This window comes from Streptomyces sp. NPDC050439, assembly GCF_040655335.1.
Taxonomy (GTDB): domain Bacteria; phylum Actinomycetota; class Actinomycetes; order Streptomycetales; family Streptomycetaceae; genus Streptomyces.
The window spans coordinates 222,967-451,806 of the sequence record NZ_JBFAJT010000004.1 but is presented as its reverse complement, the minus strand read 5'-3'; the positions used below and the strand labels follow the sequence as shown (position 1 = coordinate 451,806).

Below are 228,840 nucleotides of genomic sequence, written 5' to 3'. Positions count from 1 at the left end.
TTGTCGCCGTTGCCGCGCTGGATCAGGATGCCGTCGAAGACGTTGCCGTAGAGCTTCTTGAGCTCGACGGTGTCGTAGTGCACCTGCAGCGTGCCGTTCTTGAGCACCTTCGTCTCGAGCACCTTCGGCAGCGACTTCGCCGGGCCGAACGGGATCGACGCGTTGCCCGCCTTGATCGTGACGTTGGCGGACATGGCGGGCTTCGCGAAGCGCGTCATGAACTTGTCGACCTCGGCGTTCGGCACGGTCGGCTTGCGGGTCGTGACGGGCAGCGCGACGGTGCCGGCGCTGCCGGTCTCGACCTGCTTCTTGTAAGCCTCCGAGACGGCCTTCGTCGACGCGGCGACGTCAATGCCGTTGCCCGCCTTGCCGTACACGGGAACGGCCTTGCCGGGCACGAACTTGACCGTGCCCTCCTTGGCCGAGCCGGAGCCGCCCGCGGCGCGCTCCAGGGCGGCCGCCAGCTTCTCCTCGTCCACGGGCATGACGGGCTCGGCGACGCGCGCGCCGCCGAAGAGCGAACCGATCACCGAGACGGGGTTGTAGTCGCTGCCCGCGGCCTCGCGGACAGTCGCCTGGCTGTCCAGGGTCAGGCCCGCCTGGTCCGGGCTGAGCGTGACCGTCTCGCCGTCGACCGACAGCTTCAGGGGCTTGGCGACGCGCTCGCCGATCCCCGCGTCGAGCTTCTTGACGGCCTCGTCACGCGTGCCGCCGCCGATGTCGACGCCGAACGCAGTGGTGCCCTTGGGCACGTCGGCGTGGTTCATCAACAGCCCCGCGCCGTACGCACCGCAGGCCACGACGACCACGGCGACGGCCACGAGGACGAGCTTGTTGCGCCCCTTCTTCTTGGGCGGAGCCGCGGCGACGGGCACGTTCGGCTGCACCGGCTCGGGCAGCTTGGGCGGCGTGTGCGGCACGGGCCCGTCGGACTGCGGGGCCGTGGCGAACGGCGAGTTCTGCGCGGGCGGCACCACGGGGATGCCGCTGGTCAGGGTGTCGCCGGAGACGTTGGTCCCGGGCGAGGGCGCGCTCGGGCCGCCCGGGATGGAGCCGGGGCCGCCGGGGACCGGACCGCCTGCGGCCGGGGGCCGCGGGCCGCCGCCGGGGCCCTGGAGCGGGCCCGCCTTCTGCGGCGTGAGGATGGCGGTGTCGTCGCCCATCACGGGGGCACCGGCACCCGCGCCTGAACGGGCCGCGGGATTGGCCGGGTTGGGGCGATTGCCGGGGTTGCCCTGGTTGCCGGGATTGCCGGGTCCACCCTGATTGGGGGCCGCCATCGGGTTCGCCCGGCCCGCCGGGTTGGCCTGGTTCGCCGGGTGGGACGGATCGGCGGGCTTCGGCGCCAGCGGTCCTTCGCCGGTCACCGGTCCGCCGGTCGGCCCAGAAGGACCACGGCCGCCGTCGCCCGCGGCACCTCCGGAGAAGTACGGCAGGTCCCCGCGCTGCGGGTCGCCGCCCTGCGGCGCACCCGTGCCGAGCGGACCGGCCGCCACGGCGCCGGACACGTCGAAGGAGCCCGTACCGGAGCCGTTGCTTCCCGAGCTCCCCGAATTTCCGGAACCGGGCGCGGCGTTGCCGGACGCGGTGTTCCCGCCGGCCGTCGCCGGACCGCTCTTGCGCGGCGCGAACCAGTCGCTCGTCTTCTCCTCCGCCGGAGCGGAGGGCGACGAGGGCCCGGCGGCGGCAGGCCCCGCGGGCGCGGAGCCCGATGCGGGAAGCCCGGCGGAACCGGGTCCGCCCGCGCCGTTCGCGGCTCCCGGGCGCCCGGCGCCGTCAGCGGCGTCGGCCGCCGCGCGGCCCCCGTCCAGCGGACGTGAGGCGCCGGGGTCGCTGTCCACGACGGGCGTGCGCATGACGACCGGTGGGATGGGCCGCGACCCGGGAATGTTGATCCGGATACGCGTGGTCAGCGTGGTCTCGGTCTTGGGCTCGTCGGGCCGCTCGTCGGCGGCCTGCCGCTGCGCGCCGTCCACGGCGCCGTCCGACGCGGCGCCCTGCGCCGGGGAGCCGTACGGCGGCGTCCCCGAGGGGTATGCGGCTCCACCGCGCCCCTGGGGCCCGGAGGACGAACTGTCAGTTTCACGACTCAAGGCAGGTTCTCCCGGTTGGCTCCGCCGCCCGTGCTCCCCGCGCGGAAGGAAATTCCCTCCGGCCGGAGGCTGGGGGAGGCTCGGCGGCGCGCACCACCATACTGGCCGCCGTCGGCACTCATCCTGTGACCGCCGTCAAACCCGTGCGGGACACGGGTTGAAGTGGTACGTCACTTGCCAAGTCGGGCGGCGGGCCCGCCTGGTTGCGGTCGCTGCCCGAGGGTGGCACACATCACAGCGACCGCCATCCCGCCCAGCAGGTAGGCGTACGAGCCGAGTCCCGCCCCGAAGAGGAAGTCCCCCTCGGGCCGGCTGGCCGTGAGCAGCATGACGGATACGAGCCAGCCCGCCGCCGGCGCGACCGCCCCCGCTCTGGTGCCGACGGCACGCGCCCCTCCGTGGAAGAGCCCCGCGGCCCCGAGGAGCGCGAGCAGCAACCCGCCCGGGAACCAGGCCCCTTGGACGAGCGCGCCCGCGGCGCCGACGACCGCTCCCAGCACGAAGAGGCCTCCGTACGAGGCGATGCGGCCGAAATTGAGCGGCTGCGCGAGGGCGCTGCCGCCCGGCGGGGACGCGGCGGACGACGAACCGGAAGCCGGCGACGATGCCGACGTGGCACGTGAACGAGTACTCACGGCGTCGTCACCCCTTCGAGCCCTTCGAGCCCCGCGTCCGCGAGCCCCGCGAACAGATCGGTCTCACGTTCCCCGTCCATTCCACCGCTTCCTCCTCGCACCAGCTCGTAGTACTCCACATCGAAGATCGGCTGCGCGAGCCCGTTCGACAGGGCGAAGAGCGGTTCCTGCACCTCGATCTGCGTGGCGTGCGCGCGCATCGCCGCCGCCTTCGCCGGGGCGAAGGCGGTCCCGTCGATCTCCGCCGTGATCCGCTCGTCGTCCGTCACACCGGGCACGTCCGCGGCCACGCCGGGGGTCGTGAACGGTGAGTGCCGCAGGGCCCCCTCCATCCACCGGAACCGCTCTTCGACGACGGAGCGCGGCGCGCGGTTCCAGTAGATCTTGGCGATGGTGTGAGGTTCGCCAAGATCCGCGCGGAAGGCGCTCTCGGCCGCGAGGTCCGCCGCGCGCATCGCGACGCGGTGGGCCTGGATGTGATCGGGGTGGCCGTACCCGCCGTCCGGGTCGTACGTCACGAGCACCTGGGGACGCACCTCGCGGATCACCTCGACGAGGTGCGCGGCGGCGTCGTCGAGATCTGCGGACCAGAAGGCGCCCGGACGATGGTTCTGCTCGACGCCCATCATCCCGGAGTCGCGGTAGCGGCCGGTGCCGCCGAGGAAGCGGTGGTCGGCCACGCCGAGCTGCTTCATCGCGGCGGCCAGCTCACCGATGCGCTGCGGGCCGAGCGCGTCCTCGCGGTCGGGCGCGAGATGGGCGAGGCCGGGCGGGATGACCTCGCCCTCCTCGCCCAGCGTGCACGTCACCAACGTGACATGGGCGCCTTCGGCCACGTACCTGGCCATCGTCGCGCCATTGTTGATCGACTCGTCGTCGGGGTGCGCGTGCACGAGCAGCAGACGCCGGGCGGGCAGTTCCGTCATGGGACCACCCTACGAGCACCCGGCGCCGTGATCAGAACGTGCTGATCTGAACGTGCTGCGCGCGGATCAGAACTTGATGTCGCCGATCATCCCCGCCACGTTCGTCGTCAGTTCGTTGATGGTCGGGGCGATGGAGGAGCTCGCCAGATAGAAGCCGAGCAAGACACAGACGATCATGTGGCCCGCTTTCAACCCTGACTTCTTGACCAGCAAGAAGACAATGATCGCCAGCAGCACCACCGCCGAAATCGAGAGTGCCACGGCGGCTCACCTCCAAGTCCCAGACCCTGCACCAGTGCGGACGCCAGCAGGTACATACCCACTAAGCGCTACGGATCATAACTATCCGTGGGTCCGCATGAGTCGGAGCACGGCAGCACAAGGGGGCGCATGCCCCATAGGCTCGGGGGATGACCACCGAGACGCCCGGAACCGCCGGGCCCGCCGAGAGTCACGCGCAGCGGCTCTCCTTCCCGCGCCTGCACGCCCGCACGCAACGCTTCACTCTCGGTGCGCCCCGCGCGTTCACGGTGGCGCCGGACGGGTCCCGCGTCGCCTTCCTGCGCTCGCCGTCCGGCACCGACCGGGCCAACCAACTCTGGGTCCTCGACCTGGCGGACGGCGCCACCGAGCGTGTCGCGGCCGACCCCGAGGCCCTCCTGAAGGGCGCGGTCGAGCGCCTCTCCGCCGAGGAGCGGGCCCGCCGTGAGCGCAGCCGCGAGGGCGGCGCGGGCATCGTGGGCTACGCGACGGACGCGGCGGTCGAGCTCGCCGCCTTCGCGCTCTCCGGGCGGCTCTTCGCCGCGGAGCTGCGCGTGGGCACGGCACGCGAACTGCCCGCCCCCGCACCGGTGATCGACCCGCGCCCCTCGCCCGACGGCCGCCACATCGCGTACGTCGCCGGGGGCGCCCTACGGGTGACGGGCGCCGACGGAGAGGGTGACCGTGCCCTTGTGGCGCCGGAGCCCGACTCCGTGGAGAAGGAGACCGTGACGTACGGCCTCGCGGAGTTCATCGCGGCCGAGGAGATGCAGCGTTCGCGCGGCTTCTGGTGGTCGCCGGAGTCGGACCGGCTCCTGGTCGCACGCGCCGACGACGCCCCCGTACGGCGCTGGTGGATCGCCGACCCCGCGCATCCGGAGACGGAGCCCGCCCGGGTCGCGTACCCGGCGGCGGGCACGGCCAACGCGGACGTACGACTGTTCGTCGTGACCCTGGACGGCGCCCGCACCGAGGTGATGTGGGACCGCGCCCGCTACCCCTATCTGGCGCGCGTGCACTGGTCGTCGGCCGGTGCGCCGCTGCTCCTCGTCCAGTCCAGGGACCAGCTCAGCCAGCTCTACCTGGCGGTGGACCCGGACGACGGCTCGACCCGCATGGTGCACGCGGAAGAGGACCCGCAGTGGCTGGAGCTCTTCCCCGGCGCCCCCTCCTGGTCCCCCAGCGGACGCCTGGTCCGGATCGTGGACGAGGGCGGCGCACGGGTCCTCGCGGTGGGTGAACGCCCCCTGACGGGGCCGCAGCTGCACGTCCGCGCCGTCCTTGACGTGGCGGACGACGACGTGCTGATCTCGGCGTCGGCGGGTGCGGCCGCGGCGGCGTCCGAGACCGGCGAGGTGCACGTCTACCGGGTCAACGAACTGGGCGTCGAGCGCGTCTCGACCGAGCCCGGGGTGCACTCGGCGGTCCGCTCGGGAGGCCTCACGGTCCTCGTGACGGCCACGCTCGACCAGCCGGGCTCACGCGTCCAGGTACTGCGCGACGGCAAGCAGGTGGCCACCGTCGCCTCATACGCGCGGCATCCGGAGCTCACGCCGCGCGTGACGCTGACCGAAGGGGGCGCACGCAAGATCCCGTGCGCCGTCCTGCTCCCCAGGGACTACGAGGAGGGTTCGGGCCCGCTGCCCGTGCTCCTCGACCCGTACGGCGGCCCGCACGGTCAGCGGGTCCTCGCCGCCCACAACCCGTACCTCACGTCCCAGTGGTTCGCCGACCAGGGCTTCGCGGTGATCGTCGCGGACGGCCGGGGCACTCCGGGCCGCTCCCCCGCCTGGGAGAAGGAGATCCGCCGGGACTTCACGCTCACCCTGGACGACCAGGTGGACGCGCTCCAGGGCCTCGCGGAGTCGTTCCCCCTCGACCTCTCCCGGGTCGCCATCCGGGGCTGGTCCTACGGCGGTTACCTCGCGGGGCTCGCGGTCCTGCGGCGCCCCGACGTCTTCCACGCGGGTGTCGCGGGGGCGCCGGTGACGGACTGGCAGCTGTACGACACGCACTACACGGAGCGGTACCTGGGCGATCCGGGCGCCGATCCGGCGCCGTACGCCCTGAGCTCCCTCGTCACCGAGGAGGGCCTGGTGGCGCCGGAGGACCCGCACCGGCCGCTGATGATCGTGCACGGCCTCGCGGACGACAACGTGGTCGTGGCGCACGCGTTGCGCCTGTCGTCGGCGCTGCTGGCCGCCGGGCGGCCCCATGAGGTCCTGCCCCTCTCCGGGGTCACGCACATGACCCCGCAGGAACAGGTGGCGGAGAACTTGCTGCTGCTGCAGGTGGACTTCTTGAAGAGGTCGCTGGGCCTGTCCTGAACGTGGGCGACCGGCCGGGGTGACATGGCGACCCCCGGCCGGTCTACGGCACCCGCACGGCCGTACGCGGCTTAGCCTGCCGGGGGTGTATGGCGGGGCTGGGTCGGTGGGGTTGCCCTCGTGTTTCTTTCCCCAACCCCGCCCCTTCCCGACTGTGACACCTGCGGCTCCGCCGCGGGTCGCTCGGCGCGAGGGCCCTCCTCAAACGCCGGAGGGGCTGAAAGATTCAGCCCCTCCGGCGTTTGAGGAGCGGGGTCTGGGGCGGAGCCCCAGTTTCGGGAAGGGGCGGGATTGGGGAGAGCCCCGCAGGGAACGCTCGAACCCCGCCCCCCTACGGCACCACCTGCTTCTCCTCGGCGAAGTGGCACGCCGAGTCATGGGCCGCCGGGCCCTCGGTGTGGCGGAACTCCGCCGGAACGGCAAGCAGCGGCACCTCCAGAGCACACCGCTCCCTCGCCTTCCAGCACCGCGTACGAAACCGGCACCCCGAGGGCGGATTGGCGGGCGACGGCACGTCCCCGGACAGAATGATCCGCTCCCGATGCTCCCGCGCCTCGGGATCAGGCACCGGCACAGCCGAAAGCAGCGCCTGCGTATAGGGGTGCGTCGGATGCTCGTAGATCTCCGCGTCGGAGCCGATCTCGACGATCCGCCCCAGATACATCACGCCGACCCGGTCAGAGATGTGCCGCACGATCGACAGGTCGTGCGCGATGAACACGTACGAGAGGTCGAAGTCGTTCTGCAGCCGGTCCAGGAGGTTCACGACCTGCGCCTGGACCGAGACGTCGAGCGCCGACACCGGCTCGTCCGCCACGATGATCTCGGGCCGCAGCGCAAGCCCCCGCGCGATCCCGATGCGCTGGCGCTGACCGCCCGAGAACTGGTGCGGATAGCGGTTGATGTACTCGGGGTTCAGCCCGACCACGTCGAGCAGCTCCTGCACCTTCTGCCGCCGCGAGCCCTTGGGCGCGACCTCCGGATGGATCTCGTACGGCTCCCCGATGATGTCGCCGACCGTCATACGAGGGTTCAGGGACGTGTACGGGTCCTGGAAGACCATCTGGATGTTGCGCCGCACGGCCTTCAGCGCGCGCCCGGACAGCTTGCTGATGTCCTCGCCCTTGTAGCGGATCTCGCCCGCCGTCGGCCGCTCCAGGTTCACCAGCATCTTCGCGACCGTCGACTTGCCGCAGCCGGACTCCCCCACGATGCCGAGCGTCTCGCCGTGCCCGAGGTCGAAGTCGACGCCGTCGACGGCCTTGACCGCGCCGATCTGCCTGCGGATGACGATGCCCTGGGTGAGCGGGTAGTGCTTGACCAGGCCCCGCACCTGGAGGATCGGCTCGCGGCCCGACGCCGAGCCGTGCGCGGCGAACTCGTGCTCCGCCCGCGCCTTGTGCAGCAGCTGCCGTGCGGTCTCGCCCTCGTCCTCAAGCTGCTTCCTGCTGATGTGCTCACCGTGCGGCATCGAGCGTCTCCTTCCAGAAGTGGCAGGCGCTCCGGCGGTCGGCGGTCAGGCCTTCGTAGGCCACTTCGTAGAGCGGCGGCTCATCGGTCCTGCACACCTCCCGTGCCATCGGGCAGCGGGGGTTGAAGGCGCAACCCGGCGGGATGTTCATGAGGTTGGGCGGCAGGCCCTTGATCGCGTAGAGCTCCTGGCCCTTCTGGTCGAGACGGGGAATCGACTCAAGCAGACCGCGCGTGTACGGGTGCGCCGGCGCCTTGTAGATCTCGTGGACGGGGGCCTTCTCGACGATGCGGCCCGCGTACATGACGGCGATGTTGTCGGCGACGTCCGCCACGACGCCCAGGTCGTGGGTGATGAGGATCAGGCCCATGTGCAGCTCGCGCTGGAGTTCGGCGAGGAGCTCCATCACCTGGGCCTGCACGGTCACGTCCAGGGCGGTGGTCGGCTCGTCGGCGATGATCAGCGAGGGTTCGAGCGCCATCGCCATGGCGATCATGATGCGCTGGCGCATGCCGCCGCTGAACTGGTGCGGATACTGCCCGACGCGTTCCTTGGCGGCCGGGATGCGCACCCGGTCCATCAGCTCGACGGCCTTGGCCCTGGCGTCCTTGCGGGACATCCCCTGGTGGACGACGTACATCTCGCCGAGTTGCTGGCCGACGCTGACCACGGGGTTCAGCGACGACAGGGCGTCCTGGAAGATCATCGCCATTCCGGCGCCGCGCGTCTTGCGCCGCTCCTCCGGCTTAAGCTTGAGGAGGTCCTGGCCCTTGAAGAGGATCTCGCCGCCGGTGATCTTTCCGGGCGGCATGTCGAGGATGCCCATGATGGCCTGCGCGGTCACGGACTTGCCGGACCCGGACTCGCCCAGCACGGCGAGCGTCTCGCCCTCGCTGACGGTGTAGTCGACGCCGTTGACGGCCTTGGCGACGCCGTCCCTCGTCCTGAACTCCACGTGCAGGTCACGCACTTCGAGCAGCTTGGACGCCCCGTCTGCGGACGCCCCCGCTGCCTCGGATGCCACGGTTGCCATGGGCGCCTACCTCAGCTTCGGGTCGAGGGCGTCGCGCACCGCGTCGCCGAGCATGATGAACGCGAGCACGGTGATCGCAAGGGCACCGGCGGGCCAGAGCAGCATGTGCGGGGCGTTGCGGATGTACTGGGAGGCGGCCGAGATGTCGATGCCCCAGCTCACGGTCGGCGGCTTCAGACCCACGCCGAGGTACGAGAGGGTCGCCTCCAGGGCGATGTACGTTCCGAGCGCGATGGTGGCGACGACGATCACCGGGGCGACGGCGTTCGGCGCGATGTGCCGCAGCAGCATCCGCGAGTTGGAGGCGCCGAGAGCGCGCGCCGCTTGTACGTAGTCGTTCTGCTTGGCGGTGATGACCGAGCCGCGGGCGATGCGCGAGAGCTGCGGCCAGCCGAGCAGGACCATGAAGCCGATCACCGGCCAGACGGTGTTGCTGGTGACGACCGACAGGAGCACCAGGCCGCCGAGTACGACGGGGATGGCGAAGAAGACGTCGGTGATGCGGGAGAGGATCGCGTCCCACACCCCGCCGAAGAAGCCCGCGAGCCCGCCGAGGACGCTGCCCAGGATCGCGACGCCGAGCGTGGCGCAGACGCCGACGGTGACGGAGGCGCGGGCTCCGTACACGGTCCGCGTGTAGACGTCGCAGCCCTGTCCGTCGAAGCCGAAGGGGTGGCCGGCCGTGGAGCTCTTCTGGGCGTTGGCGAGGTCGCAGTCGAGCGGGTTGCGGGAGGCGATCAGGGACGGCCAGATCGCGATGACGACGAGGAAGACGATGATGAGGGCGGAGATGATGAAGACCGGGTTCCGTCGCAGCTCGCGCCACGCGTCGGACCACAGGCTGCGGGCCGGTGCCGAGGGGCCGGTGCCGCCGGACCCGCCGGGCGTCTTCTCCAGCGTCGCCCCCTCGGTCGCCGCGAGGTCCATGGCGCCGCCCGCGCCGGTCGGGGCGATGGCTCCGTCTGGCTCTCGGGGTTCAGGCATAGCGGATCCTCGGGTCGAGTACGGCGTACAGGAGGTCGACGATCAGGTTGGCCACCAGGAAGACCAGGACGAGTACGGTCACGAAGCCGACGACGGTCTGGGTGCTCTGCCGGAGAATTCCTTGGTAGAGCTGGAATCCGACGCCGTGGATGTTGAAGATCCGCTCGGTGACGATCGCGCCGCCCATCAGCGCGCCGATGTCCGTGCCGATGAAGGTGACCACCGGGATGAGTGAGTTGCGCAGCAGGTGCCGGGTGATGACGCGGCGCCTGGGCAGGCCCTTCGCGATGGCCGTGCGGACGTAGTCGGCGCGGCGGTTCTCGGCGATGGAGGTCCGGGTGAGCCTGGTGACGTACGCCAGGGACACCGAGGCGAGCACGAGCCCCGGCACGATGAGTTCGTTGAGTGGCGCCTCCGAGGAGACGGAGGGTTTCATCACGCCCCATTCGACGCCGAGCAGCAGCTGGAGGAGCAGGCCGGTGACGAAGGTGGGGATGGCGATGACGACGAGCGTCAGGAGCAGCACGACGGTGTCGATGGGACGCCCGCGCCGCAGGCCGGTCACCACACCCAGCGAGATGCCGATGACGATCTCGAAGACGATCGCGACGAGCGTCAGCCGGATGGTCAGCGGGAAGGCCGTCGACATCAGCTCGGTGACCTTCTGGCCGTTGAAGGCGGTACCGAAGTCGCCGGTGAAGACATTGCCCATGTAGGTCACGTACTGCTGCCACACGGGCTTATCGAGGCCGAACTCCTTCTTCAGCTGAGTGGCTGTCGCGGGGTCGCACTTCCGGTCCCCGCAGAGGCCCGCGATGGGGTCGCCCATCACGTTCACCATCAGGAAGATCAGCAGCGTGGCGCCGAAGAAGACCGGGATCATCTGCAGCAGACGCCGGATCACATAACGTCCCATGAGGGCTCCGTAAGTAGGGGAAGCGGTCGTCCGGCGCGTATTCGCTCGCGCCGGACGACCGCTCCCCGGGCCTCAGCTGACCTTGATCTCGTTGTAGACCGGGACGCTGAACTGGTTCAGCTCCACGTCGGAGACCCGGTCCGAATAGCCGGCGCTGCCGTTCTGGTACCAGAGCGGGATGACCGCCATCTGTTCCGCGAGCACCTTTTCGGCGTCCTGGAAGGTGGATACGGCCTTGCCCGTGTCGGTCTCGGCGTTGGCCTTGTCGACGAGGTCGTCGAATTTCTTGTCGGACCATTTGCCGTCGTTCGACGGGGCGTCCGTGTAGTACAGCGGCTGCAGGAAGTTCTGGATCAGCGGGTAGTCCATCTGCCAGCCCGCGCGCCAGGCGCCGTCCAGCTTCTGCTGGGATGCCTTGCTGCGGAAGTCGGCGAAGGTGCCGACCGGGCTCGCGACACAGGACTTGTCGTTCCCGAGCGCCTTGTTGATGCTGTTGCAGACGGCGTCGACCCATTCCTTGTGCGAGCCGGTGTCCGCGTTGTACGTGATCTTCAGCGTGCCGCCGGGGATGCCGCCGCCGTCCGCGATCAGCTTCTTCGCCTTGTCCGCGTCGTACTTGCAGGGGTCGCCGCAGAGCCCGGACTTGTAGCCGCCGGCTTCGCCGAGCACCGGGGACGTCCAGTCGGTGGCCGGGGTGCGGGTCTTCTGGAAGATGGTCTCGGTGATCTGCTCACGATTGATCGCCATCGAAAGCCCCTGCCGGACCTTCTCCATCCCGGCCTTTGACCACTTGCTGTCGTAGAACGGGAAAGCCAGCGTCTGGATGATGCCCGCCGGGGTGTTGATGTAGCGGTCACCCAGATCATTCTTGGCGTTCTTGAGCTGCGAGGCCGGAACGTCGTCGACGAGGTCGAGATTGCCCGCCATCAGGTCCGTGTAGGCGGTGTTGTTGTCGGTGTAGACCTTGAGATCCACCCCGCCGTTCTTCGCCTTGTCCTCGCCGCTGTACCCGTCCCACTTCCGCAGGGACATCTTGGAACCCTTGGCGTACGAGTCCACGGTGTACGGGCCGTTGCCGACCGGCTTGGCGAGCCATGCGTCGTGGTCGTCGTAGAAAGCCTTGGGCAGCGGTGCGAAGGCCGGATAGCCGAGGGTCTTGGGCCAGGTGGAGAATTTCTGCGTGAGCTTGACGGTGAAGGTGGTGTCGTCGACGACCTTGAGCCCGGAGAGCTTGTCGGCCTTGGCGTCCCCCTTCTCCGGGTGGACGTCCTCGTACCCCTCGATGTAGCCGAAGAAGTAGGCGTTCTTCTGGTTGTTCTTCAGATGCGCGCCGTAATTCCAGGCATCGACGAAGGACTTCGCGGTGACCTTCTCGCCGTTGCTGAACTTCCACCCGTCCTTGATCTTCACGGTGAAGTTCTGCGAGTCCTTGGTGTCGATCTTCTCGGCGATCATGTTCTTCGCCTCGCCGCTCTTCGGGTCGTACCGCATGAGACCCCGGAAGAGCATGTCGAGCACCTTGCCGCCCTGCACCTCGTTGGTGTTGGCGGGCTCCAGCGGGTTCTGCGGATCACCCCAGGAGGACCCCACGATCCCGGAGCCGTCGCCGCCACCACCGCCGCTGTCCCCGCCTCCGCCGCAGGCGGTCGCCGCGAGCGCGACGGTCACCGCACATGCGGCCCACTTGGCGTGCGTGGCTCCACGCATGGAGAGCCTCCCTCTCAGGCCTAGGTCCGACGTTCAATGTCTGACTCAGGCCCAAATACACCCCAATGCTCCGCTCTGCGCATCTTGATAGGGGCTTTCCGGGGGCTAGTAGGACCGGGAAACCCTCGGATGCCGGATGGGTGCAGCGGCCAGGCGCGCCCGGGGACCGGCCCCTAGTCCGACGCCAGCCGCGCGTGCAGCTCGACGTCGTAGCGGACTCCCTCGTACGCGAGCTTCTGCCGCTGCAGACCTTCCGCCGCGAACCCGGCGGCCTCGGCGACCCGGCAGGACGCCGGGTTGTTCACCCGGTGCCCCAATTCAAGCCGGAAGAGCCCCAGCTCCCCGAACGCCCACCTGGCCAACGCCTCGCACCCGAACCGCGCCACCCCACGCCCCCGCACCGCAGGCACCGTCCAGTAGGAAACCCACCCGGTCCCATGCACCCGATTGACCGCCCCCACGGCAACGTTCCCCAAGGGAACATCATCCCCGCCGACCACCGCGAAGGCATACGCGACCCCCGCCCGCTCCTCCTGCCCACGCCGCGCGATCCAGCGGGAGGCACTCTCACGGGAGTCGACCGCCTCATCGGCCTGCCGCACCATTTCCGGCACGGAGAACGCGGCGAGCACAGCGGCGGCGTCGCTCTCCCTCCAGGCCCGCAACCTACGCACGACAAACCACCTGTCCCACCCGCACCATTCGAACGCGCCCCCGCCACAGGGTGAGCTGCCCCTTCCGCGGCGACATACGCACGAAAATGGGGGCGCCCGGAACCAATTGGTTCCGGGCGCCCCCATCATCTGTGGCCTGTGGCCGACGGTGGGGTTACGCCGCGTGGACGACGTCCTTTTCCTCCGCGAAGTGGCACGCCGACTCGTGTGCCGCCGGGGTGTCCTGGCCCGCGAAACGCTGCGGGATCGCGAGCAGCGGGGTCTCCTCCGCGCACTTCGCCTCCGCCTTCCAGCAGCGGGTGCGGAAGCGGCAGCCCGAGGGCGGGTTCGCGGGGGACGGCACGTCACCGGTGAGGATGATGCGCTCGCGGCCCTCGCGGGCCTCCGGGTCCGGCACCGGGACGGCAGACAGGAGCGCCTGCGTGTACGGGTGCGTCGGGTGCTCGTAGATCTGCTCGTCCGAGCCGATCTCCGCCATCTTGCCGAGGTACATCACGCCCACACGGTCCGAGATGTGCCGGACGATCGACAGGTCGTGCGCGATGAAGAGGTAGGAGAGGTTGAACTCGTCCTGCAGCTTCTCCATCAGGTTGATGACCTGGGCCTGGACGGAGACGTCCAGGGCCGAGACCGGCTCGTCGCAGATGATGATCTCGGGGTTGAGGGCCAGACCGCGCGCGATGCCGATGCGCTGGCGCTGACCGCCCGAGAACTGGTGCGGGTAGCGGTTGATGTACTCGGGGTTGAGGCCCACCACGTCCAGGAGGTCCTGGACCTTCTGGCGGCGCGAGCCCTTGGGAGCCACCTCGGGGTGAATCTCGAAGGGCTCCCCGATGATGTCGCCCACCGTCATACGGGGGTTCAGGGACGTGTACGGGTCCTGGAACACCATCTGGATGTTGCGGCGGACCGCCTTCAGCGCGCGCCCGGACAGCTTGGTGATGTCCTGGCCCTTGTAGAAGACCTCGCCGGCCGTGGCGGTTTCCAGGGTCATGAGCAGCTTGGCGACCGTGGACTTGCCACAGCCGGACTCGCCCACGATGCCCAGCGTCTCGCCCTGGTACAGGTCGAAGGAGATGCCGTCGACCGCCTTGACCGCGCCGATCTGCTTCTTGATCAGGATGCCTTGGGTCAGCGGGAAGTGCTTCACCAGGTTGCGGACCTGGAGGATCGGCTCGCCGCGCTCCACCGGCGCCTCGATGGCCGCGACGGCCTCCTCGGCGGTGGCCGCGTCGACCGTGTCCACCTCGGAGACGTTCGGGGTCGCGTCGACGGGCTCGTCCGTCTTCGAGAGTTTCGAAGCCTTCGTCGGCTCAGCCATGGATCGTCTCCTTCCAGAAGTGGCACGCGCTGCCGCGGCCCGGCAGATCCGTGCCGTCCTGCTCCGTCACCGACACCAGGGCCGGGACGTCAGTACGGCAGATGTCCTCGGCCTTGGGGCAGCGCGGGTTGAAGGCGCAGCCGGACGGAATGTGCAGCAGGTTGGGCGGCAGGCCCTTGATCGCGTAGAGCTCCTGGCCCTTCTGGTCGAGCCGGGGAATCGAATCGAGCAGACCGCGTGTGTACGGGTGCGCGGGGCGCTTGTAGAGCTCGTGCACGGGCGCCGTCTCGACGATCCGGCCCGCGTACATCACCGCGATCTTGTCGGCGACGTCCGCGACCACACCCAGGTCATGGGTGATCAGGATCAGGCCCATGTTGTACTCGCGCTGAAGCTCGGCAAGCAGGTCCATGACCTGTGCCTGGACCGTCACATCGAGAGCCGTGGTGGGCTCGTCGGCGATGATCAGGTCCGGCTCCAGGGCGAGCGCCATCGCGATCATGATGCGCTGGCGCATACCGCCGGAGAACTGGTGCGGGTAGTCGTTCACCCGCTCCTTGGCGGCCGGGATCTTCACCCGCTCCATCAGCTCGATGGCCTTGGCCTTGGCTTCCTTGCGGTTGAGCCCGTCGTGCACCCGGAACATCTCGCCGAGCTGATAGCCCACCGAGAGAACGGGGTTGAGCGACGACAACGCGTCCTGGAAGATCATCGCGATCTTGCGACCGCGGATCTTCCTGCGCTCCTCGCCGGACATCTTGAGCATGTCCTGGCCGCGGAAGAGGATCTCGCCCTGCGGGATCTTCCCCGGCGGCATGTCGAGGATGCCCATGATCGCCTGGGCGGTCACGGACTTGCCGGAGCCCGACTCACCGAGGACGGCGAGCGTCTCGCCCGCGTCCACGCTGTAGTTGACGCCGTTGACTGCCTTGACCACTCCGTCACGGGTGTGGAACTCGACGTGCAGATCCCTGACGTCCAGCAGCCTGCCACTCTTTTCCTCACCCGAGCGGGGGGCGGGAACCGAGTCTTCCTTGATGTCGATGCTGGTCATTTACGCCTCCCTCAGCGCAGCTTCGGGTCGAGGGCTTCGCGTACGGCGTCGCCCATCATGATGAACGCAAGCACCGTGAGACTCAGCATTCCTGCCGGGAAGATCAGTGTGTGCGGGTTGTTGCGGATGTCGTTCAGGGCGTCGGAGATGTCTCCGCCCCAGGAGAGCGCGTCACCGGCGAAGCCGAGGCCCAGGAAGGACAGCGTCGACTCGGCGACGATGTACGTGCCGAGCGCGATGGTCGCGATGACGATGACCGGCGCGATGGCGTTCGGCAGGATGTGCCGGAACAGGATCCGCTTGGTGCCCGCGCCGAGTGCCTTCGCCGCCACGACGTAGTCGGCGTGCCGGGTGGTGATCACCGCGCCGCGCATCACGCGGGCGATCTGCGTCCAGCCGAGGAAGGCGAGGGCGCCGGTGATCACCCAGACGTTGCGCTCGGTGAAGGCGTTCAGGACGACCATCGCGCCGAGCAGGAACGGGACACCGAAGAACACGTCGGTGAGCCGCGAAAGGATGCTGTCCCAGATGCCGCCGAAGTAGCCGGCCAGCATGCCGACCAGGCCGCCGAACAAGGTGACCAGGATGGTCACTCCGAAGCCGACCATGATCGAGTTGCGGGCGCCGTACACCACGCGGGCGTAGACGCTGCGTCCCTGGCGGTCGTAGCCGAACCAGTCGGGCTGGAAGAAGTGGCCGAGGTTCGGCTTCTCCAGGAAGTGATTGGTCAGGTCGCCGGAGCGGGGGTCGGCGCTGGTGAACAGCCCGGGGAAGGCGGCGACCAGGAGCACCACGACGATCAGCAGTGCGGAGACGAGGAACAGCGGCCTGCGGCGCAGGTCCCGCCAGGCGTCGCCCCACAGGCTGCGCGGCTTGCCCGTCGTCTCCGCGGTGTCCACGGCCTTCGCTTCGGCGTCGACGATGGCCACGGCGTGTGCCTCGTCCGTGGCCGGGGACTTGGTGAGGTCAGGCATAACGGATCCTCGGGTCCAGGACGGCGTAGAGCAGGTCGACGATCAGGCTCGCGAGGAGATACACGAGCACCAGGACCGTCACGATGCCGACGATGACGGCGCCCTCTCGGTTGCCCAGCGCGTCGAACAACAGGTTGCCCACACCGGTGACATTGAAGATGCCCTCGGTGATGACCGCGCCGCCCATGAGGGTGCCGATGTCGGTTCCCAGGTAAGTGACCACCGGGATCAGGGAGTTGCGCAGCAGGTGCCGGGTGATGATCCGGCGGCGCGGCAGACCCTTGGCGACCGCGGTGCGTATGTAGTCCGCCTGCCGGTTCTCCGCGATGGAGGTCCGGCTCAGCCGTGCCACATAGGCGAGACCGACCAGGCCGAGCACGAGTGCCGGCATCAGCAACTGCTGGAAGTCCGTCGAGTCCTGGACCGTCGGTTTCACCCAGCCGAGCTCGTTTCCGAAGATCAGCTGAAGGAACAGGCCGAACACGAAGATCGGGACGGAGATCACGAGAAGCGTGAAGAGCGTCACGGTGTTGTCCACGAACCGGCTGCGCCGCACACCGGCGAGCACACCCAGACCGATGCCGACGATGAGTTCGAACGTCCACGCCATGGCGGCGAGTCTCATCGAAATCGGGAAAGCCTGCTTGATCTCGTCAAGAATGGGCCTGTTGCCGGCGATGGTCTTGCCGAAGTCGCCCTGCAGCAATCCGCCCATGTAGTGCAGATATTGCTGCCAGAGCGGCAGGTCGAGCCCGCGGTCGTGCTTGATCTGCGCAACCTGCGCCGGGTCCGGCGGCTTGTCTCCCCACAGCGCCCGTACGGGATCGCCGGGGAGCACATTGACCATCAGGAAGATCAGCAGGGTTGTCCCGATGAAGACCGGGATCATCTGGAGCAGTCGCCTCGCGACGTAGCGCCCCATGGTGGTGCCTCCGTCCATTGCGGAGCCCGCCCGTGAGCGGCGCCCGGGATCACCGGGCGCCGCTCACGGAAACGGAACTCCGACGACTACTTCTTCTCGAAGACCTCGACCTCGGTGAGAACCGGGTCGCCTGCCTGGTCGAACTCCATGCCCTTCACGTTGTTCGAGTACGCGGAGAGCGTCTTGTTGTACCAGAGCGGAATGCCCGGGAAGGTGTTGACGAGCTGCTTCTCGGCCTCGCCGTACAGCTTCGCGGACTCGTCGATGGTCTTCGCGCCGTCGGCCTTCTTGGTCAGCGCGTCGAACTTCTTGTCCGAGAAGCCGCCCTTGTTGCCGTCGACGCCGGTGCCGTAGAGGTCGGCGAGGAAGTTGCCGTTGAACGGGTAGTCGAGCACCCAGCCGGAGCGGTAGATCGACTTGACCTTCTTCTGGTCACGGATCTCCGTGTCGGCCGCGAAGTCGGTCACCGCGTCACCGACGCACTTGACGCCGGTCGACTTGGTGATGCTGTTGCAGACCGCGACGACCCAGTCCTTGTGCGGCTGGTCGGCGTTGTACTGGATGGAGATCTTGTTGCCCGGAACGCCGCCGCCCGCCTTGATGGAGGCCTTGGCCTTCTTGGCGTCGAACTTGCAGTACTCGCCGCAGGCGTCCTTCTGGTAGCCCTTGACGCCCTTGGCGACCCAGCCGGTGGCGGACTCACGCGTGCCGTAGAACACGGTCTTGGCGATGGTGTCGCGGTCGATCGCCATCGACAGGCCCTGCAGGACCTTGACGTCGATGTCCTTCCACTGCTTCGTGTAGAAGGCCGGGTTGATCGTGTTGATCGCCGAGAAGTCCTGCTCGATCGCGCGGTCGCCGAAGTCCTGCTTGAAGTTGGCGGTCTCGCTGTTCGGCACGATCGGCATCGAGTCGACGTTGTCCGACTTCAGGTCGGCGTAGGCCGCCGTGTCCTTGGTGTAGGCCTTGAAGTCGATGCCGCCGTTCTTCGGCTTGTCGCCCTTGTAGCCGTCCCAGGCGCGGACCGAGATGAGCTTCTTGTGGTCCCACTTCGAGAACTTGTACGGGCCGTTGCCGACCGGCGACTCGCCGTACTTCTTCGGGTCCTTGAGGGCCTCCGAAGGCAGCGGGTAGAAGGGCGCGTAGACGAGCTTGTACGCGTAGTACGGGATGCCGTCGTTCAGCGTGATGGTGAAGGTGTTGTCGTCGACGACCTTCAGACCCTCCATCGCCTCCGCCTTGGCCTTCCCCTTCTCGGGGTGGACCTTGTCGTAGCCGACGATGTCGCGGTACCACGAGCTGTTCTGCTGGCCGTTGGCCGGGTTGGCGGCCCAGTTCCAGGCGTCGACGTACGACTTGGCGGTGACAGCCTCACCGTTGTGGAACTTCCAGCCCGACTTCAGCTTGACGGTCCACACCTTGGAGTCCTTGTCGGGGGTGACCGACTCGGCGTTCTCGTAGGTGATGTTGCCCTGCTTGTCGTAGTGGACCAGGCCCGTGAAGAGCGAGTCGATGACGACGCTGCCGTATGCCTCCATGGTGTTGGAAGGCTGCAGGGCGTTCTGCGGCTCGCCGTTCGCGTAGCTGACGATCCCCTTGGGGTCGACCTTGCCACTCTTGCCGCTGTCGCTGTCGCCGCCACCACAGGCCGTTGCCGTCAGCGCCACGACACCCGCTATCGCGACCCACTTGGCGCTCTTGGCACCACGCATGGGGTTCCTCCTCATGAGTCCACTTGTTCACTACAAGAGGGGGTACAAGAAACCGCGCCGACACCCCTGACGGCGCGTAGATCGAAGTACCCCAGTGTGCTCGTGAGTCGGCGCTCCCCACAGCGCGTGACCCATTGACCCGAGCTATACGCGGTCAACTATTAGCCATGAGGTACCGCCCGACCACACTCTTTTGGTCTCGGTTCAATCACACCTGGTGCGTACAACTTCCAAAATCCGGACAAACCGATCCGAGATAGATGGTTGCGAAACGGACGTGTTACACATCTAACGGTCAACGGTGTCCGTATTCCGGACAGATGGTCCAGGAAAACCGGTTGCGGCGGAGCACGCCGGAGGCGACTCGGGGCATCTTCGGGGGCGGCTCTGTGGACGCGCGTAGATGCGCGGAGAGTCGCGAACGGGGGAAACCCGTCGCTCCCGGGGCCCGGGCCAGCGTAGTGCCCCTGAGGGCCCCGCAAGGGGGTAAACCCCGCAGACGCACGGAGGCCGGTCCCCGCCTCTCCCCGGAGGAAGAGCGGAAACCGGCCTCAGATGCCGAATTCGCCGGAAGTCAGCGGCAGTTGCGCCGGGCCCAGGTTTTAACCGGGCTTTGCTCCGGCCTCAGCCGTGCTTGGCGCGCGAGGCCGTGCGGCCGCGCTGCTTCTGGTCCAGGACGACCTTGCGGATACGCACGGTCTCCGGGGTCACCTCGATGCACTCGTCGTCGCGGCAGAACTCAAGGGACTGCTCGAGCGAGAGCTTGCGGGCGGGCACGACGTTCTCGGTCGTGTCCGCGGAAGCCGCACGCATGTTGGTGAGCTTCTTCTCCTTGGTGATGTTCACGTCCATGTCGTCGGCGCGCGAGTTCTCGCCGACGATCATGCCCTCGTACACCTCGGTGCCGGCCTCGGTGAAGATGACACCGCGCTCCTGGAGGTTGACCATCGCGAACGGCGTGACCGAACCCGAGCGGTCCGCGACGAGCGAGCCGTTGTGACGGGTGCGCAGGTCGCCGAACCACGGCTCGTGACCCTCGAAGATCGAGTGCGCGATGCCGGTGCCGCGGGTCTGCGTCAGGAACTCCGTGCGGAAGCCGATGAGGCCACGCGACGGAACGATCCACTCCATGCGGATCCAGCCGGAGCCGTGGTTGGTCATCGTCTCCATGCGGCCCTTGCGGGTCGCCATCAGCTGCGTGATGGCGCCGAGGTGCTCCTCGGGCGAGTCGATCGTCATGCGCTCGATCGGCTCGTACGTCTTGCCGTCGATCTGCTTGGTGACGACCTCGGGCTTGCCTACGGTGAGCTCGAAGCCCTCGCGGCGCATCTGCTCGACCAGGATGGCGAGCGCGAGCTCACCACGGCCCTGGACCTCCCAGGCGTCGGGACGCTCGGTGTCCAGGACACGGAGCGAGACGTTACCGATGAGCTCCTTGTCCAGACGGTCCTTCACCTGGCGGGCGGTGACCTTGTGGCCCTTGCCGCCCTTGCCGACGAGCGGCGAGGTGTTGGTGCCGATGGTCATGGAGATCGCGGGCTCGTCGACCGTGATCAGCGGGAGCGCGATGGGGTTCTCGGGGTCGGCGAGGGTCTCACCGATCATGATCTCCGGGATACCGGCGATGGCGCAGATGTCACCGGGGCCCGCCTTCTCGGCGGGCTTGCGGGTGAGCGCCTCGGTCATCATCAGCTCGGTGATGCGGACGTTGGACTGCGAGCCGTCCCGCTTGATCCACGTGACGGTCTGGCCCTTGCGCAGTTCGCCCTGCTCGACGCGGCACAGCGCGATACGGCCGAGGAAGTTGTCGGCGTCCAGGTTCGTGACGTGAGCCTGGAGGGGCGCGTCCTCGTCGTACTTCGGGGCCGGGACGGTCTCCAGGATCGTGGAGAAGAACGGCTCCAGGTTCTCGCTGTCGGCCGGGACGGTGCCGTCCTCCGGCTTGGTCAGCGAGGCGACGCCGTCACGGGCGCAGGCGTAGACGATCGGGAACTCGATCTGGTCCTCGTCCGCGTCCAGGTCCAGGAAGAGGTCGTACGTCTCGTCGACGACCTCGGCGATACGGGAGTCCGGACGGTCCGTCTTGTTGATGCAGAGGATCACCGGCATCTTCGCGGCGAGGGCCTTGCGCAGGACGAAGCGGGTCTGGGGCAGCGGACCCTCGGAGGCGTCCACGAGGAGGACGACCGCGTCCACCATCGACAGGCCGCGCTCGACCTCACCACCGAAGTCGGCGTGGCCGGGGGTGTCGATGATGTTGATGGTGATGACGTCGCCGCCATCCTTGGGGTGGTACTTGACGGCCGTGTTCTTGGCCAGGATCGTGATGCCCTTCTCACGCTCCAGGTCGTTCGAGTCCATCATGCGGTCGTCGAGGGACTCTGCCGCATGCGCGGCGAAGGAGCCGGCCTGCTTGAGCATGGCGTCGACCAGGGTGGTCTTGCCATGGTCGACGTGGGCGACGATGGCAACATTACGAATGTCATGGCGCGTGGGCATACGAGCTGCGCTTCTCCCGGGAAGAGTGGATGGCCGCGCGTACGGTCCGGCACGCGTGCCCTGCCGGGCAGAACACGCCACGGCCTCACCCCAGTCTACGTCCCTCACGCGGAGGAGACCTCCGCGGGGGGCTGCCGGGGGGCCTGACCTGGGGTTTTGCTGGTCTCAGCCAAGCGCTCCGAGCGTGCGGCGCCGGCTCCGGGGCATGCGGTCGCGGGCGAGGGGCGGGGTCCGGGGAAAACGGGCAGGGGTGTCCCGGGTCAATGGGTGGGAACGACCTTGCCCGCCGAGGGTCTCGGCGGGCAAGGGAGTTGAGGGGAATCTGAGCCTGACCTGCGGCGGAGCTACTTTGCCGCGGGTTTGGCGCCCTGCTTCAGGAAGCCCATGTCCTCATAGTTCGGGACCTGGAATCCGAACGCCCCCGCATTGGCGAGGTTCGTGCGGGCCGCCATCAGCTGGGGGCGCTGATAGAGAGGAATCGATCCTGCTTCGGCCCAGATGCGGGCATCCGCCTTCTTGACCAGCGCACGGCTCTCGTCCTCGTCCAGCTCCCCCATCGCCTGGTCGAACAGCTGATCGATGTGATCCGTGCCGACCCGCGTGTAGTTCTGCTCGACGTTCAGCGACCCGTCCGCGGCCGGCACCGGCTTGGCGAAGATCGGGCGCGCGTCCGTGGCCGGGAAGGCCGTGGCGGGCCAGGAGTACAGGGCGAGGTCGTACTGACCGGAAGCGATGTGGTCCTTGAAGTAGCTCTCGTCGGCGACCTTCGCCGTCTCCGTACGGATACCGATCTTCTCCAGCATCCGCGAGATCCGGTCGGCCACCGTCCGCAGCGACTCCGAGCCCTCCCCGGACGGCAGGACGAAGCGGAGGGTGAGGGGCTTGCCGTCCTTGGCCATGGGGCCGCCCGCCGCAGCGGTCGCGGCCGGCGCCGCGGTCCCCTTGGGGGCGTACGCGCCGGGCGCACCACCCTTGGCCGCCTGCTTGTCCGCACGCTTCTCTGCTCGCTTCTCCGCCTGCTGCTTGGCATGCCCGCCGGGGTCCTTCTTCTTCTCCTTGTCCGCCTCACCGGGAGCCGCGAGGGTGTCCGCCTGCCGGGTGAGCGCCGCCCGCTGGTAGGCCGCCGCCGGAGCGGGCGCGAGCACCGAGGTGCCGCTGTCGCCCGGCTTCTGGTCGTCCTCGCCGACGACGTACGTGCCGTCGTCACCCGAGTCCGAGGAATCGGTGTCGGAGTCCGCGTCGGAATCGGAGTCGGAGCCGGACTTGGCCTTCTTGGTGTCCGCCTCGCCTCCGGCCGTCTTCCCCTTCGGCTCCTTCAGCGGACCGCCCGGCGTCCATCCCGCGTCGGCGAGCAGCGCCCGCGCCTCCGCGGTGTCCTGGTCCCCGAGGGCCCCGCTGTTGTCCGCGTACGCGTGCTGACCGGCGAGGGCGAGGTGGCTGCCGACCGGCTCGGCGGGCAGGCCGAGCGGCGAGAGGACCGCCTTGGCGAGCTCCTCGCGGTCGAGGGCCCTGGCCACCGCACGCCGCACCCGGTCGTCGGCGAGCGGACCCTCGGTGCCGTTGAGGGCGAGCTGGGTGTAGGCCGGTTCGAGGGACTTGCGGACGGTGTAGCCCCGCAGGCCCGATTGTTCGTCGGCGTACTTCTTGATCGCCTTGTCGGTCCGCTTGCGGGCCAGCTGCTCGGTGTCCGCCGCCTCCTCGTCGGAGCCGTGCGCGACCGCCCAGGACCGCAGCGCCTTGGCGGGGGTCAGCTGCGCCTCGGGGCCGTGGCCGAGCGGGCCCTGGGCGCCCTTGTCGCGGGCCGCGTTCGTGATGCGCCGGGCCTCGGGGGCGTCGATCTCGGCGAGGTCCACCTTGCCCTCGGCGAGCGCGGCGGCCCGCTTCTCGCGCGGCACCTCGCGCAGCACCAGCTTGGAGAGCTTGGCCGGCCTGCCCCACCAGCGCGGATTGCGCACCAGCGTGACCTCGTCCGCCTTGCTGTCGAAGTCCTGCACCGCGAACGGTCCCGCGCTCACCTTGAGCTTGCGCCGCGCGCCGTCGTTGAAGGTGTCAGGAGTGCCCATGACCTCCTTCGGGTACAGCGGCGAGAAGAGCGAGCGCCAGTCCGCGTACGGCTTGTCGAAGGTGACGCGCACCTCCAGGTTGTCCGCGCCGCGCTCGATCTTCCCGATGCGGTCGTAGCCCGCGTTGCGCGCCGTCCAGTACGCGCTGTCCTTCCCGGAGAGGGCGCGCTGCTGCGCGGCGAAGTCATCGGCGCCGATCTCCCGGCCGTCACTCCAGACCGCCTGCTGGTTGAGCTTGTAGAGCACCACCTGCTTGGGCTCGCGCTCGACGACCTCCGCGGACTCCAGGAAGTCGCTGTTCCGCTGCGCCCTGCCCTGCGCGTCGAGACGGTACATCGACGGCAGGACGGCTCCCGCGATCCGTGAGGTGCCCGCGTCCGCGTCCGACTGGAAGGAGTTGAGGGTCTCCGGCATCGACTCGACGGCCCAGTTCATCGTCCCGCCGTCGGCGACGAGATCCCGGGCCGCGGGGGCGACGTCCTGGCCGGCGGTCGGGGAGCCCGCCTCGTCCTGGGAGCTGCAGGCGGCGAGGGCGGGCAGGGCTAGCACGCCCGTGGCGAGGAACACGGCAGATCTCAGTCTGGCGCGGTCTGGGGACATGACGGGTACCTCCGGGGCTCGCCCGGCCGCCCGCTACCAGGACCGGGCCGGGTTTGATCACGTTTGGCGGTATATGGAGCTGATCACATCTATCGATCCACTGAAGGGGACGGGAACCGGCACGCGGGAGCGACACGGCGTGGGGGCGCCAGATCCCACTCGTGCGGCCCAACCCCGCGTGACCGAGCGTGACGAAGGCCCCGGCCCGCGCCCCGAGGCACGGCCGCGACGGCGGCGCACACCCGGCGCATTTCAGCGCGTACGAGCCGGGAATCCCTGCAGATCCCTTCACAAGCCGGGATGTGACGCGCGACACTCGCAGGCGCATGAACGTTGCCGCCGCACCCCTGAAGTGAGGGCAAGTCATGGCTCTGCAGGATGATCTGACGGCTGTTCAGCGATGCGTCGACGATCTGGTCCGCACCGTCGGCAAGCTGGAGCAGCAGGTCGGCGAGGGTTCCCGGGGCGGCCTTGCCGGGATAGACGTGCGCCGCGTCCGCACGGACGCCGACCGCCTGCGCGAAAGCGTCGCGTTTCTGCGCGCCGCGGCCCAGGGGCCAGCCGCCGCCCCGGCGAAGCGGCCCGACCTGGTCACCATCCCCGACGCGCCGTACGACAGCTCGCTGTGGACGGACTCGGACGACGAGGGCCTCGGCGCGAGCGACCGGCGCGCCCCTTGAGCTGCCGCACCCGCCCTGAGCAGCACCGCCCTGAGCACCGCCCTTCTGAGGACCGCCGATCTGAGGACAAAGGAGTGGAGCCTCGTTGGCCACTGGCACGGAACCCCATCTGAAAAGCGGTCAGGATCCCGGCGGCGTACGAGCGGCGACGCGCGCCGCGATCAGCGCTGCCCATCTGCGGACCGACCGCTGGTGGCTCGCGCCCGCCGCGACCGCCGCCGGCCTCTTCGCCTTCATCGTCTACTCGACGTGGCGGGCCTTCGCGAACGCGGACTACTACGCGGCGCCCTACGTCTCACCGTTCTACTCGCCGTGCCTCGCCGAGAACTGCGAGCCGATGCGGTCAGGGCCCAACTGGGAGATCTTCGGCAGCTGGTGGAGCCTCTCCCCCGCCCTGCTCATCCTGATCTTCCCGCTCGGCTTCCGTCTGACCTGCTACTACTACCGCAAGGCCTACTACCGCGGCTTCTGGGCCTCACCGCCCGCCTGCGCGGTCGCAGAGCCGCACAAGAAGTACTCCGGAGAGACCCGTTTCCCGCTCCTCCTGCAGAACATCCACCGCTACTTCTTCTACGCGGCGGTTCCGGTGGCGGGCATCCTCACGTACGACACGGTGCTCTCGTTCCGCGACGAGCACTACGAGTGGGGCCACATGGGCCTCGGCACGCTCATCTTCCTGGTCAACATCACGCTGATCTGGGCGTACACCCTCTCCTGCCACTCCTGCCGGCACATCGTCGGCGGCAAGCTCAAGCACTTCTCCAAGCACCCCGTGCGCTACCGCATGTGGCAGTGGGTCGGGAAGCTGAACGCCCGCCACATGCTGCTCGCCTGGGCCTCCTTGGTGAGTGTGGCGCTCGCCGACTTCTACGTGTATCTGATCGCGTCCGGCGTCTTCGACGATCCGAGGTTCTTCTGATGTCTCAAGTGGAGCGGCAGCAGTGGGATGTTGTCGTCGTCGGAGCCGGAGGAGCGGGCCTGCGGGCCGCGATCGAGGCACGTGAACAAGGCGCCCGTACGGCCGTGATCTGCAAGTCCCTGTTCGGCAAGGCCCACACGGTGATGGCCGAGGGCGGCATCGCCGCCTCCATGGGCAACGTGAACTCCGGCGACAACTGGCAGGTCCACTTCCGCGACACCCTGCGCGGCGGCAAGTTCCTCAACCAGTGGCGGATGGCCGAGCTGCACGCGCGCGAAGCTCCCGACCGCGTCTGGGAGCTGGAGACCTGGGGCGCCCTTTTCGACCGTACGGCGGACGGGCGGATCTCCCAGCGCAACTTCGGGGGGCACGAATACCCCCGCCTCGCGCACGTCGGCGACCGGACCGGACTCGAACTGATCCGCACGCTCCAGCAGAAGATCGTCTCCCTCCAGCAGGAGGACGAGCGCGAATTCGGCGACTACGAAGCGCGTCTGAAGGTCTTCCAGGAGTGCACGGTCACCCGCGTCCTCAAGGAGGGTGAGCGGGTCAGCGGCACGTTCTGCTACGACCGCGAGTCCGGCCGCTTCTTCGTGCTGGAGGCCCCCAGTGTCGTCCTGGCGACCGGTGGCATCGGCAAGTCCTTCAAGGTGACGTCCAACTCGTGGGAGTACACGGGCGACGGACACGCACTCGCGCTGCTCGCCGGGGCGCCGCTCCTGAACATGGAGTTCGTGCAGTTCCACCCGACGGGCATGGTCTGGCCGCCCTCGGTGAAGGGCATCCTGGTCACCGAGTCGGTGCGCGGCGACGGCGGGGTGCTGCGCAACTCCGAGGGCAAGCGGTTCATGTTCGACTACGTACCGGACGTCTTCAAAGAGAAGTACGCGCAGTCGGAGGAGGAAGGCGACCGCTGGTACGAGGACCCCGACCACAACCGCCGCCCCCCTGAGCTGCTGCCCCGTGACGAGGTGGCGCGCGCCATCAACTCCGAGGTGAAGGCGGGCCGCGGCTCACCGCACGGCGGCGTCTTCCTGGACGTCTCCACACGCATGCCCGCCGAGGTCATCCGGCGCCGACTGCCGTCCATGTACCACCAGTTCAAGGAGCTCGCGGACGTCGACATCACCGCCGAGGCGATGGAGGTCGGGCCGACCTGCCACTACGTGATGGGCGGTATCGCGGTCGAGTCGGACACCGCGGCGGCACGCCGCGTGCCGGGTCTGTTCGCGGCCGGAGAGGTCGCGGGCGGCATGCACGGCTCCAACCGGCTCGGCGGCAACTCCCTCTCCGACCTGCTCGTCTTCGGGCGGCGTGCGGGGCTGCATGCGGCGCGGTACGCCTCCGAACTCACCGGGCCGGGCGCACGGCCGGTGATCGACGACGTCCAGGTGGACACGGCGGCGGCCGAGGCACTGCGGCCGTTCAGCGCGGAGGGCCCCGAGTCAGGGGCGACGCCCGAGAATCCCTACACCCTGCACCAGGAACTCCAGCAGACGATGAACGACCTGGTCGGCATCATCCGCCGCGAGGCCGAGATGGAGCAGGCCCTGGAGAAGCTGGCGGAGCTACGGGTACGGGCACGGCGGGCCGGCGTCGAGGGTCACCGCCAGTTCAACCCCGGCTGGCACCTCGCGCTCGATCTGCGCAACATGCTCCTTGTCAGCGAGTGCGTGGCGCGGGCCGCCCTGGAGCGCACGGAGAGCCGCGGCGGGCACACCCGCGAGGACCACCCGGGCATGAACCGCGCATGGCGCCGGGCGAACCTCCTCTGCCAACTCACGGACCCTTCGGGCGGGTTGGCGGCGACGGATCCCGTACGCGGCCAGATCGACCTGGTGCGGGTCACCACCGAGCCCATCCGAGACGACCTGCTTGCTCTCTTCGAGAAGGAAGAGCTGGTCAAGTACCTGGCCGAAGAGGAGCTTTTCGAGTGAGTGCCACTACGCCGAGTCCGACTCCGAGTCCGAGTTCTCCCGGTGCTTCCAGTACGTCGTACGACGCCCGGTTCAGGGTCTGGCGCGGGGACGTCGAGGGCGGCGACCTGGAGGACTTCAAGGTCGAGGTGAACGAAGGCGAGGTCGTCCTCGACATCATCCACCGCCTCCAGGCGACCCAGACCCCCGACCTGGCGGTGCGCTGGAACTGCAAGGCGGGCAAGTGCGGTTCGTGCTCGGCGGAGATCAACGGCCGGCCGCGGCTGATGTGCATGACGCGGATGTCGGTGTTCGACCGCGAGGACGTCATCACGGTGACACCTCTGCGGGCCTTCCCCGTGGTGCGGGACCTGGTGACGGACGTGGGCTTCAACTACACGAAGGCACGGGAGGTACCCGCCTTCGTGCCGCCGGAGGGTCTCGCTCCGGGCGAGTACCGCATGCAGCAGGCGGACGTGGACCGCTCCCAGGAGTTCCGCAAGTGCATCGAGTGCTTCCTGTGCCAGGACACGTGCCATGTGGTGCGTGACCACGAGGAGAACAAGGCGGCCTTCGCCGGGCCGCGCTTCCTGATGCGGGTCGCGGAGCTGGACATGCACCCGCTGGACGCGGCCGCGGAGAGCGGCCTCGACCGCAAGCGGACCGCCCAGGACGAGCACGGGCTCGGCTACTGCAACATCACCAAGTGCTGTACGGAGGTGTGCCCGGAGGGCATCAAGATCACGGACAACGCGTTGATTCCCCTGAAGGAGCGCGCGGTCGACCGGAAGTACGATCCGCTGGTCTGGCTCGGGAACAAGATTCGGCGGCGGGGAGAAAAGTGACGTGGGTCAGGGGGATCTCGGAGATCTGGGGGTAATCCCCCAGGCCGAAGACTCATGATTTCCCCCATGGTCACGGGGCCGGGGCGAGACCAGCATTGAGGCATGAACTCTTCCTCGGCTGTGACTCGTTCGGCTTCTCATTCCGGTGGGAGGCAACGTGCTCGCGCAGTTGTGACCCGGCGCTCTGTGCTCGGTCTCGCGGCGGCCGGTCTGGCGGCGACGGTGCTGGCGGCCCCGGCCCCCGCGCAGGCGGGGCCCTCGCGGGCCGGGCCCGTGGGTAGTCAGGCGAAGCTTCCCGCGCCCACGGGACCGCACCGGATCGGCACGGTGTCGACCCGCGTCGTCGACACCTCACGGCACGACCCCTGGGTGAAGTCCGTGCCGTACCGAGAGCTGATGATCAGCGTCTGGTATCCGGCGGCGGGCAGGACGGGCGGTGCGGGCGGACACCGTCTCGCTCCCTACATGACACCGGGCGCGGCAGAGCGCTGGAACGCCACGTCGCCGCACGGCATACCGAAGGACGCGATCGACTTCGCCGCCCTGCGCACGCACGCACGGGAGGGAGCACCGGCCGACACTAGCGGGGGCAGGCGCCCGGTCCTGCTGTACGCGGCGGGCGCCAACGACCCCCGCACGTGGGGTACTTCAGCGGTCGAGGAGCTCGCGAGCCACGGCTATGTGGTGGTGACGATCGACCACACCTACGAGGCGCCGGGCGTGCAGTTCCCCGACGGTTCGGTCAAGGGCGACGCCCCGCTCCGTGCGGCACTGGCGGAAGCGGAACGGGACGAAGCTCTGCCCGCGCTCCTCAAGAAGGTCCTGGACGTCCGGGTGGCCGACTCGAAGTTCGTCATCGACCGCCTCGGCTCGCTGCCGAACGGCCTCTCCAAGGTCGTGGACCGCGAGCGGGTCGGCATGTTCGGCCAGTCCGCGGGCGGCATCGCGGCAGCCGAGACCATGTACGAGGACGACCGGGTCAAGGCAGGCATCAACATGGACGGCACCCTGGAGAACAACCCCGAGCCGAACGGCACGCATCTGACGCCGGTGGCCCGCCACGGCCTGAGCGGTCCCTTCCTCCTGATGGGCCGGCAGGGCAGTGACCGTGCGACGGAACCGTCGTGGCGGGCGTTCTGGTCCCACTCGACCGGCTGGAAGCGGAACCTCACCTTGCGCGGCTCCCTGCACCAGACGTACACGGACCTCGCCGCGCTGCTCCCGCAGGCCGGGGTGGACCAGAGGGTGATTGAGGAGCACATAGGCACGGTCGACCCGGGCCGCGCGGTGGCAGCACAACGGGCGTACACGACGTCGTTCTTCGACCGATGGCTGCGAGACCGGGACGATCACCTGCTGGACGGGCCTTCGCGGAAGTACCCGGAGGTGGAGTTCGCGGGGTGAGGCGCAGTCTTGCTGCGGGGGTACGGGAGGCGGCCTACGCTCCCCGCATGGGGAGTACTGATCGACTGCTCGGCACGGGTCGCACCGCGGATGTCTTCGCGCTGGACGACTCATGGGTGTTGCGCCGCTACCGGGACGGGACCGACGCGACGGACGAGGCCGCCGTCATGACGTATCTGTCGGAGCACGGGTATCCCGTGCCGCGGGTGCGTGCGGCCGAAGCCGGGGCGCCGCGTACCGACCTGGTGATGGGGCGGCTCACGGGGCCGACCATGGCGGAGGCCGCGATGCGGGGCGCGCTCACGCCGGAGGAGGCGGCAGTGATCCTCGCCCGGTTGCTGCACACGCTGCACGCGCTGCCGGCCCGCTCGTCCACCTCGCCCACGGACCGCGTCCTGCACCTCGACCTCCACCCGGAGAACGTGATCCTCACGCCGGAGGGCCCCGTGGTGATCGACTGGACCACCTCGGAGGAGGGCGCGCCCGGACTCGACTGGGCGATGTCGGCGCTGCTCCTCGCGGAGGTCGCGGTGAGCGGCAGGCCTGAGGCGACGGGGTCACGCATCGCGCTGGCCACCCTCCTGACGGACGCGGCGGTCGACGTCAGGGCCACGGCCGACACCCACCTCGCGGAGGCACGCGCACGCCGCGCGGCGAATCCGACGCTGGGGTCGGACGAGGTGCGGTGGCTGGACGCCGCGGTGGAACTGGTGCTGGCGTAGAGCTGGGCAGCACCGGGCCGGGACCTCAGACGGCGCCGTAGGCACCGTCCGTTCCCCCGGTCGCGCGCCCCCGAAGACGGTCATACGCTCCCAAATGTGACGCCGCCCTCGCACATGGCCGTGCGGGCGACAGCGGCAGCCACCGCACTGCTCGCGTGGTGCCTGCTGCTCCTGTCCGCCCCCGCAGCACTCGCCGCTCCCGCAGCACTCGCCGCCCCGGCCGATGATCCGGTCACGCTCTCCCGCGACGGCCAGATCACCGACAAGGTGGGCGCCCTCGGTGACCGCAAGGGCGCCACCGAGCGGGCGCTCGACCAGCTCTACGACGACCGCGGCCTCCAGCTCTTCGTCGTCTACGTACGCGACTTCTCCGGTCGCGGCGCGCAGGACTGGGCGGACGCCACGGCCGAGCGGAACGGGCTCGGCCTGGACGACCTGCTGCTCGCCGTGGCCACGCACGACCGCCAGTACGCCTACTCCGCCGATGTCGGCGGACGGCTCACCGAGGATCAGCTCCGGGACGTCGCGACCACCGCGATCAAACCGGCGCTGCGGCAGAACGACTGGGCCGGCGCCGCCATCGGTGCCGCCGACGGCTACAGCGCGGTGCTCTCCGGCCAACCCGTCCCCACCCCGGCCATCACCCCCGGAACCGCCGACCCGGGAGGCGGTGGCAGCGGTGACGAGGCGGCCGCCGGTGACCTCGTGCTGCCCATCGCGGTGGTCGGCGGCGCGGGCGCCCTCGCGGCGGTGGCGTACGGGCGGCGGAAGAAGCGCAGCAACACGCGTACGACGCCCGGTGGCGGCGGCTGGGGCAAGGGAACGGCGGGCGTGCAGCAGACGACGCTTCCCGAACTCGACAAGCAGAGCAAGCAGCTCCTGGTCGAAACCGACGACGCGATCCGCACCAGCGCGGAGGAACTCGGTTTCGCCACCGCGCAGTTCGGCGACGAGGCGGTGCGGCCCTTCACGGACGCGCTGGCGTACGCGCGTTCCGAGCTGACGACGGCCTTCAAGCTGCGCCAGCAGCTGGACGACGCCTACCCGGAGGACGACGCGACCCGGCGCACGATGCTGGACGAGATCATCGCGCGCTGCACCGAGGCCGGCCGCCGCCTCGACGCGGAGGCCGCGGGCTTCGACCAGCTGCGCGCACTCGAACGCGACGTGTCGGGGGCCCTGAACCACGCCGAGCAGATCTTCCGGGACGTCACGGTCCGCACCACCGCGGCCGAGACCACCCTCGGCACGATCCGCGAACGGTACGCGCCGTCCGCGTCGGCGCCCGTGCTCGGCCACGTCGAGCAGGCCAAGGACCGGCTCGTGTTCGCCACGACCCACCTGAACGAGGCCCGTCAGGCCATCGACGCTCGCGACAACGGCAAGGCCGCCGTCCACCTGCGTGCCGCCGAGGGCGCCGTCGACCAGGCGGCCACCTTCGTGGACGCCGTCGACCGCCTCGCCGCCGAGCTCGCGCTGGCCGCGGAGAAGCTGCCCGCCGCGCTCACCGAGACGGAGACCGACCTCGCCGAGGCACGCGGCCTCCTCGAAGGCACCGGGGCGGGAGCCTCCACGGCCGATCTGCACGGCCGTATCGCCCGTGCGGAGACGGTGGTCTCCGAGGTGCGCAAGACGATGGCGGCGGGCCCGCACGACCCGATCGACGCCCTGCGCCGGGTGGAGGAGGCCGACACGTTCCTGGACGAGTCCCTCAAGGGCGCCCGCGAACGCGAGGTCACGGGCCGCCGCGCCGCTGCCCTCCTCGGCCAGGCCCTGCTCACCGCGCGCAGCGCCGTGGGAACGGCGGCGGACTTCATCGACACGCACCGGGGCGGAGTGGGCAGCGAGGCGAGGACCCGCCTGGCCGAGGCCCAGCGGCACCTCTCGGGCGCGGAGGCCGCCCAGGACACCGATGCCCCCGCCGCGCTCGCCGAGGCCCAGCAGGCCGACGCCCAGGCCCGCCAGGCCCAGCAGCTCGCGGAACGCGACGTACGCGGCTTCGGCAACCCCTACGGAGGCGGCGGCGGGCGCGGCGGCGGCATGGGCGGCGCCGTCCTGGGCGGCATCATCCTCGGCGAGCTCTTCGGCGGCATGGGCCGAGAAACGGGTGGCGGAGGCGGCGGCTTCGGAGGCGGCGGCTTCGGCGGAGGCAGCCCCGGGAGCTTCGGCGGCGGGGGGACCCGGGGCCGGATGGGCGGGGGCGGGAGGTTCTGAGACTCGCCCTCCCACGCCTCTCCCCCGCTTCTACTACCGCCTCTACGCCTCTACGCCTCTACGCCTCTCCGACCCCCCTCATATGAAGGAGCCCCGCATGACGAAGCAGACGATCCTCGGGCGCGTGGCGCAGCTCGCCAAGGCCAACATCAACTCCCTCCTCGATCAGGCCGAGGACCCGCAGAAGATGCTCGACCAGCTGATCCGCGACTACACGAACAACATCCGGGAGGCCGAGGAGGCGGTCGCGACCACGATCGGCAATCTGCGGATGCTGGAACTGGACCACAAGGAGGATCAGGACGCGGCGGCCGAATGGGGCACCAAGGCGGTCGCCGCCAGCAAGAAGGCGGACGAACTGCGCTCCGGTGGAAGCGCCGAGGAGGCCGACAAGTTCGACGGCCTCGCCAAGGTCGCGTTGCAGCGGCAGTTGCAGTCCGAGCGGGAGGCCAAGGACGCCGAGCCGACGATCGCGTCCCAGACCGAGGTCGTCGACAAGCTGAAGTCCGGGCTCGACCAGATGAAGATCAAGCTGACCGAGCTGCGGGCGAAGCGCGATCAGCTGGTCGCCCGTGCCAAGACCGCGCAGGCGCAGAACCAGATGATGGATGCCGCCCAGAGCATCGATGTCCTCGACCCGGCGAGCGAGTTGAGCCGCTTCGAGGACAAGGTGCGCCGCGAGGAGGCCAGGGCCCTGGGCAAGCAGGAACTCGCCGCGTCCTCCCTGGACGCCCAGTTCGAGCAGCTGGACAGCCTGGGCGACACGGCGGAGGTCGAAGCCCGCCTCGCCGCCCTCAAAGCGACCACATGACCACGCACATGAGCCACATGACCACGTAAGGGTGCTCAGAACAGGCTGAGCAGCGCCTCCGCCGCGTCCATCGGCTCCACCCCGCTGTCCGGCAACGGCATCTCGAACCACACCGTCTTGCCGCGCGGCGTCCTGCGCGAGCCCCAGGCGGCGCTCAGCAGGCCGACCAGTTGCAGCCCTCGGCCGCCCTCGTCGGTGTCACGCGCCCGGCGGCGGCGCGGCTGGACCAGGCCCGCGTCCCACACCTCGCACACCAGGGTGCGGTCGAGCAGGAGCCGCACCCGGATGTCGCCCTCGCCGTACCGCAGGGCGTTGGTGACCAGTTCGCTGACCAGCAGTTCGGTCGTGTCGCAGAGGGGGTTCAGGTCCCAGGAGCGCAATTGCGCGCAGGCCAGTTCGCGGGCCCGGCCCACCGACTTCGGGTCGCGCTCCAGCGTCCAGTCACCGACGGCTTCGGCCGGCAGCCCCTGGATACGGGCCATGAGGAGCGCGATGTCGTCCTCTCCGTGGTGGGTGTCGAGGGTGTTCAGGACGTGGTCGCAGACGTCCTCGAGGGCGGGCGCGGGGTCGTCGAGGGCCCGTACGAAGGCGTTCAGGCCCTCGTCGAGGGGGTGGTCGCGGGATTCGACGAGCCCGTCCGTGTAGAGCGCGAGCAGGGCGCCCTCGGGCAGTTCGACCTCGACCTCCTCGAAGGGCTCGCCGCCGACGCCGAGGGGCATGCCGGGCGGCACGTCGAGCATGAGCGGCGATTCGCCGGGTTCGACGAGCACGGGCGGCAGATGCCCCGCGTTGGCGAAGGTGACGCGGCGTGTGACGGCGTCGTAGACCGCGTAGACACACGTGGCGAGGTAGACCTCGGAGAGGTCCGTCCCGTTCGCGGAGCGCGTCTGACGGGCCGCTCGCGTGGCCTGCTGGGTGCCTGAGGGGTCGCCGAGGCCGCGGGCGATCTCGTCGAGCGCGGAGAGCACCTCGGCGGGCTCCAGGTCCAGGAGCGCCAAGGTGCGTACGGCGGTGCGCAGTTCTCCCATGGCGACGGCGGCGCGCAGGCCGCGGCCCATGACGTCGCCGACGACCAGCGCGGTGCGGTGGCCCGGCAGTTCGATGACGTCGAACCAGTCGCCGCCCACCTCGGTGGCCGCGTTTCCCGGCAGATAGCGGCAGGCGATGTCCAGTCCTGACGCCTCGGGGTCGTCGGGCGGGAGCAGGGACCGTTGCAGTATCAGCGCGCGTTCGTGCTCGCGGCGGTAGAGGCGGGCGTTGTCGATGCAGACGGCGGCGCGTGCGGCGAGCTCGACGGCGAGGGCGCGATCGCGCTCCCCGAAGGGCTCGCTTCCCTTCGTGCGGGAGAACTGGGCGAGGCCGACGACGGTGTCGTGGGCGACCATCGGCACGGCGAGCGTCGACTGGATGAGCCCGCCGGTGAGCCTGCTCGCGGAGCCGTCGTCGGCCGCCGAGACGAGCCTCGGCCGTGCCGTGCGCAGGGCGTCGGCGCAGGGCGACGTGAAGCCGAAGCGGTGCACGGCGCCCACGTCGACGGGGTGGCCGCCGTCCGGGAAGGGCGCGTCGGCGACGGCGCTCGCGAAGGCCACGCGGCGCAGCTCGGCGCTCCCGTCGGCGAGGCCGGGAGGTGTCTCGTCGCCGTCGAGCAGCCCTTGGTAGAGGTCCACGGAGGCGAGGTCGCAGAAGCCGGGCACGGTGACGTCGAGCAGCTCGCGCGCGGTCGTCTCCAGGTCGAGGGAGTTGCCTATCCGGGCGCCCGCTTCGTTGAGCAGGGCGAGGTTGCGGCGGGCGTGGGCGGCCTCGCGGGCGGCGGCGTGCCGCCGGGTGACGTCGGTGCCGAGGCCCGCGATGCCTATGGGGCGGCCCGAACCGCTGTGCACGCGGTAGAGGTTGATCGACCAGTGGCGGCGGTCGTTGCTGCCGGGGGCGGGGCCGACGATCTGCATGTCCGTGACGGCGTCGCCGGTCTCCAGGACCCGCTTGAGGGCGGCGGCCATGCGGTCGGCCTCGTGCCGCGGGAGGTAGTCGTGGACCGTACGGCCCCGGTGGTCCTCGACGCCGCCTCCGAAGACCGCGGCGAAGCGGCGGTTGGCCCGCTGCACCTTCAGATCAGTGCCGAACAACAGGAAACCGAAGGGAGATTGGCCGAAAATGGCCTGCGAGGCGGCGAGGTCGGTCTCGATCTGCCGCAGCGCCCGTACGTCGACGACGATGCAGACGGCGGCGCGTTCACCCTCCTCGGTCTCGGTCGGCATCACATAGACCTCGGCGATGCCTTCGGAGCCTGTGGCGGTCCCGTAAGGCCGGTCGGACCCATAAGGCCCGTCGGTTCCGTCGGTTCCGTCGCTCCCGTCAGGCCCGTCGGCCCGCGCGGGCGTCCGGAAGGGGACGGACCCGGTCCACTCCCTGCCGTCCAGGATCTCCGCCATCTTGCGGTGCCCGCTGCTGCGCAGCTCGGCCGGGACGAAGGCCTCGATGGGGTCCCTGCCCACGGCGTCGTCGGCGGCCACTCCGAACAGCCGCTCGGCACGCAGGCTCCACTGGTCGATGAGACCGTCGGGGCCGATAGAGAACGAGGCCACCTTGATGTAGTCATAGATCGAACCGGGTGGACTGCTCTGCCACATCACATCATCCGCAGCTTCGCCCCTAGCGTCACCCGACGGCCCGTCCTGCTCCGTCGCCTTCGCTGGTATCTCGCTCACGCGAACCGTCCCCTCCAGCTCACCACGTCCGGCACCTGTCACCGGATGTGGCTGCCCGCAGTATCCAGCACTACGGAGCCATGCCACACGGCGTTCACGATCACAGCACGGACTCAACCCTTTTTGGCCCGTGACCGTCTTGTGCCCGTCTCACGCTGCCAGTCTTCTAACCCGGCAGCACCAGCTCGAACCACACCGTCTTCCCCGTCTTCCCCGTACTGCCCTGTCGCGTCCCCCAGCGGCGCGAGGCGCGGGCCACCAATTGGATACCCCTGCCCCCCTCGTCATCAGGCGTGGCGTCGCGTTCCCGGGGCGGGTCGGGCAGCGGATCGGAGACCTCCACGAGGAGTGTGCCCAAGGGCCCGGGCCGGCGTTCGAGCCGTACTCCGATGGGGCCCGAGGCATGCCGCAGGGAGTTGGTCACCAGTTCGCTCACGAGGAGCACGGTGACGTCACCGAGGGCGGCGAGGCCCCAGGCTCCGAGCTGCTTGCGGACGACGGCACGGGCCATGCGCACGGCGCCCGGGTCCGCGGGAAAATCCCACTCGGCGCAGTCGCCTTCGGTGTCGATCACGCCGATCACTTCCAGACCAGCAACAGCGGACCCTTGTCCGGTTTCATGGGGTTAATGGGCACATACCCGATATCCCGGCGGAACTACCGCTTACTTGGGCGCACTGTGGCACGAACGGCGTAGGTGGGGCTCAAGTGCGGGGAGACATCACCTCGCACGCTCCCCTAGCGGGACCCGGTCACGGCCGCCACCGCCGGGATGTCCGCGTCCAGCCAGGGGACCGACCAGGCCTCGTCCGGCGAGAGCCAGCGCAGCTCGTCGTGGTCCTGCAGGGGCTCGGGGTCCCCGGAGCGGAGCTTCGCCGTCCACACCCACATGACGTATCCGGGCTTGAGCGGCCACTCGCCCGGCACTCTCGCGACCGGCTCGGCGTCGACGCCCAGTTCCTCGCGCAGCTCCCGCACCAGGGCTTCCTCGGGGCGCTCGCCGGGCTCGACCTTCCCGCCGGGCAGCTCCCAGCGGCCCGCGAGCTCGGGGGGTGCGCTGCGCCGCGCCGCGAGCAGGCGCCCGTCGTCGTACAGGGCGGCGCCCACCACGATCCGTTCCGTCATGCGGCGGAGCCTATGCGGTCAGTGCGCGTTGCCGTTCTGGCTCAGCTTCTCCACCCAGTACAGCTGCTGGTGGCCGTGGTCGTCGAGGCTGTGCGCGATCTTCTCGGCCTCGGCCTTCGTCGCGTACCTGCCCACCCTGTAGCGGTTGCCGTTGTCGTCCTGACGTATCACGAACCAGGGCAGTACGACCGTTCCGTCATTCATCGCGCCCCTCCGCTCGCCGCCCTCGGCGCGCGCCACGCCTCGATCAGTAAGGAAACCGCAATCCGCATATGCCCGAGCCTACGCCCGACCTTTACTCAGCGGATACGACTTTGCACAAAGAGGTACGCAATTGGCCAACGTTGAGGGGGCGCACTTTTACAAGTGCGCCCCCTGGTTTCCGGGCGTTACAGAAGTCGGGCGAGCGTCGAGTCGCGTTCACGGCGGGCGGACGGACCCGTCCGGATTTCGGTGGAGTTCGGGCGTGCGCCGGAGCGTTGAGTCACTTCACCGGCAGGTGATACGCGATGCGATACCGGTCCGCGGGGACCACGACGTCGGCCGTCTCGACCGGTTTGCCCGATGCGTAGTACGTCCGCTGCACGACGATCACCACATGGCCGGGGACGCCGCCGAGCGCCATGAGCTCCTCCGCAAGCCCCGGGCGCGCGCCGACCTCCTCCGCGACGTTGTCCACGACGACGTCGATGGCCGCCATGCGCTCGACCACCCCGCAGCCGCCCAGCGGCCCCTCCTCGGGGAGCATCACCGGAGTGCGTCCGGTCACGGCGAGGGGCTCCCAGGACGTGGAGAGCATCATCACCTCGCCCGCGTCGCGGTAGACGTACTTGGTGCACATCACGCGGTCGCCCGCGCGGATGCCGAGACGCTCGGCGATCGCGCTGCCCGCCTCCACCTGCTCGCTGCGGGACTCCCAGGTGCCGCGCGCGCCGTCCTCGGCCTGCTCCTGACGGAACGGCGTCGAGCCGCCGGAGCCCCGGTAGCCGGTGCGTGCCACACGGCGGGGGACAGGGCGCTCACGCACGTACGTGCCCGAGCCGGAACGCCCCTCGACCAAGCCCTCGGCCATGAGGACCTTGCGGGCCTCCAGGGCGACCGTGTCCGACACCCCGTACTCCTCGCGGATCCTGGCCTGCGAGGGGAGTCGGGTGTGCGGCGGCAGCGAACCGTCGACGATCTTCTTGCGGAGATCACCCGCGACACGCAGATACGCCGGCTGTTCACCGAAAGTCACTGGCCACTCCCATCAGGTTGACAGACAGCAACAGCCTGGCAACCGTGGGTTGTTGGCCGCAAGCCAAGGCCAAGGAATCACCCGAAGTGATGATTTTGAGGTGCCCAGGTCTTTACGCAGGGGCTTTCCGCAGCTATGGCGATCACGCTCCCGGGAGTATCGCGGGGCGCGACGGTCAGGCGCTCTCGCCCCGGATGGCGAGGAAGCGGGCAACCGCCGATCGCGCGATCTGACTCCCCCAGCCACCCCAGTTCACGTCGAAACAGTGATCCGCCCACGGGAGTTCGACGTACGTCGCCGGCGCCCCCGCCGCATCGAGCCGCCGCGCCAGCTCGCGCGCCTGCGCCACCGGCACCGCCCGGTCCGCGCTGCCGTGCAGCAGGAGCGTGGGCGGCACATCCGTCCGTACGAGCTTCGCGGGCGAACCCAGGAGGTAGCGGGCCGGGACGGACTTCGCCGAACCGCCCATCAGGCGCGGGATCATGGGGTCGCCGCGCAGCGCCGTCCCCGCGATGAGGCGCCCCATGTCGGTCGGCCCGTAGAGCGAGATCACCCCGGCGACGGAGCTGTCACGCACCGCACAGGATGACGGGACGCGGTCATCACCCTCCGTGTAGGCGGCCGCGAGCGCGAGGTTGCCGCCCGCCGAACTCCCCGCGAGGACCAGGCGGTCGGGATCGATGCCGAACACGCGCGCGTGCCGCCGCACCCAGCCCACGGCGCACTTCACGTCGCCGATCTGGTCGAGCTGGGTCACGTGGGGCGCGAGCCGGTAGTCGATGTCGAAGACCGACCAGCCCCGCGCGTTGAACCAGCGGTTCCATGCGGGGCTCTGACCCCGGTGCCCCTTGTTCCAGCCTCCCCCGTGCACCCAGACCACCGCCGGGTGCCGCACGCCTTCGCGCTTCGGCAGGGTCCAGAGGTCCAGCTTCCCGCGCCGCTCACCGATGCGCGCGTACCGGCGGGTGCGGTCGCCGTCGGGGGCCTTGGCGTAGTTGACGCCCTCGAAGTAGGCGCCGGGGGCGAGGGATTGCCCGTGCTCCTCGGCGGTGCGGTACGCGGCGACGTAGGGCATGACGCCGTACACGAGCGCGACGAACGCGGTCAGTACGGCCATTCCCGCGCACCAGGGATACCGCCGCCCGGCAGCCACTCCGGCAGCCAGGCCGACGACCGCGGGCGGCACGAGCACGAGCCCCCAGGAGGTGATCGCTCCCGCGACGAGCACCAGGAGGGAGATGCGGGGCAACGGGGCCGCGACGAGCACGACCAGAGCGGCGTTCAGGAGAGCGACGACGACGAGAAGCCCCCGGGAGAGGTGCGCGACACACGAACCCCTGGTCCCGTTCCTGTCGTTGCGGCTACCCCTTCGGGGAGAGTCCGGCGCCGCGGGCCTCGGACCTCGCCGGCCGGCGACGGTCGGCGTCACGACGGTCGTCACGCCGAAGAACTATCACAGAAGCGGACAAAAGGCCCTTAAGGTGAGTGGCTGAGTGGCTGCGTCTGGCCGCGAGTACGGTGCTCCCGAGGCGAACTGGCCGGTCGATGCGAGGGGGGACCACGCATCGCGTGCGGCGCCACGAGCGGGGGACCACATGGGCACATCTGCCGTCACGGCGAGAGCCGTCAACAGGCTGACCGCGCGCTGGGCCGACACGGTCCCCGCGCACAGCGGCACCGTCTTCTCCGCGGCGGGCGTATGGCCCCTGCTGGCCTTCCTGGCGGCCGGAGCGCACGGCGGGGCCCGGTCCGAGCTGACCGATGCGGTCGGCCTGCCGGCGGACCACGCGGCGGGCGCGGGGCGGCACATGCTGGCATCGGTCGACGCGATGCGTGGCGTGGACGCGGCCATCGGCATGTGGACCAGGCGCACCCTGGAGCTGCGCGAGCAGTGGTCGGCAGACCTCCCCCTGGCGGCGCTCGGCGTACTCACCGGAGATCCCGCCGCGGACGCGGCGGCACTGGACGCCTGGGCGTCGAAACGCACCGGGGGTCAGATCGACCGCATGCCCCTCCACCCCGCCGAGGAAACGGAGTTCGTCCTCGCGAGCGCGCTCGCCCTGCGTACGGAGTGGTTCCAGCCCTTCACCGAGCGCGCCATGTGTCCCGAGAGCGGCCCCTGGGCGGACCGCGCGCTCGCGGCCCTGTACCGCAGCACGTCACTCCTCGACCGCGTCGGCGTCGCCGAGACCCCGGCCGGAGCCGTCACCGAGCTGAAGGTCATCGGCGACACCGGAGTCGACGTCCATCTCCTCCTCGGGGAGGAGCGGATGAGCCCCGGCCAGGTCCTCGGCGCGGGCGTCGACATCCTCGCGCGCACGCGTGCGGTGCTCCCGGGCCCCCGACTGCCCTACGGGGACGTCGGCCCCGGACTGAGCGTGCGCAAGGTGCGCTGCGCGCGCCCCATGCCTCCGGCACTGCACGTCACCACCGTGCCGTTCACGCTGTCGGCGCGGCACGACCTGCTGGCCCACAGCCCGCTGTTCGGCCTGACCACGGCCACGGCGGACCGGGCGGAGGGTCATTTCCCCGGCATCAGCCCCCTCCCGCTGGTGATCGCCGACGGCGCACAGGCGGCGACCGCCACCTTCGGAGCGCTCGGTTTCCGGGCGGCGGCGGTAACGGCGATCAGCGCCGTCGCCGCGGGCGTCCCCGAAGAGCGCTACCTCACCACCGAGGTCGACGCCGTCTTCGACCGCCCCTTCGGCTTCCTCGCCGTCCACCGCACCTCACGCCTCGTCCTCGCGGCGGGCTGGGTCACCGACCCGGAGCCGTACCGCGAGGACGAGGAGGAGAGCTAGAAGAAGGCGCTCAGAGAGTCACGAAGAGGGAGAGTTCAGAACTGCAGCCCCCAGGAGTCGATCTTCCCGGTGTCCCGCGCCGCGTTGTCGCTCACCCGCAGCTTCCACGTCCCGTTGGCCGTCTCCGAAGAGGCGTTCACCGAGTACGTGGTGTTGATGTCGTCCGAACTGCCGCCGGTCCCATAGCCCTTCAGCGTGTACGCGGTGCCGTCGGGCGCGATCAGCTGCACCTGGAGGTCACCCACGTAGGTGTGCTTGATGGCGACCGGCACGCTCAGGGCGGCGGGGGCGGAGCCCGGGACGCCGCTCACGGTGACCGGTGATTCGACCGTGGCGTTGTCGTTGATCGCGTAGTCGGTCGTGTTCTCGAACTTGGGGCCCGGAGGGTTGGTCGAGCCGGGACCCACGTTCAGGAGGCGGTTGGGCGAGCCCGAGCCGGGGCTGGTGACGACGCCCGTGGAGGCCGCCGCGACCAGCGCCGCGGAGACCTGCGCCGGGGTCGCCGTGCGGTTGTCGGCGAGGTAGAGCGCCGCGGCGCCCGCGGTGTGCGGGGACGCCATCGACGTACCGGAGATCGTGTTCGTCGCGGAGTCGCTGCTGTTCCAGGTCGAGGTGATGGACGAGCCCGGCGCGAACAGGTCGAGGACGCTGCCGAAGTTGGAGTAGCTCGCCTTGGCGTCGGTGCTCGTGGTGGCGCCGACCGTGATGGCCTCGGTCACGCGCGCGGGAGAGCGCGTGGAGGCGTTGACGGATTCGTTGCCCGCCGCGACCGCGAAGGTGATGCCGGAGGCGACGGCGTTGCGTACGGCCGCGTCCAGGGCGCTGTCGGCGCCGCCGCCGAGCGACATGTTCGCGACGGCGGGCTTCACCGCGTTCTGGGTGACCCAGTCGATGCCGGCGACGACCTGCGCGGTGGTGCCCGAGCCCTGGTTGTTCAGGACGCGCACGCCGACGATCTTCGCCTTCTTGGCGACACCGTGCAGGGTTCCGCCGACCGTGCCCGCGACGTGCGTGCCGTGGCCGTGGCCGTCCTGCGCGGTGTTGTCGTTGTCGATCGCGTCGTATCCGTAAGAAGCACGGCCGCCGAAGTCGCTGTGGCTGATGCGGACCCCGGTGTCGATGACGTACGCCGTGACGCCCTCACCGGCGGAGTCCGGATAGGTGTACGAGTTGTTGAGCGGGAGCGTCTTCTGGTCGATGCGGTCCAGGCCCCAGGACGGCGGGTTGGGCTGGGTGGCGTCGACCGTGAAGGTGCGGTTCTGCACGACGGACTCGACCGCCGGGTCCGCGGCGAACTTCCTGGCCTCGGCCGCGGAGAGCTCGACCGCGTAGCCGTTGAGCGCCTTCTTGTACGTGCGCTTGATCTCGGCGCCGTACTCCTCGGCAAGGGCCTTGCCTGCCTTGGAGCCCGCCTTCGCGGCGTCCTCGTCGAGGCTGACTATGTAGCTGCCCGGTATCGCGCCGGGGACTCCGGCGTTCTCGACGGTGCCTTCGGCCTGACCCGGCTGGGCCGCCGCCGGGAGGGCGGAGACGAGGCCGAGGGCGAGGGCCGCGACCGCTGTCGCGCTGATCCCGGCCAGTCTTCGGCGGGTATGACGCATCACTGCCATCTGAGGGGTCCTCCTCAATAGGTGGTGCGCTGGTGGGGGGTGGTGCCGGTGGTGCTCACGTGCACGAGGGCAGGCACAGGGAAGGCAGGGACATGTCAACTTGACGGCGTCAGTTCGACGGGCGATCCACCTGCTCATGCCTCCGTCGGGACGAAAGATTGGCGGACCCATAGGAATCCCACAAGGGTCAGGACCGGACGTAACATGACCGCCACGCACCCGTCATGACACATCAGCCCCAACTGCCGCAACTAGCCTGCGGACATGACAGCATTGCCGGATTGCTTCTGCCCCACCGACGGAACCCGTGTCCCCGCGGGCACGCTCGCCTGGTGCTGCCCCGTCTGCCGTGGCCCGCTCGACCTGGACTTCTCCCCCAATCCCGCGCCGCTGAAGTCGTTGAACGGAAGGGTCAATTCCCTGTGGCGGTACGCGGAGTCCTTGCCGCTGCCCGCCCCCGCTTTCTCGCTCGGCGAGGGCCGCACACCGCTCGTACCGCTGGATGGCGCGATCTCGGCCAAGCTCGACTACCTGATGCCGACGCTCTCCTTCAAGGACCGCGGCGCGGTCATGCTCGCCGCCCTCGCACAGCGGCTCGCCCCGGAGCGCGTGATCGCCGACAGCAGCGGCAACGCGGGCACGTCGGTCGCCGCGTACTGCGCGCGGGCCGGACTGCCCTGCACGGTGTACGTCCCCGAGGGCCCGTCACCGAAGAAGCTGGAGCAGATCGGGGCGCACGGCGCGCGTCTCGAAGTCGTCCCCGGAGACCGCGAGAAGACGGCGTGGACGGCCCGGGCGGCCGCCGACGAGCCGGGCACTTTCTACGCCTCGCACGTCCACAACCCCTACTTCCTGCACGGCACCAAGACGTACGTCCATGAGCTCTGGGAGGACCTGGGCGGCCGCCTCCCGGACGCCCTCGTCCTGCCCGTGGGCAACGGCACCCTGCTGCTCGGCGCGGCCCTCGCCGTGCGGGAACTGCACGCGGCGGGCCTGATCGCGAAGGCGCCCACGCTGTACGCCGTGCAGGCCGCCGCGGTCGCCCCGCTGGCCGAGGCCTGGCGCGCCGGGGCCGACGAGCCCCTGGGGAACGCCCCGGCGGCGCCCACCCTCGCGGAGGGCATCGCGATCCCGCGCCCGCCCCGGGCACGGCAGATCCTGCGGGCCGTACGCGGTTTCGGCGGCGGCTTCCTGACGGTCACGGAGGACCAGATCCGCTCCGCCCAACGCGACCTGGCGAGGCGGGGGTTGTTCGTGGAGGCGACGGGGGTCGCGTGCTGGGCGGCCGTACGGGACGGTGCGCTGGGCGAGCGGAGTGCCGTGGTGCCGCTGTGCGGGGCGGGCCTGAAATCAGGACTGGCGCACACCTGAGCGGACCACGAACTGAACGTGCACACAAGGCAGTTGACGGTACGCGCCCAATGGTCACAGCTCAGCCCGCGAATGGCCGGAGGCCTGCCCTGAGCTGGGCTGTGGCCGTACGCTTGTCGCCACCATCGATTTGACGGTGCCGCACCATCGATTCACATGAGTGCTGACTGCTGACTGCTGGTGGCGATCGGGAGGTCACGGGGGTGGAAGGGCGCAGCCCGGCGAGGGTTCGCAACGAATTGGTCGCCGACATCGTCGACGTACTGCAGGATTCGAGCACCGTACGACAGGAGAACAGCGCCGACATATGGGTGCGCATGCTGAGCGACGAGCTGGCATCCCCCGTGGACCCCTTGCGCAACGCGGCGCTGCGGCCCTGGCTGCTGCAACTGGTGGAGCACTGCTCGCAGGTCCCTGACGGCCTCACGAGTCTGGTGCGCTGCCTGCAGTATCTGGAGCAGCAGTCCTCCGCCATTCTGGCGCTGCGGCGCCTGGTGGACGAATGGGAGGCCGTGGAGTTCTTCGACGGCGCCGACCTGCATCCCCTGCAACCGATCCTGCGGGACATGCGCTCGTCCGCCGGGCTCGCCACGCTCGCCCGGCGTGCCAGCCGGTCACGCACCCAGGAATTGCCCGCGTGGTGCGACACGGGATGGGCAGTCTTTCTACGACTGGCCGGCGACAACACCGCCGCGAAGGAACTCCCCGTCAGCATGGCGTTCCTGGCCCTGGCCGCCGAACGGCTCGTGGAGGACGGACAGATGGAGGCTGCGGAGGACCTGCGTCGCTGGAACCGTCAGCAGGCCAGGACATGGGGGCTCGAGGAGCAGATCGCCGACTGGCAGCGCAGCGGCATGGCTCAGCAGGCCCCGCCGCCTCTGGTGCCCGCGTATCTGATGATCCAGTTCGAGCCCGACGGAGTGGATCCCGACCGCTATTTCCTCTCGCACTGGCGCCAGTCGGACGCCGAGGGCTGGCATCCCGTGCCGGGCGAGACGCTGCATCTGCACCGCGACGACCTGCCCGCCGAGGTCGAGGTCCTCATCGAGCAGACCGAGGAACGCTGGGCGGACCTGCGGCAACCTGTCGTCCTGGAATTCATCCTCCCGTGGGAACTGCTGGGGGAACCCGTGGAGTGGTGGCACAAGGAGTCCTCCTCCTCGTCACCGACACCCCTGGTGATGGACTACGCCGTGCTCATCCGGTCCTTCGAACGCCTCCGGAAAGCCGCCTGGCACCGCCCCTGGCACAAGAAGTGGCGTCAGCTCAAGGAGCAGCCCGCCGACAGCCACTCGTACTTCAACCCTCCCGGCCAGTCGCACTTCCACCTGGAGCGCGAACTGAAGGAGGACGACCACGCGGTCTGTCTGGTCCTGAGCCAACCGCCCGGCACCGACTGTCCGGCCAGCCACCAGGAGTTCATGGCCGGCCTGCGGGCGGGTGTGCCCGCGATGATCTGGCACCGCGGCGACTGCGGTGACCCCGCGTTCAAGGAAGCGGTCGCCGAGATGGTCCAGGACAGGGGCCTGTCCAGCCTGGTGACGCGCGCCGGAAATTGGCGCAAGGAGGCTCTGGCGCTGGGACCCGAGGGCTGGGACAACCACGTGGGACGCCATCTCGCGATCCTGCTCGACGACCCGGAACGCAGACCCGGGCCCCCTGGCCCCGACCGTGCGCCGGTGACGAGTTGACCGGGCCGCGCCGACCGCAGGCCCAGGTCCGTGCGCCCGCCGAGCCGCCCCTTCCCGCCGGGCGCACGCAGTCATGGGCCGGGCGCACGCATGTACGAGCGGGGAGCACCACGCATTCCGCCGCAGGCACGACTTACCCTGCCGAAGGCGTGACTTCTAGCACGATTTCCGTGCGCCCCGGCCCATGCCGCCGTACCCCCTTGCTTGCAGTGCGGGCGCACTGTCACGCTGCGCTTGTGGATGTCACGCACGCCCGCGCTCTGCGGGACTCCGCACAACTGTCCAGGCCGCCTCGACGCCTTGAGGGCGCATATGCATGACGACGGAGGGCAGCGGGGACCGGTCACGCGGGCACGACGTGAGGCCGCGTCCGTCCTCGGCCGACTCGGCCGCGCCAGGTCCGGCCGGCCCGGCGGACAGGAGCGCGCCGAAGCGGTCCTCGTCCTCGACGGCCACCTGACCATGAAGGTCTGGGACCAGGAGGTCGACGACCTGGTCGGCGAGCTGAGGCGTGGCGGCGACTTCGCGCGCGTACGCGTCCTGCGCCTGCGCGGCACCGACGAGACCGACCCCGCCCGGGTCAGCCCCGAGGAACCGCTCGGCGGCATCACGGACACGCGCCGCGTGATCCTCGTCCTGACCGACGGCCTCGCGGCCGGCTGGCGCTCGGGTGCCGTCCTGCCCCTGCTGCGTGCCTGGGGCCGCACCTGCCCGGTCGCCGTGGTGCACGTGCTCCCCCAGCAGCTGTGGTTCCGCACGGGTCTGGACGTCTGCCGGGTGAGGTTGCGCGCCGCTCACCCCTGGGCCGCCAACAGCGAGCTCGACTGGGAGCTGCGCGAGGCCCCGGTCGAGTCGCGCGACCCGGGCGAGCCGGAGGTCGAGGGGGACACGGTCCTCGTGCCGGTGCTCGCCCTGACCCACCGCTGGGCCGAGGCCTGGACCCAGCTCCTCATGGGCCCCGAGCCACAATGGCTGGAGATGTCCGCCGTCCGGGCGCGGGAGTGGAAACGCAGGCCCGACGCCGCGCGCGCCCTGCCCTGGACGAACGACGTCCCCGACCCGCGCAGCACGGTACCCGCGTCGGAGCGCGTGTCGGACTTCCGCGCGGGCGCCTCTCCCACGGCGTTCACGCTGGCGACGCGCTTATCGGCCGTGCCACTCAGCCTCCCCCTCATCCAGAAGGTCCTGGAGACCACACCGGGAGCGGGCCCGGTGCACGCCTCCGAGCTGCTGATGAGCGGACTCGTCCGGCCCAGCGGGGAGCAGGGCGACGACATCACGGACGTGACGTTCTCCTTCGCCCCCGACATCCGCGAGGAGCTCCTTGCCCTCGGCCGCCGCAGCGACACGACAAGAATCCTGCACGACGTACGCGCGTTGCTGGCGGCGGACGGAACGGAAACCCCCTCGCTGCTCCCCTCCCCCGCCGAACCGCTCGACACCCTGGCCATGCCCCGGGTGAACAGCCGGAACATCGACTTCCTGCGCGTGGAACTCGCCGCGCTGAGGGCACTCTCCGGACGTTTCATGCAGCGCGCCGCCCTGCTGGCAGGGGTACTTGGCTGGCACGATCGTCGATACGCAGTCAGCCTGGAGAAAAGCGGTCAAACCCCCGTCTCTCGGCCCCATCGTGAAGGAGCATTGGTGATGTCGACTACGCCCCAGCAAACGATCGAGGGGGACCGCACATCACTGCCGCGCGTTTGGGGAAACCTGCCGCCCCGCAACCCGAACTTCACCGGCCGCGCGGAGCTGCTCGAACTGCTCGGCGAGCGTCTGCGTGAAGGCACGACGACGGTCCTGCCCGAGGCGATCCACGGCATGGGCGGCGTGGGCAAGACCCAGCTCGCCATCGAGTACGCGTATCGCCATCAGGGTGAGTACGACATCGTCTGGTGGATTCCCTCCGAGCGGCCCGGCCAGATCGGTCAGGCGCTCGTGGAGCTGGCCGGCCGCCTGGGCCTGGAGACCAGCACCGAGGCGAACATCGCGGGCCCCGCGGTGCGTGAGGCGCTGCGCGAGGGCCGGCCGTACTCCCGCTGGCTGCTGATCTTCGACAACGCCGACAACCCCGAGCAGGTACGCCACTACTTCCCCACCGGGGGCAACGGCACGATCCTGGTCACCTCCCGCAACCGGCGGTGGGGCCTGGTCGGCGGCTCCCTCGAAGTGGACGTCTTCACCCGCGAGGAGAGCAAGGAACTCCTGCGCCACTCCGGGCCGCCCCTCCAGGAGGAAGAGGCTGACCGGCTCGCCGAGGCGCTCGGAGACCTGCCGCTGGCCCTGGAGCAGGCCGCCGCGTGGCGGGCGGAGACGGGCATGCCCGCCTCGGAGTATCTGCGCCTCTTCGAGAACAAGCGGACCGAGCTCCTGGAGACGTCCCCTCCCCCGGACTACCAACTGCCGGTCGCGGCCGCGTGGAACGTCTCCCTCGACCACCTGGAGACCCGGAGCCCCTCGGCCCTGCGTCTGCTGCAGCTCTGCTCGTACTTCGCCCCGGACCCGATCTCCCGGTCCATCTTCTCCGGCCTGGGCAACAGCAGCATCTTCCCCGAGCTGGACGCGACGCTGAACGACCCGATGCGGCTCGCGCGCGCCATAAGGGAAGTGAACCGCTACTCCCTCGCACGCATCGACCACCGTACGAACTCCATCGAGATGCACCGCCTCGTGCAGCTCGTCCTGAACAACCGCATGTCCCCCGAGGAGCAGGCCCGGATGCGGCACGGGGCGCACACCCTGCTGGCCGCCGCCGACCCCAAGTCGCCGGTGGCCCCGGCCAACTGGCCCAAGTACGCGGAGCTCTACAGCCACGTCATCGCGTCCGACGCGGTCAAGTCGGACCAGCCCTGGGTGCGCCAGCTCGTCCTGAACGTCGCCCTGTACCTCTACCACTGGGGCGACCACGACGTGGCGCTCGACTTCTCCGAGCGTGCCTGGGCGACCTGGCGGGACGTCTTCGGCGAGGAAGACCAGATGACGCTCATCATGGGGCAGCGGCTGGGCTTCTTCTACTGGGCCGTCGGCCGCCACCGCGAGGCCGCGGCCCTGGTCGCCGAGATCAGGGCGATCTACGAGCGCACGGCGCCGACCGACCGTGAGGACTCCCGGGAAGACGCCCTGGACGCGATGAACCTCGAGGCGGCCGTGCGCCGTGTCGAGGGAGACTTCGCCCTCGGCGCCCAGCTGGACGCCACGGTGTACGAGCGGGCGCGCAGGGCCTTCGGCGAGGAGGACCCGACCACCCTCAACACCGCCCACAACCTCGCGGTGAGCCTGCGTCTGATGGGCGAGTACCGCCAGGCGTACGAACTCGACCAGCAGACCCTGGCGTTGAAGCTGCGTGTCCTCGGCCAGGACCACCAGCAGACGCTGCACACCGAGCTCAACGTCGCCATCGACATGCGCGAGACAGGGGACTACGTCGGCGCTCGGGCCCGCCATGAAGCCGTCATGATCGCCTATCGCGAGGTCTTCGGCCGCGGGAACCCCGCCGCCATCGGCACGGTGCGCCAGCTCAGCGAGGCCTGCCGCAAGGAGGGCGACCACGCCAAGTCCCTGGAGATGGCCCTCGACGCCAGCTCCCGCTTCACCCGCCGGTACGGCGACAACCACCCCCAGTCGCTCTCCGCCGCCCTGACGCTGTCCATCGCCCTGCGCGAGAACGGCGACCTCCAGGCGGCGCGCGAGCGGGGCGTCAAGGCCTGCCAGGGGTACCGCGAGATCTTCGACCCTAGCCACCCGCACGTGCTGTCCGCCGACATCGACCTCGCGGTGACGTTGCGGCTGCTCGGTCAGCCCGACGAGGCGCGCCGGCTCGACGAAGCGGCCCTCTCCTCGCTCAGCGAACGGCTCGGCCCGGCCCACCCCATCGCGCTGGCGTGCGCCATCAACCTGGCCAGCGACCTGGCGGCGCTCGGCGACCACGACGCGGCGCGCTTGCTCGGTGAGGCGACCCTCGAGCGGTGCCGCGCGACGCTCGGCGAGGACCACCCCACCACGCTGGCCTGCGCCGTGAACCTGGCGACGGACCTCGTGGCGATGGGCGAGGAGGCCGACGGAAACACCTTGCGGGCCGACACGATCGCGCGGATGGAGCGCGTGCTCGACGAGCCCCGGCTCCGCTCGGAGAACGCCGCCCCGCACCCGGCCACCGTCCAGGCCAAGGCAGGACAGCGGGCCAACTGCGACATCGACCCGGTTCCGCTGTAACCGGCCACGGCGGGGGCCCGCGCCCCCGCCGCGCTAGTCCAGGTCCGACTCGCCCAGCCCAAGGCCCAGCCACGTGGCGAGCTCCACCGGATCGGCGCCCCGCCCCGTGGCGTGCTCCAGCGCGCTCTGTACGGCACGGGCCCGTTCCGGGTGGTGGCGCAGCAGCCGGGAGGCGTCCCGGTGCTCGGCGGCCCCGGCCAGGGCCCTGCCGAGCCCCGCCCAGGCGGCGGACGCCGTCTCCTTGTCCGCGAGTTCGGTGACGAAGGCGTCGCACGCCCGACTCAGGTCACCCCGCGCGAGCAGCAGATCGGCGACGCGGGCACCCTCGATGTCGCTCGGATCGGCTTCCGGGGCGCCGAGGCGGTAGCGGGCCAGGACGGCCGCAGTGTCCAGGTAGCGGGTGTCGGCGACCGGAGCGAGCTCGGGCGGCGCGGCGAGCGCGGCCGGAGGCCGTGCGTCCCCTCGCCGCCAGGCCCGCACGGCGTCCTCTACGGCCGCGGCGGGCGGCCCCAGGTGGTGGGCCCGCCAGCGCGCGCGGTGGTCGGCTGCCACCTCTTCGGCCAGCGCCAGTTCGGCGGCCGGCACCGGCTCTGCCATCCACTCCTCGCACCTCTCGCGCAGCGCGCCGAGGAGCCGTCGCCCCAGGGCGGTCAGACGGTCGTGGCGGTGGACGAGATCCACGGTGGCCGACACCTGGGCGCGCCAGAGGGCGAACTCGAAGTGCGCCATCGGGGCGTACGCGGCCTCGGCCGCATGCCGGTGGACGGACCAGAACCGGGCCACGCCGGCGAAGGCGTAGATCCCCTGGAGCAGCCCGCCCAGAGGCCGCGGATCGTCCCGCCAGGGCGCGTAGAAGAGCTGCTCCGGCGCCCCCGGCGGGACCGCAGGCTCGCTCAGCGGCCCCAGGTGGATCAGACCGCCCAGCTTGGTGTGCTGGAACTCGTGCACCAGCGTCGCGGCGAGCTGTGCCACGTCGTCGGGACGCGAGGCCATGACGCCGCCGAACGCGTCCCCGGCCGTGACGCTGTGCGGCCGGTAGGGCTCTCTGGCCGGCGTGGGCGCGAGCGACATCAGACCGACGCGCATCGCCTCCGCGCTCTGCGGCTCGTCGCGCCGCAGGATCGCCCACGCGCCGGTGAGCAGGTCCTGCCAGGTCCGCGCCTCCTCGGCGGAAAGGAGGCGGGGCGGGCTCGGGTGCGGGAACGTGCGGTAGGGGTCCGACTCGTCGAGCAGCAGGAGCTTCCCGGGGCCCGCCGGCTCCAGTTCCAGGCGGCGCGCCGCGTGCCAGCCCGGCGCCGAACGGGACCACGCGGGCCCGGCCGTCACCGTCTCCGCACCCGCGGTGATCCGCAGCCGCCCCTCCCGCGCGTCGACCCGGGCCGTGCCCCACGGCTCGTCCGCGTCCGCGAACACCGCGCAGCCCAGGGCGGGCAGCGGCACCCGGCCGTGGCGCACCGGGACGGTGAGGGAGAAGTCGAGGCCCGCCCGGGCGGCAGCGGCGGCGGCCAGCGCCGACAGATGCCCCGCGACCACCCACAGGGGCGCGTCCTCGTAGGCCGCCGCGCCGCGCAGCCTGCGCAGGGCGAGCGACAGCCACATGCCGGTGTGCGGGCACATCAGGGTGTCCTCGAACACCTGGGGCGCGTGCTGTTGGGTGCGCGCGAGCAGCTTCCAGGCCGCCCGGTGCGACATGGGGGCCGTCCCCGCGGGCTGCGGCGGATCGCCCTCGCCCAGGCTGTCGGCGAGGGCCCGCACCAGCAGCAGACGGCGGCTGCGCTCGGCGGTGAGGAGCTCCTCGACCGCCGCGCTGCCGCCTTCGCCCCGCGCGAGCGCGAGAACGCTCGGCGCCGAGAGCCGGTGGAACGCCAGGCCCGTCGTCACCGTGCGACCGTCCGACATGGCCGCCCCACGGCTATCCGACATGGGTGCTCCACGGCGCGGTGGCGGCCGCGGCCGTGTCAGTCGAAGCGGGAGGGGCTGTACGACATGGTGACGGCGCGGGCGTCGTCGATGTGGCGCAGCAGGGGTTCGAGCGACCCCGCGATGGCACTGCCGTCCATGGAGAGCAGCGCTTCAAGAGAAACCCCCGAGAGATCTACGAGATCGGACTCGACGGCAGGCATCGATTGCTCCACGGCTGCCAAGTCCCCCTCCGTGATTCCGTGCATGCGCCATCCCTTTCCCCCTCATGATGACCCAGCACGGCACGCTGCGAAACCCCGCATCCGAGCCGTGCCCGACATCAAGTCAGCAGTAACGCTTGGCCAGTTGAGCTGCCTCACGGTCGACGACCGTCACTTCCGTGGACTGCCCCTCCAGGAGCCGGACGGTCTCCAGGAGCTGATCGAGTGTGCCCCGATAGCGGAGGCAGGTGTGGACGATGCCGTAAATGTCCATCCTGAGCCTGGGGTCCCTCGGCCTGTTCGCGGCGATCTCCCCCTCGATGCTGGCGAGCACCAGAGCCAGGCTGCCGGGGTCCTTCAGGGACGGGACTTTGGTCAACGCGTCGACCAGCGCCATGAGTTCACGCAAGGGCAGGTCAGAGGGGAGATTCGCCAGGCTGGGTGGCGCCGTCGGCCCCTCCGGTTCCGCCGCGGAAGCGAGCCCTCCGGGCAGCGGCAGGCCCGCGTCGGCGTGCAGGCGTTCCAACTCTGCGGAGGACAGCGCGCCGTACCAGTGCTCCACCCGGTGCGCCGCGAGCCGCCCCAGGCCGTCCGAGCGGTGGTGGGCGCTGATCACACCGACGACGGCACCGCCGGACCAGACCACCGCGCCGGACATTCCCTCCCAGGGCGAGCGCTCCGGTTCGGGGTCCGCGCGGGGCGCGAGAACGGCCAGTTCGAGTGTGCCCTCGCGGCGGTTGGACAGGGCGGAGACGGTCCCCGAGACATGGCAGGAGTCGCGGTACTGGCTGGGGGCGCCGTCGTCCAGGAGGCGCATCCGGTCGTCCCGCAGCTTGAAGCGGGGGAAGCCCACCGCACTGACGGTGAGCACCACGTCGGACTCGGGCACGGCGCCGTAGCGGGGGTTCTCGACGGTCGAGCAATGCTCGGGCGGCTCGGTCGTGATCTGCAGGAGCGCGAGATCCACCGCCTCGGCGAGCAGGACGACGCGTACGTCGGCGCTCCACTCCCCCGGCAGATCGGCGTCGAAGCGCACCCGCAACGACGTCACCGGGCCTGCGACCACATGTGCGGCCGTCAGCACGGACCTGTCCCCCACGCGATATCCGGACCCGCGCCGACCGGGCGATCCGCCCGGCCTCTCCACCAGCACCTCGGCGACCCGCGCCGCCTCAAGACCTGCTGCCGCCCCCATGGTGGCCGGGCTCAGCGTTCGCGCGGGGTCCGGTCACCGCTGACCCAGGGCCGCTGATCGGTGTCGCGGACGCGGGGTTCCAGGCTGAGGGTGACGCGATGGGTGGTGCTGTGCGCCTGCTGGCCGGAGGCACCTGCCTCGACGACCCAGAAGCGGATCCTGCCGTCCGCACCGGCGGACCGCTGTACGGCGAACTCCGCCTCCAGCTGTACGGGACCCAGCTCGAAGCGCAGCGTGTCGTCCTCGGTGTCCTGCGCCGCGGCCATGGCGGCGGCGAGTTCCCCACGTAACTGCGCGATCATGTCGGCGAGTTCAATCACGCCGAGCCTCTACCCCCGGCGTGTCGCCCCCACACCGTGGAGGCGACACGGCGAGAGCCGAAAGGGCCGGCCGGCACGACGACGGCCGGCCCCTGGGGGGAAGATCAGCCGTTGCCCGAGCCGTTGCCCGACAGGACCGGGATGTCGGACAGGATGTGCGACAGCGGCTCGTCGCCCTTGGCCTGCGTGGAGTTGTCGGTGCACTGCTGGTTCTGCGGCGCGGACAGGACCGGGATGTCCTGGACTCCGACGTTCACGAGCGCGACGAGCGACTGGACGTTCGCCTTGACCGGGATACCGAGGCAGGGCTTGTTCAGCGTGCCCTGGACGAGCGTGAGCTGGGGGCTCTGGTTGCCCTTGGTCGCGGAGTTGCCGAACGCCGTCTCGGCGCCGTTGCCGCTGAGCGACGTGGTGCCTCGGTCGTCACCGATCGCCAGGGCCTGGGGGGCCAGCCCTGCCGAGATTCCGGCGACGGAGGCGGCGACGGCCGCGGATGCCCACAGCTTGTTCATTTTGATTCCCTTCAAGAGCGGGCTCCCTTGGCAGAGCCGCGTGATGATCAACTGTCTGACACGGCGTTGGTTGCGACGTTCGACCCGGTTGGCGTAGTAATCAGAGCACCGTCAACTGCATTCCAGGGTGTCGCCGCGGACGGTCGCCGGGCTCCCGAACCGCGGTGGATCACTTAGCCTGGCCTGCGAGTCGGGGGCCGTGAGGGGCTGGTCCCGGTTGAGGGCCGTGAAGACCTTGCCGGCCTTGGCCCGGTCCCACTGGAGCGACCCCTTCAGCGTCTGGCTGAAGCCCTTCACCGGCACCGTGGTGAACTCCATGGAGGACGCCGGGAGTCTGCCGAGCTCCGTCGCGAGCCGCAGGATCTGTTCGGTGCTGAACCCCCGGTCGACCGACGCCGCGCCTACCAGCGCCCGGCCGAGCTGCGCCGCCCTGACCGGGTCCGCCAGGACGTTCCCCGTACGTACGGCGCGCATCGCGGCGATCAGGAAGCGCTGCTGGCGCTGGATCCGCCCGAAGTCGGCACTGGTGTCCACGTGCCGGGAGCGGACGTACTGCAAGGACCGTCCGCCGTTGAGCAGGTGGCTGCCGGGGGCGAGGTCCAGCTTCGTCGTCTTGTCCTTGAGAGGGCGCGGTGTGCAGACCCGCACGCCGCCCACCGTGTCGACGCTGTCCATGAAGCGCCGGAAGTCGAGCTGCAGATACCGGTCGACGCGGACGCCGGTCATCGCCTCGACCGTCCGCACCGACAGCGCGGGACCGCCCTGCGCGTAGGCGCCATTGATCTTCCCCGGGTGCGCCGGGCGCATCCGCCCGGTGGCCTTGTCGCGGTGCGCCGGGATGTCGGCGTAGGAGTCCCTGGGGAGGCTGACGACGCTGACGCGGTCCCCCGCCTCGGAGACGTGGACCAGCATGAGCGTGTCCGTGCAGTCACAGGCGACCCCGCCCGCGCGGTAATCCCGCTTCTCCTTGCGCGTGATGGTGTCGCGGCCGTCCGTCCCCATCAGGAGGATATTCGTACCGCTTCCCTCGTTTGGTCGATTCTTCATGTCGCCGAAGACATCGACGCGTTGAACGGGGAGAGGCAGCGCGGCGGCATTTCCCATCGCAATGGTCACGCCGATCAGAAGAGCCCCCGGAACCGCGACTCGCAGTTTTCGCGTCCGCCGGGCTCCGGTCGGTGAGTGGAAGTGAGTGCGCAAGCTGGACTCCGCTGCGGGGGAACCGGGACGACGAAACGGTAAACCGTTCTACGCCACTGCGGAGCGCGAGAGTTCACGGCACGCAGGAACAACAACTCGTTCGCCCTAAGCTGTTCGGTTTCCCCGGATTCCACGCCTGGAACAGATGGTCCGACACACGCCCGTCGATGGCGAGGGAACATGGCTGACTTCAAGCAGGAGTGGAAGCGGCAGGGCCTCATCCCGGTGAGCAGGAATTCTCCGGAAAGCCGCGTCGATGACCCCATCTTCAAGTCGTTGCAGGCTTCCTGGGAACGACAGGGAAAAACCGTTCCGGGCCGCCCGGACCAGGAATGGCAGGCCCTGATGTCACACGATCACTGGCCCAGGGGCTGACGGCGGGAGGAGCCGTCAAGAGCATGGAACGCGGCAGCGGGCCGCCGGTGAACGGCGGCCCGCTGCGCAATGCGTGGGGGATCAGCTGTTGCCCTTGCCGTTGCCCGAGAGCACCGGGATGTCGGACAGGATGTGCGACAGCGGCTCGTCGCCCTTGGCCTGCGTGGAGTTCTCGGTGCACTGCTGGTTCTGCGGCGCCGACAGGATCGGGATGTCCTGGACTCCGACGTTCACGAGCGCGACGAGCGACTGCAGGTTCGCCTTGACCGGGAGACCGATGCAGGGCTTGTTCAGCGAACCCTGGATCAGCGCCATCTGCGGGCTCATGTTGCCGTACGTGGCGGAGTTGCCGTACGCCTGCTGAGCGCCGTTGCCGCTGAGCGACGTGGTGCCGTGGTCGTCACCGATCGCCATGGCCGACGGAGCTGCGGCGGCCGACATGCCGACGACGGAGACGGCAACCGCGGCTGCGGCCATACCCTTCTTAATCACAAGTAATTCCCTTCTGGAGAAACCCCGTTCGCCGGAGCGCTCTGATTAACTCCACACCCTGCGCTTAGTTGCTGCGGTTCACTCTGATGGCCCAATGATGGTCCGACACGGGACCCAACCGGGTGAAGCCCCGAAACTCAAACTCCTGCAAGCCGGTTGGTCAGTCCGCAGTGACTCGAGCTCATGCCAGAAAAGGAACACACAAAATGATGAAGAAGGCTATGGCCACGGCGGCAGTTGCCGTTTCCGTCGTCGGTATGTCCGCTGCCGCGGCCCCGTCGGCGCTGGCCATCGGTGACGACCACGGCACCACCTCCCTGAGCGGCAACGGTGCCAAGCAGGCGTACGGCAACTCCGCCACGCACGGCGACATGAGCCCCCAGCTCTCCCTCGTCCAGGGCTCGCTGAACAAGCCCTGTGTCGGCCTCCCGGTCAAGGCGAACCTGCAGTCGATCGTCGCGCTCGTGAACGTCGGAGTGCAGGACATCCCGATCCTGTCGGCGCCGCAGAACCAGCAGTGCACCGAGAACTCCACGCAGGCGAAGGGCGACGAGCCGCTGTCGCACATCCTGAACGACATCCCGGTCCTGTCCGGGAACGGCGAGCTCAACGGCTGATCTGCCGGCGTGAGAACGCTCGGGCTGCCGGCCTGTCACAAGGCCCGGCAGCCCGGGCTTCTTCATTTTTTGCGCGCGTTAATTCGGGTGAATTTCCCGATTGGTCGAAAACTGACGGTTTCTTCCGGACCGTCAACTCGTTTGCAGGCTGCGGGTCATGGAGCGGGACGCAACGTGGTTCTCGCTCGGTTTCGACTGCCAGATCGGCATGACCACAGAGAAGGGAACATCTGTGAAGCACAAGAAGAGCGCATCGATCATCGCCGGTGTCGTGATGGCCATGAGCATGGCGGCTCCCGCGTTCGCCGACGCCGGCGCCGAGGGTGCGGCCGTCGGTTCCCCGGGCGTCCTCTCCGGCAACCTCGTCCAGGTCCCGGTCCACGTCCCGGTCAACCTGTGCGGCAACACCGTCGACATCATCGCCCTGCTGAACCCGACGTTCGGCAACACCTGCGCCAACACCTGAGGTAGCACCCAGCCACCTGGCTGTGACTCTCATGGCCGGCCTTGGACGTCGCTACGACTCCAAGGCCGGCTTTCCACTGCTCAGAGGAAGACAACTAGATGCGACAGGTCATTGGTAAAGGAATGCTCGCGACCGCGGCCGCGACCAGCATCCTCTCCCTGTCCGGCTCGAACGCGTACGCCGCGGGCGCGGACGGCGTTGCGACGGGTTCGCCCGGGATCTTGTCCGGGAACAGCGTGCAGGCCCCCGTGGAAGTACCGGTGAACGCCTGCGGCAACAGCGCGAACGCGGTCGGCGTGGGCAACCCCGCCATGGGCAACAGCTGCGCGAACACCGGCGCCCCGCACCGGCACGCCGACGCCCCGCACCGGGCGCCGTCGCAGGAGCGCGCGGAGACCAGGACGGGCGGCAGCTACGGGCACGGGCACGGATACGGCGACACCTCGGACGAGGGGTCCCACTCGGGCACGCACGCGGGCACCCAGTCGACGGCCCAGGGCAACACCAGTCACTCGCCCGGCGTCCTGACGGGCAACAACGTGCAGACGCCCGCGGACGTTCCGGTCAACGCCTGCGGCAACACCGTGGACGTGGTGGGTCTGCTCAACCCGGCCGGCGGCAACGGCTGCGCCAACGGAGCACCCGCGCCGACGTCCCCGGGCCACGAGACGCCCACCTCGCCGGAGTCGCCCGAGTCGCCCTCCACCCCCGAGACGCCTCCCCGGGCCGCTCAGCCGCCCGTCGACCGCGCCATGCCGCCCATGGAGACCGGTCGGCCGCCGCAGCACGTCGCGTCCTCCTCGACCGCCCGGCAGCTGCAGTCGGCCGCGCAGGAGGCGCCGCACGCCGTCGCTCGGCTCGCCGAGACCGGCAGTGACCAGGACCTGCTCGCCGCGGCCGCCGCGAGCGCCGCTCTGCTGGTCGGCGGCGGGATTCTGTACCGGCGTGGGTTCGCCTCGCCGCGCCGCTAGTCCGCCCGGACACACCGCTGGCGGGGAAGAGACACCCGAGGGTCTCTTCCCCGCCAGAGCGGGAGGGGGGCCGGCCCGCGAAGGGGGTGTTGCCTACCCACGGCATGGAGCCGACGGCTGGCGGAGGGCAACAGGCCCGTCCCATACGACAGAGTCCACCACCTGATCGCCCGGGACGAAGAACCGATTCACCCGTTCGCCGAGGGCATCACCTGATCGGGTCCCCAGGCGCCGGGTTCTCGTTCAGCGCTTGACGGCACCCAGGAGCGCCCGGCGGCCTCGCCCGCCGGTCGGCGCCGGAACGGTGGAGCTCAACGGGGCCCGGCGCAGGCTGCGTTGAACGCCTCGTACCAGCCGTCCCGCCGTGAAAGAGGCGCCGTGCACGAAGCGCATGGCCGGGCCGAAGCTGGACGCCGTGACCAGGCCCGCCAGGAACAGGCCGGGGTAGGAGGACTCGAACTCCACGGAGGCGTACGGCTCTTCGGCGGCGTTCACCGCCAGGCCGCCGCGCAGGCCGGGGTCCAGCAGGCCGAGGCGAGCGCTGGTCGCCCTGAAGCCGGTGGCCGCGATGACGTGGTCCGTGTCGAAGTCCGGGCCCGCGCCCTCGCTCCCGGCGGTCGCGAGGCGCACCCGGTCCGATGCGACCGACGCCGTGGCGACCTCGTGGTCGAGCAGCACCTCGACGCGTGACTCGACCCGGTCGCGCACCCACCAGGCCCCCGCCGGGCCGAGCGCCGACGCCGAGACGCGGGCGCGGGTGGCCTCGGGGAGCCGCCGGAAGCCGCCCGGCACCTCGGCGTAGAACCAGTTGCGCCATCCGCAGCCCAGGCCGCTGTGCGGGGCGCGGGCGGACTCCCGCCACGGGCGCTTCCACGCAGGGGGCACGGTGTTCCAGTTCAGCCGGTTCGACCGGGCGAGCACCCGTACGCGCGTGCCCTGCTCGGCGAGGAGCGCCGCGGTCTCCAGGGCGGCCTGGCCGCCGCCGATCACGGTGACGTCCCGGTCGCGGAACCGGTCCAGGTCCCGGTGGTGGCTGCTGTGCGAGACGTGCCGCGCGCCGAGCCCGTGCAGGGCGGCGGGGATCTCGACGAAAGGCATCACGCCGACGGCGAGGGCCACCGTGCGGCTCCGGATGGCCTGGCCGTCGTCGGTGACCACCTCGAAGCCCCCGGGGCAGGCGCCGATCCTCGCCACCATGCGCTCGTCGACGTCCGGGACGGCGTGCTGGGCGAACCACAGGCCGTACGAGGCGAACGTCTCCACGGAGATGGGTTCGCCGTGCCGGGCCCGCGTCCCGTTGCGCTCGCAGTACGCGGCCAGGCCGTGGCGGCGCCGGGGGTCGGACAGGTTCGACGCCCAGGGCTCCGACTTCAGGAACATGCCCCGCGGCATGTGGTCGCGCCAGGACGCCATGGGTCTGCCGAAGACGCGTACGTCGAGTCCGGCGCCCGCGGCGTGTGACGCGATGGAGAGCCCATACGGGCCGGCTCCGACAACCAACAGGTCATGCATCGGCGACTGCTCGCTCTCTCGTCGTCTGTACGGGCGCCGGCGGTGCGGCCGGGGCCGTCGGGCGCACCGTCCGCCGCATGCGGCCCAGGACCCGCCGCGTCACGTGCCGGGACCACAGCACCCACATGGCGCGGGCGGGCGCCATGTCGTCCTGGGCGTGCCAGGCGAACTCGCGGCGGTGTGCCGCGGTGGAGGCGGGGCCCGCCGCCCTCAGGAGGCGCAGGGCGGCCAGCGGGGAGTAGTTCTCCACGACGAAGGAGCGGCCGGGGAGGGCGGCGGCGGCCGGCAGCGGCCGGTGGGTCATGTCCAGGTGCTGGGCGCGCACCACGTCCAGGTCGGTGCCGTCGGCGAAGAGCCGGAACTGGGCGCCGGGCCGCGGGTTGAAGTCGAGCAGACAGTGCTCGCCGGTCGCGGGGTCCACCCGGAAGTCGAGGTCGAAGATGCCCCGGTAGCCCAGGGTGCCGACTAGTTTCTCCACGTCGGCCCGCAGGCCCGGGTCGGGTGTCCACTCGCCCACCGCCGTCAGGCCCGCCCCGCGCGGCCAGGAGCGGTGCTTGCGGCCGGAGCCGCCGCCGCGCACGGCCCCCGCGCGGTCGACGTACCCGTGGACGAACCAGTCGCGGCCGGGGGCGTCCGGCAGGAAGGCCTGGAGCAACAGCCGGCTGCCCGCCTCCTCGCTGCGCCGGAAGAGCTCCTGGGCCTGCCCCGCCGACCGCACCAGGACCGTGCTGCGCAGATCCGTCCCGGTGGGGACCAGCCACGGGCGGCTCCACTTGGCCACTAAGGGCAGCCCCAACTGCCGTACGGCTGCGGACGCCTGGGCCGCGGACTCCGGCAGGAGGGTCACCGGGTGCGGGATTCCCGCCGTGGCGCACACCTCGGTGAGCGTCGCCTTGTCGGCCACCCGTTCCGCGAGGCCGCGGGCCTGGTCGGGCAGGAGGTAGGTCTCGGCCAGTTCTCTCTGCAGGCGTCCGATCGCGAGGGCGCCCGCGTCGTCCATCGGGATCAGCACGGACGGCCTGGCGACCCGGTGGGAGATGCGGCGCAGTACGACGGCGATGTCCCGGAGTGAGGCGCCCGGCGGCGGCGGAGGGTGCGTCTGGTGCAGATAGCGGGATCTGCGCACGGGGCTTTCCGCGGAATCCGCGGCCGCCACGTGCACCTCCACTCCGGCGCGGCCCAATGACCGGACGGCTCCGAGTGTGCCGTGATGAAAAGGGTTCCGGTCGATCCGCAGCAGAACCGCGGGGACCCGGGTGTCGAGAGTGAGCACGGCCAAATTCTCTCAATTCCGTCCCCCATGCGGGCGATGGGCACGCCCAGAGGATTAGGGGCTCGATTGGCGCAATAGAAATACATATGACTGAGTGTCAGTGGATGAGGAGCAGCATGAGGAGCGACCATGGCCTTGCAGAGACGCCGGACCCCCAGTAGACGACTCGCATTCACCGCCACCGGAATCGTCGTGTCAGCAGCGCTCGCCGTCGGCTCCGGGCACGCGTGGGGTGCGGGGCAGGACCCGGGTCCACCGGCCTCCCAGCCCGGCTCGAAGCCCGCGTTCGGGGCCTACCTCACCTACGGGCCGCAGGGCGTGGAGCGCATGGCCGAGCTCAGCAAGTGGCTGGGCGGCGCCGAGCTCGACGTCGGGCACACCTACCTGCCGGGCGACCGGTGGAGCAACATCGAGGGGGCGCCGAACTTCCTGGAGAGCTGGGCCGAGTGGCGGCGCGCGAAGGACGACCGGCTCTTCGTGCTCAACGTCCCCATGATGGAGCGCAACGAGGACCGCGTCGGCGACTGGGAGGTCCGTTCGCTGCTCCGCCGTGGCGCCGCGGGTGAGTTCGACAAGCATTACCGCACCCTCGCCGAGCGGCTGGTGAAGCTCGGCGTGCCGGACACCGTGGTGGTGCTCGGCTGGGAGATGAACGGCACCACGTACACCCATCGATGCGGCCCCGACCCGGAGTCCTGGAAGAAGTACTGGAAGCGCATCGTCACGACGATGCGTTCGGTACCGGGCCAGAAGTTCAAGTTCGATTTCACGCCGAACAGGGGCCGGGACGCCATTCCGTGGACGCAGTGTTATCCGGGTGACGACGTCGTGGACATCGTCGGCATGGACTCGTACGACCAGCCGACGGGCACTGATTTCGCCGAGCAGGTCAGTGAGCCGTACGGGCTGAAGCAGCACGTGGAATTCGCGAAATCCCACGGCAAGGAGATCTCCTACCCGGAGTGGGGTCTTTTCCGGAACGGCGACAACGAGGAATACATGCGGAAGATGCTCGCCTGGATGGACGAGCACAAGCCGCTGTACAACACCGTCACCGACTACTGCCCGCACGGCGTGTGGCAGTGCGAGGAGAATCCCAAGTCCTCCAAGGCCTACCGCTCCCTGCTCTTCGGCCGTACGGACACCGGGCCGACCGCCCCGGAGCCGACGCAGCCCACGCAGCCGCCGAACTGTTCCCCGCTGAACCTGGGCGACTGGGTCGAGCACTGGCTGGGCGGGAAACTGTGCATGCGCCTGGACTGGTACAAGCGGTCGTAGGCGGGGCCGACCGGGAGCGCTCAGGATTTCTCCGGGCGCTCCCGGGCTTCCCGGTGTTCCCGGCGCTCGCGCAGGAATTCCTTGCCCCGGCTGCGGGCCGCCGCCTCCCATGCGGCGGCCCGCAGCACGGGGGCGGTGCGCCGGCGGGCGAGGAGCAGCCGGTGGTTGGTGGCTTCCTCGGGGCGCCAGTGGTGCTTGTACGGTTCGTTGCCGCGCAGGAGGCTCAGCACCCGGCTCCGCTCGCCCTCGGCGTGCTGCGTGCAGGCGTTCAGGAGCATCGTCGCCACGTCCACCTTCCGCTCGCGGAGCCGCGGGTGCGCCCCGTACAGGTAGCCGCCGACGAGGTGGGGCGAGAGGAGGGTCAGGTCGGCCGCCACCACGTCGTCGTCGAGCCGGAACTCGGTGACCACCGCGTCGCCCGACCTGACCATCAGCCCCACCGACCTGATGAGGTGCTCGGAGAACCGCGGCTGCAGATGCTCGGACGTCACCTTGCGGCCCTGCCACTGGAGTTGGTGCAGGTGCAGGAGCGTGCGCACCGACGCGTCCACCTCGTCGTGCCGTACGACCCGTCGCTCGACGCCGAGCGCGTCCAGCTTCCGGATCTTGGCGCGCGCCCGCTGGGCCCGGGGTGCGGGCAGCCGCCCGAGCAGCTCCTCCATCGACGTGGCGGGCAGCTCCAGGCAGAGCGAGTCCGCGAGGCGGAGCCGGGGCCCGCGCCAGCGTTCGTAGATGCTTTCCACCGCGGCTCCGGAGCGGACCTCGCGGAAGTCGATCAGGGCGCCGCGGGCCAGCTTCGACAGGCCGTCGGCCAGCGCGTCCGCGGCTTCGTCGGCGCACGTGTCGTCGATCAGCACGTCGGTGAAGTCGGAGATCGCGCCGCCCAGCGGCACGAGCGCCGGGAGCGGGAGGTACGCGCGCATCAGCGGCGCCGCGGCGACGAGCTCGCCGTCCTTGCGCACGAGGACCACGCGCAGCCGCCCGCGCGCGCCGTAGGACAGCCACCACGAGTGCAGCCACGCGTGGCTCTGGAACGGCGTCGCCGTCCGGCACGTGCGGTGCAGCCGGGCCCACGCCGACGCGAGCCTGCCGAACTCGGCCTCGTCCGTGCAGAGTTCGGCCTTCAGGGCGTTGCCCGCCACCCCGGTCACCTCTCCCGGTCGATGTCGGCGGACTGCGCGGGGCCCGGCACCGCGGCCGACGGGGCGTCCTCGGCGCGGCGGGGCCGCACGAGGAGGGCGAGCCCGCCGAGCAGGCCTCCCGCACAGGCGCCCACCAGGGCGGTCATGGGCGCCGACGCCGATGCGGGGGCCTCGGGCTTCACCGCCCGGGAGAGCTGCAGGAGACGTACCCGCGTGCTGTCCTTGGTGTGGTTCGCGTTGTTGGTCAGGGAGCGTGAGACCGCGTTGGCGATGTCGCGCGCCTTGCCCGGCTTGGCCGCCGTCGCCGAGATGGAGATCATCGGGGCGTCGGGCGAGGTGGCGGCCCGCACGCTCTCGCGCAGTGTCTGCGGCGAGACGCCCGACTCCACCTGGGCGTCGCCGAGCACCGCGAGCTGGGTGGCGACGCGGCCGTAGGCGGTGGCGAAGCCCAGCGCGGCGGTGGGGTCGGAGTCCTTCTGCGGGACGGCGATCACATAGCTGGTCGCCGTGTACTCGGGTGTCGCGACCGCGCCGTACAGGCCGCCGGTGAGGGCGCCGAGCGCGGCACCGGCGGGCAGCAGCCACCACGCGGGCAGTCGCTTCACGCGGGCCAGCATCAGGGCCGGGTCGGCCGGGCGGTACCGCCTGCTGAGGGTATCGGTCATCAGGAACTCACTCTCGGGGTCGAGCCGGAGGCAGCTGCCTCGTAGACGTGCATCAGCTGTGCGGCGCTGCGGGTGATGCTGTAGTGCCGCGCGGCCTGCGGGGCGAGGCGCGCCCGTGGCCCCGCCGACCTGGCCCGCAGCAGCGCCCCCGCGAAGGAATCCGCGTCGCCCGGCACGCGCTCGGCGCCGGGGGCGGCGTCCGGCGGGAGATCCTCGACGGCGGGACACCGGGCGTAGACCACCGGCAGACCGGCGGCGAGACCCTCCACGACGGCGAGGCCGAAGGCCTCATCGGGGGACGGCGACGCGAGGACGTCCATGGCGGCGAGGAACGCAGGGAGCCCGGTCGCCCCCTCGGACAGGTAGGGCTGCTCCCCCGCGAACACCACGCGGTCCGCGACGCCGAGTTGTTCCGCCGCGGCCCGCAGCCCGGCCTCCTCGGGACCGCCGCCGACCAGCAGGACGCGCACGTCCCGGGGCAGCGCGGCCAGGGCACGCAGCAGGACGTCGAACCGCTTGCCGGGGGCAAGGCGGCCGACGCCGCCGACGACGTACGCCTCGTCCGGGAGGCCCAGTCGGCGGCGTACGGCGACCCTGGCGCGGGGGTCGAAGCGGAACCGCTCGACGTCGATGCCGTTCGGCACGACGTGGATGCGCTGCCGGGGCACCCCCCACCGGCTGAGCCGCTCGGCGACGGACGGGGAGACCGCCACCGTGGCCCGCCCCAGGCGCTCGCCGGTCAGGTACAGCGCGCGGACGCCCGGGGTCAGCGGCCGGCCCTCCATCTGCGCGTCGCCGAGGGAGTGTTCGGTGGCCACCACGGCGCGTGTCCCCGCGAGGCGGGCGGCGATGCGCCCGTAGAGGCAGGCGCGGAAGAGGTGGGTGTGCACGAGGTCGTAGCCGCCGCCGCGGATGAGTTTCACCAGGCGCGGCACGGCGCCCAGGTCGCGGTTGCCGGACATGCCCAGGTGGACGACGCGTACCCCGTCGGCCGTGAGGCCCTCGGCGACCGGGCCGGGGTTGGTGAGGGTCACGACGTCGCACTGGGCGGGCAAGTGGCGCAGCAGCAGGCGCAGTTGCTGTTCGGCGCCGCCGACTCCCAGGCCGGTGATGATGTGCAGGGCCCTCATTCGCCCACCGCCGGTTCGCGGACCGTACGGCGGCGCAGCCGGTTCAGCCGCAGCTTCAGCTGGAGCCGCAGGGCGGTGTCCTCCTGCCCGATGTGGACGCGGGGCAGGGCGTGCATCCCGGTCAGGGGGCCGGGGGAGATCGCGCAGGCGTAGCGGTAGCCGGCCGCTCGTACGGTGTCGACCACGCGCTGGTCGACGGTGCCGTACGGGTAGCAGAAACCCTCCACCTCGCGGCCGATGAGGTCGGACAGGGCGACCCGGCTGCCGCTGGTCTCCTGCCACAGCAGTCGGTCGTCCGCCTGGGTGAGGTCGACGTGCGTCAGGCCGTGCGAGGCGACCTCCATCCCCTCGGCGGCGGCGACACGGATGCCCGCCGCGTCGAGCAGCGGTTTGCGGGGGCCCAGCGGGTCCCACGCGTTGTCGCCCGCGAGGCGGCCGGGGAGCACGAAGACGGTGGCGTCGAAGTCGTAGTGGTGCAGGAGCGGCAGGGCGTGGGCGACGAAGTCGGTGTAGCCGTCGTCGAAGGTGAGGCCGACCAGGTCGCGTCCCTCGCCGCGGGCGCGCGCCGTGAGGAGCCGCGACATGCTCACCCCGCGCAGGCCCTGGCGCCGCAGCCAGCGCAGTTGGGCCGCGAGGCGTTCGGGCGAGACGGTGATCTTGTAGGGGTCGTCCGCGCAGGTGTCCACGGAGTGGTACATCGCCACCCACATCGGCGCTTGCGGCAGCCAGCGCCGCGTGCGCCGTGAACGGGAGGTCTCACCGAGTGCTGTGTCAACGGACATGCGTGAGCTTTCGTGTGGCGGATGTGACGGAGCGTGCGACGGAGCGGAGGACGGGCTCGACGGCCCTGGCCTTCAGGGCCCAGAGCACCAGGACGAACACGGCGGTGACGGTCGAGGCGCCGACGGCGAAGGCGGCTGACGGTGAGTCGAGGCCGCTCGCGACGGCGGCGCCCGCCCCGGTGGCGCACACCGCCGCGGCCACGGGCTTGGCCAGCTCGCCGAGGACCCCGCGGACCCGGATCGGCACATTGCGCGGACCCATCCCGCACAGCAGCACGCAGGCCGTGACGCTGATGCCCGCCGCGTTGGCGAGCGCGATGCCGCGTACGCCCCACAGGTCCACCGCCCAGCTGCCGGCCCCGGCGGTCGCGGCGACCCCGACCGCCATCGCGCCCAGCGGGAACCACGTGGCCCGGCCGCCGGAGAAATAGGAGCGGGTGAGCGCCCCCACCAGCGTGTGGCCGAGGAGCCCCAGGGCGTACACGCGCATCACGGCCGCCGTGGCGACAGTGTCGTCCGCGGTGAACGCGCCCCGCTGGAAGAGGAGTTGGATGAGCTGCGGCGCGCAGGCGATCACCACGCCGGTGCCGAGGAGCACCACGCAGCCGGCCAGGCCCAGGTCCCGCTCGACGCGTGACCTGGCGCGCTTGACGTCGCCTTCGGCCAGGGCCCGCGCGACGACGGGGAGGGTGACCGTGCACAGCATCAGGGACAGGATCATCGGCACCTGCGCCACTTTTTGCGCGTAGTTGAGGTGCGAGATGGCCCCCGAGGGCAGCGAGGACGCCAGGAAACGCTCGATGAGCACCTGCGACTGCCGGCACAGCGCGAACAGCAGCACGGTCGCGACGAGGGTGCCGCTCATCAGCGCGGGGGCCGAGGGGCCGGCGGCTTTCCCGTCGGGCGCGTCCGCCGTGTCGCGGGTGAGCTGGCGCCAGAGCGAGGGGGCCTGCACGAGCACCATGAGTACGCCGCCGGCCGCGACGCCAAGTGCCGCCGCCCGGACGCCGTAGCGGGGGGCCAGGACGAACACAGCCGTGATGATGCCGATGTTGTAGAAGACGTAGATGCCCGCGGGGGCCACGAACCGGCGGTGGGCGCGCAGGGCCGCGCTGCAGTACCCGGCGAGGCCGAAGGTGAAGACACAGGTGGCCGTGAGCAGCGTGCAGTCCACGGCGAGGCGCGGATCGGGCAGCCCCGGCGCGAGGACGTCCACCAAGAGGGGCGCCCCGGCCATCAGGAGCAGCGCGACCGCCCCGGAGGCCAGCATCAGGCGGGGCAGCGACGCGGCGACCAGGGCGCGTACCGGGTCGCGGCGCGCGCCCTGGCCCCGGCGGGCGAGCGCCATGCTGAAGGCGGGGACGAGGGCGAAGGCCAGGCCGTCCTCGATGAGCAGGGTGGTGGCCACCTCGGGGACCGTCCACGCGACGAGGAAGGCGTCGGTCTCGGGGCCCGCCCCGAAGAAGTGGGCCAGCGCCTGGTCGCGCACGAGACCGAGCACCGAGCCGGCCACCGTGAGGGCGGCGGTGATCAGGGCGGCCTTGGCGAGGAAGCCGTTGGAGGGGTCGGAGCCCTTGGCGGGACCGGTCCCGGTGGCCGGAGCGGGCACCTTGCCCGCGGGGCCCGCGTCCACGGAGTGCGTGGTGGAGGTCATCGCGGCACCTCCCCCGGCATCGGCGCGGCCAGCGCGCGGCGGGACAGCGCCCACCAGGCGACGAGCCCGAGGACCACGGCCATGAGCACCGTCGAAGGACCGCCGATGTCGGCGTACGAGAAGTCCACGAGCTGCCACAGCAGCAGCCCGCACGCGACGAGCGCGCAGTCCGCGCCCGCGCCCCCGCGCACCCGGACGAGCCGCCGCAGGCCAAGGAGCAGGAACGCCGCCCAGCTGCCCACCAGCGCGCACAGACCGAGCAGTCCCTGCTCGCCGAGGACGAGCAAATACATGTTGTGCGGGGAGAGCAGCGGCTGGCGGCTGAACCCGGCGCCCGCGCCCGCGGTGTCGCTGGCCGAGGAGAGGGCCAGCGAGGCGTGGCTGTCGCGGTGGTCGGGGAAGGCCTTGAGCCCCACGCCCGTCACCGGCTCGGCACGCCACATGTCCACCGCGGCGGCCCACATGGTGTACCGGTCGGTGACCGACTGGTCGGGGGCGTCGGAGACCTGCGTGATGCTGGTGACGCGCTCCTGCAGCAGCTGCGTGCCGATGCCGAGACCGCCCACGAGGACCACGGCCGCGGCAGCCACCGCCGCGAGGGCCCGCAGCGCGTTCCGTACGCCCGCGAGACCCAGTTGGGCGCCGCAGGCCACGACGGTGGCGATCCAGGCGCCGCGGCTGAAGGAGAGCGCGAGCGGAACGGTCAGGAGCAGCGCGCACGCAAGGGCCATCTGACGCTGCCTCGGGGAAGCCGGGCCGAGCGCGAGAGCGAGAGCGCACACCACTCCGTACGACACCACCGTCGACATCCCCATGACGTCGCTCGCGCCGAAGGTCCCCACGGCCCGGACGTCCGAACCCATGTAGCTGGCGCCCGTGCCCGTGACGTACTGATGGACGCCGATCGAGCCCTGGAACAGGGCGAGGCCGATGAGCGACCAGGCCACCAGGCGGAAGTCACGGCGGTCACGCACGAGCAGCAGGACCGCCGCCGGCACGAGGACGAAGACCTGCAGATAGCGCGCGAGGCCGGTCATCCCGGCGGTGGCGGTGCTCGCGCCGACCGCCGCGACCGCGATGCCGACCACCGGCATGCCGAGCACGACGGCCGCGGTCCGGGTCAGCGGCCGGCGCGCCCCGCGCACGGTGCGGACCACGCACCAGAGGACCACCAGGGCGGAGGCCGCGTCGGCGGCCGTGCCGCCGCCGGTGCCGCCGTCGCTCGGCGGGACCGGCAGCGCGAGCAGGGCGACCACGGCCATGACGGGCAGCACGGGACCGGCGCTCCTGAGCGCCGAGGAGATCGCGGCGGCCGGTGAGCCGGGCGGGACGAGCGTGATCGGGGCACCGTTCAAGGAGGTCAGCTCCCCGTCGGACGTACGAGGGAGACGGCGGTGCGCAGCAGGATGCAGAGGTCCTGCCAGAACGACCAGCTGTCGATGTAGGCGTTGTCGAACCGGCACCGGTCCTCGATCGAGGTGTCACCCCGCAGCCCCTGGATCTGGGCGAGCCCGGTGATGCCGGTCGGCATCCGGTGACGCTCGGCGTATCCGGGATAGGTCTGGCTGAACTTGCCGACGAAATAGGGGCGTTCGGGCCGCGGGCCGACCAGGCTCATGTCGCCCCGCAGGACGTTCCACAGCTGGGGAAGCTCGTCGAGCGAGGACCGGCGCAGGAACTGGCAGAACCGGCTCATGTGCTGCTCGCCCGCGACGGTCCACCGGGTCGCGGCCTCGTGCGGATCGGCGGGCCGGTGCGTACGGAACTTCAGCAGGGTGAACGGCTGGCCGCCCCTGCCGATGCGCTCCTGCCGGAAGATCACGCCGGGGCCGTCGGTGGCCCGCAGGACGGCGGCGCACGTGAGGAGCACGGGGCTGATGAGCAGCAGCAGGATTCCCGAGGTCACGAGGTCGAGGGCGCGCTTGCTGACGCTGAAGTGCCTGCGCCGCACGGGCACGAGCTGACGGCAGGGGAACCCCGCGAGCCGCCCGGATCTGGCCTGGCGTCCGGGCGCGTCATAGCCCGGCGGCTGCGTCGCGTCGACCGCCCATACGTCGCAGCCCGAACCGCTCAGCGTCCGCAGCCATCCGATCTGCTCCGGGCCGGGGGTCGGTCCGACGACCAGGACCGTGCGCACGGAGTTCTGGATGACCGCGCGGCGCAGCTCCTCCATCGTGGAGAGCACCGGCAGTTCGGCGCCCTCCGACTCCGGGCGCTCGGCGGGCGCGTCCCCGACGATGCCCACGGGCCGCACCCCGGCCCGCGGATGGCGCAGGACCGCCTCCGCCACGCGCCGCGCGACGGTGCCGGGACCGACCACCAGGGCCGGGCGTGGCTGCCGGAGCGCCGCCCTGCGCGCCCATCCGTAGAGGGCGCCGCGGCCCGCGCAGCACAGCACGCTCTGGAGCGCCGCCGCCGTGCACAGGGTGGTGAGGGAGAGCGGCTCCAGGGCGGGGACGCTCGTGGCGAGGAGCCCCACGGCGCACCAGCTCAGGAGGGCCTGCCAGGCGAGCGAGGGCAGTTCGTCCAGGGCGCAGGGCACGGCGAGCGGGCGGTACAGCGCGGCGCGTGCGTTCAGGCCGGTCACCGCGGCGAGCAGCAGGACCACGAGCAGCGGGTGGCGTTGCGGATCGGTGAGCAGCACGGTGCCCAGGAGGGCGGCGCTGCAGTCGACGGCGTACAGAGGGAGGGCCGACGAGCGGCGCGCCGAAGCCCCCCAGGTGATGCTCGTCCTGCGGCCGCCCCCGGCCCCGCGGGGCGGGATGACCGAGGCGGTGGCGATGGCGTGGTCGGCCGCCCGTGGCTGCGCGGCAGGGGCGACGGTTCGTTCCGCACTCACGGGTTGATGGACTCCCTGCACTTGATGGGTCCCACGCCCAGTAGCTCGCGGTACACGGCCGCGACAGCGTCCGCGGTGTGCCGCACGTCGTGGGTGTTCAGGACGTGGCGGTGCGCTGCCCTGCCGAGGGATTCGCGCAGGGGCGGATCGCCGAGGAGCCGCAGGAGGGCTTGCGCCAGTGCCTCGGGGTCCTCGGCGGGGACCAGGCCGTGGGACACCAGTGCGGGCGGCAGGCTCTCGCGCGCGCCGTCCACGTCGGTGACGACCACGGGCCGGGCGCAGGCCATCGCCTCCAGGGGTACGAGGGCCATGCCCTCCCAGCGGGACGGCAGGACCACGAGGTCGGCCGCCCGGTACCAGGGGGTGGCGTCCCGGACGTCTCCGGCGAACCGCACGGAGGCGGACGCCCGCTCGCGCAGACCGGCCGCGTCGGGCCCGTCCCCGACGAGCACGAGCCGGGCCAGCGGCAGCCGCTCGGCGACCTGAGCCCAGGCCCGCAGCAGGACGTCCTGCCCCTTCTGCCGGCACAGCCGCCCCACGCACACGACAAGCAGCTCCTGCCGGGAGAGCCCGAGGTCGGCCCGTGCCGTCTGCGCGGCCACCGGCCGGAAGCGCTCCACGTCCACCCCGTTCGGGATCACGGAGCAGGGCGCGTCGATGCCGGAGCGCTGCCCGGTGAGCCGCTCCGCCTCGCTGACGCAGACCATGTGCGTGGCCCAGCGCGCCCCGAAGCGCTCCCAGTGCCGGGCGAGCCGCGCGGTGACCCCGCCGACGGCCTCGAAGGACCAGGCGTGCGGCTGGAAGACCGTGGGCACCTTGCCGCGCAGGGCGAGCCGGGCGGCGAGCCCGGCCTTGGCGCTGTGCGCATGCACGACGTCCGGGCGCAGCTCGTCGACGATGCGGGCGAGGCGCCGCACCTCGTCCGGGAGCCCCGGCCCCGGGGAGCGGGCCGCCGCCCACGCGTGCGTGCCGCTTCCCAGGCCACGTACGGCATCCGGCAGACGGCCGCCGTCCGGACACGCCACGTCGACCCGCATCCCGGTGGACAGCTGGGACTTCACGAGGTCGGTGACCACGCGGGCCACTCCGCCGTCGACGGGCTGGGCGACGTGAAGGACGCTCAGCCGATGGTCAGTTGATGACAGTTGCATGCACGGCGCCTCGGCGTTGCCCTTTCGGGAAAGGTCCGAACCAGGAGAGAGAATTTAAATGCGACAGTCGCACCGGACGCGTAACTTCCCGCACTTGTTCTTACAAATGGCTTCAGGAGGAGAGCAACACTAGCCGTTTTCCGCATTAATCCAGGAAGGCTGACAAGTGTGTCGGAAACGTGAAGTGCGTAACGCCCGAAACCTGCCATGAGCACGGCCGGAAGGGCCCCTCGCGTTAACCCGGCGCCAGCAGATCACCCTTTTGGGCCCACAACTCTCGCGGGCGACATCCGTTGATCCATGGGCCGGGCACCCCGCCCTGCCGAGCATCAACTGACCAAGGAGCAACCCCGCATGTCGCGTACCGCGAAGGCCCTCGCCCTCTCCACCGTTGTCGTGGCCGCCATGGCCGGCAGCGCCGGCATCGCCGCCGCCGACGCCGGCGCCGAGGGTGCGGCCGTCGGCTCGCCCGGCGTCCTCTCGGGCAACATGGCCCAGGTCCCGGTCCACGTCCCGGTCAACGTCTGCGGCAACACCGTGAACGTGATCGGCCTGCTGAACCCGGCGTTCGGCAACACCTGCGTCAACAGCTGACGCTTCGGCAAGACGCACTGAGCGACGGCCGTTCTCCCCCGAGGAGGACGGCCGTCGTGCGTTCCCTCCCTGCTCCGTACGGCGGTCATGCCCCCGAATGGCAGTCGCTCGGTTGCGGTCGGTCCGCACCGCTTTCACGGTGAACACAAGATCCGACGCATCACCGAAGGGAACATCCATGCGCGCTCTGCCCGTACGGCGTATCGCGACCACCGTCCTCTGCGCCTCTCTCCTCATCGGGACGGCAGGCCCCGTCGTCGCCGCCGAGAGCGACACCGCGCATGGCAGCACCCAAGGGGCGGCCCGCGAACCGGTGCCCGACGCGGAAAAGCTGCTCGCCCAGGTCAAGGTTCTGGGCGACGCGGGTGGCGTGCTCACCCCCGTCACCGATCTCCTCACCGCCGTGCTCAAAGCCGACAAGGGTCAGCTGCCGGCCGAGGACGCCACGAAGCTCGCCACCCCGGTGAAGGACGCCATCACGAAGGCCGAGGCCCAGCCCTCCAAGACCCCCGAACTCCCCCAGACCCCGGCGGTCCCCGAGGCCCAGACGCTGCCGCAGACCCTGACGCTCCCCAAGGCGCTGCCGGGTGACGAACCCGCGTCCGCCGACCCGAAGGCCGACGCCCTGAAGGCACTGCAGACCTCGGTCGACGCCCTGATCAAGGCGGCCACCGGGGGCGACGCCAAGGCGGTGGCCGGGTCCGCGCCGACCGTCGTGACCGGCCTCGTCAACCTCGTCGCCGCCACCCTGGTCGGCGGCGGCCTCCCCGCTCCCGACCTGGCGGGGCTCCCCGCCCTGCCGAAGGCCCCGGAGCTGCCCGCGGCGCAGGCACCCCAGACGCCCGCGCTCTCCTGAGCCGAGGTCAGCCCCACCCGTCGCGTCGGCCTTCAAGGCCGGCGCGACGGGTTTTTCACGTCCTTATGACCGCCCATCTCATACGAGAATGAGACACCGCCTTCGTTCGGGTGGGTTCCGTGAATTTCCCGCGCACAGAGTTTCCGGCTCACACAGCGCTCGTTACCCATGGCGAAGTGAAAATCCCCTCTGGCGACCGTCCGTCGCCGCAGAAAGGAACACGATGAAGCCCCTGAAGGCTGCCGCTGTCGTTGCCGGATCCCTGGTCATCGCTGGTGTCGCCGCACCCGCCTTCGCCGCCGACCTCACGCCCACCAGCCTGAATGGTGCAGTCGACACGATCGCCGGCTCGACGTCTTCCCTCGACGCGGCCCCGCTGGCCACCAACGCCCTTGACACCGAGAACAAGGACTCGGTCGTCAACGCCGTGTCAGGTGCCGCGGAAAGCCTGCACGCGGGTGGCGGCGCCGGCAAGCTCCTCGGCGGACTTCCCGTCGCCAAGTAGAGCTCTCCTCTGCTTCTCCACCAGGGCCGGTTCCGCGGACGCATTCCGCGGAACCGGCCCTCGGGCTTTTCCCGGGCCATTCCGCATTCCCCCGGCCCAGTTCGACTGCACGGCCCCGGAGTTCGACCGGCGCGTGCCCCGATCGTGTGATCGCTCGTCCGTACTCACCCAGTTCAGTGAAAGATGGGCCCGGACCTCCGGAACACATCGATACCGTTCCCGGATGACCTCGACATCGAGCGAAACCCGCACTTTCCGAGCCGCCGATCTGGGCACCCTCACCGTGATCGCCTGGAGTGGTGAACACCCCGACGACGAGAAGGACATGCCTTTCCTGCTCGCCTATTCGCTCGGTGACGGCGAGGGCGGCCCCGAGGCCTCGACCGAAGCCATCGAGCTCCTGCTGCAGAACACCGGCCTCCCCGTCGGCGGCCCCGTCATCGAAACCTCCCGCAACCCGAGCCTGCCGGTCACCCTCCTCGTCGAGGCCGGGCAGGCCGTGCTGACCATGCCGCACCTCAACGCCCAGTGCGTGGTGCCGCCGGAGTGGCTGGCAGCGGTGGGCGAGCGTGGCCACGCCTACTTCATGTTCACCACGCGCCCCTGGCCCGAGGCCAAGCCCGGCGTCCCCCTCACCGAGGAGGCCCTCGCGGCGTTCGCGGGCGCCGAGGAGACCATGACCAGCTCTTCGCACTGCCTGGTCACCGCGAAGAGCCTGCGCGGCTAGGAACCGCCGCCAGGGCCCGTACACGACGGGAGCCCGCCGGTCGGGACAGACCGGCGGTCCCCGGCACCAGTGAGGACACCGCGATGCACACCAAGACGCCCCTCCCCGCGGCCCGTAAGCCCGAGGCTTCCCCGGGCCACGTGGAGCCGCAGCCCCCCGGCATTGGCGGGAACCGTGCGTTCGCGCTGCTCCTGGTGATCACGGGCGCCGCCGGGCTGCTCGCGGCCTGGGTCATCACGCTGGACAAGTTCAAGCTGCTCGAGGACCCGGACTACACCCCCGGCTGCAGCCTCAACCCGGTCGTCTCCTGCGGCAACATCATGACGAGCGAGCAGGCGTCGGTCTTCGGGTTCCCCAACCCGATGCTGGGCCTCGCCGCCTACGCCGCCGTGATGTGCGTCGGCATGAGCCTGCTGGGCGGCGCCCGCTTCCCGCGCTGGTACTACCTGACGCTCAACGCGGGCGCGCTCTTCGGCGTCGCCTTCTGCACCTGGCTGCAGTACCAGTCGCTGTACGAGATCAACTCGCTGTGCCTGTGGTGCTGCCTCGCCTGGGCCGCCACGATCACCCTGTTCTGGTACGTGACCTCGTTCAACGTCCGTAACGGCCTGCTGCCCGCGCCCGCCGGACTGCGCACGTTCCTGGGCGAATTCACCTGGGTGCTCCCGGTGCTGCACATCGGCATCATCGGCATGCTCGTCCTCACGCGCTGGTGGGACTTCTGGACCAGCTGACACCCCCGCACGCCCGCACCCCCGCACGTCAGGACGCGCAAGGAGGCATCACCAGTGGCCAGAGGTACAGCGACCAGGGGCCGTGGCCCGGCGTGGCTCACCCGCCGGGCCACCACGGTCGGCCTCATCGGGGTGGCGCTCGCCGCGGTGTCGGCACAGGCCGCCCTCCAGTGGCGGACCCGGGAGACGGCTCAGGGCCCGCCGTCCGACGACCTCGGTCCGGGCTCGTTCGACGAGGTCTACGCGGGCCGTCACATCCGGGGGTCGCGCGTGGCCGCGGAGTCCCAACACCCGGACGGGCATTGGGACATCACCGTGGACGGGCGCCCGCTCCACCTCATGCGGCGCGCCGACGGCGGCTATCTGAGCATGATCGACCACTACCAGTCGTATCCGACGCCGCTCATCGCCACCCGCAGAGCAGTGGACGAACTCGGCCGTGGTCGGCAACTGCGCGGCGGGACGGTCTGATCACCGCCACGCACACCCGGATCGGAGGAGCGAACCGAAGTGGTCCACACGCGCAAGAACCAGGCCCGGCTGACCAGCGCCGAGAAGCGGCGGTTCGTCAACGCGGTGCTCGATCTCAAACGCCGGGGCGAGTACGACGAGTTCGTGCGGATCCACGTCGAGCACTACGTGTCCGACGGGGAGGAGGGCCTGCGGGTGGCCCACATGACGCCCTCGTTCCTGCCCTGGCACCGCAGGTTCCTCCTGGAGTTCGAGCAGGCCCTGCAACGCCTGGACTCCTCGGTGACCGTCCCGTACTGGGACTGGACGGCGGACAGGTCACCTGGCTCTTCGCTCTGGGGCAGCGGGCTCATGGGCGGCAACGGACGGCGCTCCGACCGGCAGGTCACGACCGGGCCGTTCGCCCGGTCGAACGGGACCTGGATCATCACGGAAGGGGAGACGGACGGCGACTTCCTCATGCGCGACTTCGGCCGGCCGCAGAACCCGATCGAACTGCCCACCGAGGCGACGCTGGACTGGGCCCTGCGTGACCCGGTGTACGACAGGGCGCCCTGGGACTCGACGTCGGACGGCGGCTTCCGCAACAAGCTGGAGGGGTGGACGTCCGCCGCCGGCAACAGCAGGTGGCGCAATCACAACCGCGTCCACCGCTGGGTCGGCGGACACATGCTCGGCGGCGCGTCGGTGAACGACCCCGTCTTCTGGCTGAACCACGCCTTCGTGGACCTGCTGTGGGACCGCTGGCAGGCCCGGCACCCGCGCTCCGCGCCCTACCTGCCCGAGAAGCCGCCGGGGCCCGGGAAGGGCCCGCTGCACGGCCGTATCTGCGCCCGCTTCGAGCGGATGCCGCCGTGGGACGTGCAGCCGGACGAGCTGATCGGCCACCGGGGCATCTACCGGTACGCGTGAGGGGCGGGCCGCGGAGGGAGCGGGCAGGGAAAAGCCCCCGGCGGTCATGGACCGCCGGGGGCTCACCCACAGGGGGATCAGCTGCCGTAGCCGCCGTGGCCGCCCTTGTGGCCGTCGCTATTGACGCAGGTGTTGCCGAACGCCGGGTTCAGCAGCCCGATGACGTCGACCGTGTTGCCGCACACGTTGACCGGGACGTGGACCGGGACCTGGACGAGGTTGCCCGAGAGGACGCCGGGCGAGCCGACGGCCGCACCCTGGGCGCCCGCGTCGGCCATGGCCATACCGGTGCCACTGAGCACCACGGCGCCGGTGCCGACGGCAACAGCGGCTGCCTTCGCGATGCGAGACATCACGTTCTCCTTTGAATTGACGAGTACCGCCGCATGCTCGCGGCCGTACTGTCCCTTCAACGGCGTCATCGACCACAGGTAACGGCACCGATCGGTACATCATTGGTGAAATCGGCTGGGTGCCCGTGTCCAGGGCTCCGCCGAGCCGTTGCGCATCACATGATCTCAACACGACGCATGGCCGCCGTCCTCGCTCTCGCCGCCGGCGCCTCCGCCCTGGCCGCGCCCGCCGCGAGCGCCGAAGCCATCAACCCCACCGGCCTGATCAACTCGCTCGCCACGTCCCAGATCCCGGCGGAGCAGCGCGCCGAGATGCCCACCGTCACCGAGCAGCTCAGCGGCCTCAACAACCTGTACGAGCTCCAGCAGCTCCACCAGGTGACCGACCTGGCCGCGCCCGTCACGGGTCTGCTCAACGCCTAGTACCGGTCATGCGCACGTGAGGCGGGGCCCGGGTCCTTGGGGGCCCGGCCCCGCCTCACGGCATGGTGGCCACGACCGACGCGTACGAGAGGCCCGCGCCGTAGCCGAGCAGCAGGGCCGTGTCGCCGGGCTTCGCCTCGCCCGACGCGAGCACCGCGTCCATGGCGAGCGGGATGGAGGCGCCCGACGTGTTGCCCGAGGTCACGATGTCCTTGGCCACCCGCACGCCCTCCGGCAGGCCGATGCGCCTGGCCATCGCGTCGATGATGCGGACGTTCGCCTGGTGCGGGATGAAGACGTCGAGGTCGGCGGGGGTGATGCCCGCGGCCTCCAGGGCCTGTCCCGCGACCTCGGCCATCTCGTAGACGGCCCAGCGGAAGACCCGCTGCCCTTCCTGCCGCATCCACGGGAACTCCTGGTCCGGCGCGTCCCTGAGCACGTCCCACGGGGCGGTCTGCTCGATCGCGTCCGCCTGTGAGCCGTCCGCTCCCCAGACCGCGGGGCCGATGGCGGGGGTCTCGGAGGGGCCGATCACCACGGCGCCCGCTCCGTCCCCGAAGATGAACGCGGTCGAGCGGTCCTTGAGGTTCAGCAGGTCGGTCATCCGCTCCACGCCGACGACCAGGACGTGGCCGCCGCGGCTGCGGACCGCGTCCGCCGCGAGCACCACGCCGTGCACGAATCCGGCGCAGCCCGCCGACAGGTCGAAGGCCGCCGCGCCCCGTGCCCCGACGCGGTGCGCGATCTCCGTCGCGACGGCCGGGGTCTGCTTGAGGTAGGTGAAGGTCGCCGCGATGACGCAGGTGATGTCGGCCGGCGTGATGCCCGCCGCCGCGATGGCCTTGGCTGCGGCCTCCTCGGCCATCACCGCCAGGGTCTCGTCGGGCCCCGCCCAGCGCCGGGTGCGGATTCCCGTACGGGACCGGATCCACTCGTCCGACGAGTCGATGAGACTGCACGCCTCTTCGTTGTCGACGATCCGTTGCGGGCGGTACGTGCCCACGCCCATGATCCGTGCGTAGCGGGCCCCCTGGGACGTGCTCAGGGCCGGGCTCACGGGGTGCCCCACTTGTCCCGTGCCTCGGCGAAGGCCTCGGCGAACAGCGGGTCGGCCACCGAGCCCCGCTCGTGTCTGCCCCCGTACCGCTCCTCGTAGGCGGCGAACCACTCGGGGTTCGAGTCGAGGAACAGGACGTCGTGGAAGGCCATCCAGCGCATGGCCAGCATCGGCACCGGTGAGCGCGAGACCTCGAACTCCGGGTTGCGCGCCGCGCGTTCGTCGCAGTCGGGGTGGAACTGGGCCAGCATCAGGCCGCGGCCCACCAGTTCGGGCTTGGCGAGCGTGTGTGCCTCGTCGAGCAGGCGGTTGCTCGCCTCCGGCAGTCCCGTCAGGACCAGGACCAGGGTGTGCAGGACGCGGTTGCGGCCCTCCCACCGTGTGGTCTCGAAGGCCTCGGCCATGCGGCGCACGAGGTCCAGCATTCCTTCGGCGTCGACGTCCGGGGCGACCTGCCACTCCTCGATGCGGAAGCTCTGCGCCTTCATCGAGGATTCGACGAACGGGCAGACGGCGCCCTCCCGGTTGATACGCTCGTGCGGACGCATGATGAACTCTTCTATCCACTGCCGCCCCCGTTCCAGGGGCGATGCGGCCGAGCGGTCTGGTGTGTCCGCCCTCCCGTACTGGGGAGTGACGGCCGATACCGACGGACTCATGAGGGTTCCCTCCGTGATTCAGGACGCACTGAACCGCCACCCGGACTCGCGTGACGCAGAGGGGTGTCGAGGTCGCGGCGCGACTCAGCGGTTCAGCTCGGGCAGTTGTGGGTCTTGGCCGGTCAACTCATCTCAGGGCGGTGCTCGTCCGGTGACGTGCGGCGGTCCGGTGGGTCTCAGTAGTTGTCGCCGAAGGCGGCGCGCTGCCGCTTCTCCAGCCAGCCGCTGAACAGCTTGCCGATCGGCGCTGCGGCGACGCCGCCCCGCTCCCCCGGTCCGGCCACGGACAGCAGCCAGGCCGGCATGAAGCGCAGCGTCCAGCCGGGCGCGGTCTTGCGCATGTGGGTCGCGAAGCCCTTCCAGATCTGCTTGCCGAGGGCCGGGGCGAGGCGGCCGAGGAGTTCGCGCTCCTCGTCGCCGGCGTGCCCGGCAAGCTGTTCGCGCACCTCCTCCGTGCGTTTGGCCAGTTCTGTCGCGGCCGCGGGCTCGGTGCCGAGGCGTTTGCTCGTCTCGTGCCAGGTGTGCAGGACCTTCGCCAGCTCTTCGTGCTCGGCGGTCATCAGGGCCAACGCCTCCTGGTCGGCGCCCAGTTCGCGCAGGCGCGGCCAGAGGAAGTCGTCCTCGCCCTCGTGGTGGTGTTCGATCACCTGGAACAGCTTGTCCACGTAGTCGCGGAGGGCGGCGGCCTGTTCGGGGTCGGGCGTACGGGCCAGCTGCTCGGCGCTGCGGGCCACGCGGTCGAGGTCGCGCACCATGGCACGGTGGGCCAGCAGCATCGTCTGGTGGCCCGAGGGCAGGTGGGCGATGGACTCGGTCATGAATGTCGCTCCTTACAGGTCAACGGCGGGCGTCACGGATGTTCGCGCGCCGGGTGCTCCGGGTTCACCAGGCCTCGTCCGGCACGGTCATGAGCACCGTGTCCGTGTGCTCCGCGATGCGTCGCTCTGCGGTCAGCAGCGGAAGCACCTCCTGGGCGAAGAACCTGGCTGTTGCGATCTTGCCTCGGTAGAAGGCCGCGCCGGGGGCGTTCAGGCCATCCGGCGCCTCCGCCAGTTTCGACTCGGCCACCGTGGCCTGCCGGAGCAGGAGCCAGCCGACGAGTACGTCGCCGGCCGCCATCAGGAGCCTGGTCGTGTTCCGTCCCACCTGGTACATCGCCGTGGATTCCTCGAAGGAGCGCAGCAGGTGCCCGCCCATGACGTCGGCGATGGCGCGCAGTTGCGTGACGGCCTCCGCCAACTGGGCGTGCGCCGCGTCGAGTTCCGTCCCCGTTTCGGTGCGGGCGGTCTTCTCCACCTCGGTCAGGAGCGCGCCGAGCGCGGCACCCTGGTCCTTGGCCACCTTGCGGAAGAAGAAGTCGAGGCCCTGGATCGCGGTGGTGCCCTCGTACAGCGTGTCGATCTTGGTGTCGCGGATGTACTGCTCCAGCGGGAAGTCCTTGAGGTAGCCGGCGCCGCCGAAGATCTGCAGGGCGTGGTTGAGCTGCTCGCAGGCGCGCTCCGAGCTGTAGCCCTTGACGATCGGCAGGAGCAGGTCGTTGAGTGCCTTCGCCTCCTCGTCCGCGCCGCCCGCCGCCTCGGCCCCGGCGATCCGGTCCTGCACCGTCGCGGTGTGCAGGACCAGGGCGCGCAGGCCCTCGGCGTACGCCTTCTGGAGGAGCAGGGAGCGCCTCACCTCGGGGTGGCGGTTGACGGGGACCTTCGGCGCTGACTTGTCGCCGAAGGCCGCCAGGTCCGTGCCCTGGAGGCGTTCCCGGGCGTACGCGGCCGCGTTCAGGTGAGCCGTGGACAGGGTGGCCGCCGACTTGGTGCCGACGATCATCCGGGCCTGCTCGATGACCTGGAACATCTGGCGTATGCCGTCGTGGACCTCGCCGAGGAGTACGCCGACGGCGGGCTGTTCCGCGCCGAAGGTGAGCTCGCAGGTGGCCGAGGACTTCAGGCCCATCTTGTCCTCGAGGGCGGTGGCGAACACGCCGTTGCGTGCGCCGAGGCGGCCCGTGGCGTCGTCGGCGACGTGGAACTTCGGCACCAGGAAGAGCGAGAGACCCTTCGTGCCCGGCTTGTGGCCCTCGGGCCGGGCGAGCACGAAGTGCACGATGTTCTCGGCCAGGTCGTGCTCGCCGGAGGTGATGAACCGCTTGACGCCCTCGATGTGCCAGGTCCCGTCGGCCTGCCGGACCGCCTTGGTCCGGCAGGCGCCCACGTCGCTGCCCGCGTCCGGCTCGGTGAGCACCATGGTGGCACCCCACTGCCGGTCGACCATGAGGCGGGCGAGTTGCCGCTGCGGCGGGGTGCCGAGGCGGTCGAGGATCTTCGCGAAGCCCGCGAGCCCTTGGTAGAGGTAGAGGGAGGGGTTGGCGCCGAGTGCGAGCTCGGCGACGGCCCAGCGCAGGGACGGCGGGATGTCGGCACCGCCCAGCGACGACGGCAGGTCGAGCAGGTGCCAGCCGGACTCCATCCAGGTGCGGTACGCCTGCTTGAAGGAGTCGGGCAGCGTGACCGAACGGGTCGCCGGGTCGTAGCGCGGCGGCGTGCGGTCGGCCTCGACAAAGGGGTCCGCCAGTTCGTGCACGGCGAGCCGCTCCACCTCGGCCAGGATGCCGCGCGCGGTGTCGCGGCCCGTCGCCTCGAAGGCTCCCCTGCCGTACGTGCGGTCGCAGCCGAGGACCTCGAAGAGGTTGAACTCCAGGTCCCGCAGGTTCGACTTGTAGTGGCTCATGGCGCGGGGTGTCCGAGCAGCGCGGCGAGCGCCGTGGCGAGCCGCTCGACCTCGTCCACGGTCCCGACGGAGATCCGCAGGTAGCCGGGGAGACCGAGCACGTCGAGGTTGCGCACGAAGATGCGGTGCTCGGCGGCTAGCCGGGCCGCGAACCCGACGCTGTCGCCCGGGGCGGCGCCCTCCCCCGGCACCTTGACCATCACGAAGTTGGAGACGGACGGGGCGTGTTCGATGTTCAGGGTGTCCAGGGACTTGCAGAGCAGCTCCCTGGCCCGTGCGTTGTCCGCGCGTACCCGGTCGATGTGCTCGGGCTGTTCGAGGGCCCGCAGCACGGCTCGCTGGGCCGGCCGGTTGACGTTGAAGGGCAGGGCGCCCGCGACGCCGCCGATCCGCCGGATGAGGTCCTGAGGGCCGATGACGAAGCCCATCCGGACCGAGGCGAGTCCCCAGGCCTTGGAGAAGGTGCGGGTCACCAGGACCTGGCGGCCCTCGCGCACCGCGTCCAGGGCGAACTCGTGGGCGGGGCCCGCGAAGTCCATGTACGCCTCGTCGAAGACGAGCACCGTGCCGCTGCGCTCCGCGGCGTCGATCAGCGCCGTCACGGCCGACCGGTCGAGCACCGCTCCGGTCGGGTTGAGCGGGTTGCAGACGAAGGCGAGTTCGGCGCCCCGCTCCATCTCGGTCACGACCCCGTCGACCGGGATCGAGGCGCCGTCCAGCGGGACCGTGTGCGCCCGCGCCCCGACGGCCGCGGCGGACACCACGTAACCGGGGAAGGTGGTGGCGGTGGTGACGACGGAGGCGCCGGGCTCGCGCAGGAACGCCATCGACGTGACGAGGACCAGTTCGTCGGTGCCGTTGCCGACCGCGACCATGTCGGGGGTGACCCCGAAGTGCGCGGCCAGTTTCCCCCTGAGCTCCCCGCACTCGCTGTCGGGGTACCGGTTGAGGTAGCTCGCCGCCTCCGCGCGCACGGCGTCGACGGTTCCGGGCGGCGGGCCGTACGGGTTCTCGTTGAGGTGCAGTCGCAGATGGTCCTCCTTGCCGACGATCTCGGTGTCGGCGAAGAAGCCCGGTGGTGGTGCCTGGACCTGAGGCATGTGGATCCCTTCTCGTACGGTGTCGCCACCCCGGGCCGGCCTTCCGGCCGGCCCGGTCAGGCCAGTTGGACGCGCGCTATGGTCTGCAGCTGGTCGGCCTCCCCGCCGAGCAGCGCCCGGCAGCGGAAGCGCTGGATCTTGCCGCTCGGTGTCCGCGGCAGATGGCCGCGCTCCACGAAGACGCACTCGGAGAGCGCGATGCCCGACTTCTCCCTGGCCACGGCGGCGGCCTGGTCGGCGATGAGCGCGAAGTCGGCGCTCTTGCGCGTGGGTTCGAGGAGCAGGACCAGCTTGGAGACGCCGCCGCCCGCCATGTCGACGAGCGCCGAGCAGCCCTTGCGGACCGGGCCCATCGCCTCGACCGCCGACTCGATCTCGCTGGTGTAGACGTTGCGTCCGCCCACCGAGATCAGGTCGTCGGCCCTGCCGACGAAGTACACCTCGCCGTCATGGACGAAGCCCAGGTCACCGGTGTGCAGGACGCCGTCGTGGAACCGCTCGGCGGTGCGCTCGGCGTCGTTGAGGTAGCCGGAGGCCAGGCTCGGCGAGTCGACGAGGAGCTCGGAGACGCGGCCCTGCTCCTTGGTGGTCACCGTGACGCCGGGCAGCGGGGGCCCGTTGGAGACGAGCCGGGTGGCGCCCGGCGCGTCCTCGGGGACCTCGACGATGCGGCCGTCGAGCAGGGCGGGGCCGTCGAAGCTGCGGGTGACGGGGGTCTCGCCGAGCGGGGAGCAGGAGACCGCGAGGGTCGCCTCGGCCATGCCGTAAGCCGGCATGAACGCCGCGGGCGAGAAGCCCGAGGGGCCGAACGCGGTGACGGTGGCCTCCAGGGTCTCCCAGTCGACGCGTTCCGCCCCCACCACGCAGACCTTCAGGGCCAGCGGCTCGGGCAGCTGGTTGCGGCCCTGGGCGCGGGCGGCCAGGTGCAAGGCCGTGTTGGTGCCCGCCGTCATCGTGGCGCCGTACTCGGACATGTCGCGGAACCAGGTGCGCGGTGCCATGCCGAACCGCTCGGGCGACGACAGGACGAAGTCGTAGTCGAAGGCCCAGGCGTGCAGCATGGTGCCGAAGATGCCCATGTCGTGCGAGAGCGGCAGCCAGGAGGCGATCGTCTCGGCGCCCGGGCGACCGCCCGTCATCTCGTGGAGCATGTGCAGATGGGTGGCGATGGCGCGGGTGCTGAGCTCGCAGCCCTTGGGCAGGCTGGTGCTGCCCGACGAGTACTGGATGAAGGCGGTGTCCTCGGGCCCCGGCGGCGTCGGGTCGATGCGCCGGTCGCCGTAGAGGGACGTCCAGTTGAGCACCGGGAGCCGGGCGGCGAGCTCCGCGGGGACGAGCGGCGCGAGGGCCTCGTCGATGAGGAGCACCGTGGGGCCGAGCCGCTCGGTGAGCAGGCTCAGCTGGGCGCCGTACTCCTGCGGGCTCTGGCCGCGGGCCGGCAGCGGGAACGAGGCGACGGCCCCGCCCGCCAGCCAGACCCCGAGGAGTCCGCGCAGGGTGTGCGCCGAGTTGGTCAGGACGGTGGCGACCCGGCTGCCGGGTCCGACTCCGGCGGCGCGCAGGGTCGCCGCCATGCCTTTGGCGTCGTCGACGACCTCGCTCCACGGGGTGTGCCCGAAGCCGTCGTCCTCCTGCCAGTGGTGCAGGACTCCGTGGGAATCGTCGCGCAGGAGGAGATCCCAGAGTCCGGTGCCGGTGGCTGCCATGGCTACTCCACATCCACGAGGGAGAGATCGTTCCCGCCGCGCGAACGGTCCGCCATGGGCGCGATCCGCTGCTGGCTGACCAGGAGTTCCTCCTGGCTGAGCTTGGTGCCGCTGACCCGGCTGACGCCGGCCTCGCGCATCGTCATCCGCTCCGTGTCGATGCGGATGACCTTCCAGGCGAGGCGGGTCTTCTCCAGGCTCCAGATGAAGATCGCGGAGAGGTCGACCTCGTACCACTTCATGCCGTGCCGGGCGGAGCGCGGGAACGCGTGGTGGTTGTTGTGCCAGGCCTCGCCGAAGGAGGGCAGGGCCAGCCAGGCGACGTTGCGGGAGTGGTCGGTGGTGGTGAAGCGGCGGCGGCCGAAGTAGTGGCCGATGGAGTTCACCGCGTACGTCATGTGGTTGATGAGGAAGATGCGGACGAGACCGCCCCAGAGCATGCCCGTGAACAGCGCCTGGACGGAGCCGCCCGTGATGGCGAAGGCGAGCAGGCCCGGCAGGACGACACCGGCGGCGACGACGGCCACGAAGTTCTCGCTGAGCCAGCGCAGCGGCTTCTCGCGGACCAGGTCGGGGCAGTACCGGATGGGGTCGGAGCTGAGGTCCTCGTCGAAGAGCCAGCCGAGGTGGGCGTGCCACATGCCGGCGATCGCGCCCTTGAAGCCGGGCTCGAAGCCCAGGTGCGGGCTGTGCGGGTCGCCTTCCTTGTCGGCGACGCGGTGGTGCTTGCGGTGGTGGGCCGCCCAGATGATCGGCGGGCCCTGTCCGGCGAGCACGCCCGCCGTGGCGAGGGCGACACGGACCGGCTTGTACGTCTCGAACGAGCGGTGGGTCAGCATGCGGTGGTAGCCGGTGGATATACCGATCCCGGATATGACGTACATGATCACCGTGACCAGGACGTCGGTCCAGCCGAAGATGTGGTTCCAGGCCAGCACCATGGCGGCGCCGAGTGCGAGCAGCGGCACCAGGGAGGCCGCGAGCATGTACCAGCGGTGTTCCTTGCCGTCCATTTCTTCCCCTTACTTTCGTTGGTCTTCGAAGTCGGACCGTGGGACACCCGGGGCGTCAGACACCTGATGTGGTCTCCGGGTCGAATTCGGTGCGGAGCGCGGGCAGGACGAGGGAGAGGAGCGCGGCGCACGCGGTGAGCACCGTCCCGACGAGGAACACGGTGTGGAAACTCGTCAGGAGGGCGTCCGGCATGGCCGCGCCGGACGCGATCTCGTCGTCCAGGCGGCTGCTCGCCAGGGTGGCGAGGACCGCGAGGCCGATGGCGCCGCCGATCTGCTGACCGGTGTTGAGGACCCCGGACGCAGCGCCCGAGTCCGCCTTCGGCACCCCGCTGACGGCGGCCACCACCAGCGGCACCATGGCGAGCCCGTAACCGGCCGCGCAGAGCAGCAGCGTGGGCAGGATGTCGGAGGCGTACGAGGCCTTGAGCGGGGTGCTGATGAGCAGGCCGAGTCCGGTGGTGGCGGAGGCGAGGCCGATCAGGCACAGGATGCGGCTGCCCAGCCTGGGCAGCAGCTGGATCGCGATGCCGGAGAAGACCGCCATGGTGATGCCGAAGGGCGCCCAGGACACTCCGGCGCGCAGCGGGGACCAGCCCAGGAGGTTCTGCATGTACTGCGTCAGGAAGAAGAAGATCCCGTACAGGCCCGACGCGGCGAGCAGCATGATCACGTTGGCCGCGGAGATCTGCCGGCTGGCGAAGATCCCGAGGCGGATCAGCGGATCGGGGGCGCGCTGTTCCCTGATGACGAACGCCACCAGGAGCAGGGCCGATCCGACGAGTCCGGCGATGGTGGCGGCGGAGCCCCAGGGGCGGTGGTTGGTGCTGATCACGGTGTAGACGAACAGCAGGAGACCGCCGGTGATGAGGACCGCGCCGAGGCCGTCCGTCGCGGGCCGCTTGCCGGGGGCGCCGTCCTCGCGGTCGGCGAGAGCCGGCTTCAGGGCGAGGGCGAAGAGCAGGACGCCGACCGGGATGTTGATGAAGAACACCCAGCGCCAGTCGACGAGATCGGTGATGACCCCGCCGAGCAGCACGCCGGAGACTCCCGAGATCCCGGTGAGTCCGCCCCAGATGCCGAGCGCCTTGCGGCGCTCCTTGGCCTCGGTGAAGACGGTGATCAGGATGGACAGGGCGGCCGGGCTGAGCAGCGCGGCACCGAAGCCCTGGGCGCCGCGCGACACGATCAGCATCTCGGGGGAGTTGGCCAGACCGCAGGCGAGCGAGGCGGCCGTGAAGATCGCCAGGCCGGTGAGGAACACCCGCCGTCTGCCGAAGAGGTCGGCGCAGCGGCCGCCGAGCACCAGGAAGCCGCCGAACAGCAGCATGTAGGCGTCGACGACCCAGGCCAGTGAGGCCCGGTCGAAGTCGAGGGTGGTGCGGATCGTCGGCAGCGCCATGGAGACGACCGTGTCGTCGATGATGACCATGAACTGTGCGCCGCAGGTCACCGCGAGCGCGAGCCCTGCCGCCTTGGTTGCCGCGCCGCCGCTCTTGGCTGCCGCGGTGGACGAGGCGGTTCCCCTGCCCATATGCCTTCTCCTGTTCGCCGAGCTGTGTGGGGGTGGTCTGTGCCGAGCGGTCAGGAGGCCGCGGCCTGGGCGACGACCCGGTTGAGGCGGTCCATGCGGGTGGCCAGGCTCATCCGGCCCTCCAGGCGGAAGGCGGGCAGGCGCCGGCCGTCGACGTCGCTGAAGCCGTACTCGTCGGCCAGGTCGCCGGTGGAGAGCACCTGGCCTGAGCGGTCGAGGACGTCGGGGTCCGCGGCGAGCGCGTTGATCGCGCGGCCCACGTACTCGGGCGAGTGGACGACCGCGGCGGGTCCGTCGCCGAGGGCCTCCCAGGCGGCCTCGACCCGCTCGGTGCGGACGAAGCCCGGGTGCAGGGAGAGGGCGGCGATCTTCTTCTTGCGCAGGTCGGCGGCGAAGGCCTTGCTGAGCCGGTCGTTGGCGGACTTGAAGACGTCGTACGCCGCCTGTCCCAGGTAGGTGTCGCCGTCGGTGAAGCCGATGCCGACGATCAGCCCGGTCCTCCCGTCGTCCTTCCCGAACATCAGCGGGGTGAGCAGCCGCGTGATGTCGTACTGGGCGCGCAGCGAGCCCTCGCACAGTTCGTAGCGCCACATCGGCTGGTCCCAGTACGGGGCGTCGAAGCGCACGTCGCTGGAACGCTCGTAGCCCGCCCAGGCGTTGTTGACCAGGAGGTCGAGCCTGCCGTGGTCGGCCCTGACGCGGTCCGTGAGCGCCTGGTTGTCCTCGGTCGAGCGGTGGTCGCAGCGCACCGCGATGCCGGTGCCGCCGCGCGCGGTGACCTCGTCGGCGGTGTCGTCGACCGTGCCGGGCAGGCCTTCGGTGCGGCCCTCGGTGCGGGTGCTGCGTCCGGTGACGTACACCGTCGCGCCGGCGCTGCCCAGGGCGAGGGCGATCCCGCGGCCCACGCCCCGGCTCGCGCCGGTGACCACGGCGACGGTTCCGTCGAGCCGCGGGGGCTTCCACTCCTCGTTCACGGGGTCCACGGGGTTCACGGTTGCGTCCTCTCTGATCTGACGGACTAGCTGAGGTGGGCGGAGGCGTATTCGAGCGTCCGCTGGTAGGCGTCCGTGTCGTGGACGAAGGGGACCCGGTAGCGCTCGCGCAGCTCGGGCATCGACGTGGGCAGGACTCCGCCGCCGCAGCGGGTCACCTCGCTGACGTCCCGCAGGACGGAGAGGTACGAGCGGGCCAGCGGAGGCAGCCTGCGCAGCTCCTCGGGGTCCAGGGCATCGGGGTCGGTGACCGGGGGCGGGGTGAGGGTGCGGCCCAGGCCCGCCGCGTGCTTGGCGCACACGTCGATCGCGGCCTCCATGTCCATCGCCTCTTCGCCGTACGTCACCCAGAACTCGCCGCTCGTGTCGCCCAGTTCGACGGCGGCGAGCACCGCCTTGGCGAGCAGGTCCTGCGGCACGATGTCGATGCGGTTGCCCTCGTGCACGGGGATGAAGGGCGCCCGGCCGCGGCAGATCCAGTCGGACATCAGCTGCACGATCTGGCCGCGCGAGGTCCAGCCGGTCCGTGAGTCGCCGATCAGGTTGGTCGGCCGGAACACGGTGTGCGGCAGGCCGCTGTCACGCAGCAGCTGCTCCGAACGGAGCTTGGAGCGCACATAGTTGGTGGTGACGTTCGTGTCGCTGAGCTTGTACGGGGCGCTCGACGAGAGCGCGGCCACGAAGGCGGTGCTCATGAAGTGGACGGTGGCACCGGAGAGTTCGGCGAACTCGATGACCCGGCGGGTGCCGTCCACGTTCACCGGCTTGTAGCGCTCGTCGGGCAGCCCCCACTCGGTGAGCCCCGCCGAATGGATGACGGTGTCCACGTCCCTCACGAGGGCGCGGTAGCTGTCCTCGTCGAGACCGAAGCGCGGCTTCGCCAGGTCGGCGTCGAGCACGCGTTCGGTCCCCGCGGGCAGGGCCACGCCGCCGGGCCTGGCCATGGAGATGAGCCGGACCGGGCGGCCCGGCGCCTCCTGCAGGATGGCGCGGCCCACGACGCCGGACGCGCCGGTGAGCAGTACGGTGCGCTCGCTCATGCCCGGGACTCCTTCCACTCCATGAGGCGTGTGGTGGCGCGGGCCCCGACGTAGAGGAACGGCTCGGGCGGGAAGTCGCGCTGCTTGCGGTGCTTGTCGTCCACGTACAGGAGCCGCGAGTACTCGGAGTCCTTGCCGAGGACGAGGTCGCGCAGGACCTTGCCGCCGGTGTGCGTGGCGGCGATGCCGTTGCCGTTGAAGCCGTATCCGTAGAAGACGTTGCCGCCGGGAAGTGACCCGAAGTGCGGGGCGTAGTCACGGGTGACGTCGACGGTGCCGCCGTACGTGTAGGTGAACTTGAGGTCCCGCCACATGGGGAAGAACCGGCCGAACTCCTTGTGCAGTTCGCGGTAGGCCCGCGTCTCGTTCATGCGCCGCCGGCGCATGTCGCGGCCGTAGAAGTACAGGGCAGGACCGCCCGCCCACATGAGGCGGTTGTCGGCGGTGAAGCGGGCGCAGGTCAGGAAGGTCTTCGCCTCGACGAGGCCCTCGCGGCCCTCCCAGGCGATACGGCCCAGCTGCTCCTCGGTGAGCGGTTCGCTCACCATCGCGTAGCTCCAGATCGGCACGGTCTTGTTGCGGAACGCCTCGAAGGTGAACTGGTGCGCGTTGGCCGCGATGATCACCTTGTCGGCGGTGATCCGGCCGCCGGGGGTGACGACCGTGGGCCGCACTCCGGGGTCCACGCGCAGGACCGGGGTGTTCTCGTAGACGGTCACCCCGCGCTCCTTGACGACCCGGGCCACGCCGCGGGCCAGGCGGAACGGGTTGACCAGGGCGCCGCCGGTGCGCATGGCGCCCAGGATGGCGGGCGAGCCGATCAGCTCCCGCGCCTGGGAGCCGGAGAGGAGTTCGGGCTGCTCGCGGCCCGCGATGGTGGTGGCGAGCTCGCGGTCCGCGCGCAGGCGGCGCAGCTGGGCCTGGTCGGTGGCGACCATCAGGTAGTCGTTGGCCTCGTACTCCGCGTCGATCTTGTTACGGCGCGTGAAGCGGCCGATCTCCAGGATGGAACGCCCGACGGCCTGCGAGGCCTCCAGGGCGCGGCGGGTGCCGAACTCCTCGACCAGGGCCTGGATGTCCTTGCCGATGGTCGGGGTGACGAAGCCGTCGGCGCGGCCCGAGGCCCCGTAGCCCGAGTGCTTGGCCTCGACGATGCGGATGTCGAGCGCCGGCTCGGCCTCCTTGAGGAAGTGCGCGGCCCACAGGCCGGTGTAGCCGCCGCCGACGATGGCGACATCACAGTCGACGTCGTCCCGCAGCGGGGGCTCGGGCGTGACGGACTCCGTCTCGTGCCAGTAGACGACGTTCTTTCGGGTGCTCACACTCAACGCCCCTTTTCGAGAATGATCCTCGCGAGGCCCAGGTGGCGGTTCTTGAAGTGCCGGACGCTCGTGCCGAGATAGTTCTCGTAGTTGACGACGTTGTCCTCGCCCGAGATACGTACGGCCGCTTCCCGGTTCTCCTGGAGTCGCCGCAGCCATTCCGCGCAGGTCCGGCTGTAGTGGTCCGGGTCATTGCGCAGGGACACCACGTCGAAGAGCTTTTCGCTGGATTCGATGACCTCGGAGAGCGCCGGGATCTCCGACTCCGGGAAAATGGTCTCGATGATGAACATGAGCTCACGCACGGTGGCCTTGTCCATCACGGTGTTGTTGCCCTTGACGTTGGTCTGCAGGGCTATGCGGCCGTGCGAGGGCAGCCATTCGTAGCAGCGCTCGAAGAACTCGCGGTAGGCCGCGATCCGTTCGGACCTGGACAGGCCCGTCTTGGCGAAGTGCTCGAACGCGCCGATCGAGATGATCGCGTCGTAGCCCTCCGTCGGCTCGTGGTCCAGCCAGTTCTCCACCCGGATGTCGGTGCGCGCGATCCCGGACGCCCTGACCAGCTCGGCCTGGCTGTCGCTGAGGGTCAGACCCGTCGCGTGCTGCACGCCGTAGATCCCGGTGAGGCGCTTGAGGAGGCTTCCCCAGCCGCAGCCCACGTCAAGGACCCGGCCGGCGCCCGCCGCCTTGGCCCCCTCGATGAGGTAATCCAGCTTGCGGGCCTGCGCCGCCTCCAAATCGTCCTGCACGCCTTCGAGTTCCGCGCCCGACTCGTCCCACAGGGCGCAGGTGTAGGTGAGCGAACCGTCCAGCCACAGGCCGTAGAAGTCGTTGGAGACGTCGTAGTGGTGCCTGATCGCCTCGGCCGTGGCGCCCTGGTAGGCGACGGTGCTCATGCGGCGGCCGCGGTCTGGGTGGACTCGACCAGCTTGACGAGGTCACCGACGGTCTTCACGTTGGCCGCCTGGCTGGGGTCGAGCTCGATCTCCGCGTCGTCCTCGACGGTGTAGACGATGTCGGCGATCTGCAGGCTCGAAAGGCCCACCGAGTCGAAGGCCGTGTCGGCGTTGAGCGTGAGGCCGGACGCCTTGTTGCCGAGCTTCTTCGCTATGAGGGCGCAGACGGTTTCAACGGTGATCACGATGGTTGTTCCTTCCGGTCGGTGCGATGTGCGGTGAGCGATTGACCAGAACCTAACTACGGCCGCCGTCCCCGGACATGACAGAGCGGTATGGCAGATCCCTGCCATGTCGTGACAGGGCCCGGCTGACAGGGATGTGCCACTTGCCCGCGGCGGACCACACGGCCTGAAATGACTGGACCACCGCCTGGAAAGAGGGACGGTCCATGAGAAACCAATTCCGCGTGGTCGACTTCATCGTCGACTTTCTTCGCCGGCAGGACGTCGGGCATGTATTCGGAGTCGGTGGCGCCAATATCGAAGATCTCTACGATGCGATTCAGCACGCGGAATCGAGTTCGGAATCCGGTCCGGGATCGGGCCTCGGCTCCGGCCCGATCGGCGTGGTCGCCAAGCACGAGTTCTCGGCCGCGACCATGGCGGACGGATATCACCGCGCCTCCCAGCGCATACCGGTGATAGCCGCCACCTCGGGCGCCGGGGCCATGAACCTGGTCCCCGGGATCGCCGAGCTCAGGGCCTCCTTCGTGCCCGCCCTGGTCCTGATCGGGCAGCCGCCCACCTCACTGGACGGGCACGGTTCCTTCCAGGAGACCAGCGGGCTCGCCGGATCGATCGACGCGGAGCGGCTGTTCGGTGAGATCGCCGTGCACTGCGTACGCGTCGAGGACCCGGAGTCCATCACCGAGTCGCTGCCGCGTGCCCTCGCGGCGGCACTCGACCCGGCGGCCCCGGGGCCGGCCGTGCTCCTGCTGCCCAAGAACGTGCAGCAGGCCGTGCTGCCCGCCTGGGACGCCCCGGGCCCGCCCGAGGTCGCCGTCCGCGAGCTCTCTCCGACAGCCGAACGCGGGCGGGCCGTGGCCCTGTTGCGCTCGGCCGGGGAGCGGCAGGGCGTGGTGGTGATCGCGGGCGAGGCGGTGGCCAGGGCGGATGCACGGCCCCAGCTCGCCCGGCTCGTCGAGGCGCTCGGGGCACGGGTCGCCGTGGCCCCGGACGCCAAGGACGTCTTCGACGACCGCGATCCGCGTCACCTGGGCATCGCCGGGGTGATCGGCACCGCGGACGTGCAGGAGGCGCTGGAGCAGGCGTCCGCCGTGGTGCTCGCCGGGACCCGGCTCCCGCAGATGGCGGGCGCCGGACTGCACGACCACCTCAAGGGTTCGCCGGTGGTCTGCGTCGACCCACGGCCGCCGTTCCTGGAACCGCACGAGGATCTGGTGCGCCTCACCGGGCCCCTGGGCAACGAAATGGACGTACTGGCAACGGAGTTGGCGGCGGGGAGAGCGGGAGCTCCGGCAGTTCCCGGGCCACAGGGTCCGCTCGCCGCGGCCGGGGCGGTGCCACCGCCTCCCGCCGTTCCCGCGCACTCTGGTCCGCTGGACATGCGTGCCGCCGCGCTGGTCGTCGGCGCCGCGCTGCCCGCCGGGGCCACCGTGGTGAGCGACGCGGGCAACACCGGGGCCACCGTGATCCATCACGTCGGGGTGCCCGTCGACGGGCGGTTCATCGTCGCCATGGGCATGGGCGGCATGGGCCACAGCTTCGGGGCCGGCATCGGCGCCGCGTTCGCGACCGGCAGGCGCACCTGTGTGTTCGCCGGTGACGGGGCGTTCTTCATGCACGGCATGGAGGTGCACACCGCGGTCGAGCACCGGCTTCCCGTCACCTTCGTGATCTTCAACAACAACTCGCACGGCATGTGCCACACCCGCGAGCAGCTCTTCTACTCCGGCGACTACACCTACAACCTCTTCCGCCCGGCCCGGATCGGCGAAGGCGCCGCCGCGATGTTCCCCGGCCTGGACGCGGTGACCGCCACGACCGCGGACGAGCTGCGCGCCGCGCTCGCCCGCGCAGAGACCACCGGCTCGCCCGCACTGATCTGCGTCGAGACCGACCCCACCGAGATGCCTCCGTTCCGTCCCTTCCAGCAGCACGCCATGGCCGTCGGAAAGAGCCGGCCCAGCAACCAAGGAGTCGTACCAGGATGACCACCGTCACGAGCACGGACACCACCACCGCCGACTACGTCGCGCCGGAGCCGATCCCCGCCGACCTCAAGGACGTCCCCGGGCTGCTCCGCTGGGAGACCACCACCCGCGAGGAGGCCATCGCGCAGGCCGCGCAGATGACCAAGGAGTCGTTCACGTACGACGAGGTGTACGGGCAGTTCGTCACCGTCCACCAGTACATCGACGCGCCGCCGCAGGCCGTCTACGACTTCCTCACCGACGAGCGCAGCCTGAACGAGTACACCTACAGCACCCGTGACTTCGCGCCCACCGACACCCCCGGCCTCTTCCAGGGCCGCGACACCCTCCTCGACGACGAGACCAAGATCTTCCTGCGGATCGACGGCGACCCGCGCGCCCTCACCGTCGACATGAAGTGCGCCTGGGACCAGGGCGAGGAGCTGTGGATGGTCTACATCCACCGGATCATCGACGCGCAGACCGTCCTGAACAAGCCCGGCTCCGTCGTCATCTGGACCAACTGCCGTCACCCGTACTACGACAAGAACCCGCACCCCGAGCTGGCGTCGAGCCCCGAGCGCCCGTGGGTCGGCGACATGTGGAACCTCTTCTACGCCGGTCACCAGATAGAGATCGACAACATGAAGAAGATCCTGGAGCTGCGCAACGGCAGCAACGGCAGCACCGGCGCATGAAAACGGTCAGTCTGCTGGAGCTCGCCTCCTACCTGCCCGGGGAACCGGTGGGCACGGAGTACTTCCTCGAACATCAGGAAGGCGCGGCCGACCTGGCCGGGCACACGATGTTCAAGGCGCCGCGCACCCGGCACCAGGTGTCCAGGGACGAGACGCCCGCGGACATGATGGAGAAGGCCGGTCTGGTCCTGCGGGACCGGATCGGGGACGACGCCCTGCGCGCCGTCGACGTGGTGATCACCAACTCGCTGCTCCCCGAGGTGCCGTTCACCGGCCCCGGGGCGGAGGTCGCGCACCGGCTCGGCATCAAGGCCGACTGGGTGCTCGACGCCCACAACGGCGGCTGTGCGTCCTTCGTCCATCTGCTGCGCCTGGCCCGTGCGCTGATCGGCTCGGGCCAGGCCCGGTCCGCGCTGCTCTTCAACGTGCAGAACAGCGCGGGCCCGGTGATGACGCAGCCCGACGTGCGCAGGCTCCCCGAGGCCGTCATCCCCGGTGACGGCTGCGGCGCCGCCTATGTGGCGGCGTCCGAGGAGTCACCGATCCTCGGCATCGAGGTCGCCAACCACGGCGAGTACACCCGGGACTGCGGCCTCGCGCTGCACGACGGGCGCAAGTACTGGGAGGCGGGCTCCAGCCAGATGCACGTCGGGTTCACGCCCGACAAGGTCGCCGACATCGTCGAGCGCGGCAACCGTCTGGTGCCCGAGGTGGTGAACCGGGTCTGCGCGTCACTGGACCTCAAGACCGACGACCTGGATCTGCTGATCACCAACCAGCCCAACCGGATGTTCCTCAAGCAGTGGCAGGAGCGGCTCTCCATCGGCCCCGACCGCCATCTGGACACCTTCGACAGGTTCGGGAACCTCTTCGGCGCGGCTGTCCCCATCACCCTCGACCACGGCATCCGCGAGGGCCGCGTCGAGGACGGCAGCCTGCTGATGCTGGCCGGCTTCGCCCACGCCGGGGACTTCGCGGGGGCCGCCGCCGTGCACTGGCGGGCGGGAGGTGCGCGGGTGTGACCCACGGGCCCGGGGGCGGTTGACGCCGCCCCCGGTCCTCCCGCAGATCACGGCAACTCGCCTGACCCACAAGGAGAGTCCATGACCCGCCCCAAAGCCGTCGTCATCGGTGCCGGCATCGGTGGCCTGACCACCGCCCTCGCCCTGCACCGACGCGGCTGGGACATCACCGTCCTGGAACGCGCCCCCACCCTGGCCCCGATCGGGGCCGCCCTGACCCTGGCCCCCAACGCACAGCGCGCGCTCGCCGCCCTCGACCTCGGTGACGAGGTCACCGCCCTCGCGGCATGGCAGGGCGACGGCCTGATGTGCGATCCGCGGGGCCGCCCGCTGACCCGCACCCACAGCTCGGCCGTCACCGCCCGGTTCGGCGGCCCCCTGGTGGTCCTGCGCCGCAGCGACCTGGTCGACCTGATCGTCGGCCGGCTGCCCGAGGGTGTCCTGCGCACCGGCGAGGCGGCCTACCTCACGGACGCGGGATCGGCCGGACGCAAGGCGCACGTCAGCAGCCCGCAAGGCGTGTACGAGGCGGATCTCGTCGTCGCCGCCGACGGCGTGCACTCCAAGACGCGCGGCATCCTCTTCCCCGGCCACCCCGGCTCCGCCTACGGCGGCTGGACCGTGTGGCGCATCCTCGCGCCGATGCCGGGACCCGGCTTCGTGCCGCACGAGTCGTGGGGCGGCGGCCTCGTCTGGGGCAGCCTGATCCGGGACCCGGACAGCGTGTTCGTCTACGCCTGCGCCGCGACCGAGAAGGGCGGCCGCTCCGCCGACGGCGAGAAGGCCGAACTGCTCAGGCTCTTCGGCCACTGGCACGAGCCCGTGCCGACCCTGCTCGGCTCGGTCGACGAGCACGACATCCTGCGCCACGACGTGCACCACATGGCCGTGCCGCTCGGCTCGTTCGCCCGGGGGCGCACCGCGCTGCTCGGGGACGCGGCGCACGCCATGGTGCCGACCCTGGGGCAGGGCGCCAACATGGCGATCGAGGACGGTGTCGTCCTCGCCCACCACGCCGTGCCGGGCTCGAATCCGCTCACCGCGCTCGCCGCGTACGACCACGACCGCAGACCGCGTACGACCGCGATGGTGCGCCGCGCCGAACGCATCCTGAAGCTGACGTCGCTGCGTTCGCGGGCGGCCGTCGCCACGCGCGACGCGGTCTTCAGGGCCGCTTCGAGGGCCGTTCCCGGCCTGCTCCTGCGCGGCTTCGACGGAATCGCCGACTGGCATCCGCCGACCGTGCGCATCCCGGTGGCCGAGCGCCGCCCCCTATGACCCGGACGGCCCGCCGGCCGTCCGTCTGCTCAACACCCCTGCAGTACCAGTGGAACAGACCCCAACAGAAGGAAATTGACTGTGCGTCACATTCTCAAGGCCAGCACCGTTGCCACCGCCGCCCTGTTCGCGGGCGGGATAGCCCTGGCCGCCCCCTCCGTCGCGGCCCCCACCGCATCGCAGACCGTGACGGCCTCGTACGACTGCGGCAGCTACGGCGTCTCCGACCTGACGATCGAGGCCTCGGCCGCGGACGGCGTCGGCTCCGTCAAGATCTCCACCAGCGGCGGTCTGGCCCCGGTCGACATCCCGGCGAACTCGATCACCGCCACGCTGCGTCTTGAGCGCGCCGGGGGCGGCACGGTGGACTTCACCGGCACCGCCAACGACGCGGCCGCCGCAGGGCAGCCGGTGACCATCGGCGCCCTGACCGGTGCGGTGTCCGCGGGCGACAGCCTCGACTCGTACATCCCGGCCGCGGGCTCCACCGACACCTCGCTGAGCCTCGACATCCTGGGCAGCACGAACACCTGCAAGGCCGTCTCGAAGCAGACGCCGGGCCCGATCGTCTTCTGATGCGGGCGCGCATTCTCTGACGCACGTGGACACACTCCCGGGGGCCTGACTGTGCGCACAGTCAGGCCCTCGCGGCCGTCCCCCCGCCGTCGGCCCCGTGCACCACCACCGGAGCCGCAACAGCGACGGGCCGCGCCAGCGCCGCCACGCACGCCTGCCCTTTCCCACGCAGGCGCACGTCCACCAACACACGTAGACACACCCCGAGGGTCCGGCTGTGCGCACAGTCAGGCTCCCGTGGCTGTCCGCCCGCCGTCGATCACGTGCACCACCACCGGGGCCGCAACAGCGACGGGCCGCGCCAGCGCCGCCACGCACGCCTCGCCCACGCTTACCTCACGCACCGCCCAGTGCTCCGCGCCGCCCCCGCCCGTCCGCTCCACTACCGCCGTCTCCTGCCACGGCCGTACCGCCACTTCGGCGAGGTCCGTTCCGAGGCCGACGCCCCAGGCCTTGGCCACCGCCTCCTTCCGCGTCCAGCAGCGCATCAGGGCGTCGTCCCGCTCCGTGCCCTCCCCGGCGGCCTCGACATGCGCCCGTTCCTCCGGCGTGAGCGCGCGGCGGATCACCGCATCGGCCTGGGGGGCGCTCCGGCGCTCCAGGTCGACGCCGACGGGCACCCCGTACGACAGGGCGAGCATCCACCACTCCCCGGAGCGCGACACGCTCGAACGCCACTCGGAGCGCGGCAGGCGGACGTACGGCGGGCCGTGGTCCCGGCTCCCGCAGCCCGGACAGCGCGCGACGCCCCAGTGCACCGCGGCCGGCCCGACTCCGTGCCAGCGCGCGACCGTGCGCCGGATCGCCGCCCGGGAGCCCGCGTACCGGGCCCGCGTCACCTCGTCCCCGAAGGCGTCGAAGCGGTGCCTCTCCCGCTCGTCGAGGAGCGCCACGTCCTGGTCGGCCGCCGTGTCGGGCACCTGGCCGACCCAGATGTGGACGCCCGCACGCCCGGCCCCGCTCATCACCCGGCCTGCTGGATGGCGCGTACGACGTGCACCCGTGAGCCGCATTCCAGTTTCTGCATCACCACGCGCAGATGGTTGGTCACCGTCCACTCCGAGATGCCGAGCTGCCTGCCGATCTGCCGGTTGGTCATTCCCTCGGCGACGAGCAGCGCGACCTCGTGCTGCCGTGGAGTGAGCCCGTGCGGGGCGGGAGGCCCGGTCCGCGAGGGCCGTTCCTCCTTGGGCGCGGGCGCGAACAGGCCCGCGATCAGGGCGCTGTGCGGCGAGACCTGGCGGGCCTCAAGGCGCAGCCTGCGCAGCGCGGCCGGGTCGAAGCCCTGGTGCAGCCGGTCGGCCACGGCCCGCAGTGCGACGCCCTCCTCGGAGACCAGCGCGTGCTGCCGACGCAGGGCCTCGGCGTGGGCGAGGACCTGGGCGAGCGCCTCCCTGTGCTCCTCGTTCCCCGGCCCCACGGCGACGATCACCATGGTCTCCAGGGCCTCGGCCGCCTCCACGGGGCCGCTGGTGCCCATCAGGAGCCGGATCGACTCGCGCACGTTCACGTACGCCTCCGGGGCGCGGCCGAGCAGTCGGCGCACCCGCGCGAGCGCGTTGAGCAGGGCGGCACGGACCACGACCGGGGACCAAGGGTCGCGCCAGAACTCAGCGGCACCGGGCTCCAACTCGATGGGCGTGCACGGCAGTTCCGCCAGCGCCTGCAGCGCCGGGCGTTCCGCGTCCGGGTCGCCGTGTCCGGCGCGCAGGAGCGACTGCGACCTGCGGGCCAGGGCCGCGCCGTACACATCGCCCACGGCGTCGAGTTCCCGCAGCGCGGATTCGAGCAGCGCGGCGGCGCCCGCCGTCTCGCCCCTGCGCCGCAGCAGCTCCCCGGTGTGCGCGGCCACCCGTGCCCGGACCGCGGGGAGTTCGGCGGCGGCGACGGCCGCCCGGTCGAGGACGGCCTCCGCGCGCTGCCGCTCGTCCCGGCCGAGCGCCCAGCGGGCGACGGCCATCAGCGCCTCGGCGGCCAGCGCGCCGTCGGCACACGCGGCGGCGGAGCTCTCCATCGCGTCCACGGCGTCGAGGTCGAGCCCGTGGCCGAGCAGCGGGCCCTCCAGCGCGGTCAGCATGCGCAGCACCCCCGCGTGGTCGCCGCGCGCCCGCAGATGGCCCGTGGCCTTGCGCAGGTCGGGCAGTCTGGCCTCGACGGCCGCGAGGAGCTGGCCCATGTCCCGCCCTGAGCGCAGCCCGTCCGCGAGCACGGCGGCGAAGGCCGTGCAGTGCGCCGCGTGCTGGTCGAGCGCGCGGGCCAGCGCCTCCGGATCGGCCGCCAGGGCCTGGTGGTAGTGGGCGCGCGCCATGCGCGGCAGCCGGAACTCCGGCTCGCCGTCCGGGCCGCGCCCGCTGAGCAGCAGGCTCTGGTGGACCAGGGACTCGATGCCGGCCACGGCGTCCGCCTGGCCCGCACCGGCCGCCCTACGCACCTCCGCGAGGCCGAGCGGCGCCTCGAACACGGCGAGCGTGGCGAGGAGTTCGCGGTCGGCGGGGCTCAGTCCCTGGGTGGCCCAGCCGAGGGCGCTGCTGATCCCGTCGTGCCGGGCCGAGGCGTCCCGGAGCCTGCGCCGGCCGACGGGCTCGCCCCTGCCCAGCCGGTCCAGGACGGCCTGGGGACCCTCGGTGCCGACGGCCTCCGCCGCCAGCTCGATGGCCAGGGGGATGCCGTCGAGTTCCCGGCACAGCTCCGTCACCGCCGACTGTGCCTGGGCGCCGTCGAGTCCGGCGCGGTAGCGGGGGCTCACGTGATCGGTGAAGAGCTCCTCGGCCGGCGAGCCCACGCCCGTGGGCAGCGGTTCCGTCACCAGGACGCGTTCGGCCCGGATGTCGAGGGAGACCCGGCTGGTGACCAGGATCTTCAGCCGTGGGCAGGCCCTGAGCAGGGCGGAGATGTCCAGGGCCACCCGCGCGGCCACCAGGTCGCAGTTGTCGAGGACGAGCAGCGTCTGGCGCGTGCCGATCCGGGCGGCGGCCGCCCTGGCCGTGTCGACGCCGACACTCGACCAGACCGCCGTGGCCCCGGCCGATTCGGCGAGGTCCGTCCAGAGCAGGGGCGCGCCGCCGGCCCGGGTCCGTGCGATCAGCGCCGCGTGCGCCATATGGCTCTTGCCCACGCCGGCCGGCCCGGTCAGCGTGATCAGCCGTTCCTGCGGCTGCGCCAACAGCCGCTCAAGGAGAGCGAGTTCGCTCTCCCGGCCGCGGATCACGCCGAAGCCGTGACCCATCAGGCGGTCGGCTTCCGCTTCCGCCGCCACACCGCCGCCCCCCGCCACCGCCGGGATCACGACCTCGTACTCCCGCTCTGGTGCAAACATGTCCGCTCTCCCTTGTGTGGTTCCCCGCAACCCCAGCCGGTGAGTCCTTGGTTCAGGCCCTGCTCACCACCTCTTCGCGGCCGGTCTGCCCGGCGTCGCCGGGTTCCGGTCGTACGGCGGTGTCGTCCGAGGTCTCCATGCGGTCGAGCCGCAGCGCGGAGTGCAGTCGGCGCAGGGGCTTGGGCGCCCACCAGTTGGCGCCGCCGAGCAGCGTCATCAGGGCGGGCACCAGGAGCGCGCGGACGACCGTGGCGTCGAGGATGACCGCGAAGGCGGTGCCGAGCCCCAGTTCCTTGACGAAGACCAGGCGCGAGAGGGCGAGCGCGCCCACCGCCACGCAGAACAGCAGCGCGGCCGACGTCACGATGCGTCCGGTGCGGGCCAGGCCTTCGGCCACCGCCGCGCGGTCGTCGAGTCCGGCTGCCCGCGCCTCCTTGATGCGGCCGAGCAGGAAGACGTTGTAGTCGGTGGAGAGTCCGAAGGCGAGCGCGAAGACCAGCACCGGAGTGGTGGACTCGATGCCGCTCACCGCGTCGAAGCCGAGGTTCCCGTCCTGGAAGACCCAGACGAGGAAGCCGAGCGCGGCCCCGGTGGAGAGGGTGTTCATCAGGAGCGCCTTGAACGGCAGCACGACCGAGCCGGTGAAGGCGAAGAGCAGCAGCAGGGTCACCACGGCGAGGACGCCGACGGCGAGCGGAAGGCGGTCACGGATGCCGTCCTTCTGCGAGAGGAAGTCGGCGGTCTGCCCGGTGAACCGTACGGGCGTGGGCGCGTCGAGCGACCTGACCTCGTCGGCGGCGTCCTTGGCGACCGTGCCGAGCGGCTGTCCTTCGAGGACGGCGTCGATCTCCCAGTGCGTGGCGTCCAGGCGGACCGGCTTCGCGACCGCCTCGACGCCGGGCACCTCCGCGATCGTCTTCGCGTACGCGTCCAGCTTGCCTCCGTCGCTGGTGTCGGCGACCACGCGCAGCGGCGAGGTCGCGGGCGCGGCGAAGTCGTCCTGCATGGCGGCCGAGACCTTGCCGGCGCTGATGCCGGTGGGCAGTGCCGACGCGTCGGCGCCGGTGAAGCGGATGCCGAGCACCGGCGACGCGAGCGCGAGCAGGATCGCGGTGGCGGCGACCGCGACGATGACGGGCCTGCGCATCACCAGCTGCGCGATCCGCCGCCAGCGCCTGACGGCCGAGTCGCCCGCGCCTTCGGTCCCCTCGGCCTGCGTGACGCGCTGCCAGCGCCGCGGGGCCCAGGAGTTGACGCGGTCGCCGAGCAGCGCGAGCACGGCGGGCAGGGCGAGCAGCGCGAACAGCACGGCGGCCAGCGACGTGATCACGCCCGCCATGCCCATGGACTGGAGGTACGGCTGCGGGAAGACGAGCAGCGCCGCGAGCGCGGCGGCCACGGTGAGACCGCTGAAGAGCACGGTGCGTCCCGCGGTCTCCATGGTGCGGCGCAGCGCGAGCGCCCCGGCTCCGTGCCGCGCGAGCTCGTCGCGGTAGCGGGAGACGATCAGCAGCCCGAAGTCGACGGCGAGGCCGAGCGCGAGCGCGAAGGCCAGGTTGAGCGCCCCGGTGGAGACGTTGTCGAAGAGGGTGACCAGGCGCAGGCCCGCCATGGTGAGCAGCAGCGTGAAGATCGCGCCGATGACCGGGAGCAGCGCGGCGACCAGGCCGCGGAAGACCAGGAAGAGCAGGACGAGGACGACCGGCAGGGCGATGCCCTCGGCCATCGAGAGGTCCTTGGTGGTGACCTCGCCGACCTGGACCATGCCGATGGTCGGCCCGCCGAGGTGGGCGTGGCCGCGCAGCGCGGGGTCGTCGTCGATCGCCTTCTGCAACGCCTTCTCGGCGTCCTTGGTCTCCTTGTCCTTCATCGGCCTGACCGCGCCGATCAGGACGGTGGAGCGCGCGTCCTTCGAGATGAGGGCCGGGTCACCGGCCGACTTGTAGTCGAGGACCCGCTTCACCTCGGGTCGCCCCTTGAGGAGCGCGATGCCCGCGGCCACCGCCTCGGGCTGCGTCCCGCCGGGGTCGATGGCCTCGTCCGTGCGGATGAGGAGCGCGTATCCCTGCTGGGCGTCGATGCCGGTGGCTTCCTGGATGACCTCGCGGGCCACGGTGTGCGAGCCGGTCGGGTCGTCGTAGTCGGCGAGGCCGTTGGTCACCTTGCTCTGCAGGGTGCCGCCGAAGAGGGCTGAGAGCACGGCGAGGCCGATGACCACGTACAGGGTCAGCCTCCGCTTCGCGTGGAGGGCGGAGCCCAGGGCAGAGAACATGCGAGATCACCTTCGAGGTTCGGTCGTACGGGGGCGGAGGCCGGTGCCGGGGGGTGGTACCGGCCTCCGCCGGTCGGGTGCGCCGCCGCTCGGGCGGCGCGGGTCAGGCGGCCACGGGCTCCGGGGCCTCGACGAAGCTCAGCGCGTTGTAGATGGTCCGCCGGGAGTCGGTGATGGCCCTGCGGCCGTGCATCACCCGGGTGTTGTCGATGACGGCGACGTCCCCGTCGGCCCAGTCGAGGTTCTCGGTGAGGGCCCCGGTGGTCTTGGTGACGGCGGCGAGCAGCTCGGCGGAGAGCTCTTGGCCGTCCGCGAAGGTGATGCGCGGCTTCTCGTAGTTGAAGGACGGGCCGAGGATGCTGTTGGCGAAGGAGATCCGCTCGCCGAACAGCGTGGCGGCCGCCGCGGGTGTGCGGAACGCGTAGCGCACCCCGCCGTCCGCCTCGGGCGTCACCTCGGTGCCGGGCAGCGAGGCGGCGAGGCCGACGAGCTCCTCGACGGCGATCTCCTCGGCGGGCCTGCCCGTGAGGTGATGGGCCATGGCGCGCCACTGAGGCTCGGCGACATGCCTGCTGTAGACGATGTCCTGGCCGAGGAACGCCGTGCGTACGGGCTCCGCGAGCTCGTCCCACACCCGGTAGCCGTCGCAGACCGTGGTCTGGGAGCCGGACGCGGCCGCCTTCTCGCAGAAGAACCAGGCCAGGTGGGAGCGGAAGGGGCTGTTGCCGTTCTCGGTGTGCAGGCCGACCTCGGCCAGGCCCGCGTCGACCTTCTGCGCGACCTCCGAGTAGAAGTCGCGTGCCGGGTCGAGGGTGGTGGAGGTGGAGGTGCGCTGCACGAGGTCCGTGAACGAGGCCATGTCGGCGCCGAAGCCGCGCAGGAGGAGAAAGCCCGCCTCGGCGAGCAGGTCGAGAAGTTCCTTGGGCTCGACGCCGGCCAGGGCGCCCGGCTCGGCGGGCGTCACGAGCAGTCCGCCGCCGGTGCCGTACGGAGTGGTCCTCAGGGCGGTGCTCATGCGGTGATCTCCTCGGGTGCGGTGCGGGTCAGCAGGTCACGGACGGCGTCCCTGCGGGGGCGGCCGGTCACGGTGAAGCAGGTGGCGTACTCCGGGTCGTCCTCGGCCATGAGGCGTACGGAGGTGGCCCGTTCGATGGCGGAGAGGCGCCCGGCGCCGAACTCCTCGATCTGACGGCGGGCCTCGACGCGGTCCGTGCCGGCGTCGATCACGAACAGGCCGAGCACCTCGTCGAGGCCGTCCGCGACGACGGCCGCCTCGCGCACGAAGCCGAGTTCGCGGTAGCGGGCCTCGACCCACTCGGGGGACAGATTGCGTCCCGCGGCCGTGATGACCAGGCTCTTCTTGCGGCCGGTGATCCGGATGTAGCCGTCCTCGTCGATGGTGGCCAGGTCGCCGGTGTGCAGCCACCCCTCATCGTCGACGACCACGCTGGAGGGGTCCTCCTGGGTGTATCCGGCGAACAACGACGTGCTCCGGATGAGCAGTTCACCGTCCTCGGCGAGCCGCGCCCGTACGTGGTCGAGCGGCTTGCCCACCGTGCCGAACCGGAACTGTCCGGGGAAGTTCCAGGCCACGACCGAGCTGTTCTCGCTCAGGCCGTACCCCTCGTACAAGGGGATGCCGAACGCTTCGAGGCGCTGAAGGACGTCGGGCGAGACGGGCGCGCCGCCACAGGCGATGAAGACGGGCCCGGTGTGCCCGAAGAGCCGGTGCCTGCGCTGGGCCAGGTCCTCCGTCGGGTTCTGTTCGCACAGGGCGAGCAGCAGGCCCGCGACGGTGGGCGGTACGACCATGGCGGTGGGCTGCGCCTGGCGCAGCAGCGAGAGCATTCGCGGGCCCGCGTCGGCCACCGTGCCGATCAGGGCGGTGCCGGGCGGCAGGAAGGTGACGCTGCCGCCGTTCAGGAACGGCATGTAGAGCCCGGCGACCTGTTCGATGAGCAGGCTCAGCGGCACCACGGAGAGATAGCGGCCGAAGACAGCGTCGTCGACCCGGCCGCCGAGGGAGGCGAGCAGTGCCTCCATGCCGTGCAGCCTGACCCGTACGCCCTTGGGCGCGGAGGTCGTGCCGGAGGTGTGCACCACCTTGACGACGGTGTCACCGGCCGCTTCCGCCTCGGCGATCTCGGCGTTCAACGGCGGGAGTTGGGCGTCGGCGGCGGTCTCGACGAGCCCCGGCAGGTCGATCCCGACGACCGCGCAGTCCGCGGGCAGGGCCTGGACCCCCTTGGCGGCGGCGCGCTCCAGCCACCGCTCGCCGTGCGCGTCGACCAGGCAGAGGTCGGCGTCGGCGAGCAGCGACGCGGCCTGTTCGGCGGTGAAGGCCATGGGGACCGGGATCTCCACGGCCCGCGCGAACAGGGCGGCGAGGTCGGCGACCACCCACTGCGCGGAGTTGTCTGCGAGCAGCCCCACCCGTACGGGGCGGCCGAGCGCTTCCCCGCGGCTGCGCAGCTCGGCGGCGAACACCCGTGCCGCGCCCACGAGTTCGCGGTAGGTGTGGCGAACGCCGGGCCCTCCGGTCGCGGACAGGACCTCGACCATGACCGCGTCGCTCCCGGCCTGCTTCAGGAGCCCGGCCGTCAGGGACGCGGTGGATGACATGACGTTGGGGGGTGACATGACGTCAGGCAGCACGGGTCAGCTCCGTTCGGTTCGGGGAGAGCAGGCGGATGTCGACGGAGTCGAGTGCGTAGCGCTCGACCCCCGTGACCAGCTGCTGGGAGTGGTCGGCAAGGCGGCCCCAGCGCACCGCGGGCCGCTGGTCGTAGAAGGTTCCCCAGCGCGCCAGTTCCTCGGCGCCCAGGCGCGTGCCGTCGGCGTCGCACAGGCGGTGGGTGATGAGGCCGAGGCGCTTGGCGAGCGCCGCCGACCGGTTGGTCATCGTCATGGCGGCGTACGACCGGCCCAGGCAGGCCTGGATCAGCGGCAGCGCGCGGTAGATCTCCGCACCCGCCAGGTTCGCGACCGAGGCGACACTGCCGAGCTGCACGATCTGGTGCCGCCGCACCTGCTGGCCGGCCGCCTCGCACAGCGCGTCCTCGATCGACCCGTCCAAATACCGCTCGAGGAAGATCGGCCCGTTCTCCGGGAAGGAGATCCCGATGCAGGCCTCCACCTCCTCGGGGCCGCCGTCCTTCCGTCCTACGTACGCGATGAACTGATCCGGATCCGGGGACACCCGCGCCCCGAAACTCGTCCCGAACACCTTGCTGACCAGCGATGCGGATTCCAGCCAGACCGGAGTCCCCCGCCGGGCGATCACTATCTTCACGTTCCGTGTTCCTTTCGAGAATGGGATTACTCGGCCGGTACGGCACCGAACTCGCGCAGCACATCCGCGAGTTCATCCAGCAAGGCGCTCTCCTGGGAGCGGACGAAGAAGTGTCCGCCCGGCATCGTGCGCAGCTCGGACCCCCGGTTTCCGTGCTCCGACCAAGCGGCCATCTTGTGGACCGGCACCAGCCGGTCCCGCTCCCCCACGAACAGGCGCAGAGGCACCCGCAGCGGTTCGATCTCGTCCTCTTTCACCACCCCCGAGCAGAGCCTGAGATCGTCCCGGACCAGCGGCATGAAGCGCTGCCGGAATCTGCGCCGCGCGGCCAGCTCGGGCGGAATGCCGCCCAGTTCCGCCAGCCTCGTGGCCAGTTCCTCGTCGTCCGCCGCCGGGTCCAGGATCCGGTTGGGCGGTATGTGGGGCGCGCGGTGGGAGCTGAGGACGAGCGCCCTCGGCAGAACAGCTCCCCGCCGCTGTCTGCGCAGGGTCAGCGCATGGGCGATGAAGGCGCCCATGCTGTGCCCGTACAGCAGGTGGGGCCGCGAGAACGCGTCGTCCAGCTGCTCGTCCAGCTCCTCCACCAGCGCGTCCAGGTCGGTGAACCGCGTCTCGTGGGCGCGCTCCTCACGGCCCGGCGGCTGCACCGGCAGCACCCGCACTGCGGCGCCGCGCACGTCGAGCTCCCGCTGCCACCGTGCGTAGGCGGACGCGCCGCCGCCCGCACACGGCAGGCAGAACAGGTTCGGCCCGGCGGCGGCGGTGTGCGCCGCCTGCGGCAGGTACGGCGTCTCGGTGACCCTCATGGACACCGAAGATTCCATTCGGACCGGGGCCGGAAACAGTGGGTGCGTACCGGCGTTCGGGGTGGGTTTCTCTGCCCCGGGATGTGACCACGTCACACCCGTGAAGAAATCACGACGCCGGAATCGAATCCTCCAGAAGAGCCCCTGCCATTCGGTGGCGCGAAGGTGAATGGAGGTTTCCGATTACCGCGGCGGTTCCGGGGCGACACCGGGGTGAGATCTGAAGGTGGCGCATGGGAAAGTCTCACCCCCCAGTGGTGAGCCCTTCACTTTCTGCGGACGCTTTCCCCGTATGAGGATTCTGGCAACGGAGAACGCCTCCCCAGACCGAAAAGGAACGTGCTGATGATCGAGATCATTGCCGGCGCACTCACGCTCCCCGCCGCCGCGGACGGCCACACCTCCCCGCGTCCCGCACTCGTCGTGGACCACCTCGACTCCGGCGCCGACGACGCGGTGGCCCTGTTCACCTTCTGCACCCTCATGTCCGGCACCGGCACGGTCAACGAGCTCTCCCACGCATGACGCGGACGGGGGAACAGACCGCGTTCGTCGAGTTCAAGAGCCACCTTCGCTGCGCGGTCGTCCCCGGGGAAGCGGCCTATCTGGTGTCGCACTCCGGGATCACGGCACTGCGCGGGGCGCAGGCGGAGGCGCTGGCCCCCCTGCTCGACGGGACCCGCACACCCGCCGCCGTCGCCCTCGCCGCCGCCGCTTCCCTGTCCTCGGAGGAGGTCGGCGACGCCCTGCGGGTCCTCGCGGACGCCGGGCTGCTTCGCTTCCAGCAGCGGGCGGGCAGGTCGCCGGCCGACCGGGCCGCCGAGGCCTACTGGGATCTCGCGGGCCTCGACGGAGCCCGCGCCACCGAGGAGGCCGCGCGGGCGGCCGTACGGATCGTGACGCCGCCCGGGGCTTTTGGGGCGCCCGGTCTCGCCGACGAGGTCCGGGTGCGCGAGGCCTGCGCGGCCTCGGGCCTGCGGATCACCGAGGCGGCGGAGGACTCCTGCCTCAGCCTCGTCCTGTGCGACGACTATCTCTCCCCCGGCCTGCGCGAGGTGGACGCCGAGCACCGGGCGACGGGGCGCCCCTGGCTCCTCGTACGCCTCGGCGGACCCGAGCCGTGGTTCGGGCCGGTGTTCCGGCCCGACGACGGGCCCTGCTGGTCCTGCCTCGCGACCCGGCTGCGCGGCCACCGCACCACCGAACTGCCCCTGCAACGCGCCCTGCGCCTGGACCACCCGGTGGCCAGGCCCGCGGCCGACCTGCCGACCGGGCGTGCCCTCGCCGTGCAGGCCGCGGTCCTCGAAGCGGTCAAGTGGGCGAGCGGGCTGCGCAGTGCGGAACAGAGCGCCGTACGCACCCTCGACACCCTCACGCTGCGCACCGCGACCCACCCGGTGTCCCGCCTCCCGCAGTGCGCTTCGTGCGGCGACCCGGCGCTCATGAGCGAACGCGGCTGGCGGCCCACCCGGCCGCGGAGCCGCCCGAAGGCCGCGGACGGAACGGGCGGCGGGCACCGCGCGATGAGCACCGCGCGGATGCTGGAGCGCTACGGCCACCTGGTCGGCCCGGTCACGGGCGTGGTGAAGGAGATCCGCCGGGCGCCCGGCGCCCCCGACTTCACCCAGGCCTATGTGTCGGGCCAGAACCTCGCCATGGAGGCAAGCACCCTGTCCGGACTGCGCGCCGGGCTCCGCTCGCTCAGCGGCGGCAAGGGCCTGACCGCCGAGGAGGCGAAGGTCAGCGCGCTCGGCGAGGCCATCGAGCGCTACAGCGGCACCCGGCGCGGTGACGAGGCGACGGTGCGCGACACCTTGCGCGGCCTCGGCGACGTGGCCCTGCACCCCAACTCCTGCCAGCTGTACGACGACCGGCAATTTCGCGACCGGTCCCGCTGGAACGCGGCCCGCTCGCCCTTCACCCACGTACCGGAACGCTTCGACGAGAACCGGCCCGTCGACTGGACCCCCCTGTGGTCCCTGGCCACGGGCACGCACCGGCTCCTGCCGACCGGCATGCTGTACTTCCCCGCCGACACGGTGGCCGCGGGCGACCCGATCGCGGACTCCAACGGCAACGCGGCCGGCAGCAGCTTCGAGGACGCCGTGCTCCAGGGCTTCCTGGAGCTGGTCGAGCGCGACGCGGTGGCCCTGTGGTGGTACAACCGCACGCGCCAGCCGGGCATCGACCTGGACTCCTTCGCCGAGCCGTACATCGACCAACTCCACGAGGGGTACAGCCGGTTCAACCGGGAGATCTGGGCGCTCGACCTCACGTCCGACCTGGGCATCCCCGTCGTCGTGGCCCTCTCCCGGCGCACCGACAAACCCTCCGAGGACATCATCTTCGGCTTCGGCGCCCACCTCGATCCCCGTATCGCGCTGCGCCGGGCCCTGACGGAGATGGGCCAGCTCCTGCCCGCCGTCTCGGGGGCGCGTCCCGACGGCTCGGGCTACCGCGTCGACCAGCCGGAAGCCGTCCACTGGTGGCGCCGCGAGACGACCGCCACCCAGCCCTATCTGACCCCCGCGCCCGACGCGGCCCCGCGGGCACCCCACTCCTGGGACTACACCGCGCGGGGCGACCTGCGGGACGACCTCTCGGCGGCCACCGGTCTGCTCGCCTCGCACGGCATGGATCTGCTCGTACTCGACCAGACCCGCCCCGACATCGGCCTTCCCGTGGTCAAGGTCGTCGTTCCCGGACTCCGGCACTTCTGGGCGAGATACGCGCCCGGGCGCCTCTACGACGTTCCCGTCGCGCTCGGCCGGATCGCGGAGCCGACGCCGTACGCGGAACTCAACCCGATCCCTCTCTTCGTCTGACAGCACGTCTAACAAGAGGGGTATTTCTCCGGGTGCCGCACAACGCAAAGTCCGAGCGCCCCTAAGCGAGTTCATGCGAAAGCACGGTTTTCCCCGGAAGGGACTGATGCGCAGCCATCCCACGTAAGGTCTGCTGGAAGAGCGTTGTGGCCGAATACCACGGGCCCGGGGTTCGGGAGCGCCCGAGAAGAAGCGCTCTCGTACGCTCTCCTGGCAGAAGAGGAGCACTTCGAGGATGCACAGCGACACCAAGGACACGTCTGACGTGGCTGGTTCCCGATGGAGCCCTCGGCCTGCCCCCCGGCTGGCCCACGTCATCCTGTTGGCGGCGCTCATCTGCTATCTCGGCATCACCGCGATCAACCTGCTGAGCCAGAAGCCTTCCACGCCTCAGCTCATCACCGGACTCGTCACGCTCTCCGCCGTCTTCGGCCTGCAACTCGTGCATTCCAGACCGGGAGCCGACCGCGCCTCACCCTGGAGGAAAGCCGCCACCCTGGGCGCCCAGGCCCTGCTCACCTACCTGCCCCTGGTCTTCTTCGGCATCCTGTGGGGAGCGATGGCGGGCTTCCTCGGCGGCTCGCTGCTGCTCCTGCTGCCGCCCCGGGCAGCCTGGCCGCTCTACGGGGTGACCGGGCTGAGCCTGCTGGTCCCCGGGGCCATCGCCGGGATGTCGGTGATCGACCTGGTCTACATGTGCCAGAGCACCCTGCTCACCGGCCTGGTGATCTACGGCCTGTCCCGTCTGTCGTCCCTCGTCGACGAGGTGTACGCGGCGCGCGCGGAGATAGCCAGGATGGCCGTCGCGAGTGAACGCCTGCGCCTGGCAAGGGACTTGCACGACCTCCTCGGCTACAGCATCTCCGCGATCGTGCTCAAGAGCGAGCTCCTCCAGCGGCTGATCCGGGCCCAGCACCCCCGCGCCGACCAGGAGGTGGAGGAGGTCCTCGCCATCTCCCGGCAGGCGCTCGGCGACGTCCGCAGGGTGGCCCGCAGCTACCGCGACATGTCGCTCGTACAGGAGGTGTCGTCGGCCAAGTCGGTGCTCGACGCGGCGGAGGTCGAGGTCGAGGTGGTCCTCGACCCGGCCGTCGAGGAGATCAGCTCCCGGGCCGGCACGGCGCTCGCCACGGTCCTGCGCGAGGGCGTCACCAATCTGCTGCGCCACAGCAAGGCGTCACACTGCAACATCACCGCGGTGGTCGACGACGGAACGGCCAGGCTGACGATCATCAACGACGGTGTGGTGGACGACTATCACGACGCGTCCCCGGACAGCGGAAACGGCCTCGGCAACCTGGAACAGCGGCTCGGCGAGATCGACGGCCGGCTGATCACCGAACGCGAGAAGGAGATACCCCCGGCCTGCGGGGGCTGGTTCCGTCTCGTCGCCGAGGTACCCGCGCAGGCCGTCGTCCGAAACAGTGCGGAGCAACCCCAGAAAACCGGGCGAATAAATCCGAATGGCGCGTTCTAGGCGGCTGATAACATGTGTCCGCGAGCATCAACGGGGGTTCGCGATACGGGTAATCATGGGGGGCTATCGATGATCCGTGTAATGCTCGCCGAGGATATGTACATGCTGAGAGGCGCATTGGTCGCCTTGTTGAACCTCGAACATGATCTGGACGTCGTGGCAAGCGTGGAACGCGGCGACGAGATTCTCTCCACGGCCCGTGAGTTCCAGCCGGACGTCGCCATCATCGACATCGATCTTCCCGGCCTCGACGGACTGAGCGCGGCGGAGCAACTGCACGAACGACTGCCTCAGTGCCGCACCCTGATCCTGACCAGCCTCGGCCGCCCCGGCACCCTGCGCCGGGCGATGTCCGCCAAGGTCTCCGGATATCTGCTCAAGGACGCACCGCCCCAGGAACTCGCCCAGGCGGTAAGGAAAGTGGCGGCCGGCCAGCGGGTCATCGACTCGGAGCTGGCCCTGGCGGCATGGGGCAGCGCGGACAGCCCGCTCACCTCACGCGAGACCGAGGTGCTGCGCCTCGCGTCACAGGGTTCGGACGCCGGGGAGATAGCGAAGCGGCTGCGCCTGTCGGTGGGGACCGTACGGAACTATCTGACGACCGTGGTGACGAAGCTCAACGCCCGCAACAGGGTGGACGCGATCCGCATCGCGAATGACTCCGGGTGGCTGTGAGTCTCGCGACCGGCGGCCTCAACGGGGTTTCTCAGGCCGCCGGTTGGGCCGCAACTCCCGCTGCCGCGAGGTAGCAGAGGACGCCCTCCGTGACGTCGCCGGGCAGCGGCAGTACGGCAGTGATGGCCTGTAGCGTCACTGGTCGGGCGAGGGCGAGCGCGAAGACCATCATGGCCTCCTGCCGGTGGATGACCAGACGGTGTGAGGCCGTACACGACTCGAAGGTGGCCGTGAGCGGGTCGAACGCGAAGGAAAGCCCCAGGAAGAGCCGGATGGGCCGCGCCTGATCCAGGGGCAGGACGGCCAGGGAGGCGCGGCCCGCGTCGGCCTGGGGTGCGGGCGCCCCGCCGACGCCGGCCAGTGGCGCGATCGACAGGAGCGGACCGCTCAGGCCGTCGAGCCCGAGGGTGCGGACCAGCAGATGGGGGAAGCGGCCGAACACCGGCCGCATCATGAAGTAGACCTTCGCGTCCCGGACGCGGCCCCCTTCGCCGTCGTCGACCAGCGCGTCGTCGACCACCGCGTTGTCGACCAGCGCGTTGCCGAGAAGGACCGGACCCAGTTGCATCCGCCGGAGCACTTCGAGGACGGTGGGCCCCTGGCTCGCCATACGGGCGGTGCCGTGGTCCCAGGTGAGCACCAGGGACCCCGTGAGCGCGTCGGACTCGACCACCACGTCCTCACGCAGCGACCAGAGATGCCGCAGCCGTCCGCCGGGCAGCTCCAGCAGATCGATCGTGGCCTCCATGCGCGCTCTCCTCGCAGTGTCTGAGAGTGTCCACTCTGAAGGCGCACGGAGGTATCCCGACAGTCATGAACTCATGCCGGGTCTGTGATCCCTTCACGGGTCGGTGACCCGTTCCCCTCGCGGGTTCAGGAGGCGCCGTCCATCGGCCCCTCGATGCGAGGTTGTGCCGGCACGGACGTCAGGCGCCGCCGCGCACGCCCCGCACGCATCCCGTACAGCAGCTCGACGAGGTCTTCCCGCAGCCACTCCTCCACGACCGGGGCCTCCGTCTCCGTGCCCGCCACGACCGCGAACTGCGTCCCCTGGCACCAAGCGATCAGCGAGCGTGCCTGCCGGTCGGGGTCGGGGAACCCAAGCCCGGACATGATCGCGGTCATCTGCTCCAGGAAGCGCCGCCCCGCGATGTCGTAGGCCGCTCGCAGCTCCGGACGCCGCCCGGCTTCGAGCGCCAACTCCATTCGTGCGCGCGTAAGTTGAGCGCCTTCGGTGACGGAGCGCCGCATCACCCGGGCCAGCGCGGAGGCGAGCCCTTCCACCTCCATGCCCTGACCGTCCCCGAGGCCCGGCTCCGACTCCCGCTCGGCGAGCCGCCGCACCGCGGCCGCGAGGAGCGCGGCCCGGGTACGCGCGTGATTGGAGGTAGCCCCCAGGGGAAGCCCGGCGGCCTCGTCCACCGCACGATGGGTCAGCCCGCGTGCACCGCGCTCGGCGAGCAGGGCCAGGGCGGTGTCGGCTATCAGGTCGGCACGGGTACGGGGGCTCGGCATCTCCGTAATGTATCCACGGCGTCGGGGGCCGGGAATATTGCGGTGCGGCGGGGGGCGGGGGCTGCGAGACTCGGGCCAGCCGATTGCTCGACTACTTGAGCTGAGCAGTCGAGTAAACCGAGCGACCGACCGACCGAGTGAGGGGGCAGGGCCATGCGTCACCGCACAGCTGCCCGCCCTCCCCGGACACGTTTCGACGTGATCCTGGTGTCTTCGCGCGTACGGTGCCGGCTGCGCGGCCGTCACTGAACTCCGCGGCGATGACCTGAGTCAGGCCGGCGATGACCTGAGTCAGGCCACTGAGGCCGGACCTCTTCTCGATTGTCCCCTGCTCGGCCCGCCCGTGAATCGCGCTGCCCGCCCACACGCATCGAAAGCCGGAAAGACAAGGGCCATGCGCACCAACACCACCACTTCTGCCTCCACGTCCACCTTCACCGCCACCTCACTCACCGCTGTCCGCAATCTCGGCATCCTCGCCCACGTGGACGCGGGCAAGACGACCGTGACCGAGCGGATCCTGTTCCTGACCGGCGCCACCCACAAGAGAGGTGAGGTACATGACGGCACGACCGTCACCGACTTCGACGCGCAGGAACGCGACCGCGGGATCACCATTTTCGCGGCAGCGGTCAGCTGCGCCTGGGACGGTCACCGCATCAACCTGATCGACACCCCCGGGCACGTCGACTTCGCCGACGAGGTCGAGCGTTCGCTGCGGGTGCTCGACGGTGCGGTGGCGGTGTTCGACGCCGTGGCGGGCGTAGAGCCGCAGAGCGAGTCGGTGTGGCGGCAGGCGGACCGGTACGACGTGCCGCGGATCGCGTTCGTCAACAAGCTGGACCGGGTGGGCGCGGACCTCGACACGGCGGTCGCGTCGATCAGGGAACGCCTGCACACGGTCCCGCTGGTGGTGCAGCTGCCGATCGGGCGGGAGGGCGAGTTCACCGGAGTGGTGGACCTGCTGCGCATGCGCGCACTGCTCTGGCACCCGGGCAAGGACACGTACGAGACGACGGAGATCCCCGAGGCCCTGGCCGTCCAGGCACGCGCACGCAGAGGGGAGTTGGAGGAGCGAGTGGCCGAGCTGCACGCGACGGCGATGGAGGAATACATCGGGACATCCATGCTCACCACCGCCACCCTGAAGGCGGCGCTGCGCGACCTCACCCTGAGCGGCGAGGGCGTGGTGGTGCTGTGTGGTTCGGCGTACCGCAACCGCGGCATCGAACCTCTCCTGGAGGCCGTCGTGTCCTACTTGCCGTCGCCGCAGGACGTCCCGGCGGTGCGCGGCACGCTGGGCGACACGGTGCAGGAGCGGCCCGCTGATGCCACGGCGCCGTTCGCGGGCCTGGCGTTCAAGGTGAACGCCACGGCGACAGGGCGGCTCACGTACGTGCGTGTGTACTCGGGAACGATCGCGAAGGGAGAGACAGTGATGGACGCGGGCACGGGCCGCACGGAGCGGATCGGCCGGATTCTGCGCGTGCAGGCGGACCGCCACGCGGAGCTGGAGCGGGCGACGGCCGGGGACATCGTGGCTGTGGTGGGCCTGAAGACGGCCCGCGCCGGCACCACGCTGTGCTCCCCCGCGGCACCTCTGGTCCTGGAACCTCCCGCGGTGGCGGCTTCGGTGGTCTCGGTCGCGGTGGAGGCACGCAGGAGCCTGGACACGGGACGCCTCTCGTCGGCCCTCGCCCGCCTGGTCGAGGAGGACCCGTCGCTGGCGGTACGGGTCGATCGCGAGACGGGCCAGACGGTGCTCTCCGGCGTGGGTGAGCTGCACCTGGAGGTCGCGGTGGAGAAGATCCGCCGCGCCCACGGCATCGAGGTCGGCGTGGGCCGCCCGCAGGTGGCGTACCGCGAGACGGTCGTGCGCGGAGTGTCGGGCCTGGTGTACCGGCACGTGAAACAGGACGGAGGGGCAGGCCAGTTCGCACACGTGGTCCTGAACGTGGAACCAATGGAGGTAGAACCGGGCACGACGACACCCACCTTCGCCTTCTCCTCGACGGTGACCGGCGGCAGGGTCCCCCAGGAGTACATCCGAGCGGTGGAGGCGGGCTGCAGGGACGCGCTCACGGAGGGTCCCTTGGGCGGCCACCCGGTGACGGGCGTACGGGTCACGCTGACGGACGGAGCAACGCACTCCAAGGACTCTTCGGAGATGGCATTCCGCACGGCGGGCAGATTCGCACTGCGCACGGCGTTGCGGGAGTCGATGCTGCAACTCCTCGAACCGGTGGCGGAGCTGACGGCAACGGTGCCGGAGGACGCGGTGGGCGGAGTACTGGGCGACCTGGCAGCCCGCCGAGCCCAGGTAACCGACACCACCACCCGCGCCGGCACCTCCACCCTCACGGCAACGGTCCCCCTGTCCGAACTCTTCGGCTACGCAACCCGCTTGCGCAGCCGCACCCAGGGCCGCGGCACGTTCACGTCGCGGGCGGTGGGGTATGTGGGGGTGCCGGCGGGGGCTCCGACCCGATAGCGCAAAGGGATGGCCCCGCTCTCACGAGCGGGGCCATCCCCGTGCCACAAAACGCCGTGCCGGCTTCATCCGCTCACACGTTGAACCGGAACTCCACCACATCCCCGTCCTGCATCACATACTCCTTGCCCTCCATGCGCGCCTTGCCCTTTGCGCGGGCCTCTGCGACCGAGCCGACCTCCACCAGGTCCTCGAAAGAGATGACCTCGGCCTTGATGAAGCCCTTCTGGAAGTCCGTGTGGATCACGCCTGCCGCCTCGGGGGCCGTGGCGCCCGCCGGGATCGTCCAGGCTCGGGATTCCTTCGGGCCGGCCGTGAGGTACGTCTGGAGGCCGAGGGTGCGGAAGCCCACGTGGGCGAGGGTGGCCAGGCCGGGCTCTTCCTGGCCCACCGACTGGAGGAGTTCGAGGGCCTCGTCCTCGTCCAGTTCCACCAGCTCCGACTCCAGCTTCGCGTTGAGGAAGATCGCCTCCGCGGGGGCGACCAGCGCGCTCTGCGCGGCCTGGAACTCCTCGTCCGTCAGCTCGTCCTCGTCCACGTTGAACACGTAGAGGAAGGGCTTCGTCGTGAGGAGGTGGAGGTCGTGGAGGAGCTCTTCCCTGCCCGACCCCTGGACGATGCCCTGGGAGAAGAGCGTGTCGCCCTTCTCCAGGATCGCCTGGGCCTCCTCGACCGCCTTCACCTTCGGGGCGACGTCCTTCTTGATGCGCGATTCCTTCTGGAGGCGCGGGAGGACCTTCTCGATGGTCTGGAGGTCGGCGAGGATCAGCTCGGTGTTGATCGTCTCGATGTCGTCCTTGGGCGAGACCTTGCCGTCCACGTGCACGACGTTCTCGTCCTTGAAGGCGCGGATGACCTGGCAGATCGCGTCCGACTCGCGAATGTTCGCCAGGAACTTGTTGCCCAGGCCCTCGCCCTCGCTCGCGCCGCGCACGATGCCCGCGATGTCGACGAAGTCGACCGTGGCGGGCAAGACCTTCTGCGAGGAAAAGATCTCGGCCAGTTTCGTGAGGCGGGGGTCGGGGACGCCGACCACGCCGACGTTCGGCTCGATCGTCGCGAACGGGTAGTTGGCCGCAAGGACGTCGTTCTTGGTCAGGGCGTTGAAAAGGGTCGACTTGCCGACATTGGGCAGGCCGACGATTCCGATCGTGAGCGACACGTTGCGACTTCCCGTACGTGAGTGCTGTGGGTGGACGGCCCGGAGGGCCGGAGCGACCGTAGGGCGATCCCCCAGTCTACGGCGTGCGGGCCCCGCCCTCGTCGGCGTACCGGACTTGTATCGAACGCTTGGCCAAGGTCAGCCAAAGGGCGTGTCCCGTGCAGGATTATCGGTACGGCTCGTCCTAGGTTGGTCCGGTGGAGCAACACAGGACGCGTCCCCCTCAGCCTCCGGCCCGGCCGCCGCGACGCACCGCACCGCTGCCCCCGCAGGGCAGGCCCGCCGACGCGGCGGGGTCGGTCTATCGCGCCGCGCCCCGCCCCCGCCGCCCCGCCCCGCCCGTCGTACGCAAACTGCGCGCACTGCCGCTCTACCGCAGACTGCGCGCGATGCCGAACCCGCGGCTCACCGGGCTCGGCAGCGGGCTCTTCTGCGCCGCGACGATGTTCCTGCTCGCCTGCCTGCTGTGGCTGCTCTTCGGCAGCTCCGTGGTCGCGTACGGCGTGCTCTTCCTGCCCGTGAGCGCGCTGACCGCGTACTGGGTGCGGCCCGCCGACCTGTTCACCGCGCCGGTGGCCGCGCCGATCGCCTTCGCCGTAGGGCTCGTGCCCCTCTCGGGGGGCAACGGCGGCGGCTTCGGCGGACACTTCATGGGGCTCATCACGTCGCTCGCGCTGCACGCGGGCTGGCTGTACGCCGGGACGATCGTCGCCGCTCTCGTCGCGATCGTGCGGCGCGTCAAGCTCATGGGGCAGCGGCGCCGGGCACGCGCCGTCTCCCCCGTCACCGCCCCGCCGCGGGGGCCGGCCATGTCGGCGAAGAGGCGCATGCCCACCTCGTAGGCCGGCCAGTAGGCCTACCTCGCGCTAATCCTTTTCCGCCGCCGCCATCGCCGCTCCCACGATCCCCGCGTTGTTCTGCAGCTCCGCGGGGACGATCTCCGCCCTGATGTCCTTGATCAGCGGCAGGAACTTGTGCGACTTGCGGCTCACTCCGCCGCCGATGATGAAGAGCTCGGGCGAGAACAGCATCTCCACGTGCGCCAGATACTTCTGCACGCGGTGCGCCCAGTGCTCCCAGCTGAGGTCCTCGTCCTCCTTGGCCTTGGACGACGCCTTCTTCTCCGCGTCGTGTCCGTGCAGCTCAAGATGGCCGAGCTCCGTGTTCGCGACGAGGCGGCCGCCGGTGAAGAGGGCGCTGCCGATGCCCGTGCCGAGGGTGAGCAGGATGACCGTGCCCGTACGGCCGCGTCCCGCCCCGAAGTGCATCTCGGCCACGCCCGCCGCGTCCGCGTCGTTCAGGACGGTGACCGGCGCGGTGGAACCGAGCCGGTCCGCGATCAGGCTCTCGATGTCCGTGCCGATCCAGCTCTTGTCGACGTTGGCCGCCGTGCGCGCCGTGCCGTCCGTGATCACGCCGGGGAACGTGGCGCCGATCGGGCCCGTCCAGCCGAAGTGCTCGACCACCTCGCGCACCTTGTCGGCCACGCCGTCGGGCGTGGCCGGCTGCGGTGTCAGTACTTTGTGCCGTTCTTTTGCCAGGTCACCACGGTCCAGGTCCACGGGAGCGCCCTTGATCCCTGATCCGCCGATGTCCACACCGAAGATCTGCATGAGACCCACCGTACGACCCGGGCCCGGCCTTCGCGTTACTTCTTCGACAGCTCCGCGGCCTCGGCGCGCAGGTCACGGCGGAGCTCCTTCGGCAGCGAGAAGGTGATCGACTCGTCGGCCGTCTTCACCGTCTCCACGTCGCCGTACCCCCGCTCGGCGAGCCACTCGATGACGCCGTCCACCAGGATGTCGGGGACGGAGGCGCCCGAGGTGAGGCCGACCGTGGTCACGCCCTCCAGCCAGGCCTCGTCGATCTCGTCGGCGTTGTCGACGAGGTGCGAGGCGGCCGCGCCCGCGTCCAGGGCGACCTCGACCATGCGGATCGAGTTCGAGGAGTTCTTGGAGCCGACCACGATGACCAGCTCGGCGTCCTCCGCCAGCTTCTTCACCGCTACCTGGCGGTTCTGCGTGGCGTAGCAGATATCGTCGCTGGGAGGGGAGATCAGGCCGGGGAACTTGGTCTTCAGGGCGTCGACCGTCTCCATGGTCTCGTCGACCGAGAGCGTGGTCTGGGAGAGCCAGACGACCTTGTCGGGGTCGCGGACCTCGACGTTCGCGACGTCGTCGGGGCCGTCGACCAGCGTGATGTGGTCGGGTGCCTCACCGGACGTGCCGATGACCTCCTCGTGGCCCTCGTGGCCGATCAGGAGGATGTCGAAGTCGTCCTTGGCGAACCGGACGGCTTCCTTGTGGACCTTCGTGACCAGGGGGCATGTCGCGTCGATCGTCGCCAGTTTCCGCTCGGCGGCCTCCGCGTGGACCGTCGGCGCCACGCCGTGCGCGGAGAACATGACGATGGAGCCCTCGGGGACCTCCGCCGTCTGGTCGACGAAGATGGCCCCCTTCTTCTCCAGGGTCTGGACCACGTACTTGTTGTGAACGATCTCGTGGCGGACATAGATCGGAGACCCGTACTGCTCAAGGGCCTTCTCGACGGCGATCACGGCACGGTCCACACCCGCGCAGTAGCCGCGGGGGGCGGCGAGCAGGACTCGGCGGGCAGGAGTCGAAGCAGTCATACCCCCCATCGTAAGGCCGAGCCCAGCGCGTCAAAGATCGGCTTCTTGGGGAGACTGGAGGCCTGCGTTCACTTACGGAGGCACGATGTCCGGTAACCAGTCCGGTAACCCCGGCGACTCAGACACGACGGGCGGCGCCCACACCACCGCCGCCGCCGCTGCCGCTGCCGAGGGCGACGGCCTCCGCCGCAGTCTCGGCTTCCGTGATCTCGTCGTCTACGGGTTGCTGTTCATCGCCCCGATGGCGCCGGTCGGAGTCTTCGGGACGCTGGACGCCAAGTCGCACGGCGCCGTGGCCCTCGTCTACATCATCGCCACGATCGCGATGGCGTTCACCGCGTTCAGCTACGCCCAGATGGTGAAGGTCGTCCCCCAGGCGGGCTCGGTCTTCGCCTACGCGCGCGTGGGGCTCGGCAACGGTCCCGGGTTCATCGCCGGGTGGATGGCGATGCTCGACTATCTCCTCATCCCCGCCGTCGCCTATCTCTTCTCCGGGATCGCGATGGAGGCGCTCGTGCCCTCCGTCTCCCGGTGGGTGTGGACGGCGCTCGCGGTCCTGGTGACGACCGCGCTGAACCTGTGGGGCGTACGGGCGGCCGCGCGGGTCGGGTTCCTCGTCCTCGCCATGGAGATCGTGGTCCTCCTCGTCTTCGTGGTGTCGGCGATCGTCGTCCTGGCGCAGGACGGGGCCCAGCGGGACTGGCTCTCGCCGCTGAGCGGGGACGGCTCGCAGGGGGCGTTCGCGCTGGGTGCCGTGGTGGGGGCGGTGTCGGTGGCGGTGCTCTCGTATCTGGGCTTCGACGCGATCGCCTCGTTCGCGGAGGAGGTGACGGGGGGCTCGGTGAAGGTGGCGCGGGCGGTGCTGGTGTGTCTGGCGGTGGCCGGTGTGCTCTTCGTCGCCCAGACGTACCTGGTGGCGCTCCTCGAGCCGATGTCGTCGGCGCAGCTGGCCGCCGAGCCGGCCAAGCAGGGGTCTGCCTTCTACGATGCGGTCGACTCCGGGGTCGGGGACTGGCTGCACGATCTGGTGGCCGTCAGCAAGGCGATCGGCGCGGCGTTCGCGGCGTTGGCCGGGCAGGCGGCCGCGGGGCGGCTGCTGTACGCGATGGCGCGTGACCGGCGGCTGCCGGGTGCGCTGTCCAAGACCGACTCGGGGACGCCTCGGCTCGCGCTGCTGTGTGCGGCTGTCGTGACGCTGGTGGCCGCGGTGTGGGCGGCTCGGCGGGACGACGGGATGGATCACCTGGTGTCGGTGGTGAATGTGGGTGCGCTGACCGCCTTCGTGTTGCTCCACGCGAGCGTGGTGGGGTGGTTCGCCGTCCGACGGCAGGGGGGTCCCGTCAGCTGGTGGCGGCATCTGCTGGTTCCCGTGCTGGGGGCGGCGATCACCATCGCGGTGATCGTGGAGGCCGCGGGGTCCGCGCAGGTGGTGGGGGCGGTCTGGTTCGTCGTGGGGCTTGCGGTGCTTCTTGGCCAGCGGGCTCGTCGTGGGGAGTCCTAGGCCGCCGCTTCGCGGCGGATGTTTCCCGCCCGCCCACGTGAAACTCCGGGTCCAGTCCTCGACGTAGGAACAACGGTGGGCGGAGAAGCACGGCCGCCGCCCCTCGCCGCAACGGAACCCCCGTCCTGTCAGACCCTGCCGATACGCTCGTCGCATGGCCTTGAATACGTCCGCTGATGCCCCGCTGCCCGTCGGTGAGGTGTCGCGGCTCATCGGTGGGTGGATCGACCGGCTCGGTGCCGTGTGGGTCGAGGGGCAGATCACCCAGCTGTCCCGCAGGCCCGGCGCCGGCGTCGTGTTCATGACGTTGCGCGACCCCTCGCACGACATCTCCGTCAGCGTCACCTGTTACCGCCAGGTGTTCGACGCCGTCGCCGACGTCGTCTCCGAGGGTGCCCGAGTCGTGGTCCACGCCAAGCCCGAGTGGTACGCACCCCGGGGGCAGCTGTCCCTGCGGGCCGTCGAGATAAAGCCCGTCGGTGTGGGCGAACTCCTCGCACGGATCGAGCTGTTGAAGAAGAGCCTCGCCGGGGAAGGGCTCTTCGCCGCCGACCGGAAGAAGGCGCTCCCCTTCCTCCCCCAGCTCATCGGGCTCGTCACCGGCCGCGCCTCCGCCGCCGAGCGCGACGTCCTCGAGAACGCCCGGCACCGCTGGCCCGCCGTCCGCTTCGAGGTGCGCAACGTCCCCGTCCAGGGCGTGCACGCCGTACCGCAGGTCGTGCAGGCCGTGAAGGATCTTGACGCGCTCGACGCCGTGGACGTGATCATCGTGGCGCGCGGCGGCGGCAGCGTCGAAGACCTGCTGCCGTTCTCGGACGAGCAGCTCGTACGCGCCGTCGCCTCCTGCCGTACGCCCGTCGTCTCCGCGATCGGCCACGAGCCGGACAACCCCCTGCTCGATTACGTCGCCGACCTGCGCGCCTCCACCCCGACCGACGCCGCCAAGAAGGTCGTGCCGGACGTCGGCGAGGAGTACGAGCGCGTGCGGTGGCTGCGGGACCGGGCCAGGCGCTGCATGGACGCCTTCCTCGACCGCGAGGACCGCGGCCTCGCGCACGCCCTCGCCCGGCCCTCCATGGAGAATCCGCACCGCATGATCGAGGAGCGCGAGGAGCAGGTCTCGGCGCTCGTCGACCGCAGCCGCCGCACCCTCGGGCATCTGCTTGACCGCGCCGAGTCTGAGCTGACGCACACCCACGCGCGCGTGGTGGGCCTCTCCCCCGCCGCGACGCTCCAGCGCGGGTACGCGGTACTGCAGAAGCCGGACGGTGCGGTGGTGCGGGCCGCGGACGAGGTGACCCCCGGCGAGGAGCTGCGGGCACGGGTCGCCGAGGGCGCGTTCACCGTACGAGCCGTGGAAGCCATGGACGCCGTGGAAGCCGAAGCAGCCGAAGCAGCGAAGTAAGACGTAGGACGCAGGACGCGCGAGCCGCACAAGCCGTACGAACCGACATTTAGGGTGGGGCACATGACCAGCAAGACGGACGAGGCCGCGAGCCCGGCGGACGCACTCGGCTACGAGCAGGCGCGGGACGAGCTCATCGAGGTCGTACGCCGCCTGGAGACGGGCGGCACCACCCTGGAGGAGTCGCTCGCCCTGTGGGAGCGCGGCGAGGAACTGGCCAAGGTGTGCCGCCGCTGGCTCGACGGCGCCCGCGCCCGCCTGGACGCCGCCCTCGCCGGTGGCGACACGGACGCGGACGACGGCGACGAGCTCGCCGGGGGTTGAGACAGGCGGGCCAAGCGAGTCGGGCTGAGACAGAGGGTCACCCCCACGCCCCGCCCCGCCCCGCCCCGCTGTGAAGCGGATCACCACGCCCCGCTTTTTGTTGAAGATTAAACCGCAAGGCCGTACCGTCGGTGACGCAAGCTGATCCACGCACGCACCGAGAAGGTTGATCCATGTCTCTCGTCCTTGACCCCGCCGCACAGGACCTGCTCTTCCGCGAGGCCCGCACCGCGAACTCCTTCACCGATGAGCCGGTCACCGACGAGCAGGTGCAGGCGATCTACGACCTGGTCAAGTTCGGCCCGACCGCCTTCAACCTGTCGTCGCTGCGCATCACGCTGGTCCGCTCCCCCGAGGCCCGCGAGCGCCTGGTCCAGCACATGGCCGAGGGCAACCAGCCGAAGACCGCGGGTGCCCCGCTCGTCGCGATCCTCTCCGCGGACAACGAGTTCCACGAGGAGCTGCCGGCGCTGTTCCCGCACTTCCCGCAGGCCAAGGACGTGTTCTTCTCGGAGCGTCCGGCCCGTGAAGGCGCCGCCCACCTCAACGCCGCGCTGCAGGCCGCCTACTTCATCATCGGCGTACGCGCCGCCGGTCTGGCCGCGGGCCCGATGACCGGCTTCGACGCCGCCGGCGTCCAGAAGGAGTTCCTGGACGGCGACCACACCCCGCTGATGGTCGTCAACATCGGCAAGCCCGCCGAGAACGCCTGGTTCCCGCGCTCCCCGCGCCTCGAGCTCGACCAGGTCATCGAGACCGTCTGAGTCCGAGACACACCCAGTACGAGTGAGGGCCCCGGCGACTGCCGCCGGGGCCCTCACTCGTACCACCCATCACAACAACGCCCGTCAACAACCACTCAGGACGTCTTCAGCGCCTGCGCCATCTCCGTCAGCTGCCCGAACGACGCCGTGCCCGCGACCACCGTCGTCGCGCCCTTGTCCTCGCGCACCAGGGCGTCGTACGTCTGCCCCTCGTAGCGGTGCCACGTCTGGCCGTCGATCTTCTCGGTGGCCTTCGTCCGCGCGGCCCGCTGCGTGGCCTCCTCGATGAACTTGACCGGCTTGGCCGTGGACTGCTTGACCGCGACGTACTCACCGGACGGGTCGAGGAAACCCAGGTGCCAGCTGTCGCCCTTGGAGCCGTCGAACCGCACCGACGTCGGCTTCCACGCCTTGGCCAGGCCCTCGGGGGCGGCCACGGGGTAGGCCGCCGCACGTCGCGCGGTCAGCAGCTCGATGCTGTAGTCGACGCGCTTGACGGGGGCCTCGGAGTCGTCGTGCGGGATGAAGACGTAGATCACGCCGGCGACGAGGGCGATCACCGCCATCGACCACAGCATGTTCCGTACGGTCTGCTTGCCTTGTCTGCCTGCCACGCCCCCATGTTCTCAGGCCCCGGCCACGCCTCTTCCCCCGGTGGTCCCCTGTCCTCCCCCCGGCGCCCGATCCGCTCATGCGTGGGGCCCTCTGCTCATTTTGTCGACCTACGGATAGAGTCGTGCCACACCCTCATCCGGCCGTCGTCGTATCAGCAGAAAGGTGCGCTCCGATGACCGAGCATCATCTCCCCTCCGAGCTCGAAGTCTCTCCCGAGGCTCCCGACCGCAACCTCGCCCTGGAGCTCGTCCGGGTCACCGAGGCCGCCGCCATGGCCGCGGGCCGCTGGGTCGGCCGCGGCGACAAGATCGGCGCCGACGGCGCCGCCGTCAGGGCCATGCGGACCCTCGTCTCCACCGTCTCGATGAACGGCGTCGTCGTCATCGGTGAGGGCGAGAAGGACGAGGCCCCGATGCTCTTCAACGGGGAGCGCATCGGCGACTCCACCGGCGCCGAGGTCGACATCGCCGTCGACCCGATCGACGGCACGACCCTGTGCGCGAAGGGGATGCCGAACGCCATCGCCGTGCTCGCCGCCGCCGACCGCGGTGCCATGTTCGACCCGTCCGCGGTCTTCTACATGGACAAGCTGGTCACGGGCCCGGAGGCCGCCGACTACGTCGACATCAACGCCCCGGCGTCCGTCAACATCCGCCGCGTCGCCAAGGCCAAGGGCCGCTCGCCCGAGGACGTCACGGTGATGATCCTGGACCGCCCCCGTCACGAGGGCATCGTCAAGGAGATCCGCGAGACCGGCGCGCGCATCAAGTTCATCTCGGACGGCGACGTCGCCGGTTCGATCATGGCCGTGCGCGAGGGCACCGGCGTCGACATGCTCATGGGCATCGGCGGCACCCCCGAAGGCATCATCTCGGCCTGCGCGATCAAATGCCTCGGCGGGACGATCCAGGGCAAGCTGTGGCCGAAGGACGACGCGGAGCGCCAGCGCGCGCTCGACGCGGGCCACGACCTGGACCGCACGCTTTCGACGACCGACCTGGTCCGCGGGGACAACGTCTTCTTCGTCGCGACCGGCATCACCGACGGCGAGCTGCTCCAGGGCGTGCGCTACGCCGCGGAGACGGCCTCGACCTCGTCCCTGGTCATGCGCTCCAAGTCGGGCACGATCCGCAAGATCGACTCCGACCACCGGCTGGCGAAGCTGCGCGCTTACAGCGCCATCGACTTCGACCGCGCCAAGTAGCCGCGAGTACGAGTAGCCGCGGGCACGAGTAGTCGCGAGTACGAGTACTCGTCGGGCCAAGTAGGCTCAGGAGCGCGCGAGTTGCGCACACCGGAGGGGGCGCCCCGTGCGGGGGACGCCCCCTTCGGCGTACGCGAGAACGGGCCGGAAGAACGGGCCGGAAGAACTAGCCGGCGGCTGCGATCGGGCCCGCGGACGTGTGCGCGGCCTTCTTGAGCTCCACCTCGCGCCGGCGCCGCCTGGCGAGCACCACGCGGCGCTCCGCGGCCGTGAGGCCGCCCCAGACGCCGTACGGCTCGGGCTGGAGCAGTGCGTGCTCCCGGCATTCGACCATCACGGGACACCCGCCGCAGACGCGCTTCGCGGCTTCCTCCCGGGACAGGCGTGAGGCGGTCGGTTCCTTTGACGGGGCGAAGAACAGCCCGGCCTCGTCTCGTCGGCACACCGCCTCGGTATGCCATGGGGCGTCCTGGTCATGACTGCGCACTGGCACCCGCTGGGCCGGAACGGCGACCTGCAGGGACTGATGCGACGGCTGCAGCACGGGTCTACTCCTGACGACGGCTTCGCGAGCGAGAGACGATGGAGCAGCTCTACCCGCTGTGCACACGCCTATGCACTGAGTTCCGATGAACGGAATATCGCGCCGTCAGTGGCCCGGATGCGCCCCTCAGTGGCCGAGATGTTTGCGCAGGTGCTTGTGCAGGTCCCGGACAATTTTGCCCCGCTTCGCCTTCGCCTCGATGTTGCCGAGGACCGCGAAACCGTCGACGAAGACGACCGGCGCGTCCCGCTCGGCCGAATCGAGCGTGTCCACCTCGAAGTTGCCGAGCACTCCGGTGCCGTTGCCCCGCAGCGAGATGTTCTCCGGGACGCGGATCTCGACGTTCCCGAAGATGGAGACCGCCTTGATCACGACCTGTCGCTGCTCGAAGATCGCCTCGCTGAGGTCGATCTCCACGTTGCCGAAGATCGCGTACGCGTGCGTGCGGCGGCTCACGCGCCAGCGGCCCTTGCGGACGGAGCTGCTGAAGACCGCGACCATGTTCTCGTCTGCGACCGGGGGCACCACGCCGTCCGACGGCCGGGAGGGGACGGGCTCGGGCGTCACCGTCGGGCGCGTCCCGCCGCTCGCCGCGGGCAAGTCGCTGACCAGCGGCTCCAGTTCACCCATAGTCTTGGCGCGATAGACCCCGTCGATCCGCTCGCCGTGTTCCTCGGCGGTCAGCCGCCCTTCGGCGAGCGCCTCGCGCAGGATGTCCGCCGTGCGGTCCCGGTCGGCGTCCGACGCGCGCAGGCCTGCCGGCCGCGGTTCCGGGTGGGTCTGCTGAGGGCGCTTTTCTAGGTCCACACCACTCAGCCTACCCAAACGCGATAGATCGCGACTACCCCTGTGGACAACCCGGTGAGCGACCCAGCGGACAGCGCCGATCCCTACTGAGCCCTACTGAGCCTTACCTCACAAGCCCGGCCGTCCCGTCGCGTTCTACGCTGGTTGGCGCGTCGCCAATGGAGGCCGCGCCGCTGTCTGCCGAGTGAGGAATGGCCGTAATGCCAGAGTTCGAGTACTCCGATCTGCTCCCCCTGGGAGAGGACACCACCCCGTACCGGCTGGTGACCTCCGAGGGTGTCTCCACGTTCGAGGCCGACGGGCGGACGTTCCTCAAGGTCGACCCCGAGGCGCTGCGCACGCTCGCCGCCGAGGCGATCCACGACATCCAGCACTACCTGCGGCCCGCGCACCTGGCCCAGCTGCGGCGCATCGTCGACGACCCGGAGGCGTCGGGCAACGACAAGTTCGTGGCGCTCGACCTGCTGAAGAACGCGAACATCGCGGCGGCTGGCGTGCTCCCCATGTGCCAGGACACCGGCACGGCCATCGTCATGGGCAAGCGCGGCCAGAACGTCCTCACCGAAGGTGAGGACGAGAAGGCGCTCTCGCACGGCATCTACGACGCGTACACGAAGCTGAACCTGCGCTACTCGCAGATGGCTCCCCTGAACATGTGGGAGGAGAAGAACACCGGCTCCAACCTCCCGGCCCAGATCGAGCTGTACGCGACCGACGGCGGCGCCTACAAGTTCCTCTTCATGGCCAAGGGCGGCGGCTCGGCGAACAAGTCGTTCCTCTACCAGGAGACGAAGGCCGTCCTGAACGAGACCTCCATGATGAAGTTCCTGGAGGAGAAGATCCGCTCGCTGGGCACGGCCGCCTGCCCGCCGTACCACCTGGCGATCGTCGTCGGCGGCACCAGCGCCGAGTTCGCCCTGAAGACCGCGAAGTACGCCTCCGCGCACTACCTGGACGAGCTGCCCGCCGAGGGCTCCCCCACCGGCCACGGCTTCCGGGACAAGGAGCTGGAGGAGAAGGTCTTCGAGCTCACGCAGAAGATCGGCATCGGCGCGCAGTTCGGCGGCAAGTACTTCTGCCACGACGTACGCGTGGTGCGCCTGCCCCGGCACGGCGCGTCGCTGCCCGTCGCCATCGCCGTCTCCTGCTCGGCCGACCGCCAGGCGACCGCGAAGATCACCGCCGAGGGCGTCTTCCTGGAGCAGCTGGAGACGGACCCGGCGCGCTTCCTGCCGGACACCGAGGACTCCCACCTGGACGAGTCCGCCGACGTCGTCAAGATCGACCTCAATCAGCCCATGGACGACATCCTCGCCGAGCTCACCAAGCACCCGGTGAAGACTCGCCTCTCGCTCACCGGCCCCCTCGTCGTGGCCCGCGACATCGCGCACGCCAAGATCAAGGAGCGGCTCGACGCGGGCGAGGAGATGCCGCAGTACCTGAAGGACCACCCCGTCTACTACGCGGGCCCCGCCAAGACCCCCGAGGGCTACGCCTCCGGCTCCTTCGGCCCCACGACGGCCGGCCGGATGGACTCCTACGTGGAGCAGTTCCAGGCGGCGGGCGGCTCCAAGGTCATGCTCGCCAAGGGCAATCGCTCGAAGCAGGTCACCGACGCCTGTGACGCGCACGGCGGCTTCTACCTGGGCTCCATCGGCGGACCCGCCGCGCGTCTGGCCCAGGACTGCATCAAGAAGGTCGAGGTCGTCGAGTACGAGGAGCTCGGCATGGAGGCGGTGTGGAAGATCGAGGTGGAGGACTTCCCGGCCTTCATCGTGGTCGACGACAAGGGCAACGACTTCTTCCAGAACCCGGCCCCGGAGCCGACGTTCACATCCATCCCGGTGCGCGGTCCCGGCCTGGCGTGATCTTTTGAGGGGCGCGGGGAACTGCGCGACCAGCCACGGCGCACCCGCGGCGCAGGACGCGCAGTTCCCCGCGAAGGCGGGCTCCTAGGCGAACCGCTGGTTCGCCGCCCCCGTGCACTTCTGGAGCCTGACCGGCTCCTTGGCCCCCGCGAGGGTCAGGCACAACCCGGTGGCGGCGGCCGGCCGCAGAGTGTCCGCCTCACGCACGAACTTCTGGTTGCCGCCGCCGTGGCAGTTCCAGAGCGTGACCGCGGTGCCTTCCTTGTACGCGCTGTCGGGCACGTCGAGGCAGCGGTCCTGGGTCAGGCCCGTGTGCAGCGACCGCTGCCCGCCGGACCCGCCGTCGTACCACCACGTCTGGTTGCGGTTGCCGGTGCAGTCCCAGCCCTGGACCTTGGTGCCGTTACGGCTCTTGGACGCGTCGACGTCCACGCACGTCCCGGTGCCCGCGTTCTTGAGCGGTTTGTACGCGTCGTCCCAGCCGCCCGGGTGGAGCTTGGGGCTGCCCGTGCTCGCCGGGTCCGCGCAGCCGGCCTCGCTCAGGCCTGAGTCGTAGATCTGCGTCAGGCAGGAGGCGAAGGCCGCGTGGCCGCGGGCGTTGGGGTGGAAGGACTGGCGGACCGAGTTGGAGTCCGGCGGGAAGGGGTTGGAGAGGTCCACGTAGAGACCGCGCGCCCAGGTGTCCTCCATGCAGACCTCATGGCCGTGGAAGAGGCGGGAGTTGTCGAGGTAGGTCGCGCCCGCGGCCTTGACCGCCTTGCGCATGCCGGTCTCGAAGGTGGGGACGGCGTAGTTGCGGCCCCACTCGGTGTCGGAGTCGTAGCCGAGACCGCCGCACGCCAGCTTGCCGGGGAACTTGGGGTTGTCCCGGAAGTCGGGGCCGATCGGGCTCGGATAACCCATGACGACCAGCTTGTAGTCGTCGCCCGCGTAACCCGCGTCCCTCATGACGGTCTTCAGGTCGCGTACGGACTGCTCGACCTTGGGCACGAGCGCGTCGACCCGCGCCTGCCAGCCCGCCGTGTACTTGCCCGCGCAGGCGCCCTGGCTGAGCAGGAATCGGGTCACGCAGTCGGTCATCACGGGCGCGAACTGGAGGTCGTCGTTGGCGCCGATGACGAGCAGCACCGCCTTGATCTTCGTGTTGCGCGCCTTGACGGCGAGATTGTCGCTCTGGACCAGCTCGTCGGGGTACTGCTGCTGACCGCCGATCTTGATGTTGACGGTCTGCGCCCCCGAGCAGGCGACGTTGTACGTCTCGTCCGCGGGGATGCCGGTGCGGTGGATCGCGGCGTCCGGGGAGCGGTGGCACCAGTTGTCGGGGCCGTCGGTGCCGAGTTCGTACGTCCCGACGCCCTCGCCCGAGATCTCGCTGTCGCCGAGGGAGATGAGCCCGGTCCTGCGCTCGGCGAGCGGGCGCTCGGCCGGGTCGCCGTAGAGCTTGGTGGCCTCGGCCGCCCGGATCTTCTCCAGTTCGGGCGGCAGGGGCGTGGAAGCGGGTGCGACGCTCCCGCGGTCCGTGCCGTCCGCCGCGCCGTCCGCCGCCTGGGCGGGTGTGCCCGCCACGGTGCCGAGCACCGCCGCCATCGCCACGGCCGCCGCGAACATACATCGCGGCCTGCCCCGGCGGCCCTGTCTGGTGCGCTTCATTGCGCCTCCCCGGTTGGTGTTACCCACGGTTTTACTGGTGAGTAGGAGCAGGGGGAATACCTAGAACAAGACAAGTGCTCAACTTTTCAGCGAGGTCTGACGGAGAGGTAGGTTCGAGGCATGACCAGCGACGCCAGCGCAAGCGCAAGCGGTGAGTACCGGATCGAGCACGACTCCATGGGCGAGGTGCGGGTCCCCGCACACGCCAAGTGGCGGGCGCAGACGCAGCGGGCGGTGGAGAACTTCCCCGTCTCCGGACAGCGCCTGGAGCGCGCGCACATCGCCGCGCTCGCGCAGGTCAAGGCGGCGGCCGCGAAGGTCAACGCGGATCTCGGGGTGCTCGACAAGGACGTGGCCGAGGCGATCGCGGACGCGGCGGGCGAAGTGGTCGAAGGCCGCTGGGACGAGCACTTCCCCGTGGACGTCTTCCAGACCGGCTCCGGCACGTCGTCCAACATGAACACCAACGAGGTGCTCGCGACGCTGGCCTCCGAGCGGCTCGGCCGCAGCGTCCACCCGAACGACCACGTGAACGCGTCCCAGTCCTCGAACGACGTCTTCCCCTCCTCCATCCACATCGCGGCCACCGGCGCCGTGACCCAGGACCTGATCCCCGCGCTGGAGCACCTGGCGACCGCCCTGGAGCGGAAGTCGACGGAGTTCGCCGACGTGGTGAAGTCCGGGCGCACGCACCTGATGGACGCCACGCCCGTGACCCTGGGCCAGGAGTTCGGCGGATACGCCGCCCAGGTGCGCTACGGCGTGGAGCGGCTCAAGGCCTCGCTGCCCCGCCTCGCCGAACTGCCGCTCGGCGGCACGGCGGTGGGCACCGGGATCAACACCCCGCCCGGCTTCTCGGCGGCCGTCATCGAGGAGGTGGCCCGGGTCACGGGGCTTCCGCTCACCGAGGCCAGGGACCACTTCGAGGCCCAGGGCGCGCGTGACGGCATCGTCGAGACCAGCGGGCAGCTGCGGACGATCGGCGTCGGCCTCACGAAGATCGCCAACGACCTGCGCTGGATGGCCTCGGGCCCGCGGACCGGCCTCGCCGAGATCAACCTGCCCGATCTGCAGCCCGGTTCCTCGATCATGCCGGGAAAGGTGAACCCGGTCATCCCGGAAGCGGTGCTCATGGTCGCCGCGCAGGTCACCGGCAATGACGCGACGGTCGCCGCGGCGGGCGCCGCAGGCAACTTCGAGCTCAATGTGATGCTGCCGGTCATCGCCAAGAACGTATTGGAGTCCGTGCGGCTCCTCGCCAATGTCTCGCGGCTCCTCGCCGACCGGACGGTCGACGGAATCACCGCGAACGCCGAGCGGGCCAGGGAGTACGCCGAGTCCTCGCCCTCCGTGGTCACCCCGCTGAACAAGTACATCGGATACGAGGAGGCGGCGAAGGTCGCCAAGAAGTCCCTCGCCGAGCGGAAGACCATCCGGGAGGTCGTCCTGGAGGGCGGGTACGTCGAGCGGGGCGCGCTCACCCTGACGCAGTTGGACGAGGCCCTTGACGTGCTGCGGATGACGCATCCATAGGACGTGTCACAGGCAGTTCTCCTTTACGCCCGGACACGTTCTGAGGACCTTGTCCGGGCGCCGACTAATATCTCTGCATGACAGACCTCACCACGCCGCCAACGACGAGCAGCGAGACAGCACGCTGGGCCCCCGGCTCCCACGTCCTGTGGCGGTACAAGGAAAACGGCGGGAACGGCATTCACATCTGCCGGCCCGTCACGGTCGTGCGCGACACGGAAGAGCTGCTCGCCGTCTGGATGGCCCCCGGCACGGAATGCGTGAAACCCGTGATGGCCGACGGGACTTCCGTCCACCAGGAGCCGCTCGCCACCCGCTACACGAAGCCTCGCGCCCTGCGCACGGGCCACTGGTCCGGGACCGGCGTGCTGAAGCTGGCCCGCCCCGCGGAGCCCTGGTCGGTGTGGCTCTTCTGGGACCCGGGATGGCGGTTCAAGAGCTGGTACGTGAACCTCGAGGAGCCACGCACCCGCTGGGCCGGAGGCATCGATTCCGAGGATCACTTTCTGGACATCTCCGTGCGGCCGGACCGTACGTGGCAGTGGCACGACGAGGACGAGTTCGCCCAGGCCCAGCGCGCCGGTCTGATGGGCGCGGAAAAGGCACGGGAGGTATGGGCGGCCGGGCATGCTGCCCTCGACGTGATCCGCTCGTGGGGGCGGCCCTTTTCGGACAACTGGCAGCACTGGCGGCCCGATCCGGACTGGGCGATTCCACCCCTTCCGGATGACTGGGACCGCACGCCCGCGCATGTGACGTCATGAGACCCTTGATGCGCCCCCATGGTTCAAACGTAGGATCGTCCTCCGCAAGGGCGCACAGCAGCAACTCAGCAGCAACTCCCTGAGCTTGCGCGTTGCCTGACAGGGTGTCATCGAAGGGCGGCAGAACGTGAGCGAGGCGAGCGAGTTCGACGGGTACGGCGGGCCATCCGGCCCGCTGCCCGACCGGACGGGCCAGGCGGAGGCCTTCGACGCCATCGGCAGGCACTACGACGAGGCGTTTCCCCACAAGGACGGGCAAGTGGCCGCGGGCCGCAGGCTCGCCGACGCGCTGCCGCCCGGCTCCAGGGTGCTCGACGTGGGCTGCGGCACCGGCGTCCCGACCTCCCGTCAACTCGCCGACGCCGGGCACCTCGTCCTCGGCATCGACCTCTCGTCGGGCATGCTCGACCTCGCCAGGAAGAACGTGCCCGCGCACCACGCCGAGTTCCGGCAGCTCGACGTGGCGGCGCTGCGCGCCGAAGGCCCGGACGGCGTCGGGAAGTTCGACGGGATCGCGGCATTCTTCGCGCTCCTGATGCTGCCGCGCGCAGAAATCCCGTACGCTCTGCGGCTGCTGCACGGACTGCTGCGCCCCGGTGGCCTGCTCGCGCTGTCCATGGTCGAGGCCGACCTGGACGACGCGGGAATTCCGTTCCTGGGGCACACAATCCGGGTATCCGGTTACCTGCGGGAGGAACTGCGGCAGGTCGTGCGTGACGCGGGCTTCGACATCGTCGACGAGGACACGTACTCCTACGCCCCCGCCAGCACCGACGTACCACCCGAGCACCAGCTCTTTATGCACTGCCGACGCGGCTGACCAACGTAGCCCCCGGACACCAAGGCGCAGCCCCGGACGGACGGATTCGAAACGCGTGACGGAGCACTCCATCCCCGACGAGGGCCGACAGCCCCGAGCTGCCCGGCCCGCCGCCCCCGCGGAACCCCGCGGGGCGCAGGCGCGTGCCCACAAGGCGCGGGACACCCCGGGCGCGGCCGCCTTCCCGGCCCAGGCCCAGGCCCGTACGGGCGACTGCACCGCGAGCCCGAGCGACGAGCACTCCCAGCCGTCCGGGCTCCCCGGACAGCAGCCCGACCCGCACCGGCCGCGCCCCGACCAGGGGTCCGGGCAGGGCGGCGGACACGACGAGCCCGACGGCGTCCCCCCGGGCGCCCCCGGCGGTGAGGAGCGGCGTACGGGACAGCCACGACCTGCGGGCTCCGGTCCCGCGGCGATGCGGCGCGACGGCGACCGGCTGCGCTTCGTGGGCGCCGCGACCCGGCGCATCGCCCGCGGCATCGACCTGGACGAGATCGTCATGGGCCTGTGCCGGGCCACGGTGCCGACGTTCTCCGACGCGATACTGGTCTATCTGCGCGACCCGCTGCCGGTCGGCGAGGAGCGGCCCAGCGGCGCGCTCATCCTGCGGCTGCGCCGCACCGACCGGCTGCGTTCGATCGAGGAGGGCGCGGAGGAGCCGGACACCGACGGCACCGCCCTGCCCGCCCTCCAGGTGCAGAGCGACCTGGTGACGACCGCCGAGCTGTGCGAGGTGAGCCCCGGCGGTGCCCTCGCCGAGGTCCTGCGCGGCGTGCGCCCGGTCTTCGCCGACGCCCCCGCCGCCCGTGCCGCACTGCCCGAACTGCTCGGCGAGGGACGCTCCGTGCCCTCGGGGCAGCGGACGATCCTCGCGCCGCTGCGGGGCCGGCGCCGGGTGATCGGCGCGGCGGTGTTCCTGCGCCGCCCCGACCGGCCCGCGTTCGAGAACGACGACCTCCTGGTCGCCGCCCAACTGGCCACGCACAGCGCGCTCGGCATCGACAAGGCCGTGCTCTACGGCCGCGAGGCGTACATCGCCGACGAGCTGCAGCGCACGATGCTGCCCGAGACCCTGCCGCGCCCGACCGGCGTCCGTCTCGCGTCCCGCTATCTCCCGGCGGCCGAGACGGCCCGGGTCGGCGGCGACTGGTACGACGCGATCCCGCTGCCCGGCAGCCGGGTCGCGCTCGTCGTGGGCGACGTCATGGGGCACTCCATGACCTCGGCGGCGATCATGGGCCAGCTGCGGACGACCGCGCAGACCCTGGCCGGGCTCGACCTGCCGCCCCAGGAGGTCCTGCACCACCTGGACGAGCAGGCGCAGCGGCTCGGCTCGGACCGCATGGCGACCTGCCTCTACGCGGTCTACGACCCGGTGGCGCACCGCATCACCATCGCCAACGCCGGTCACCCGCCGCCCGTCCTGCTGCACCTGGGCGGCCGCGCGGAGGTCCTGCGGGTCCCGCCGGGCGCCCCCATCGGCGTGGGCGGGGTCGACTTCGAGGCCGTGGAGCTGGACGCGCCCGCGGGCGCCACCCTGCTGCTCTACACGGACGGCCTCGTCGAGTCCCGGCTGCGTGACGTGTGGACGGGCATAGAGCAGCTGCGCGAACGGCTCGCCGCCACCGCCCAGTTGACGGGCCACGACCATCCACCGCCCCTCGAAGCCCTCTGCGACGACGTGCTCGACATGCTGGGCCCCGGCGACCGGGACGACGACATCGCGCTGCTCGCCGCCCGCTTCGACGGCATCGCGCCGAGCGACGTCGCGTACTGGTTCCTGGAACCGGAGGACGCCACGCCCGCCCGCGCCCGCCGCCTGGCCCGCAGCGCCCTGGAGCGCTGGGGCCTCGAAGAGCTGACCGACTCCCTGGAGCTCCTGGTCAGCGAGGTCGTCACGAACGCCGTGCGGTACGCGTCGCGCCCCGTGACCCTGCGCCTGCTGCGTACGGACGTGCTGCGCTGCGAGGTCGGCGACGACGTGCCGCAACTGCCGCGCTTGCGCCAGGCGCGGGCCACGGACGAGGGCGGCCGGGGGCTCTACCTGGTCAACAAGCTGGCCCGGCGCTGGGGCGCGACGCGCCTGAGCACCGGAAAGGTGGTCTGGTTCGAGCTGAACCACAGCTGAGCGCGGAGCAGTTCACGGCGAAGGCCCCGGAAGCGTCTGCTTCCGGGGCCTTCGCCGTGCCGTGTGGCCGTCAGTCCCTGTTGGGCCGCCCGTTCGGGTTCTCCGGGATCTCGATGGAGTCCGTCGGGTCCGGCTCGGCCGGGTCGTCCGTCGGCTCCTGAGTGGTGGGATCCTCCGTCGGCTCCTCGGTGGTCGGCTCCTCCGTCGGCTTGTCCGTCGTCGGGTCGTCCGTCGGCGGCTTCGTCGTCGGGTCCTCGGTCTCCGAGGGCTCCTCCGTCGGCTCCTTGGGGGCCTGCGTGGTCGGCTCCGGGGGCGGCGCGACGGCCGCGCCCATCGAGGTGTCCAGATCGAACTCGCTGGGCGAGCCCATCGCGTCGAAGGTGTACGCCGCCCAGATCTGCGCCGGGAAGCTGCCGCCGTCGACGCGCGGCAGACCGCCCGCGCCCTTCATGGAGACCTGCTTGCTCTGCTCGGCGGTGCCCGCGGCGCCCTCGCCGAACAGGCCGACGGAGGTGACCAGCTTCGGCGTGTAGCCGGTGAACCAGGCCGACTTGTTGTCGTCGGACGTACCGGTCTTGCCCGCCACGTCCTGCACGGGGCTGCGCACCGCGCGGCCCGTTCCGTCGTCGACCACGCCGGTCAGGACCGAGGTGAGCGAGTCGGCGGTGCCGCGCTCGACCACCTTCTCGCCGATCGGATCCGGCAGCTCGATCGTGCGGTCCTTGTGCTCGACGGACGCCACGACCGCCGGGGTGACCTTCACGCCATGGTTGTCGAGCGTCGCGTAGACGCCCGCCATCTCCAGCGGGCTCGCGCCCATGGTGCCCAGGGTCTGGGCGGGCACGGCGGGCAGATTCTCGACGTCCATGCCGAGCTTGCCCGCGGTCTCCAGCACGTCGTCCATGCCGACGTCCACGCCCATCTGCGCGAAGACGGAGTTGATGGACTTGTTCATCGCCTTCTGGACGGTGACCTGGCCGTAGCTCTTGTCGTCCTCGTTCGGCGGCGCGAAGGCGACGTCGCTGCCCTTGACCGGGCGCTCGCTGGTGCCGTCGTAGACCGTGCTCGCCGTGATCGGCTGGCCGGACTGGGTCTTGGCGCCGTTCTCCAGGGCGGCGGCCAGGATGAGCGGCTTGAAGGTGGAGGCGGGCTGGTAGTCACGCCGGGTGGCGTTGTTCGTGTAGTGCTTGACGTAGTCCTCGCCGCCGTACATGGCGAGGACCTTGCCGGTCTTGGGGTCGACGGACGCGGCGCCCGCCTGCACCCGGGCGTCGGCCTTGCGCTTGTCGGGGTCGAGCTGCTTGTTCAGCTTCTTGTCGACGGCCTTCTCGAGCTGCTGCTGCTTCTTCTTGTCGATGTTGAGCGTGATCGTGTAGCCGCCCGCGTCGAACTGCTCCTCGCTGAGGTGACCGGCCTTCATGACCTCGGCCTTGGCCTCCTTCACGAGATAGCCGGTCTGGCCCTCCAGACCGGGCGCCGCCTTGGGCTCGTCCGGCTTGTCGAACGTGAGGCCCTCGCGCTCGCTCGCCGACAGCCAGTTCTCCTCGACCATGTTGTCGAGCACGTAGTTCCAGCGGGCCTTGACCAGCTTCTTGCTGGCGGGCGTGGCGGAGGTGTAGTCGTACTGGCTCGGGGCCTGGAGGAGGGCCGCGAGGTAGGCGCCCTGCGTGACGTTCAGCTTCTCGGCGTCGATGCCGTAGTACGCCTGGGCGGCGGCCTGGATGCCGTAGGCGCCGCGGCCGTAGTAGCTGGTGTTGATGTACCCGGCGAGGATCTTGTCCTTGCTGCTGTTCTGGTCCACCTTCAGCGAGATGACGAGTTCCCTGAACTTACGGGTCACCGTCTGGTCCTGCGTCAGGTAGTAGTTCTTGACGTACTGCTGGGTGATCGTCGAGCCGCCCTGCTTGCCCTTGCCGGTGACGGTGTTGATCAGGCCGCGGGCCGTGCCCTTGAAGTCGACGCCCTTGTCCTTGTAGAAGGACTTGTTCTCGGCGGCCACGAACGTGCGCTGGACCTTCTTGGGCACCTTGGCGAGGTCGACGACCTCGCGGTTCAGCTCGCCCGTCCTGGCGATGACATCGCCGTTCTTGTACTTGTAGACGTTGCTCTGGAGCTTGGCCGCCGCGTTGCCCTCGGGCACGTCGACCATCATGTAGAGGACGACGAAGCCGAGCATGCCGAGCAGGCAGAGCCCGAAGAACGTCCCGAGAATCTTCTTCAGCGTGAAGAAGCGGCGTATGCCCGTGCGCTTGGGCTTGCCGCCGCCGGCTGGGCGTACGCGCCCTGCCCGGCGCGCGCCGCGCTGCCGCGCCTGTCGCTCTTCCGCTCGGCCCATGGCTCTGAGTGCTCCGCTTCCGTCTAGTCCTCATGCGTACGTCGAGTCAGCTCATGAAGCTAACACCGCACCCTGGGACAAACTCCTGCCGATCCGGTCTTTTCCGGACGTGACAATGAGCACCTGTCCCTGATTACCGACGAACGCAGGCCCGCAAAGGTTGCCCGCCTTTCGAACCTGTGAGCTCCCCGTGACAGGTATACATGCCACGTATACACACGGTGTAGAGTGCTCCGCATGTCCATCGGTCACACCCTCCTCGGCCTCCTTGAGTCGGGCCCGCGCCACGGCTACGACCTCAAGCGCACCTTCGACGAGAAGTTCGGGCACGACAAGCCACTGCACTACGGGCAGGTCTACTCGACCATGTCCCGCCTCCTGAAGAACGGCCTCGTCGAGGTCGACGGCATAGAGGCGGGCGGCGGCCCCGAGCGCAAGCGGTACGCGATCACCGACGCCGGCATCACCGATGTCGAGCGCTGGCTCGCCACCCCCGAGAAGCCCGAGCCCTACCTCCAGTCGACCCTCTACACGAAGGTCGTCCTCGCGCTCCTCACCGAGCGCGACGCCTCGGAGATGCTCGACGCCCAGCGCGCCGAACACCTGCGCCTGATGCGCATACTCACCGACCGCAAGCGCAAGGGCGACCTCGCCGACCAGCTGATCTGCGACCACGCCCTCTTCCATCTCGAAGCCGATCTGCGCTGGCTGGAACTCGCCGCCGCGCGCCTCGGCAAGCTCGCCCAGGAGGTCCGCTCCGCATGACCCCCGCCGGTTCCCTTCTCACCGCCTCCGGGCTCCGCAAGGCGTACGGTCCGACCACCGCGCTCGACGACGCCGAGTTCTCCATCCATCCCGGCGAGGTCGTCGCCGTGATGGGCCCCTCCGGCTCTGGCAAGTCCACGCTCCTGCACTGCCTCGCGGGGATCGTGAAGCCCGACTCGGGCTCCATCACGTACAACGGCCGCGAGCTCACCGGCCTGCCGGACGCCACGCTGAGCGCCCTGCGCCGCAGCGAGTTCGGCTTCGTCTTCCAGTTCGGGCAGCTCGTCCCCGAGCTGACGTGCGTGGAGAACGTCGCGCTTCCGCTGCGGCTCAACGGCGCCAGGCGCAAGGACGCCGAGGCGACCGCCCGTACCTGGTTGGAGCGCCTGGAGGTCGAGGACGTCGCCGCCAAGCGCCCCGGTGAGGTCTCCGGCGGGCAGGGCCAGCGCGTCGCCGTGGCCCGCGCGCTCGCCACGAACCCGCGCGTGCTCTTCGCCGACGAACCCACCGGCGCCCTGGACTCCCTCAACGGCGAGCGCGTCATGGAGCTGCTCACCGACGCCGCGCGCTCGACGAACGCCGCCGTGGTCCTGGTCACGCACGAGACGCGGGTCGCCGCCTACTCCGACCGCGAGATCGTCGTACGCGACGGCAGGTCACGGGACATGGAGCGCGCGATATGAGCCTCGACTCGCGCACCAGGGCCAAGACGGCGCCCCGGCCGCCGCTCGCCGACGCCGCCGCGGCTGGGTCCAAGGGTGGCCCCCGCGCCTTCGTCCGCGACCTCGCCATGGGCATCCGCTTCGCCGTCGGCGGCGGCCGCGAGGGCTGGACGCGCACCCTCCTGACGGCCGTCGGCGTCGGCCTCGGCGTGGCCCTGCTGCTCGGCGCCGCATCCGTGCCCACGCTGCTCCAGCACCGCGAGGACCGCTCGGTGGCCCGCTCGGCCGAGGACCAGTTCACCGGCAAGAAGGTCGAGCGGTCGGACTCCACGGTCCTGCAACGCGACGTTCCCACCGACTTCCGCGACGCGACGGTGAGCGGCCGCGTGCTGCGCGCCGACGGCGCGCACCCGACCCTGCCGCCCGGCCTGGAGAAGATCCCGGCGGACGGCGAGATGGTCGTGTCGCCCGCCCTGCGCGAGCTCCTGGACAGCTCCGAGGGCGCCCTCCTGAAGGAACGGTTCGGCGAGTACCGGATCACGGGCACCGTCGGCGACGCGGGCCTGACCAACCCCAGGGAGCTCTACTACTACGCCGGTTCCGACGCCCTCACCCCGGCCAAGGGCGGCCACCGCGTGGCCGACTTCGGTTACAAGGAGGCCGCGGAGCCCCTGGACCCGATGCTGATCGTCCTGGTCGTCCTGATCTGCGTGGTCCTGCTGACCCCGGTGGTCATCTTCATCGGCACGGCGGTCCGCTTCGGCGGCGACCGGCGCGACCGGCGCCTGGCCGCGCTGCGTCTGGTCGGCGCCGACGCCCCCAGCGTGCGGCGGATCGCGGCGGGCGAGGCCCTGTGCGGCGCGCTGCTCGGCCTTGCACTGGGCGGTCTGTTCTTCCTGGGCGTGCGCGAGGTGATCGGCACCCTCGAAGGGTGGAAGATCAGCGCCTTCCCCTCCGACGTGGTCCCGGTGCCCGGCCTCGCCGTCCTCATCCTGCTCGCCGTGCCGGTCACCTCCGTCCTGGTCACGCTGATCTCGCTGCGGGCCGTCTCCATCGAGCCGCTGGGTGTCGTGCGGAGCACCAAACCCCGTAAGCGCCGCGTGTGGTGGCGCGTCGTGATGCCGCTCGTCGGCCTCGGCATCCTGCTCGCCGCGGGCCAGGTCGGCGGCGACTACGCTCCGCCGGTCTTCGCCATCGGCGCCGGCGCGACGCTCACCCTGGTGGGCCTTGCGGTGCTGCTGCCCTGGCTCGTCGAGACCTGCGTGGCGCGGCTGCGTGGCGGCGGGCCCGTGCCCTGGCAACTGGCCACCCGAAGGCTCCAGTTGAGCAGCGGCACGGCGGCACGCGCGGTCAGCGGCATCACGGTCGCGGTGGCGGGCGCCATCGCCCTCCAGATGCTGTTCGTCGCGATGCACGACGACTTCAACACGACGACGGACAACGACCCCGGACGGGCCAAGATCTCGGTCCGCGCGGAGGTCGGCGACGGCGCGCTCGCAGGCCGGATGATCGAGAAGTTCCGCGCCACCAAGGGCGTCAAGAACGTCATCGCCACGACCACCTCGTACGTCGTGCGGCCGGGCAAGCTGGAGGGCGACGAGGACTTCCGCCCCCTCACCGAGCTGACGGTCGGCACCTGCGCGAACCTGCGCGAGCTGGCCCGCATCGGCTCGTGCCGGGACGGCGACACCTTCGTCGTGCACACCGGCAACAAGAGGCTGAACGCGTGGGTCGACAAGTCGGCCCGCCCCGGCAAGCCGGTCGACCTGAGCGTCGACAGCTGGGACGACCCCGGCAAGCGGCACGTCCCCTGGACGCTGCCCGCCGACTCCCGCACGGTCAAGGCCCGCCCCGACCCGGGCGGCGACCTGCACGACGGCATCTACGCGACGCCCGGCGCGATCGACATGGCCAAGATGAAGGACGCCTCGACGACCGCGATGATCCAGGTGGACCCCAAGTCCCCGGACGCCGAGGAGTACATCCGCAACACCGCGGCCCGCGTCGACCCGTTCCTCCAGGTGATGACGCTTCGGGCGGTCGAGCGCGACAAGCAGTACGCCACCATCCAGACCGGCCTGCAGATCGGCGCGATGGCGACGATGGCGCTGATCGCGGCGTCCATGCTCGTCTCGATGATCGAGCAACTGCGGGAACGCAAGCGCCTCCTCGCCGCCCTCACCGCGTTCGGCACCCGCCGCACATCGATGGCGTGGTCGATCCTGTGGCAGACCGCGATCCCGGTCGCGATCGGCCTGGCGCTCGCCGTGGCGGGCGGGCTCGGCCTCGGCTGGGTCATGGTCCGCATGATCGAGAAGTCGGTCACCGACTGGTGGCTCTTCGCTCCCCTGACGGTCGCGGGCGCCGCCCTCGTCGCCGTCGTGACGGTGCTCAGCCTGCCGCCGCTGTGGCGCATGATGCGCCCGGACGGCCTGCGCACGGAGTAACTCCCCCACCAGGGGCGGTACGTTGCCGGTGCGGGGTCACACCACCCGCACCGGCAACGGCTGCACGGCCCCCCGCATCGCGGCGGCAAGCGCCTCGTACTCCGCCGCACGCGCGGCGCCCGTACGCATCGCCAGGGCGATCCGCCGGGTCGGCGCCGGGTCCGCGAAGTACCCGGTGAGCAGCTGATTGCTGCGGCTGGTCTCGACGCGGACCGCGGTGCGCGGGAGCAGCGTCACTCCGAGCCCGCCGGCCACCAGCTGTACGAGGGTGGAGAGCCCGGCGGCCGTCGTGGTCACCGGGGCATCCGCGCGCCCGGCCTCCCGGCAGATGTCCAGCGCCTGGTCGCGCAGGCAGTGCCCCTCGTCGAGCAGCAGCAGATTCAGCTCGCGCAGGGCGTCGCGCGGGATTCCCTCGCGCCCGCCGAGCCAGTGGTCGAGCGGCGTGACGAGCACGAAGTCCTCGTCGAACAGGGGGAGTTCGGTGACGCCGGGCACACCGAGCGGCACGGCGAGAAGCAGCAGGTCGAGCCGTCCGGCACCGAGCCCCTCGATCAGCGAGGAGGTCTGCTCCTCATGGACCTGGAGGTCCAGGTCCGGGTACTTCTCGTGGACGAGCCCGATGAGCGTGGGCAGCAGGTAGGGCGCGACGGTCGGGATCACGCCGAGCCGCAGCGCCCCGGTGAAGGGCGCGCGCACCGCGTCGGCCTCCTCCATCAGCGCCCCGACCTCTTCGAGCACGGCCCTGGCCCGCACCGCGAGGCGCTCACCGGCCGACGAGAGCAGCACCTTGCGGGTCGTACGCTCGACCAGGGTGACACCGAGTGTCTCCTCCAGGGCGGACACGGCGCCGGAGAGCGCGGGCTGACTCATCCCTATTGCTACCGCCGCGTCCCTGAAGTGCAGATGTTCGGCCACGGCCGCGAAGGCGCGCAGCTGCGCCAGGCTGGGCTGCTTGCCCCTATTTATGGCTCGCACTGATAGCCACCTCCGATCAACAGAACAGAGTGTAGCTATTTCCCGAATCAATGCACTCTGTGCCACGATCGACAGCAGTCCAACCCCCTGGAGCCCCTTACCCGGGTTCCTATGCTGCAAGGAGAGTCCGTGCTCACTGTCGGTGACAAGTTCCCCCAGTTCGATCTGACCGCCTGCGTCTCCCTGGAGAAGGGCGCCGAGTTCAAGCAGATCGACCACAAGACCTACGAGGGCAAGTGGAAGATCGTCTTCGCGTGGCCCAAGGACTTCACCTTCGTGTGCCCGACCGAGATCGCCGCCTTCGGCAAGCTGAACGACGAGTTCGCTGACCGTGACGCCCAGATCCTCGGCTTCTCCGGTGACTCCGAGTTCGTGCACCACGCCTGGCGCAAGGACCACCCGGACCTGACGGACCTGCCCTTCCCGATGCTGGCCGACTCGAAGCACGAGCTCATGCGTGACCTCGGCATCGAGGGCGAGGACGGCTTCGCGCAGCGCGCCGTCTTCATCGTCGACCAGAACAACGAGATCCAGTTCACGATGGTGACCGCCGGTTCCGTGGGCCGTAACCCCAAGGAGGTCCTCCGGGTCCTCGACGCCCTCCAGACCGACGAGCTCTGCCCCTGCAACTGGACCCAGGGCGACGAGACCCTCGACCCGGTCGCGCTGCTCTCGGGCGAGTGAACGGAGTTATCTGACATGGCACTCGACGAACTGAAGTCCGCCGTACCGGACTACGCCAAGGACCTGAAGCTGAACCTCGGCTCGGTCATCGGCAACTCGGACCTGCCGAAGCAGCAGCTCTGGGGCACGGTGCTCGCCTGCGCGATCGCCTCCCGCTCCCCGAAGGTGCTGCGCGAGCTGGAGCCCGAGGCGAAGGCGAACCTCTCCCCCGAGGCGTACACCGCCGCCAAGTCGGCCGCGGCCGTCATGGCGATGAACAACGTCTTCTACCGCACGCGCCACCTGCTCTCCGACCCGGAGTACGGGACGATGCGCGCGGGCCTGCGGATGAACGTCATCGGCAACCCGGGCGTGGAGAAGGTCGACTTCGAGCTGTGGTCGCTCGCGGTCTCCGCGATCAACGGCTGTGGCCAGTGCCTCGACTCGCACGAGCAGGTGCTGCGGAAGGCCGGCGTGGACCGCGAGACGATCCAGGAAGCCTTCAAGATCGCCGCCGTGATCCAGGCGGTCGGCGTCACGCTGGACTCCGAGGGATTCCTGGCGTAGTCGCCTCAAGCCAACTGAGTGGCCCCGCCCAGCTTCTGCTGGGCGGGGCCACTTTTTCGGCTTGGCCGGGCTGAATTCATTCAGCCCCTCCGGCGATTGAGGAGCGGGGCCTGGGGCAGAGCCCCAGTTTCGGGAAGGGGCGGGCTTGGGGACTGCCGGTAGGCGCTACCCGCCCGCACCCGGCGACGGGGAAGGCGGCGGATCAACCGGTGCCACATCCAGCGCGGTCGCCCCCCGCGGCTGCGGCGCCTGCTTCAGGGCGGCCTCGCGGGAGTACGCCCGCAGGTAGCCCACCACCGTGTTGGTGACGGCGACCAGCGGCACCGCGACGACCGCCCCGCCGATCCCGGCGACGAGACCGCCCGCGGCCACCGACAGCACCACCGCCAGCGGATGCACCCGTACGGCACGGCCGAGGATGAACGGCTGCAGGATGTGGCCCTCGATCTGCTGCACGGCAAGCACCACGACCAGGGTCATCACACCGGTGAACACGCCCTGGGTCACCAGGCCCACCACCACGGCGAGCGCGCCCGAGATGACCGCACCCACCAGCGGGATGAACGCGAACAGGAAGATGAAGACGGCCAGCGGCACCGCCATCGGCACCCCGAGGAAGTAGATCCCGAGCCCGATGAAGATCGCGTCGATCAGAGCCACTATCACCGTGCCGCGCACATAAGCCGTCAGCGTGCGCCAGGCTCGCGGCCCCGCGCCCGCGATGCCGGGCCGCGCGGGCGCCGGGACCAGCTTCAGGACCCACTGCCAGATGCGCTTGCCGTCGTACAGCAGGAACAGCGTCGAGAACATCGCGAGCAGGATGCCCGTCATGGCCTCCACGATGACGGTGACGCCTTCGAGGCCCGCCGACGTCAGCTCCTCGGTGTTCGCCCCGACCGCCTCGCGCAGGCTCTTGGCGATGTCGTTGATCTGGTCCTCGGTGACGTGGAACGGGCTGGTGAGCAGCCAGTTGCGCAGATCGTCGATGCCGTCCTGGACCTGACTGGAGAGCGTGTCCGCGTTGTCCATGACCTGCCAGACCACGAACCAGCCGACCAGGCCCATGATGACGAAGCCGAGCACGGCCGTCACGACCGTCGCGAGCCCCCTCGGCAACCCGAGCCGCTTGAGCCGGGCCACCGTCGGCTGGAGCATCGCGGTGATGAGCAGCGCCGCGACGAAGGCGAAGACGACGAGCTGCACGGCGCTGATGACCTTCATCAGCACCCAGAGCGTGCCCGCGAGCACGAGAAGGCGCCAGCCGGCCTCGGCCGCGACCCGCATCCCCCACGGAACCGCGGCGACGGGGTCGGGCCGTGCCGCCACGTCCGGGGCGTACGAGGGCGGGGCGGGCACGACCTGCTCCTCCGCGGCCGCGTCGCCCTCGGCGGCGGCGGCCTCGTCGGCGTAGGACCGCCGCGAGGTCCTGATCCCGTCCTCAGGGCCGGAGTCGGGCTCGCCCTGCCCCATCCGCTCCCCCATCTGCGACAGCCCGGCACCGAGCCTGCCGATCCACCCTGGCACTCGCGACATGATCCGTCCTCTTCCCCCGTCTTGCCCCACCACTCCCCCCTGGAAGTTGTCGGAATGACCGTACACGGCTGAGACCCCCCACCGAAGGACGGTGAGGGGCCTCAGAAAGGTTGAGCGATACGCGGCTCAGTACCAGTTGTTCGCCTGCCAGAAGTCCCAGGCTCCGCACGGGCTTCCGTAGCGGTCGTTCATGTAGCCGAGGCCCCACTTGATCTGCGTGGCGGGGTTCGTCTGCCAGTCGGCACCGGCCGAGGACATCTTGGAACCGGGCAGCGCCTGGACGAGGCCGTAGGCACCCGACGAGGGGTTGCTGGCCTTGTAGTTCCAGGTGGACTCGTGGTTGACGATGTTGCTGAAGCACTGGAACTGGTCACCGGGGACCATCTGCCGTGCCATCGCCTGGACCTGCGAGACGGAGTACGAGGACTGCGGGGCGAAGTCCGAGGCGTCGCGCGCGGAAGAACGGCTGGCCTTGACCTCCGCCTTCTCCTCGCGCTCCTTCTTGGCGGCGGCCTTCTCGGCTGCCTCCGCCTTCTCGGCGGCCTTCTGCTTCGCGATCGCCGACTCGGCGGCCTTCTTGCGGGCCGCCTCTGCCGCGGACTTCTTCGCGGCCGTGTCCGCAGCCATGGCCTGTGCGTCGGCCTGCTGCGTCAGGGACGCGGTCTGCACCTGGGCCTGCTGACCCGCGGGGATGTCTGCGAGGAGAGTCGCGTCGCTTGCTGTCGCCTCGAAGTCGTTGTCATTCGAGGCGCCCGGGGTGCTGCCCGAGGCGACACCGACAACAGCGCCGACGGTGGTGACCGCGGTGGCGGATGCCACGGCGAATCCCCGGACCGAAATCCGGCTCACACGGTTTCCTTCCAGCATCGCCCGCTAGGTGACCTCGCGGACGCAATCTTGCCCCTGACGCTGGCCTCCGCTTGGTATCGGTCACGGGAGGCACGGGCCCGGTGGGCAACTCCCGTGACGGGAGCGCCGCGTGGTGCTCGGGCGGCATGCGACGGCCACTATGAAGTTCTGGGTTTCCTGTGTTGCCGTACCCCTGGGGGTACACGTGTGTCGCATGCGGGGCCTGACAGGACCCAGACTCTGCCCCAGCCGGATGCCGCAAGGCAATTCTCCGTGCCGTGTGAAAGCTCACACCTCGTTTGCCCCAGGAGTTTTTCGGAAAAGGGCGGACGCCAAGACGCCGCCCGGCTAAGCTCCTTCGCTTCGCCGGGCGGCGCCAACTACCGCGTAACCAGGGTGAACTGGTCAGATCTGGCCGTCCTCCAGCATTTCGGTCACGAGCGCCGCGATCTGCGAACGCTCCGATCGGGTGAGCGTGACGTGGGCGAAGAGCGGATGGCCCTTCAGCTTCTCGACGACGGCAACTACCCCGTCGTAGCGCCCCACTCGGAGGTTGTCGCGCTGGGCGACGTCATGGGTCAGCACGACCCGGGAGTTCGCCCCGATCCTGGACAGAACGGTCAAAAGGACGTTCCGTTCCAGGGATTGGGCCTCGTCGACGATCACGAACGCGTCATGCAACGAGCGCCCGCGGATATGGGTGAGAGGGAGCACTTCGAGCATGCCGCGCGCCGTCACCTCCTCGATGACCGCCTTGCCCGCGACCGAGCCCAGCGTGTCGAAGACCGCCTGGGCCCAGGGACCCATCTTCTCGGCCTCGGTGCCGGGCAGATAGCCGAGCTCCTGCCCGCCCACCGCGTACAGCGGCCGGAAGACCATCACCTTCTGGTGCTGGCGGCGCTCCAGGACCGCCTCGAGCCCCGCGCAGAGCGCCAGGGCCGACTTGCCGGTGCCCGCCCGGCCGCCCATCGACATGATGCCGATGTCCGGGTCGAGCAGCAGATCGAGCGCGATGCGCTGCTCCGCACTCCTCCCCTTGAGGCCGAAGGCCTCCCGATCGCCGCGTACGAGACGGACATTGCCCTCGGCCGTCACGCGGCCCAGCGCCTTGCCCCTCTCCGACTGGATGGTGAGACCCGTGTGGACGGGCAGGTCGGCCGCCTCGGGCACATACAGGGTGTCCTCCTCGAAGAGGAGGTCCACCTGTTCGCCGGAGAGGGTCAGTTCGGACATTCCGGTCCAGCCGGAGTCCGTGATGGCGAGCTCGGCGCGGTACTCCTCCGCGAGGAGGCCGACCGAGGACGCCTTGATCCTCAGGGGCAGATCCTTCGACACGACGGTGACGTCGTATCCCTCTGCCTGGAGGTTGCGCGCTACGGCGAGAATCCGTGAGTCGTTGTCCCCCAACCGGTAGCCGGCCGGAAGCACGCCGGGATCGGAGTGGTTGAGCTCGACGCGCAGCGTGCCGCCCAGGTCGCCGATCGGGATCGGCGCGTCCAGGCGACCGTGCTTCACCCGGCAGTCGTCCAGGAGGCGCAGGGCCTGCCGGGCGAAGTAGCCGAGCTCGGGATGGTGCCGCTTCGCCTCGAGTTCCGTGACCACGACGACGGGCAGCACGACTTCGTGCTCGTCGAAGCGGTACATGGAGTTCGGGTCAGCGAGCAGAACACTGGTGTCGAGAACATAGGTGCGCCTGTCGGGCATGCGGCGCTTTGTGCTGGTCACCACGGAAGGACGTACCCCCTCGGATGAGGTCGGGGAGCGACGGGAAGGATGCCGGGAGAAGTCCGGACCGGTCTCGTGCCGCATGCGCGGGCCGAGCTCCGGCCCTCCACTTCGCCCGTACTCACCGCACGGTCGTCCTGGTGCAAAGGGCCTCCCGGGCGGACGGCCCCATGCCGCCCGCTGAGATACGACATCCGTGAATCGGATGTCGACCTGGAAGGCTTATTCCCTCGAACGTGCGCAGCCATGCCAGGGCATATGACGGCGCGTCCGTGAACTCTGGGTTACTCACGCCTCACCGTCGTGAGCACCGCAGGTGCCTCGTGGGGCGTCAGCCGCCGTAGCGCCGGTGCCTGGCCGCGTAATCACGCAGCGCACGAAGGAAGTCGACCTTGCGGAAAGCCGGCCAGAAGACTTCACAGAAGTAGTACTCGGAGTGGGCCGACTGCCAGAGCATGAAGCCGGACAGGCGCTGCTCACCACTCGTTCGGATCACCAGGTCGGGGTCCGGCTGGCCGCGGGTGTAGAGGTGCTTGGAGATCAGGTCGACGTCGACGGTCTCGGCGACGTCCTCCAGGCTCGTGCCCTTGTCCGCGTGGTCCAGGATCAGCGAGCGGACCGCGTCGGCGATCTCCTGCCGGCCGCCGTACCCGACGGCCACGTTGACCAGTATTCCCTTGTTGCCGTGGGTGGCCTGCTCGGCCTCCTTCAGGACGGCCTGGGTGCGGGAGGGCAGCAGGTCCATCGTGCCCACGTGGTGCACGCGCCAGCGGCCGTCGGCGGCGAGGCTGCGGACGGTGTCCTCGATGATGCCGAGGAGCGGGATGAGCTCCTGCTCGGGGCGGTCGAAGTTGTCCGTCGACAGCATCCACAGGGTGACGACCTCGACGTCCGTCTCGGCGCACCAGCCGAGGAACTCCTCGATCTTGTACGCGCCCGCCTGGTGGCCCTGTTCGGTGGTCCCGCCGGATGCCTTCGCCCAGCGCCTGTTGCCGTCGAGGATGACCCCGATGTGCTTGGGCACCTGATCGTGGTCGAGGCGGCCTTCCACCCGGCGTGCGTAAAGTCCGTACACCAGGTCGCGCAGGTTCACTTCTGTCAGCCCCTCCATGCAGATGGCAGTCCCCGAAGGCGAAAGCCTACCGCTGTGAGGGCGGGCCTCCGCCCTCGGGTGACGCGGCCCTCCGCCTGCCTGTGACGCCGGGCCGGCCCTCGGAAGTTGCATGGCTGAAGTAGCTTCATACCCATGAACGACACGTCTCTGTACCAAGCGGCAGCGGACCGATACGACGCCATGGAGTACCGGCGCACGGGCCGCAGCGGTCTGAAGCTGCCCGCCGTCTCCCTCGGCCTGTGGCACAACTTCGGTGACGACAAGTCCCTGGAGAGCCAGCGCGCGATCCTGCGCCGCGCCTTCGACCTGGGCGTCACGCACTTCGACCTGGCCAACAACTACGGCCCGCCGGCCGGTTCGGCCGAGCTCAACTTCGGCAAGCTGTTCGCCCAGGACTTCGCCCCGTACCGCGATGAATTGGTCCTCTCGACCAAGGCGGGCTACCTCATGCACCCCGGTCCGTACGGCGAGTGGGGTTCGCGCAAGTACCTGCTGTCGTCCCTCGACGCCTCCCTCAAGCGGATGGGCGTCGACTACGTCGACATCTTCTACTCGCACCGCTTCGACCCCGAGACCCCGCTCGAAGAGACGATGGGCGCGCTCGCCTCTGCCGTGCAGCAGGGCAAGGCGCTGTACGTGGGTGTCTCCTCCTACAACAGCGAGCAGACCGCCGAAGCGGCGCGCCTGCTGCGGGAGATGGGCGTCCCCGCGCTCATCCACCAGCCCTCGTACTCGATGATCAACCGCTGGACCGAGGACGACGGCCTGCTCGACACGCTCGAGGACGCGGGCATGGGCTGCATCTCGTTCGTGCCGCTCGCGCAGGGCCTGCTCACGAACAAGTACCTGAAGGGCATCCCGGAGGGTTCGCGCGCCACGCAGGGCAAGTCGCTCGACCCCGACCTCCTGAGCGACGAGGTCATGCGCCGCCTGAACGGCCTGAACGACATCGCGGCCCGCCGCGACCAGTCGCTGGCACAACTGGCCCTCAACTGGGTCCTGCGCGACGAGCGGATGACCTCGGCGCTCATCGGCGCCTCCAGCGTGAAGCAGCTGGAGGAGAACGTCGCGGCGCTCGCGGGCCCGAAGCTCACCGACGAGGAGCTCACCGAGATCGACACGTTCGCGGTGTCGACGCCGGGGACGAACATCTGGGCCGGGCGCGGCTAGTCCGGGCGGAACGCCTCAGCCCGCGTATCCCTGCCCCGGTGCGGGGGTGCGCGGGCGCTTGAACCAGGCGCCGGCGGAACTCTGGCTGAGCAGGACCACGAGCGCGATCGAGCTTCCGACAAGGAGGAGGCCGCCCGGGCCGGCACCTCGGCCGAGGGAGCCGAGCCCCATCAGGATCTGCACGCTGCTGAGCACGATCGACGCGACACGCTTCCCGTGACCGGGCACCTGGAAGCGGAAAGACAGCACGAACAGGGCGATCAGCAGGAAGTTGGCTCCGAGGACCGCGCCCGCGACCTCGGGCCCGTAGAGCGCCCCGCCGATGATCGAGCCGAGCAGGCACATCCCGGACAGCACCCAGATGATGATCTGCGCGGCGCGCACACTGCTCGGCATCGTCTGCGGCGGCATGGGCCCGTAGCCCTGTCCGTAACCGGGTCCGTACCCCTGCCCGTAAGCGGGCCCGTACCCCTGGCCGTGCCCCTGTCCGTACCCGTGGCCGGGGTCCTGTGCGGGGCCCGGATAGGCGGGTATCCCCGCTTGAGGGTTCTCGGGCGGTGGGGGGAATGGGGGGACCTGATTCGACATGTCCCTGACGATAGCCGCACGGCCCGCGCCGACGATCATGCGGGCTCACCCACGCCCTCGGCCCTTCGGGCACAAAAAAATCGGGCCGGTCCATGGGGGGGAGATGGACCGGCCCGAGGGGGGGTTTCCACCATAACCCTTCGTAAGGGAAGTCGCGCGCATCGGCGTGCCACAACTACTCTCCGAAATCGCGCGGCGACTGCGCGGCCCTGCTCCCACACCGCATTTCGGCCTTGGTGGCATATTCCGACCCTGCGCGGCAGTAGCCCGTTGGAGGGACGTGGCGCGGGCGCCCGCTTGACGAGGCGGGCGTGGGGACCGCTAGCTTCGGCCGGCATGGCGATGCTTCTGCTCCCGACCGGCCGGACGCTCCCCCTGGAGATCGCGGACTCCGCGGGCGCGCGGCGGCGCGGGCTGCTCGGCCGTGACGGGGTGTCCGGCGCGATGCTGCTGAGCCCGGCGAGCAGCGTGCACACGGTACGGATGCGGTTCGCCGTCGACGTGGCGTACCTGGACCGGGAGCTGCGGGTGCTGTCCGTGCGGACGATGCGGCCCTGGCGGATCGGCCGCCCCCGGCTGCGGGCCCGGCACGTCCTGGAGGCGGAGGCCGGGGCGATGGCGGGGTGGGGCGTGCGTCCGGGGATGCGCGTGCGGGTCGAGGCGTGACCCGGGCGGGCGGAAGCGAGAGGTACAGAGGAAGGGGGCGCGCGGGGCCGCGCAGCCCCCTCCGCCGCGCGGCACCGCACACGTGGCTTTGCTCACGCGAATTCGCCTTGGTCTGAACTTACGTGATTCTCGCCGCCGGATCGAGCCAGTCCGGATAACGATGCGGAATCAACGCCACCTGTTCCGGGATCACTTGGCTCGTCCGGCCCGCTCGCCACGCTTGCCTAACGATCGGCTCCGGCAGGCAACCACCGGCCCGCTTTTCCCGTCAGGCGGCTTTGCCGTCCTTCTTGCACTCACGGTTGGCCACCAGCTGTTGCATGTTCTCGTCGCCCCACACGCCCAGCGGGATCAGCGCCTCGTTCAGGGACGCGCCGAGGGGGGTCAGCGAGTACTCCACCTTCGGCGGGACCTCCCGGTACACCTCGCGATGCACGATGCCGTCGGACTCCAGCTCGCGCAGCTGCTGGATGAGGACCTTCTCGCTGATGCCGGCGATGTGCCGCCGGAGCTCGCCGAAGCGCAGGGTCGTGCCCGCGTACAGCGCCCAGAGGATCATCGGCTTCCACTTGCCGCCGACGACGTCCACGGCGGCGTCGAGCCCACAGACGTACATCGTCTTGGCCCCCTTGCCGCTCCCCCCGGCACTCCCTTCACCACTCCCCGGATTACCCTCCGCGCCGTGTTCCGGCATGGTCCACTCCTCGTGTCCGCAGAGCCACTTCCCCGGTCGACAGTACCGAAGGAGACCCCCGATGAGCGCCCCTTCCACCGTCACGTGGAGTGCTGCCAACGCCCGGCGCATGGAACGGCAGTTCCTGCGGACGCCCGCTGCACCGGGCGAGGCCGGACCCGCCGAGGTGGTCGACGCGATGCTCGCCGCGCAGGCGCAGGTGATGTCGGCCGCGGAACTGTCGGTGGGGCTGCGGATGGACGGGGCGACCCGGCAGGACGTACGGGCCGCGCTGTGGGGCGAGGAGCCGAGCCTGGTCAAGACGTACGGGCCGCGCGGCACGATCCACTTCCTGCCGACCGCGGAACTCCCCTTCTGGACGGCCGCGTTGTCCGCGATGTCCTCCGGACCGAGCCCGTTCAAGGCGGACGACCGGCTGACGCCCTCCCAGACGGAGGAGATCGTGAGCGCGATCGGCGAGGCGCTGGACGGGGTCCGGCTGACCATCGACGAGCTGAGCGAGGAGGTCGTGGCGCGTACGGGTCCCTGGGCGGGCGACCTGGTGCTGCCCGCCTTCCAGGGGATGTGGCCGCGGTGGCGCTCGGTCATGCATCTCGCGGGCCACCGAGGGGTGCTGTGCTTCGCGCCGAACCGGGGACGCAAGGTGACGTACACGCGTCCGCCGGTGTCCGATGCCCCGCAGCTGTCGCCCGAGGAGGCGACGGAGCGTTTGGTCCAGCGCTTCCTGTACGCGTACGGGCCCGCGAAGCCACGCGAGTTCGCCAAGTGGGCGGCTGCGCCGGACGGCTGGGCGAGCGGAGTGTTCGCGTCGCTGGCATCCGCCGGAAGGATCGAGGCGGTGGAGATGGAGTCGGCCGAGACGGTGGAGATGGCGTCGGCCGAGACGGAGGGGGCGAAGTCGGGCGGGGCGGGGTCCGCGTGGGTGGTCGCGGGGGACACGGAGTTTCCGGGGGAGCCGGTGCGGGGTGTGCGCCTGCTGCCGTACTTCGACGCGTACGTGATCGCCTCACACCCGCGGGCGAAGCTCTTCCCGGGCCGGGCCTACGAGCGAGCGCTGGCCGGGGGCCAGGCGGGCAACTTCCCGGTGCTCCTTGTCGACGGAGTCGTGGCGGGAGTCTGGCACCAACGCCGCTCCGGACGCCGCCTGACGGTGACGGTGGAACCCCTGGACGCACTGAGCGCCGCCCAGGGGCGGGAACTCGCGGGGCAGGTGGAGCGGGTGGGAGAAGTCCTGGAGGGCGTGGCGGAGTTGGTGGTGGGAAGGGTGACGGTGGGGGCGCACGCGTAGCCCGAGGCTACGGGCGCGTACTGCCATGCACTGCCATGCACTGCCATGCGCTGTCATGGCCTAGCGCTTGCGGGCGTCGAAGAGGTGGCGGGTGCTGTGGGCGACGAAGGAGCCGTCCGTCTCGATCTGGTCGTGCAGTTCCCGCAGCCGCGACCAGTACCGCTCCACCGAGAAGTCCGGCACCATCCACACCACCTTGCGCAGGAAGTGGACGACGGCGCCGATGTCGTAGAACTCCATCCGCAGCCGTTCCGCCCGCAGGTCGACGATCTCCAGGCCCGCCGCTTCCGCCTCGGCCCGCTCGTCGTCGGGATGGCGGCCGTTCCGTACCTCCTCGGGCTGCGGACCGAGGAAGTACTCGACGACCTCGAAGACGCTGGCGGGGCCCACGTGCTGGGCGAAGTAGGTGCCGCCGGGGCGCAGCACGCGGGCGATCTCGTCGAAGTGCGCCTTCACCGGATGCCGGCTGGTGACCAGGTCGAACGCCTCCGCCGCGAACGGCAGCGGCGCGTCCTCCGGCGAGGCCACGACCACCGCGCCGCGCGGATGCAGCAGCGAGGTCGCCTTGGCCACGTTCGGCGCCCACCCCTCCGTGGCCACGACGAGCGGCGGCAGGGAAGGCGCGGACGCGAGGACCTCACCGCCGCCGGTCTGGATGTCGAGGGAGGCGGTGGCGTGCCCGAGCCGCTCTCCCATGGCGTGGGCATACCGCCACGAGGGCCGCTGCTCGGTGGCCCGCCCCTCGAACCACGAGAAGTCCCACCCTTCGGTCGGGGCCGACTCCGCTTCCGCCACAAGTACGTCGAAACCGCTCATGACGCGATCTTCGCATCACACAGGGGCACAGCTCACGCGCATTTCCGCTGATGATCGCCTCCGGCGGGGTGGACGGTTGTTGCAGGAAAATCTCGTCCCAGGGGTGGAGGGTCGGGCGGTCAGTGGGAGTTTTGTGCGGTTGAGTCGTCGGGGGTGAGGCCCAGGGGGTTGGGGATCTTGCCTGGGCCCTGGCTCGGCCAGTCGCTCGGCGACGGTTCGCGTGGGCGCGAGAGCGTGTCGTCGAGTCGCTCCCGGCGCCACATGCCGTCCCGGCAGACGAGCCCCCACCCGGAGCTCATGACGCTCCATTCACCCGCGTCCACGCAGGACATCTCCTCGTGGGGGCGGGGACTCCACCGCCAGGTCCACCCGTCACCGCCCTCGCGGCACCGCAGCTCTGTCCCGTGGCGGGTGACGCCCGTGGGGCGTCGTGGCGAGCAGACGGGGTTACGCCAGCCGTACGTCTGCTTCCACTGCGGGGTCATGACCACGTTGATCACCGTGGGCGACGGGCTGGGCGAGGGCTGCTCGGGGCAGCCGATGGACGTGGGGTCGGGAGACGTGGACGTGGACGTGGGCGGGGGTGGTTCGGTGCCTGCCCAGAAGCACATCAGCCCGGCCTCCCCCGAGTGGGGGCCGGCCGCGCTCCGGGGAGGCTCGGCGGTTTCGTTTCCGCAGGCGGTGAGCAGCGCCGCCGCGCCGACGATGCCGGACACGACCCCGAGTATGCGCATCCGCTGCATGGAGCGAGAGGCTATGCGCGTCGGCGATGGCGTGCGGGGTGATCGTCATAGCTCGGCCCAAACATGCCCCTCGCCGTACGCCGCCTCGCCCTGAAGAACCAGTCGGCCAGGTCCCCGATGCGTTCGAGGCAGGCCTCGTAGTACGCGGCGGGAGTCGGGCGCGGGAAGTCGGGGTGCGCGGTCCATTCCGGCACGGCGGTAGCGACCTCGTAGAAGCCTTCGGCCACCCATCGGTCGAACTGGGACGACGCCTGGAATTGGCGCAGACGACCGCCCCCGTGAGGACCCGCCCGTAGCTGAGCTCGCCACGGGACGGGCCTCGGCCCTGATCTCGGTGACCTCATCCGGTGCAAGTTGCAGAAAGCTCCCGGGACACGCCCGTGCGCGTACGGACAACGTGGGATTTCCCTGCACCCGGCGACCCGGCGCCCCGGGTACGGCGTCGCCGGGGTACCCCCCGCGCCCCGGGGCCGCCGCCTAGCTCTGCGTGCCCGCGTCGCTGGCGCCTGATTCTCCCCGTGGGAACGTGACCTCGACGCGGCGGTTCTTCTTGCGGCCCTGCTCGGAGGTGTTGTCCGCGATCGGATAGTCCTCGCTGTAGCCGCGTACGGAGTACGTGACCTCGGGGCCCAGGTAGCTCGCCAGCTTGTCGTGCACCGCTTCCGCGCGCTTGCGGGAGAGGGTCTTGCCGTGGCTGTAGGAGCCGAGGTTGTCCGTGAAGCCGAACACCCTGACGGTCGTCGCCTTCTGCGCCTTGGCCTCCTCCGCGATCGCCTTGATACGGGCGTTCGCCTCGGGGTTCAGCTTGTTGCTGTCCTTGGGGAAGAGGACTTCCGCCTGCAGCGCGAACTTCACGTCCGTGTTGGTGTCCTCGCGGCGTTCCTCGCCGCCGAGGTCCTCGACGACGGACTTGATGTCCAGGACCTTCGCCGGAGCGAGGGTCGCACCGTCGGCCAGCTTCAGCCCCGGGCTGTTGGAGTCGACCTCGGGGGGTGGAGATGTGGTGGTGCTGCCCGGAGGCGCGCTGGGGTCTTCGTCGTCGGCATGGGCGGGGATGCCGGTGAGGAAGACCAGGGCCGTGAGGGTGAGTGTGGCTGTGGTTGTGGCGAGGGTGCGGGGGTGGCTGCGGGTGCGGGTGCGTGATCGTGGGTGGCCCATGGGTCACTCGCCCTCGGAGATCTCGATGGAGGCGGGGGGCATGTTGCCGACATGGAACTCGACCTCGGAGGTTCCCTCCGGTGGAGCCGGGAACTGGGCGTACCAATCGGCGGTGTCCCCCGACCTGATGCCGCCCACGAACCGGGTGCACAGGCAACGGCCGCCCGTGTCACGAAGGATGAGGTACTTCTTCTTCCCGGCCTTGTCCACCAAGCTTGCGCCCGCGACGGACGATGCGTTCTTAGTCAGCTCCCGCTCGTCACCACGCCAGTCGGCGGCCACCCACAGTCGCGAGCCGTTGTTGGTCACCCTGCCGGAAACCGTGACGAAGCCTCCCTCATCGCGCACCGCGGACGTGACTACGAGTGAGATGTCGTCTTGCTTCGACTCAGCCAGGACCTTGTCCTGCGCCGGGGGCTGCGACTCCCCCTCCTTGTCGTCATCTCCGCCCTTCTGCGCTGACGAGGAGGACGCGCTCTTCTCGGGCTCGGGCTTGTCGTCCCCGCCTCCCCCGCAGCCGGCCACCGTGAGGACCAGCCCAGTCGTGATCGCCACAGCGGTCATTGCCCTGCGGGCCTTCATGGTGCGCCGGATATTCATTGCTGAAGATTCCTTCTCTCGTCGATCACTTGTTAGTCGGCCAGGTGCACGGCGAAGAGGACGGACGCATCCGGAAGATCATCCAGATCGAAGTCCTCCGGATCGATCTCGAATGAGCCACCGTCTTCGCAGTCGAACTCCACGGCCTTCTCCGGATCGGACGACGGAGCGGCCTCACAACGAGGCTTGATGATGGCAGTGGCCTCGGCTGTTGCGTGTGTGGTCTCCGTTCCCGGAATGATCGAGTCTCCAACGGTGTAGTTGGTCTCGATCTCTACCGTGTAGCCCGGAAAGCCATTCACCTCATCTGGGCCGAACCCAGTGACGTGCGCGTCATTGTCAGCGGCCAGCGCATCAGCCGCGCCCTGTGCCCCGGCGCCATCGATATTGTCGCCGTTCAGCCAGTCGAGCCACTCGTCGCCGTCGCCGATGGCAAGGCCCAGCCCCTCGACCAGTTCATCCCTGGACTCCTGGGCAGCCGCCAGAGCCGCCGCGTCAGCAGCGGATTGAGCTCCGTTGCGGGCCGACGCAGCTTGGGCGAACGCGAAGAAGGCGAACGCAACGAAGAGCAGAATCCCCGTCATCCAGATGTAGATGGGGAGAGTCTGCCCTCGGTCGCTGCGCCACTCCTTGGCTATCAACCGCCGACGACGGATGCCACCGCTTCGCCGATCGCCCCGGAAATCTGACCGTCCAGCCCAAGGCCGTCGATCAACGTAAAGATCCCCGCAATAAGAATCATCAACCCCGCATACTCCACAAACCCAGCCCCCGCATCCCGCTCCCTCCCCCGAACCCGGGAAGTCACGGTCACCGTCCAGTCGATCCAGACTCTGAGTACGCGTTCCTTCAGCACGACGGCCCCTTCTCTCCCACCCGATACACGCACACGTACACGCATCCGTACTCGCGCCCGCACCGCGAAGAACACCGCGATACACACCGCGCATCGCACTGCCGGCGCAACCGATTCCGACGCCGCTGTCGTCATAGGCAACGTACGCGAGATCTTGTGACCCAACAGCCACTCTCCGCAACCAATACCTTCTGGTGCGCGGAAGTTGGCGAGTTCCCTTCCCCGGTGGCGAGGTCATCACGCGCTCCGGAGGCTTGCGGTGGAGGTGTGGGGCGGGTCGATCGGTGGTTCCCTGCGGTTCACGACTTCCCCTTCCGCTAGTACCGTGAACTCAGCTTTTGCAAAGGTCAGTTGAGGGGGCGCGGTCCGGGTGGGGCCGTGCGCGGGGGCGGTGAGACGCTTCCGCCCTTCCGGTGACTGTCCCATACGCCGTTGCACGCGCGAAGAGATTTCGTGAACTGGCTTGATGTCGGCGTCTGACCCGCGGCCGTCCCGATCGGTCATGGCTTCCTCACTTCCCCAGGATCGAGCCGAAGTCCGAACCCGAGCCGAGAAACATTCCCGCCGCGATCAGAATCATCGTGGCCGGAAGCATGAAGACGAGCGTCACCATCGTTGCCTTGGGGATCGTCTTCGCCGCCCTGCGGCGGGAGTTCTGGGCGTCCGTGCGGCGCATGTCCGTGGCCAGTTGGATCAGTGTGTCCGCGATCGGTGAGCCCAGTTCCTCGCCCTGTTGGAGTGCCGAGACGAACTGGGAGACCTGTTCGGAGGCGTTCCTGCGGCGCAACTCGTCGAACGCCTGGCGGCGGCTCACTCCCATGTCCATCTGGCGGAGCGTGATGCGCAGTTCGTCCGCCCAGGGGCCCTCGTAGCGTTCCGCCACGCGGTCAAGGGCCTGGCGGAAGCCGAGGCCCGCCGAGACCACCACCGCGAGGACGTCCAGGAAGTCCGGCAGGGTGCGGTCGATGACCTCGCGCCGTTCCCGTATCGCCTGCCAGATCAGCGCGTCCGCCGCCGTCACGCCGAAGGCGAAGGTCAGCAGGCCGAAGAGCGCGGCGCCGTTGGTGAGGAACACCAGGCCCATCACCACGCCGAAGATGCCGTAGACCGCTCTGCGTGCCGCATAGCGGTCGATCGTCAGGCCTCCCGGGTTGCCCGCCATGTCGATCTTGCGGCGCTTGGCGTCCACCCGTTTCGGGCCCATCAGGCGCAGCACCAGGGGGGCGAAGCGCATGCCCAGGCGGTCCACCGCCGAGCCCGCCGTCGATACGCGGGTGGCGCCGACCTCCAGGGCTATCGCCAGGTCCGAGGGGAGTTTTGCCTCCGCCCGGTACATGCGGATGCCCTGGCACGCCCCTGCCACCGCCAGGCCCATCACTGCCGCCATCGCCAGAGCGAACATGTCCATGTCTCTCCTCCCCCTCCCTACACTTCGATCTTGCCGAGGCGCCTGATCACGAAGAAGCCCACCGCGTACAGGCCCAGCGAGATCAGGATCAGCGTCTGGCCCATCGGTGAGCCGGTCACCCGGGCCAGCGCGCCCTCGTTGGAGGAGTTGATGAGGAGCAGCGAGCCGAGGCCCAGGAGCGGGACCGTGAACGCCGTCGCGTGGACCTCCGAGAGCATCGTGCGGACCTCGCGTCGCGTCTCCTTGCGGTCCTCCAGGGTCTGGGTGAGGTTCCGGAGGGAGTTCACCACCGAGCCGCCCGCCTTGTTGGAGAGGACCAGGGTGGTGACGAGGACGACCAGTTCGCGGGACGGGAGGCGTGCCGCCAGTTCACCCAGGGTGTCGTCGATCGAGCGGCCCATCGTCAACTGGTCGGCGACCATGGACAGTTCCTCGCCTGCCGGGGATTCAAGCTCCTCCGCCGCCATCGCCAGGGAGGTTCGGAGGGCCAGGCCCGCCGCCGTCGCGTTGGCCAGGATGCGTGCCACGTCCGGGAGTTGGTTGATGAACGCCTCGATGCGTTTCTGGCGTTGCCAGTTGAGGAACACGACCGCGCTCCAGACCGCCACGATGCCCGCGATCGGGCCGAAGAACGGGGCCAGCGTGGCCGCCGCCATCAGCCAGAGCGCGGCGACGACCGCCACGACGTAGATGAAGAACTCGCCCGCCGTGAGGTCCAGGCCCGTCGCGGAGAGGCGGAGGTGGATGGCGCGGCCGAGGCGGGTGCGGCGCAGGCGGCGGTCGATCGCGGAGAAGCGGCGGCCACGGCCGCCGGCGTCGGCCGTGCCGGGGCCGATCGACAGGCGGTCGACCAGCTCCTGGCGCTGGGCGCGGCCCGATGCGTACGTCTGGACTCCCGCGACGGCGAGCGTGCAGGTCAGGATCGTCGCGCCGATGGCCAGGAGGGCAGGGTTGTCCATCAGTCGGCCGTCCTTCTCGTCACGGTCATCTGCCGGCCGTCCTTCTCTTCGCCGTCATCAGCCGGCCGTCCTTCTCGTCGCCGTCATCAGCCGATGGCCTCTCTCGTGTTCAGTACGTCGATGGCCTGGGCCACGCCGAAGCCGGGCGGCACCGGCTCGCCCGCGACGTACAGCCGCTCGGCGACGGAGCGCGGCAGCGGCAGATGCTCGAAGTAGCCGTGCACGCGGCGGTCCAGGCCGTTGCTGCCCGGCTGGCGCGGCACGAAGCGGGTCACCGGGGCGATGCGGAACTGTTGGCGGCCGTGTGAGACGAGCAGGACGATCTCGGCGATCTTGCGGGAGCCGTCCGCATGCCGGGCGAGCTGGACGACCACGTCGACCGCCGAGTTGATCTGGTCCTTCAGGGCCTCGAAGGGGATCTGCACCTCGGACATCGAGCCGAGGGTCTGCAGGCGCATCAGGGCGTCCTCCGCCGTGTTCGCGTGGACCGTCGCGAGGGAGCCGTCGTGGCCCGTCGACATCGCCTGGAGCATGTCGAGGGTCTCGCCGCCTCGGACCTCACCGACGATGATGCGGTCGGGGCGCATGCGGAGGCTGTTGCGGACGAGGTCGCGAATGGTGATCTGGCCCTTGCCCTCGACGTTCGGCGGGCGCGATTCGAGGCGGATCACGTGGTCCTGCTGAAGCTGGAGTTCGGCCGAGTCCTCGATGGTGATGATGCGTTCGTGGGCGGGGAGGAGGCCGGAGAGAGCGTTGAGGAGCGTCGTTTTCCCGGAGCCCGTGCCGCCGCTGACGATGATGTTGAAGCGGGCGCGCACGAAGGCGGAGAGCAGGAGCAGCATGTGCTCGTCCAGCGACCCGAGGCCGATGAGCTCGTGCAGCGTGTACGCGCGGGGGAAGCGGCGGATGGTGAGCGTCGCGCCGGTCAGGGCCAGCGGAGGGATGATCACGTTCACTCGCTCGCCGGTGGGCAGGCGCGCGTCGACCATGGGGTTCGACTCGTCGACGCGGCGGTTGACCGTGGAGACGATGCGTTCGATGGTCTGCATGAGCTGGTCGTTCGACGCGAACCGGAGCGGGAGCTGCTCGACCCTTCCGGCGCGCTCCACGAAGATCGAGTCGGGGCCGTTCACCATGATTTCCGTGATGGAGGCGTCGGCGAGGAGCGGTTCGAGTACGCCGAGTCCCAGGGCCTCGTCCACGACGCGGCGGATGAGCTGGGAGCGTTCCGAGGTCGAGAGGACGGGGCCCTCGCGGCTGATGATGTGGCCCATGACGCGTTCCAGGCGGACGCGGCGGTCCGCCGCCGTCAGGGACGACATCTCGGCGAGGTCGATCTCTTCGAGGAGCTTGGAGCGGTAGACGGCGACGAGGCTGTCGTCGCGGCTCGGGCCGCTGCCCTTGCCGTGGTCGTGCGGGGTCGCCACGCGGTCGCGGAGGCTCATCTGGCTTGCTCAGCTCCCCTCTTCGTCTTCGTCGTTGGGCATCGTGGCCGACTTCGTGACGGACCAGCCCGCGTCCACGAAGGGCAGCAGCGTGGGGACCTGGACGGTGACGTCCGCCGTGGTCGTGGCGCCGCCGCCGCTGACGGCGACCTGGGCGTCGAGTCCGCCGTCCATCGCGGCCAGGCCCGCGGCTTCCCCGCCCTCGCCCTGGGAGGCGACGCGGGCCGCCGCGCGGGCGCCTGAGCCGGCCTGGTTGACGGCGTATCCGACGAGGCCGAGCTGGATGGTGGCCAGGCCGATGAGGAGCAGGATTGGGAGGAAGCCGGCGAATTCGAGCATGGAGACGCCTCGGTCGCTCCTCAAGCCGCTCCTCAAGCCGCTCCTCAGACCGCTCCTCAGGCCGCTCCTCAGGCCGCTCCTGAGACCGCTTCCGAGGCCCTTCCGGCGGGGCCTCCCGTGTCGGAGCCGGTGATCGGCGGTGCGCCCGAGCCGGCGGCAGCCCCTCACCCGTCCTCACCCTCCTTCGCCGCCCCCGCCTCCCCGCTCACGCTCCACCCCGCGTCGATCCCGGGGAAGAACAGCGGGACGTCCGCGTCCACGTGGGCCTTCCACACCGCTCCCTCGTCCGTGCAGGCCACCTCCGCGCCCTGCCACGCCGACGGCAGATGCTCCTTGGCCGCGGCCTCGCACGCCGCCGCGCCGCCCTCTCCCACCGCGTACGCGGCCGTGGCGGCCCGCGCCGCCTCGTCCGCGGCGTTTCCCGCCAGGGAGAACGTGTAGCCGTACAGCGCGCACTGCCACAGCAGGCCCATCACGGCGAGCAGCAGCGGGAACATCCCGGCGAACTCCAGGGTGACCGCGCCCCGGTCGCCGCTGACGCGCTTGCGCAGGGTGAGCCGTTTGCTGCCGCCGGACGCCGCCTCCGGGTCCACCAGGCCGAGCTCGCCCGCAAGCGCCCACAGTGCCTGCTTGACCGTGGACTTGCTGTCCAGGTCCTGCATGCGGCCCGCGTCGACCGCGCCCTGCAGTTCCTTGAAGTTCGCCGGGACCGTCGTACGGGCCACCTTCGTGCCCGTCACCCGTTCCACCAGGGAGGGCTGGATGTCCGCGCCCTTGCCGTGGCGGTTGACGACCGTGAGCGTCTCCTCCGCCTTGCGGATCTGGAGGCGGTCCCACAGGCGCACCATGCGCTTGGCGGCGCGTACGGAGACGACGTCCGGGGTGACCAGCAGGATGGCCTGGTCGGCGAGTTCGATGGCCGCCGCGCTCGCCCCGGTGACGTAGGTGCCGCAGTCGACGATCACGACGTCGTAGCGGCTGCGCAGGGCGCTGAGTGTCTGGCGGGCCACCCGGTCGGTGATCTCCTCGCCCCGCTCGCCCTCGCTCGGGGCCAGGAGGAGGCCGATGCCGGTCTCGTGGGTGTAGACGGCGTCCTGGAGGACGCGGGGCGTGATGTCGGTGATCGACGCGAGGTCGGCGATGGAGCGGCGGAACTGCACGTCCAGGTAGGAGGACACGTCGCCTGCCTGGAGGTCCAGGTCGAGGAGCGCGACGGTGCGGCCCGAGGCCCGTGCGGCGAGCGCGAGCTGGACGGCGGCGAGGGTCGTCCCGACGCCTCCCTTGGCTCCGCTCACCGCGACGACGTGGCCGCCGCCGGGGGTCTCCCCCGACCCGGAGTAGAGCTCCATGCCCGCGCTGCCCAGGTGCCTGCGCATCCCGGCCGACCAGGCGGCCGCCGCGTGCACGCGCTCGGCGAGGGCGTCGTACGCGAGGGGGAAGCCGACGATGCCGCGGGCGCCGGAGTCCATCGCGGCGGTCAGCAGGGCCGGGCTCGTGTCGGCGGTGATCAGCACGACGCCGACGGCGGGGAAGCGGAGCACGAGGTCGCGGATCAGGTCCAGGGCGGGAACGGGGCCGATGCGCTCGTGGACGATGACGACTTCGGGGAGCTCGTCGACGGACTCCGCCGCGAGCCTCGCCAGGTGGTCGAGCAGGGCGGTGGAGTCCGCCACGGGAAGGGCGGGTTCGGCGTCGGGAAGCTGTCCGGTCAGCGTCGAAAGGGCGCGGGCGGCTTCCAGGTCCCCTACGGCGGGGAGGATCCGGGTGGTCATGCGGGATCGCCTCCCGGCTGGGGGGCGGTTTTACCGGCGGAGTGGTGAGCGCCGCGCGCGTCGACGACCCGCAGGGGACGCGTCTCTCCTGCGGCGAAGAGAACGACCCACGCTTCGGCGCCCTGCGGCGGCCGCGTCCCTCCAGCGACAGGGAGAACGACCCACGCTTCGGCGTCCCGCGACGGCAGCGTCCCCCCAGCGACGGGGAGAACGACCCGCGACACGGCATCCCGCGCGGCCCGCATCCCCCCAGCGACAGGGAGAGCGACCCACGTTTCGGCGTCCCGCGACGGCCGCGTCCCTCCCGCGACGGGGAGAACGACCCGCGACACGGCATCCCGCGCGACCCGCATCCCCCCAGCGACAGGGAGAACGACCGACGTTTCGGCCTCACGCGACGGCCGCGTCCCTCCCGCGACGGGGAGAACGACCCGCGACACGGCATCCCGCGCAGCCCGCATCCCTCCAGCGACGGGAAGATCGGCCCACGCTTCGGCGCCCTGCGGCGGCCGCGTCCCTCCAGCGACAGGGAGAACGACCCACGCTTCGGCGTCCCGCGACGGCCGCATCCCCCCAACGACAGAGAGAACGACCCACGCTTCGGCGTCCCGACGTCGGCGTCGGCGTCGGCGAACAGGCGTGTCCCGCCCGCGCAGCCGATTGCCCCGCGTCAGCGACCAGCCGGAGGAGACCTCCGCGTCCACCCTGCGCCGCCGGGCGGACGGGAGGGTGGGCGGGAGCGATCCGCCGCGCAGCGGTGGTTCAGACGTGCAGCGCATCCGCAGGCCCCCTACTTGTCCTCGTCGAGTGTGTACGTCCGGTCGCCCCGCGGGATCGCCGCCTCCTCGCCCTGGCCCACCAGGGCCAGGCGGACATGCGTGGCGAACGACTCCGCGTACGCGACGCGCTGCGCGTCCGCGGTGTCCAGGGCGAACGTGATCGGCACCGCCTCCGTCGCCCTGCGACGGCTGCGGTCGTCCTGGTCGGGGTCGAGGGCCGTCAGCTTGCCCACGTCGATCACCTTCGCGGACTCCACGATGACCTTCGACTGGTCCTTGGCGTTGTCGGTCTCGCCCTTGAACGTGGCGTAGATGTTGACCGTCGAGCCCGGCGTGATCTTGCCCGCGACGCCCGTCGCCGCGTCGATCATGATGGCGATCTCCTGCTGGCCGGGCTCCAGTTCGGGTCGGTTCACGATCATGTCCGTCTGGAGCAGCGAGCCCTTGCGCAGCTCGGTCACCGCGATCTTGCCGCGGACCTGGCGGAGATCGGTGACGGCGTTGTCCGAGAGCCACCTCTCCGGCATCTCGACCTTCTCGAACTGGTCCGCGCTCAGCTCCTTGTAGGGGGCGATGTCCCCCTTGAGCTTGTACGCGGCCACCTCGGGGCCCACCTTCGAGTTCACGTCCCGGATCAAGGAGAGGACGCCCGCGAACGCGCCGAACGCGGCCAGGACCGAAAGGACCAGCAGGATGACGCCGCGGCGCTGGCGTGAGTTCATGGACCGGACTACCTCGATCGGATGCGGGCGGCTACGGACAGTGATCGTTGTGGCGCGCGTTCAGTTCGGGTTCGTACCCAGAGGATCCTGGCCTTACGTCCTGCCTCGCGGAAGCGCGCGTACGGCGCGAGCTGAGGCAGGGGCGGGAGCGGAGGCGGCGGCGGGCGCCGCGCGTTCCGGTGGTGGCAGCAGGGGCGCGGCACAGAACCCGCAGCGGTCACCGATGAGTTCGAGGCCGCACCAGTGGCAGTCGTCCCGCCGGACGGACGACACCAGTTGGTAGAGCACCGAGATGTCGGGGATCGCCGCGGCGAACTCGACGAGCTTGCCCGTGGCCCACCAGCGCGCGGAGTCCCCCGGAAGCCGCGCCTCCGCGACCCCTTGGGTCCGCCAGGCCGGCGCGAGCGTCTCGGTGACCCAGCCGGAGCCCAGCTGTCCGGCGGCGTACAGCATCTTCGTGCCGAAGCCGGGGCCCGGCAGCGTCGCGTCGCCCGTCACCTTGATCAGCTCGGGGCGTGGCGTGGCGAGGACGGCGAACTGGGCTCCCGGCACCCAGGACTTGGCGTGGGACTGCAGCGTGACCGGGACCCGGTCCAGCTTCGCCACCGAGCCGAGCAGCGCGCCCGCGTAGATGTAGTGGGAGAGGAGCCGCGCCGCCGAGGCGAGGACGCCCGGGCTGAAGTCGCAGATCGACAGCTGGCGGAGCTGGAGCGCGAGGACCGCGAGGCCGAGCGGCGGCAGGTCGGGGCGCAGGATCGCGATGCGGTCGCTCTCCAGGACGGAGCGGATCGCGTGCATGCGCTGGACGAGGGCGGGTGGCGCCGACGCGGGACAGAGGACGATCACATAGCCGTGGTGCTCGATGAGCGTGTGCATCTCGGTGAGCGCCTGGTCCAGGGAGTACGTCCGTGGTGACTGGACGGCGCTCTGCAGGACGGCCGCGGACGGGGTGTGCCGGTCGGGCGACGGCAGCACCAGGTCAGGGCCGGTGACGGCTATGGCGGTCGGCATACGCACACCCCCCGGTCTTCGTGCACTTCTGCCTCAGCACCTTATCCAGGTCATCGCCACCTCAACACCCAACTTCCCACTGTTCACGCAGAGGTTGGCCGGACTCGTGGGATCCGGGTGATGCCAGAGGTCTTGACAACGCAATTGGTCTGGACCAGCTTGTACGACCAAGCAAGGCACCGCGCAAGGCACCGGGCAACCCCCTCGTACGGCCCGGCGAAAGCTCTCCGAGCGCCCCAATTCCCCCCACCGGAGGCAGAAGTGGACCACGCACGCGGCAGGACACGCAGGAAGGCAGGGTCCGTCATCGGTCTGACAACGGCACTCGCCCTCGCCCTCACCGGCCTGCTCACCGGCGGCGCCGACGAAGCCGACGCGGACACCCGCGCCGTGCCGAAGCACGCGGTGACCGGCTACTGGCAGAACTTCGACAACGGCGCCACCGTCCAGAAGCTGAGCGACGTACAGGACGAGTACGACATCATCGCGGTGTCGTTCGCGGACGCGACCGGCACGCCGGGTGAGCTGGCCTTCAACCTGGACTCCGCCGGTCTCGGCGGGTACACCGTCGAGCAGTTCAAGGCCGACCTGAAGGCCAAGCAGGCGGCCGGGAAGTCGGTGATCCTGTCGGTCGGCGGCGAGAAGGGCGCGGTGTCCGTCAACGACTCCGCGTCGGCGACCGCCTTCGCGGACTCGGCGTACGCGCTCATGCAGGAGTACGGCTTCGACGGCGTCGACATCGACCTGGAGAACGGGCTCAACTCGACCTATATGTCGCAGGCGTTGAAGTCCCTGGCCGGGAAGGCCGGTTCGGGGTTCGTGCTGACCATGGCGCCGCAGACGATCGACATGCAGTCGACGTCGAACGAGTACTTCAAGACGGCGCTCGCCGTGAAGGACATCCTCACGGTCGTCAACATGCAGTACTACAACAGCGGTTCGATGCTGGGCTGTGACGGCAAGGTCTACAGCCAGGGCTCGGTCGACTTCCTCACCGCGCTCGCCTGCATCCAGTTGGAGGGCGGCCTCGCCCCGTCGCAGGTCGGCATAGGCGTTCCGGCCTCGGCGAAGGCGGCAGGCGGCGGCTACGTCTCGCCGTCGGTCGTGAACCAGGCCTTGGACTGCCTGGCGAAGGGCACCAGTTGCGGTTCCTTCAAGCCGTCCAAGACGTACCCCGACATCCGGGGCGCGATGACCTGGTCGACGAACTGGGATGCCGCCGACGGAAGTTCCTGGTCCAAGGCGGTCGGACCGCACGTCCACGGGCTGCCGTAACGGGCGTCCGCCCCCGCACGCCTGCAGCGCCGCCGCTCCCCCGGCGGCGCTGCGGTGCTCCCTGCGCGTGAGGCCTACCAGGGCAGGTCGCGCACCTGCTGTACGCACAGGACGAGGAAGAGCAGTCCGGCTCCCGCGAGCATCACGTTGCTCAGGATGCCGTTGCGCCACTGCTTGGGTGTGCGCGAGGAGTTGAGCAGCCAGAGCAGCGTCAGCGCGAGGAACGGCATGAAGAACGCGCCGAGCACGCCGTACGCGACGACCAGGCCGAACGGCTGGTCCAGGAAGAGCAGGCCCATCGGCGGGAAGGTGAGCCACAGCAGATACGCCCGGAAGGGCACCGACTTCTCCCGCTTGCCGGCCGCGACCTCCTTGACCATGCCGTCGGGGCCCGCGCTCGCCTCCTCGGCTTCGGTCGTACCGGCCCGCTCGCGCCGCAGCCGCTCCACGAAGTCCGCGAACATCAGGCTCACGCCGTGCCACACGCCCATCAGGGCGCCGAAGGACGTGGCGAAGAAGCCGATCAGGAAGAGGTTCGCGGTGACCGCCCCGAACTTGTCCTCCAGGACGTTGCCGAGGTCGATGAGGCCCCGGTCGCCCGAGGTGAGGGCGATGTTCGTGGAGTGCAGGAGCTCGGCACCGATGATCATCATCGCGACGACGAAGACGCCCGTGGTGATGTAGGCGACGCGGTTGTCGAGGCGCATGACCCGGAGCCAGCTGATGTCGGTCCAGCCCTTGGAGTTCACCCAGTACCCGTACGCGGCCATGGTGATGGTGCCGCCGACGCCGCCGATCAGGCCGAGCGTGTAGAGCAGCGAACCGTCGGGCAGGACCGGCGCGAGGCCCGCGAAGGCGTTGCCGAGGTCGGGGGCGACGCGGATGGCGACGTACACGACGATCAGGAACTTCATCCCGATGACGACCGTCATGACCTTCTCGAAGACGGCGTACCGGTTGAACCAGACGAACGCGAGCCCGATCAGGCCGCAGAGGATCGCCCAGGTCTTCAGGCTCGGCCCGTCCGGGAAGAGCGCGACGAGCGGCAGGGCGCTCGACGACATCGCCGTGGCGCCGTAGACGAAGCCCCAGATGACGACGTAGATCGCGAAGTACCAGGTGGTCCACTGTCCGAGGCTGCGCCAGCCCTCGAAGAGGGTGCGGCCGGTGGCGAGGTGCCAGCGGCCGGTCGCCTCGGCGAGCGAGATCTTCACGAGGCAGCCGATGATCGCGGCCCACAGGAGCGTGTAACCGAACTTGCTGCCCGCGATGAGCGTCGCGACGAGGTCACCTGCGCCGACGCCGGTCGCGGCGACGACGATGCCGGGGCCGATGTACTTCCAGCTCGGCTTGCGGAGCCGGGGAGCCGCATCTCCCGTGGCAGCGTCACTGCCTGTCGTTTCAGCCATGCCGATCAAGAAACCTCATGGCGGCTCGTCACACAAGGGGTTGGCCGAAGACAGTGTTGACCGGAGCATGCCATGCCTCCACGATGGGCCCGCGCAACCCGCACCGCACCTCCCGCGCCTCTGCACAAACCGCACCGCGCACCCCCGCACGACCCGCACCACACGCGTCGCACTGAACCACCCCCCCACCCCCAGGAGACTTCATGCGACTCCGCATACGCGGCAGAAGATCCGCCGCCCTCGCGGTCCTTCTCGCCCTCGCCGTGGCGGCGCCCATCACCGCCAACGCCGCACCGGACACCGCAGGACCCGCCGCGCGCGGCACGGCCGCCGCTTCCGACAACGAAACGCGCCAGTACGAGATCCCCCTCGGCGACGACCCCGCCGCCCGCACCGCGCTCGCCCGCACCGGCGTCGCGATCGACGAGGTCGACGCCCGCGCGGTGGTCGTCTCGGCCGACGGCCGCGAGGCGGCCGGGCTCCGGGACGCGGGCTACGAGCTCAAGGCCCTGGCCGGACCCCCGAAGCGTACGAACGGGGAGCCGGTGGAGGCCAAGGACTTCCCGCCCGCCGACTCGAGGTACCACAACTACGCCGAGATGAACGCGGAGATCAACCAGCGCATCGCGGCCCATCCGACCCTGATGAGCAAGAGGGTCATCGGCAAGTCCTACTCGGGCCGGGACATCGTCGCCATCAAGATCAGCGACAACGTCGGTACGGACGAGGCGGAGCCGGAGGTCCTCTTCACCCACCACCAGCACGCGCGCGAGCACTTGACGGTGGAGATGGCGCTCTACCTGCTGCGCGAGCTGGGCGACGACTACGGCACGGACGCGCGGATCAAGAAGATGGTCGACGAGCGCGAGATCTGGATCGTGCCGGACCTGAACCCGGACGGCGGCGAGTACGACATCGCGTCCGGCTCGTACCGCAGCTGGCGCAAGAACCGTCAGCCCAACAGCGGTTCGTCGAACGTCGGCACCGACCTCAACCGCAACTGGGCCTACCGGTGGGGCTGCTGCGGCGGCTCGTCCGGCTCCACGGGCTCCGAGACCTACCGCGGCCCCCGCGCCGAGTCGGCACCCGAGACGCAGGTCGTCTCCAACTTCGTGCGCAGCCGCATCGTCGGCGGCAAGCAGCAGATCAAGGCCTCCATCGACTTCCACACGTACAGCGAGCTGGTCCTGTGGCCGTACGGCTACACGTACAGCGACACGGGCCCCGGTCTCACCCAGGACGACCGCGACGCGCATGCCGCCATCGGCCGGAAGATGGCCGCGAGCAACGGCTACACGCCGCAGCAGTCCAGTGACCTCTACATCACGGACGGGTCGATCAACGACTGGCTCTGGGGCAACCAGAAGATCTTCAGCTACACCTTCGAGATGTACCCGTCGTCCGCGGGCGGCGGCGGTTTCTACCCGCCCGACGAGGTGATCGAGCGGGAGACGAACCGCAACAGGGACGCGGTCCTGCAACTCCTGGAGAACTCGGACTGCATGTACCGCTCCATCGGCAAGGAGCAGCAGTACTGCACGAGTTGAGCCCGCACGTCGAACAGGGGCGCCCGGCGAATCGCCGGGCGCCCCCTGTGGACGTACGAACGCGCTACACGAACAGGCTCACCACGGCCGCGACCGCGAAACCGGCCAGCGAAAGGACCGACTCCAGGACCGTCCACGTCTTGAGCGTGTCCCGCTCCGAGATGCCGAAGTACTTCGCCACCATCCAGAAACCGCCGTCGTTCACGTGCGAGGCGAAGATCGAACCCGCCGAGATCGCCATGATGACCAGGGCGATGAAGGCCTGGGAGTAGTCGCCCTCGGAGAGGAGGGGGGCCACGATGCCCGCCGTCGTCACGATCGCCACCGTCGCCGAGCCCTGGGCGACGCGCAGCACCAGGGAGAGCAGGTAGGCGAGGACGATGATCGGCAGGCCGACGTCCTGGAAGGTGTCCGAGAGGGCCGTGGCCACACCGCTCGCCTTGAGGACCGCGCCGAAGATGCCGCCCGCGCCGACCACCAGGAGGATGTTGCCGACCGGCTTCAGGGACGAGGTCGACACCGTCTCAAGAGACTTGCGCGACCAGCCGCGGCGGATGCCGAGCAGGTAGTACGCCATCAGCAGGGCGATCGTCAGGGCGACGAAGGGGCTGCCGAAGAACTCGATGACCGAGCGGAAGGTGGAGGGGTCGAAGGCGATCGACGAGAAGGTCGCGAGGAGGATCAGGAACAGCGGCGTTCCGATGATCGCGAAGACCATGCCGAGCGGCACCGGCTTCTCGCGCGGCTCGACACCTGCCGCACGCTGCTCGGCGACGACCGCCTGCCGCGCCTCGTCGGCGGCCTCGACCATGTCCTGCGGGACGGCCACGAAGATGCGCTTGCCGATCCACGCGGAGTACACCCAGGCGGCGATGACGGCGGGGATGCCGCAGATCAGGCCCATCAGGATGACCCAGCCGAGGTCCACCTTGAGCAGACCGGCCGCGGCCACCGGGCCGGGGTGCGGGGGCAGGAACGCGTGGGTCATCGACAGACCCGCGAGCAGGGGCAGGCAGTAGAGCAGGATCGATTTGCCGCTGCGCTTGGCGGCGGCGTACACGATCGGCGCGAGGACGAAGATGCCCACGTCGAAGAAGACCGGGATACCGAAGATGAGGCCCGTCAGGCCCATCGCGAGGGGCGCGCGCTTCTCGCCGAAGAGGCCGAGCAGGCGGGAGGCGAGGACCTCGGCACCGCCGGAGACCTCCAGGATCGCGCCGAGCATCGTGCCGAGGCCGATGATGATCGCCACATGGCCGAGGATGCCGCCCATGCCGGACTCGATGACGGAGACCGCGTCGGACTTCTGGACCGTGCCGAAGAGTTCGGTGACGGAGAGGCCGGCCGAGAGGCCGACGACTATGGACACCGCGAGCAGCGCCACGAAGGGCTGCAGCCTGACCTTGATGATCAGGAAGAGCAGGAGCACGATGCCGAGCGCGGCGACGGTCAGCAGACCGGCGGTGCCGTCGATCAGGGTGAGGATTCCGCCGGTGTGCGGTGGTGTCTCGGCGGGGGCGGCGGCCGCGAGCGCGGCGAAGGGGGACGACGGGGACATCTTTGACCTCGTAAGTGCATGGAGCTTTCAGGGCAGGGGGGATCACGGCGCGGCGCCCGAAGGGGGGAGTAGGGCGCCGCGCCGTGACGACTGGTGGCTTGCGGAGGCTCTGCGGTGGGGCTGATCAGCCCGGAGGACGGATCAGCCCGGAGGGCGGCTCAGCCCAGGACGGCGAGCGCGTCGATCTCGATGAGGAGACCCTTGGGCAGGCCCACGTAGACCGTGGTGCGGGCCGAGGCGGGGGCCTTGAGGCCCTGCTCCTCGAAGTACGCGTTGTAGATCTCGTTCATCTCGGCGAAGTGGTCCACGTCCGTGAGGTAGACGCGCATCATCATCACGTCGTCCCAGGTCGCGCCGCCCTCTTCGAGGATCGCCTTGACGTTGGCGAAGGTCTGGAGGGTCTGCTCGCGCAGGGTCGGGCCCGCGGGGGTGGGGGCCTTGCCCTCCTCGGCGGGGAGGAAGCCGACCTGACCGGCGACCTGAAGGATGTTGCCCTTCTTGACGCCGTGGGAGAACTTCGCGGGCGGGGTGGTGTGCGTGGCGGGGGTCAGAGCGATCTTCTCGGTCATGGTGTGGTTCAGACTTCCTTGAGGGGTGACTTGCCGGAGTACTCCCGGCTGATGGCGTCCGCCGTACGGCGCACCAGCGGGAGCAGCGTGAGGAGTTCCTCGGCGGTGACGACGACATTCGGCGCGGAGACCGACATGGCGGCGACGACCCGGCCGTCCGCACCGCGGATGGGGGCCCCGATGCAGTTGATGGACTCCTCGTGGCCACCGAGATCGGTGGCCCATCCCTGCTCGCGCACCGTCGCCAGCTCCTTGAGGAACGCGGCGGCGTTGGGTGTCGAACGGGACGTGTACGTGGGGTAGTCGAGCTTCTCCGCGATCGCACGGCGCTCGGCCTCGGGAAAGTCGGAGATCAGCAGCTTGGCGACGGCGGCGACCGTGATCGCCACCGGCTTCCCGATGCGCGAGTACATCCGCACCGGATAGCGGCTCTCGACCTTGTCGATGTAGAGGACTTCCTGCTCCTCGTAGACCGCGAGGTGCACGGTGTGCCCGCACTTCTCGTTGAGGGCGAGGAGGTGGGGGTGCGCGATCTCGCGTACGTCGAGGTTCTCGACGGCCTCCTGGGCGAGCGCGAAGAGGCGGGCGCCCAGGCGGTAGCGCTGGTCGGACTGGCGGTAGACCAGGCCGTGTTCGTGCAGCGTGCGCAGGAGCCGCAGGGCGGTGGACTTGTGCACTTCGAGGCGCTCGGCGACCTGGCCGAGATCGGCGGGGCCCTCGGCGAGCAGCGGCAGGATGGACAGGGCGCGGTCGACGGTCTGGCTCATGTACGTGCCTCCTCCTTGGCCTCGGTGTTCGGGGGGACGCCGTCGGTCCAGCCCGGGCCGAGACGAAGTGTCCCCCAGCCGTCGGCGTCCAGTGCGGCAAGACGGTCGGTGTGCGCCCTCGCGGGAGGGGTCGCGAGGTCACCGGCGACGGTGAGCGCGGCGGCCGCCATGAGGTGCCCGTGGCGCAGGCGCCGGTCGGCGGGCAGGCCGCGCAGGGTGGCGGAGAGGAACCCGGCGGCGAAGGCGTCACCGGCGCCGACGGGGGCGACGACGTCGACCTTGAGCGCGGCCTGATGGACGGCGGTCTCACCCTCGGCGTAGAGGGTGGCGCCCTGGCTGCCCTGCTTGACGACCAGGGTGGCGGGCTCCGGGAGCGCGGCGCGGATGGCGTCGGGGCCTCCGGTGATGCCCCAGGCGTCGGCGGCCTCGTCCTCGCCGACGAAGACGAGGTCGGCGCCGCGGGCGAGGTCGAGGAGGACGCGGGGGCCTGCGCCCGCCTCGCGCGCGTCGCCGCTCCACAGACCCGGCCGGTAGTTGACGTCGAAGGACACCAGCGGGCGGCCGGGGCGGGGCGCGGTCAGCTCGCGCAGGAGGGCGAGGCAGTCCGCGGAGAGGGCGGCGGTGATGCCGGAGAGGTGCAGGATGCGGCCTGCGTCGAGTGCCTCGCGGTCCACGCTGTGCGGCGCCATCGCGGAGGCGGCGGAGCCCGCGCGGTAGTAGAGGACCTCGTGGGCGTCGGTGTCGCGGTCGTCGGCGGTGCGGAAGTAGATGCCGGTGGGGCGGTGCGGGTCGCGTCCGACGGAGCCGGTGTCCACGCCGTAGCGGGCGATCGCCTCGACGAGGTGGTCCCCGAAGCCGTCGGCGCCGACGCGACTGACCCAGCGGGTGCGGTGGCCGGCGGCGGCGAGCGCGCAGGCGACGTTCGACTCGGCGCCGCCGATTCCGCGATCGAAGGAGGGGACGTCGGCGAGGCGTCCGGCGCGTGAGGGCAGGAACGTGACCATGGACTCGCCGAGCGCGACGACGTCCAATGCTGCCTGCGCGTCCATCGCTGCCTGCGCGGCCTCTGCGGTCACGATCTTCCTGCCCCTCAACCGACTGCCAACCGACTGCCGGGATCCGTTGACCCGGCGTTGGCTCGGATGTTAGACAGCAGTAAGCGACATACGCAATGACCGTTGCACATAATGCAACGCACCTTTTCGAGGAGGCGCCATGGCCGCCGACAACGCAGCCGACCGCTCCGCCGGACGTCGTGCCCGGGAGCTCGACCGGCTCGCAGAAGAGCGGGTCGACCACCGCTTCAAGGGCCTTCCGCCGGACGCGGAGGGCCTGACGGTCGGCGAGCTCGCGGCCCAGCGCCGGAACCTCTTCACGGACGGTTTCACCACCCCCGTCCTCGCCCTGTCCGCCGAGCGCCTGGAGCACAACCTCGCGCTGATGGAGGCCTACTCCGAGCGGCACGGCCTCGCCTTCGCCCCGCACGGCAAGACGTCCATGGCGCCGCAGCTCTTCGCCCGGCAGCTGGAGCGGGGCGCGTGGGGCATCACCCTGGCCGTGCCGCACCAGGTGCGGGTGGCGCGGGCGTACGGCATCGAGCGGATCTTCCTCGCCAACGAACTGGTGGACGCGGCGGCGCTGCGCTGGATCGCGGCCGAGCTGGACGCGGACCCCTCCTTCCGCTTCATCTGCTACGTCGACTCCGAATCCGGTGTCGCCCTGATGGACGCCGCTCTGCGCGAGGCGGGCGCGACGCGTCCCGTCGACGTCGTGGTGGAGCTCGGCGCGGGTGACGGGGCGCGTACCGGTGTGCGTACGGAGTCCGAGTGCGTGGAGATCGCCAACGCGGTCGCCGCCGCGGACACGCTGCGTCTGGTGGGCGTCGCCGGTTACGAGGGCGAGGTGCCGGACGCGACGCCCGAGCGGGTACGGGCCTGGCTGGGCCGACTCACCGCGCTCGCCGTCGAGTTCGACAAGGCGAACCGGTTCGCGGATCTGGACGAGATCGTCGTCAGCGCGGGGGGCAGCGCGTGGTTCGACGCGGTGGCGGACGTCTTCGAGGAGATCCCCGAACTGTCGGTGCCGGTGCTGAAGCTGCTCCGCTCCGGGGCGTACGTCTCCCATGACGACGGCCACTACCGGCACTTGACGCCGTTCAACCGCATCCCCGACGAGGGTGCGCTGCACCCCGCGTTCCGCCTCTGGACGCAGGTGGTGTCGCGGCCCACGCCCGAGCAGGCGTTCACCAACGCGGGGAAGCGGGACGCGGCGTACGACATCGACCTGCCCGAGGCGCAGGTCGTCCACCGGGGCGGGGTGGACCGGCCCGCGACGGGGGTCACGGTGACGGGGCTCTCCGATCAGCACGGGTGGGTCCGGACTACTCCGGAGGCGGATCTCGCCGTGGGCGACTGGGTGGGGCTGGGGCTCTCGCACCCGTGCACGTCGTTCGACAAGTGGCAGTTGATTCCGCTGGTGGAGGCGGACGGGACGGTCACGGACTACATCCGTACTTATTTCTGACCCCTGGGTCTTGAGCGGGCCCCCCGAACCGCCCGCTCCGCGGCGGATCTTTCCCGCCCACCCACCCGATCACCCCGCAGCACACCCGCGGACGAAGAACCCAACCCGCCGCTCCACGCCGGAACCTCTCCCACCCACCTCGATTGCCCCGCAGCACGGGGTGGGCGGGCGGGGAGGACGCCGCTCCCCACACAGGGCGGTGGGGGCGCCGTCGCTCCGCGACGGAACCCCTCGCGCCCGCCCACCCGATCACCCGGCAGCCGCCAACGGTGCGCAACCCCCACCACTGCCACCCGCACCCGACATCGAGAGCCGCACGGGTGGTGCGGGTGGGAACAACCATCCGGCCGGAGGCCGGGTGCACCACACACAACCTGCGCCCACGCAAGAAAGAGGCACTCCCCATGGACCTGGACCTGGTGATCCGGGACGCACGCGTCATCGACGGCACCGGAGGTGCCTCCTACCGAGCCGACGTCGCCGTACAGGAGGGCCGGATCACCGAGATCCGCAGGGAAGGGGACACGGGCCCCCGTCCCACGGGGACCCGCACGGTCGAGGCCGACGGCCTGGCCCTCGCGCCCGGTTTCATCGACATGCACGCCCACAGCGACCTCGCCCTCCTCCGCGACCCGGACCACAGCGCGAAGGCGGCCCAGGGCGTCACCCTGGAGGTCATCGGCCAGGACGGGCTGAGCTACGCCCCGGTCGACGACCGCACCCTCGCCCAGGTCCGCCAGGCCATCACCGGCTGGAACGGCGACGGCAGCGACATCGACTTCGACTGGCGCACGGTCGGCGAGTACCTGGACCGCCTCGACCGCCAGGGCACCGCCGTGAACGCGGCCTACCTCATCCCGCAGGGCACCGTCCGCATGTACGCGGTCGGCTGGGACGACCGCCCGGCCACCCACGCCGAGGTCGAGCGCATGAAGCAGCTCGTCGCCGAGGGCATGGAGCAGGGCGCCGTGGGGATGTCCTCCGGCCTCACCTACACCCCCGGCATGTACGCCGACGACTCCGAGCTCACCGAGCTCTGCAAGGTCGTGGCCCAGTTCAACGGCTACTACTGCCCCCACCACCGCAGTTACGGCGCCGGCGCCCTCCAGGCGTACGAGGAGATGGTGAACCTCACCCGTACCGCCGACTGTCCCCTCCACCTCGCGCACGCCACCATGAACTTCGGCGTGAACAAGGGCAAGGCGCCCGACCTGCTCGCCCTCCTCGACGACGCCCTCGCGCAGGGCGCCGACATCACCCTCGACACGTACCCCTACACCCCCGGCTGCACGACCCTCGTCGCCATGCTGCCGAGCTGGGCCAGCGAGGGCGGGCCCGACGCGATCCTCGCCCGCCTCCAGGACGACGCGACCGCCGAGAAGATCCGCCACCACATGGAGGTCATCGGCGCCGACGGCTGTCACGGCGTACCGATCGAGTGGGACACGATCGAGATCTCCGGCGTCTCCGACCCGGGCCTCGCCTCCTGCGTCGGCAAGACCATCGCGGAGTCGGCGGCCCAGCGCGGCGAGGAGGCGTGGGTCACCGCCCGGCGCCTGCTCATCAACGACAAGCTGGGCTCGACGATCCTCCAGCACGTCGGCCACGAGGAGAACGTCCGGGCGATCATGCAGCACCCCGTGCACACCGGCGGCAGCGACGGCATCCTCCAGGGCTTCAAGCCGCACCCGCGGGCGTACGGCACGTTCCCCCAGTACCTCGGCCGCTACGTACGCGACCTCGGCGTCCTCACCCTGGAGGAGTGCGTCGCCCACCTCACGTCACGTCCCGCGGCCCGCCTCCGCCTCCCCGACCGAGGCGTCGTACGCGAGGGCTACCGCGCCGACCTGGTCCTCTTCGACCCCGAGACGGTCGCGGCGGGCTCCACCTTCGACGCCCCCCGCACTCTCCCCACCGGCATCCCGCACGTCCTGATCGACGGCAAGTTCGTGATGGAGGACGGCCGACGCACGGACGTCCTCGCGGGACGCGCCGTGCGCCGGACGCCGTAACTCCGCCGAACCCGGAGCTACTTCCTCACTTCTTCTTGCCCTTGATGTCGATGTGGGCGTTGAACTTGGCGCCCACGATCGTCACGAACACGTTGCCCTGCCTGCCGCGCGTGTCCAGGGTGTCCCCGACATTCCCCTTGCCGAGGGCCGCCTTGTCCTGGATCGCGGTCGAGTGGAGGTTCGTGAACTGGCTGTAGCGCTGCGTGGCCACCTCGGCGGCTTCCTCCCACTCCTCCTGGAAGGAGGCGTACTCGGCCTCCGTCATGCCGGAGCCGAAGGTGAAGTTGGGGTGGTTGGCCTGCTCGTAGTGGTGCCTGCACAGGTCGAGGAGCGAGCCCGCGCTGCTCTTCACCCCGACCGCGTTCACGAAGGAGTCGGCCTGCTTCTTGATCTCCGCCGTGCGTTCCGCCACCCGCTCCGCGCGCCGCTGCTCGGCCACGTCGTCGTCGAGGGTCTTCTTGGCCGCCGCCAGACCGTTGTTCTTGTCCTCGTAGGTCGCGATGCGCACAGAGGCCTCGCGCTTGCGCTGCGGGATCACTCCCCAGGGGAGGCCGATCGACTCGCTGTACTCGGTGAGCAGCTTGGTCGCTTCCGCCTCGTCGTTCGCGTACTCCACGTGACCGATCATCTTGGTCATGGTGTCCCCTTCCTCCCCGCCGGTCCGTCCGGCGACGAGTGCCGCGGGCAACGTCTCACCGGAGTGAACCGCCGTCACCGGGTGGCGGCGGGTCCGGTTCTGCCGCTACCTCTGGGCGGCGGCCGTCGGGCGCGGCAGCTTGCAGCCCTTGCGGCCGAGGTCGATCTTGCTGTCGTGGCCTACGCACGGCACGATCCCGTACGTCTGCTGCGCGTAGTTGATGCCGTGCCGGACCGTCACGTTGCCCTTCCGGTCCACCTCACAGGGGTTGTTGAGGGTGCAGCGCTCGCCGTCCTCGTTCCCCGTGTTGTTGACCGCGGTGACCTTGCCGGTCTTGTGGTCGATCACCGGCGAGCCGGACGTGCCGCCGATGGTCTGGCACTCGGGGGTGTAGCGGACGGAGTCCTTCCAGGTCCACTCCCCCTCCTTGAGGCGGTACGCGAACCCGTCGATCTTGCAGGTGTACGTCTTCTTCCAGTACCCGGAGACGACGGTGATCGCCCGCTTCTTGACCGGGTGGGCGTCCTCGATCTCCAGCGCCTTGATGCCGTACTTCTTCTTGATGTCGGCGTAGGTAGAGGTGAGTTGGTAGAGCGAGATGTCCGTGTCGGTCATCGTCGCGTACGAGAGCTTGCTCGCCGTGAGGGTCGCCTTCTCCGCGCCCTTCGCGTCGAGCAGCTTGAAGGTGCGGGTGGACGGCTGGTCGGCGATGACCTCGCCCGCCGCCGGGAATCCGCTCTCCAGGCAGTGGCCGTTGGAGAGGACGAGCGCGGGGTCGTCCGCCTTCGACTGCGGCACGCGGACGACGGAGCCCGAACAGTTGCTCAGCGCCACCGTGCCCGCGAAGTCGACGGCCTTCTTCGCGGCCTCCCCCGCCGCCCGCGTCGAGGGTGCGCTGTCCGGTGCCGCGACCGCCGGTGCGGAGCCGAACCCTACGAGGGTGAGGGCGAGCAAGCCGCCCGCGAGAGCCTTCTTCATGTGTGGAGCCCCCCTGTAGCTGTGCCCTGTGTGGTTGTCATGGGCATTCTTCGGGGGTCCCGAGGAAGGGGACAAGGGGTGAGAACTCTTGACAATTCGGCGGGGCCGCCCGCGCGAGGCGGCCCCGCCGTCGCCCGGAGCCTTACGGCTTGGGCAGTTCGCAGCCCTCGCGGCTCAGGTCGATCTTGTTGCCGGGTGCCACGCACGGCACCACGCCGTACGTCTGCTGGGCGTAGTTGATGCCCTCGCGGACCGTCACCTTGCCGTTCTCGTCGACCTCGCACGGGTTGTTGTCCGTGCACTCCTCGCCGCTCTCGTTGCCGGTGTTGTTGACGGCGACGACCTTGCCGGTCGCGTCATCGATCACCGGTGAGCCCGAAGTGCCGCCGATCGTCTGGCAGTCGGGGGTGTAGCGGACCGAGTCCTTCCAGGTCCAGTTCCCCTCCTTGAGGCGGTGGGCGAAGCCGTCGATGCTGCACTTGTACATCTTCTTCCAGTAGCCGGAGGCGACGGTGATCGCCGTGCCCTGCTCCGGCCGCGCCGCGTTCAGCTCAAGCGCCTTGATGCCGAACTGGCTCTCGATCTCGCCGTAGGTGCTGGTGAGTTCGTAGAGCGAGAGGTCGGTGTCCGTCATCGTCCCGTAGGCGATCTTGCTCGCCTTGACCGTGCCCGCGTCGCCGCCGGCGGCGTCGAGGAGGGTGAAGCTGCGCGAGGACGGCTTGTCGACGACGACCTCGCCGGGCGCCGGGAAGCCGGCCTCCAGGCAGTGGCCGTTGGACATCACGAGCGCCGGGTCCTCCGGCTTGGAGTCCGGCACCCGGACGACCGAGCCGGAACAGTTGCTCAGCGCCACCGTGCCCGCGAAGTCGACCGCCTTCGCCTTGGCGGGACGTGCGTCGCTGACGGCCGTCGCGGGCACCGCCGTTGCTCCGAGGAGCAGGGCGGAGAAGCACGCGACGACGAGAGGCTTGTGCATGTGGGGGGTCCCCTCTGTTGACTATGTGACCGAAGTTGCTTCGGTTTTGTCATGCGCATTGTTGGGGGTACTCGGCCGCGAGAACAAGACCGCATGCGGACACAACTGACCGCTGAGAGGACACTCCCGGGCCGGCGACGTGTCGCGGCAGACCCGTTCGCCTCCCGCGACACGGCCGGGAGACACTCCCCGGCCCGACGTGGCGCAAAACACGAGGCGGGTGTCCTTACGCGCCCGTAAGCTCGCGGACATGCAGGTCATCCAGTCGACGAAGCTCGCCAACGTCTGTTACGAGATCCGGGGCCCGGTGCTCGAGGAGGCGATGCGGCTGGAAGCGGCGGGCCACCGCATCCTGAAGCTCAACACCGGCAACCCCGCGGCCTTCGGGTTCGAGTGCCCGCCGGAGATCCTGGAGGACATCCTCCGCAACGTCGGCGACGCGCACGGGTACGGCGACGCGAAGGGTCTGCTCGCCGCCCGCCGCGCGGTCGTCATGCACAACCAGACCCTGGGCATCGAGACCGACGTCGAGCACGTCTTCATCGGCAACGGCGTCTCCGAGCTCATCGTCATGGCCATGCAGGGCCTGCTCGACGACGGCGACGAGGTCCTCGTGCCGGCGCCGGACTATCCGCTGTGGACGGCCGCGGTCTCGCTCTCCGGCGGTACGGCCGTGCACTACCGCTGCGACGAGCAGGCGGACTGGATGCCGGACCTCGCCGACATCGAGCGCAAGGTGACCGACCGCACCAAGGCGCTCGTCATCATCAACCCGAACAACCCGACGGGCGCCGTCTACAGCGAGGCCATGCTGCGCGGCCTCACCGACATCGCCCGCCGCCACAATCTGCTGGTCTGCTCGGACGAGATCTACGACAAGATCCTTTACGACGGCGCGGTCCACACCCCGACCGCCTCCATCGCCCCCGACCTCCTCACCCTCACCTTCAACGGCATGTCGAAGGCGTACCGGGTGGCCGGTTACCGCGTCGGGTGGGTGGCCATCTCGGGCCCGAAGGCGCACGCGTCCTCGTACATCGAGGGCCTGACGATCCTCGCCAACATGCGCCTGTGCGCGAACATGCCGGGCCAGCACGGCGTGGTCGCCGCGCTCAGCGGGCGGCAGACCATCAACGACCTGGTGCTTCCGGGCGGGCGGCTCGTGGAGCAGCGCGACACGGCGTACGACCTGCTGACGCAGATCCCCGGCGTGAGCTGTGTGAAGCCGAAGGGGTCGCTCTATCTCTTCCCGCGGCTCGACCCGAAGGTCTTCAAGATCAAGGACGACCGCCAGATGGTGCTCGACCTGCTGCGGGCCGAGAAGATCATGGTCGTGCACGGCACCGGCTTCAACTGGCCCGAGCCCGATCACTTCCGGGTCGTCACGCTGCCTACGGCGACGGATCTGGCCGAGGCCGTGACGCGCATCGGCACCTTCCTGGACGGCTACAGCCAGCCGTGACCATGCACGCATGACCCGACTCAACTTTAGACAGAATCTAATGTAGGATGGCTTTCAAGCTACCCGCCAGGAGGCCATCCCATGTACGAGCCGATCCGCACCAAGTCGGTCCATGCCATGGCCGACCCGGGCGACTTCCCGCACCGCTCCCGCGAGGAGGAGCTGGACATCCAGCTCGCCGCGCATCTGGCGGCGCTGCTCGCCGTCACGGACGAGCTGCGCGCCCTCGCGCCCTCCGCCGACCTGGACGACGCCGCCGAGCAGCTGTCGTCCGAGGTGGCCCGGCTGCGCGGCGGTCTGCCGCCCGTCCGCTCGGCCGTGGTGACCGCCATCCACGAACCCCACCTCACCGCCCTGCACCAGCGCGCCCACGCCCTCGCGGGCCGCGCCCTGGTGGTGGCCGCGTCCCGCGCCGACACCGCGGCGGCGATCCTCGCCGCCCACCGCATGGACGCGCACGCAGGCGCCGCGCATCTCGTCGGCGCCCACTGACGGCCCCGGTCCGCGGCCGTACAGGCCGCGGACCGGGCGCCACCTACCTGGTCAGCCGGTCACCCGCACCGTCGCCTCGGCCGACGAACCCGAGTGCAGGTCGTCGCCCTCGTAGCTGACGGCGTAGACGGTCTTGCCCCGCTTGCTGGGCAGATCCCTGACCTTGAACGTGCCGTCGGCCGCGACCGACGCGGACGTCAGCTCGCCCGTCGTCCCGAACCGGTCGGTCCGCGTCACCTTCAGGGCGATCCCGGACGGCAGCGAGCGCCCCTGCCCGGTCAGCTTCCCGGTGATCTCGACGCCACCCGCGCGGGTCGCCTCGGCGGGCGCCGTCAGCTCGATCGAGGTCGGCGCCTTCGCCACGTCGACGGTGAGCGTGACGTCCTCGGCGGGGCGGTGCGTGACATCGCCGAGGAACCGCAGCGTGTACGTCGCCTCGCCGAGCCGGTCCGGTACGTCCAGGACGGTGAAGCTGCCGTCGGCGGCGACCTTGGCGGGGGCCACCTCCGTCGTGCCGTCCGCGTCCTTGCGGACCGCCTCCACCTTCACCGGCTCGGCGGGCGCGGGACCGTCCAGCTCCAGCTTGCCGCGGATGCCGAGCGGTTCACCGACGACGGGCTTCGACGGCGTGGTGCTCAGGGTGCCGGTGAAGCGCGAGTCGTGCTGGGCGGCCGGCGGCTTGATGACGTGCAGCCAGTGGTTGTAGCCGCCGTCCGAGGTCACCGCGAAGAGCCGTGAGCCGTCCTTGGACCAGTCGAGGCCGCGCGGCACGACCCGCGAGCCGTCGAGCTCCCCCTCGAAGGCGAACTCCATCGGGGTGGTGCCGTCCGCCGGGTCTGCGGGCTGGATCAGCAGGTCGGAGACGCTGCCGGAGGCGACCGCGCCGCGCGCCACGTACTTTCCGTCCCCGCTGAACGCCACCGCCGAAGCCTTCGCGCCCTCGGGCAGCGACTGATAGCCGGTCGGCGCGTCCGCCAGGTCGGAGGCGTCGAGCAGCCGGGTGCCGTACGCCGCGTCGGCGACGGCGATCCGCTTGCCGTCGGCGCTCTGGGCGAGGTCCTTGAGGTCGAGCGCGCCCTTGCCCTCGGCGTCCGCGAAGCGTCGCTGCGGGCCGCGCACCAGGTTGGCGCCGCTCGCGTCGAAGGTGGCGACGAACGCGTTGGCCGCGCTGTTCACGCCCGCCTGCCCCATGATGAGCCGGTCCGGGGCCCCGGGCCCCGACTCGATCTTCAGCCGCCCCTCGCTGTTCCAGCCGGTGTTGACGTACGAGGTGTCCTTCACCTGGTACAGCAGGGCGGTGTTGTCGGGCCTTTCGCAGTACGAGCTGCCGGTGTACGGCGTCTCCGTGAACCACGTCTTGCCGCCCGCGACGGCCACCTCCCGGCCGCAGGTGACGTCGAAGTTCGTGCCCGAGGCGCCGGTCCTGGTCTGGGTCGCCGTGTCGAACGTCAGGATGCGGTTGGACTGCGACACGTGCAGGGTCGCCCCGTCCGCGCTGAGCGCCATGCCGGACGCCGGCTGATCGGTGGCGAGCGAACCGACGCGCTGCCCCGCGAAGTTGTAGACCAGGACGGCGCTCGCCCCGCTGCCGCTCTTGTTCCCGTCGGTGACGTAGACCCGCTCGTGCGTGTCGTCCACCACCATCGCCCCGAACGAGGAGATCGGCAGCTTCGCCACCTCGTCCGACGGAGTGGCGGCGTGCGCGGCGGGTGCGGTGACGGCGACCAGACAGGCCGAGCTCAGAGCCACCGCGAGCGCGGCACCCGTCACACGTCTTAACCGCTGAGATTGCTTCAACTTGGCCCCCCACAGGGTGTTTTGGGGCGCGCGTCGATCAGCGGCCCCCCGTGTGGGGTCATTGAAACATGTGAGGGGCATGTGAAGGCGGCGTATGCGAGATGCGGATATACGCGGATGAGCCCCGCACGCCGTTGTGCGGGGCTCATCCGGAATGCGCGGTACGTCTAGCCGAGACGCTGCACCAGGGCGCGGTACTCGTCCCACAGTTCCTTGGGCGTGTGGTCACCGAAGGTGTTCAGGTGCTCGGGGACCAGCGAGGCCTCGTCGCGCCAGACCTCCTTGTCGACCGTGAGCAGAAACTCCAGGTCATCCTTGGCCAGGTCGAGGCCCTCGGTGTCCAGCGAGTCGACCGTCGGCAGGATGCCGATGGGCGTCTCGACGCCCTCCGCCTTGCCGTCGAGCCGGTCCACGATCCACTTCAGGACGCGGGAGTTCTCGCCGAAGCCGGGCCACACGAACTTGCCGTCGGCGTTCTTCCGGAACCAGTTCACGTAGTAGATCTTCGGCAGCTTGGACTGGTCCTTGTCCGCGCCGACCTTGACCCAGTGGGCCATGTAGTCGCCCATGTTGTAGCCGCAGAACGGCAGCATCGCGAACGGGTCGCGGCGCAGCTCGCCGACCTTGCCCTCGGCCGCTGCGGTCTTCTCGCTCGCCACATTCGCGCCGAGGAAGACGCCGTGCTGCCAGTTGAAGGACTCCGTGACCAGCGGCACCGCGCTGGCGCGACGGCCGCCGAAGAGGATCGCCGAGATCGGCACGCCCTTGGGGTCCTCCCACTCGGGCGCGATGATCGGGCACTGCGATGCGGGCGTGGTGAAGCGGGCGTTCGGGTGCGCGGCCGGGACGCCGGACTCCGGCGTCCAGTCGTTGCCCTTCCAGTCGGTGAGGTGGGCGGGAGTCTCCTCCGTCATGCCCTCCCACCAGACGTCGTTGTCGTCGGTGAGGGCGACGTTCGTGAAGACCGAGTTGCCCCACAGGGTCTTCATGGCGTTGGCGTTGGTGTGCTCGCCGGTGCCGGGCGCGACGCCGAAGAAACCGGCCTCGGGGTTGATCGCGTAGAGCCGGCCGTCCTCGCCGAAGCGCATCCAGGCGATGTCGTCGCCGATGGTCTCGACGGTCCAGCCGCGGGTCGTCGGCTCCAGCATGGCGAGGTTGGTCTTGCCGCAGGCGCTCGGGAAGGCGGCCGCGACGTACTTCGACTCGCCCCCCGGCGGCGTGAGCTTGAGGATCAGCATGTGCTCGGCCAGCCAGCCCTCGTCGCGCGCCATGACGGAGGCGATGCGCAGGGCGTAGCACTTCTTGCCGAGCAGGGCGTTGCCGCCGTAACCCGAGCCGTACGACCAGATCTCGCGGCCCTCGGGGAAGTGCGAGATGTACTTCGTGGAGTTGCAGGGCCACGGCACGTCGGCCTCGCCCGCTTCGAGCGGGGCGCCGAGCGTGTGGACGGCCTTCACGAAGAAGCCGTCCTCGCCGAGCTCGTCCAGGACGGCCTGGCCCATGCGGGTCATCGTGCGCATGGAGACGGCGACGTACGCGGAGTCGGTGATCTCCACACCGATGGCGGACAGCGGTGAGCCGACCGGCCCCATGCAAAACGGCACGACGTACATCGTGCGGCCGCGCATCGAGCCGCGGAAGACACCGCCCTCGCCGTTCGAGCCCTGGAAGATCTCCCGCATCTCGGCGGGTGCCTTCCAGTGGTTGGTCGGGCCCGCGTCCTCTTCCTTCGCCGAGCAGATGAAGGTGCGGTCCTCGACGCGCGCGACGTCGGTCGGGTCGGAGGCCGCGTAGTACGAGTTGGGGCGCTTGATCGGGTCGAGCTTCCTGAACGTGCCCTTGGCGACGAGCTCCTCGCACAGGCGCTCGTACTCGGCCTCGGATCCGTCACACCAGACCACGCTGTCCGGCTGCGTCAGTTCGGCGATCTCGTTCACCCAGGAGACCAGCTCCCGGTGGTTGGTGGGGACAGTGCCCAGGGGCTCTGCGAGAAGGGGAGCCGCGATGTCGCGCGCCACGATTGCTCCTATACGAGGGGTTTATAGGTTTGTTGCCCCGTGGGGGCTGCGACCCGGACGCTTCACGTGGTGTTCCCTCTGGCGCTCATCCGGTGCCGACCGCACTCATTTGATCATCCGACGCATCCGCGCATATGTCCAGAGGGCCTCACAGGTGAGCGGCGTGAGTATCGCCACTCATCAGGTCGGCCTTCCGGCCACGAATCCGTCACTTGTACGCTCGGGTATCACCGTGAGCATCGCCACTTGTACGCCACGGTCCCCCCATGACTGATACCTAACTTACGGTTGCGTAGGTACGATGCCGATATGACCGCTCCCGTCCCTGACGCGATCACGAACACCCAGGACACCAGCCGCGAGACGGCATCCAAATCCGACTCGTCCGTGCTCGACGCCCTGCCGCTTCCCGATCTCGATGAAGTGAAGCCCAAGATGCGCGGGTGGCTGCACGCGGGCATGTTCCCCGCCGTGCTCGTCTCGGGCATCGCGCTCCTTGCGCTCACGGACTCCACGCGTGCGCGGATCGCCTGCGGGATCTATGTCCTGTCGGCGTGCCTGCTCTTCGGAGTGAGCGCGATCTACCACCGGGGCACCTGGAGTCCGCGCGCCGACGGGGTGCTGCGCAGACTCGACCACGCCAACATCTTCCTGATCATCGCGGGCACGTACACCCCGCTGACGATGCTGCTCCTGCCCGGCTCGAAGGGGCAGTGGCTGCTGTGGGGCGTGTGGGGAGCGGCGGTGGCCGGCATCCTCTTCCGGGTCTTCTGGGTCGGTGCGCCGCGCTGGCTCTACACCCCGTGCTACATCGCGATGGGCTGGGCCGCGGTCTTCTTCCTGCCCGACTTCATGCGGGCGGGCGGAATCGCCGTCCTGGTCCTGGTGATCGTGGGCGGCCTTCTCTACAGCGCGGGCGGCGTGATCTACGGCATCAAGCGCCCCAACCCGTCCCCGCGGTTCTTCGGCTTCCACGAGGTCTTCCACTCCCTCACGCTGGCCGCCTTCGCGGTGCATTACGTGGGCATCTCGATGGTGGCGTACCAGCACGGGTAAAGCCTGACGGGCGCCACACCCGCCCCCTCCCCCTTCATGGCCGCGGCTTTCGAGCCGCGGCCATGTGCGTGTGCGGGCGCGGACACGCGACGCCCGCACATCTTGACGGTCACTACCTTTTGAGAGTTACTCTCAATTCATGGCAACTGTCACGAGCTCGACTGCCGCGTCCCGGCAGGACCCACGCCGTTGGTGGGCGCTCGCCGCCCTCGTCGCGAGCATGCTCGTGCTCGGTTTCGACATGACGATCCTCAACGTCGCCCTGCCGACGATGGCCGGGCAGCTGGACGCGAGCACGGGCGAGCAACAGTGGATGGCGGATGCGTACATCATCGTTTTCGCGGCCCTGATGCTTCCGGCCGGACTCCTCGGCGACCGGTTCGGACGCCGCAGGATGCTGATCACCGGGCTCGGGATCTTCCTGGTGGGCTCGCTGATCGGCACCCTCGTCGACTCCGTCGCACTGGTCGTCGTGGCGCGGGCGTTCATGGGCATGGGCGGCGCGCTCGTCATGCCCCTCGCCATGGCCGTGCTGCCCGCGCTCTTCGCCCCCGGCGAGCGGACCAAGGCCGTCGGCATCGTCGCTGCGGCCTCCGCGCTCGGCGCGCCGCTCGGGCCGATCGTGGGCGGCTGGCTCCTGGACCACTTCTGGTGGGGCTCGATCTTCCTGATCAACGTCCCGATGGTCGCCATCGGCATCACCGCCTGCGTCTTCCTGCTCCCGGAGACGACCGACCCCTCGTCCCCGAAGGTCGACGTCGCCTCCACCGCGCTCACCGCGGCCGGACTCGGCGCGCTCATCTACGCGATCATCGAGGCCCCCGTACGGGGCTGGGGCGACCCGCTGGTCCTCGGCATGTTCGCCGGCGCGACCGCCCTGATCGCCGCGCTCGTCCTGCGGGAACGGAAGATGCCCCGCCCCATGCTCGACATGTCGCTGCTGCGCAACCGCGGCTTCCTGCTCAACACGATCGCGGCGACGCTCGTCATGTTCGTCCTGTCGGGCCTGATGTTCGTGCTTCCGCAGTACTTGCAGGCGGTGCTCGGCCATGACGCCTTCGGCACCGGCCTGCGGATGCTGCCGATGATGGGCGGCCTCATCATCGCGGCGAAGGGCGCGGAGCCTCTCGTACGCCGCTTCGGCCCGCGTGCGGTGATCAGCGCCGGACTCGTCGTGCTCGCCTTCGCGGCGATCCTCGGCAGCCGTACGACGGTCGACTCCGGCTACGGCTTCACCGCGCTGTGGCTCACGATCGCCGGCATCGGCTTCGGCTTCGGCGTCGTGCCCGCCATGGACTCGGCCCTCGGGGCGCTCCCCGTGGAGCGGGCGGGATCCGGCACCGGTCTCATGATGACCGTGCGTCAGGTGGGCAGCGCCATCGGCATCGCCCTGCTCGGCTCGCTCCTCGCCGGTGTCTACGCCGACCGCCTCGACACCGGCAAGATCCCGGACGCGGCGGCGGACACCGCGGGCGAGTCGGTGGTGGCCGCCCACGCGGTCGCCGAACGGCTCGGGGTGCCGCGCCTCGCCGGCTCCGCCGACGAGGCGTACATCGACGGCATGGTGACCGTCCTCCTCGTCAGCGGCATCGCGGCGCTGGTCACCGCGCTGCTCGTGGCGGCGCTGCTGCCGAAGGCTCCCCCGCCGCCGGACGACGCCGACATGGCACCGGAGCCGGCGGATGCCCGACAATGAGCGCCATGACGGCCGCACGCAGCACCGCTCCCTCGCAAGGCTCCCAGCTGGGACTTCGCGAACGGAAGAAGCTCAAGACGCGCATCGCGATCCGTGAGGCCACGTACCGGCTGATCGACGAGCAGGGGTACGACGCGACGACGGTCGAGCAGATCGCGGAGGCCGCGGAGGTGTCGGCGTCGACCGTCTTCCGCTACTTCCCGACCAAGGAGGACATCGTCCTCACCGACGAGTACGACCCGCTCCTGGAGGACGAGCTGCGGGCACGTCCCGTGGACGAGCCGATCGTGGAGTCCCTGCGGCTCGTGCTGCGCAGGGCGGTGGGCGGCCCCGGCTTCACCGAGGAGCCGGAGATCGCACGCCTCCGTACGCGCCTGATGATCGAGGTCCCCGCCGTGCGCTCCCGGCTCCTGGAGAGCATGTCGGTCACCGGCCGGATGCTGTGCCGCGTCATCGCCGAGCGGGCGGGCCGCGACCCCGGGGAGCTGGAGGTCCGCGTCTTCGCGATGAGCCTCATCGCCGCGCTCACGGAGACGGCGGCGTACTGGGCGGAGCACGGCCACGAGGACGACCTGGGCGAGCTGGTGGACCGCGCCCTGTCCATGCTGACCACGGGCTTCGGGACGGCGGCGCCCGGGGCTTGACGGCGGGCGCGGCGGGCGCGGCGGGCGCGGCGGGCCGTGGAAAATCTTCGGGTGCAGCTGCTCCCCCCATGCCATCCTGACCGCATGAATGGTCCGGAGATCCTCGTCCGCTTCGCCCCCGAGCTGGGGCTTTTCGTACCGCACGGGCGAAGGGGCGGGCCCACCACGGCGGTTACGGACGGCGTGTCGACGCTCGGGCACGTCGTCGAGTCGCTCGGGGTGCCGCTGACGGAGGTCGGCTCGCTCGTCGTGGACGGCGCCGAGGTCCCGGTCTCGCACATCCCGGCGGCGGGCGAGTCGGTGGAGGTCCGCGCCGTCTCCCGCCCGCAACCCGTCCCCGGCGCTCCCCTCCGCTTCCTCCTCGACGTCCATCTCGGCACGCTGGCCCGCCGGTTGCGCCTCCTGGGCGTCGACGCGGCGTACGAGAGCACGGACATCGGCGACCCCGCCCTCGCCACCCGCTCGGCCACCGAGCGACGGGTGCTGCTCAGCCGGGACCGGGGCCTGCTGCGGCGCCGCGAGCTGTGGGCAGGGGCGTACGTCTACAGCGACGCGCCGGAGGAACAACTCCGCGATGTCCTGGGCCGGTTCGCCCCTGCACTGGCCCCCTGGACCCGCTGCACGGCCTGCAACGGCTCCCTGCGGGCGGCGACCAAGGAGGACGTGGCGAACAGGCTGGAGGGCGGCACGCGGGGGACGTACGACGTGTTCGCGGAGTGCGGGGAGTGCGGGCGGGTGTATTGGCGGGGGGCGCATCATGACCGGCTGGAGGGGATCGTGGCGGGGGCGGTGGAGGAGTTCTCCCCCCGGACGGGCTGAGATTCCCCGCCGGTCCGGTCATGTCTTTCAGCCCCTCCGGCGTTTGAGGAGCGGGGTCTGGGGCGGAGCCCCAGTTTCGGGAAGGGGCGGGGTTGGGGAGAGCCCCGCAGGGCCCGCCCGAACCCCGGCACAGCCTCAGCCCGACAGCTTCGCCGCCAGCTCCCCCACGTCAGTGGTGGGCGCGTCGCAGACGAACCGCCGGCAGACATAGGCCGCAGGCAGCTCCCTCCCTGCGAGCAGCGGAAACTCCCCGCCGCCCGCGGGGCCGACAGCGACGACAGCCCCCGGCGCCGTCCCCAGCAAAGCGGTGCGGTGCAGCTCCCCACCGACCGGCCCGATCACCGCGACCTCACGGGGGCCGTCCAGCGCCGCCTCGGCCACCGCGAGGCCGTGCCCGATGAACCGGGGCGCCCGAGGCGCGAGCCCCTTCACCACGCCGAGCGCCCGCTCCGCCGCGAGGCGATGCGGCTCGGCCCCGGTCTGCGCCGCGTACGAGAGCAGCGCCCCCGCGGCAGCCGTCCACCCGGACGGCACCGCGTTGTCCGTGGGGTCCTGCGGCCGCCGGATCAACTGCTCGGCGTCCGCGGCGGTGTCGTACAGGGACCCGGACTCCGCGTCCAGGAACTGGTCGAGCACGTGGTCGAGAAGGAATCCGGCGAACTCCAGCCAGACCCCCTCCCCCGTCACGGAGGCCAGCGCGAGGAAGCCCTCGGCGACATCGGCGTAGTCCTCCAACACGCCCGCGTTGGCGCCGACTTGACCGTCCCTGGACGTACGGGAGAGCCGCGCCCGGTCGTCCATGTGGAGCCGTACGAGAAGGTCACCGGCACCTACCGCGGCGGCCACCAGGTCGGGCCGGTCGAAGTAGGCGCCGACCTCGGCGAGCGCGGCGACGGCGAGTCCGTTCCAGGCGGCGACGACCTTGTCGTCACGGCCGGGCGCGGGCCGCCGCGAGCGGGCCGCGAGCAGCCGCTCCCGGATGGAACCGAGCCGCTCGGCGTCGGCCACCACCCCTGCCTGCGCCGGAAGTTGGAGCACCGAGGCACCTTCCTCGAAGGTGCCTTCCTCGGTCACCCCGAAGTACGTGACGGCCAGCTCGGCGTCCGCGTCGCCGAGCACCTCGCGGAGCTGCTCCGGCGTCCAGACGTAGTACGCGCCCTCGACGTGCTTGCCGGTCGCGGGGTCCTCGCTGTCCGCGTCGAGCGCCGAGGCGAAACCGCCCTCGTTCGTGCGCAGTTCGCGCACCATGAAGTCGGCGGTCTCCAGGGCGACGCGCCGGGCGAGGTCGGAGCCCGTGGCCCTCCACAGGTGGGCGTAGACCCGGCAGAGCAGCGCGTTGTCGTAGAGCATCTTCTCGAAGTGGGGCACCACCCACTCGCGGTCCACGGAGTAGCGCGCGAAGCCGCCGCCGAGCTGGTCGTAGATCCCGCCGCGCGCCATCCGCTCGCAGGTGTCGGCCGCCATCTGCAGGGCGCCCTCCGAGCCGGTGCGGGCGTAGTGCCGCAGCAGGAACTCGACGACCATGGACGGCGGGAACTTGGGGGCGCCGCCGAAGCCGCCGCGCGAGGCGTCGTAGTCGCGGGTGAGGCCGAGCAGCGCCTGGGCGAGTTCGTCCTCGCCGGGCAGCTCGTCCGCGCCGAACGCGAGCTGCCGGTCGGCGAGGTCCCGCACGATCTTCCCGGCGACGTCGTTGACCTCGTCGCGACGGTCCGCCCAGGCGCGCCGGACCCCGTCGGCGACCTGCTGGAAGGAGGGCATGCCGTGGCGCGGCTCGGGCGGGAAGTACGTGCCGAAGTAGAAGGGCTCGGCGTCGGGCGTCAGGAAGACGGTCATGGGCCAGCCGCCCTGCCCGGTGGCGGCCTGTACGGCCTCCATGTAGACGGCGTCGATGTCGGGCCGCTCCTCACGGTCGACCTTGACGTTGACGAAGTGCTCGTTCAGGAAGGCGGCCGTGTCGGCGTCCTCGAAGGACTCGTGCGCCATGACGTGGCACCAGTGGCAACTGCTGTACCCCACGCTGAGCAGCACGGGCACGCCCCGCTCACGGGCCTGTGCGAAGGCCTCCGCCGACCAGGGCCACCAGTCGACGGGGTTGTCGGCGTGCTGAAGGAGGTAGGGGGACGTCTCATGGGCCAGTCGGTTCGGCATACCTTCCATCCTCGCGCACCTGGCCCGCGGATCCGGGAACTGGCCCACGTGATCCGTGGACTCCCTCGCGTCGGAGGCCCGTACGCAGGACACTTGTGGCCGCAGGTGACCATTGCACTCGGAGGGGGAGCCATATGCGGGACAGCCATCGGGCCGAGGCCGAGCGGCTGTTGGTGCGGGCGGTGGAAGAAGAGGTGCGGCGCTCCGGCGGGCGTATCGACGGGGGCGTGCTGCTCTCGCGGGCCCGGGGCGCGCTGGACGCCATGGGGCAGACCGCCGGCGAGGAGTACGCCGCCTACACGCAGGCAGTGGACGAGGCGGAGGCCGGGCAGCTCTCCTTCGGGCAGCGGTACGCCAGAGAGGGGGCGGGAACTCCCCTGCTGGTGGCGGCCGTCGCGGCCGTGGGCGCGTGTCTCGCCGACCTCGTCCTCGGGACCGGGGTCTCGACCGCCATGGGCGCGGGCGCCGCCGTCGCCCTCGTCGGCGCGGCCACCACCGTCGTGAAGGTCACCGCCGCCCATGTGCCCGCGGCCAGCCGCCGCGCCGGTGCCATCAGCCAGCCGGGCGGGCCCGAACAGTTGCGGCTGCAGTGGCTCACCGCCCTGGAGGTGCGGGGCATCCGGCCCTTCCTCGACCAGCAGCGCGTGCTGCAGGCCCCCTCCGGCAAGAAGAAGACCTCGCCGCAGCTGCGCGGCACGGACAAGAGCGCGGCGGCCCGCAGGCGAACCGTACTGGAGCAGTCCTTCGCCCAACTGCCGCAGCCAGAGGGCCCGTTCGCCGGGCGGCGCACGGAGCTCGCGCGTGTCGCCCAGTGGGTGCACGCCGCACGGGCCAGCACCGAGACGCGGCCCACCGTCGTCGTGCTGCACGGCGCGCCCGGCTCCGGGCGCTCCTCGCTCGCCGTGCGGGCCGCGCACGATCTGCGGGACCAGTTCCGGGGCGCCTGCGTCGTCGACCTGCGGGGCGAGAGCTCCCAGCCGCTGTCCACGCGGGACGCGCTCCTGCATCTGCTGAATCGATTGGGCGCCCCGCGCGAGCAGCTCCTGTTCCGTGAGCGTTCCTCGCAGGAACAGCAGGTCAAGCGGCTCAGCGAGCTCTACCACCAGTATCTGACCGGGCTCCCCGTGACCATCGTCCTCAACGACGCGAGCGACCCGGAGCAGGTGCGCACCCTGGTGCCCGAGCGCTCCGACAGCCTCGTCCTCGTCACCACGCGCAAGCCCCTGGAACTCGCGGCCGACCTTCCCGCCTGGGTGCACCAGCTGCCCGTGGAGCCCCTCGACGCGGCGGGCTCGGAGCAGCTCCTGCGGGAGTCCGCGGAGGACACCTCCGGGCCCTACGACGCCGAATCCGCCGACGCCGTACGGGAGTTGTGCGGCGGTCTGCCGCTCGCCCTGCGCGTCGCCGGGTCCTCCATCGGCGCGCGCACGACACGCCAACTCGCCGCCGACCTGGCCGCGTACGGCCCCTTCGAGAAGGTCGCGCCCGTGGAGCGCGTCCTGTGGCTGCGCTACACCGACCAGTCCGAGCCCGCCCGGCGTCTCCTGCGCAGGCTCGCGCTGGCCGGGCGCGCCTCCATGGGGGCGGCCGCCGCCGCTGCCCTGCTCGGCGCCGACGAGCAGGAGGCGGCCCGCCAGCTGACCGCGCTCTCCCGCGCGGGCCTCGTCGATCAGGTCCGCGGCAGCCGCTACCGCCTGCACGACCTCGTACGCGCCTTCGCGCTCGCCCGGCTCATCGACGAGGAGGAGCCCGCCGAGCGCACCGCCGCGCAGGAACGCCTGGTCGTCAGCTACAGCGAGCTCGCCGGGTCGGTGATCCGCCTGGTCGACGGGAAGATGTCGACGCGGGCCGGCCAGTTCGACCGGCACGGCTTCTCCTCGCTCGAAGCGGCCCTGCGCTGGCTGGACGACGAGTCGAGCTTCATCACGGCGGCCCTGCGGCACGCGGAGGGCGTCGACCAGGAGGCGGTGCTGCATCTCCTGGGCGCGTTGTGCGACTACTGCCTGCTGCGCGGCGACCTCTACCGCCTGGGCGAGATCAGCGAGCTGACGCAAGCCGTCGACCAGGGCCTTCTCTCCCGGAGCGTGCGGTGGCGCACCGGCATCGCGTCCCGTCAGCTCGGCGAGCTCGACCAGGCGCGGACCACCCTGACGTCGGTCGTGGACCTCTACATGGAGGCGCACCAGGACGCGGGCGCCGCCCTCGCCCTGTGTTCGCTGGGGATCACCCTGCACCACCAGGGCAATCTGACGGAGGCGGCCGCGCGCCTGAGCGAGGCCCTCGAACTGCAGGGCGCCGACGAACTCGCCGGTGACCGCGCCTGGACGATGCACGCCCTCGCCGCGGTGGAGCGCGACCGCTCCAACCTCAACAAGGCGCTGGGCCTCCTGGAGGCCTCCCTGACCCTGCACCGCGAGAACGACTCCCTGCACGGGGAGGCCTGGGCGCACTTCCAGCTCGGGCAGCTCTGCCTGCGCATGGGCGACGTACCGCGCGCACAGGAGCAGCTGCGGGGCGCCCTGGACCTGTACGGGCGCACGCGGGACGGCCGCGGCGAGGCCTGGGCCCTGACGCAGCTCGCGCGGGCCCGCCTGGTGGACGGCGACGCGTCGGCCGCCGTCGACGGGCTGCGGCAGGCGGTGTCCCGGCACCGCGACAACGAGGACGCGCGCGGCGAGGCGTGGAGCGCCTACTACCTGGGCCAGGCCCTGGAGGAGGCGGGCAGCCTCGACCAGGCGGTGCGTGAGCTGGAGCGCTCACGGACGATGTTCTCGCGGATGCGCGACGTGTACGGCCTGGCCTGCGCCCGCCACCACTCGGCCCGGGTGACCCGCGACCAGCGTGCCGCGCAGACGGGCTCGCTGCGCAACTCCGGCTTCGCCCGCCAGCTCCTGGTGGACGCCCGCGCCGACTTCCAGCGCATCGGCGTCGCGCACGGCGAGGCCTGGACGTGCCTGGAGCTCGCGGTCGTGGACGCCGGGAACACGCGGGCCCAGCAGGCGCTGGCCCTGTGCGACGAGGCGGCCGCGCTGTTCGCGTCGTACGGCGACCGCAGGGGCGAGGACTGGGCCCGCTTCCTGCGCTGCACGCTGCTGCCGTACGGATCGCCCGGCGGCTGGGAGATCGGCACCGCCGTCGCCCAGGAGGAGCTCAGCCAGCTGGCGCGCGCCGGGCATCCGACGCGCGACGGCAAGCTGGACGACTACATGGAGGCGTTCGGTCTGCTCCTGGAGCGCGGCGCCGACCTGGAGGCGGGCTGGCAGGCCTGGCGCCTGGGCATGGTGCCGGACCGTCACTCCCGAGAGGTGATGGGAGTGACGGTGGCGAAGGCGGGCTAGCCCTTGCGGGACTCGGCCTCGGCGGGCTTCGCCTCACCGGGGGCCGACTCCGCGGGCTCCTTGAAGTCGACCTTCCGCATGTGCTTGTTCATCGACTTCATCAGCCCCCAGACGGCGACAGCCATCACCGCGAAGACGATGAACCCGAGAACACCCGGGGTCACCTTGTCATCGTCGACCTCTTTGGCGAGAGGGACGAGATGCGTCATTGCCAGATGTACGTTCACGCTAGGCATTGTCGCGGATGCCCGCAAAGAGGTCGTCCTCGGGGAGGGATGTATCGACGAGCGACTTCGCGAGCTCGTACTCCTCCGTGGGCCAGACCTCCTTCTGGAGCTCCATGGGCACCCGGAACCAGCCGCCCTCGGGGTCGATCTGCGTGGCGTGCGCGATCAGCGCCCGGTCGCGGACCTCGTAGAAGTCGGCGCAGGGAACGTGCGTGGTCAGCGTGCGCTCGACCCGCTCGAACTCGTCCCATCGCTTCAGCCAGTCCCCGTAGGGCGATTCCAGGCCCTTGTCGAGCATGGCCTGGTGGAGCGCCTCGGTGCGCGGCCGGTTGAAGCCCTGGTTGTAGTACAGCTTCTGCGGCTGGAAGACCGGGCCGTACTCGCTCTCGGGGTACTTCTCGGCGTCCGCCGCACCGTCGAACGCCACCATCGTGATCTTGTGGGTCATGATGTGGTCGGGGTGCGGGTAGCCGCCGTTCTCGTCGTAGGTCGTGATGACCTGCGGGCGGAAGGAGCGGATCTGCCGGACCAGCTCGCCGGCCGCCTTGTCCACGTCCTCCAGGGCGAAGCAGCCCTCGGGAAGCGGCGGCAGCGGGTCGCCCTCGGGCAGGCCCGAGTCGACGAAGCCGAGCCAGTCCTGCTTGACGCCGAGGATCTCGCGGGCCTCGTCCATCTCCTTCCGGCGCACCTCGTGGATGTTCTCCTGGATGTACTTGTCACCCTGGAGCTTGGGGTTGAGGATGTCGCCGCGCTCCCCGCCCGTGCAGGTCACGACGTGCACGTCCACCCCCTCGGACACGTACTTGGCCATGGTGGCCGCGCCCTTCGACGACTCGTCGTCGGGGTGGGCGTGCACGGCCATCAGTCGCAGCTGCTCAGTCAAGACTCGATCCTCAGTGATCCGGCGCCGCCCTGGTCAATTCGGCGCAATGAACGGCTTCTATAGTGACGGAACCGGGGGACAGAAAATTCCGGCATCCCCTTTTACTGGAGGACGATCATGGCGGCCGTGAGCGAGAAGCTCCCCGATGGCCGGTACGGCCGCGAGCGCACGGCCGACGAGCGCGCGGACCGGAAGCTGAAGGTCATCGGCTCGGTCCTCGGTGTGCTCTTCCTCCTGATGATCGGCTGGTTCGGGTACGACTACGTCTCCGGCACCAAGGTCAGCGGCGAAGTGATCAAGTTCGACGTCGTCTCCGACAGTGCGGTCAAGGTGCACCTGGAGGTGCGCAAGGACGCGGACGCCAAGGGGTACTGCACCCTGCGTTCCCAGGCCGAGGACGGCGAAGAGGTGGGTCGCGCCGACTTCCGCTTCGACCAGCACGAGGGCCGGATCGACAAGGTCGTCACGCTGCGCACGAAGGCGCAGGGGACGAGCGCCGAGCTGCTCGGCTGCCACTCCGACTGACTCCGGCCCGCCTCGGCCGGTCCCTCGCGTCACGCTGACCGGCCGACGCCCCGTCTGTACCGGGGCTCACCTGCGTCGACGTATTTCTGATGGCTTATGTCCTCCCCCTCACGCGCCTGAATTGTTAGGCTCGTGGTTTCGCCCACCCGTTAGGGAACATCCTTCTGGGTAGGGCGATGCTTTGTATTCCCAGTACCTACGAGGAGCACCTGTGACCCAGACCAGCGAGAACGTCACCTGGCTGACCCAGGAGGCGTACAACCAGCTCAAGGCCGAGCTGGAGTACCTGTCTGGTCCCGCGCGCACCGAGATCGCTACGAAGATCGCGGCGGCACGTGAGGAGGGCGACCTGCGCGAGAACGGCGGGTACCACGCGGCCAAGGAGGAGCAGGGCAAGCAGGAGCTCCGCGTCCGCCAGCTGACCCAGCTCCTGGAGCACGCCAAGGTCGGCGAGGCGCCGGCCGCGGACGGCGTGGTCGCGCCCGGCATGGTCGTGACGATCGCCTTCGACGGTGACGAGGACGACACCGTGACGTTCCTCCTCGCCTCGCGCGAGTACGCGAGCTCCGACATCGAGACGTACTCGCCGCAGTCCCCGCTCGGCAGCGGCGTGAACGGCAAGAAGATCGGCGAGGACGCTCAGTACGAACTGCCGAACGGCAAGCTCGCCTCGGTGAAGATCCTTCAGGCGAAGCCGTACCAGGCCTGAGGCCCGCGTCGGCGACACGGAAGGCCCCCCGCACCGAGCGTGCGGGGGGCCTTTCGCGTGATCAACCGTCCGATCAGCCGTCCGCCCGGCGGTACTTGCGGACCGCGAGCGTGCGGAACGCCACGATGATGAGCACGGACCAGATCAGCGAGGCCCAGACGGGGTGCTCCATCGGCCAGGCTCCGGTGACCGACTTCGGCACTCCTTCGATCGTGTTGCCGAACAGCTCTCGGGCCGCCGCCACCGTGGCACTGAACGGGTTCCATTCGGCGACGTACTGAAGGAACTTCGGCATGCCGTTGACCGGCACGAACGCGTTCGAGATGAATGTCAGCGGAAAGAGCCAGATCAGCCCGCCCGAGGTCGCGGCCTCGGGGGTCCTGACGGACAGGCCGATCAGTGCGCCGATCCACGTGAACGCATAGCCGAGCAGCAGGAGCAGGCCGAAGCCGGCGAGGACCTTGCCCAGGTTCTCGTGCGTGCGCCAGCCGACGAGCAGGGCCACGGCCGCGAGCACGGCCAGGGTCACGGCCGTCTGCACCAGATCCGCGAGGGTGCGGCCGGTCAGGACGGCGCCCCGCGCCATCGGCAGCGACCGGAAGCGGTCGATCAGGCCCTTGTGCATGTCGTCGGCGATGCCCGCGCCCGCGCCTGCCGTGGCGAAGGTGACGGTCTGCGCGAAGATGCCCGCCATCAGGAATTCCTTGTAGGCGCTCGCGCTGCCCGCGGGTGCGCCCGGGATGTTGATGGACCCGCCGAAGACGTACGTGAACAGGACCACGAACATCACCGGCTGGATGACCCCGAAGAGGATCATCTCGGGAATCCTGGTCATGCGGATCAGGTTCCTGCGGGCCACGACCAGCGAGTCCCTGGCCGACTGGACGATGCCGCCCTTGGGGCGAGGCGCCAGGGTCTGTCGGGTGTCGGATACGGCGCTCACTTCGCGTCCCCCTTGTCCTTGACGTCCGCGCTGGTCGCGCCGCTCTCGTCGGTCGCGTCGTCTTCGCCGTTCTCGCCGTTCGGCGCCGTCTCGGCCGCGTGGCCCGTCAGCGAGATGAACACGTCGTCCAGGGTCGGGCGGCGCAGGCCGATGTCGTCGATCTCGATTCCGCGGGCGTCCAGCTCGCGGATGACCTCGGCGAGCAGCTTGGCGCCGCCGGAGACGGGGACCGTGAGCTTGCGGGTGTGGTCCTCGACGGCGACCTCGCCCTTGCCGAGGCCGCGCAGGACCTCCGTGGCCGAGGTGATGTCCTCGCGCTCGTGCACCACGACCTCGACGCGCTCGCCGCCGGTCTGCGCCTTGAGATGGTCGGAGGTGCCGCGCGCGATGACCCGGCCGTGGTCGATGACGCAGATGTCGTGCGCCAGGTGATCGGCCTCTTCGAGGTACTGCGTGGTGAGCAGCAGGGTCGTGCCGCCGGACACCAGCTCCTGGATGACCTCCCAGAGCTGCTGCCGGTTGCGCGGGTCCAGGCCCGTGGTCGGCTCGTCCATGAACATCACCGGGGGCGACACGACGAGCGCGGCCGCGAGGTCGAGGCGGCGGCGCATGCCTCCCGAATACGTCTTGGAGGGGCGATCCGCGGCGTCGGCGAGATTGAAGCGGTCGAGCAGCTCACCCGCCCTGACCTTCGCCTCTTTAGCCCTCATCTGGTAGAGCTGGCCGACCATCTGGAGGTTCTCGCGGCCCGTCAGATACTCGTCGACGGCGGCGAACTGGCCGGAGAGGCCGATCGACCGCCGCACTTCGTTCGGATGCTTCAGTACGTCGATGCCCGCGACGACCGCGCGGCCCCGGTCCGGCGTCAGAAGCGTCGTCAGACAGCGCACCGCCGTGGTCTTGCCCGCGCCGTTCGGCCCGAGGAGGCCGAGCACGGTGCCTTCCGGGACATCCAGATCGACGCCGTCCAGAGCCCTTACGTCGCCGAAGGTCTTCACAAGGCCTTCGGCGTAGATGGCGCCTGGCATGTGGGTTCTCCCAGTGGTTTGGGTGACTTCCTACGGAAAAGCTTAGATTTGCCGGGTATCAAGCGCCCGGTGACCAGTGACGTGAGACACACCATAACGCGATACATCGCGTCTGTTCAACGAGATTGGCGAGCCTGTGGACAACGCAAAATAGTGCGCGACCGCACCTCGACGCAGGCGATTTTCGCCGCGGTCAGCCGATGGCGTACGTGTTCGGCCGAGGGCGGGCGTCGTCAGCCGAGGGCGGGCGCCGTCAGCCGATGACGGTGTAGCCCGCCTCGCGCAGTGCCGCGCCCACCTCGGTGCAGTGCTCGGGCCCCTTGGTCTCCAGCTGCAACTCCACCTCCACCTCCGTGAGTCCGAGGCGCGGGTCGGTCCGCACGTGGCCAACGTCCAGGACGTTGGCGTCGACCACCGACAGCACCCCGAGGAGCGTGGCCAGCGCGCCCGGCCGGTCCGTCAGGCGCAGGCGCAGCGACAGGTAGCGGCCGGCCGCAGCCATCCCGTGGCGCAGGATGCGCTGCATCAGGAGCGGATCGACGTTGCCGCCCGACAGGAGCGCGACCACCGGTCCCTCGAAATCCCGCGGCCTGCTCAGAAGCGCCGCGACGGAGCTCGCGCCCGCCGGCTCGACGACCATCTTGGCCCGCTCCAGGCAGAGCAGCAGCGCGCTGGACAGCTCGTCCTCGGAGACGGTCACCACGTCGTCCAGGAGCTCATCGATGATCTTGAACGGAACGTCGCCGGGGCGCCCGACCTTGATGCCGTCCGCCATCGTCGCCGGGTTCTCGATCGACACCGGGTGCCCGGCCGCGAGCGAAGGCGGGTACGCCGCGGAACCCGCCGCCTGCACACCGATCACCTTGACGTCCGGTCGCAGCGACTTCACGGCCACCGCGATGCCCGCAGCGAGCCCGCCGCCGACCCCCAGGACCAGGGTGCGCAGCTCGGGGCACTGCTCCAGGATCTCCAGGCCCACCGTGCCCTGCCCCGCGATGATGTCGGGGTGGTCGAAGGGGTGGATGAAGACCGCGCCCGTCTCGTCCGCGTACTCCTGGGCCGCGGCCAGCGTCTCGTCGACGACCTGGCCGTGCAGCCGCACCTCCGCGCCGTACTCCCGGGTGGCCGCGACCTTGGGGAGCGGCGCGCCCACCGGCATGAAGACCGTGGACCGCACGCCGAGCAGCGAGGACGCCAGGGCCACGCCCTGCGCGTGATTGCCCGCGCTCGCGGCGACCACCCCGGCCGCGCGCTCCTCGGGCAGCAGGCCGGCGATCCGGACGTACGCGCCGCGCAGCTTGAAGGAGCCCGTCCGCTGGAGGTTCTCGCACTTGAAGTGAACCGGCGAGCCCACGAGGCGCGAAAGGTGCCTGCTGCCTTCCATCGCCGTCATCCTGGACACACCCGAGAGCATCTTCTGGGCGCCGCGCACATCGTCGAGGGTGACCGAAGGCAAGGAGTGACGCGTGCGGTAGCTCATGACCGCCAGTCTCCCAGTTCACACCGGGGTCCTCCTGCGGTGACCACGGGGCGAGACTGGTTTGCGCAGCGCCGGTACGCCCCGCGTCCCGGCCGCGTACCCTGTCCCCCAACCCATCGCCCTCGCATGAAGTGAGCCCCCGGCCATGCCCACAACTCCGGACATGACGACCGCCAGCGATCCCGGCCTCCTCGACACGCTGCAGCACCAGGTGGCCGTGTTCGCCCGCCGTGCGGAGCAGACACGCCTCGGCGGCGTAGGACAGGTCCGCAACTCCATGGACCGCGCCGCGTACCTGCTGCTCAACCGCCTCGACAAAGAAGGGCCGATGGGCGTCAAGGCGCTCGCGGCGAGCATGGGCATCGACTCCTCGACGGTCACCCGGCAGGTCGCCCCGCTGGTCGACACGGGGCTCGTCAAGCGCACCTCGCACCCCGAGGACGGTCGTGCCGTGGTGCTCCAGCTCTCGCCGCGCGGCGAGGCCCGCCTGAACGAGGTCCGCTCCTCCCGGCGTGACCTCATGGCCGAGCTGACCGGTGACTGGTCCCCGGAGGAGCGCGAAAGCTTCTGCACGCTCCTCACGCGCTTCAATTCAGCGCTCTCCGCCCGCCAGACCTCGCAGTCGACTCCGGACGCGCCCGAGTCCTGAGCCCTGAGCCCTGACTCCCGGGGGTTCCCGCCTCTTGACCTGGCCCAGGTGCCTGGCCTCATATGAGACCGGGGGCCCGGTCCCCTCCAGGCGGGAGGCGCGGTGCGCGAGCGGCAGGCGTTCCTGAACGCCCGCCGGGCCCGGGAGTTCGAGGCGTTCGTCGCGGGCGCGGCAGGGCGGCTGCTGCATGCCGCGACGCTGCTCACCACCGAGCCGCCGGACGCCAACCCACGCGCGCGTGCCCTGCTCACCGCGTCCCTCGCGCATTCGTACGCGACGTGGGACCGCATGCGCGGCGAGGACCCGTACGACCGCACCCGCCAGCAGCTCGCCGTCCGCTTCGCGCGCGGCGCCTGGCGCAGGCACCGCGGTCACGGCGGCGTCCTGGCCCGGCTCACGCCCCAGGAGCGGCTGATCCTCGTGCTGCGGCTCTACGAGGGCGTCGCCGAGGAACAGACGGCGGCGCTGCTCGGCCTGCCCACCGAACGCGTCGAGACGATCTGTGCCCGCGCCATGGAGACGGTGCTCCACCCGCCGCGCGGCCCTGCGCCGACCGTCCCCCTGGGTGAGGCGGCCCCCTCATGAACCAGTACGACCGCAAGGCGGCCGAGGTCCGCCACCTCCTGGACGACGGCACGCCCCCCTCGGCCCCGCCCGAGCTCTACGAAGAGGCCGTCCGCCGCGGTGGGCGCATGCTGCGGCGCAGAAGGGCGGTGCGCCGGCTGCTGTGGCTCATGCTGCTCGTGGCGGCGGTCGCCTTCGTGGTGTGGGCGTCGGTCGAGCAGCCCTGGGTGGAGCCGCCGTCGGAGACGACTCCACCGCTGACGCGCTGGTGACCCGCGGTCCGCTCCGGCCCGGCTCTAGCCCAGCGCCTGCTGGAGATCGGCCAGCAGGTCGTCCGCGGACTCGATGCCCACGGAGAGCCGCACCAGGTCGGCCGGCACCTCCAGGGCCGAGCCCACCACCGAGGCGTGCGTCATCCGCCCCGGGTGCTCGATCAGGGACTCCACGCCACCGAGCGACTCCCCCAGGGTGAACAGCTTCGCGCGGTCGCAGACGGCCACCGCGGCCTCCTCGCCCCCGGCGACCTGGAAGGACACCATCCCGCCGAACGCCTTCATCTGCTTGGCCGCGGTCTCGTGACCGGGGTGCTCCGGAAGCCCCGGGTAGAGAACACGCGTCACGCGCGCGTGCCGCGACAGCATCTCGGCGACCTTCGTCGCGTTCTCGCTGTGCCGGTCCATCCGGACGGCCAGCGTCTTGATGCCGCGCAGGACCAGCCACGCGTCGAAGGGCCCGGCCACCGCGCCCATCGCGTTCTGGTGGTACGCCAGCTCCTCGCCAAGCTCGGGGTCGCCGACGACAAGGGCGCCGCCCACGACGTCCGAGTGCCCGCCCATGTACTTCGTCAGGGAGTGCACGACGACGTCCGCGCCCAGCGCGAGCGGCTGCTGCAGGTAAGGGCTCGCGAAGGTGTTGTCGACGACGAGCCGCGCCCCCGTCTCCTTGGCGACCTGCGCGACGGCGGCGATGTCCGTGATGCCGAGCAGCGGGTTGGAGGGGGTCTCCACCCAGATCGCCTTCGTGCGGTCGGTCACCGCGGCCCGTACCGCCGCCGGGTCGGAGGTGTCGGCGACCGACCACTCCACGCCCCACCGGGACACGACCTTCGCGAAGAGCCGGAACGTGCCGCCGTACGCGTCGTTCGGGATGACCACGTGGTCGCCGGGAGCGAGCAGCGTACGCAGGAGGCAGTCCTCGGCGGCGAGACCCGACGAGAAGGCGAGCCCGCGCCTGCCGCCCTCCAGGGCCGCCAGGTTCTCCTCCAGGGCGGTGCGGGTGGGGTTCGCGCTGCGGCTGTACTCATAGCCGCCGCGCAGACCGCCGACGCCGTCCTGCTTGTACGTCGACACCTGGTAGATCGGCGGGACGACCGCGCCCGTGAGCGGGTCGGCGGTGTTGCCCGCGTGGATCGCGACGGTCTCGAAACTCTGGCTGCTGAACTGGCTGCTGAAGCTGTCACTCATGTGGCCAGAGCCTAGTCCGGGACGAGGGGAGAGCCGACGAGTTCGAGACTGGTTCGCCAAGTGTCAGACCAGTCTGGTTCGCTTGTACTCATGGAGATTCTCTGGGTGCTGATGGCGGCGATCATGATCGGGGCGGTGCTCGGCCCGTTCCTGCTGCGCAGGCGCGGCGGAATCCGCCAGGTCGCGCCCGGTTCGCCGGACGCCGCGGACCCGGCGGACTACGGCTTCGCGCGTCAGGAGGAGCTGGACATCCGCATGCCGGGCCCGGACCACGACCTCCTGGACGTCCTCGACGTGGTCCAGCAGTCGCAGAGCTGGAAGGCGGCCTCGCAGCTGCTCGCGGGCACGGAGGTGCACGGCGAGGTGCGCTGGCAGCGCGTGCAGGCGTTCGCGGGCGCGGCCTCCCTCGAGCTGCAGCAGCGGCCCGGCGGGGTCAGCGACCAGCCCGGCGGGCAGTGGCTGCGGGTGTGGCGGGCCGAGGCGCCCAAGGACGCGGGCGGCGCCGCGGTGCACGCGGAGTTCCTCGTCCAGCAGGCCTGGCGGTCCTCGACCTCCGGGACGGACGAGTTCCGGATCATCCTGGAGGAGGCGAGGGAGGCCTGCGCGCAGGCGGCGCTCCTCTCCCCCGGCGACCCCATTCCGTACATCATCGAGCTCTCCATCGCGCGTGGCCTCGCGTACTCGCGCGAGCAGTTCGAGCAGCTGTGGCTGAAGATCCTGGACCGCGCGCCCGCCCACATGGGGGCGCATCTCGCGGCCCTGCACTACTGGTGCGAGAAGTGGCACGGCTCCCGCGAGCTGGCGGCCGACTTCGCGGAGGCCGCGGCGGCCCGTGCGCCCAAGGGCTCCCTGCTGTCCGCGACCCCCTTGTTCGCGGTGTACGAGCACCTTCCCGAGGTGAACCTCGTCCGCGGGTTCTACGAGAGCGAGGTCGTCACCAAGGCCGTCGAGGGCGCGCTCTACGCGGTGCACTCGGCCCGTCCCAACGACCCGATGCTGGCGCACGTGCGGCATCTCCTGGTCTTCTTCCTGGTCCGCAGCGAGCGCTGGGGCGAGGCGATGAACCAGCTGATCCACGTGGACGGCCACGTCGGCGCCCTGCCCTGGACGGTCTCCCCCGACCCGGCCGCGGACTACGCGGTGTACCGCGCGCTCGCGGTGGCGGGGTACGAGGCGAACGGCGGCAGCCCGGCGACGCTGTCGCACTGAGGCGGCGCGTGCGGGCGGGCGGGCCGGCCGTAGGAATGCGAATACGCCCAGGCACGTTAAACGAATAGCCGCCCGCCCACACCGGCCCGACGACACTCGGCCCGCCCCCGCCCCGCCCCCCTGGAGGAAAGCCCCATGCTCTTCGGCCGTACGCCCGAGCTCCCCACCCCCGAGCAGGCCCTCAAGGGCCGCGCGACCCCCGAATTCGAGGTCCCGTCCCGCCACACGGTCCTCGGCAACCCGCTCCTGGGCCCCTACCCCGAGGGCCTGGAGATCGCGGACTTCGGTCTTGGCTGTTTCTGGGGGGCCGAGCGCAAGTTCTGGCAGACGGAGGGCGTCTGGACGACGTACGTCGGCTATCAGGGCGGCTCCACGGAGAACCCTTCGTACGAGGAGGTTTGCTCGGGCCTGACCGGCCACGCGGAGGTGGTCCGCGTCGTCTTCGACCCGGCCGTCGTCTCGTACGCCGAACTCCTGAAGCTCTTCTGGGAGTCCCACAACCCCACCCAGGGCTTCCGCCAGGGCAATGACGTGGGCACCCAGTACCGCTCGGCGATCTACACCCACTCCGCCGACCAGGAGGCCGCGGCCGTGGCCTCCCTGGACGCGTACCAGCAGGTACTCACCGCGGCGAACCTCGGCACGATCACCACAACGATCCTGCCGGCGGCCCCCCGCCCGTTCTGGCCGGCCGAGGGCTACCACCAGCAGTATCTGGACAAGAACCCCGACGGCTACTGCGGAATCGGCGGCACGGGCGTACAGCTGGACAGCCCCTCGGAAACAAACTGGGGCCGCGCCTGCCCCACGGGAATCGCGCCTGCGCCTTCCGACGGCTGACGTGGCGGGCTTGGCCCCGCGGCGGCCCTCTGCCGTCAGCGAATCTGCCGCGGGCCGAGAATTCTGACGCGGTGGGTGGGGGCGTTCGAAGGTGGTGGGACAGCGGCCGGCAGGTGTGCCGCTCCCACCGTCTGGAGGACGATCGATGCCACCCATCGTCAAGGCCCCGCACGCCTCCGAGGGCGAGACGCCCTCGTCTCGGTTTGATGATCATTTGGCCGCGCAGTTGCTGACCCAGCGGATCATCTTCCTCGGGACGCAGGTCGACGAGGTTTCCGCGAATCGCGTGTGCGCGCAGATGTTGTTGCTGTCCGCCGAGGATCCGCGGACCGACATCAGTCTTTACATCAACAGCCCGGGCGGGTCCGTCACCGCCGGGCTCGCCATCTACGACACCATGCGGCTGATCCCCAACGACGTGTCGACCCTGGCCATGGGGTTCGCCGCCAGCATGGGGCAGTTCCTGCTGACCGTCGGCACCGCGGGCAAGCGGTACGCCCTGCCCAACGCGCGGATCATGATGCACCAGCCGTCCGCGGGCATCGGCGGGACCACCGCCGACATCGCGATCCAGGCCGAGAACCTGGAGTTCACGAAGAAGTCCGTCGAGCGGATCACCGCCGAGCACACCGGGCAGACCGAGGACGTCATCTCGCGTGACGGCGACCGCGACCGGTGGTTCACCGCCGAGCAGGCCAAGGAGTACGGGATGGTCGACCAGGTGCTCGACTCGCTCGCCGACGTGCGGCCCGCGGCCTCCAAGCCGCGCATGGGACTGGGGGTCTGACCGACATGAGCCAGTACACGATTCCCACCGTCGTCGAGCGCACCCCCCAGGGCGAACGCGCCTACGACGTCTTCAGCAGGCTGCTCTCCGAGCGGATCATCTTCCTCGGCACCGAGATCGACGACGGCGTGGCCAATGTCGTCATCGCGCAGTTGCTCCATCTCGAATCGTCGAACCCCGAGCGTGAGATCGCCGTCTACATCAACTCGCCCGGTGGTTCCTTCACTTCGCTCATGGCCATCTACGACACCATGAGCTTCATCAGCGCCCCGATCTCGACGTTCTGCGTCGGACAGGCCGCCTCCACCGCCGCCGTGCTGCTCGCGGGCGGCGACCCCGGGCGGCGCTTCGTGCTCGAACACGCGCGCGTTCTGCTCGGGCAGCCCGCGACCGGCGGGCAGCAGGGCACGGTCTCCGACCTCAGCCTCCAGGCCAAGGAGATGCTGCGGATCCGCTCGCAGGTGGAGGACGTCCTGTCCCGGCACTCGGGGCACGACGTCGCCACCCTGCGCGCGGACATGGACCGCGACAAGGTGTTCACCGCCGAGGACGCGGTGGCGTACGGGCTGGCCGACGAGGTGCTCAGTCGGCGGGCGCTCGCCTCCGCGGCGTAGCCCTAGCGCCAGCCCTGTCTACGCCGCCAGGCGGATGTCTCCCTGGCTCGGGCGCGTCGACCGCGTGCGCTGCGCCTGCTGCGTGTAGCGCGTCAACTCCGCCTGGGTCAGGGAGAGGAGGTCCGCCAGGCTCAATCCCAGCGCGCGGGCGCCGGCCGCGAGGACTTCGGACGAAGCCTCCTTGCGGCCGCGCTCCAGCTCGGAGAGGTACGGCATCGAGATGCGGGCCGCCTCGGCGACATCCTTGAGCGTCCGCTCCTGGGCGAGGCGCTCGCGGCGCAGCACGTCACCGACCACGTTCCGCCACAGGGGCTCTTTCGCCGTCGGTGGCACGGGAGTTGTGCGTGGACGCAAGGGGATGACGCGGGCCTGCCGCTCCGTCTTCGGGGCCTGCTCCGGGTCATGGGAACGCTCTTGGCTGCTCACCCTCCCAGGGTAGAAGCCACCCGGCCTCCGGGGCAGTGATCAGCGTTCCGCCCCCGGCGAACGCCTCACGAACCGCCGCCTCCCGCCCGCCACACCTCACGTCAACGCTTCCGCCAGCGCCTCCGTCGCCTTGATCACCCACGCGGGGTCCCCGTGCCGCAGCCCCCAGTGCGCCGCCGTCACCGCCCGCGCCTGCGCCCACCGCCTGGCCCGTTCACGGTCCACCTCGGCCGCGTCGGCGAAGACGGCGAGGCGGCGCAGGGCGGCGGCGCGCGGGTCGGGTGCGGTGAGCAGGGGCTCGAAGCGGGAGCGCAACAGGGTGATCGAGTCGTACGCGGGGTCGCCGACGTAACCCTTGGGGTCGATGGCCAGCCAGGGTTCGCGTTCCGACCTCAGTACGTTGGTGAAGTGCAGGTCGCCGTGGATCAGGGTGTCCGGTTGGTCCGTGCCGAGGTCGCGTACGGTCTCGATCGCCGCTGCCACCACGCGTGAAGGCAGAGGGGAGCCCAACTCCCTGTCCTCTTCGCGCAGTTCGCACTCCCACTCGGCCACGAGCGAGCTCATCCGCGGCAGCCCGGCGGGGGCGGGCACGGCGAGGCGGCGCGCCAGGCGTCCGGCCACGGCCACCGCCTCGTCGGTGTCCTCGACGTCGGCGAGCGAACCCCCGGCCGGCGAACTCCCGCCCGACCCGGCCTCCGCACCCGCCCCCGCCCGCTCAAGCAGCATCGCGAACCGTGCGTCGTCCCGCTCGTACAGGCGGACCGCGCCGCGGCCCGACCACACCGCGAAGGCGTGCGGCTCGTAGACGTTGCCGGGGTGCGGGAAGGAGATCTTCAGGACGGCGGGCGTCCCGTCGTACCGCCGTCGCACGGGGACGACGACGCCGACCTGCCCATGTGTGGCCGCCCCGGCCGGCTCGCAGTCCCAGCGCCCGAGCAGCTCGGCGGCCAGCCCTGGCAGCGTCGCGAGCCACGCCCGGCCCCGCTCGCCCTCCCGCTGGACCGTGCCGAGCGCGAAGTCCTCTGGTACCTCGATGGATGTCCCGGTCATCCCGGCACCCTAGGGCCTGTCGCCCCGGCGAGGAGGCCGAGGGCGGCCGGTGGCTACCGTTCACCCCATGCCCCTCGCTGAAGCCGCCGACGGCACCGCCCTGCATTACGAGATCCACGGCTCCGGCCGGCCCCTGGTCCTGCTCAGCGGGCAATCCAACAGCCGCCGCTGGTGGGACCCGGTGCGGGACGACTTCGCCGCCGCGTACCGGACCGTCGTACTCGACTGGCGCGGCACCGGCGGGAGCGGCCGCCCCGACACCGACAGCTACAGCACGCCCGGCTTCGCCCGCGACGTCATCGCCGTGCTCGACCACGCGGGCATCGACCGCGCCCATGTGTACGGCACGTCGATGGGCGGCCGGGTCGGTCAGTGGATCGCCGCCGACCATCCTGAGCGGGTCGACCGGCTCGTCCTCGGCTGTACGTCGCCGGGGGCGCCGCACGGCGTCGAGCGCGGGCCCGAGGTGCGCGCGGCCCTCACCCAGGGCGATCCGGCGGCGGCGCACCGCGCCCTGAAGGAGCTGATGTACACCCCGGCCTGGATCGCCGAGCGGGAGCGCGGGCCCGAGAAGCCCGTGTTCCACACGCTCGGCGATCCGGACATGCCCCCGCACGCCCGCCGCCGCCATCTGCGGGCCAGCGCCCGGCACGACGCCTGGGACGCGCTGCCGCGGATCACGGCGCCGACCCTCGTCGTGCACGGCACCGACGACGTGTTCAACCCGGCCGCCAACGCGCCGCTGCTCACAGAGCGCATCCCCGGGGCCCGGATGCGACTCGTCCCCGGTGCGCGGCACGCGTACTTCGAGGAGTTCGCGGACGTCGCGACGCCGCTCGTGCTCGGTTTCCTCGCGGAGGAACGGGCTTGAAGGGAACGACGGGGGCTTAACTCCCGCTGCCGTACGGCCTCGTGAGGATCTCCAGGCTGTGGCGGTCCGGGTCCTCCCAATAGACGCCCCGGCCACCGTCGTTGGTGTTGATCTCGTTCACGGCCGTGTGGCCCGGGTCGGCCCAGAACGTGAGCCCCGCGTCCTTGATCCGCCCGAAGATGGTGTCGAACTCGTCCTCGGAGACCAGGAAGGCGTAGTGCTGGGACGTGATCGCTCCGCCGCTGCTCTCCATGTAGTCCAGCGTGACGCCGTTCGGGATCTCGACGGGGAGGAACGGGCCGTACTGCGGGCTCACTTCGAGGCCGAGGATGTCGGCGAGGAACTGAGCGGATGCCTTCTTGTCCTTCGCGGTGACGATGGTGTGGTTGAGCGAGATGGACATCGTGCGACCTCTTCCCGTACCTGGTGTGGTGAGTGCCCCCGTCGACACCCACCACACTAGGTACGGGTCACACCCCTGGCATCCGCCACCAGGCCCCCACCTGGTGCGCAATGGGTCCTAGGGCCGCGGGACGAGTCGGGTTCAGGCCACGGACGGCTCAGATCGTGGCCGCGTCGATCACGAAGCGGTAGCGCACGTCGCTGGCGAGGACACGCTCGTACGCCTCGTTGATCTGGCTCGCCTCGATCAGCTCGATCTCCGAGCCCAGGCCGTGCTCGGCGCAGAAGTCCAGCATTTCCTGGGTCTCCCGGATGCCGCCGATCATGGAGCCGGCGAGGGTCTTGCCGCCGCCGATGACGGAGAACAGGTTGAGCGAGACCGGCTCCTCGGGGGCGCCGACGTTCACGAAGGCGCCCTCGGAGCGCAGCAGGCCCAGGTACTTGTCCAGGGGCAGCGGCGCGGAGACCGTCGAGAGGATCAGGTCGAAGGAGCCCGCGAGCTGCTCGAAGGTGGCCTCGTCGCTGGTCGCGTAGTAGTGGTCGGCGCCCAGGCGCAGGCCGTCGTCCTTCTTGCGCAGGGACTGCGAGAGGACGGTGACCTCGGCGCCCATGGCGTGCGCGATCTTGACGGCCATGTGGCCGAGACCGCCGAGGCCGACGACGGCGATCTTCTTGCCGGGGCCCGCGTTCCAGCGGTGGAGCGGGGAGTACGTGGTGATGCCGGCGCACAGCAGGGGGGCGGCGACGTCGAGGGAGAGGCCGTCGGGGATGCGGAGGGTGAACGCCTCGTCCACGACCACGGCGCTGGAGTAGCCGCCGTAGGTCGGCTCGCCGTCCTTGCCGAGGGCGTTGTACGTCTGGACGTTGCCCTTGTCGCAGTACTGCTCGAGGCCGGCCTTGCAGTTCTCGCACTCGCGGCAGGAGTCGACCATGCAGCCGACGCCCACGCGGTCGCCGACGGCGAACTTGGTGACGGCGGAGCCGACCTCGGCGACGACACCGGCGATCTCGTGGCCCGGGACCATCGGGAAGATGCCCTCACCCCAGCCGTCGCGGGCCTGATGGATGTCCGAGTGGCAGATTCCGGCGTACTGGATCTCGATCAGCACGTCGGTCTCGCCCACCGGGCGGCGCGGGATGGTGGTCCGCTCCAGGGGGGCCTTGGCGGACGGGGCGGCGTAAGCGGAAACGGTGGTGGTGCTGGTCTGTGCGGTCATGCCATCAACCGTGCCAGCCTCGCGAGCATCTACCCAGGTCACAGCTCTGCCTACGTCCAGTGGTCCTACTACTGGCGGGGACAGGCTGCCGCGCCCGCGAGCCCTGATACTGGGAAGCATGGACGATCAGGCCGCGCACTCCCCCGCCCCCGAGCCCCTCGACGGCCGGGCCGAGCTCAGCGAGTTCCTGCGCACCCGCAGGGCCCGGCTGCAGCCGGAGGACGTCGGCCTGCCGAACTTCGGGCGGCACCGGCGGGTGCCGGGGCTGCGCCGCGAGGAGCTGGCGCAGATCGCTGGGGTGTCCGTGGCGTACTACACCCGCCTTGAGCAGGGCAACGGCCGCAATGTGTCGGGCGAGGTCCTGGACGCGATCGCGCGCGCCCTGCGCCTCACGGACGCCGAGCACGCCCATCTGACGCACCTGGCGAAGCCGACGCAGCACAAGAAGAAGCGCGCGGTCCGCCCGCAGCGCGTGCGGCCGGCGCTGCTGCAGCTCATGGACGCGATGGACGGCATCCCCGCGTATGTGGCGGGCCGCCGCACGGACATCCTCGGCTGGAACCGCATGGCGGCGGCGCTCTTCGGCGACTGGGGCGCGCTGGCGCCCGAGGAGCGGAACTGGGCGCGGATCTGTTTTCTGCGGCCGGAGTCGCGCGTGATGTTCCGGGACTGGGAGCAGAAGGCGTCGGACATCGTGAGCTATCTGCGGATGGACGCGGGCTGCTATCCGAACGACCCGCTGCTGTCGGCCCTGGTCGGTGAGCTCTCCGTGAAGAGCGAGGAGTTCCGGAGCCTGTGGGCCACGCATGACGTGCGGGAGAAGGGCCACGGCGTCAAGCGCCTGCACCACTCCCTGGTGGGCGACCTGACGTTGTCGTTCGAGACTCTGCGGCTGCCCGACGACCACGATCAGTCACTGATGACGTACCACGCGGAGCCGGACTCGGCGTCGGCCGAGGCGCTGCGGCTGCTTGCCAGCTGGGGCGCGGACGCGACGCGTACCGGTGCGGCGGGCGTTCCGGGCGCGGAGAAGTAGACCGCCTCCCCCGGGACGCCTGCCGCACCGGCCCTCAGGGCTGGTACGGGGGCGCCGCGCCCCAGTTCCACAGCGGCACCGGCTGGTCGGTGGGGCGGGTCGCGTCGGGGCCCGAGAAGTAGACCGCGAGGCGGGTGCCCCACTCGACGTAGGCGAGGAAGGCGGAGCGGAACTCGGCGTCCGTCGGCAGGCCCGCGTCGTCCGCCGCGTCCTGCATCAGGTTGACCCAGCGGCGGCGCTGCGGCTCGCTGATGCCCTTGCCGAGGTGTTTGCCGACCATCTGGGTGTGCCCGCCGTGCTCCGCGGAGTAGGTGTCCGGGCCGCCGAAGACCTCGCCGAGCCACTGGGCGACGTGCCGGGCATGCTCGGCGGGCAGGCCCTCGAAGAGCGGGGCGAGGAGGTCGTCCTTGAGCACCTTCTCGTAGAAGACCTCGGTCAGCCGCGCGAGGTTCTCCTCGCCGCCCGCCCACGTGTAGAGGGTCGGTGTCGAGGCGCCCGTGCCGCGTACGGCGGTGGGCGTGTAGTGGCGCATCTCCTCGATGTTCTCGACGTACGGGCGGATCTCCGCGAAGAAGTCGCGGAAGAGCTCCGAGCGGCGGAAGCCCTCCAGGTGGTCCTTGGTCGACGTCCAGGTGATGCGGAGGATGTAGTGCTCGAAGTCCTCCTCGCAGCGGGCCAGTTCGAAGTCGACGCACTGCGGGGCCGCGGCGAGCGGGGCGGCGGCGCGGGTGTAGGCGGAGAGGAACTCCGCGGAGCGCTCGGGCGGTATGCGGTAACGGATGTACTCGACGGTGTGGGCGGTCATGTGACGTCGGCTTCCTCTGCGGTGGGTGGAGCCGGGACGCGCGCTCCCGGCTCCACCTTGTTCGACAACTCCGGTGATGTGACGGCCAGTTCGCTCTACGCGTAGGGGTACACGCAGCGGTCCCCGCGCTCCTGGGGGGGCGCGGGGACCGCACTGGTACATCCGCTGACCTGTTCAGCCGCTGAACTACTTGCCGTAGTAGGCGTTGTAGATCGACAGCGTCGACTTGTTCCCCTTCTTGTCCGTGATCTTGGCGTGGAAGGAGATCCCCTTGCCCGCGGCCGGGTTCTTGACCTTGATCTTGCCGCCGCTGACGGTGGCCTTCTTCCAGGTCTGGCCGTAGTCGTACGACACGTACGCGGCAAGGGACTTGAGGTTCGAGCCCGCGGCCGCGCCCTGCACCGTCACCGGCACGGACTGGGTCTCGCCGGCCTTGGCCCTGCTGCTCAGGTCGACCGCCGCGGCGAACCGCGCCGTGGAGAGCGGCAGCTTCGCGTTGTCGGCCTTCTTGGAGCGGAATGTCCAGCTCGCGTCAATGCGCGTGGAGGCCGCGGCGACCTTGACGCTGCGCTTCACGGACGTCGACAGCTTGTACTCCGCCTCGGCCGCCGGGACCTTGAACGCGGCGCTGCCGACCAGCGGGTCCTCGTTCTCGCCGATCTTGGTGGCGCCCTTGTAGAGGGTCGTCTTCACCGACGTGTAGAGCGAGGAGCCCGCGTGCGTCTTGCCGTCGGCGAACAGCGGCAGATTGCCGTAGATGTCGTTGTCCTGCCGGAAGACGCCGTAGTTGCCGCCGATGCGCGGGCCGAAGACGGCCGTGTTGAACGTCTTCTCGTAGCTCTTGCCCGCCGCGAACTGCTGCGCCGCGCCCAGCGTGTAGACCGCGTCGAGGACCGGCCAGCCGTCCGGGTCGACCCCGGACTGCTGCTCGAAGTCCATGTTCCACTTCACGTCGTCGGCCGTGGACAGGTACAGCGTCCGGGTGCCGGGCAGCTGGGTCGGGATGCCGATGGAGGAGCCGCCCGAGCTGTCGGGCAGCCAGCCCATGGCGTTGAACGTGCCCTTCTTGCCCTTGGCCGACGCACCCAGGTTCGCCTTCACCGTGGCCAGCTCGGACGCCTTGTAGTGCTTGGTGTAGCCGGTCGCCACCTGCTTGACCTTGCCGCCGGCCACGGTGTTGTACTCGGCGTTGTCACCCTTCACCCAGTGCCCGTCCCACTGCTGGTACAGCGAGCCGTCGGTGACCTGCGGACCCAGGTGCGCGGACCGGAAGTTGGTGTATCCGCCGTCGAGCCACCAGCCGAAGGAGTAGCCGGTGTGCGGCGTGTCGATCGAGAACTCGGGTGAGGCGAAGTACGGCTTGGCGTCCGCCGCCGGGACGGTGATGTCGACCGGCTTCGTCTTGCGGGCGTCCAGCGTGACCGTCGTGTCCTTGGTGACGCTCAGCTTCGGCTGGGCGATCCAGTCGGCGCCCTTGGTGAAGTCCCGCGGGTCGGCGTACATGCCGGTGTTCAGCACGTAACCGCCCTTGGGGACACGGAGCTTGACCGTGCCGGAGGCGTCGAACGGGTTGTAGGACTTCTGCGAGGCGAGCCCGGAGATGCCCTCCAGGTCGCTGTCGTAGTACTTCGGGGCCTGGCCGTCACGCCCGATGTGCTTCAGCGTCAGCTCGTACGACTCGACCTCGCGCTCGACCGCGGCCGCCGTGCGCACGGACTGCCCGCCGCCGGTCGCCACGACATACGCGGAGTAGGCGCCGTCGACCGTTCCGCCGAGCTTGGTGTCGGTGGTCAGGTCGACCGAGGCGCTGCCGCCCGCGGGGACCTTCACCGTCTTCGCGCCGAGCTTGAAGAAGCCCGCGGGAGCCGGGGCGCCCTTGGGGTTCGTGCCCGTCACGGACAGGTCGAGGGTGACGTCCTCCTTGCCGAGGTTCTTGTACGTCACCTTCTTCGTGACGGGCTTGTCGTCGGTGTGCGGCCACGCCTGGGTGGCGAAGGAGAGCGACACCGGCTCGGCGATCACCGACTGCTTGATGGCCTTGTCGACGGCGATACGGCCCGAACCCTGCTGGAACGGCGTGTACTTGCCGCCCTTGGTGGAAGCGGTGAGGGCGCCCTTGAGCTCCGCGTACTTCCAGTCCGGGTGCTGCTGCTTGAGCAGCGCGGCGGCGCCCGCCACGTGCGGGGTCGCCATCGACGTACCGGAGATCGTCAGATAGCCCTCGGGCTTCTGGCCGACCTCCTGGTCGATGACGCTGCCGGGTGCCGCGGCGGCGGTGATGTCCACGCCGGGGGCGGTGACGTCGGGCTTGATGGCGCCGTCACCGACGCGCGGGCCCTGGCTGGAGAAGTCGGCGAGCTTGTCGTTGTCGTCGACGGCGCCGACAGTGAGGGCGGCGTCCGCGCTGCCCGGGGAGCCGACGCTGCCGGGCGACCCGTCGTTGCCCGCCGCGATCGCGAAGAGGATGCCCTTGTCCGCGGAGAGCTTGTTGACCTCGGCCTCGAGCGGGTCGATGCCGGGGGTGTCGCCGCCGCCCAGGCTCAGGTTCACGATGTCGGCGCCCTGCTCGGCCGCCCACTCCATGCCCGCGATGATCCCGGAGTCGTCGCCGGAGCCGCCGTCGTCCAAGACCTTGCCGTTCAGGAGCTTGGCGCCGGGTGCCACGCCCTTGAGCTTGCCGCCCGACTTCGCGCCGGTGCCTGCCGCGATGGAGGCGACGTGGGTGCCGTGGCCGTAGCGGTCCTTGGCGTCCGCCGCCGGCGTGAAGTTCTTCTCGGCGACGACCTGGTCCTTCAGGTCGGCGTGCGTGGCGTCGACGCCGGTGTCCAGGACGGCGACCTTGACGCCCTTGCCGTCGAAGCCGGCCGCCCACGCCTTGTCGGCGCCGATCTGCGGCACGCTCTTGTCGAGGCTCGCCTTGCGGACGCCGTCCAGCCATACGCGGCTGACGCCGGACGCGGTGGCGCCGCCCTTGTCGGCGACGAGTGCCGACCACAGGTCGGTGGCGTCCTGCTTCGGCGTCGTGATGGCGTCGGCGTTGAGGGACTTCAGGGTCCTGCGGACCGTGGTGTCACCCGCGGCGCGCACATCGGCCCTGGCCCCGGCGGCCGATCCCTTGTAACCGACGATCAGCTTCAGGCCCTTCTTCTGGGCCTTGCGGTTGTCCTTCTTGCTCAGCTCGGTGACGTCGAAGAGCCGCTGGTCGAGCTTGCCGGCGGCTATCAGGCGCTGCGCGTCGGCCGGGATCACGAGGCTGTGACCGCCGACGCGCTTGGTCTGCACGGGTATCCCCTCCCGCCCCTTCGCCCGCTCGAAGGCGGTGACGCGGCCCTTGGCGTCGGCGGTGACGCGGTCGCCGGTGATGAGGGTGATGCGGTGCGTGGTCCGTTCGGCGCTCGTGAGGCCCGCCGACTTCGCGGCTGCCGCCAGTTCGTCCGGCGACTGCTTCGCCGCCGACGCCGGGCTGGTCATGCCCGCGGCGAGGGCCACGGCCGCCGCTGTGGCGATCGTGGCCCCATAGGCTCTCTTCACTTTTCTGCGCAAGTCTCCCCCTGGAGGTCAAGGGGCTCTCGCCCCTGGACGAGGAAGTATTGCCCAGGGTCGAACATCTGCTCAATAGTGCGTCAGAAGTGACGAGTTGGCCGAAGTGGGTTCAGCGGTCGGCGCGTTCGGTGACCTTGATCCTGCCGCGCTTTATCGTCGCGAGCCGCGGCGCCTTCCGCGCGATGGCGCTGTCGTGCGTGACCATCACGAACGTCAGGCCGTGTTCCGTCCAGAGCCCTTCGAGCAGCTCCATGATCTCGTCGCGCATCGACTCGTCGAGGTTGCCGGTCGGCTCGTCGGCGAGCAGCACCTTCGGCCGCTTGACCAGGGCGCGCGCGATGGCCACGCGCTGCTGCTGGCCGCCGGAGAGCTCGGCGGGCAGATGGCTGCGGCGTTCGCCGAGGCCCACGGAGGCCAGGGCTTCGGCGGCACGCTCGCGGCGGTCCGCGGCGCCGAGGCCCAGCGGGACCAGGGCCGTCTCGACGTTCTCCTGGGCGCTGAGGGTGGGGATCAGGTTGAAGGACTGGAAGACGAAGCCGATGGACTCGGCGCGCACCTTGGTGAGGCGTGCCTCGGGCAGTGCGGCCAGGTCGACGCCGTCGAGTTCGACGCTGCCGGACGTCGGCCGGTCGAGCCCGCCGAGCATCTGCAGGAGCGTGGACTTGCCGCCGCCGGTCGGGCCCTGGATGACGAGCCGGTCACCGTCGCCGATGGCCAGGTCGACCCCGGCGAGCGCGTCGACGGTCTCCTTGCCCCTGCGGTACTGCTTGGTGACGCCCTTGAGCTGATACATGCTGTGACTCCTGCGATACGTAAGGGGGTTGGCGGCACGGCGGGGTTCGCTCGGGCCGCCTACTCGACGCGGCGCAGGGCGTCCGCGGGCCGCAGCCGCGAGGCGCGCCAGCCGCCGAAGGCGCCCGCGACGAGACCACCGGCCACGGCGAGGCCGACGGCGAGCGCGATGGTGGTGGCGCTGACGGGCGCGGTCAGCGAGATGTCCAGGGCCTTGGACGCCGATTCGCCGAGCGCGGCGCCGGGGCCGCCGCCCATGGCTCCACCGGGGCCGCCGCCCGACTGGCCGCCCGCCGAGCCGAGTTCCGCCGTCAGGGTGGGGCTGATCGCCGTCACCACATACGCGCCGCCGAGGCCGACGGCGATGCCGAGCACGCCGCCCACCAGGCCGTTGACGACCGCCTCGCCGATGACCTGCCGGGTGACCCGGCCGCTCTTCCAGCCGAGCGCCTTCAGGGTGCCGAATTCCCGTACGCGACGGCTGACGGCGGACGACGTGAGCAGTCCCGCGACCAGGAAGGCCGCGACGAGCACGGCCATGGACAGCCACTTTCCGACGCTGGAGGCGAGGTCGGACGCGGTGGAGAGCGAGCCCGAGACGGTGTCGGCGAGGTCGGCCGACGTGGTCACGGTCGTCCCGGAGACGTTCTTCTGGATGGCGCTCTTGACCGCGTCGATCCGCTGCGAGTCGGCGGCCTTCACATACACCGTGGTGATCTTGTTCTTCGAGTCGGCGAGGGTCTGCGCGCGCTTGAGCGGAAGGTAGAGATCGGCCGCCGCGTCCCCGCTGTCGGGGGTCGCGATGCCGACGACCTTGATCTTGGTGCCGGAGATGGTGACGCTGTCGCCGACGGAGAGCTTCTTCTCCTTGGCGTACGAGGCGTCGGCGACGGCCACCCCGGCGTCGGCCTCCGACCCCGTGAACGTACGCCCCGCGCTGATCTTCGAGGAGGTCAGCGGGCCCAGGTCGAGCTTGCCGACGTCCGTGCCGTAGACGCTGTAGGAGTCGACGTCGAAGTCGGCGCCACCGCCGCGCACCCGCCCCTGCTGCTGGTCACCGCCGGCGCCGCCGGGCGGCTGCGCCTTGCCGGTGGAGCCGGGCGCCTGCTCGAACTCACCGCGCTCGAACTGTCCGTTCACCTTCATGACCTGCAGGCTCAGCCCGCCCACAGCGTCCGCGACCCCGCTCTGCCGGCCGACCTTCGTGACGGTGGACGAGGAGAGGGTCTCGAAGCCCTGCACCATGACGCGGTCGCTGCTCTGCTCCTTGCCGTCCTCGGCGTCCTTGGCGTCGAACTTGAAGCGCGGGCGCCCGGCCTGTCCGCCGCCCTCCTCGGGCGGGGTGGCCGCCTTGGTGACGGTCATGTCGGTGCCGAGGCCGTAGAGCGACTGAAGGACCTTGCCCTGCGCCTGCTCCATGCCGGACGACACGGAGCTGACGACGATGACGAGCGCGATGCCGAGCGCGAGACCGGAGGCCACGACGAGGGCCGCTTTTCTGCGGCGGCGCAGCTCGCGCCGCAGGTAGGTGAAGAACATGTGCGTGAAGCTAGGTACGCACCGTGATGAACGGATAAGGGCGGCATAAGAGAAGCATGAGAAGCCTCAACGGCGGCGGCCCGCACCCCCGTTGAGGGGTGCGGGCCGCGAGGTGCGTCTTTCCGGGCAGGCTGTCCTAGACGGCCGAACCGGCCTTCCACTGCGCCCAGTCCATGACCCAGCCGTTGAAGCCGTTGTCGGGCTGGACCGTCTTGTCGCCGGTGTTCCGGACGTCCACGACGTCACCGACCATCGAGTTGTCGTAGAACCAGGCGCCCGGGGTGCTCTTGTCGCCCGCGCCCTTGGCGTCTTCCAGGCCCACGCAGCCGTGGCTGGTGTTGGCGCCGCCGAAGATGGACTTGGCGCCCCAGTAGTTGCCGTGGATGAACGTGCCGGAGTTCGACAGACGCATGGCGTGCGGCACGTCCTTGATGTCGTACTCGCCCTTGCCGTCGTCGTCCGTGAAGCCGACCGTCGCGCCGTTCATCCGGGTCTCCTTGAACTTCTCGGAGATCACCATCTTGCCGTTGTACGTCTTGTTCTCCGGCGAGCCCGCGGAGATCGGGATGGTCTTGATGACCTTGCCGTCCCGCATGACCTTCATCTGCTTGGTCTTGGCGTCGACGACGGAGACCTGGTTACGGCCGATCTTGAACTGGACCGTCTTCTCCTGGACGCCGGTGACGCCGTCCGCGCCCTCGACACCGTCCAGGGCCAGCTTCATGGTGACCGTGGAGTTGCCCTGCCAGTAGTCCTCGGGGCGGAAGTCCAGGCGGTTGTTGCCGAACCAGTGGCCGACGACTTCCTGGCCGCTGCTCGACGACACCTTGATGTTCGACTGAACATCCTTCTTGTTCGTGATCGCCTTGTCGAAGTTGATCGACACCGGCATGCCCACGCCGACCGTGGAGCCGTCCTCGGGCGTGAAGTTCCCGATGAAGCTGTTGTTCGGCGAGACCGTCGTGAACTTCGAGTTCTCGTGCGCCTTGCGGCCGTCGGAGTCCTTGGCGGTGGCGGAGATCTTGTACGTCGTCGCCCGCTCCAGCTGGCCGCTGGGCTTCCAGCTCTTCTTGTCGGCCGCTATCTGTCCCTCGACCGCGGCGCCGGTCTCGGTCGTCATCGTGACGTCCGTGAGCGAACCCTTGCTCACCGTGACCTTGGCCGCGCTGTTGATGCTCGCGTTGTCGGAGCCGTCCTTTGGCGCGATCTTGATGTCGGCCTCGGAGGTCTTCTTGGCAGCGGCCTCGTCGACCTGGTTCTGCGACTCCTTGCCGCCGCCGGCACTGCTCTTGTCGCCGTCGTCACCGCTGCAGGCCGAGAGCACAAGGACGCCGCCGACCAGAGCGGACACGGCCGCAAGACCCTTGCGCCGTCCGCGCCGCCGCCTACTGTCCGTCATCACACGCTTCTCCATCGTTGCCGAAATCCCCAACACGCCAAGAACGCCGGGAGTCCCCGTAATCCCGCATAACGTCCTGCCCGGTTCGTCCCGTTCCACTTCTGCGGAAGATGTGGGGAACACCACGTCATACGGTGCGCCGGTGACAGCCGTGCACCTCTGAGACGACGGAACCCCGGGCGGCGGTTGCCGTCCGGGGCTACGGGTTCCGTTTTTTCCGTCCGGTAGACGTACTACTTTCCGTCCACCGTCTACAACCCCCGGCCACCGCCCCCGGCCACAACTTCCCCGGCCGTGTCGTCGTCCTCGTCGTCATCATCCTCGTCCGGGTCCCAGTCCGGCGAATCGGGGTCGTAGTCGATCTGCTCGCTGCTCCAGGAGGCCTGCGAGAGCTCCACCCCCGGCACCCCGCTGACCAGGTCGAAGGGGTCCACCAGATAGGCGAGCGCCTCCGCGTCGTCCTCCTTGACGGCCGTCTCGGCGTGCAGCCGCTCCTCGGCGGGCATGTGCTCGTCCTCCGCGATACGGCGCAGGGCCGACGAGGTCAGCTCGCCGGAGTCGTCGACCTCGACCACCAATTCGACGCGGAGACGTACAAAACGTGATGACTCTGATGTGCTCATGGGTCGGAGCGTACGACCCATGACCCCCGCGACTTTCCCGCGACCCGCGCCTTTCATTACCATCGCCCCACACGGCCAATTCGCCAGCGCCACAAGGGGGATCCGATTCCGTGTCCGCACGTCGATCGCTGCTCACCGCCACTGCCGCCGGGACCCTTCTCGGCGCCCTGTGGTTCGTTCCTTCCGCGAATGCGACGGCGACGTTCAGATCCGCGGAGGCCCCAGACTCCTCCCGGGTCGTCCACACCGAACAGCGCCGCGCGACGCTGAACTCGGAGAACACCGCCGCCACAGCCTCGGACGACCGCCTCGCCGACACCGGCGCGGGCGTCGACACGACCCCGTACCTGATCGGCGGGACGGCGTTCCTGGGTCTCGGCGCGGGCTTCGTCGCGTTCTCGGTCCGCCGGGAACGACAGGGACCCGCCTACTGAGGCCGGGCAGTTGGGTGACCTGGCAGCGCGGCAACATGGCCGCGCACGGGGCGAGGGCTAGGCATGCGGTATGAGATTCGAGCCCCGGCACAACACATCCAAGACCCCCCGCGCCCGCCGTCTTCGTCTCGTGAGCGCCCTGTGCGCCGTCGCGGCATCGGCGGCGCTGGTGACGGGCTGCGGGTCGGACAGCGACAAGGCGTCCGACGAGGCGACCTCCAAGGCGGCGAAGACCGTCCCCAAGGAGGCGCCCTCGGAGAGCCCCACGGCCAGCGCGTCCCTCACGCAGGACCAGCAGGAGCGCAAGGCGCTGCTCGCCGACACCAAGGTCACCTACGACAAGGCGGCCTCCGCCGCGGTGGGCAAGGTCCCGGGCGGCAAGCTGACCGACCTCGACCTTGAGGGCGTCGACGACGACAAGGACGACGACGGCGACGACGATGACGCCGCGAGCGCGAGCCCCAGCGCCAGCCCCAGCGCGAGTCCCAGCCCGAGCGGCAGCTCCGCGGGCCCGCAGTGGGTCGCCGAGGTCGCCGAGAAGGACGGCACCGTGCACGACGTCCGCATCGACGCGGTCTCGGGCAAGGTGATCAGCTCCGCGCCCGACAAGGACCAGGACGCCGACGACAAGAAGGAGACGGCCGACTGGCTGTCCCGCGTCAAGCAGACGCCGGAGCAGGCCGCCAAGGCCGCGACGGACAAGAAGAAGGGCACGGTCACGTCGATCGGCCTGGACGACAACGACGCCAAGGCGCTCGTCTGGTCCGTCGACGTCGTCACCGACGACTGGAACAAGACCGACTTCGAGATCGACGCGGTCAAGGGCGGCATCACCCGTGAGCACGTCGACCGCGACTGATCCGCGGTCACGTACGAGGAGGGGTGCCGCCAGAACCTGGCAGCACCCCTCCTTGACGTACGGACGACGCCGCTAGGCCAGCGGGCCCGTCACCGGCTCCACCGCGGCGAGCAGCGCGCCGGAGCGCACGAACTCGTCCGCCGCCGCCAGATCGGGGGCGAGGAAGCGGTCGGGGCCCGGTCCCTGGACGCCCGCCTTGCGGACCGCCTCGATGACCGCGCGCGTCGCCGGGGCCGGGGTGAGGCCCTCGCGGAGCTCGACCGCGCGCGTCGCCGCGTACAGCTCGATGGCGACGATGCGGGTCAGGTTGTCGACGGCGGTACGGAGCTTGCGGGCCGCGGACCAGCCCATCGACACGTGGTCCTCCTGCATCGCGGAGGACGGGATCGAGTCGGCCGACGACGGGACGGCGAGGCGCTTCATCTCGCTCACCAGCGCCGCCTGCGTGTACTGGGCGATCATCAGGCCCGAGTCCACGCCCGCGTCGTCCGCGAGGAACGGCGGCAGGCCGTGCGAGCGGTTCTTGTCGAGCAGCCGGTCGGTGCGGCGCTCGGCGATGGAGCCGAGGTCGGCCGCGGCGATGGCGAGGAAGTCCAGGACGTACGCGACCGGGGCGCCGTGGAAGTTGCCGTTGGACTCGACTCGGCCGTCGGGCAGGACGACGGGGTTGTCGACGGCGGCGGCCAGCTCGCGTTCGGCGACCGTACGGGCGTGGGCGATGGTGTCCCGGCCCGCGCCCGCGACCTGCGGGGCGCACCGCACCGAGTACGCGTCCTGGACGCGCGGCGCGTCGTCCTGGTGGTGGCCGGTCAGCTCCGAACCCTGAAGAACGGCGAGCATGTTGGCGGCGGAGACGCCCTGGCCCGGGTGCGGGCGGATGGCGTGCAGCTCGGGGGCGAGGACCTTGGCGGTGCCGAGGAGCGCCTCCAGGGTGAGGGCCGCGGTGACGTCGGCGGACTTGTAGAGGGCGTCGAGGTCGGCGAGGGCCATCACCAGCATGCCGAGCATGCCGTCGGTGCCGTTCAGGAGGGCCAGGCCCTCCTTCTCGCGCAGCTCCACGGGGGTGATGCCGTGCGCGGCGAGCAGTTCACCGGCCGGCTTCAGCTCACCGTCGGGCCCTTCCGCGTCGCCCTCGCCCATGAGCGTGAGCGCGCAGTGGCTGAGGGGGGCGAGGTCGCCGGAGCAACCGAGGGAGCCGTACTCGTGGACGACGGGCGTGATGCCCGCGTTCAGCACGTCGGCCATGGTCTGCGCGACCTCGGGGCGTACGCCGGTCCTGCCGGAGCAGACCGTCTTGAGCCGCAGGAACATCAGCGCGCGCACGACCTCGCGCTCCACGCGCGGGCCCATCCCGGCCGCGTGCGAGCGCACGATGTTGCGCTGCAGCTGGGCGCGGAGGTCCGGGCCGATGTGCCGGGTGGCGAGCGCGCCGAAGCCGGTCGACACGCCGTAGACGGGCTCGGGCTTGGCCGCGAGGGCGTCGACGATCTCACGCGAGGCAGCAAGGGCGGCCACGGCTTCACCCGACAGCTCGATACGAGCGTTCCCGCGCGCAACAGCAATAACGTCCGCAGCGGACGTCCCGGACGTCCCCAGGACCACGGTATGCATATCCATATTCAGCAGCGTACGGACTGAATCGCCAAGTGTCACGGTCGAATACAGGGTGAGCCTGTTACGGGGCCCTTCAGGGGCGCGGGGAACTGCGCGACCAGCCCCCACGGCGGCGCGGGATAAGGGGCGCGGGGAACTGCGCGAGCAACCCCCACGGCGGCGCGGGATAAGGGGCGCGGGGAACTGCGCGACCAACCCCCACCGGGCCGCGGTCAACACACACGCCCAGCCCCCTCACCCCCTCCCCCGAAACCGCCGCCTCTCCCCAGCGGGACGCGCCCCCGCGGAGTCCGCGAGCCGCACCACCGGATCGTCCGCCCCCTCGCGCCCCGCAACCACCGGCTTCGCCGCACGCGCGGCCTTCGCGCGGTACTGGGCCGCGTCCGCGAGGCGGAACAGGCGGCGGGCCGACCGCACCTCACCGATCGGGTCCTCCGTGGAGGCGACCCCGCACGCGACCCCGTCCCCCTGCTCCAACTCAGCCGCCCGTACGCACAGTTCATCCGCCACCCGCACCACCTCATCGGCCGAGGGACCCACCGAGAGCAGGCAGAACTCATCGCCACCGAGCCGCGCGGCCAACGTCCCCGGCAACATCGCCCCGCACAGGGAAAGCACCGAGCCGAAACGTTCGAGCAGCCGGTCACCGACCGCGTGCCCCTGGGTGTCGTTGACCCATTTCAACCCGTTCACGTCGCACACGACCAGACTCACCACGGTCCCCTCGGCCCGGTGCCGATCCACCGCCTCCTCGAGCCGCAGATCGACCGCACGCCGGTTGGCGAGGCCCGTCAGCGCGTCGGTGAAGGCGAGCCGGCGCGCTTCCTCGAGGCGCTCCGTCTGCGCGATGCCCGCCGCCACGACCGAGGCCAGCACCGTCGCGAAGTCCGCGTCCGCGCGCCCGAAGGGGGCCGCCCCCACCGGCCGCGCCACATACAGTTCGCCCCACGCCCGCCCGTGCAGCACGATCGGCGCGACCACGCAGCAGCCACGGCCACGCCTGCGCAACGCGGCCACACGCTGGTGGCAGTAGCCGGGGGCCGTCGCCTCCGAGGGCCCCCGCGCCGTCTCGACCCAGGCATGCGGCTCACCCCCGCCCGCCCAGCGCTCGTGCAGGAACTCGGTGATCTCCGGGAACTCGTTCACCGGATACGCCTCACGCTCCGGGAACTCTTCCTCCCCCTCGGCCCGTTCGCCCACGTTCACGAGCACCCTCAGCCGTCCGAGGTCACGCTCCCAGACGGACAGGGCCGCGAAACTCCCGGACAGCGCACGGCACGCGCCGCGCGCTGCCGCCCGCCAGGACTCACGCGGAGTGTGCGCGGCGGCCATCCCCTGAGCCAGCACGACCACGGCCCGCAGCCGTGCATCCTCTCCCATCTCCCTAGGCTAGGAGATATACGGCATTTTGGGCGTTTGGAACATTACGCAGCGTGTGGGCCCCTCCCCGGACCCACCTCACACCTCACGCCCGCGTCATTCCCACTTCACTCCCCGGGCCACTGCGGCTTCCGCTTCTCGTTGAACGCGGCGACGCCCTCCGCCCGGTCACCGGAGAAGGCCACCGAGCGCCAGGCCGCGTCCTCGACCTCAAGACCGGCCCGCAGGTCGAGCCCGTGCCCGAGCCGCAGGGCACGCTTGGCGGCGCGCAGCCCGACGGGCGAGTTCGCGGCGATCCGCGCGGCGAGCGCGAGCGCCTCCGTACGGTCCTCGCCCTCGCCCACCAGCTGGTCGACGAGGCCCAACTCCCGCGCCTCGGCCGCCTCCAGACGCCGCGCGGTGAAGATCAGCTCGGCGGCCCGCGCGGCACCCACGCGGCGCGGCAGCAGCTGCGTGCCGCCGCCGCCCGGGATCACGCCGACCGACACCTCGGGGAGCCCGACCACGGCGGTCGGGTCGGCGACGATGAGGTCGCAGGCGAGCGCCAGCTCGAACCCGCCGCCGAGCGCGAAGCCGTGCAGGGCCGCGACGGTCGGCACGGGCAGTTCGAGTACGCCGGTGTAGGCAGCCCGCGCCGTGGGCCGCTGACGCACCAACTCGGCGTCGGAGAAGGAATTGCGCTCCTTCAGGTCGGCGCCGACACAGAAGGCCCGCTCATGGGTGGACGTGACGACCACGACGCGGACGTCACGGTCCTCGGCGAGGGCGGCGCAGGCCGAGCCGATGGAGCGGGCCATGTCCGTGGACACCGCGTTCATGGCCTTGGGCCGGTCGAGGACGAGCTCGGCGACGTGGTCGTGCCGCCTGACCCCGACGAAGTCCCCGTACCGCTGCTCGCCGCCCTGCTCGCCACCCATGACTGCCTCCACGTCCGGTTAACGCCCGTTACCCGGACGCCCTGCGGATCATGCCACCGCCACGGGGCAATCGGGTGGCCGAGCGGGAAAAAACCGTCAGCTGCGCCGGGCCAGCAGCCAGGGCTCGACGACGCCGAGGCCTCGTACGGGCCGCTGCCACATCGGCTGCAGGGCGAAGCGGTACGAGGGGGGCTCCGTGCCCTCCTTCTCCGCCTGCTCGGCCGCCTCCGCCGCCTCGGTCTCGGAGGCGGGCGCATCGCCCGTCCGCGTCAGTTCCTCGGCGAGCGCGCCGTCCACCAGGACCGCGTCCTTGGGCGCTATCGACGTGAGGCGGCTCGCGAGGTTCACCGTCGTGCCGAAGACGTCGCCCATCCGCGTCGTGACCGTGCCGAACGCGATGCCGACGCGCAGCTCGGGCATCGTCTCGTCGTTGGCCATGGTCTCGATGAGACGCAGCGCGATCTCCGCGGCGACGCCCGCGTTCTCGGCGGCGTACAGCACCTCGTCGCCCAGCGTCTTGATGAGCCGTCCGCCGTGCGCCGCGACCAGGTCCGCCGCCGTGGTCTCGAAGGCCTCGACGAGCTCGCCGAGTTCCTCCTCCTCCATGCGGCGGGTGAGCCGCGTGAAGCCGACGAGGTCGGCGAACCCGACGGCGAGGCGCCGGTCGACCATCTCCTCGTCGTCCGCGGCCTGTACGACCCGGCCGGTGGCGGCGGCGAGCTGGCGCCGCCACACGTACACGAGGAACTCCTCCAGCTCGGGCAGGAGCAGCTCTATCAGCGGATACGTGACCTCGGTGCGCGTCATGCCCGGTTCGGGCGGCTCCGTCAGGCCCTCCAGGAAGGAGTCGATCTGCCATTCGGCCAGGCGGGCGGTGGTCTGCCCGGTCGACCGGGCCACCTGCACCGCCATCGCCTCGCTGAGCAGGCCCGCCTCGACGAGGCCCGCGAGGCGGCGCAGCGCGAGGACGTCGGCCTCGGTCAGGGCCTTGGCCTGGCCGATGTCGGGGAAGCCCATGGCCCGCCAGAAGCGGGATGCCAGCTCCATCGAGACGCCGGCGCTGCGGGCCGCCTGGAACGGGGTGTAGCGGCGGTCCGCGCCGAGGATCAGCCCTTCGAGGCGCAGGGCCAGGGGGTCCTTCTCCGTATCCCCCGGCTTCTCGTCCCCGGGGTCCATCGAGTCGAACGCGTCTGTGGCGGCCCCTGCGGTACGTCCGGGCTCACCGTCGGGGCCGGGGGATGCACCCGTGCCGGAGCCCGTGTCGTCGACGGTCACGCCTGCTGCCCTTCCGATCTGCCGCGGTCAGGTATCGACCGGCGCCAACTTTACGGCAGGTGTGCCGCAGCTCACGCCTTTCTCGGGCGGGGGCGCCTTGGACAGCGCTTTCCCCTCCGGGGTGGGGGCGAACACCCTTTTCCCACCCACCCGCCCGTTTGCCCCGCATCCTCACCTGGACGAACAAGCATTTCCCACCCACCCACCCGATCCCCCCACATCCACCCCTGCACGAACAGGCCTTTCCCGTCCGCCCGCCCGAATACCCCGCAGCCCCCCCCGGACGCACGAGCCTCTCTCCCGCGCGCCCGATCAAACCGCGTCAGCCCCGGACGCACGAGCCTCCCTCACCCACCCGTCCGGCTATCCCGCAGCTACCCCTGCACGAACACGCCTTTCCCGTCCGCCACCCGATGGCCCCGCAGCCGCCCCCGGACGAAT

At 70.5% G+C, this 228,840-nt stretch carries 202 protein-coding genes (1 of these 202 only partly in view); 79 read left to right on the top strand and 123 right to left on the bottom strand.

What is annotated here, in order from left to right; genetic code table 11:
- The 4 genes from AB0I66_RS19385 to AB0I66_RS19370 all read right to left on the bottom strand — a co-directional run.
- Positions 1–2,093, bottom strand: partial view of a hypothetical protein gene (locus AB0I66_RS19385; RefSeq protein WP_363209084.1) — the 5' portion only. 103 nt of this gene lie to the left of the window's left edge; the window shows 2,093 of its 2,196 coding nt (coding positions 1–2,093); the start codon lies at positions 2,091–2,093; its stop codon lies off the left edge, out of view.
- Between the two features lie 170 nt (positions 2,094–2,263).
- A complete protein-coding gene (locus tag AB0I66_RS19380) occupies positions 2,264–2,617 on the bottom strand; it encodes a DUF6113 family protein (RefSeq protein ID WP_363209400.1) in 354 nt (117 codons plus the stop codon).
- A 107-nt stretch (positions 2,618–2,724) separates the two neighbouring features.
- Positions 2,725–3,654, bottom strand: a complete 930-nt coding sequence (gene mshB, locus AB0I66_RS19375; RefSeq protein WP_363209083.1) for an N-acetyl-1-D-myo-inositol-2-amino-2-deoxy-alpha-D-glucopyranoside deacetylase — start codon at positions 3,652–3,654, stop codon at positions 2,725–2,727.
- 66 nt (positions 3,655–3,720) lie between these two features.
- Complete coding sequence (locus tag AB0I66_RS19370) at positions 3,721–3,915, bottom strand: hypothetical protein (RefSeq protein WP_344521425.1); 195 nt, start codon at positions 3,913–3,915, stop codon at positions 3,721–3,723.
- A 149-nt stretch (positions 3,916–4,064) separates the two neighbouring features.
- On the opposite strand from AB0I66_RS19370, the gene AB0I66_RS19365 reads away from it, so the two are divergent.
- Positions 4,065–6,242 carry a prolyl oligopeptidase family serine peptidase gene (locus AB0I66_RS19365; protein ID WP_363209082.1) on the top strand — a complete coding sequence of 726 codons (2,178 nt, stop codon included), beginning with the start codon at positions 4,065–4,067 and terminating at the stop codon, positions 6,240–6,242.
- A gap of 331 nt (positions 6,243–6,573) precedes the next feature.
- Here AB0I66_RS19365 and AB0I66_RS19360 read toward each other — a convergent pair whose 3' ends face one another.
- From AB0I66_RS19360 to AB0I66_RS19300, 13 genes are all read right to left on the bottom strand, one after another.
- On the bottom strand, positions 6,574–7,713 hold the full coding sequence (locus AB0I66_RS19360) for a dipeptide ABC transporter ATP-binding protein (protein ID WP_363209081.1): 1,140 nt from the start codon (positions 7,711–7,713) through the stop codon (positions 6,574–6,576).
- Positions 7,700–8,746, bottom strand: a complete 1,047-nt coding sequence (locus AB0I66_RS19355; protein WP_363209080.1) for an ABC transporter ATP-binding protein — start codon at positions 8,744–8,746, stop codon at positions 7,700–7,702. Before AB0I66_RS19355 ends, AB0I66_RS19360 begins: the two co-directional genes overlap by 14 nt.
- Before the next feature lie 6 nt (positions 8,747–8,752).
- On the bottom strand, positions 8,753–9,730 hold the full coding sequence (locus tag AB0I66_RS19350; protein WP_363209079.1) for an ABC transporter permease: 978 nt from the start codon (positions 9,728–9,730) through the stop codon (positions 8,753–8,755).
- A complete protein-coding gene (locus tag AB0I66_RS19345) occupies positions 9,723–10,646 on the bottom strand; it encodes an ABC transporter permease (RefSeq protein WP_363209078.1) in 924 nt (307 codons plus the stop codon). The genes AB0I66_RS19350 and AB0I66_RS19345 overlap by 8 nt, the downstream gene beginning before the upstream one ends.
- Before the next feature lie 72 nt (positions 10,647–10,718).
- Positions 10,719–12,353 (bottom strand): ABC transporter substrate-binding protein, encoded by a 1,635-nt coding sequence (locus AB0I66_RS19340; RefSeq protein WP_363209077.1) that lies wholly within the window; start codon positions 12,351–12,353, stop codon positions 10,719–10,721.
- Positions 12,354–12,526: 173 nt separating this feature from the next.
- Positions 12,527–13,027 carry a GNAT family N-acetyltransferase gene (locus AB0I66_RS19335; RefSeq protein ID WP_363209076.1) on the bottom strand — a complete coding sequence of 167 codons (501 nt, stop codon included), beginning with the start codon at positions 13,025–13,027 and terminating at the stop codon, positions 12,527–12,529.
- A gap of 154 nt (positions 13,028–13,181) precedes the next feature.
- A complete protein-coding gene (locus tag AB0I66_RS19330; protein WP_363209075.1) occupies positions 13,182–14,348 on the bottom strand; it encodes a dipeptide ABC transporter ATP-binding protein in 1,167 nt (388 codons plus the stop codon).
- Positions 14,341–15,402 carry an ABC transporter ATP-binding protein gene (locus AB0I66_RS19325; RefSeq protein ID WP_363209074.1) on the bottom strand — a complete coding sequence of 354 codons (1,062 nt, stop codon included), beginning with the start codon at positions 15,400–15,402 and terminating at the stop codon, positions 14,341–14,343. Before AB0I66_RS19325 ends, AB0I66_RS19330 begins: the two co-directional genes overlap by 8 nt.
- Before the next feature lie 11 nt (positions 15,403–15,413).
- Entirely contained in the window at positions 15,414–16,376 is a 963-nt protein-coding gene (locus AB0I66_RS19320) for an ABC transporter permease (RefSeq protein ID WP_363209073.1), read from the bottom strand.
- Positions 16,369–17,298, bottom strand: coding sequence for an ABC transporter permease (locus tag AB0I66_RS19315; RefSeq protein ID WP_363209072.1), 930 nt, complete (start codon positions 17,296–17,298; stop codon positions 16,369–16,371). The genes AB0I66_RS19320 and AB0I66_RS19315 overlap by 8 nt, the downstream gene beginning before the upstream one ends.
- A gap of 86 nt (positions 17,299–17,384) precedes the next feature.
- On the bottom strand, positions 17,385–19,010 hold the full coding sequence (locus tag AB0I66_RS19310; protein WP_363209071.1) for an ABC transporter substrate-binding protein: 1,626 nt from the start codon (positions 19,008–19,010) through the stop codon (positions 17,385–17,387).
- A gap of 624 nt (positions 19,011–19,634) precedes the next feature.
- A complete protein-coding gene (gene typA, locus AB0I66_RS19305; protein ID WP_363209070.1) occupies positions 19,635–21,509 on the bottom strand; it encodes a translational GTPase TypA in 1,875 nt (624 codons plus the stop codon).
- A 344-nt stretch (positions 21,510–21,853) separates the two neighbouring features.
- On the bottom strand, positions 21,854–24,172 hold the full coding sequence (locus AB0I66_RS19300; RefSeq protein WP_363209069.1) for an ABC transporter family substrate-binding protein: 2,319 nt from the start codon (positions 24,170–24,172) through the stop codon (positions 21,854–21,856).
- A 365-nt stretch (positions 24,173–24,537) separates the two neighbouring features.
- On the opposite strand from AB0I66_RS19300, the gene AB0I66_RS19295 reads away from it, so the two are divergent.
- The 8 genes from AB0I66_RS19295 to AB0I66_RS19260 all read left to right on the top strand — a co-directional run bounded on the left by AB0I66_RS19295 (position 24,538) and on the right by AB0I66_RS19260 (position 33,683).
- Positions 24,538–24,852, top strand: a complete 315-nt coding sequence (locus tag AB0I66_RS19295) for a hypothetical protein (protein WP_363209068.1) — start codon at positions 24,538–24,540, stop codon at positions 24,850–24,852.
- Positions 24,853–24,937: 85 nt separating this feature from the next.
- Positions 24,938–25,771 (top strand): hypothetical protein, encoded by an 834-nt coding sequence (locus tag AB0I66_RS19290; RefSeq protein WP_363209067.1) that lies wholly within the window; start codon positions 24,938–24,940, stop codon positions 25,769–25,771.
- Positions 25,771–27,708: a fumarate reductase/succinate dehydrogenase flavoprotein subunit gene (locus AB0I66_RS19285; RefSeq protein WP_363209066.1), complete on the top strand. Its 1,938-nt coding sequence runs from the start codon at positions 25,771–25,773 to the stop codon at positions 27,706–27,708. The genes AB0I66_RS19290 and AB0I66_RS19285 overlap by 1 nt, the downstream gene beginning before the upstream one ends.
- Positions 27,705–28,532 (top strand): succinate dehydrogenase/fumarate reductase iron-sulfur subunit, encoded by an 828-nt coding sequence (locus AB0I66_RS19280; protein ID WP_363209065.1) that lies wholly within the window; start codon positions 27,705–27,707, stop codon positions 28,530–28,532. The genes AB0I66_RS19285 and AB0I66_RS19280 overlap by 4 nt, the downstream gene beginning before the upstream one ends.
- A 171-nt stretch (positions 28,533–28,703) precedes the next feature.
- Entirely contained in the window at positions 28,704–29,936 is a 1,233-nt protein-coding gene (locus AB0I66_RS19275; RefSeq protein WP_363209064.1) for a hydrolase, read from the top strand.
- A gap of 47 nt (positions 29,937–29,983) precedes the next feature.
- Positions 29,984–30,658, top strand: a complete 675-nt coding sequence (locus AB0I66_RS19270) for a phosphotransferase (RefSeq protein ID WP_363209063.1) — start codon at positions 29,984–29,986, stop codon at positions 30,656–30,658.
- Between the two features lie 114 nt (positions 30,659–30,772).
- Positions 30,773–32,872 carry a TPM domain-containing protein gene (locus tag AB0I66_RS19265; protein WP_363209399.1) on the top strand — a complete coding sequence of 700 codons (2,100 nt, stop codon included), beginning with the start codon at positions 30,773–30,775 and terminating at the stop codon, positions 32,870–32,872.
- A 97-nt stretch (positions 32,873–32,969) separates the two neighbouring features.
- On the top strand, positions 32,970–33,683 hold the full coding sequence (locus AB0I66_RS19260) for a PspA/IM30 family protein (protein WP_363209062.1): 714 nt from the start codon (positions 32,970–32,972) through the stop codon (positions 33,681–33,683).
- 35 nt (positions 33,684–33,718) lie between these two features.
- On the opposite strand, the gene AB0I66_RS19255 is transcribed toward AB0I66_RS19260, so the two are convergent.
- The 6 genes from AB0I66_RS19255 to AB0I66_RS19230 all read right to left on the bottom strand — a co-directional run bounded on the left by AB0I66_RS19255 (position 33,719) and on the right by AB0I66_RS19230 (position 40,191).
- Entirely contained in the window at positions 33,719–36,388 is a 2,670-nt protein-coding gene (locus AB0I66_RS19255) for a SpoIIE family protein phosphatase (RefSeq protein WP_363209061.1), read from the bottom strand.
- 166 nt (positions 36,389–36,554) lie between these two features.
- Positions 36,555–36,971 carry an ATP-binding protein gene (locus AB0I66_RS19250; RefSeq protein WP_363209060.1) on the bottom strand — a complete coding sequence of 139 codons (417 nt, stop codon included), beginning with the start codon at positions 36,969–36,971 and terminating at the stop codon, positions 36,555–36,557.
- A gap of 155 nt (positions 36,972–37,126) precedes the next feature.
- Entirely contained in the window at positions 37,127–37,513 is a 387-nt protein-coding gene (locus AB0I66_RS19245; RefSeq protein WP_363209059.1) for a (deoxy)nucleoside triphosphate pyrophosphohydrolase, read from the bottom strand.
- An 18-nt stretch (positions 37,514–37,531) separates the two neighbouring features.
- On the bottom strand, positions 37,532–37,717 hold the full coding sequence (locus tag AB0I66_RS19240) for an SPOR domain-containing protein (RefSeq protein ID WP_363209058.1): 186 nt from the start codon (positions 37,715–37,717) through the stop codon (positions 37,532–37,534).
- A gap of 280 nt (positions 37,718–37,997) precedes the next feature.
- Positions 37,998–38,750, bottom strand: coding sequence for a GntR family transcriptional regulator (locus AB0I66_RS19235; RefSeq protein ID WP_363209057.1), 753 nt, complete (start codon positions 38,748–38,750; stop codon positions 37,998–38,000).
- Between the two features lie 175 nt (positions 38,751–38,925).
- Positions 38,926–40,191, bottom strand: a complete 1,266-nt coding sequence (locus AB0I66_RS19230; protein WP_363209056.1) for an alpha/beta hydrolase — start codon at positions 40,189–40,191, stop codon at positions 38,926–38,928.
- A 154-nt stretch (positions 40,192–40,345) separates the two neighbouring features.
- Between AB0I66_RS19230 and AB0I66_RS19225 the strand changes: the two genes are divergently transcribed.
- Positions 40,346–41,551 (top strand): serpin family protein, encoded by a 1,206-nt coding sequence (locus AB0I66_RS19225; protein WP_363209055.1) that lies wholly within the window; start codon positions 40,346–40,348, stop codon positions 41,549–41,551.
- Between the two features lie 35 nt (positions 41,552–41,586).
- Here the strand turns inward: AB0I66_RS19225 and AB0I66_RS19220 are convergent, their stop codons facing one another.
- Complete coding sequence (locus AB0I66_RS19220) at positions 41,587–43,161, bottom strand: S8 family peptidase (protein WP_363209054.1); 1,575 nt, start codon at positions 43,159–43,161, stop codon at positions 41,587–41,589.
- Positions 43,162–43,425: 264 nt separating this feature from the next.
- Between AB0I66_RS19220 and AB0I66_RS19215 the strand changes: the two genes are divergently transcribed.
- From AB0I66_RS19215 to fxsT, 3 genes are all read left to right on the top strand, one after another.
- Entirely contained in the window at positions 43,426–44,532 is a 1,107-nt protein-coding gene (locus AB0I66_RS19215; RefSeq protein WP_363209053.1) for a threonine synthase, read from the top strand.
- 239 nt (positions 44,533–44,771) lie between these two features.
- Positions 44,772–46,223, top strand: coding sequence for a hypothetical protein (locus AB0I66_RS19210; RefSeq protein ID WP_363209052.1), 1,452 nt, complete (start codon positions 44,772–44,774; stop codon positions 46,221–46,223).
- Positions 46,224–46,535: 312 nt separating this feature from the next.
- Positions 46,536–50,435: an FxSxx-COOH system tetratricopeptide repeat protein gene (gene fxsT / locus AB0I66_RS19205; protein ID WP_363209051.1), complete on the top strand. Its 3,900-nt coding sequence runs from the start codon at positions 46,536–46,538 to the stop codon at positions 50,433–50,435.
- Between the two features lie 33 nt (positions 50,436–50,468).
- Here the strand turns inward: fxsT and AB0I66_RS19200 are convergent, their stop codons facing one another.
- The 6 genes from AB0I66_RS19200 to AB0I66_RS19175 form a co-directional block, all read right to left on the bottom strand.
- On the bottom strand, positions 50,469–52,358 hold the full coding sequence (locus AB0I66_RS19200) for an HEXXH motif domain-containing protein (protein WP_363209050.1): 1,890 nt from the start codon (positions 52,356–52,358) through the stop codon (positions 50,469–50,471).
- 35 nt (positions 52,359–52,393) lie between these two features.
- Entirely contained in the window at positions 52,394–52,603 is a 210-nt protein-coding gene (locus tag AB0I66_RS19195) for a hypothetical protein (protein ID WP_363209049.1), read from the bottom strand.
- 79 nt (positions 52,604–52,682) lie between these two features.
- The gene (locus AB0I66_RS19190) at positions 52,683–53,753 is read right to left on the bottom strand and encodes a trypsin-like peptidase domain-containing protein (RefSeq protein ID WP_363209048.1); all 1,071 of its coding nucleotides are present in this window, start codon (positions 53,751–53,753) and stop codon (positions 52,683–52,685) included.
- An 11-nt stretch (positions 53,754–53,764) separates the two neighbouring features.
- Positions 53,765–54,073, bottom strand: a complete 309-nt coding sequence (locus AB0I66_RS19185) for a trypco2 family protein (RefSeq protein ID WP_363209047.1) — start codon at positions 54,071–54,073, stop codon at positions 53,765–53,767.
- Between the two features lie 104 nt (positions 54,074–54,177).
- The gene (locus tag AB0I66_RS19180; protein ID WP_363209046.1) at positions 54,178–54,585 is read right to left on the bottom strand and encodes a rodlin; all 408 of its coding nucleotides are present in this window, start codon (positions 54,583–54,585) and stop codon (positions 54,178–54,180) included.
- A gap of 111 nt (positions 54,586–54,696) precedes the next feature.
- Positions 54,697–55,632: an LCP family protein gene (locus AB0I66_RS19175; protein WP_363209045.1), complete on the bottom strand. Its 936-nt coding sequence runs from the start codon at positions 55,630–55,632 to the stop codon at positions 54,697–54,699.
- A 333-nt stretch (positions 55,633–55,965) separates the two neighbouring features.
- Here AB0I66_RS19175 and AB0I66_RS19170 point away from each other — a divergent pair, with 333 nt between their 5' ends.
- Positions 55,966–56,160 carry a hypothetical protein gene (locus tag AB0I66_RS19170; RefSeq protein WP_363209044.1) on the top strand — a complete coding sequence of 65 codons (195 nt, stop codon included), beginning with the start codon at positions 55,966–55,968 and terminating at the stop codon, positions 56,158–56,160.
- Between the two features lie 81 nt (positions 56,161–56,241).
- On the opposite strand, the gene AB0I66_RS19165 is transcribed toward AB0I66_RS19170, so the two are convergent.
- On the bottom strand, positions 56,242–56,652 hold the full coding sequence (locus AB0I66_RS19165) for a rodlin (protein ID WP_344521470.1): 411 nt from the start codon (positions 56,650–56,652) through the stop codon (positions 56,242–56,244).
- Between the two features lie 206 nt (positions 56,653–56,858).
- On the opposite strand from AB0I66_RS19165, the gene AB0I66_RS19160 reads away from it, so the two are divergent.
- From AB0I66_RS19160 to AB0I66_RS19150, 3 genes are all read left to right on the top strand, one after another.
- The gene (locus AB0I66_RS19160; protein WP_363209043.1) at positions 56,859–57,269 is read left to right on the top strand and encodes a rodlin; all 411 of its coding nucleotides are present in this window, start codon (positions 56,859–56,861) and stop codon (positions 57,267–57,269) included.
- Positions 57,270–57,477: 208 nt separating this feature from the next.
- The gene (locus AB0I66_RS19155; protein WP_363209398.1) at positions 57,478–57,735 is read left to right on the top strand and encodes a chaplin; all 258 of its coding nucleotides are present in this window, start codon (positions 57,478–57,480) and stop codon (positions 57,733–57,735) included.
- Between the two features lie 98 nt (positions 57,736–57,833).
- Complete coding sequence (locus AB0I66_RS19150; RefSeq protein WP_363209042.1) at positions 57,834–58,706, top strand: chaplin family protein; 873 nt, start codon at positions 57,834–57,836, stop codon at positions 58,704–58,706.
- A 243-nt stretch (positions 58,707–58,949) separates the two neighbouring features.
- Here the strand turns inward: AB0I66_RS19150 and AB0I66_RS19145 are convergent, their stop codons facing one another.
- Together AB0I66_RS19145 and AB0I66_RS19140 are read right to left on the bottom strand one after the other, a co-directional pair.
- Positions 58,950–60,218, bottom strand: coding sequence for an NAD(P)-binding domain-containing protein (locus tag AB0I66_RS19145; protein WP_363209041.1), 1,269 nt, complete (start codon positions 60,216–60,218; stop codon positions 58,950–58,952).
- The gene (locus AB0I66_RS19140) at positions 60,211–61,491 is read right to left on the bottom strand and encodes an ATP-grasp domain-containing protein (RefSeq protein ID WP_363209040.1); all 1,281 of its coding nucleotides are present in this window, start codon (positions 61,489–61,491) and stop codon (positions 60,211–60,213) included. The genes AB0I66_RS19145 and AB0I66_RS19140 overlap by 8 nt, the downstream gene beginning before the upstream one ends.
- 129 nt (positions 61,492–61,620) lie before the next feature.
- Between AB0I66_RS19140 and AB0I66_RS19135 the strand changes: the two genes are divergently transcribed.
- Positions 61,621–62,769, top strand: a complete 1,149-nt coding sequence (locus AB0I66_RS19135; RefSeq protein ID WP_363209039.1) for a glycosyl hydrolase — start codon at positions 61,621–61,623, stop codon at positions 62,767–62,769.
- 20 nt (positions 62,770–62,789) lie between these two features.
- On the opposite strand, the gene AB0I66_RS19130 is transcribed toward AB0I66_RS19135, so the two are convergent.
- The 8 genes from AB0I66_RS19130 to AB0I66_RS19095 all read right to left on the bottom strand — a co-directional run bounded on the left by AB0I66_RS19130 (position 62,790) and on the right by AB0I66_RS19095 (position 72,132).
- A complete protein-coding gene (locus AB0I66_RS19130; RefSeq protein WP_363209038.1) occupies positions 62,790–63,911 on the bottom strand; it encodes a GNAT family N-acetyltransferase in 1,122 nt (373 codons plus the stop codon).
- Positions 63,912–63,916: 5 nt separating this feature from the next.
- A complete protein-coding gene (locus AB0I66_RS19125) occupies positions 63,917–64,576 on the bottom strand; it encodes a lipopolysaccharide biosynthesis protein (RefSeq protein ID WP_363209037.1) in 660 nt (219 codons plus the stop codon).
- Positions 64,576–65,706, bottom strand: a complete 1,131-nt coding sequence (locus AB0I66_RS19120; protein WP_363209036.1) for a glycosyltransferase — start codon at positions 65,704–65,706, stop codon at positions 64,576–64,578. The genes AB0I66_RS19125 and AB0I66_RS19120 overlap by 1 nt, the downstream gene beginning before the upstream one ends.
- Positions 65,703–66,416, bottom strand: coding sequence for a polysaccharide deacetylase family protein (locus AB0I66_RS19115; protein ID WP_363209397.1), 714 nt, complete (start codon positions 66,414–66,416; stop codon positions 65,703–65,705). Before AB0I66_RS19115 ends, AB0I66_RS19120 begins: the two co-directional genes overlap by 4 nt.
- A gap of 61 nt (positions 66,417–66,477) precedes the next feature.
- Positions 66,478–68,142 carry a lipid II flippase MurJ gene (locus AB0I66_RS19110; protein WP_363209035.1) on the bottom strand — a complete coding sequence of 555 codons (1,665 nt, stop codon included), beginning with the start codon at positions 68,140–68,142 and terminating at the stop codon, positions 66,478–66,480.
- Positions 68,139–69,404, bottom strand: a complete 1,266-nt coding sequence (locus tag AB0I66_RS19105; protein WP_363209396.1) for an O-antigen ligase family protein — start codon at positions 69,402–69,404, stop codon at positions 68,139–68,141. The genes AB0I66_RS19110 and AB0I66_RS19105 overlap by 4 nt, the downstream gene beginning before the upstream one ends.
- 98 nt (positions 69,405–69,502) lie before the next feature.
- Positions 69,503–70,981 carry a sugar transferase gene (locus AB0I66_RS19100; RefSeq protein ID WP_363209034.1) on the bottom strand — a complete coding sequence of 493 codons (1,479 nt, stop codon included), beginning with the start codon at positions 70,979–70,981 and terminating at the stop codon, positions 69,503–69,505.
- Positions 70,978–72,132 (bottom strand): glycosyltransferase, encoded by a 1,155-nt coding sequence (locus tag AB0I66_RS19095; protein WP_363209033.1) that lies wholly within the window; start codon positions 72,130–72,132, stop codon positions 70,978–70,980. The genes AB0I66_RS19100 and AB0I66_RS19095 overlap by 4 nt, the downstream gene beginning before the upstream one ends.
- 405 nt (positions 72,133–72,537) lie before the next feature.
- On the opposite strand from AB0I66_RS19095, the gene AB0I66_RS19090 reads away from it, so the two are divergent.
- From AB0I66_RS19090 to AB0I66_RS19060, 7 genes are all read left to right on the top strand, one after another.
- Positions 72,538–72,726: a chaplin gene (locus AB0I66_RS19090; protein ID WP_363209395.1), complete on the top strand. Its 189-nt coding sequence runs from the start codon at positions 72,538–72,540 to the stop codon at positions 72,724–72,726.
- 178 nt (positions 72,727–72,904) lie between these two features.
- Positions 72,905–73,582: a hypothetical protein gene (locus AB0I66_RS19085; protein ID WP_363209032.1), complete on the top strand. Its 678-nt coding sequence runs from the start codon at positions 72,905–72,907 to the stop codon at positions 73,580–73,582.
- Positions 73,583–73,805: 223 nt separating this feature from the next.
- Positions 73,806–74,087 (top strand): hypothetical protein, encoded by a 282-nt coding sequence (locus tag AB0I66_RS19080; protein ID WP_363209031.1) that lies wholly within the window; start codon positions 73,806–73,808, stop codon positions 74,085–74,087.
- Positions 74,088–74,310: 223 nt separating this feature from the next.
- Positions 74,311–74,814 carry a DUF5949 family protein gene (locus AB0I66_RS19075; RefSeq protein ID WP_363209030.1) on the top strand — a complete coding sequence of 168 codons (504 nt, stop codon included), beginning with the start codon at positions 74,311–74,313 and terminating at the stop codon, positions 74,812–74,814.
- Between the two features lie 83 nt (positions 74,815–74,897).
- Positions 74,898–75,548, top strand: coding sequence for a vitamin K epoxide reductase family protein (locus tag AB0I66_RS19070; protein WP_363209029.1), 651 nt, complete (start codon positions 74,898–74,900; stop codon positions 75,546–75,548).
- 54 nt (positions 75,549–75,602) lie between these two features.
- Positions 75,603–76,019, top strand: a complete 417-nt coding sequence (locus AB0I66_RS19065) for a tyrosinase family oxidase copper chaperone (RefSeq protein ID WP_363209028.1) — start codon at positions 75,603–75,605, stop codon at positions 76,017–76,019.
- 39 nt (positions 76,020–76,058) lie between these two features.
- Positions 76,059–76,931, top strand: a complete 873-nt coding sequence (locus AB0I66_RS19060) for a tyrosinase family protein (protein WP_363209027.1) — start codon at positions 76,059–76,061, stop codon at positions 76,929–76,931.
- Between the two features lie 77 nt (positions 76,932–77,008).
- On the opposite strand, the gene AB0I66_RS19055 is transcribed toward AB0I66_RS19060, so the two are convergent.
- Positions 77,009–77,284: a chaplin gene (locus AB0I66_RS19055; RefSeq protein ID WP_363209026.1), complete on the bottom strand. Its 276-nt coding sequence runs from the start codon at positions 77,282–77,284 to the stop codon at positions 77,009–77,011.
- A 159-nt stretch (positions 77,285–77,443) separates the two neighbouring features.
- Here AB0I66_RS19055 and AB0I66_RS19050 point away from each other — a divergent pair, with 159 nt between their 5' ends.
- Positions 77,444–77,707, top strand: coding sequence for a hypothetical protein (locus AB0I66_RS19050; protein ID WP_363209025.1), 264 nt, complete (start codon positions 77,444–77,446; stop codon positions 77,705–77,707).
- A 55-nt stretch (positions 77,708–77,762) separates the two neighbouring features.
- On the opposite strand, the gene AB0I66_RS19045 is transcribed toward AB0I66_RS19050, so the two are convergent.
- The 13 genes from AB0I66_RS19045 to AB0I66_RS18985 all read right to left on the bottom strand — a co-directional run bounded on the left by AB0I66_RS19045 (position 77,763) and on the right by AB0I66_RS18985 (position 91,992).
- Positions 77,763–78,764, bottom strand: a complete 1,002-nt coding sequence (locus AB0I66_RS19045) for a beta-ketoacyl-ACP synthase III (protein WP_363209024.1) — start codon at positions 78,762–78,764, stop codon at positions 77,763–77,765.
- On the bottom strand, positions 78,761–79,423 hold the full coding sequence (locus AB0I66_RS19040; protein ID WP_363209023.1) for a DUF6875 domain-containing protein: 663 nt from the start codon (positions 79,421–79,423) through the stop codon (positions 78,761–78,763). Before AB0I66_RS19040 ends, AB0I66_RS19045 begins: the two co-directional genes overlap by 4 nt.
- Positions 79,424–79,599: 176 nt before the next feature.
- Positions 79,600–80,241, bottom strand: coding sequence for a hemerythrin domain-containing protein (locus AB0I66_RS19035; RefSeq protein WP_363209022.1), 642 nt, complete (start codon positions 80,239–80,241; stop codon positions 79,600–79,602).
- A 64-nt stretch (positions 80,242–80,305) separates the two neighbouring features.
- Entirely contained in the window at positions 80,306–82,144 is a 1,839-nt protein-coding gene (locus tag AB0I66_RS19030) for an acyl-CoA dehydrogenase (protein ID WP_363209021.1), read from the bottom strand.
- On the bottom strand, positions 82,141–83,244 hold the full coding sequence (locus tag AB0I66_RS19025; RefSeq protein WP_363209020.1) for a histidinol-phosphate transaminase: 1,104 nt from the start codon (positions 83,242–83,244) through the stop codon (positions 82,141–82,143). Before AB0I66_RS19025 ends, AB0I66_RS19030 begins: the two co-directional genes overlap by 4 nt.
- Before the next feature lie 56 nt (positions 83,245–83,300).
- The gene (locus AB0I66_RS19020) at positions 83,301–84,950 is read right to left on the bottom strand and encodes an AMP-binding protein (protein ID WP_363209019.1); all 1,650 of its coding nucleotides are present in this window, start codon (positions 84,948–84,950) and stop codon (positions 83,301–83,303) included.
- Positions 84,951–84,952: 2 nt separating this feature from the next.
- Positions 84,953–85,963, bottom strand: a complete 1,011-nt coding sequence (locus AB0I66_RS19015; RefSeq protein WP_363209018.1) for an acyl-CoA desaturase — start codon at positions 85,961–85,963, stop codon at positions 84,953–84,955.
- 55 nt (positions 85,964–86,018) lie between these two features.
- Positions 86,019–87,497: an MFS transporter gene (locus AB0I66_RS19010; protein WP_363209017.1), complete on the bottom strand. Its 1,479-nt coding sequence runs from the start codon at positions 87,495–87,497 to the stop codon at positions 86,019–86,021.
- A 50-nt stretch (positions 87,498–87,547) separates the two neighbouring features.
- Positions 87,548–88,489 carry an SDR family NAD(P)-dependent oxidoreductase gene (locus tag AB0I66_RS19005; RefSeq protein WP_363209016.1) on the bottom strand — a complete coding sequence of 314 codons (942 nt, stop codon included), beginning with the start codon at positions 88,487–88,489 and terminating at the stop codon, positions 87,548–87,550.
- A gap of 26 nt (positions 88,490–88,515) precedes the next feature.
- Positions 88,516–89,529, bottom strand: a complete 1,014-nt coding sequence (locus tag AB0I66_RS19000) for an SDR family oxidoreductase (protein ID WP_363209015.1) — start codon at positions 89,527–89,529, stop codon at positions 88,516–88,518.
- Positions 89,526–90,851 carry an FAD-binding oxidoreductase gene (locus AB0I66_RS18995; RefSeq protein ID WP_363209014.1) on the bottom strand — a complete coding sequence of 442 codons (1,326 nt, stop codon included), beginning with the start codon at positions 90,849–90,851 and terminating at the stop codon, positions 89,526–89,528. The genes AB0I66_RS19000 and AB0I66_RS18995 overlap by 4 nt, the downstream gene beginning before the upstream one ends.
- 2 nt (positions 90,852–90,853) lie before the next feature.
- The gene (locus AB0I66_RS18990; RefSeq protein ID WP_363209013.1) at positions 90,854–91,747 is read right to left on the bottom strand and encodes a cyclopropane-fatty-acyl-phospholipid synthase family protein; all 894 of its coding nucleotides are present in this window, start codon (positions 91,745–91,747) and stop codon (positions 90,854–90,856) included.
- Positions 91,744–91,992, bottom strand: coding sequence for an acyl carrier protein (locus AB0I66_RS18985; RefSeq protein WP_363209012.1), 249 nt, complete (start codon positions 91,990–91,992; stop codon positions 91,744–91,746). Before AB0I66_RS18985 ends, AB0I66_RS18990 begins: the two co-directional genes overlap by 4 nt.
- A 206-nt stretch (positions 91,993–92,198) precedes the next feature.
- On the opposite strand from AB0I66_RS18985, the gene AB0I66_RS18980 reads away from it, so the two are divergent.
- From AB0I66_RS18980 to AB0I66_RS18960, 5 genes are all read left to right on the top strand, one after another.
- A complete protein-coding gene (locus AB0I66_RS18980; RefSeq protein WP_363209011.1) occupies positions 92,199–93,983 on the top strand; it encodes a thiamine pyrophosphate-binding protein in 1,785 nt (594 codons plus the stop codon).
- On the top strand, positions 93,980–94,660 hold the full coding sequence (locus tag AB0I66_RS18975) for an SRPBCC family protein (RefSeq protein WP_363209010.1): 681 nt from the start codon (positions 93,980–93,982) through the stop codon (positions 94,658–94,660). Before AB0I66_RS18980 ends, AB0I66_RS18975 begins: the two co-directional genes overlap by 4 nt.
- Positions 94,657–95,682, top strand: coding sequence for a 3-oxoacyl-[acyl-carrier-protein] synthase III C-terminal domain-containing protein (locus AB0I66_RS18970; RefSeq protein WP_363209009.1), 1,026 nt, complete (start codon positions 94,657–94,659; stop codon positions 95,680–95,682). Before AB0I66_RS18975 ends, AB0I66_RS18970 begins: the two co-directional genes overlap by 4 nt.
- 81 nt (positions 95,683–95,763) lie before the next feature.
- Positions 95,764–96,960 (top strand): FAD-dependent oxidoreductase, encoded by a 1,197-nt coding sequence (locus tag AB0I66_RS18965; RefSeq protein ID WP_363209008.1) that lies wholly within the window; start codon positions 95,764–95,766, stop codon positions 96,958–96,960.
- 81 nt (positions 96,961–97,041) lie between these two features.
- Complete coding sequence (locus AB0I66_RS18960) at positions 97,042–97,536, top strand: hypothetical protein (RefSeq protein WP_363209007.1); 495 nt, start codon at positions 97,042–97,044, stop codon at positions 97,534–97,536.
- A 227-nt stretch (positions 97,537–97,763) separates the two neighbouring features.
- Here the strand turns inward: AB0I66_RS18960 and AB0I66_RS18955 are convergent, their stop codons facing one another.
- From AB0I66_RS18955 to AB0I66_RS18925, 7 genes are all read right to left on the bottom strand, one after another.
- Complete coding sequence (locus AB0I66_RS18955) at positions 97,764–98,501, bottom strand: 4'-phosphopantetheinyl transferase superfamily protein (RefSeq protein ID WP_363209006.1); 738 nt, start codon at positions 98,499–98,501, stop codon at positions 97,764–97,766.
- Positions 98,501–100,852, bottom strand: a complete 2,352-nt coding sequence (locus tag AB0I66_RS18950) for a LuxR C-terminal-related transcriptional regulator (RefSeq protein ID WP_363209005.1) — start codon at positions 100,850–100,852, stop codon at positions 98,501–98,503. The genes AB0I66_RS18955 and AB0I66_RS18950 overlap by 1 nt, the downstream gene beginning before the upstream one ends.
- A gap of 52 nt (positions 100,853–100,904) precedes the next feature.
- Complete coding sequence (locus tag AB0I66_RS18945) at positions 100,905–103,124, bottom strand: MMPL family transporter (RefSeq protein ID WP_363209004.1); 2,220 nt, start codon at positions 103,122–103,124, stop codon at positions 100,905–100,907.
- A 103-nt stretch (positions 103,125–103,227) separates the two neighbouring features.
- Positions 103,228–104,139, bottom strand: a complete 912-nt coding sequence (locus tag AB0I66_RS18940; protein WP_363209003.1) for a TauD/TfdA family dioxygenase — start codon at positions 104,137–104,139, stop codon at positions 103,228–103,230.
- Positions 104,136–105,746, bottom strand: coding sequence for an AMP-binding protein (locus tag AB0I66_RS18935; protein WP_363209002.1), 1,611 nt, complete (start codon positions 105,744–105,746; stop codon positions 104,136–104,138). Before AB0I66_RS18935 ends, AB0I66_RS18940 begins: the two co-directional genes overlap by 4 nt.
- Before the next feature lie 22 nt (positions 105,747–105,768).
- Positions 105,769–106,416, bottom strand: coding sequence for a thermostable hemolysin (locus AB0I66_RS18930; RefSeq protein WP_363209001.1), 648 nt, complete (start codon positions 106,414–106,416; stop codon positions 105,769–105,771).
- Between the two features lie 26 nt (positions 106,417–106,442).
- Positions 106,443–107,222 carry an alpha/beta fold hydrolase gene (locus tag AB0I66_RS18925; protein ID WP_363209000.1) on the bottom strand — a complete coding sequence of 260 codons (780 nt, stop codon included), beginning with the start codon at positions 107,220–107,222 and terminating at the stop codon, positions 106,443–106,445.
- Positions 107,223–107,567: 345 nt separating this feature from the next.
- Between AB0I66_RS18925 and AB0I66_RS18920 the strand changes: the two genes are divergently transcribed.
- The 4 genes from AB0I66_RS18920 to AB0I66_RS18905 all read left to right on the top strand — a co-directional run bounded on the left by AB0I66_RS18920 (position 107,568) and on the right by AB0I66_RS18905 (position 112,199).
- Positions 107,568–107,747: a hypothetical protein gene (locus AB0I66_RS18920; protein WP_363208999.1), complete on the top strand. Its 180-nt coding sequence runs from the start codon at positions 107,568–107,570 to the stop codon at positions 107,745–107,747.
- Positions 107,744–110,047 (top strand): TOMM precursor leader peptide-binding protein, encoded by a 2,304-nt coding sequence (locus tag AB0I66_RS18915; protein ID WP_363208998.1) that lies wholly within the window; start codon positions 107,744–107,746, stop codon positions 110,045–110,047. Before AB0I66_RS18920 ends, AB0I66_RS18915 begins: the two co-directional genes overlap by 4 nt.
- Before the next feature lie 235 nt (positions 110,048–110,282).
- The gene (locus AB0I66_RS18910; RefSeq protein WP_363208997.1) at positions 110,283–111,524 is read left to right on the top strand and encodes a histidine kinase; all 1,242 of its coding nucleotides are present in this window, start codon (positions 110,283–110,285) and stop codon (positions 111,522–111,524) included.
- Positions 111,525–111,593: 69 nt separating this feature from the next.
- Entirely contained in the window at positions 111,594–112,199 is a 606-nt protein-coding gene (locus AB0I66_RS18905) for a response regulator transcription factor (RefSeq protein ID WP_363208996.1), read from the top strand.
- A gap of 31 nt (positions 112,200–112,230) precedes the next feature.
- Here AB0I66_RS18905 and AB0I66_RS18900 read toward each other — a convergent pair whose 3' ends face one another.
- Both AB0I66_RS18900 and AB0I66_RS18895 read right to left on the bottom strand, forming a co-directional pair.
- Positions 112,231–112,947, bottom strand: coding sequence for an NADH oxidase (locus tag AB0I66_RS18900; RefSeq protein ID WP_363208995.1), 717 nt, complete (start codon positions 112,945–112,947; stop codon positions 112,231–112,233).
- Positions 112,948–113,072: 125 nt separating this feature from the next.
- Positions 113,073–113,714 carry a TetR/AcrR family transcriptional regulator gene (locus AB0I66_RS18895; RefSeq protein WP_363208994.1) on the bottom strand — a complete coding sequence of 214 codons (642 nt, stop codon included), beginning with the start codon at positions 113,712–113,714 and terminating at the stop codon, positions 113,073–113,075.
- Between the two features lie 394 nt (positions 113,715–114,108).
- Between AB0I66_RS18895 and fusA the strand changes: the two genes are divergently transcribed.
- Positions 114,109–116,205: an elongation factor G gene (fusA, locus tag AB0I66_RS18890; RefSeq protein WP_363208993.1), complete on the top strand. Its 2,097-nt coding sequence runs from the start codon at positions 114,109–114,111 to the stop codon at positions 116,203–116,205.
- Between the two features lie 73 nt (positions 116,206–116,278).
- Here the strand turns inward: fusA and ychF are convergent, their stop codons facing one another.
- Positions 116,279–117,367, bottom strand: a complete 1,089-nt coding sequence (gene ychF / locus AB0I66_RS18885) for a redox-regulated ATPase YchF (RefSeq protein ID WP_363208992.1) — start codon at positions 117,365–117,367, stop codon at positions 116,279–116,281.
- 197 nt (positions 117,368–117,564) lie between these two features.
- Here ychF and AB0I66_RS18880 point away from each other — a divergent pair, with 197 nt between their 5' ends.
- Entirely contained in the window at positions 117,565–118,209 is a 645-nt protein-coding gene (locus AB0I66_RS18880; RefSeq protein WP_363208991.1) for a DUF6542 domain-containing protein, read from the top strand.
- Positions 118,210–118,233: 24 nt separating this feature from the next.
- Here AB0I66_RS18880 and ppgK read toward each other — a convergent pair whose 3' ends face one another.
- Positions 118,234–118,980, bottom strand: a complete 747-nt coding sequence (gene ppgK / locus AB0I66_RS18875) for a polyphosphate--glucose phosphotransferase (RefSeq protein WP_363208990.1) — start codon at positions 118,978–118,980, stop codon at positions 118,234–118,236.
- 35 nt (positions 118,981–119,015) lie between these two features.
- Positions 119,016–120,008 carry a 4-hydroxy-3-methylbut-2-enyl diphosphate reductase gene (locus AB0I66_RS18870; RefSeq protein ID WP_363208989.1) on the bottom strand — a complete coding sequence of 331 codons (993 nt, stop codon included), beginning with the start codon at positions 120,006–120,008 and terminating at the stop codon, positions 119,016–119,018.
- A 76-nt stretch (positions 120,009–120,084) separates the two neighbouring features.
- Between AB0I66_RS18870 and AB0I66_RS18865 the strand changes: the two genes are divergently transcribed.
- The 4 genes from AB0I66_RS18865 to AB0I66_RS18850 all read left to right on the top strand — a co-directional run bounded on the left by AB0I66_RS18865 (position 120,085) and on the right by AB0I66_RS18850 (position 123,993).
- The gene (locus tag AB0I66_RS18865; RefSeq protein ID WP_363208988.1) at positions 120,085–121,500 is read left to right on the top strand and encodes an APC family permease; all 1,416 of its coding nucleotides are present in this window, start codon (positions 120,085–120,087) and stop codon (positions 121,498–121,500) included.
- Between the two features lie 154 nt (positions 121,501–121,654).
- Positions 121,655–122,905 (top strand): exodeoxyribonuclease VII large subunit, encoded by a 1,251-nt coding sequence (gene xseA, locus AB0I66_RS18860; protein WP_363208987.1) that lies wholly within the window; start codon positions 121,655–121,657, stop codon positions 122,903–122,905.
- Positions 122,906–122,968: 63 nt separating this feature from the next.
- Complete coding sequence (locus AB0I66_RS18855) at positions 122,969–123,229, top strand: exodeoxyribonuclease VII small subunit (RefSeq protein ID WP_363208986.1); 261 nt, start codon at positions 122,969–122,971, stop codon at positions 123,227–123,229.
- Positions 123,230–123,402: 173 nt separating this feature from the next.
- Positions 123,403–123,993 carry a malonic semialdehyde reductase gene (locus AB0I66_RS18850; protein WP_363208985.1) on the top strand — a complete coding sequence of 197 codons (591 nt, stop codon included), beginning with the start codon at positions 123,403–123,405 and terminating at the stop codon, positions 123,991–123,993.
- A 95-nt stretch (positions 123,994–124,088) separates the two neighbouring features.
- Here AB0I66_RS18850 and AB0I66_RS18845 read toward each other — a convergent pair whose 3' ends face one another.
- Entirely contained in the window at positions 124,089–124,607 is a 519-nt protein-coding gene (locus AB0I66_RS18845; protein ID WP_363208984.1) for a DUF4245 domain-containing protein, read from the bottom strand.
- A 173-nt stretch (positions 124,608–124,780) separates the two neighbouring features.
- Between AB0I66_RS18845 and glpX the strand changes: the two genes are divergently transcribed.
- Positions 124,781–125,812 carry a class II fructose-bisphosphatase gene (gene glpX, locus AB0I66_RS18840; RefSeq protein ID WP_363208983.1) on the top strand — a complete coding sequence of 344 codons (1,032 nt, stop codon included), beginning with the start codon at positions 124,781–124,783 and terminating at the stop codon, positions 125,810–125,812.
- 166 nt (positions 125,813–125,978) lie between these two features.
- Here the strand turns inward: glpX and AB0I66_RS18835 are convergent, their stop codons facing one another.
- Both AB0I66_RS18835 and AB0I66_RS18830 read right to left on the bottom strand, forming a co-directional pair.
- The gene (locus AB0I66_RS18835; protein WP_363208982.1) at positions 125,979–126,356 is read right to left on the bottom strand and encodes a WhiB family transcriptional regulator; all 378 of its coding nucleotides are present in this window, start codon (positions 126,354–126,356) and stop codon (positions 125,979–125,981) included.
- Positions 126,357–126,482: 126 nt separating this feature from the next.
- On the bottom strand, positions 126,483–127,163 hold the full coding sequence (locus AB0I66_RS18830) for a DUF1707 domain-containing protein (protein WP_363208981.1): 681 nt from the start codon (positions 127,161–127,163) through the stop codon (positions 126,483–126,485).
- Between the two features lie 200 nt (positions 127,164–127,363).
- Between AB0I66_RS18830 and AB0I66_RS18825 the strand changes: the two genes are divergently transcribed.
- Positions 127,364–129,031, top strand: a complete 1,668-nt coding sequence (locus AB0I66_RS18825; RefSeq protein WP_363208980.1) for a fumarate hydratase — start codon at positions 127,364–127,366, stop codon at positions 129,029–129,031.
- A gap of 84 nt (positions 129,032–129,115) precedes the next feature.
- Here the strand turns inward: AB0I66_RS18825 and AB0I66_RS18820 are convergent, their stop codons facing one another.
- Positions 129,116–130,681, bottom strand: a complete 1,566-nt coding sequence (locus tag AB0I66_RS18820; protein WP_363208979.1) for a ricin-type beta-trefoil lectin domain protein — start codon at positions 130,679–130,681, stop codon at positions 129,116–129,118.
- A gap of 120 nt (positions 130,682–130,801) precedes the next feature.
- Here AB0I66_RS18820 and AB0I66_RS18815 point away from each other — a divergent pair, with 120 nt between their 5' ends.
- The 4 genes from AB0I66_RS18815 (at position 130,802) to AB0I66_RS18800 (ending at position 135,926) form a co-directional block, all read left to right on the top strand.
- Positions 130,802–132,214: a class II fumarate hydratase gene (locus AB0I66_RS18815; protein ID WP_363208978.1), complete on the top strand. Its 1,413-nt coding sequence runs from the start codon at positions 130,802–130,804 to the stop codon at positions 132,212–132,214.
- Between the two features lie 77 nt (positions 132,215–132,291).
- Positions 132,292–132,978: a DUF402 domain-containing protein gene (locus AB0I66_RS18810; protein ID WP_363208977.1), complete on the top strand. Its 687-nt coding sequence runs from the start codon at positions 132,292–132,294 to the stop codon at positions 132,976–132,978.
- A 127-nt stretch (positions 132,979–133,105) separates the two neighbouring features.
- Positions 133,106–133,798: a class I SAM-dependent methyltransferase gene (locus tag AB0I66_RS18805; protein ID WP_363208976.1), complete on the top strand. Its 693-nt coding sequence runs from the start codon at positions 133,106–133,108 to the stop codon at positions 133,796–133,798.
- 55 nt (positions 133,799–133,853) lie between these two features.
- Complete coding sequence (locus AB0I66_RS18800; protein WP_363208975.1) at positions 133,854–135,926, top strand: ATP-binding SpoIIE family protein phosphatase; 2,073 nt, start codon at positions 133,854–133,856, stop codon at positions 135,924–135,926.
- A gap of 70 nt (positions 135,927–135,996) precedes the next feature.
- Here the strand turns inward: AB0I66_RS18800 and AB0I66_RS18795 are convergent, their stop codons facing one another.
- Positions 135,997–138,261, bottom strand: a complete 2,265-nt coding sequence (locus AB0I66_RS18795) for a transglycosylase domain-containing protein (RefSeq protein ID WP_363208974.1) — start codon at positions 138,259–138,261, stop codon at positions 135,997–135,999.
- Positions 138,262–138,498: 237 nt separating this feature from the next.
- Here AB0I66_RS18795 and AB0I66_RS18790 point away from each other — a divergent pair, with 237 nt between their 5' ends.
- Genes AB0I66_RS18790 through AB0I66_RS18780 form a run of 3 tightly spaced genes read left to right on the top strand, consistent with a single transcriptional unit; the run spans position 138,499 to position 142,135 of the window.
- The gene (locus AB0I66_RS18790) at positions 138,499–139,026 is read left to right on the top strand and encodes a PadR family transcriptional regulator (protein ID WP_363208973.1); all 528 of its coding nucleotides are present in this window, start codon (positions 138,499–138,501) and stop codon (positions 139,024–139,026) included.
- Positions 139,023–139,709, top strand: a complete 687-nt coding sequence (locus AB0I66_RS18785; RefSeq protein WP_363208972.1) for an ABC transporter ATP-binding protein — start codon at positions 139,023–139,025, stop codon at positions 139,707–139,709. Before AB0I66_RS18790 ends, AB0I66_RS18785 begins: the two co-directional genes overlap by 4 nt.
- Entirely contained in the window at positions 139,706–142,135 is a 2,430-nt protein-coding gene (locus AB0I66_RS18780) for an FtsX-like permease family protein (RefSeq protein ID WP_363208971.1), read from the top strand. Before AB0I66_RS18785 ends, AB0I66_RS18780 begins: the two co-directional genes overlap by 4 nt.
- Before the next feature lie 36 nt (positions 142,136–142,171).
- Here the strand turns inward: AB0I66_RS18780 and AB0I66_RS18775 are convergent, their stop codons facing one another.
- A complete protein-coding gene (locus tag AB0I66_RS18775) occupies positions 142,172–143,110 on the bottom strand; it encodes a LysR substrate-binding domain-containing protein (protein ID WP_363208970.1) in 939 nt (312 codons plus the stop codon).
- A gap of 129 nt (positions 143,111–143,239) precedes the next feature.
- Between AB0I66_RS18775 and AB0I66_RS18770 the strand changes: the two genes are divergently transcribed.
- Positions 143,240–143,794 (top strand): peroxiredoxin, encoded by a 555-nt coding sequence (locus tag AB0I66_RS18770; RefSeq protein ID WP_361832984.1) that lies wholly within the window; start codon positions 143,240–143,242, stop codon positions 143,792–143,794.
- Positions 143,795–143,809: 15 nt separating this feature from the next.
- A complete protein-coding gene (locus AB0I66_RS18765) occupies positions 143,810–144,340 on the top strand; it encodes an alkyl hydroperoxide reductase (protein WP_363208969.1) in 531 nt (176 codons plus the stop codon).
- 165 nt (positions 144,341–144,505) lie between these two features.
- On the opposite strand, the gene AB0I66_RS18760 is transcribed toward AB0I66_RS18765, so the two are convergent.
- From AB0I66_RS18760 to AB0I66_RS18745, 4 genes are all read right to left on the bottom strand, one after another.
- Entirely contained in the window at positions 144,506–145,873 is a 1,368-nt protein-coding gene (locus AB0I66_RS18760) for an AI-2E family transporter (RefSeq protein ID WP_363208968.1), read from the bottom strand.
- Positions 145,874–145,999: 126 nt separating this feature from the next.
- A complete protein-coding gene (locus AB0I66_RS18755) occupies positions 146,000–146,740 on the bottom strand; it encodes a lytic transglycosylase domain-containing protein (protein WP_363208967.1) in 741 nt (246 codons plus the stop codon).
- A 387-nt stretch (positions 146,741–147,127) separates the two neighbouring features.
- A complete protein-coding gene (locus tag AB0I66_RS18750; RefSeq protein ID WP_363208966.1) occupies positions 147,128–148,450 on the bottom strand; it encodes a PhoH family protein in 1,323 nt (440 codons plus the stop codon).
- A 328-nt stretch (positions 148,451–148,778) separates the two neighbouring features.
- On the bottom strand, positions 148,779–149,540 hold the full coding sequence (locus tag AB0I66_RS18745; protein ID WP_361832974.1) for an isoprenyl transferase: 762 nt from the start codon (positions 149,538–149,540) through the stop codon (positions 148,779–148,781).
- A gap of 153 nt (positions 149,541–149,693) precedes the next feature.
- Here AB0I66_RS18745 and mgrA point away from each other — a divergent pair, with 153 nt between their 5' ends.
- Positions 149,694–150,731: an L-glyceraldehyde 3-phosphate reductase gene (gene mgrA, locus AB0I66_RS18740; protein WP_363208965.1), complete on the top strand. Its 1,038-nt coding sequence runs from the start codon at positions 149,694–149,696 to the stop codon at positions 150,729–150,731.
- A gap of 15 nt (positions 150,732–150,746) precedes the next feature.
- On the opposite strand, the gene AB0I66_RS18735 is transcribed toward mgrA, so the two are convergent.
- The gene (locus AB0I66_RS18735; protein WP_363208964.1) at positions 150,747–151,319 is read right to left on the bottom strand and encodes a hypothetical protein; all 573 of its coding nucleotides are present in this window, start codon (positions 151,317–151,319) and stop codon (positions 150,747–150,749) included.
- A 336-nt stretch (positions 151,320–151,655) separates the two neighbouring features.
- On the opposite strand from AB0I66_RS18735, the gene AB0I66_RS18730 reads away from it, so the two are divergent.
- Positions 151,656–151,985 carry a DUF192 domain-containing protein gene (locus AB0I66_RS18730; RefSeq protein WP_363208963.1) on the top strand — a complete coding sequence of 110 codons (330 nt, stop codon included), beginning with the start codon at positions 151,656–151,658 and terminating at the stop codon, positions 151,983–151,985.
- Positions 151,986–152,253: 268 nt separating this feature from the next.
- Here AB0I66_RS18730 and AB0I66_RS18725 read toward each other — a convergent pair whose 3' ends face one another.
- Complete coding sequence (locus AB0I66_RS18725) at positions 152,254–152,601, bottom strand: helix-turn-helix domain-containing protein (protein ID WP_363209394.1); 348 nt, start codon at positions 152,599–152,601, stop codon at positions 152,254–152,256.
- 139 nt (positions 152,602–152,740) lie between these two features.
- Between AB0I66_RS18725 and AB0I66_RS18720 the strand changes: the two genes are divergently transcribed.
- On the top strand, positions 152,741–153,967 hold the full coding sequence (locus AB0I66_RS18720; protein ID WP_363208962.1) for a winged helix DNA-binding domain-containing protein: 1,227 nt from the start codon (positions 152,741–152,743) through the stop codon (positions 153,965–153,967).
- Positions 153,968–154,027: 60 nt separating this feature from the next.
- Here AB0I66_RS18720 and AB0I66_RS18715 read toward each other — a convergent pair whose 3' ends face one another.
- The 13 genes from AB0I66_RS18715 to AB0I66_RS18655 all read right to left on the bottom strand — a co-directional run bounded on the left by AB0I66_RS18715 (position 154,028) and on the right by AB0I66_RS18655 (position 166,575).
- Positions 154,028–154,783, bottom strand: a complete 756-nt coding sequence (locus AB0I66_RS18715) for a class I SAM-dependent methyltransferase (protein ID WP_363208961.1) — start codon at positions 154,781–154,783, stop codon at positions 154,028–154,030.
- Between the two features lie 119 nt (positions 154,784–154,902).
- Positions 154,903–155,526, bottom strand: a complete 624-nt coding sequence (locus AB0I66_RS18710) for a hypothetical protein (RefSeq protein WP_363208960.1) — start codon at positions 155,524–155,526, stop codon at positions 154,903–154,905.
- A gap of 477 nt (positions 155,527–156,003) precedes the next feature.
- Positions 156,004–156,684: an OmpA family protein gene (locus AB0I66_RS18705; RefSeq protein ID WP_363208959.1), complete on the bottom strand. Its 681-nt coding sequence runs from the start codon at positions 156,682–156,684 to the stop codon at positions 156,004–156,006.
- A gap of 3 nt (positions 156,685–156,687) precedes the next feature.
- Positions 156,688–157,284, bottom strand: a complete 597-nt coding sequence (locus tag AB0I66_RS18700) for a hypothetical protein (protein WP_363208958.1) — start codon at positions 157,282–157,284, stop codon at positions 156,688–156,690.
- 32 nt (positions 157,285–157,316) lie between these two features.
- Positions 157,317–157,925: a pilus assembly protein TadG-related protein gene (locus AB0I66_RS18695; protein ID WP_363208957.1), complete on the bottom strand. Its 609-nt coding sequence runs from the start codon at positions 157,923–157,925 to the stop codon at positions 157,317–157,319.
- On the bottom strand, positions 157,922–158,140 hold the full coding sequence (locus tag AB0I66_RS18690; protein WP_363208956.1) for a hypothetical protein: 219 nt from the start codon (positions 158,138–158,140) through the stop codon (positions 157,922–157,924). The genes AB0I66_RS18695 and AB0I66_RS18690 overlap by 4 nt, the downstream gene beginning before the upstream one ends.
- A 511-nt stretch (positions 158,141–158,651) precedes the next feature.
- Complete coding sequence (locus tag AB0I66_RS18685) at positions 158,652–159,542, bottom strand: DUF5936 domain-containing protein (RefSeq protein ID WP_363209393.1); 891 nt, start codon at positions 159,540–159,542, stop codon at positions 158,652–158,654.
- A gap of 23 nt (positions 159,543–159,565) precedes the next feature.
- Positions 159,566–160,507, bottom strand: a complete 942-nt coding sequence (locus tag AB0I66_RS18680) for a type II secretion system F family protein (RefSeq protein WP_363208955.1) — start codon at positions 160,505–160,507, stop codon at positions 159,566–159,568.
- 86 nt (positions 160,508–160,593) lie between these two features.
- Complete coding sequence (locus AB0I66_RS18675) at positions 160,594–161,952, bottom strand: CpaF family protein (RefSeq protein WP_363208954.1); 1,359 nt, start codon at positions 161,950–161,952, stop codon at positions 160,594–160,596.
- Between the two features lie 9 nt (positions 161,953–161,961).
- Positions 161,962–162,291: a TadE/TadG family type IV pilus assembly protein gene (locus AB0I66_RS18670; RefSeq protein WP_363209392.1), complete on the bottom strand. Its 330-nt coding sequence runs from the start codon at positions 162,289–162,291 to the stop codon at positions 161,962–161,964.
- Between the two features lie 164 nt (positions 162,292–162,455).
- Positions 162,456–164,063 (bottom strand): AAA family ATPase, encoded by a 1,608-nt coding sequence (locus AB0I66_RS18665; protein ID WP_363208953.1) that lies wholly within the window; start codon positions 164,061–164,063, stop codon positions 162,456–162,458.
- A 790-nt stretch (positions 164,064–164,853) separates the two neighbouring features.
- Complete coding sequence (gene cpaB, locus AB0I66_RS18660) at positions 164,854–165,564, bottom strand: Flp pilus assembly protein CpaB (protein ID WP_363208952.1); 711 nt, start codon at positions 165,562–165,564, stop codon at positions 164,854–164,856.
- A 93-nt stretch (positions 165,565–165,657) separates the two neighbouring features.
- A complete protein-coding gene (locus tag AB0I66_RS18655; RefSeq protein WP_363208951.1) occupies positions 165,658–166,575 on the bottom strand; it encodes a hypothetical protein in 918 nt (305 codons plus the stop codon).
- 261 nt (positions 166,576–166,836) lie between these two features.
- Between AB0I66_RS18655 and AB0I66_RS18650 the strand changes: the two genes are divergently transcribed.
- Positions 166,837–167,850, top strand: coding sequence for a chitinase (locus AB0I66_RS18650; protein WP_363208950.1), 1,014 nt, complete (start codon positions 166,837–166,839; stop codon positions 167,848–167,850).
- 74 nt (positions 167,851–167,924) lie between these two features.
- Here AB0I66_RS18650 and AB0I66_RS18645 read toward each other — a convergent pair whose 3' ends face one another.
- Entirely contained in the window at positions 167,925–169,259 is a 1,335-nt protein-coding gene (locus tag AB0I66_RS18645; RefSeq protein ID WP_363208949.1) for an Nramp family divalent metal transporter, read from the bottom strand.
- A gap of 203 nt (positions 169,260–169,462) precedes the next feature.
- On the opposite strand from AB0I66_RS18645, the gene AB0I66_RS18640 reads away from it, so the two are divergent.
- Positions 169,463–170,806, top strand: a complete 1,344-nt coding sequence (locus tag AB0I66_RS18640; RefSeq protein ID WP_363208948.1) for a M14 family metallopeptidase — start codon at positions 169,463–169,465, stop codon at positions 170,804–170,806.
- Positions 170,807–170,870: 64 nt separating this feature from the next.
- Here AB0I66_RS18640 and AB0I66_RS18635 read toward each other — a convergent pair whose 3' ends face one another.
- From AB0I66_RS18635 to AB0I66_RS18620, 4 genes are all read right to left on the bottom strand, one after another.
- The gene (locus tag AB0I66_RS18635) at positions 170,871–172,364 is read right to left on the bottom strand and encodes a gluconate:H+ symporter (protein ID WP_363208947.1); all 1,494 of its coding nucleotides are present in this window, start codon (positions 172,362–172,364) and stop codon (positions 170,871–170,873) included.
- Positions 172,365–172,522: 158 nt separating this feature from the next.
- Positions 172,523–172,933 carry a RidA family protein gene (locus AB0I66_RS18630; protein ID WP_363208946.1) on the bottom strand — a complete coding sequence of 137 codons (411 nt, stop codon included), beginning with the start codon at positions 172,931–172,933 and terminating at the stop codon, positions 172,523–172,525.
- An 8-nt stretch (positions 172,934–172,941) separates the two neighbouring features.
- Positions 172,942–173,700 (bottom strand): IclR family transcriptional regulator, encoded by a 759-nt coding sequence (locus AB0I66_RS18625; protein WP_363208945.1) that lies wholly within the window; start codon positions 173,698–173,700, stop codon positions 172,942–172,944.
- On the bottom strand, positions 173,697–174,749 hold the full coding sequence (locus tag AB0I66_RS18620) for a sugar kinase (protein WP_363209391.1): 1,053 nt from the start codon (positions 174,747–174,749) through the stop codon (positions 173,697–173,699). Before AB0I66_RS18620 ends, AB0I66_RS18625 begins: the two co-directional genes overlap by 4 nt.
- Before the next feature lie 166 nt (positions 174,750–174,915).
- Here AB0I66_RS18620 and AB0I66_RS18615 point away from each other — a divergent pair, with 166 nt between their 5' ends.
- Positions 174,916–176,223, top strand: coding sequence for an amino acid deaminase (locus AB0I66_RS18615; protein WP_363208944.1), 1,308 nt, complete (start codon positions 174,916–174,918; stop codon positions 176,221–176,223).
- Positions 176,224–176,633: 410 nt separating this feature from the next.
- Positions 176,634–178,235, top strand: coding sequence for a D-aminoacylase (locus AB0I66_RS18610; protein WP_363209390.1), 1,602 nt, complete (start codon positions 176,634–176,636; stop codon positions 178,233–178,235).
- A gap of 25 nt (positions 178,236–178,260) precedes the next feature.
- Here AB0I66_RS18610 and AB0I66_RS18605 read toward each other — a convergent pair whose 3' ends face one another.
- The 3 genes from AB0I66_RS18605 to AB0I66_RS18595 all read right to left on the bottom strand — a co-directional run bounded on the left by AB0I66_RS18605 (position 178,261) and on the right by AB0I66_RS18595 (position 180,826).
- Positions 178,261–178,872 carry a hypothetical protein gene (locus AB0I66_RS18605; RefSeq protein ID WP_363208943.1) on the bottom strand — a complete coding sequence of 204 codons (612 nt, stop codon included), beginning with the start codon at positions 178,870–178,872 and terminating at the stop codon, positions 178,261–178,263.
- 105 nt (positions 178,873–178,977) lie between these two features.
- Complete coding sequence (locus AB0I66_RS18600; protein WP_363208942.1) at positions 178,978–179,850, bottom strand: trypsin-like peptidase domain-containing protein; 873 nt, start codon at positions 179,848–179,850, stop codon at positions 178,978–178,980.
- Positions 179,851–179,992: 142 nt separating this feature from the next.
- Positions 179,993–180,826: a serine protease gene (locus tag AB0I66_RS18595; protein ID WP_363208941.1), complete on the bottom strand. Its 834-nt coding sequence runs from the start codon at positions 180,824–180,826 to the stop codon at positions 179,993–179,995.
- Between the two features lie 250 nt (positions 180,827–181,076).
- Between AB0I66_RS18595 and AB0I66_RS18590 the strand changes: the two genes are divergently transcribed.
- Complete coding sequence (locus AB0I66_RS18590; RefSeq protein ID WP_363208940.1) at positions 181,077–182,288, top strand: pyridoxal phosphate-dependent aminotransferase; 1,212 nt, start codon at positions 181,077–181,079, stop codon at positions 182,286–182,288.
- Positions 182,289–182,369: 81 nt separating this feature from the next.
- The gene (locus AB0I66_RS18585) at positions 182,370–182,780 is read left to right on the top strand and encodes a hypothetical protein (protein WP_363208939.1); all 411 of its coding nucleotides are present in this window, start codon (positions 182,370–182,372) and stop codon (positions 182,778–182,780) included.
- Positions 182,781–182,831: 51 nt separating this feature from the next.
- On the opposite strand, the gene AB0I66_RS18580 is transcribed toward AB0I66_RS18585, so the two are convergent.
- Both AB0I66_RS18580 and AB0I66_RS18575 read right to left on the bottom strand, forming a co-directional pair.
- A complete protein-coding gene (locus tag AB0I66_RS18580) occupies positions 182,832–184,550 on the bottom strand; it encodes an Ig-like domain repeat protein (RefSeq protein WP_363208938.1) in 1,719 nt (572 codons plus the stop codon).
- Positions 184,551–184,744: 194 nt separating this feature from the next.
- A complete protein-coding gene (locus tag AB0I66_RS18575) occupies positions 184,745–186,595 on the bottom strand; it encodes a phosphoenolpyruvate carboxykinase (GTP) (protein ID WP_363208937.1) in 1,851 nt (616 codons plus the stop codon).
- 309 nt (positions 186,596–186,904) lie between these two features.
- On the opposite strand from AB0I66_RS18575, the gene AB0I66_RS18570 reads away from it, so the two are divergent.
- The 4 genes from AB0I66_RS18570 (at position 186,905) to AB0I66_RS18555 (ending at position 190,810) form a co-directional block, all read left to right on the top strand.
- A complete protein-coding gene (locus AB0I66_RS18570) occupies positions 186,905–187,651 on the top strand; it encodes a hemolysin III family protein (protein WP_363208936.1) in 747 nt (248 codons plus the stop codon).
- A gap of 139 nt (positions 187,652–187,790) precedes the next feature.
- Entirely contained in the window at positions 187,791–189,347 is a 1,557-nt protein-coding gene (locus tag AB0I66_RS18565) for an MFS transporter (RefSeq protein WP_363208935.1), read from the top strand.
- The gene (locus AB0I66_RS18560) at positions 189,344–189,991 is read left to right on the top strand and encodes a TetR family transcriptional regulator (RefSeq protein WP_363208934.1); all 648 of its coding nucleotides are present in this window, start codon (positions 189,344–189,346) and stop codon (positions 189,989–189,991) included. Before AB0I66_RS18565 ends, AB0I66_RS18560 begins: the two co-directional genes overlap by 4 nt.
- 84 nt (positions 189,992–190,075) lie before the next feature.
- Positions 190,076–190,810 carry a Mut7-C RNAse domain-containing protein gene (locus tag AB0I66_RS18555; protein ID WP_363208933.1) on the top strand — a complete coding sequence of 245 codons (735 nt, stop codon included), beginning with the start codon at positions 190,076–190,078 and terminating at the stop codon, positions 190,808–190,810.
- A 135-nt stretch (positions 190,811–190,945) separates the two neighbouring features.
- Here AB0I66_RS18555 and AB0I66_RS18550 read toward each other — a convergent pair whose 3' ends face one another.
- Positions 190,946–192,958 carry a thioredoxin domain-containing protein gene (locus tag AB0I66_RS18550; RefSeq protein ID WP_363208932.1) on the bottom strand — a complete coding sequence of 671 codons (2,013 nt, stop codon included), beginning with the start codon at positions 192,956–192,958 and terminating at the stop codon, positions 190,946–190,948.
- A 134-nt stretch (positions 192,959–193,092) separates the two neighbouring features.
- Here AB0I66_RS18550 and AB0I66_RS18545 point away from each other — a divergent pair, with 134 nt between their 5' ends.
- Positions 193,093–196,296: a tetratricopeptide repeat protein gene (locus AB0I66_RS18545; protein WP_363208931.1), complete on the top strand. Its 3,204-nt coding sequence runs from the start codon at positions 193,093–193,095 to the stop codon at positions 196,294–196,296.
- On the opposite strand, the gene AB0I66_RS18540 is transcribed toward AB0I66_RS18545, so the two are convergent.
- Positions 196,293–196,505, bottom strand: a complete 213-nt coding sequence (locus AB0I66_RS18540; RefSeq protein ID WP_363209389.1) for a hypothetical protein — start codon at positions 196,503–196,505, stop codon at positions 196,293–196,295. The two genes, AB0I66_RS18545 and AB0I66_RS18540, sit on opposite strands and share 4 nt — an antisense overlap.
- A 19-nt stretch (positions 196,506–196,524) precedes the next feature.
- Positions 196,525–197,406: a mycothiol conjugate amidase Mca gene (gene mca, locus AB0I66_RS18535; RefSeq protein WP_361832898.1), complete on the bottom strand. Its 882-nt coding sequence runs from the start codon at positions 197,404–197,406 to the stop codon at positions 196,525–196,527.
- Positions 197,407–197,523: 117 nt separating this feature from the next.
- Here mca and AB0I66_RS18530 point away from each other — a divergent pair, with 117 nt between their 5' ends.
- On the top strand, positions 197,524–197,931 hold the full coding sequence (locus tag AB0I66_RS18530) for a DUF4307 domain-containing protein (RefSeq protein ID WP_363208930.1): 408 nt from the start codon (positions 197,524–197,526) through the stop codon (positions 197,929–197,931).
- 211 nt (positions 197,932–198,142) lie between these two features.
- Positions 198,143–198,640, top strand: coding sequence for a transcription elongation factor GreA (greA, locus tag AB0I66_RS18525; protein WP_363208929.1), 498 nt, complete (start codon positions 198,143–198,145; stop codon positions 198,638–198,640).
- A gap of 73 nt (positions 198,641–198,713) precedes the next feature.
- Here the strand turns inward: greA and AB0I66_RS18520 are convergent, their stop codons facing one another.
- From AB0I66_RS18520 to ilvA, 3 genes are all read right to left on the bottom strand, one after another.
- Entirely contained in the window at positions 198,714–199,583 is an 870-nt protein-coding gene (locus AB0I66_RS18520) for an ABC transporter permease (protein ID WP_363208928.1), read from the bottom strand.
- A complete protein-coding gene (locus AB0I66_RS18515; protein ID WP_363208927.1) occupies positions 199,580–200,611 on the bottom strand; it encodes an ATP-binding cassette domain-containing protein in 1,032 nt (343 codons plus the stop codon). Before AB0I66_RS18515 ends, AB0I66_RS18520 begins: the two co-directional genes overlap by 4 nt.
- A 253-nt stretch (positions 200,612–200,864) precedes the next feature.
- Positions 200,865–202,091: a threonine ammonia-lyase gene (gene ilvA / locus AB0I66_RS18510; RefSeq protein ID WP_363208926.1), complete on the bottom strand. Its 1,227-nt coding sequence runs from the start codon at positions 202,089–202,091 to the stop codon at positions 200,865–200,867.
- Positions 202,092–202,236: 145 nt separating this feature from the next.
- Here ilvA and AB0I66_RS18505 point away from each other — a divergent pair, with 145 nt between their 5' ends.
- The 3 genes from AB0I66_RS18505 to AB0I66_RS18495 all read left to right on the top strand — a co-directional run bounded on the left by AB0I66_RS18505 (position 202,237) and on the right by AB0I66_RS18495 (position 203,576).
- Positions 202,237–202,740: a MarR family transcriptional regulator gene (locus tag AB0I66_RS18505; protein ID WP_363208925.1), complete on the top strand. Its 504-nt coding sequence runs from the start codon at positions 202,237–202,239 to the stop codon at positions 202,738–202,740.
- 102 nt (positions 202,741–202,842) lie between these two features.
- On the top strand, positions 202,843–203,325 hold the full coding sequence (locus AB0I66_RS18500) for a sigma factor-like helix-turn-helix DNA-binding protein (protein ID WP_363208924.1): 483 nt from the start codon (positions 202,843–202,845) through the stop codon (positions 203,323–203,325).
- Entirely contained in the window at positions 203,322–203,576 is a 255-nt protein-coding gene (locus tag AB0I66_RS18495) for a hypothetical protein (RefSeq protein ID WP_363208923.1), read from the top strand. Before AB0I66_RS18500 ends, AB0I66_RS18495 begins: the two co-directional genes overlap by 4 nt.
- Positions 203,577–203,600: 24 nt before the next feature.
- Here AB0I66_RS18495 and AB0I66_RS18490 read toward each other — a convergent pair whose 3' ends face one another.
- Entirely contained in the window at positions 203,601–204,767 is a 1,167-nt protein-coding gene (locus AB0I66_RS18490) for a cystathionine gamma-synthase (protein ID WP_363208922.1), read from the bottom strand.
- Between the two features lie 90 nt (positions 204,768–204,857).
- On the opposite strand from AB0I66_RS18490, the gene AB0I66_RS18485 reads away from it, so the two are divergent.
- From AB0I66_RS18485 to AB0I66_RS18470, 4 genes are all read left to right on the top strand, one after another.
- The gene (locus AB0I66_RS18485; RefSeq protein ID WP_363208921.1) at positions 204,858–205,976 is read left to right on the top strand and encodes a hypothetical protein; all 1,119 of its coding nucleotides are present in this window, start codon (positions 204,858–204,860) and stop codon (positions 205,974–205,976) included.
- Between the two features lie 135 nt (positions 205,977–206,111).
- Positions 206,112–206,816, top strand: a complete 705-nt coding sequence (gene msrA, locus AB0I66_RS18480; RefSeq protein ID WP_363208920.1) for a peptide-methionine (S)-S-oxide reductase MsrA — start codon at positions 206,112–206,114, stop codon at positions 206,814–206,816.
- 145 nt (positions 206,817–206,961) lie between these two features.
- Positions 206,962–207,603, top strand: coding sequence for an ATP-dependent Clp protease proteolytic subunit (locus tag AB0I66_RS18475; RefSeq protein ID WP_363208919.1), 642 nt, complete (start codon positions 206,962–206,964; stop codon positions 207,601–207,603).
- Between the two features lie 5 nt (positions 207,604–207,608).
- Positions 207,609–208,217, top strand: coding sequence for an ATP-dependent Clp protease proteolytic subunit (locus tag AB0I66_RS18470; RefSeq protein ID WP_363208918.1), 609 nt, complete (start codon positions 207,609–207,611; stop codon positions 208,215–208,217).
- An 18-nt stretch (positions 208,218–208,235) separates the two neighbouring features.
- Here AB0I66_RS18470 and AB0I66_RS18465 read toward each other — a convergent pair whose 3' ends face one another.
- Both AB0I66_RS18465 and AB0I66_RS18460 read right to left on the bottom strand, forming a co-directional pair.
- The gene (locus AB0I66_RS18465; protein WP_363209388.1) at positions 208,236–208,577 is read right to left on the bottom strand and encodes a helix-turn-helix transcriptional regulator; all 342 of its coding nucleotides are present in this window, start codon (positions 208,575–208,577) and stop codon (positions 208,236–208,238) included.
- Between the two features lie 162 nt (positions 208,578–208,739).
- Positions 208,740–209,693: an aminoglycoside phosphotransferase family protein gene (locus AB0I66_RS18460; protein WP_363208917.1), complete on the bottom strand. Its 954-nt coding sequence runs from the start codon at positions 209,691–209,693 to the stop codon at positions 208,740–208,742.
- 67 nt (positions 209,694–209,760) lie between these two features.
- Between AB0I66_RS18460 and AB0I66_RS18455 the strand changes: the two genes are divergently transcribed.
- A complete protein-coding gene (locus AB0I66_RS18455; protein ID WP_363208916.1) occupies positions 209,761–210,564 on the top strand; it encodes an alpha/beta fold hydrolase in 804 nt (267 codons plus the stop codon).
- Positions 210,565–210,580: 16 nt separating this feature from the next.
- Here AB0I66_RS18455 and AB0I66_RS18450 read toward each other — a convergent pair whose 3' ends face one another.
- Entirely contained in the window at positions 210,581–210,967 is a 387-nt protein-coding gene (locus tag AB0I66_RS18450; RefSeq protein WP_363208915.1) for a VOC family protein, read from the bottom strand.
- A 157-nt stretch (positions 210,968–211,124) separates the two neighbouring features.
- Complete coding sequence (locus AB0I66_RS18445) at positions 211,125–212,183, bottom strand: NAD(P)-dependent alcohol dehydrogenase (protein WP_363208914.1); 1,059 nt, start codon at positions 212,181–212,183, stop codon at positions 211,125–211,127.
- 118 nt (positions 212,184–212,301) lie between these two features.
- On the opposite strand from AB0I66_RS18445, the gene AB0I66_RS18440 reads away from it, so the two are divergent.
- A complete protein-coding gene (locus tag AB0I66_RS18440) occupies positions 212,302–213,219 on the top strand; it encodes a helix-turn-helix transcriptional regulator (RefSeq protein ID WP_363208913.1) in 918 nt (305 codons plus the stop codon).
- Between the two features lie 34 nt (positions 213,220–213,253).
- Here AB0I66_RS18440 and AB0I66_RS18435 read toward each other — a convergent pair whose 3' ends face one another.
- From AB0I66_RS18435 to AB0I66_RS18410, 6 genes are all read right to left on the bottom strand, one after another.
- A complete protein-coding gene (locus AB0I66_RS18435) occupies positions 213,254–214,024 on the bottom strand; it encodes an antibiotic biosynthesis monooxygenase (RefSeq protein WP_363208911.1) in 771 nt (256 codons plus the stop codon).
- Between the two features lie 186 nt (positions 214,025–214,210).
- Positions 214,211–217,555, bottom strand: coding sequence for a S8 family serine peptidase (locus tag AB0I66_RS18430; protein WP_363208910.1), 3,345 nt, complete (start codon positions 217,553–217,555; stop codon positions 214,211–214,213).
- Between the two features lie 121 nt (positions 217,556–217,676).
- The gene (locus AB0I66_RS18425; RefSeq protein WP_363208908.1) at positions 217,677–218,360 is read right to left on the bottom strand and encodes an ABC transporter ATP-binding protein; all 684 of its coding nucleotides are present in this window, start codon (positions 218,358–218,360) and stop codon (positions 217,677–217,679) included.
- A gap of 59 nt (positions 218,361–218,419) precedes the next feature.
- Positions 218,420–219,898 (bottom strand): ABC transporter permease, encoded by a 1,479-nt coding sequence (locus AB0I66_RS18420; RefSeq protein WP_363208907.1) that lies wholly within the window; start codon positions 219,896–219,898, stop codon positions 218,420–218,422.
- Between the two features lie 136 nt (positions 219,899–220,034).
- Positions 220,035–221,297, bottom strand: a complete 1,263-nt coding sequence (locus tag AB0I66_RS18415; protein WP_363208906.1) for an Ig-like domain-containing protein — start codon at positions 221,295–221,297, stop codon at positions 220,035–220,037.
- 251 nt (positions 221,298–221,548) lie between these two features.
- A complete protein-coding gene (locus AB0I66_RS18410) occupies positions 221,549–221,920 on the bottom strand; it encodes a hypothetical protein (protein WP_363208905.1) in 372 nt (123 codons plus the stop codon).
- Between the two features lie 110 nt (positions 221,921–222,030).
- Here AB0I66_RS18410 and AB0I66_RS18405 point away from each other — a divergent pair, with 110 nt between their 5' ends.
- Entirely contained in the window at positions 222,031–222,354 is a 324-nt protein-coding gene (locus AB0I66_RS18405) for a hypothetical protein (RefSeq protein ID WP_363208904.1), read from the top strand.
- Positions 222,355–222,424: 70 nt separating this feature from the next.
- Entirely contained in the window at positions 222,425–223,213 is a 789-nt protein-coding gene (locus AB0I66_RS18400; protein WP_363208903.1) for a PepSY domain-containing protein, read from the top strand.
- 72 nt (positions 223,214–223,285) lie between these two features.
- Here AB0I66_RS18400 and hutH read toward each other — a convergent pair whose 3' ends face one another.
- From hutH to AB0I66_RS18380, 4 genes are all read right to left on the bottom strand, one after another.
- Positions 223,286–224,824 carry a histidine ammonia-lyase gene (gene hutH / locus AB0I66_RS18395; protein ID WP_363209387.1) on the bottom strand — a complete coding sequence of 513 codons (1,539 nt, stop codon included), beginning with the start codon at positions 224,822–224,824 and terminating at the stop codon, positions 223,286–223,288.
- A 237-nt stretch (positions 224,825–225,061) separates the two neighbouring features.
- Positions 225,062–226,207, bottom strand: coding sequence for a diguanylate cyclase (locus AB0I66_RS18390; protein ID WP_363208902.1), 1,146 nt, complete (start codon positions 226,205–226,207; stop codon positions 225,062–225,064).
- A 107-nt stretch (positions 226,208–226,314) separates the two neighbouring features.
- Positions 226,315–227,124, bottom strand: coding sequence for an enoyl-CoA hydratase-related protein (locus AB0I66_RS18385; protein ID WP_363208901.1), 810 nt, complete (start codon positions 227,122–227,124; stop codon positions 226,315–226,317).
- Between the two features lie 96 nt (positions 227,125–227,220).
- Entirely contained in the window at positions 227,221–228,399 is a 1,179-nt protein-coding gene (locus tag AB0I66_RS18380) for an adenylate/guanylate cyclase domain-containing protein (protein WP_363208900.1), read from the bottom strand.
- Positions 228,400–228,840 lie beyond the last annotated feature (441 nt).

Excerpts from the sequence above, each read along its gene's own strand:
- mshB (WP_363209083.1), bottom strand. The coding sequence starts at position 3,654 with ATGACGGAACTGCCCGCCCGGCGTCTGCTGCTCGTGCACGCGCACCCC.
- AB0I66_RS19365 (WP_363209082.1), top strand. The coding sequence starts at position 4,065 with ATGACCACCGAGACGCCCGGAACCGCCGGGCCCGCCGAGAGTCACGCG.
- AB0I66_RS19360 (WP_363209081.1), bottom strand. The coding sequence starts at position 7,713 with ATGCCGCACGGTGAGCACATCAGCAGGAAGCAGCTTGAGGACGAGGGC.
- AB0I66_RS19355 (WP_363209080.1), bottom strand. The coding sequence starts at position 8,746 with ATGGCAACCGTGGCATCCGAGGCAGCGGGGGCGTCCGCAGACGGGGCG.
- AB0I66_RS19350 (WP_363209079.1), bottom strand. The coding sequence starts at position 9,730 with ATGCCTGAACCCCGAGAGCCAGACGGAGCCATCGCCCCGACCGGCGCG.
- AB0I66_RS19345 (WP_363209078.1), bottom strand. The coding sequence starts at position 10,646 with ATGGGACGTTATGTGATCCGGCGTCTGCTGCAGATGATCCCGGTCTTC.
- AB0I66_RS19340 (WP_363209077.1), bottom strand. The coding sequence starts at position 12,353 with ATGCGTGGAGCCACGCACGCCAAGTGGGCCGCATGTGCGGTGACCGTC.
- AB0I66_RS19330 (WP_363209075.1), bottom strand. The coding sequence starts at position 14,348 with ATGGCTGAGCCGACGAAGGCTTCGAAACTCTCGAAGACGGACGAGCCC.
- AB0I66_RS19325 (WP_363209074.1), bottom strand. The coding sequence starts at position 15,402 with ATGACCAGCATCGACATCAAGGAAGACTCGGTTCCCGCCCCCCGCTCG.
- AB0I66_RS19320 (WP_363209073.1), bottom strand. The coding sequence starts at position 16,376 with ATGCCTGACCTCACCAAGTCCCCGGCCACGGACGAGGCACACGCCGTG.
- AB0I66_RS19315 (WP_363209072.1), bottom strand. The coding sequence starts at position 17,298 with ATGGGGCGCTACGTCGCGAGGCGACTGCTCCAGATGATCCCGGTCTTC.
- AB0I66_RS19310 (WP_363209071.1), bottom strand. The coding sequence starts at position 19,010 with ATGCGTGGTGCCAAGAGCGCCAAGTGGGTCGCGATAGCGGGTGTCGTG.
- typA (WP_363209070.1), bottom strand. The coding sequence starts at position 21,509 with ATGCCCACGCGCCATGACATTCGTAATGTTGCCATCGTCGCCCACGTC.
- AB0I66_RS19300 (WP_363209069.1), bottom strand. The coding sequence starts at position 24,172 with ATGTCCCCAGACCGCGCCAGACTGAGATCTGCCGTGTTCCTCGCCACG.
- AB0I66_RS19295 (WP_363209068.1), top strand. The coding sequence starts at position 24,538 with ATGGCTCTGCAGGATGATCTGACGGCTGTTCAGCGATGCGTCGACGAT.
- AB0I66_RS19285 (WP_363209066.1), top strand. The coding sequence starts at position 25,771 with ATGTCTCAAGTGGAGCGGCAGCAGTGGGATGTTGTCGTCGTCGGAGCC.
- AB0I66_RS19270 (WP_363209063.1), top strand. The coding sequence starts at position 29,984 with ATGGGGAGTACTGATCGACTGCTCGGCACGGGTCGCACCGCGGATGTC.
- AB0I66_RS19265 (WP_363209399.1), top strand. The coding sequence starts at position 30,773 with ATGGCCGTGCGGGCGACAGCGGCAGCCACCGCACTGCTCGCGTGGTGC.
- AB0I66_RS19260 (WP_363209062.1), top strand. The coding sequence starts at position 32,970 with ATGACGAAGCAGACGATCCTCGGGCGCGTGGCGCAGCTCGCCAAGGCC.
- AB0I66_RS19245 (WP_363209059.1), bottom strand. The coding sequence starts at position 37,513 with ATGACGGAACGGATCGTGGTGGGCGCCGCCCTGTACGACGACGGGCGC.
- AB0I66_RS19240 (WP_363209058.1), bottom strand. The coding sequence starts at position 37,717 with ATGAATGACGGAACGGTCGTACTGCCCTGGTTCGTGATACGTCAGGAC.
- AB0I66_RS19225 (WP_363209055.1), top strand. The coding sequence starts at position 40,346 with ATGGGCACATCTGCCGTCACGGCGAGAGCCGTCAACAGGCTGACCGCG.
- AB0I66_RS19220 (WP_363209054.1), bottom strand. The coding sequence starts at position 43,161 with ATGGCAGTGATGCGTCATACCCGCCGAAGACTGGCCGGGATCAGCGCG.
- AB0I66_RS19215 (WP_363209053.1), top strand. The coding sequence starts at position 43,426 with ATGACAGCATTGCCGGATTGCTTCTGCCCCACCGACGGAACCCGTGTC.
- fxsT (WP_363209051.1), top strand. The coding sequence starts at position 46,536 with ATGCATGACGACGGAGGGCAGCGGGGACCGGTCACGCGGGCACGACGT.
- AB0I66_RS19200 (WP_363209050.1), bottom strand. The coding sequence starts at position 52,358 with ATGTCGGATAGCCGTGGGGCGGCCATGTCGGACGGTCGCACGGTGACG.
- AB0I66_RS19195 (WP_363209049.1), bottom strand. The coding sequence starts at position 52,603 with ATGCACGGAATCACGGAGGGGGACTTGGCAGCCGTGGAGCAATCGATG.
- AB0I66_RS19190 (WP_363209048.1), bottom strand. The coding sequence starts at position 53,753 with ATGGGGGCGGCAGCAGGTCTTGAGGCGGCGCGGGTCGCCGAGGTGCTG.
- AB0I66_RS19180 (WP_363209046.1), bottom strand. The coding sequence starts at position 54,585 with ATGAACAAGCTGTGGGCATCCGCGGCCGTCGCCGCCTCCGTCGCCGGA.
- AB0I66_RS19175 (WP_363209045.1), bottom strand. The coding sequence starts at position 55,632 with ATGAAGAATCGACCAAACGAGGGAAGCGGTACGAATATCCTCCTGATG.
- AB0I66_RS19170 (WP_363209044.1), top strand. The coding sequence starts at position 55,966 with ATGGCTGACTTCAAGCAGGAGTGGAAGCGGCAGGGCCTCATCCCGGTG.
- AB0I66_RS19160 (WP_363209043.1), top strand. The coding sequence starts at position 56,859 with ATGATGAAGAAGGCTATGGCCACGGCGGCAGTTGCCGTTTCCGTCGTC.
- AB0I66_RS19155 (WP_363209398.1), top strand. The coding sequence starts at position 57,478 with ATGACCACAGAGAAGGGAACATCTGTGAAGCACAAGAAGAGCGCATCG.
- AB0I66_RS19150 (WP_363209042.1), top strand. The coding sequence starts at position 57,834 with ATGCGACAGGTCATTGGTAAAGGAATGCTCGCGACCGCGGCCGCGACC.
- AB0I66_RS19145 (WP_363209041.1), bottom strand. The coding sequence starts at position 60,218 with ATGCATGACCTGTTGGTTGTCGGAGCCGGCCCGTATGGGCTCTCCATC.
- AB0I66_RS19135 (WP_363209039.1), top strand. The coding sequence starts at position 61,621 with ATGGCCTTGCAGAGACGCCGGACCCCCAGTAGACGACTCGCATTCACC.
- AB0I66_RS19125 (WP_363209037.1), bottom strand. The coding sequence starts at position 64,576 with ATGACCGATACCCTCAGCAGGCGGTACCGCCCGGCCGACCCGGCCCTG.
- AB0I66_RS19120 (WP_363209036.1), bottom strand. The coding sequence starts at position 65,706 with ATGAGGGCCCTGCACATCATCACCGGCCTGGGAGTCGGCGGCGCCGAA.
- AB0I66_RS19115 (WP_363209397.1), bottom strand. The coding sequence starts at position 66,416 with ATGTGGGTGGCGATGTACCACTCCGTGGACACCTGCGCGGACGACCCC.
- AB0I66_RS19110 (WP_363209035.1), bottom strand. The coding sequence starts at position 68,142 with ATGACCTCCACCACGCACTCCGTGGACGCGGGCCCCGCGGGCAAGGTG.
- AB0I66_RS19105 (WP_363209396.1), bottom strand. The coding sequence starts at position 69,404 with ATGGCCGTGGTCGCCCTGCTCGCGCTGCCGGTCCCGCCGAGCGACGGC.
- AB0I66_RS19095 (WP_363209033.1), bottom strand. The coding sequence starts at position 72,132 with ATGCAACTGTCATCAACTGACCATCGGCTGAGCGTCCTTCACGTCGCC.
- AB0I66_RS19090 (WP_363209395.1), top strand. The coding sequence starts at position 72,538 with ATGGCCGGCAGCGCCGGCATCGCCGCCGCCGACGCCGGCGCCGAGGGT.
- AB0I66_RS19085 (WP_363209032.1), top strand. The coding sequence starts at position 72,905 with ATGCGCGCTCTGCCCGTACGGCGTATCGCGACCACCGTCCTCTGCGCC.
- AB0I66_RS19080 (WP_363209031.1), top strand. The coding sequence starts at position 73,806 with ATGAAGCCCCTGAAGGCTGCCGCTGTCGTTGCCGGATCCCTGGTCATC.
- AB0I66_RS19075 (WP_363209030.1), top strand. The coding sequence starts at position 74,311 with ATGACCTCGACATCGAGCGAAACCCGCACTTTCCGAGCCGCCGATCTG.
- AB0I66_RS19070 (WP_363209029.1), top strand. The coding sequence starts at position 74,898 with ATGCACACCAAGACGCCCCTCCCCGCGGCCCGTAAGCCCGAGGCTTCC.
- AB0I66_RS19055 (WP_363209026.1), bottom strand. The coding sequence starts at position 77,284 with ATGTCTCGCATCGCGAAGGCAGCCGCTGTTGCCGTCGGCACCGGCGCC.
- AB0I66_RS19050 (WP_363209025.1), top strand. The coding sequence starts at position 77,444 with ATGATCTCAACACGACGCATGGCCGCCGTCCTCGCTCTCGCCGCCGGC.
- AB0I66_RS19040 (WP_363209023.1), bottom strand. The coding sequence starts at position 79,423 with ATGAGTCCGTCGGTATCGGCCGTCACTCCCCAGTACGGGAGGGCGGAC.
- AB0I66_RS19035 (WP_363209022.1), bottom strand. The coding sequence starts at position 80,241 with ATGACCGAGTCCATCGCCCACCTGCCCTCGGGCCACCAGACGATGCTG.
- AB0I66_RS19030 (WP_363209021.1), bottom strand. The coding sequence starts at position 82,144 with ATGAGCCACTACAAGTCGAACCTGCGGGACCTGGAGTTCAACCTCTTC.
- AB0I66_RS19025 (WP_363209020.1), bottom strand. The coding sequence starts at position 83,244 with ATGCCTCAGGTCCAGGCACCACCACCGGGCTTCTTCGCCGACACCGAG.
- AB0I66_RS19020 (WP_363209019.1), bottom strand. The coding sequence starts at position 84,950 with ATGGCAGCCACCGGCACCGGACTCTGGGATCTCCTCCTGCGCGACGAT.
- AB0I66_RS19015 (WP_363209018.1), bottom strand. The coding sequence starts at position 85,963 with ATGGACGGCAAGGAACACCGCTGGTACATGCTCGCGGCCTCCCTGGTG.
- AB0I66_RS19010 (WP_363209017.1), bottom strand. The coding sequence starts at position 87,497 with ATGGGCAGGGGAACCGCCTCGTCCACCGCGGCAGCCAAGAGCGGCGGC.
- AB0I66_RS19000 (WP_363209015.1), bottom strand. The coding sequence starts at position 89,529 with ATGAGCGAGCGCACCGTACTGCTCACCGGCGCGTCCGGCGTCGTGGGC.
- AB0I66_RS18990 (WP_363209013.1), bottom strand. The coding sequence starts at position 91,747 with ATGAGCACCGTCGCCTACCAGGGCGCCACGGCCGAGGCGATCAGGCAC.
- AB0I66_RS18980 (WP_363209011.1), top strand. The coding sequence starts at position 92,199 with ATGAGAAACCAATTCCGCGTGGTCGACTTCATCGTCGACTTTCTTCGC.
- AB0I66_RS18975 (WP_363209010.1), top strand. The coding sequence starts at position 93,980 with ATGACCACCGTCACGAGCACGGACACCACCACCGCCGACTACGTCGCG.
- AB0I66_RS18970 (WP_363209009.1), top strand. The coding sequence starts at position 94,657 with ATGAAAACGGTCAGTCTGCTGGAGCTCGCCTCCTACCTGCCCGGGGAA.
- AB0I66_RS18965 (WP_363209008.1), top strand. The coding sequence starts at position 95,764 with ATGACCCGCCCCAAAGCCGTCGTCATCGGTGCCGGCATCGGTGGCCTG.
- AB0I66_RS18955 (WP_363209006.1), bottom strand. The coding sequence starts at position 98,501 with ATGAGCGGGGCCGGGCGTGCGGGCGTCCACATCTGGGTCGGCCAGGTG.
- AB0I66_RS18950 (WP_363209005.1), bottom strand. The coding sequence starts at position 100,852 with ATGTTTGCACCAGAGCGGGAGTACGAGGTCGTGATCCCGGCGGTGGCG.
- AB0I66_RS18945 (WP_363209004.1), bottom strand. The coding sequence starts at position 103,124 with ATGTTCTCTGCCCTGGGCTCCGCCCTCCACGCGAAGCGGAGGCTGACC.
- AB0I66_RS18940 (WP_363209003.1), bottom strand. The coding sequence starts at position 104,139 with ATGAGCACCGCCCTGAGGACCACTCCGTACGGCACCGGCGGCGGACTG.
- AB0I66_RS18935 (WP_363209002.1), bottom strand. The coding sequence starts at position 105,746 with ATGTCATCCACCGCGTCCCTGACGGCCGGGCTCCTGAAGCAGGCCGGG.
- AB0I66_RS18925 (WP_363209000.1), bottom strand. The coding sequence starts at position 107,222 with ATGAGGGTCACCGAGACGCCGTACCTGCCGCAGGCGGCGCACACCGCC.
- AB0I66_RS18920 (WP_363208999.1), top strand. The coding sequence starts at position 107,568 with ATGATCGAGATCATTGCCGGCGCACTCACGCTCCCCGCCGCCGCGGAC.
- AB0I66_RS18915 (WP_363208998.1), top strand. The coding sequence starts at position 107,744 with ATGACGCGGACGGGGGAACAGACCGCGTTCGTCGAGTTCAAGAGCCAC.
- AB0I66_RS18910 (WP_363208997.1), top strand. The coding sequence starts at position 110,283 with ATGCACAGCGACACCAAGGACACGTCTGACGTGGCTGGTTCCCGATGG.
- AB0I66_RS18905 (WP_363208996.1), top strand. The coding sequence starts at position 111,594 with ATGATCCGTGTAATGCTCGCCGAGGATATGTACATGCTGAGAGGCGCA.
- AB0I66_RS18900 (WP_363208995.1), bottom strand. The coding sequence starts at position 112,947 with ATGGAGGCCACGATCGATCTGCTGGAGCTGCCCGGCGGACGGCTGCGG.
- AB0I66_RS18895 (WP_363208994.1), bottom strand. The coding sequence starts at position 113,714 with ATGCCGAGCCCCCGTACCCGTGCCGACCTGATAGCCGACACCGCCCTG.
- fusA (WP_363208993.1), top strand. The coding sequence starts at position 114,109 with ATGCGCACCAACACCACCACTTCTGCCTCCACGTCCACCTTCACCGCC.
- ppgK (WP_363208990.1), bottom strand. The coding sequence starts at position 118,980 with ATGCAGATCTTCGGTGTGGACATCGGCGGATCAGGGATCAAGGGCGCT.
- AB0I66_RS18870 (WP_363208989.1), bottom strand. The coding sequence starts at position 120,008 with ATGGGGGGTATGACTGCTTCGACTCCTGCCCGCCGAGTCCTGCTCGCC.
- AB0I66_RS18865 (WP_363208988.1), top strand. The coding sequence starts at position 120,085 with ATGTCCGGTAACCAGTCCGGTAACCCCGGCGACTCAGACACGACGGGC.
- xseA (WP_363208987.1), top strand. The coding sequence starts at position 121,655 with ATGGCCTTGAATACGTCCGCTGATGCCCCGCTGCCCGTCGGTGAGGTG.
- AB0I66_RS18855 (WP_363208986.1), top strand. The coding sequence starts at position 122,969 with ATGACCAGCAAGACGGACGAGGCCGCGAGCCCGGCGGACGCACTCGGC.
- AB0I66_RS18850 (WP_363208985.1), top strand. The coding sequence starts at position 123,403 with ATGTCTCTCGTCCTTGACCCCGCCGCACAGGACCTGCTCTTCCGCGAG.
- glpX (WP_363208983.1), top strand. The coding sequence starts at position 124,781 with ATGACCGAGCATCATCTCCCCTCCGAGCTCGAAGTCTCTCCCGAGGCT.
- AB0I66_RS18825 (WP_363208980.1), top strand. The coding sequence starts at position 127,364 with ATGCCAGAGTTCGAGTACTCCGATCTGCTCCCCCTGGGAGAGGACACC.
- AB0I66_RS18820 (WP_363208979.1), bottom strand. The coding sequence starts at position 130,681 with ATGAAGCGCACCAGACAGGGCCGCCGGGGCAGGCCGCGATGTATGTTC.
- AB0I66_RS18815 (WP_363208978.1), top strand. The coding sequence starts at position 130,802 with ATGACCAGCGACGCCAGCGCAAGCGCAAGCGGTGAGTACCGGATCGAG.
- AB0I66_RS18810 (WP_363208977.1), top strand. The coding sequence starts at position 132,292 with ATGACAGACCTCACCACGCCGCCAACGACGAGCAGCGAGACAGCACGC.
- AB0I66_RS18795 (WP_363208974.1), bottom strand. The coding sequence starts at position 138,261 with ATGGGCCGAGCGGAAGAGCGACAGGCGCGGCAGCGCGGCGCGCGCCGG.
- AB0I66_RS18790 (WP_363208973.1), top strand. The coding sequence starts at position 138,499 with ATGTCCATCGGTCACACCCTCCTCGGCCTCCTTGAGTCGGGCCCGCGC.
- AB0I66_RS18785 (WP_363208972.1), top strand. The coding sequence starts at position 139,023 with ATGACCCCCGCCGGTTCCCTTCTCACCGCCTCCGGGCTCCGCAAGGCG.
- AB0I66_RS18780 (WP_363208971.1), top strand. The coding sequence starts at position 139,706 with ATGAGCCTCGACTCGCGCACCAGGGCCAAGACGGCGCCCCGGCCGCCG.
- AB0I66_RS18765 (WP_363208969.1), top strand. The coding sequence starts at position 143,810 with ATGGCACTCGACGAACTGAAGTCCGCCGTACCGGACTACGCCAAGGAC.
- AB0I66_RS18760 (WP_363208968.1), bottom strand. The coding sequence starts at position 145,873 with ATGTCGCGAGTGCCAGGGTGGATCGGCAGGCTCGGTGCCGGGCTGTCG.
- AB0I66_RS18755 (WP_363208967.1), bottom strand. The coding sequence starts at position 146,740 with ATGCTGGAAGGAAACCGTGTGAGCCGGATTTCGGTCCGGGGATTCGCC.
- mgrA (WP_363208965.1), top strand. The coding sequence starts at position 149,694 with ATGAACGACACGTCTCTGTACCAAGCGGCAGCGGACCGATACGACGCC.
- AB0I66_RS18735 (WP_363208964.1), bottom strand. The coding sequence starts at position 151,319 with ATGTCGAATCAGGTCCCCCCATTCCCCCCACCGCCCGAGAACCCTCAA.
- AB0I66_RS18730 (WP_363208963.1), top strand. The coding sequence starts at position 151,656 with ATGGCGATGCTTCTGCTCCCGACCGGCCGGACGCTCCCCCTGGAGATC.
- AB0I66_RS18725 (WP_363209394.1), bottom strand. The coding sequence starts at position 152,601 with ATGTACGTCTGTGGGCTCGACGCCGCCGTGGACGTCGTCGGCGGCAAG.
- AB0I66_RS18720 (WP_363208962.1), top strand. The coding sequence starts at position 152,741 with ATGAGCGCCCCTTCCACCGTCACGTGGAGTGCTGCCAACGCCCGGCGC.
- AB0I66_RS18715 (WP_363208961.1), bottom strand. The coding sequence starts at position 154,783 with ATGAGCGGTTTCGACGTACTTGTGGCGGAAGCGGAGTCGGCCCCGACC.
- AB0I66_RS18710 (WP_363208960.1), bottom strand. The coding sequence starts at position 155,526 with ATGCAGCGGATGCGCATACTCGGGGTCGTGTCCGGCATCGTCGGCGCG.
- AB0I66_RS18705 (WP_363208959.1), bottom strand. The coding sequence starts at position 156,684 with ATGGGCCACCCACGATCACGCACCCGCACCCGCAGCCACCCCCGCACC.
- AB0I66_RS18700 (WP_363208958.1), bottom strand. The coding sequence starts at position 157,284 with ATGAATATCCGGCGCACCATGAAGGCCCGCAGGGCAATGACCGCTGTG.
- AB0I66_RS18685 (WP_363209393.1), bottom strand. The coding sequence starts at position 159,542 with ATGTTCGCTCTGGCGATGGCGGCAGTGATGGGCCTGGCGGTGGCAGGG.
- AB0I66_RS18680 (WP_363208955.1), bottom strand. The coding sequence starts at position 160,507 with ATGGACAACCCTGCCCTCCTGGCCATCGGCGCGACGATCCTGACCTGC.
- AB0I66_RS18675 (WP_363208954.1), bottom strand. The coding sequence starts at position 161,952 with ATGAGCCTCCGCGACCGCGTGGCGACCCCGCACGACCACGGCAAGGGC.
- AB0I66_RS18670 (WP_363209392.1), bottom strand. The coding sequence starts at position 162,291 with ATGCTCGAATTCGCCGGCTTCCTCCCAATCCTGCTCCTCATCGGCCTG.
- AB0I66_RS18665 (WP_363208953.1), bottom strand. The coding sequence starts at position 164,063 with ATGACCACCCGGATCCTCCCCGCCGTAGGGGACCTGGAAGCCGCCCGC.
- cpaB (WP_363208952.1), bottom strand. The coding sequence starts at position 165,564 with ATGAACTCACGCCAGCGCCGCGGCGTCATCCTGCTGGTCCTTTCGGTC.
- AB0I66_RS18655 (WP_363208951.1), bottom strand. The coding sequence starts at position 166,575 with ATGCCGACCGCCATAGCCGTCACCGGCCCTGACCTGGTGCTGCCGTCG.
- AB0I66_RS18645 (WP_363208949.1), bottom strand. The coding sequence starts at position 169,259 with ATGGCTGAAACGACAGGCAGTGACGCTGCCACGGGAGATGCGGCTCCC.
- AB0I66_RS18640 (WP_363208948.1), top strand. The coding sequence starts at position 169,463 with ATGCGACTCCGCATACGCGGCAGAAGATCCGCCGCCCTCGCGGTCCTT.
- AB0I66_RS18635 (WP_363208947.1), bottom strand. The coding sequence starts at position 172,364 with ATGTCCCCGTCGTCCCCCTTCGCCGCGCTCGCGGCCGCCGCCCCCGCC.
- AB0I66_RS18630 (WP_363208946.1), bottom strand. The coding sequence starts at position 172,933 with ATGACCGAGAAGATCGCTCTGACCCCCGCCACGCACACCACCCCGCCC.
- AB0I66_RS18625 (WP_363208945.1), bottom strand. The coding sequence starts at position 173,700 with ATGAGCCAGACCGTCGACCGCGCCCTGTCCATCCTGCCGCTGCTCGCC.
- AB0I66_RS18620 (WP_363209391.1), bottom strand. The coding sequence starts at position 174,749 with ATGGACGCGCAGGCAGCATTGGACGTCGTCGCGCTCGGCGAGTCCATG.
- AB0I66_RS18615 (WP_363208944.1), top strand. The coding sequence starts at position 174,916 with ATGGCCGCCGACAACGCAGCCGACCGCTCCGCCGGACGTCGTGCCCGG.
- AB0I66_RS18605 (WP_363208943.1), bottom strand. The coding sequence starts at position 178,872 with ATGACCAAGATGATCGGTCACGTGGAGTACGCGAACGACGAGGCGGAA.
- AB0I66_RS18600 (WP_363208942.1), bottom strand. The coding sequence starts at position 179,850 with ATGAAGAAGGCTCTCGCGGGCGGCTTGCTCGCCCTCACCCTCGTAGGG.
- AB0I66_RS18595 (WP_363208941.1), bottom strand. The coding sequence starts at position 180,826 with ATGCACAAGCCTCTCGTCGTCGCGTGCTTCTCCGCCCTGCTCCTCGGA.
- AB0I66_RS18590 (WP_363208940.1), top strand. The coding sequence starts at position 181,077 with ATGCAGGTCATCCAGTCGACGAAGCTCGCCAACGTCTGTTACGAGATC.
- AB0I66_RS18585 (WP_363208939.1), top strand. The coding sequence starts at position 182,370 with ATGTACGAGCCGATCCGCACCAAGTCGGTCCATGCCATGGCCGACCCG.
- AB0I66_RS18570 (WP_363208936.1), top strand. The coding sequence starts at position 186,905 with ATGACCGCTCCCGTCCCTGACGCGATCACGAACACCCAGGACACCAGC.
- AB0I66_RS18565 (WP_363208935.1), top strand. The coding sequence starts at position 187,791 with ATGGCAACTGTCACGAGCTCGACTGCCGCGTCCCGGCAGGACCCACGC.
- AB0I66_RS18560 (WP_363208934.1), top strand. The coding sequence starts at position 189,344 with ATGAGCGCCATGACGGCCGCACGCAGCACCGCTCCCTCGCAAGGCTCC.
- AB0I66_RS18555 (WP_363208933.1), top strand. The coding sequence starts at position 190,076 with ATGAATGGTCCGGAGATCCTCGTCCGCTTCGCCCCCGAGCTGGGGCTT.
- AB0I66_RS18550 (WP_363208932.1), bottom strand. The coding sequence starts at position 192,958 with ATGCCGAACCGACTGGCCCATGAGACGTCCCCCTACCTCCTTCAGCAC.
- AB0I66_RS18545 (WP_363208931.1), top strand. The coding sequence starts at position 193,093 with ATGCGGGACAGCCATCGGGCCGAGGCCGAGCGGCTGTTGGTGCGGGCG.
- AB0I66_RS18540 (WP_363209389.1), bottom strand. The coding sequence starts at position 196,505 with ATGACGCATCTCGTCCCTCTCGCCAAAGAGGTCGACGATGACAAGGTG.
- AB0I66_RS18530 (WP_363208930.1), top strand. The coding sequence starts at position 197,524 with ATGGCGGCCGTGAGCGAGAAGCTCCCCGATGGCCGGTACGGCCGCGAG.
- AB0I66_RS18515 (WP_363208927.1), bottom strand. The coding sequence starts at position 200,611 with ATGCCAGGCGCCATCTACGCCGAAGGCCTTGTGAAGACCTTCGGCGAC.
- ilvA (WP_363208926.1), bottom strand. The coding sequence starts at position 202,091 with ATGAGCTACCGCACGCGTCACTCCTTGCCTTCGGTCACCCTCGACGAT.
- AB0I66_RS18505 (WP_363208925.1), top strand. The coding sequence starts at position 202,237 with ATGCCCACAACTCCGGACATGACGACCGCCAGCGATCCCGGCCTCCTC.
- AB0I66_RS18495 (WP_363208923.1), top strand. The coding sequence starts at position 203,322 with ATGAACCAGTACGACCGCAAGGCGGCCGAGGTCCGCCACCTCCTGGAC.
- AB0I66_RS18490 (WP_363208922.1), bottom strand. The coding sequence starts at position 204,767 with ATGAGTGACAGCTTCAGCAGCCAGTTCAGCAGCCAGAGTTTCGAGACC.
- AB0I66_RS18485 (WP_363208921.1), top strand. The coding sequence starts at position 204,858 with ATGGAGATTCTCTGGGTGCTGATGGCGGCGATCATGATCGGGGCGGTG.
- msrA (WP_363208920.1), top strand. The coding sequence starts at position 206,112 with ATGCTCTTCGGCCGTACGCCCGAGCTCCCCACCCCCGAGCAGGCCCTC.
- AB0I66_RS18475 (WP_363208919.1), top strand. The coding sequence starts at position 206,962 with ATGCCACCCATCGTCAAGGCCCCGCACGCCTCCGAGGGCGAGACGCCC.
- AB0I66_RS18470 (WP_363208918.1), top strand. The coding sequence starts at position 207,609 with ATGAGCCAGTACACGATTCCCACCGTCGTCGAGCGCACCCCCCAGGGC.
- AB0I66_RS18460 (WP_363208917.1), bottom strand. The coding sequence starts at position 209,693 with ATGACCGGGACATCCATCGAGGTACCAGAGGACTTCGCGCTCGGCACG.
- AB0I66_RS18455 (WP_363208916.1), top strand. The coding sequence starts at position 209,761 with ATGCCCCTCGCTGAAGCCGCCGACGGCACCGCCCTGCATTACGAGATC.
- AB0I66_RS18450 (WP_363208915.1), bottom strand. The coding sequence starts at position 210,967 with ATGTCCATCTCGCTCAACCACACCATCGTCACCGCGAAGGACAAGAAG.
- AB0I66_RS18445 (WP_363208914.1), bottom strand. The coding sequence starts at position 212,183 with ATGACCGCACAGACCAGCACCACCACCGTTTCCGCTTACGCCGCCCCG.
- AB0I66_RS18440 (WP_363208913.1), top strand. The coding sequence starts at position 212,302 with ATGGACGATCAGGCCGCGCACTCCCCCGCCCCCGAGCCCCTCGACGGC.
- AB0I66_RS18435 (WP_363208911.1), bottom strand. The coding sequence starts at position 214,024 with ATGACCGCCCACACCGTCGAGTACATCCGTTACCGCATACCGCCCGAG.
- AB0I66_RS18425 (WP_363208908.1), bottom strand. The coding sequence starts at position 218,360 with ATGTATCAGCTCAAGGGCGTCACCAAGCAGTACCGCAGGGGCAAGGAG.
- AB0I66_RS18420 (WP_363208907.1), bottom strand. The coding sequence starts at position 219,898 with ATGTTCTTCACCTACCTGCGGCGCGAGCTGCGCCGCCGCAGAAAAGCG.
- AB0I66_RS18415 (WP_363208906.1), bottom strand. The coding sequence starts at position 221,297 with ATGACGGACAGTAGGCGGCGGCGCGGACGGCGCAAGGGTCTTGCGGCC.
- AB0I66_RS18410 (WP_363208905.1), bottom strand. The coding sequence starts at position 221,920 with ATGAGCACATCAGAGTCATCACGTTTTGTACGTCTCCGCGTCGAATTG.
- AB0I66_RS18400 (WP_363208903.1), top strand. The coding sequence starts at position 222,425 with ATGAGATTCGAGCCCCGGCACAACACATCCAAGACCCCCCGCGCCCGC.
- hutH (WP_363209387.1), bottom strand. The coding sequence starts at position 224,824 with ATGCATACCGTGGTCCTGGGGACGTCCGGGACGTCCGCTGCGGACGTT.
- AB0I66_RS18390 (WP_363208902.1), bottom strand. The coding sequence starts at position 226,207 with ATGGGAGAGGATGCACGGCTGCGGGCCGTGGTCGTGCTGGCTCAGGGG.
- AB0I66_RS18385 (WP_363208901.1), bottom strand. The coding sequence starts at position 227,124 with ATGGGTGGCGAGCAGGGCGGCGAGCAGCGGTACGGGGACTTCGTCGGG.